The following is a 222,381-nucleotide window of genomic DNA, read 5'->3' on the forward strand; positions in this document are numbered from 1 at the left end:
CGCCGACCGACGTCGAAGGCTTCATCGAGTGGTTCGAAGAATTGAAGCAGACCGGCCCGGGCCAGGGCGATCCGTTGTTTCCGTGGCTCGCCGAACACGCGGACAAGGACGAATTGCGTTGGTTCTTCGAGCAGGAAGCTGCTGGAGAAGCCGGGTTCGACGATCTCGTCGCCATGACCCAGGTAAAGCTGCCCACCCGCCCCAAGCTGGAGCTGGCGCGCAACTACTGGGACGAGATGGGCCACGGCACCGAGAAGGGCATGCACGGCCCGATGCTCGATGCGCTGGTCGAAACCATGCAGGTCAATCCGACCATCGAGAACACGGCGTGGGAAAGTCTCGCGCTGGCCAATGCGATGACCGCGATGGCGAGCAACCGGCGTTATGCGTGGCATTCCGTCGGCGCGCTCGGGGTGGTGGAGTTAACTGCGCCGGGCCGTTCGGCGCTGGTGGCGGACGCGCTCAAGCGGGTCGGGCTTACTCCCAAGGAAGCGCGCTACTTCACGCTTCACGCCGTACTCGACGTCAAGCACTCCGAGGAATGGAACAAGGAGGCGATCCGCCCCGCCGTGGAGGAAGATCCGCGCCGCGCGACAGCCATGGCCGAAGGCGCGCTCATTCGCCTCAAGTGCGGCGAACGCTGCTTCGACGCTTACCGCGAGCGCCTGTGGAACTGATCGGCCAGGCCTCCGCCTAGCCGGCCAGCTTGGCCTTCAGCAGGTCGTTGACCACCGCCGGGTTCGCCTTGCCCGCCATGGCCTTCATCGTCTGGCCGACGAAGAAGCCGAACAGTTTGTCCTTGCCCCCGCGGTATTCGGCGACCTTGTCGGCATTGGCGGCAAGGACCTTGTCGATCTCCGCCTCGATCGCGCCGGTGTCGGATTGTTGCTTGAGGCCTTCGGTCTCCGCGATCTCGGCCGGTTCGCGCCCGGTCCTGAGCACGATCTCGTAGATCTCCTTGGCCTGCCCGCCGCTGATTTCTCCGGCAGCCTGGAGGGCGAGGATCGCGGCCTGCGCATCTGCGGTAGCGTGGGCTTCCTTCGCCTCGTCGCCGAGCGCGTTGATCACGCCGGGCGCGATCGACAGGGTCCAGTTGGCGGCTTGCGTGGCGATGTCCTTCGCCGGCTTGCCGATCTTCGCCGCGGTGGCCTCGAGCAGTTCCTCGAAGCGGCGAAAGCCCTCGACGTCGGCGGTCAGTTCGCGCGCGTTGTACTGCGTGAGCCCCAGTTCCTCGACATAGCGGCGCTTCTTGGCGTCGGGCAGTTCAGGCAGGCTTTGACGACACTCGTCGAGGAACTCGTCCTCCAGCACCAGCGGCAGCAGGTCCGGATCGGGGAAGTAGCGGTAATCGTGCGCGTCTTCCTTCGATCGCATCGAGCGCGTGGTGCCCGTGCCCGGATCGAACAGCCGGGTTTCCTGCACCACCGTGCCGCCATCCTCGATCAGGTCGACCTGGCGACGAGCCTCGTGCTCGATCGTCTGCATGACGAAGCGGACCGAGTTGACGTTCTTGGTCTCGGTACGGGTGCCGAATTCCTCGCCCGGCTTGCGCACCGAGACGTTGACGTCGGCACGCATCGAGCCTTCTTCCATGTTGCCGTCGCAGCTGCCGACGTAGCGCAGGATCGCCCTCAGCTTTCGCACGTAAGCGCCTGCTTCGGCGGGCGAACGCATGTCCGGCCGGCTTACGATCTCCATCAGCGCGACGCCCGAGCGGTTCAGATCGACGTAGGACATCGAAGGATGCTGGTCGTGCATCAGCTTGCCCGCGTCCTGCTCGACATGGATGCGCTCGATCCCGATTGTCTTGTCTTCGGGAATGCCAGCCTTCTCGTCCGCCTCGATCGTCAGCGAGCCTTCACCGACAAGCGGATGATAGAGCTGCGAGATCTGGTAGCCCTGCGGCAGGTCGGCGTAGAAGTAGTTCTTGCGGTCGAACCGGCTCCACTTGTTGATCTGCGCCTCGATCGCCATCCCGGTGCGGACCGCCTGGCGGATGCACTCGCGGTTCGGCACCGGGAGCATGCCCGGCATCGCCGCATCGACGAGGCTGACTTGACTGTTCGGCTCAGCCCCGAAAGCGGTCGAGGCGCCCGAGAACAGCTTGGCGTGCGACGTGACCTGGGCGTGGACCTCGAGGCCGATCACGACCTCCCATTCACCCGTGGCGCCGTGGATGCGATAGGTGCTCACCACCATTTCTCCGGTTTTGCGGTGAAGCCTGCGCGGCGCTCTATCGCCAGGCCCGCGTTGAGCACGCCCTGTTCGTCGAAAGCGCGGCCGATGACCTGCAGGCCGAGCGGCAAGCCTTGCGAGTTGAGCCCGCAGGGCACACTCATCGCGGGCAGGCCGGCGAGGCTTGCGGGCACGGCGAATACGTCGTTGAGATACATCGCCAGCGGATCGTCGACCTTGTCGCCGAGCGGGAAGCTGGCAGTCGGCGTCGTGGGCGCGAGGATCACGTCGCACTGTTCGAACGCCTGCTCGAAGTCGCGGGCGATCAAGGCACGGACGCGCTGCGCCTGGTTGTAGTAGGCGTCGTAGAAGCCAGCCGAGAGCACGTAGGTGCCGATGAGGATGCGGCGCTTGACCTCCTCGCCGAAGCCGGCCGCACGGGTGGCGGCGTACATGTCCTGCAGGCCTGCCCCCTGCGGCAGGTCGCGCAGGCCGTATCGCACCCCGTCGTAGCGGGCGAGGTTGCTGGAAGCTTCGGCCGGCGCGATGATGTAATAGGCCGGCAACGCGTATCTGGTGTGCGGCAGGCTCACCTCTACGACTTCGGCCCCAGCGTCCTTGAGCCAGGCGATGCCCTGGTCCCAGCTGGCGAGGATCTCGGGATCGGTCCCGTCCATCCGGTATTCGCGCGGGATGCCGACCTTCTTGCCGCGCAGGTCGTCCGACAGGCCCGCTTCCCATCCCGGCACCGGCAGGTCGAGCGAAGTCGAATCCTTGGGATCGAACCCGGCCATCGCTTCGAGCATGATGGCGCAGTCGGCCACATCGCGCGCCATCGGACCGGCCTGGTCGAGGCTCGAGGCGAAGGCGACCACGCCCCAGCGGCTGCATCGGCCATAGGTCGGCTTGATGCCGGTGATGCCCACGAACGCCGCAGGCTGGCGGATCGAGCCGCCGGTGTCGGTCCCGGTTGCCGCCGGGCACAGCCGCGCCGCGACCGCCGCCGAGCTGCCGCCCGAAGAGCCACCGGGAGCGAGTGCTGCGTTGCCGCCGTCGTTAGCCCGCCAAGGCGAGATCACGTTGCCGAAATAGCTCGTCTCGTTCGACGAACCCATCGCGAACTGGTCGAGATTGAGCTTGCCGAGCATCCCGGCCCCCGCCTTCCACAGGTTGGCGGAAACGGTGCTCTCGTACTCGGGCACGAAGCCTTCAAGGATGTGGCTCGCCGCGGTCGTCTGCACGCCCTCGGTCGCGAACAAGTCCTTCATGCCGATCGGCACGCCCGCCATCTTGCCGAGCACTTCACCCTTTGCGCGTGCCGCGTCGACCGCTTCGGCGGCCTCCAGCGCCCTTTCGGGCGTGGCGACGATGAATGCGTTGAGCGCGCCCTGCGCCGCGGCGACGTTCGCGTTGAACGACTCGGCCACTTCGCGCGCGGAGAATTCGCCCGAAGCGACGCCATCGCGGATCGCCTTGACGCCCAGATCGGTCAGGTCAGTCACTATTCGATCACCTTGGGTACGCCGAAAAAGCCGTGCTCGGCGGCGGGGGCATTGGCCAGCACCTTTTCGCGAATGCCGCCGCCGGTCAGCGGATCGGCATCGACCACGTCGTCGCGCAGGCGGAGCGTGTTCGCGATTACCGCGGTCATCGGCTCGACCCCGCTGGTGTCGACTTCGCCCAGTTGCTCCACCCAATCGAGGATGGCGTTGAGTTCGGGGACCATGCGGTCGAGCTCGGGCTCATCCATGCGGATGCGCGCAAGGCTGGCGATCTTGGCCACGGTTTCGCGGGTGACTGACATGGTCCGCGCGTTAGCGGCGCGGCGGGCGCCCTTCAAGCGAGTTGCTGGCTTGATCGAGCGGTGCATCCAGCGGCACTCCATCGACCACGATGTAGCGGCGCGGGATCGTGCGAATCTCGACCTTGCTGCGCGGGCCGACCGGTTTGGGCAGCGGCGGGGTGACCATCGGAGGCGGCGTCCCACCCTCTAGCTGTGCTTCCGGCAGCGTCACCCGCGTGTACCCGCCTCCGCTGACGATGGCGACGTCGCGCCGCCCATCGGGAAGCGTACCGAGATCGAGTGCGACGCAGTGGTTCACGCAGCGATAGGGGTTGGCCTCGATATTGTCGCGCACCAGCCGCTCCAGCGCAGGGTCCGCCGGCTGGACGCGCAATGTATAGGCCCGTTCGTCCGCGGTCAGGCCGACGTTGTACGGGCGCACCTTCTGGCGAAGGGCCTCACCCGCGCGCCTGGCGATCGCGGGGTCGTTGTTGCCGGCAAGGCGATCGAGCGCGCGCCGGCCGGCGTTGCCGAAGTCCCATCGCAGGGCCGAATAATCGAACTTGTCGGCGCTCACCGCGCCGCTTTCGAGACGGGCAACCTGCTGGCGCGCGCTGATTGCGCCAAAATCGAGGATCGGCAGCGCGAGGAACAGCGCTACCCCGGAGATAAGCACCGCAAGATGCAGGTTGGCGCGCCGCAGCCGCTCACGCCATCCGACTTGCCCGCGCGAACCGCGCACAACGGCCACCAGCCAGGCAAGGCCGTAAGCGCAGGCGACGGCGATCGCGACCAGTCCCCACAGGCGCTCCGGACTGAGCCCGTGCTGCGCTATGCGGGTACCCAGCGAGACAGCCGCGAACACGGTCAAGGGCAGAACCGCCAGCGCGAGGACGAGAGCGGCCACCCGCAGGATGCGGTTGGTGCTGGCGGCTTCCTCGTCGTCGCGCACGATGGCGTTGACGAGCACCCACGCTCCCGCAGCGCACATCAGCAGCACCGGGGTGGCGTTGCGCGTCGCTTGCCACAGCACGTCAGGTCCCGACAGGATCATCGCGCCGAGGAACAGCGTGAGGCCCGCCGCGAGCGGGACGGCGAGGATCGACAGGACGACCATGACCACCCGCTGCAAGGTGCCGATGATGCCGAGTTCGTTGCGCAGCACGCCCAACGCAGCGCCGAAGGCCGCGCCGGACCACGTCCAGCCGAACCAGCCTTCGTCCATGACATCGCGCAGGAAATCGATCTTGAGCAGGTGGAACAGCTCGCTCAGAACCAGCAACAGCAGCCAGGACGCGCCGGTGAACGCGAGCGCACCCGCCGCGCTGATCGCGTCGCTCCACGCGTGGCCGTGGATGCGGGGATAGGGCGTGTCCCATCGCGTGCGATGAAAGCCCGCCTGGAACAGCGGCAGCGCGATGGCGGTGGCGATCAAGCCCGCGACAAAGCCATACTGCGGCGTGGCATACTGGTCCCCTCCCGATACTGCCCGCCATGCCAATCCAGCCATGATCAGTCCGGCCAGCACGGCGAAAGCGATCGGCCCCGCGCGCCTGTCCGGCTCGAGGGTGAAGGCCAGCGCGAGCGGTCCGAAGAAAAGAAGCGCGGTAAGCGCGGCGCGCCAGCCCTCGCTCACGTCGGGGCCGCGGCCGCCGCTGGCGAAATGGATCGCCAGCCCCGCAAGGCCCAGCAGCGCCGCGATTATCCAGGGGCGCAGCGGCCAGTCGGGCGCAGCCCCATCCACCGGGATATTCGCCTCTTTCATCGCCTGCTTCCTTCCGCTTCAGGCGCGAAGGATTAGCGCGAAACCTTCCGCGAGGAATGAGCAAACGGTGAGGAAGCGGTGAAAACGCCGCTCGTATCGCGCCTTACTGAGGCTGGCCCGGTCCCTGCGGAGCCGCGTCGCCCTGCTGCGCCTGCTGCTTTTGCATCATCTGCTGCAGCACCTCGAAGCGGCGCTGGGCATCGGCCTCGCTCATGAAGTCGACCAGTTCGACATCGAACACGAGATCGGCGTTCGGCGGGATTGGTGCGCCCGGGGGCGGGTTCGCCCCGTAGGCCTTGTCGGCGGGGATCGTCAGGCGGTACTTGCCGCCCTTCTGCATCTGCTGCAGCCCCTCGCTGAAGCCGGGGACCACGCCGGAAACCTGCATCGGCATTCCTTCGGGCAATAGCCCGCCCGTCGGGAACGGCAGTTCCTTCGACTGGTCGAACACGGTCCCGTCGGCAAGCTTGCCGGTGTATTTCACGAACACCACGTCCGAAGGACCCGGGTTCGCCCCGCTGCCCGCGGTCAGCGTTTCGACGTCGACACCCTTGGGCGCGGCGGCCCAGGCGATGCCGGCGCCCAGCAGGACTGCAAGGACCACTCCGAGCCACAGCTTGGTGAGCGATCCCTTTGCGATCGGTTGCAGCGGTACGCGGTGGATCTCGGTCATCGTGCGGTCCTGAAACGGAAACGGGGCGCGGATTGCTCCGCGCCCCGATGCCTTAGTGCTGTGTCCGGTGCAAGAGAGGGCTTACTTGCCCCCGTCGCGCTCGACGCGCTTGCGCTCCAGCTTGCGGGCGCGGCGGACGGCGGCAGCCTTTTCACGGGCGCGCTTCTCGCTCGGCTTTTCGAAGTGGCGGCGCAGCTTCATTTCGCGATAGACGCCCTCGCGCTGCAGCTTCTTCTTGAGCGCGCGCAGGGCCTGATCGACGTTGTTATCGCGAACGATGATCTGCATAAAAGTCCAACACCTCACAGCAAGGCGACGAAGCCCGCACCGGCGGGATGACGCCCTTGAAAGAAAACGAAAACGCGGGGCCGCGCCGCAACCGGCGCTCCCGCAACGATGGCGCCCTTACCCCTGCTGGCGCGATTCTGCAAGGGTGACGCGGCTTTGCATAAATCGCCGCCCCCGCTAAGGCCCACGAAATGAACCCGCCTTCCCCTATCGCCGCGAGCGCCATGGTCTTTGCCGGGGGCGGTGCGGGCGCCGTGCTGCGCTATCAGGTGGGCCGTTCGATGACCGGGTGGCTCGGCCCGGCGGTCGTGACCAACTTTCCCTGGGCCACACTGACGGTCAACGTGCTGGGAAGCCTCGCTATGGGACTGCTGGCCGGCTGGCTCGCCCGGCATGGAAATGCTGGCGAGCAGTGGCGCCTGCTGATCGGAATTGGCCTGCTCGGCGGTTTCACGACGTTCTCCAGCTTCAGCCTGGAACTGATGCTGCTTATCGAACGCGGCCAGGGCGGCGCGGCCTTCGCCTACGCGGCCATCTCCATACTGGCGGGCCTGATCGGCTTGTACATCGGCCTCATCGCCATGCGAATCGCGGCATGAGCGCGCCCGATCCTTCGGCGGAGGTGCGCCAGTTCACCGTCGGCCCGGACGACGACGACGTGCGGCTCGACCGCTGGTTCAAGCGGCACCTGCCGCAAGTCGGCTTCGCCACGGTCAGCCGTTGGGCCCGCACCGGGCAGATCCGCGTCGACGGGAAGCGCGCCAAGCCGGAGGATCGCTTGTCGGCCGGCCAGGTTCTCCGTGTCCCGCCCGGCGGCGAGCAGCCGCGAGGCAAGAGCGCGCCGGTCCGCCGCGAACTGACCGATGAGCAAATCGCCGAGGCCGAGGCGATGGTGCTCGAGAAGACTCCGGCAGGGATCGTGCTCAACAAGCCGCCGGGGCTTGCGACACAAGGCGGCACGAAAACGCACACCCATGTCGATGGCCTGCTCGATGCCTTCATCGTCGGAGAAGGACCGCGACCGCGCCTCGTGCACCGGCTCGACAAGGATACCAGCGGCGTCCTGCTGATCGCCCGCACCCCGGGCAGCGCGGCCTTCTTTTCGAGGCGCTTTTCCGGACGTTCGGCGAAAAAGATCTACTGGGCGCTCGTGGCAGGCGTACCTGATGTTGCCCACGGCATGATCGACGCTCCCCTCGCCAAGCAACCGGGCACCGGCGGCGAAAAGATGCATGTCGACGAGGAAGGCGGCCAGCAGGCCAAGACCCGCTACCGGGTGGTCGAGCGCGCGGGCAATGCCGCTGCCTGGGTCGAGCTGGAGCCGCTCACCGGCCGCACACACCAGTTGCGCGCGCACATGGCCGCGATCGGTCATCCGATCATCGGCGACGGCAAGTATGGCGGGCAGGAAGCGTTCCTCACCGGCAGCATCAGCCGCAAGATGCACCTGCACGCCCGGCGCCTGATCATCGACCATCCGGATGGCAGCAAGCTCGATGTGACCGCCCCCCTGCCCGAGCATTTCGCCGCCAGCATGGAGCAGCTCGGCTTCGACGAGGACGCGAGCGACGCCTCCCCCACCGAGGGACCGCCCCCGCCCAGTCGCGAGGCGAAGAAGCAGGCTGCTCGCCAGCACGCCAAGCAGGTCCGCAAATCGAAGCCCACCCGCCGCGGACGCCAGGATGCTACTCCCAAAGGCGCTCCGAAAGGCGCCAAAGGCCCGCCCAGGAAGCCGGGGCCAGCCGGACGGGGCAAGCGCTGATGCATCCCAACCCGCTGTTCCGCAGCGAGGACCGCACCCTGCTCGAGGCCCTGATCGACGAAGTCGGCTTCGGGATGGTATTTCTGACCACGCCCGACGGTCCGCGCGTTGCGCACACGCCCCTGCTCTCGACCGGCGACGGCGCGGTCCAGTTCCACCTGGCTCGCGGCAACGGCATCACGCGCTGGCTGGACGGGGCGACCGCGCTGGTCGCCGTCAATGGGCCGGACGGCTACGTGTCGCCGCGCTGGTATGGCGACCGGGCGACGGTGCCGACCTGGGACTATGTCGCGCTGGAGCTTGAAGGACGGGTGCGGCGGATGGATGCCGACGGGCTGGAGGGCCTGCTCCACGCCCTGATCCTGCGTCATGAGGGGCGACTGGAAGGCGAGCCCTGGAGCGCGGCCGAGACGCCGCCGGATATGTGGCGCAAGCTGCTCGGCGGCATCCTCGGCTTCGAGCTGGAAGTGCTCGCCTGGCGCCCCACGCTCAAGCTGTCGCAGAACAAGCCGCCCGCGGATCGCAATGCCATCGCTGCCGGGCTCGCCCAGTCGGGCTCGCCTGCGCTGGCGCAACTCATCCGGACGCTGGCGCGATGAAGCTCGCGATTTTCGACTGCGACGGCACGCTGGTCGATGGCCAGGCCGCCGTGTGTGAGGCGATGGAGGCAGCCTTTGCAGAAGCCGGCCTGCCCGCCCCGCCCCGCACCAGCATCCGCCGCATCGTCGGCCTCAGCCTGCCGCAGGCGGTGCGCGCGCTGGCTCCCGATGCGCAGCCTGACCAGCAGGCCGCCGCGGTTGCCGCCTACAAGACCGCATTCCGCTCCGCGCGCGAAGACGGCCGGCTGGAAGAACCTTTGTTCGACGGCCTGCGCGAACTCCTCAACGGATTGCACGCGGATGGCTGGACCCTCGCGGTCGCCACCGGCAAGTCCGACCGCGGGCTTGGCGCGTGCCTCGCGGGCCACGGCATCGCGGACCTGTTCACGTCCCTGCAGACCGCCGATCGCCATCCTTCCAAGCCCGATCCCGCAATGCTGGAGGCTGCCCTGTTTGAATCCGGTGCACAGGCCGAAGAAGCCGTGATGATCGGGGACACCACGTTCGACATGGCAATGGCGCGCGCGGCGCAAGTCCGCGCGATCGGGGTCTCCTGGGGCTATCACTCGATCGACGAACTGCTCGAAGCCGGGGCGGAGGCAGTCGCCGGGACGATCGCCGAACTGAAGGAATTGCTCGATGGCTAGCCGCCCGCCCGTTCATCGCGGTCCCGCTGACGACCGGCTCGCCCGCAACCGCTGGGCGGTGATGCAATTTACCCGTTTCGCCGGGTTCGCCCTCGTCATCCTCGGCATCCTGCTGGTGCGCGGGATCGTCCATCTCGACGAGGGCGCCGATCGGTACATGGGTTACGCATTCATCGTCATCGGCCTCGTCGATGGCTTCGTCGTGCCCCAGGTCCTCGCCCGCAAGTGGCGGAGCCCCCCGCAATGAAGCGCTTCTGGAAGGACGTCACGGTCCAACCTGAGGGCGATGGCTGGCGGATCGCGCTCGACGGGCGCCCGCTCAAGACCCAGGGCGGCGCGGCGCAAGTGCTGCCGACCCGGGAACTGGCCGATCTGCTGGCCGCCGAATGGGCTGACCAGCCGGACGAGTTCGATGCAGCGGCGTTTCCGTTGCGAGACATGGCCGATTACGCGATCGACAAGGTCGCACCCGACCCCGCCGCGGCGGTCGCCAAGATCATGCGCTTCGCGGAAACCGACACGCTTTGCTACCGGGCCGACCCCGACGAGCCATTGCACCGCCGCCAGTGGGAGGTGTGGGAACCGCTTGTCGCCGAATTCGAGCAGCGCGAGGGCGTGCGCCTGGAGCGGATCAGCGGCATCGTTCACCGCCCTCAGCCGGCGAACACCCTCGCCGCCCTTCGCGCGCGGCTTGAACGGCTCGATCCGATGACCCTGGCCGCGCTGGAGGTCGCAACCTCGCTGGCCGCATCGTTGTGCGTCGGCTTGTCCTCGCTCGACGCGTCGGCCGCGCCCGAAGCGCTGTGGGAAGCGGCCGAGCTGGAAGAGCTGTGGCAAGTCGAGCAGTGGGGCTCCGACTGGCAGGCCGAGGAGCGCCGCGAGAAGCGCAAGAGCGAGTTTCTCCGCGCGGTTCGTTTCGCTAGGGCCGCCGGACAATGAGCATCGATCCGACCCGGCCCACTTCCGTCCTGCGTCACTTCCTGCACAGCGAAGCGGCTGGCGGGATGCTTCTGATGGGCGCCGCAGCGCTGGCGATGATCGTCGCCAACAGCCCGCTCTCCTCGGCTTATTTCGAGGCGCTGCACATCCATATCGGCCCGCTGTCGGTGCTGCACTGGATCAACGACGCACTGATGGCGGTCTTCTTCCTGCTGGTCGGTCTGGAGATCAAGCGCGAGTTCGTGGACGGCAACCTGTCCACCTGGAACGATCGTCGCCTGCCGATCATCGCCGCGGCGAGCGGGATGGCCGTACCTGGCCTGCTCTTCCTGCTTGTGGTCGGCTTCTCGTCCCCGTTGGCCCACGGCTGGGCGATCCCGGCCGCGACCGACATCGCGTTCGCCATCGGCGTACTCGCGCTGCTGGGCAGCCGGGCCCCGGCGTCGCTCAAGCTGTTCCTGACCACTGTCGCCATCGTCGATGATATGGGCGCGGTCGCGATCATCGCGCTGTTCTATACCGCGGAGATCGACATCGTCGCGCTGTTCGCCGCGGGGATCATCCTGCTGGCGATGATCGGACTGAACAAGGCGCGCGTGCAGAGCCTGTGGATCTACATGCCGCTTGCCGGCGCGCTGTGGCTGGCGGTGCTCCTGTCGGGCGTCCATGCGACCGTCGCCGGCGTGCTGGCGGCGATGACGATTCCCGTCATCCATACGCCCGCCGCTCCCGACAGCATGGAATCGCCGCTGCACAAGCTGGAGCACGCGATCCAGCCCTGGGTGGCGTTCGGCATCGTCCCGCTGTTCGGTTTCGCGAATGCGGGTGTCTCCCTCGCCGGCCTCGGCTGGGACGAAGTCTTCGCCCCAGTCCCGCTGGCCATCATGGCAGGCCTGTTCATCGGTAAGCAGATCGGCATCTTCGGCGGGATTCGCCTTGCGGTCGCACTCGGCATGGGCAGCCGCCCGCGCGGAGCGACCTGGCCGCAGGTCTATGGCGTGTCGGTTCTATGCGGCATCGGCTTTACAATGAGCATCTTCATCGGCGGCCTGGCCTTCGCCGCTCCCGAGCTCCAGGCGGAGATGAAGCTGGGCGTGCTCGGCGGTTCCATCCTGTCGGCGGTGACAGGCTTCCTGATCCTGCGCACCGTCCGCCCGCGCGCGCGGCAGCGCCTGAAGTCCGCTGCCGCTCAATCGGCGGCCTAGCGGATCACCCCACCCAGTCGGCAACCTGGCTGGCGACTTCGTTCGCTGCCTGGTTCAGCGCTGCTCCCACCGGAGCCGCCTCCGGCGTCGCCGGGGCCGTCGCCGAGAAGCGCCTCGTCGTGACTTGGGTGCCGTTCACATCGCGCACCGCGTCGAACGTGACCACCACCTGCGAAGTGCGCGCGTCGTAGCCGAAATCGACCAGCGTTCCGCGCAACTGGTTTTTCGGCGTCAACGCCGCGTCGTCGGTGTCGATCACCAGCCGCCGGCTCTTCGCGCGGATGGTCTCGCCCAGAAGGCGCCGGAACAGTCGGGTCGGCTTGTCGACCCACACCGCGTCCTTGACGTAGGCGATCTGCGTATCGTCGATCTGCACCGGCACGCGGGTGACCGCGAGCCGTGCGGGCGCCTCGGGCTCCAGCACCGCGATCGCCTGCGCCACGTCGCCGCTGATCGCGGTCCCAGCAGGGACCGGGTTGGCGGGTGTCAGGCTGAGCAGGCTCTCGGGCGGCTTGCTCCCGAAGCTGATGCAGCCGGTCAGCGCAGCGCTGAGCGCAAGGGCAAGGCCGATCCGTGTGCTCTTCATCGCGTTCATCTTCATGGACCTCACTTGGGCTCGTAGTCAGGCAACTTCTGGCCGCCCAGCAGGCCACCGGCACCCTGGCTCTCGATTTTCTCGGTCACCGAACGCAGCGCCTTGCTGGTGGCCTTGAGGTCCTGCAGCGTCGCCTCGGCGGCTGGCAGCGTACTCTCGGACAACTGGCGCGCGGCGGGGCGCGCATCGTTCAGCGTCGCGGACAGGGATTGCGCCGCGCCATCGGCGGACTTCAGAGTCATCCGCAGTTGCGCGGCAAGGCTCTGGCCCTCGTTATTCAGCAGGTTGTCGGCCGATCCCATGACCTTTTCGAATTGGTCGAGCGCCTGGCTTGCCTCGCGCAGGGTCACCTGCAGCTCGGCCAGCGTCCGCTTAACCTCGGGCGTCGCCTGGGCGATGTCGGCGGTCATCCTGTTGGTGTTGTCGAGGATACCCGCGATCGAGGCCTGGTTGCGATCGGACAGCATCATCGTGAGCCGTTCGGTCAGGGTGGCCAGCCTTTCGAGCAGCAGCGGCGCGTTGGCAAGCAGCTCGCCAAGGCCGCCCGGCTTGGTGGGAATCACGGGCACGCCTTCGGGGCAGGCCGTCTTGCCGACGCCCTCTCCCTCGCAGGTGATCGGCGGCGCGCCGCGGCGGGCGCCGTCGAGCAGGATGGTGGAGCCTCCGGTGAACGAGCCCTGGATCGTGGCCGTGGTGCCGACCAGGATCGGCGTCTCGCCATCGACCTTGATCCGCACCCGCACGAAACCCGGGTCCTTGGGCCAAAGCTGAATCTGGCTCACCTCGCCAGTCGGAACACCGGCGAAGGTCACCTGCGAACCCTTGGCAAGGCCCGCCACGGATTGCTTGAAGAAGATGTCGTATTCGTCCTGGTCGCCCTTGTTCAGGCCGGCCAGCCAGACGAAGAATACCGCCAGCGCGGCGAGCAGGAACAGGGTAATCGCCCCCACCCAGACATTATTGGCCCGTGTTTCCATGTGGTGCCCCTATGCCCCCCGCGCCGTGGAGTTGTCCAACGATTCAGCGCGTTCCTTGCTCGCCCTGGCAGCGCGGCCACGCGGGCCGTTGAAGTATTCGTCGATCCACGGGTGATCGGTTTCGAGCAGCTCCGGGATCGTGCCGACTGCAATCACCCGCTTGTCGGCCAGCACCGCGACCCGGTCGCAGATCTCGTACAGCGTATCGAGGTCGTGAGTGATCAGGAACACCGTCAACCCGAGCGCATCGCGCAGGCCGCGCGTCAGCCGGTCGAACGCGGCGGCGCCGATCGGATCGAGCCCGGCGGTGGGCTCGTCGAGGAAGAGCAGCTCCGGATCGAGCGCCAGCGCGCGGGCGAGGCCGGCGCGCTTCTTCATGCCGCCCGACAACTCTGACGGATACTTGGCCACCGCCTCTTCGCCCAGGCCCGTCAGCATGACCTTGTAGCGGGCGATCTCGTGCATCAGATCGATGTCGATGTCGGGATAGAACTGCTTGAGCGGCACCTCGACATTCTCCCCCACCGTCAGGGTAGAGAACAGCGCGCCGCCCTGGAACAGCACGCCCCAGCGGTTGCGCACGCCGACGACATCCTCCGGATCCCCTTCGGTGATCGAGCGCCCGAACACCTCGATATGCCCTTCGTCGGGGGTCTGCAGGCCGATGATCGAGCGCATCAGCACCGACTTGCCGGTGCCCGATCCGCCGACGACGCCGAGGATTTCGCCCCGGTTGACCTTCAGCGAAAGGTTCTCGTGCACCACCTGATCGCCGAACTTGTTGACCAGCCCTTCGACCACGATCGGATGTTCGCCGCGAAAGCGCTCGAACGGGCGATTGACGTCGGGATCGCCGAACTCGGCCGCACCATCGGCCAGTTCGATGCGCTCGTCGCCTGCCTGCTCGTCGACCGGCTCTTCCATCACGCCCATCCGATGTTGGTGAAGAAGACCGCGAAGAAAGCATCGAGGACGATCACGGTGAAGATCGCGACGACCACCGCGTTGGTGGTCTTCAGGCCCACTTCCTCCGAGTTCCCCTGGACCTTCATGCCCTGGTAGCAACCTGTCATGCCCACGATCAGGCCGAACACCGGCGCTTTCACCAGGCCGACGTAGAGATCGTAAAGCGGCACCACGTCCTTGATGCGCGACAGGAACGTCAAGAACGGTATGTCGAGCGCCAGCTCGCCAATCACCGCGCCGCCGACGATGGCCATGCATGCGGAATAGAAACCGAGCAGGATCATCATGAAAGTCACCGCCAGCACCCGCGGCACGACCAGCGCCTCCATCGGCGAGATGCCGATCGTGCGCATGGCATCGACCTCCTCGGTCAGCTTCATCGTGCCGATCTGCGCCGCGAAGGCAGAGCCCGAGCGTCCGGCGACCATGATCGCTGTCATCAGCACGCCGAGCTCGCGCAGGGTGATGCGGCCCACCAGGTTCACGGTCAGCGATTCGGCGCCGAACTGCTCGAGCTGCACCGCTCCCTGCTGCGCGATGACGATGCCGATGAGGAAGCTCATCAAGCCGATGATGCCCAGCGCCGACACACCGACCAGTTCCATCTGCCGCACGAACGCCTTAGTGCGGAAGCGGCGCGGATGGCGGATCAGGGTCGCGACGGCGATGAGGAATTGGCCCAGAAAACCGATCGCGCTGATCGTTCCCCGCTGCATCCCGGCGACCCGCTCGCCGGTCGCCTCGAACACGCGGGTGAACACCGGCAGCCGTTCGGGCGTCACTTCGCCGCCCGGCTCGGTTCCGCTCAGGGCGTCGATCAGGCGCGCCGCCCGCTCGCTCGCGCCGACTACCTTGCCGCCGGTGTTGCGCGCGACGCTGAGGGCCATCCATGCGCCCACCGTATCGATTTCGCGCACCTGCGACAGGTCCACCTCGTCGAGCGGCCCCTCGATGGTGCGCAGCGCGGTATCGATGGGGGCGATGGTCGAGACGAGGTAGTTACCCGACAGGACCGCGCGCCGGCGCCCGCCCTGTTCGTCGATGGTGAAGTCCGCCCCGTCGCTCATCGGGGTCAGCGTATGGGGCGAAAAACGCAGGCCCACAAGCGGATGCGTGAAGACGTTGCGCGCGCGCAGGCGCGCTGGCATGGCCCCGCCCACCATGACCAGCGAATTAGCGAAGACTTTCGACCCCTCGGCGATCGAAGCACGGTGGTACGCGCATTGGGAAGCGAACGGGCTATTCCGGCCCGAACGCCCCGACGCGCAGCCCTTCACCATCGTCAACCCGCCGCCCAACGTGACGGGCTCGCTGCACATCGGCCATGCGCTCGACAACACGCTCCAGGATGTCGTCGTCCGTTACGAACGGCTGCGGGGCAAGGACGCGCTGTGGGTGGTCGGCACCGATCACGCGGGCATTGCCACGCAGATGGTCGTCGAGCGCCAGATGATGGAGCGGCAGGACAAGCGCACCAACTACAGCCGCGAGGACTTCGTCGCCAAGGTGTGGGAATGGAAGGCGGAAAGCGGCGGCACGATCACCGGCCAGCTGCGCCGCCTCGGCTGCTCGATGGACTGGTCGCGCGAGCAGTTCACGATGGACCCGCACTTTTCCGCCGCGGTCACCAAGGTGTTCGTCGATCTCTACAACGAGGGCCTGATCTACCGCGACAAGCGGCTGGTGAACTGGGACCCGGCGCTCGGAACCGCGATCAGCGATCTCGAGGTCGAGACGCAGGACGTGAAGGGCGGTTTCTGGCACTTCCGCTATCCGCTGGCGGACGGCGTCACCACAGACGAGGGCGCCGATCACTTGGTCGTCGCCACCACCCGCCCCGAAACGATGCTGGCCGACATGGCGGTCGCCGTGCATCCAACCGACGCGCGCTACGCCTCGGTCGTCGGCAAGGAGATCGTTCAGCCGATCACCGGCCGCCGCTTCAAGGTGATCGCCGACGAGCATGCCGATCCGGAGCTTGGCAGCGGCGTGGTGAAGATCACCCCGGGACACGATTTCAACGACTTCGAGGTCGGCAAGCGGGCGGGTATTGCGGCGGGCGATATGCTCAACATGCTCGATGCCGGGGCCGCGGTGGTGCAGACCGCGGACGGGCTGGTGCCGGACGAATTCATTGGCCTCGACCGGTTCGAAGCCCGCAAGCTGGTCGTCCAGCGGATGAAGGAAGCCGGCTTCCTCATCCCCCACGTCGACAAGGATGGCGCGGAACACGACGCCGAGCCGCGCACCATCGCGACACCCTACGGCGACCGCGGGGGCGTGGTGATCGAACCGTGGTTGACCGACCAGTGGTACGTCGATGCCGAGAAGCTCGCGCAGGCGCCGATGCAGGCGGTGCGCGACGGACGGATCGAGATCGTCCCGAGGACCTGGGAGAAAACGTTCTTTAACTGGATGGAAAACATCCAGCCATGGTGCGTCAGCCGCCAGCTATGGTGGGGCCACCGGATTCCCGCGTGGTACAAGGAGGACGGCACCGTCATCGTCGCCGAGAGCGAGGCCAAGGCACTCGCGCTCGCCGGCCCGGGAGCGAAGCTGACGCAGGACGAGGACGTGCTCGACACCTGGTTCTCTTCCGCCCTGTGGCCCTTCGCCACCCTCGGCTGGCCCGAGCAGACCGAGCTCCTCGAACGCCACTACCCGAACGACCTGCTGATATCCGGCTTCGACATCCTGTTCTTCTGGGATGCGCGGATGGCGATGCAGGGCCTCCACCTGATGAAGGAAGTGCCGTGGAAACGGCTCTACCTCCACGGCCTCGTGCGCGCGGCGGACGGCGCGAAGATGAGCAAGTCCAAGGGCAACGTGGTCGACCCGCTGGGCCTGATCGACAGGTTCGGTGCGGACGCGCTGCGCTTCTTCATGTGCGCCATGGAAAGCCAGGGCCGCGACGTGAAGATGGATGAGAGTCGGGTCGAGGGCTACCGCAACTTCGCCACCAAGCTGTGGAACGCGACCCGCTTCTGCCAGGCCAACGGCATCGGCGCATCGCAGACAGTCGCGGCCCCGCCCGCTACCCTGCCGGTCAACCGCTGGATCATCGGCGAGGTGACGGCCACCCTCGCCGCGCTCGACAAGGCGATGGCCGACCTGCGCTTCGACGCCGCCGCGAACGCGATCTATCACTTCGTATGGGACACGTTCTGCGACTGGTATCTCGAGCTCATCAAGGGCAACATCGACGAAGAGACGAAGGCCGTCGCTGGCTGGGTACTCGACCAGATCTTCGTCATGCTGCACCCCTTCATGCCGTTCATCACCGAGGAACTGTGGCACGCCCAGGGGACCCGGCCCTACGAGCTGATTGTGGCTCGCTGGCCCGATCCCCGGGCCGAGAGCGATGCGAGTGCCAAGGGCGAAGTCGAATGGCTGATCGAACTGACCCGCTCCCTGCGCACCGCCAAGAACGAGCTCGGACTGCCTCCCGGCGCAAAGCTGGAGGCATGGCTCGCCACCCCGTCCGACACGGCGAGCCGCGTCCTGGAAACCAGTGCTGCCGCGCTCGAGCGCGTCGCGCGCCTGTCGGCGGTTCACGTCACTCCCGCCCCCAATGGCGCGGCGATGCAGGTCGGCGCAGGCAGCGATGCGCTGGTCATCCCGCTTGAGGGCCTGATCGACGTCGAGGCTGAAAAGGCGCGCCTGGCCAAGGCGCTCGCGGCGTCAGAAAAGGAAGCGGCGGCACTGGCGGGCCGGCTCGCCAATGCCTCCTTCGTCCAGCGGGCCAAGCCGGAGGCGGTGGAGAAGGCGCGCGCCGATCATGCCCATCACAGCGCCGAAGCAGAGCGGCTGAAGGCGGCGCTCGACCGGCTGGGCTGACCGGGATGAAGCTCGACCACATGGTCGTGATGGTCCGCTCCCTCGAGGCAAGCCTGCCATGGTACGAAACGCTGCTGGGGCTTATCGGCTTTACCAGGAGCCGTCCGCACATCTGGGGCAACGATGACGGCGTGTACCTCGACCTCAAGCAGGCGGAGCCGGGCACGCGTGATTATGAGCGGCGCGGCCCTGGTCTCAACCACCTCGGCTTCACGGCCCTGGACGAGGCTGACCTCGACCGGGTGCGCGCGGGAATGCAGGCTGCCGGGTTCGAAGTGCCTGAGAAGCAGCACATCGGGAAGGAGATCGTCACTTTCTTCCGCGATCCGGATGGAATGCGGATCGAAGTGACCGTCTATTCCTGAACGGCCTCGAAGGCGATTTTCCTACCGGCGCCGAGTGTGTCATGGCGAGTGCAATGTCCCTTGCTCGCGCCTTGCCTCCGCTGCCCCTTCCGGCCCATTGCAAGGGCCTGGAGTTTTTATCCAGGACAGTGGTCCATGCGGTCCACGGTTCAGTTACAGACAGCGGAATCTGAACCGTGAACCTCGTCCTCGCCACCGACGACAGCGGCGGACCGGAGATCTTCGCCTCGCTCCAGGGGGAAGGTGTTTCGGCGGGCAGGCCGTGCACCTTCATCCGCCTGTCGCGCTGCAATCTGGCCTGCGTGTGGTGCGATACCGCATACACGTGGCGCTTTACCGGCGATAACCGTCCGCATCGCGATGCGATCACGTTCGAGCGCAAGCAGAACCAGGTGACGCTCTCGCCGGTGCAAGCGGCGCGAAGCATCGATCTCCTCGCCCCGCGCCGGCTCGTGGTGACGGGCGGCGAGCCGCTGCTCCAGGCTGCCGCGCTGGCCGAGCTTGCGGCCCTGCTGCCGGAGCACAGTATCGAGGTGGAGACCAACGGCACGGTCGAACCGGCGGCGCGCTTTGATACTTTCGTCGAGCAGTACACTGTCAGCCCCAAGCTCTCCCACAGCGGTAATCCCGCTGACCTCGCCCTCCCTCCCGCCCGGCTGGCCGAGTGGTCTCGCGACCCGCGGGCCTTCTTCAAGTTCGTGATCGCGGAACCGGCCGATGTTGCCGAGGTTCTGGCCCTGCAGCTCGCCTATTCCATGCAACCCGAACGCATCTTCCTCATGCCCGAGGGCACCGACAGCGCGACCTTGCGCGCCCGAAGCGCCTGGCTGTCGGATCTGTGCCTCGAACACGGCTACCGCCTGTCGGACCGCCTGCACATCCATCTCTACGGCGACACCCGCGGCACATGAACGACAACGCCCCCATTCCCGCCGCCGGAACGCGGCCACGCCCGCGGCAGCGCGATCTTACCAGCGGTCCCGTGCTGCAGACGCTTGTGCTCTTCAGCCTGCCGACGCTCGGTTCGAACCTGCTGCAGTCGCTGAACGGCACGGTCAATTCGATCTGGGTGGGCCGGCTGATCGGCGATGCGGCGCTGGCCGCGACCGCCAACGCCAACATCGTCATGTTCCTGGTCTTCGCCGGCGTGTTCGGCTTCGGCATGGCAGCGACCGTCAAGATGGGCCAGGCGTTCGGTGCCGGCGAAGTCGACGCCGCCCGCCGCACGTTCGGCAGCGCGGTCGGGCTTTGCCTCGGACTGGCGATAACGGTCGCGCTGGCCGGATGGGTGTTCGCGCCCCAGCTACTGACTGCGCTCGCCACCCCGGGCGAAAGCTACGGGCTGGCGCTCGAATACCTGCGGATCATCTTCATTTCGATCCCCGGCGGGATGCTCACGGTGATGATCGCGATGGGGCTGCGCGGCGCAGGAGATTCGCGAACGCCGTTCCTGTTCATGGGAGTCTCGGTGGCGCTCGACGTAGCGCTGAACCCGTTGCTCATCTCGGGAATCGGCCCGTTCCCCCGCATGGGCATCGCCGGCTCTGCCGCATCGACCGCGTTTGCCGGCTACGCCGCGCTCCTGGCGTTGCTCGCATATGTCTATGTCAAGGACCTGCCACTGCGCCTGCGCGGGGCGGAGATGGGCTACCTGATCCCTCGCCGCGCGGAGCTTGGCTACATCGTCGGCAAAGGCCTGCCGATGGGCGCGCAGATGCTGCTCGTGTCCTCGGCGGGGATCGTCGTAATCGGACTGGTGAACCGCGAAGGCCTGATGGCGGCTGCTGCCTATGGCGCCTCGCTGCAATTGTGGACCTACCTGCAGATGCCGGCGATGGCCATCGGCGCAGGAACGAGCGCGATGGCCGCCCAGGCGATCGGCGCGGGGATGACCGGCCGGATCGACGCGATCAGCCGCGCGGGCATCCTCATCAACTTGTGCCTCACCGGAACGATGACCGCCGTGCTTCTGCTGTTCGACCGGGCGGCGCTCGAGCTGTTCCTGGGCTCGAACAGCCCGGCTGTCGCGCTGGCGCGGCACATCCAGTTCCTAGCCAGCTGGAACTTCATCCTGTTCGGGGTGACGATCGTCCTGTTCGGAACAATGCGCGCAGGCGGAGTCGTGTGGGTGCCGCTGGTGGCGCTGGGCATCGCCTTGTTCCCGGCCCGGCTCGGTTTCTACTACGTTTTCCGGGACATGCTCGGGCAGGATGCGCTGTGGCTGTGCTTCCCCTTCGGGTCGCTGGTCTCGATGGGAATCGCGATATGGTTCTACCGACGCCCGGGATGGCGCACCAAGGGGCGCGCGATCAGCCCCGAACGCGCGGCGGAGGAGAGCCATACCGACGGTGAAGCCGCCGGCCGGTTCAAGCCGGAGCTTTAACCGGTTACTTGCCCTGAGAGCGCCAGCGCTGGACGATGCGGTGGACGCGGTCCTCCTCGCCTCCGCTCTGCCGCCAAAGGTCGACGAAGCTGGGATCCTCGGAAGCCGGGCGCTTCTGCTCCTCGAGGTTGTCGAAGCTGACGCGCATCGGGATCGCCACGCCTTCGCCGCAGATGATGCACTCCCGGTTGCGCAGCGCCGGGATCGAATCGAGGAAGCCCCGCGCGCCTTCGGGCATCGCCGCCTTCACGAACGACTGGTCGCGCTCGTTGTTGAGACGCATCGAAAGGATCGTGCCGCACTGCGACAGCACGCCCTCGGCAAGGTCGGACGGACGCTGCGTGATCAGTCCCAGGCTGATGCCGTACTTGCGGCCCTCCTTGGCGATACGCGACAGGATCTTGCCGACGGACGACCGGTCGGCGTGCTTCTCGCTCGGCACGTACCGGTGCGCTTCTTCGCAGACCAGGAGGATCGGGCGCGTCTTTTCCTCGCGTCCCCAGATGGCGAAATCGAACACCAGCCGGCTGAGCACGGCGACGACGGTGCTGGTGATATCCGATGGTACGCCGGACACGTCGATGATCGCGATCGGTTTGCCAGCGCTCGGCATGCGGAAGATCTTCGCAAGGAAGTCGGCCATCGTGTCGCCAACCAGCATACCGGAGAACATGAACTGGTAACGCGGGTCTGCCTTGAGCTCGTCGAGCTTGGTCTTGATCCGCATGTACGGCGCAGTGTTCGTCGCCTTGTCGAGCTTGCCCATCTCGTTCTGGATCTCGTTGGCGAGATCCGAAAGAAGATAGGGGATCGGCGAATCGACGGTGATCTTGCCCATCGATTCCGCCAGCCGGTTCTTCTGGCGCGCCCTGAGCAGGCACTTGGCCAGAATATCCTGGTCGGTCTGCAGGTCGTTGCCCGCAGAGGTGAGCAGCACTTCGCAGTGCTCCTCGAAGTTCATCAGCCAATACGGCATCTGCAGGTTGGAAACGTCGAGGATGAGGCCGGTATTGCGGAATGCCGCCGAGTACTCCCCGTGCGGGTCGATCATCAAAATGTGTCCGTCGGGAGCGGCATCGCAGATGCGATGAAGGATCAGCGCCGCGCTGGTCGACTTGCCGGTGCCGGTAGAGCCGAGCAGCGCGAAATGCTTGCCCAACATGGCGTCGATATAGAGACCGGCGCGGATATCCTTGGTCGGATAAACCGTGCCGATCTGGATGTTCGATCGTCCGTCGCTCGCATAGATCTGGCGAAGGTCCGCGGTGGTCGCCGGATAGATCAGCGCGCCGGGAATGGGATAGCGGGTAACACCGCGCCTGAAGCCATGGATCCGGCCGGTCAGCTTTTCCTCGTTGCCCTCGCCCAGGAAGTCGATGTTGGCGATGATGCCGCCCCCGGAGCGCCGGTCCTGCTTCTGATTGCGGACACTGGCAAGCAGCCAGGAGTTCCCCACCCGGATTTTGATCTGGCTTCCCACCTGGCCGGCAAGCGCGATGGACGGGTCCGGGTCAGCCATGCATTCGTTGAGTCGTTCGAGATCGAGCGCGATCTGCGATCCCGAACCTGCGATTTCCAACACCACCCCGATGGGCTGCATCGCGTTGTCGGGCGGAACGGCAGAAGTGCCACCGCTCTCCGTGGAAGGAGGCGGCGCTTCGCTGCTACCGAAACCCTGAAACGCCTGCTTGCCCAATTCGTCCATGTGCGGACTGCCCCTCGAAATTCTGCGACGAGCCGGCATGGACCGGGTGCGGTTAATATCGGGTCAACGCTGTTGTTGAGCCTGTCAGATCAGGGCAAACAGTCGACCGGCAATCCAGCCCATCCCGATCGACAGGCTCACGGCGAGAAGCCCGTAGAAAAAGGACTGCTGCTGCGCGAATACTTCCACGAACCGTTCGAAGCCCACCTTGCGCACTTCCACTTCGGCAATGGCAGAGGCGACCACCCGGCCACGGGCGACTGCGAAGGTTTCGGCCGTGTAGGTGCCCGTCTGCACACTCGAAGGAAGATTGATACGTGCCTGGTAGAGTACCTGGCCGCTGATTTTCACCCCGCTCATATCCTCCTGATACAGCCCTTGGCGGCGTTTCAGGTCCACCAGGCCCGATGTGAAGCGCGCCTGTTCCACCGGGTTGATCTCGCCGGTTGGCGACAGCTGGATGAAGTCGGTTCCGAATTCGTAGATCGCCGCAGTCCGCTCGTCGACAATCTTCGGCACGGGGCGAGAGGCCGCGACGGCGAAGAAGGAGGGTGCCGAGCGAAAATCGGTGCTCGCGGCATTGATCCACATGCCGCCGACCCGCGCCTTTTCGCGCAGCCGGATCGGCTGGCTGGGCCCCTTGAGAACCACGACGACGTCGTAATCCTGCGCCGCGCGGCTGCCGGCAGGGTCGAGGATCGCGCCGAACAGCAACAACTCGGTCCCGGTAAAGCCTTGCCGGACCCTGACTTCGTGCTGGCTCACTTCGGGAACCAGGATGGGATCGCGCGCTCCGGTGAGTACGCCCAACAGGACCAGCGCCAGCGCCAGCCTCTTGAAGGCTCGGCCCGTCAAAGCGGGGTCACCGTGTAAATTTCGTCCGGCTTCACTCCCAGCCCATAAAGCATTCTCAGCGCAATCAGCAGGACGAGACCGGCCAGGACCAGGCGAAGCGTCTCGGGCTTGGCCTTCTGGGCCAACTGCGTTCCGATCTGCGCTCCCGATACCGAGCCGAGCAACAACAATGCCGCCAGGACGAGGTCGACCGCCTTGGTGGTAAGCGCGTGCATCATGGTGGTCACGATAGTCACGAACAGGATGTTGAAGAGACTGGTGCCGACGACCACGCCGGCGCTCATGCCGAGGATGTAGAGCATGGCCGGCACGAGGATGAACCCGCCGCCCACTCCCATTAGCATCGTCAAGACGCCGACCCCCGCGCCGAGGATAAGCGGAGCCAATGGAGAGATGTACAGTCCGGAACGGTAGAACCGCCAGCGACCTGGCAGCGCCGCCACGAGAGGGTGGTGTCGCCGCTTGGCCGGACGGGGGCGCTCGGCATTCTTCGACGCGCGCAAAGCTCCCCAGGCTTCACGCGCCATCAGCGTGCCGATGGCGCCGAGCATCACAACGTAGAGGATCGAGATGACGGTATCGATCTGTCCGATCGACTGGAAAAAGCGAAACAGCACTGCGCCCACGCCGCTGCCAAGCATCCCGCCCACGACCGTCACGGCACCCATTTGATAATCGACGCCGCCCCGGCGATTGTGCGCCAGTACGCCGGAAACGCTTGCACCGGTCACCTGGGTGGAGGCGGAAGCCGCTGCCACGGTTGGCGGGACGCCATAGAAGATGAGCAGTGGTGTCGTAAGAAAGCCGCCGCCCACGCCGAACAATCCCGACAGCACGCCGGTGAGCGCACCTAAGGCGACGATAACCAGCCCATTGACCGAGAGGTTCGCGATCGGGAGGTATACGTCCATGGAACAGCCCTACCTGCTCATAGCCCCCGATTGAAGACGAGCGGTTCAGAAACCGGTCGAAAGGGTCAACGCAAGCCCGTTCCCAGGCGACGCATGGCCCGCGACCCGCATCCGATAGTCAAGAGTTAGCCGGGCAGACACGTGTTCAAACGAGGTATCAAGCGCCACCGTCGGCCCGACGTCGAGCCGTTCGGCATACTTCTGCGCACCACCCCAGGCGCCGGCACCCACCCGCACCCGGGCAGCGCCCTCTTGGGCCACCTGGCGAGTGACCCGCGTTTGCCCGTCAACGAATGCGGTCGCGTATCGGCCTCCGACCCAGCCGCCCTGTGCATATCCCTCGGCCCCCAGGCCAAGAGGCAAAGCGATCGGAGATAGCTCGCTCACGGCGAGGACCCCCGGACGAATCTCTGTCCCGTCGACCGCGCTCGTCAGGCGCATTTCGGCGATGATCCGCACAGGCACGGTCGCCACCGGGCGAACACCGAGGCCCGCGGCGATCTCTGCTTGTCGCGGACGGTCAGACGCATAAGTGGCGCGCGCGTGGATCGCAGGGCGGTGACGACCTGCTGCCAGATCGAAGCTTCCTGACGTACCGGCCTGGCTCCCTCCGTAACTCGCGGGCCACGCTCCCTGGGCAAGAGGCGGCAGTCCGCCCACCTGTCGCCACGCGATCCAACTCCCGACGCGCCACCGCCCTCGACTGCTTCCGGAAGGAGAGTCCGGAGGCAGTATCAGCAGCCGGTGAGGATGGTCGGCATCTTCCATGGCTTCTCGACCCGATATTGGCGGGTCGGGCAGCAGCGACGGGCCCTTGCTGTACTGGTCCGGCGAGTTAAGGGCGAGCTTTTCCGGGGACCTTAATGCCCCCGCACTGGATAATGTGGAGAGGCTTTCCATCCTCTTCGCGACGGGCGAGTGCGCCGGCGTCGCAAAGCCGACCAAGCGCTGTTGAGCCGACACATCGGCCACCTGACGCGCGGCCTCGGACGCGCGGGGTTTGGGCAGGCAAAATCGTCAATGGGAATGGCGATTCCCATAACCAGCAGCGCACCGCGGTCCAAAGGACCATCACGCACGCGAGGGCCACCAGCGGCTCCCCACGGCGCCGCTGCCGGGCCTGGAGTTTGGTCATCGCGCGGTCTCGGCGCCGATTTGCATCGCCGGATGGACCGTATGGCTTGTCTTGTCCCAACTTGGCGACCGGCCCCAAAGCGAGGCGACATAGCCTGTGAGCGCACGACGGCCCGCCATGATTGCGATGACGTTCGTCACGGGGATGCGCAGCACGGCTCTGAATCCCTCCAGCCAGCCATACTCGCGCGCTGTGAAAGCAAACCGCCATGCCACCCGCCAGAAAAAGCCGGCGACATTGATTCCCAGCAGGAGAGTGACGGCGGGGGAAGTGGGAAGCTCGGTTCCCAGTCCAGCGAGCCTGCCGAGCCAACCCAGCGTCGCCAGGAAAAGCAGCAAGTATCCCATTGCGAGCACCAGCGCTGTCATCGGCCCGCGGCGGTCCCTTAACCGCATCCACAAGTCGGCGGGATGCCGGCCCCAGCCGAGTCGGTCCCAAGACTGGAAGGCAATACCGTGAACCCAGCGGGCCTTCTGCCGAACCGCCCAGTCCAGCCGCGCTGGGAAGCACGCCCGCGTCGCTACCAGCCGTCCGTCCGTCGTGCGGCAACGGACGAAGCGCGATCGTCCGCCAAGCGCGGAGATTCCTAATCCAAGCTCGTAGTCTTCGGTCAGGCACTCGGAAGCGAATGGCCCGTCGGATTTGCGCTTCCGGTCGAGAGCCACCAGCGCAGAGCGTGCGATCGCACAGCCGACGCCTGCGGTCGGCAGGCCGGCGCCGAGGGCGTCCCGGACCACCATCGCCTTTCCGTGAGCCTCGGCGAACTCCTCACAGTAGTGGGAGGCAATCCATCGCGATTGCGGAAGCGGATGCGGCAATACCGGCAACTGGACCAGTGCGGCCGCACCGATTTCGTTGTCGAGCAGGTTGAGCGCCGCGGGATCAACCATGTCCTCGGCGTCGTGCATCACTATCATCCGGGCGGTCCGGCCGGAGCGCCTCTCATCCTCCTCAAGACCACGGTACAACCTGTTGAGGCAGTCAGCCTTCGTGCTGGGTCCGTCCCGGCCATGTATGACGAGGCGCAGGCGGGGATCGCCGTTCGCAGCGTCCAGCACGGCCTCGACCGTCTTGGGATCGTTGCGGTAGCACCCGATATAGAGACGCAAATCTTCCTGGGGCCAGCATCGAAGCGCATGGCGCACAGTAACGCCGATTACCGCATCTTCACGCCAGGCGGGGATAAAGACCGCAGCGATACCCCCGAGCGGGCGGCATGTCTCATTGTCGGTTATGACGGCGGAGCGCGCGCGACCCGACAACCGCAAGCGCAGCCAGATCAGATCGACAGCCAGTTCGTCCAGCGTGCCGATAAGAAAGAACAGACCTGCGAACAGCAGGAGTTCGTGTTCGACAAGCGCATACCATTGCGCAGGCGTGAATGATCCCGCTGGCAATTGCGACCCCTGTATTGCCCCGCGCGTCTAACTAACGATTCCCATTCAGGTTGCAACGCGCAAATGCCTGTTTTGTCGATATTGTATCGCTGCCAGTGGCCAATCGCATGATTAATACGATGTTTGCACTTGCGGCAAAATGGCGGCGAATATGACCGATCCGGACGCGACTTTCGTTGTCCGCAGCTACCCGTTGGGTTAGGTCATGTGCGCCTCGATCGCAAAGTGGCCAATGACAGAACAAACACAATTCGAATGTGCCTATTCGCATTTATCGGCGGCTCTTCCGCTGCTGGATTCGCTCGGCTTGCTTCTGGCGGCGGCAGATGTGTCCAACGCCCTCAGTCGAATGGAAAGGTCCGAGAGCGCCCAAGCCTTTGACCTGGCCGCGCTCGCGGACGCCGGAAGCTTCATCCGGCGCTAGCGGGGAAAGGTCGACGCTCCCGGCTGTCTGAGGATGCAGAGGCAAGTCGGGCCAGCGCGAAACTTACATCCCTGATTCACCAGCTTCCGGTGTTGGGCATGCTCTTCCACGGTTCGCGTGGGGGGAGGCTGCCGTCTTGCAGCAGTTCGACCGAAATCCCGTCAGGCGATTTGACAAAGGCCATGTGCCCGTCCCGCGGCGGCCGGTGGATCGTATGGCCAGCCTCCTGGAGCCGCTGGCAAGTCTCGTAGATATCGTCGACGCGATAGGCGAGATGGCCGAAGTTGCGCCCTCCGCCGTACTGCTCCGAAGCAGAGCCATCCTCGGGCGGCCAGTTATAGGTCAGTTCCACTTCAGCGACACCTTCCTGACCGGGAGCGGCAAGGAAGATGAGCGTGAACCGGCCCTGTTCGCTGTCAAACCTGCGCACCTCGTCCAGACCGATCAGCCGGAAGAAAGCGACCGTGGCTTCCGGGTCGGTCACCCTGATCATGGTATGCAGGTACTTGACCACTGACTGAGGCTCCATTCAAACTCGGGTCTTGGACAGCATGACTGTCCGTTACGCGCTCGCGCGGTGTCCGGAGCCTAGCGATGAACGAGCCATCCGATCAATCCTCGATTCACCCGCGTCGCTTTCCACGCGATGACCAGTCGCTTCGCCTGCTCGCCAGTGCAGGGCTATTGGCTTTGGGATTGGTCTTCGGCGGCTATCTGCTCGGTAACGGCCTGTTGCGGTCGAAGGAAGCGGATCGAGCGGTAACCGTGCGGGGCCTTGCCCAGCGGGATGTTACCGCTGACCTTGCGACGTGGACGATCTCCTACTCGGCCACCGGGACCGACCTTACAGCCGTGCAGGCCAAAGTGGGCAACGACACCGGCACGATAAGGAAGTTCTTTGCATCGCTCGGCTTTCCCGACAGCGCCCTCCAACCTACAGGCGCCAACGTTTCTTCCTACACCGACCAAGGGATTCTGCGATACACGGTGCGCCAGCGAATGGCCCTGCGCACAAACGATATCGCGCGGGCGCAACGGGCCGTGGCACGACAGTTCGACCTCGTCGCGCGCGGCGTGCTGCTCGAGGAAGGCAGCGGGATGGTCTACACCTTTACCAGGCTCGACGAGATCAAGCCTGCGATGGTTGCCGAGGCTACAAAGGATGCCCGTGCAGCGGCCGAGCAGTTCGCGAAGGACAGCAACACGAGCGTTGGATCAATCAAGGACGCGACCCAGGGATATTTCGAAATCGGTTCGCGCGACGGCGAGGGTGCCGGGGGCGAATGGGGAGTGTCGGACACGCCCTACAAAAAGGTTCGAGTCGTCACGACCGTGCGCTTCTCGCTCGACTAGCCGGGTGAATGGGGCCGGTTTCCGTGCCGGCCCCCGCCTATTCCTAGAAGCTCGCCCCGAGTGAAAAGACGACCGCGTCGTCGGTAAGGCCGTCAATCGAAGGACCTTCGCTGCCGACGTAAGACACGCCCAGCGTGAGCGGACCCAATACGGTCGCCGTGGCTCCTAGCGACCAATCGAGCCCCGTATCGTCGCCCGTTCCGGCCAAAAGCGGCGCTGCCAGGGCGCCATCGGTATAACCGAGGTGAGCCGAAAGGGTGAGCGGGGTCGTCGGGATGCCAGAATTCAGCTCGGTGTGAATATAAAGGCTATCGTTGCCGCCAAGAGAGTCCTGATTCCAGGCATAGTTGACCCCGAGCTTGGCCTGCACCGGCCCCAGGTCGCCCGATAGCGTGGCGTATGGCTCAAAATACTCCGCATCAACGCCTTTGGCATTCGTGGGATAGGCATAATAAAGCATGCCGACATCGAGCCCGATGCCCTCGGCCACATTGCCGCTCCAGCCGCCGAACAGGTCAACTTCGGCATCTCCGTAAAAGTCGGTTCCCCCGTCGTCGATCGAAGATGCCCAGGTGCCGCCATAGAAGCCGCTGTCATGGGTGATCGTCACTCCGCCCTGGACTGCCGGGTCTCCACCAGACAGCGACACACCGCGGAAACGGTAATCCGATACAAGCGCGACGCTTCCCGTGACGGTCAGCGGGCTCGCCCCCGCCCCGTCCTGCGCTAGAGCGGGGCTCCCGAATAGCACGGTGGCGGCAATCATCGTAGTCGCGGCCAGGCCGCGGATGGACGTAAGCATGGCAAACTCCTTGTTTGAGCTTCGTCCCGCCTGCGTATCGACGGTAGCCCGTCGTTTCGCGCGGGCGGATAGCGTCGATGCACTGCTGTCTTGCCGCGATATTGTGCGGTGCACAAGAAGAAATGCCGGGACAAAAGGCAGGCCGCATCCTCCCGAGGCCAATCGCAGAGCGTGTCGTTCATTGCCCGGGGAGGCGCCGTAACCTATTGCACCGTTCCTGATGCTAGAACCCTTGCGCAAGCTCTTCCGGTCACGCGAGACGCCGCCCCGCCCCCAGCCCCGGGTTCCGGAGGGCACTCGCTGGTATGCGGTTGGCGACGTACACGGGCGCCTCGATCTGTTCGAAGTCCTCATCGCGGCGATCGAACGCGACGATGGAGCAGCCGGGCCCGCGCAATCGACCGTGGTTCTCCTTGGCGATCTCATCGATCGAGGGCCTGACAGCGCAGCAGTGGTGGAACGCGCCCGGAGGTGGCAAACCGAGCGGCGAGTCAAGATGCTGGCCGGAAACCACGAGGAAATGTTCCTCAGCGGTCTGGAAGACGTTGGCATCCTGCGACATTTTCTACGCCATGGGGGACGTCAGACCGCACACAGCTACGGCATTTCAAGGGATGACTACGACCGCGCGACGGTTGAGGAGGTGCAGATCATGCTTGCAGCTCGCGTGCCCACCGAACACCGGCGGTTCCTGGCATCCGCGAAGAATTACGTTGTAGCCGGCGACTATCTGTTCGTTCACGCCGGGATCGCTCCCGATGTTCCGCTCGAGGACCAAGAGACGCATCACTTTCGGTGGATCCGCGAACCTTTCCTTGGCCACCCCGATCCGCACCCGCATTTCGTGGTTCACGGACACACTATAACCCCGACGATCGACGAGCGCCCCAATCGTATCGGTATCGATACCGGCGCCTACCATTCGGGGCGCCTTACGGCACTCGTGCTGGAGGGCTCAGAACGTCGGCTTATCCAGGCCGTGCATCGCGGCGATGTCATCGAGATTGAAGAAAGTACGGCGGGTTCCTGAAAGTCGGCGTCGCGGAGCGAGCCGTAAGGGACTTCTTTCGGGCCGGAATGTGCGCCAGCCCCTACGACGCGAACGAAGACGCCGAAGTCATCGCCAATTCGCCTTTGCCGGTACCCAGACGCATCCAACCGTCCGGAAGACCCGCGGGCGGCGAAGTTCAAAAATACAGCATCGGGCGCGACTGATCGCCAGCCGCGCCCGACCCTGACCTACTTCGCAGCCAGTTCCTTCACCAGCGCGGGGGCCGGATAGATTTTTTCCAGCGCTTCCTGCACCGCGTCGGTCGACACCACGACGGTCCGGTTCACCGTGCCGTCGTAGCCGTAGTTGCCGCCCAGTGAGTTGATGTTGCCATCGAACGCGGCTCCGATCACCGCGCCGGCCCGGTCGATCACCGGCGAACCCGAGTTACCGCCGATGATGTCGTTAGTGGTAACGAAGTCATACGCGGTAGCCGGGTCGATTTTCGCCTTGTTGGCGAGGAACGCCGACGGCGCGTCGTAAGGCTCGCTGCCGGTCGCGCGGTCGAACGTGCCGCCCATGGTGGTCATGAAAGGTACGTCGTTTCCGCGCTCGTTCCAGCCGGCGACCTTGCCGTAGCTGATCCGCAGCGTGAAGGTGGCATCGGGATAGAGCGTGTCGCCGTATGCGGCGAAACGGGCGTCGGCGAGCTGGCTGCCGGCGATGGTCAGCGGAGCCGTGTAGACCGCATCCGCCTTCTGCTTGAGCTCGCGCTGGCGGTCGGCCAAGCGCAGGGCATAGACGATCATCGGGTCGTCAGACGCCCTGATCGCTTTCATCCCGCCGTCCCACAACGCCTTGCGCACAGCCGGATCGGCTAGCTTCGAACCGCTGACGAGCGACTGCGCCAGCCCCTCGGGGCTCGCCTTGCCGAGAAGAAGCTTGGTGTCCGGATCGTCCGCCCCGAGATACTCGCGAGCCTTCGACAGACTCCATTCCAGCGTCAGCTCGTCGAGCCAGGGGTAGATCGGCTTTTCGTCGAGCAGGCGCTTTTCGGTCAGTGGCAACGCGCTGTCGGTATAGCCGGGAAGGCGTTCGCCATTTGGCTTGGTGCGTTCCTGCGCGGCAAAGACCAGAGCCTGGGCGTAGCTATAGAGCTCGCTCGAAGGCTGGGTGAACCGCATCGGAAGGTACAGCGAACGGTACGCCGTGACCGCCGCATCAACCGTGGTCCACGGATCGGCTCCACCTGCACCTTTTGCCTTGAGATCGGCCTCGGCAGCCGCGAGCTTGCCGGTGAACGCCGGATCATTGAGCGCCTTCACGCGACCGATGTAGACCTTGAGGCTGTTCTCGATCCCATTGAGTTCGTCGAGCCCTTCGCGCGCATGGGCGGGGCTCTCGTCCATCGCGCGGATCAGGCGGCCGCGCAGTTCCGAATAGGTCGCCACCGTGACCGGCAGGCGCACTTCGCGTTCGAAGGCCAGCTGGCTCTGGGTGAACAGGCGGTTGGTCGAGCCAGGGTTGCCGACGACGAAGGTCGCTTCGCCTTCCTTGGGCGGACGCGGGCTCCACTTCAGGTGGTTCGGCGTGGCGACCGGCTTTCCGTTCTCGTAGGCTCGCAAAAAGCTTGCATCGAGCGAATAGCGCGGAAAATTGAAGTTGTCGGGATCGCCCCCGAAGGTCGCCGCACGATCTTCCGGCGCCCAGACCAGCCGCACGTCGGAGTACTTGCGGTAGGTGTAAAGCTTGTACTGCCCGCCGCCGAACAGGGTGACGACCTGACAGCGCGTGGTCGCGGTGTCGGTGCAGCCCGCCTTCTCGATCTCGGCGATCTTGGCATCGCGAGCCTTGGTCAGCGCTTCGCCGGTGAGCGTCCCGAACACCGCCTTCACGTCGCTGGTGACGTCGGTGATCTTGGTCACCACCTCTGCCTGCTGACCGGGACACTTGAGTTCCAGGTCACGCCGGTCCGCGACATATCCCTTGTTGAGGTAGTCGCTGGCGTCGTTCGAATTATCGAACAGGCAGCTGGCGACGCAGTGGTGGTTGGTGAGGATCAGGCCCTGCGGCGAAACGAAGCTGGCCGAACAGCCGCCGGTCAAGCGCACCGCGGCGTTCTGCACCCGGTTGAGCCAGGCCTGGTCGGGCGCCCAGCCGTAATCCGCCTTCATCTTGGCGGCCGGAAAATTATCGAACGTCCACATGCCTTCGTCGGCGGCAGCCGGCGCTGCGGCGAGCGCAAGCACGGCGGTGGACAGGAAAAACGCGCGACGGTTCATCTTGGAAGCTCCCCAAAAAATTCTCGTGACCCTGCTCTGTCGCCAACCTCGCCAAACCGCAACGAAAGATAGTGCCAGGAGGCCTGTAAGCCGGGTTCTGTCCCGTGGGCGGTATCCCCGAAAGGACCGGCCGCTCGGGGGCAGCCATTCGTCTAACCCTTGCGTCGCCGCAAGATTCAAGCAGCCAACCCGGACCTCTCGGAGCGAAACGCCCCTGCCCAGTGGGCGCGAGGCCCCTATTTGGCCTTGCTCCGGGTGGGGTTTGCCGTGCGAGCGCTGTTGCCATCGCCCCGGTGCGCTCTTGCCGCACCCTTTCACCCTTACCTTCCGTGGAAGGCGGTCTGCTCTCTGTGGCACTTTCCCTGGGGTCACCCCCGGCGGGCGTTACCCGCCACCCTTGTTTCGTGGAGCCCGGACTTTCCTCGGCGCCCTGACGGACGACGCGGCTGCCCAGCCTCCTGGCAGCGCCTACCTAGCGTGGCCGCGGTCGCGATCCAAGAGCAGCTGGAAAAGGATCGCGCGGACCTGCCCGTCGATCTCGCCATCGATCCTGTGCGGACGCCAGCGCCGCTGGAACGCCTCCACCGCCTTGCGACCTTCGGTGATGTCGTAACCGAAACGTTCGAGCGCGAGGTAGAACGCAGCATCGTTGTGGAACGGGTCGCCTTGCTCCAGCTTTTCGGGACGCGGCAGGCAGAGCTTGTATTCGGCGAGGCGGTCCCACGGAAACAGCTCTCCCGGATCGATCTTGCGCGCCGGGGCGATGTCCGAATGTCCGACCACGTTGGCGCGGGGAATATCGTACTCGCGCACGATGCGCGCCAGCAACGGCACCAGCGCGTCGAGCTGCGCCTCGGAGAACTCGCGGTAGCCGAGCGCGTGGCCCGGATGATCGAGTTCTATCCCGATCGAGGCCGAATTCACGTCAGGATGGCCGCGCCAGTAGCTTTGCCCCGCGTGCCAGGCGCGCTTGTCCTCGTCGACCAGGCGGATGACCTCGCCCGCTTCGCTTATCAGGTAATGGGCGCTGACCTTGGCTTGCGGATCGATGAGGCGGGCAAGCGATTCCTCGACGCTCGGCATCTCGGTGTAGTGGATTACCGCCATCGAGACAGGCAGCTTGCGCTCGTCCCAGTTGGGCGAGGGAACCGAGCGGTGAACCAGCTCGTCCACCGTCTCAGCCTTCCGGCAGGACCGCGCCGAGCACCAGCGCGCCATCCGACAGCATGTACTGCAGTCCGCCGCCCGCCTGGTCGGCAAGGAGCGAGAGCATGTGGGCAGCAGCGGTGCGGCTGCTGAGCTCGCGCGGAGCCAGCTTGCCTTCGAGCGCCTTTCCGATCGTTTCGTCGAACGCGATGCGCGGGCCGGCGGCTCGCACCACGATCTCGCTCGCCCCGCCGCGGCTTTCAGCTCCCACGTCGAGTGTTCCGCCGCGCACCAGCGCGTCGATGCCCATCTGCGCGAAATTGAGCAGGACCTTGACCGCACCCTTTGGCAAGCGATCGGCGGCAAGTGCCCAGTTGAGTTCCACCCGCCGCGCATCGCCGACCAGTGCCTCGATCACCGACTTGGCCTCGTCCACCGGGACGCTCTCTCCAAAGCCGCCGGCGGCGCCGAACGCGAGGCGGAAGAACTTGAGCTTGTCGGCGCTGATCCGCGCGCTCTGCTCAAGCAGTTCAAAGCACCGCTGGCGCATTTCCGGATCACGCTCGTCGGCCAGCAGCTCCAGCCCGTTGGTCAGCGCGCCGACGGGGGAGAGGAGGTCGTGACAGAGGCGCGAGCACAGCAGGCTGGCAAGATCGAGCGGATCGGTTTCATTCATGTGGTAAGGCAGTTTCCTGAAGCGTGGACCGCATGGACCACAGTCCTAGTGCAAAAATCCGCACCCGTGCCAGTCCACTGTCGAGCGAACGGAAAGAGGTGGTGCGGGCGGATGTCATGACCCGAGCACTAGCCGCCGGTCGCAAGGTAGGAAAGCGCCGCGAAGCCTTCCGCGGTGTCCTGCCACCAACCGACCTTCCCTTCGCCGACGATGGCCCACACCCTGCCGTCTGCGGTGGCCTGCGCGCGGTCGGTTGCCGACGGCTCCGGCGGTCCGGCGGGATGGGAGTGGTAGTATCCCAGCACCCGCGGCCCTCCCCCGCGCTCTGCCCGATGCGCATCGATCAGCGCGCGCGGGTCGATCTCGAAATGCGTATCCGGCGTCGGATGAACGTTTGCGCAGGGCCGGATCGAGCAGACCGCGCCGTTCGTGCCCAGCAGCAGGCCGCACGCCTCGTGCGGATGCGCGGCGGCCGCCTCGGCAATCAGCTCCCCGATCAGGGCGCTTGAGACTTCGATCGTCTTCACCCATCTCCCCTAGCATGGGCGAGGGGGAAATCATCACCGGGATGCTGGCGTCCGCGGGCCGGCTGGACAGGGAACTGGCCGGCGCCAGCGGCCTGTCGCGTGAACGGGTCAAGGCTTTGCTTGCCGAAGGCGCGGTGACCCTGGATGGGAAGGCGGCATCGAACCCCTCCGCCAAGGTCGGCGGCGGCGAGACATTCGCCATTGCCCTCCCCCCGCCAACCCCGCTCGACGCCGAGGCGCAGGACATCCCGCTCGATATCGTGTTCGAGGACGAGGACCTCATCGTGGTGGACAAGCCGGCGGGACTGGTCGTCCACCCGGCGGCGGGCAACCTCGACGGCACGTTGGTCAACGCGCTGCTTCACCACTGCGCGGGGCGGCTGTCCGGCATCAACGGCACCTTGCGCCCGGGAATCGTCCACCGGATCGACAAGGATACCTCGGGCCTGCTGGTCGTTGCCAAGAGCGATGCAGCGCACGAAGGGCTTGCGCGGCAGTTCGCCGACCATTCGATCGAACGGACATATCTGGCGGTCTGCGCCGGACACCCCCGCCCTGCCGCGGGCACCATCGAGGCGCGGCTCGGCCGGTCGGACGCGAACCGCAAGAAGATGGCGGTGCTGTCCGATACCGCTTCGCGCGGGAAGCATGCGATCACCCATTACCGGACGATCCGGGCGCTCGACGGGTGCGCGCTGATCGAGTGCAGGCTCGAAACCGGGCGCACGCACCAGGTCCGGGTTCACCTTGCGTCAATCGGTCATCCGCTATTGGGGGACCCTGTCTATGGACGCGATCCCAAGGCCCTGCGCCCGCTCCTCAAGGAGCTTCATTTCGCCCGCCAGGCACTCCACGCCGCGAGCCTGGGCTTCGTCCATCCGGTTACGGGAAAACGGCTCGTCTTCGAGGCGGACCTACCCGCCGACATGGCGGAACTTATCGACCGAACCGGTCATTGAAATCGACGAAACGCGCTGCACGGACGCGCGCAATCCGGTATATATGGATCAGCGTGCCCCATCAGGTGGATGCCCGTCTGGGGTCCCGATAACGAGGGCGACGCGATGAAAGGTCAGGGTATAGTGAGTACTTCCAAAAAGTTGTCGGTCCCGGCGCTGAACGGTGAGCAGAGCCTCAACCGCTATCTTGCCGAGATCAAGAAATTCCCCATCCTGAAGCCCGAGCAGGAATACATGCTCGCCAAGCGTTATCAGGAACACGAGGATAGCGAGGCTGCGGCCCAGCTCGTCACCAGCCACCTGCGGCTCGTGGCCAAGATCGCCATGGGCTACCGCGGCTACGGCCTGCCGGTCAGCGACCTCATCTCCGAAGGCAACGTCGGCCTGATGCAGGGCGTCAAGAAGTTCGAGCCCGATCGCGGCTTCCGCCTCGCGACTTACGCGATGTGGTGGATCAAGGCGTCGATCCAGGAGTTCATCCTACGCTCGTGGAGCCTCGTGAAAATGGGCACCACCGCGGCCCAGAAGAAGCTGTTCTTCAACCTTCGCCGGATGAAGAAGGAGCTCGAGGCTTACGAAGACGCCGATCTCCATCCGGACGACGTGGCCAAGATCGCGACCACGCTCGGCGTTGCCGAGCAGGAAGTGATCAACATGAACCGGCGCATGATGATGGGCGGCGACGGCTCGCTCAACGTCTCGATGCGCAACGGCGAGGAAGGCGCGGGCGAGTGGCAGGACTGGCTGAAGGACGACCGTCCTCTGCAGGACGAAACCACCGCCGAGGCCGAGGAAGCGATGGTGCGTCACGAGATGCTGGTGGAGGCGATGGACAGCCTCAACGAGCGCGAGAAGCACATCCTCACCGAACGTCGCCTGACGGATGATCCGCAGACTCTTGAGGAGCTATCGCAGGTCTATGACGTCAGCCGCGAACGCATCCGCCAGATCGAGGTGCGCGCGTTCGAGAAGCTGCAAAAGGCGATGCAGCGCATCGCCGGCGAGCGGCTGCTGCCGGCGCCGGTCGCGGGCTGATACTGCACTTCTTGCCATGCGAAGGGCCGTCCCGTTCGGGGCGGCCCTTTCCGCATTCAGGGAACCCGCTGCGCGCTATCCTCGTTCGACTAGGCGCTGACAGGCACAGGCGGCAAGGAAGGCGCGATGGAAACAGGTCTGGTCATCGTGGGCGTCGGGCTCCTGATTGTGTTCGCAACTTTCGCACACCTGTTGCTCAATGCCCGGGGCCTGATGCGCCTCGTCAAACCGATGTCGGGGGGCGAGATTCGCGTCGGACAAGGGCACGAGGGATCCTCGCGCGGGACCATCCTGTTCTCGCTCATCCTGCACTTCGTGGGCTGGGCTATCGCGGCGATCGCGTACTTCACGATGGTGGCGCAGGTCGCCGAAACCGCGCCCGAACGCGGGGAAATTCCCGCCACCGTCAACGGCACGACCGCCCGATAAGTGCCACGCTGCCGATTGTGCCGCCGCGTCCGCCACGATAGGCGCGCCAGACCATGTTCGTGATTGTGCGCTTTCTGGCCAAGGTGGCGGTGGGCTTCGTGCTGCTGAGCCTCGCATTCGTCATCATCTACCGTTTCGTCCCCGTCCCGATCACGGCCACGATGCTCATGGACGGAAACGGCATCACGAAGGATTGGGAGCCGCTTTCCAACATCGACCGCAACCTGGTGAGCGCGGTGATCGCAGGAGAGGACGGCAAGTTCTGCAGCCATTCGGGCTTCGACCAGGAGGCTATCGAAAAGGCGATCCAGCGGAACATGGAAGGGGGCCGGATCCGCGGCGGCTCCACCATCAGCCAGCAGACCGCCAAGAACGTGTTCCTGTGGCAGGGCGGCGGTTACTTCCGCAAATTACTGGAGGCCTGGTTCACGTTCCTGATCGAGCACATGTGGGGCAAGCGGCGGATCATGGAAATCTATCTCAACGTCGCCGAAACCGGGATCGGCACTTACGGCGCGGAAGCTGGGGCGCAGCGGTATTTCAACCACTCGGCCAATCGCCTGTCGCGCACCGAAGCGGCGCGCATGGCCGCCGCGCTGCCGCTGCCCAAGGAGCGCTCGGTCGTCAGCCCGTCGGGCTTCACCCGCCGCTATGGCAACACCATCGCGGCCCGGATCGGCGTCGTCCGGCGTGACGGTCTCGATTCCTGCGTCTACGAGTAGAGAGATGGGCGCGGGACATTCGCACGAGCACGGTCACGATCACGGCCCGGTCAACCACGGTCCCGCTTTCGCGATCGGGGTGACGCTCAACCTGTTGTTCGTCGGCGTGGAAGCCACCTACGGCTTCCTTTCGGGCTCGATGGCGCTGGTGGCCGACGCCGGGCACAACCTTTCCGACGTCCTCAGCCTCGCGCTGGCGTGGGGCGCGAGCGTGCTGGCGAGACGACCCGCGGGTGGCCGTTTCACTTACGGGTTCAAAAGCTCCACCATCCTTGCCGCGCTGGCAAATGCCGGCCTGCTGCTCGTCGCCATCGCGGGCATCGCCTATGAAACGCTCGGCCGTATCGCCGCCCCGCCGGCGGTAGAAGGCCGCATGATGATCGCGGTCGCCGGCCTCGGTATCCTGATCAACGGCGCGACCGCCCTGCTGTTCATGCGGGGCCGGAAAAACGACATCAATATCCGCGGCGCGTTCCTGCACATGGCGGCGGACGCGCTGGTGAGCCTGGGTGTAGTGGTGGCCGGCGCGGCCATCCTCCTGACCGGCGCGCGGTGGATCGATCCGGTCACCAGCCTCGTCATCGTTCTGGTGATCGCCTGGGGCACCTGGGGACTGCTGAAGGACAGCGTAAAGCTCAGCCTCAATGCGGTGCCCGACCATATCGACGAGGCCGCCGTGCGCGCGCACCTTGCCGCTCTTCCGGGCGTGGCGGCGGTGCACGATCTCCACATCTGGCCGATGAGCACGACCGAGGCCGCGCTGACGGCGCACCTGGTCATGCCGTCAGGCCACCCGGGCGATGGTTTCCTTCACGAGCTGGCGCACGATCTCGAGCACGATTTCCGGATCGGTCACACGACCGTGCAGGTCGAAACCGAGGCTAGCGAGGACTGCCGGCTGGCCCCCGCCACTCACGCGTAGCGGGTTGCCGGCGAGACGGTGATCAGGCCGCCTCGTCCTTGCCCTTCTTGGCTTCAACCACGCGGACCGGGTCCTTGCGGCCTTCGACCACGTCCTTGTCGACGACGATCTCGGTCACCCCGTCCATGTCGGGCAGGTCGAACATCGTGTCGAGCAGGATGCCCTCGACGATCGAGCGCAGGCCGCGGGCGCCGGTCTTGCGCTGGATCGCCTTCTCGGCAATCGCGCGCAGCGCGTCGTCGGTGAAGGTCAGCTCGACATCCTCGAGCTCGAACAGCTTGGCGTACTGCTTGGCGAGCGCGTTCTTCGGCTCCGACAGGATCTGCACCAGCGCCGCGACGTCGAGGTCGTTCAACGTGGCGATCACCGGCAGGCGGCCCACGAACTCCGGGATCAGCCCGAACTTGAGAAGGTCCTCCGGCTCGCACTTCTGAAGCAGTTCGCCCACCCGGCGCTTGTCGGGATCGGCGACATGCGCGCCAAAGCCGATCGAGCGCTTCTGCAGGCGGTCGGCGATGATCTTGTCGAGGCCCGCGAACGCGCCCCCGCAGATGAACAGGATGTTCGTCGTGTCCACCTGCAGGAATTCCTGCTGCGGATGCTTGCGACCGCCCTGCGGGGGTACCGACGCGGTCGTGCCCTCCATCAGCTTGAGCAGCGCCTGCTGCACGCCTTCGCCCGAAACGTCGCGGGTGATCGAGGGATTTTCCGCCTTGCGGGTGATCTTGTCGATCTCGTCGATGTAGACGATGCCGTGCTGCGCTTTTTCGACGTTATAGTCGGACGCCTGCAGCAGCTTGAGGATGATGTTCTCGACATCCTCACCAACGTATCCCGCCTCGGTCAGCGTGGTCGCATCGGCCATCGTAAACGGCACGTCGAACGTGCGCGCCAGCGTCTGCGCGAGCAGCGTCTTGCCGCACCCGGTCGGGCCGACGAGCAGAATGTTTGACTTGGCGAGCTCGACGTCCCCAGCCTTGCCGCCGTGCTTCAGCCGCTTGTAGTGATTATGCACCGCGACCGAGAGCACCCGCTTGGCGCGGTCCTGGCCGATGACGTAGTCGTTGAGCGTCGCGAAGATGTCATGCGGCGTCGGAACGTCGCCTTCCTTGCGTCCAGCGATGCCGGCCTTGGTCTCTTCCCGGATGATGTCGTTGCACAGTTCGACGCACTCATCGCAGATGAACACCGTCGGCCCGGCAATGAGCTTGCGCACCTCGTGCTGCGACTTCCCGCAGAAGCTGCAGTAGAGGGTGCTTTTCGAATCCGATCCGCTCAACTTAGTCATGTCCTAAACCTTCGATCCCCTTTCGGGCGCACGAGATGAACGCACGAAACGGAGATTCGCCGACCCTAGGGCCGGAATTGGGATAATCAACTCTCGGCACCTACCGCCTTGCCCCTTGCGGCAAGCTGAAGCGGCAGGGTTGCCGAATTGCTACGGCCCGCCCGGGACCGCTGGCCGTCACTCAGGCGCGCCGCCCGAACCTTCGCTATCAGACGAGGTCACTTCGCTTTCGGGACGCGTTTCGAACACTTTGTCGACGATGCCGAAGGCCATCGCCTCGTCTGCTTCGAGGAACGTGTCGCGGTCCATCGCCTTCTCGATCTCGTCGAGGCTCTTGCCCGTATACTTGGCGTAGAGATCGTTGAGGCGCTTGCGCATCCGCAGGATCTCGCGCGCCTGGATCTCGATGTCGGAGGCCATGCCGCGCGCGCCGCCCGAAGGCTGGTGGACCATGATTCGCGCGTTGGGGAGCGCGATGCGCATGCCCGGTTCGCCGGCCGCGAGCAGGAAGCTGCCCATGCTGGCCGCCTGGCCGACGCAGACGGTGGAAACCCGCGGCTTGATGTACTGCATGGTGTCATGGATCGCCATGCCGGCCGTCACCACCCCGCCGGGCGAGTTGATGTACATGCTGATCGGCTTCGACGGATTTTCGCTCTCGAGGAACAGCAACTGCGCGACGATCAACGAGGCCATGTTGTCTTCCACCTGATCCGTTACGAACACGATGCGTTCGCGCAGGAGGCGGCTGAAGATGTCGAAGCTGCGCTCGCCGCGGCTGGTCTGCTCGACCACCACCGGCACCAGCGCCCCCGTCAGGGGATCGCGGGCGAACTTGCCCTGGCTGCCGTAGGTTTCGCCGTAGCCGCCCAACACGTCGATCATGGAAAACTCGTCCTCTCGTCTGGATAGGTCGGCCTATGTCGCGAGTGGGCGCGCGTTGTTCAAGAGCCTTAACCCTGCCCATGCCCGGAAGCTTGGGGGCAAGCGCTTATCGTTCGTCGGACGTTTGACGACTACAGGTGTAGTTCGTCGCCGCGGATCAAGCGTCCGTCGAGCATCGGATGGGCTGCCCCGGCGGCACGTGCATTACCGCTCCAACACACCTCGGGGAGCCAAATTGCAATGCCGAAAACAGGTCGCTTTCTTATCGCAGTCTCGGCGCTGGCGCTGGCATGGCCGGCACTTGCGAACGACGGCGGGAGCGACGCTGCCACGGACGCGGCCAATGTCGCGTCCGCCCCGGACGACGGCCGCCAGGTCTATGCGCCGGATTACTTCGCGCGCTTCGCACCCAAGTCCGCCCTCGACATGCTTTCGCAAGTACCCGGCTTCTCCATCCGGGAGGATGACCAGGGGCGCGGGCTGGGCCAGGCCAACACCAACGTCCTGATCAACGGTGAGCGCGTCGCGCTCAAGTCCGAGGGCATCGGAGATCGCCTTCGCCGCATATCCGCCGACAAGGTGACTCGGATCGAGATCGTCGATGGCGCCTCCCTCAATATCCCGGGTCTCTCGGGCCAGGTCGCCAACGTCATCACCAGCGGGGGCGGCGTTTCGGGTCAATTCGATTGGAAGACCCGCTTTCGCCCCGGTTACGTGGAACCCGAGTGGTTCGGGGGTAACGTGTCCGTCAGCGGCTCGGCCAAGACGCTCGAATATTCCCTGGCGCTGAGCAATGACAATGGCCGCGGGGCCGCGAAAGGTCCGACCGTCATCACCGATGGACAGGGCACCCTGATCGAGACCCGCCAGGCGCATATCGCCAACGTATCGGATTCACCCAAGATCGCCGCTTCACTCAAGTGGGACGGCCCGGGCAGTTCGGTGGCAAACTTCAACGCCTCCTACCAGCGGCAATGGTACCACGGCCGCTTCGACGAGGAACGCTTTCCGGTGTCCGGCGTCCCGCGCCACCGCGACTACGAACAGCATGACAAGGACTGGAACTACGAGATCGGCGGCGATTTCGAATTCGCGCTCGGGCCCGGTCGGCTCAAGCTGATCGGTCTGGAGCGGTACGACCACGACAACTATTACGAAGATGTTGTCTTCACCAAGGCCGACGGTTCGCCACCGTTCGGCGGACGCTACGTGAACATGAACGAAAGCGGCGAGCATATCGGGCGCGGCGAGTACAGCTGGAAAATGCTCGGCGGCGACTGGCAACTCGCGGGAGAAGCGGCCTTCAACCGCTACAGCGGCGTCGCCACTCTCTACGACCTGACGCCGGACGGCGACTTCGTGGAACTGCCGTTTTCGGCAGGTACCGGGGGCGTGACCGAGGACCGCTACGAAGTGGTGCTGACCCACGGCCGGCAGCTGGCGAAGAACCTTTCGCTCCAGGTGGGCCTGGGCGGCGAGTATTCGAAGCTTTCGCAGACCGGCGCCAACGGTCTGACCCGCTCCTTCTACCGGCCAAAAGGATCGGTGTCGCTGGCCTGGACGCCAAGCAAGGGTCTCGACCTGTCGCTCAAGGTCGCGCGGGTCGTCGGCCAGCTTTCCTTCGGAGACTTCCTGGCCCGGGTCGACCTCGACCAGGGGCAGAACAACGCCGGCAACGTCGAGCTCGTGCCGCCGCAACGCTGGAACGTGGACTTCGAGGTCAAGAAGGATCTCGGGCGCTGGGGTACCACCGACCTCAAGCTCTTCTACAGCGCGATCGACGACTACATCGACGTCATCCCGCTGGGCGGAGGCGCCGAATCGACCGGCAACATTCCGCACGCGCATCGCTTCGGCCTGGACTGGACCTCCACCGTCAACCTCGATCCGATCGGCCTCAAGGGCGCCAAGATCGATACCAACCTGGTGCTCGAGAAATCGCAGGTGAAGGACCCGGTCACCGGATTGGCGCGCTATTTCAGCAATTACCAGGACCGCCATGCCGAAGCCAACTTCCGCTACGACATCCCCGATTCGTCGTGGGCCGGAGGGTTCGGCGTGCAGTACAACCATCGCCGGCCATACTGGAGGCTTTACGAGGTCGGCCTGAACTACGAAGGCCCGATATATTCGACCGTGTTCGTCGAGAACAAGGACGTCTTCGGCCTTACCGTGCGCGCCGAGTACTTCAACGTGACGAACGGCCACCGGTTCGTCGAACGCACCGTTTACGATGGCCCGCGCGACACTTCGCCGGTTCTGTTCATCGAAAGCACCCGCCAGAAGGTCGGGCCGATCTTCAACCTGTCGGTGAGCGGAAAGTTCTAGCCAAGGGCTTGCTTAACTTCGCTGAATCGTCACGTTGGCGGCCATGAAAACCGCGCTTTCTTCCGCCGCCGCGCTGCTCGCCCTCGCTGCCCCGCTTCAAGCCCGTCCGGCGGACGACGCGAAGGCTTACGCCAAGCGCATCGCCGCGATCGACGACAGCGGACCGATGCTGAACTCGGTCATAGTCTATGACCGGGATGCCGCCCGCAAGAGCAAGGCGGCGGCGAACATCGGCCCGCTTCACGGGCGCACGGTGCTGGTGAAGGACAATATCGAGACGCGCGAATGGCCGACCACCGCGGGCAGCCTCGCCCTGGCCGGCAATATGACCGGCCGCGACGCTCCGCTCATCACGCGCCTGCGCGCCGCGGGCGGAGTGGTGCTGGGAAAGACCAACCTCAGCGAATGGGCCAATATCCGCTCGAGCCATTCGACAAGCGGCTGGAGCGCGGTGGGCGGGCTCACGAAGAACCCGCATGCGACCGATCGCAATTCCTGCGGATCGTCGTCGGGCAGCGGCGCGGCGGTCGCGGCCGGACTGGCTTGGGCGGCCATCGGGACCGAGACCGACGGATCGATCACCTGCCCGGCCAGCGTCAACGGCGTGGTCGGCTTCAAGCCCACCGTCGGGCTGGTCAGCCGGACTCACGTGGTGCCGATCAGCAGCACGCAGGACACCGCCGGGCCGATGACGCGCAGCGTCGCCGATGCCGCTCTGCTGCTCGACGCGATTGCGGGAAGCGACCCGTCCGATTCGGCTACTGCTTCCGCCGACCGTTACGCAGGCCGCTTCACCGCGGGACTGGCGGGCGCGTCGCTGAAAGGAATGCGGATCGGTGTGCTGCGTAAGCAAGCGGGCACCCGCGCCGACGTGCTCGCGCTGTTCGACCGCGCCCTCGCCGACATGAAGGCCGCCGGCGCGGAGCTTGTGGAGATCGAATACGCGGAGCCCGACGCGATGTACGAGGCGGAAGGAACCGTCCTCTATTACGAACTGCGCGAAGGCCTGGCGGATTACCTGCGGTCGTCGCCTGCGGACATTCCCATTCGCTCACTCGATGACGCGATCGCCTTCAACAAGGCGCACGCGAGCGAGGAGATGCGCTGGTTCGGCCAGGAAACTTTCGAACTCGCCCAGAAGGCCACGGACCGCGCCGCCTATGAAAAGGCGCGCGCGGAGGGACAGAGGCTGGCAGGCAAGGAAGGGATCGACCGGCTCCTGAAGGAGAACAGGGTCGCGGTGCTGGTCGCGCCAACCGGAGGGCCCGCCTGGCCGAGCGATCTTGTCTATGGCGATAATTTTCCCGGCGGGATCGGAGCGGGCAGCCTGGCGGCGATCGCCGGATATCCCCACCTGACCGTGCCGATGGGTGCGGTCGAGCGGCTGCCTGTAGGATTGAGCTTCTTGGGCGCCCAGTGGGACGATCTCGAAGTCCTGCGGATTGGCGCGGCCTACGAAGCGGCGCGGTCGGCCGCGCTGCCCGTCCCTTCTTTCCGTCCGTGGTCGCCGGCACCCTGAGCAGGGCCAGCGCCCCGGGCTCCACGGGTCCAGCGAAAGTCGGGTCGCTTTCTTAGCTGGCTGACATGAGAAACCCTCGATCACCTGAGAGGTGACGAGGGTTGTCTCGAAAACCAGTGTTGCAAGCCAAGCGGACAACCTCGCGCGCAAAGGCGGGCTGTCCGCTTCGCGCCAGTTACTTCTTGGCAGCGGCCTTTTTGGCGGCAGGAGCCTTTTCCGGCTTGTCTGCAGCGGCCTTCTTCGCGGCAGGCGCCTTGTCGCCCTTGTCGGCCGCCTTCTTGGCCGCGGGCTTGCCCTCGTCTCCGGCCTTGGCTGCAGCCTTCTTGGCCGGAGCCTTCTTCGCGGCGGGCTTTGATTCGGTCTTTTCCTCAGCCGGCGCGGCCTCGGCAGGGGCATCGGCCTTCTTCTTGGCCGGGGCTTTCTTTTTTGCCGGAGCGGGGGCGGGAGTTTCTTCCGCTTCGATCGCCGCCTGCAGTTCCTCGCGGGTCACCTCCCGATCGGTCACATCCGCCTTGTCGAACAGGAAGTCGACGACCTTGTCCTCGTACAGCGGCGCGCGCAGTTGAGCGGCGGCCATGTCGTTGGTGCGGATGAGCTCCATGAACCGCTCGCGGTCTTCCGGGCGATACTGCTGGGCGGCCTGCTGGATGAGCATGCCCATCTCGGCCTGGGTCACCTGGACGCCGTTGGCCTGGCCGATCTCGGACAGGAGCAGGCCGAGGCGCACGCGGCGTTCGGCGATCGAGCGATACTCGTCTTTTTCATCCTCGATTTCCTTCAGCGCCGCTGCCGGATCCTCGTCGTTCGCGGCTTCCTGCTGGAGCTGGGCCCAGATCTGCTCGAACTCGGCATCGACCATGCCCTGCGGCACGGCGAAATCGTGGCCCGAGGCGAGCGCGTCGAGGAGCTGGCGCTTCATCGCGGTGCGGGTGAGCCCGTTGAGCTCCTGCTCGAGCTGGCCCTTCAGCAGGCCGCGCAGCTGCTCGAGGCTTTCGAGGCCGAGCGACTTGGCGAAATCTTCGTCCACCGAAGTCTCGTCCTCGACCTGCACCTTGTGCACGTGAACGGCGAACTGCGCATCCTTGCCGGCCAGTTCCTTGGCCGGATAATCCGCCGGAAAAGTGACCGTGATCGTCTTGTCCTCGCCCGCCTTCACGCCGGTCAGCTGTTCCTCGAAGCCGGGGATGAAGCGGCCCGAACCGATGACCAGCGGAGCCTCGGTCGCCGCGCCACCTTCGAACTCGACCCCGTCGATCGAACCGGTGAAGTCGATGATGAGCTGATCGCCATCGGCGGCCTTCTTCGACTTGGGCGCGTCCTTCCAGCTTTTCTGCTGACTGGCGATGTTGTTCACCGCCTCGTCCACTTCAGCATCGCTGACCGGCACCATCAGCCGCTCGAGCTTCAGCCCGTCGATCGAAGGAGCGTCGATCTCGGGAAGGATCTCCAGATCGACGGTAAGGGTGGCGTCCTTGCCCTGTTCGTAACCCTGGCCGAACTCAACGCGCGGCTGCATCGCCGGGCGGAGCTTCTTTTCGCGCATGAGCGAATCGACCGCGCCGCTGATCTGCTCGTTGACCACCTGGCCGTGAATCGCCTCACCGTGCATCTTGCGCACGAGGTTGGCGGGCACCTTGCCCGGCCGGAAACCAGGCATCCGCACCTGCGGCGCGATCTTCTTCACCTCGGCCTCGACGGCGGCGTCGATTTCCTTGGCGGGAATGGTCACCGAATAGGCGCGGCGCAGGCCTTCGTTAGTGGTCTCTTCGATCTTCATGGGAGGTCAAAAGCCTTTTCAATCAATCAGTTTATCACGCCCGGTCATACGCGGCGGATGGTGCGGGCGAAGGGACTCGAACCCCCACATCTTTCGATACTGGTACCTAAAACCAGCGCGTCTACCAATTCCGCCACGCCCGCTATCCCGAACGCGAACCGCGCGGGCGAGTAAGCCCGCCCGCGAACAGGGGTGCGCCGTTACAGCGCACCGCGCGAAAGGGCAAGCGCGCGGAACATCGCTCCGTGCCGGAGCGTTGCAGGGACGACCAGAAAGGATCGTTGCAGACATGGCCTCTAACCCGGAAGTCCAGCCCGATCGGGGGCCCGACCGGATCAATCCGGCTGCCCCGCCCGAAACTCCGCCCTCCCCCTCGCCCGCGGAAGATCCCGTTCGCCAACCCGACGAAATCGGCGTGCCGAACCCCGACACCATCCAGCCGAGCCAGGAGCCGATGGAAATACCTCCGCCGCCCGATTGAGGACCGGACGCGAGTGCGCCGACACGCCTTGCCGAGCGCGCCCCGCGCGACTAGGGCGCGGCGCCATGAACGACGACACCAGCCAGACTCCCCCCGACCGGCTCTCGGTAAATCCGAAGAGCCCGTTTTTCGACGCCAGCAAGCTCGAACGCGGGATCGGCATCCGCTTCAAGGATCGCGTGCGCACCGATGTCGAGGAATATTGCATTTCCGAAGGGTGGATCCGCGTTCAGGCCGGCCGGTCGGTGGACCGCAAGGGACAGCCGCTGACGCTCAAGCTCAACGGACCCGTGGAAGCGTGGTTCGAAGACCTCGGCGAAGAAGCCCCGGTGGCGAAAGCCTGACTAGCGGTCGTAGCGCGCCAGCGCCTGCGCGATCGGATCGCGCGGGGCCGGGGCGGCAGTGGCGACCCGCCGGACGCGATGCGGGACCGCCGTCCGAGGCGCGGGTGTTTGCCGGGAGGCGGCCTGCGCCACCACAGTATCGCCGAGGCCGGCGAATGCTTCGGCAAAGCGCTTTGAAGGCTTGGGCGAGATAATCGGAGCAGCATCGGTGTAGCTGGCGCTGGCAAGTGTTCGCTGGCCGCCGAAAGGCTGGCCGCGCTCCGGCTCGTTGTAGATGAAGCCCGCCACTGGCCAGGCAGTCGTGCCGAGATCCTGCAGCGGTGCATACCAGACCCGGACCTGGCTCCAGTCGTTGGCGGGTGAGACGTCGATGGCCTTGACCCCGCGCTCGATCTGCCCGCGACGCCCGCCGATCGGCGACCAGTTCGCATGGTCGAGCAGCACGGTGCGGCTGTCGACAACCCGCGCCACTGTCGCCACGTGGCCCAGCGTCATCCCTCCTGAGGGCCGGAAAGCCATCACGGCACCGACGCGAGGTCGGTCCCCACGCTTGTAACGGCCGGCTGCCTGGTCCCACCAGGTCAGCGCATCGCCGTAGATCTGCACGCCTGATCGTTCCCGCGCGAAGGGAACGCACTGAAGGTATGGCGGAAGTTCCTGTGCGCCGCGGCTTTCCACGGCACGCTGGAAATCGGCCGAAGCATCGGCCTGCGCGACCCCCGGCCAGGCCAGCACAAGCCCGGTCGCGATGATGAAATGAATACCCCTCATGGCGGAAAGCCTGCCTACCGAAGGTTAACATCGCCCTACTCCCAGAGCGAGCTACCCGTCTCGGAAAGCCCTCCCCGCTTGCCAAGCGGCGGGGAAGCGGCCACCTGCGCTTGGTCCATGAAACCCCAAGTCATCATCATCGGCCGTCCCAACGTCGGCAAGTCGACCTTGTTCAACCGGCTCGTCGGCAAGAAGCTCGCGCTGGTCGATGACCAGCCCGGGGTCACGCGCGACCGCCGGATGGGCGACGCAACGCTTGCCGGGCTGGAGTTCACAGTGATCGACACCGCCGGGTGGGAGGACGAAGATCCGGAGACCCTCCCCGGCCGGATGCGCAAGCAGACAGAGGTTAGCGTGGAAGGCGCGGACGCCGCGCTGTTCGTGATCGACGCGCGCGCCGGCGTCACCCCGCTCGACGAGGAGATCGCCCGCTGGCTGCGCACGCAGGACGTGCCGGTGGTGGCGGTCGCCAACAAGGCGGAAGGCCGCGCCGGGGATGCCGGGCTGTTCGAGGCTTTCGCGCTCGGCTTCGGAGAGCCTGTCGCACTTAGCGCCGAGCATGGCGAAGGCGTCGCCGACCTGTTCGACGCGCTCTGGCCCTTGATCGGCGCAGCCGAGGCCGAGCGCGAGGCCGCCGAGCGTGCCGGGGAGGAGGCCGATGCGGAAGAGACGGAACAAGGCCCGCTCAAGCTGGCGATCGTCGGACGCCCCAACGCGGGCAAGTCGACGCTCATCAACCGGATGCTGGGTGAAGACAGGCTGCTGACGGGACCGGAAGCCGGAATCACCCGCGATTCGATCGCGGTGGACTGGTCGTGGACCGATCTCACGACGGGCGAGGACCGGCCGATCCGGCTGATCGACACCGCGGGCATGCGCAAGCGCGCGCAGGTGGTGGACAAGCTGGAGCGGATGTCGGTTGCCGACGCGAAGCGCGCGGTCGATTTCGCGGAAGTGGTGGTGCTGCTGCTCGATGCCACCCGCGGGCTCGAGCACCAGGATCTGAAGATCGCCGCGCACGTCATCGAGGAAGGCCGCGCCCTGATGGTCGCCATCAACAAGTGGGACATCGCCGAGAATGCCAGCAGCCTATTCAACGGCATCAAGGCCGCGCTCGAGGATGGCCTCTCTCAGGTGAAGGGGCTGCCCGTGTTCGCCGTCAGCGCCCGGACCGGTAAAGGCATCGACCAGATGCTGAAGGCCGCGTTCGAGCTGCGCGAGGCCTGGTCGAAGCGGGTGCCGACCGCCGCGCTCAACCGCTGGTTCGACGATGCGCTCGAAGCCAATCCGCCACCGGCCCCCAAGGGCAAGCGGATCAAGCTGCGCTACATCACGCAGGCAGGCACCCGTCCGCCGCGGTTCGTGGTGTTCGGCACCCGGCTCGATATGCTTCCGGCGAGCTACGAGCGTTATCTGGTCAACTCGATCCGCGCCGCGCTCGGTTTCGAAGGCGTGCCGGTCCGCGTTGTGCTCAAGAGCCCGAAGAATCCGTTCTCGAAAGCGTGACGCGCAGTCGTCCTCTCCCGGCGCCCGCTATCGCCGGATTGCGAAAAAGCGCCCATAGGTCAGGCAGCGCCACAGCCATTCGAGCGGGCCGTAGCGGAAATGGCCCAGCCAGGGCTTCGACCACGCCAGCATGAGCAGCCATGCTGCCAGCATGACCAGGTAGAGGCGCGGCCGGTCAAGCGCCCCGAACTGTCCCAGGCCCCAGCCACGGAAGACGAGCAGCATGACCAACGACGTGCCGAGGTAATTCGAGAACGCCATCCGGCCGGCAGCAGTCACTCGCCCCCCCAGCCAGCCGCTGGCGCGCGGTCCCCACAAGGCCAGGAGCGCGGCGAGGCCTAGCACGACCGGCAACCTTGTAATCGCCTGCGGGCCCTGGAACGCGAACATTGTGCCGGTATAGGTCAGTCCGTCGGCCATCGCCCACAGGCCGAGCGCGAGCGTCAGGACCGTGCCCGACACGACCCCGGCCCATCCCCAGCGAGCCTGGGAATCGCGGCGGAGACGCCCGTCGAACAGGCCCATCCGGTACAGACCCATACCGAACAGCATCAGCGGCAAGATCTCGATCGCCGAATGGGTGAACTGGTAGAGCCAGTCCCAGCGATGGGCTTCCCATGCGTGCGCCACGTAATCGGCATAGCTGACGCCGGTGTTGATCAGGGTTTCCCGCAGGGCATCGGCTTTTTCGCTGGCGAGCAATGCTTTGGTGTCGCCGGCAACCCGCGCATAGGCCGGCCAGCCCCCCAGGGACGTTTCCGTCGCGGCCCACATAAGGCCGAACTGCGCGGTTCCCAGCACCGCACCAAAGACATAGACGGTAGCGCCGAAAGCGAGCTGGTGGATCACCGACCAACGCAAGGCGAAGAGAGCGATAAGGCCACACAGGGCATAGAGCGTCAGGATATCGCCGCGCCACAGCAGGTAATAGTGGGCGAGGCCGAAAGCGAGCAGCCAGCCGAGGCGGCGGACCTGCAGCCACTCGCTCGATCCTCGCGCAGCGGCCCGGTCCGCAAAGAGCGCCAGGCCTGCGCCAAAGAGCAGCGTGAACAGTCCGCGCATCTTTCCGTCGACCAGCACGAACTGGGCAAGCCACAGCCAGCCCGATAGCGGGCCTGGCCCGGTATTGAAGCCGCCCGGCCACATATAGGCGAGAAACGGCTGGCCGAACGCGACGATGTTCGCGGCCAGAATGCCCAGCACGGCAACGCCACGGGTGAAATCGAGACTGGCAAGCCGCTCCCCTGCCCCCGTGGGCAGCGGCTCGTGTGATGGAGAAGCGGTCACCCGGCGCTGGTAGGGCCGGAAAAGCGCGGGCTCAACGGGTGACGAGGCAGCCCTGCCCGCCCGCTTTGAGGGACGCACACGCCGCTCGTGCAGCCGCCTCGCTGGGCCAGCCTTGCGCCAGCAGCCGCGTCAGGCCACCCGCCCGGACGACGAGCCTGGTCTTGCCGCCCAGCGCGGCCTGTCCGGAAAGCTGCGACCACAGCTTGTCGGCGTTGCCCGCGACCGAGAACGCACCGAGTTGCAGCTTCCAGGCTCCCCCTTGTTGAACGGGAGCAGTCTTCCTCGTGGGCCGATCCGCGCGAACGTTAGGCGCCTGAGCGATCGTGCCGGCGGAGCCTGCGCGCGTCTCTGCCTTCGACCGCGCGAAGTCTGCACCGGCGGTAGCCGGGCTCTCCTTGCCCGTCGCGCGCATCGCCTCGGCGACAGCGGCTTCCGCGGCAGCGACCGAAGAGGGCGGGACGGCAGCGGTGGCGAGCGGCTGCGGCAACCGGGCTGCGGGCAATGCCGATGGGGGGCCAGGCATTACTTGCACGGGCGAGTCCCCAGACGAGACTGCGCCCGAACCAAGATCGGCCGCAGCCATCTGGCTTGAGCGCATCGCGTCGGCCCGGACGCGCATCTGCGCAGCGAGTGCCTGGGCCTGCTCGCGCTGGGCCAGCGGCACGAATTCGTCCATCTGCCGGATCGCCGGCGCCGCCTGCGGCAAGCCAGCGGCGTTAGCCAGCGTCACCAGCGCGTAGGCGCGCACCCAGTCGCGTGGCACCATGTCGCCGTTGAAATGGGCGATGCCGAGCAGATACTGCGCGCGTGGATCGCCGCGCTCTGCCGCGGCGGTGACATAGGGCAAGGCCTGTTCGCGCCGGCCGTCCTGGAAAAGCAGCAGCCCATAGTTGTCGGCAGCCTTGAGATGCCCTTTGGCCGCTGCGCGCGCATAGAGCGTTTCCGCCTGCTTCAGGTCCTCGGGAACCCCGCGCCCGAGACGGTACGCCTGCGCGAGATTGAACAAGGCGTCGGCATCCCCCTTTGCCGCCGGCCCCCTCCATTCGGCGACCGCGCGCGCGAAGTCACCCGCCGCCCAGGCGTCGGCCCCCGCCTTAACGTCGGCCCATGCGGGCACGCTGTTGGCAAGGACGAGGCCTGTCGCGATCGCGGCGGCAATGGCTGGCCGAATGCGCATGTCGAGCTGCAATATACCCCTCGCGCCCGCCTGAACGGGCCTTCAAGCAGCCTGACATAGTGAACGGTGCGTTAGCAAAGGGTTTCTCGGCGCCTCACTTTTCGGTGCCATTACGAAGCACTCCGGCGGCACACCATTAACGCTATATTAGGGGTATGCTGCGATCCCCCAATCCCAAGGGTGCATCGGTGCGCTCTGGCAACGGGATTTCAGGGGGACCAGCCTTGCGGGTACTGGCATTGGCTTCGCAGAAGGGCGGATCGGGCAAGACCACCTTGTCCGGCCACATGGCCGTGCAGGCGCAGCGCGCCGGCGCAGGGCCGGTGGTGCTCATCGACATCGATCCGCAAGGATCGCTGGCCGATTGGTGGAACGAGCGCGAAGCGGAATACCCCGCCTTCGCCCAGACCACGGTCGCTCGCCTCGCCAGCGACCTGCAGGTGCTTCGCCAGCAGGGCTTCAAGCTCGCCGTCATCGATACACCGCCGGCCATCACGATGGCCATCCAGTCGGTCATCAGCGTCGCCGAACTGATAGTCGTGCCGACCCGGCCCAGCCCGCACGATCTGCGCGCCGTCGGCGCCACCGTCGACCTGTGCGAACGCGCCGGCAAGCCGCTCATCTTCGTGGTCAACGCCGCCACGCCCAAAGCCAAGATCACCTCCGAAGCCGCCGTTGCGCTCAGCCAACACGGTACCGTCGCCCCGATCACGCTTCACCACCGCACCGATTTCGCCGCGTCGATGATCGACGGCCGGACGGTGATGGAAGTCGATCCCGAAGGTCGCTCGGCCGCCGAAGTGACGGCGCTGTGGAATTACGTGTCCGACCGGCTCGAAAAGAACTTCCGCCGCACCGTGTTCGCCGCGCCAGGCTCGATGGCCGCGGCTCCCGGCGCCTATCGCCCGCAAGGCGGCTTCGGCCGCCGGGTCGCGCAGTAATCTCGGGACGGGGGCCGATCGCAGTGGCCGAAATCTCATTCGCCTCGCTGAGCCCGACGCTGCTCGCACGCAAGGGTGGTGCCAAGCCGGCCATGCGCCCGCAGCACGCTGCACTTGCGTCGATGCAGGGAGCGGGCCCGCTGAAGGACCCTGCCCCCGAAGTGCTTTCCGAAGCTCTCGAGGACCTGGGCTGGAACGACATGGGCGAAGGCGAGCACGCCAGCGCCGAAGTGCTCCAGCTCACGCCCATGTCCGGCCCGGAAGCATTCGAGGAGGATGCCTCCCCCGCGCAACGGCCTGCCATCGTGGAGCAGCAGGAACACCTCGCCGAACGCATTGTCGCGCCTGTCGCCCCGAAGCGCCGTCCCGCCCGGGAGCGGAGCAGCCGGGCGGCTTTCACACTGAGGCTGGATGCCGACCGGCATCTCAAGCTCCGGCTGGCCACGACCATCAAGGGAATCAGCGCACAGGCGCTGGTGACCGAGGCACTGGACGCGCTGCTGCGCCGGATGCCCGAACTCGATACACTCGCCGCGCAGGTCAAGCGGCACTGAACGGGACCACAGGGGAACTGCCATGATGACCCGCACCAACCGAACCGCAAGGATGCTGACGCTGGCCGCCGGCACCGCGCTCGCATCCGTCACGTTGGCGGGGTGCGCGACGAAAGCCGCTCCACGCGCCGATCTTTCCGCCAGCCAGGCCGAAGTCGCGCTGGCTCATGGCAAGTCTACTGAAGCGGTTCGCCATGCCGAGGCGGCAGTTCTCGCCGATCCGCGCAACCCGGTCTATCGCACGATGCTCGGCGCGGCCTACATGGACGCCGGCCGCTTCCAGGCCGCCCGCACCAGCTTCGACGATGCCCTCGAGCTGGGCGACGACAGCGCGCGCACCGCGCTCGGTTTCGCGCTCGCCGCGATCGCCACCGGCGACAAGGCAGGGGCGCTCGAAGTGCTGAACGAGTGGCGCGACGACATCCCCGCCGGCGACTTGGGCCTGGCGCTCGCGCTGGCGGGCGATCCGCAGCAGGGCGTGTTCGTGCTTTCGAACGCAGTCCGCGCTGGCGAGAATACGCCCAAGACGCGCCAGAACCTGGCCTATGCCATGGCGCTCAACGGAAGCTGGGCCGGCGCCCGGATCATGGCGGCCGAAGACGTGCCAGCCGACAAACTTGACGCTCGTCTCGCCGAGTGGGCGGAGCTCGCAGGGGCGGACCAGGGCAGCAACCGGGTCGCCGCCCTGATCGGGACCCGCGCAGTGGCGGACCCGGGCCAGCCGGTCGAACTGGCCCTGGCGAACAACCCGAGCAACGAGCAGCTCGCTGCCGAAGCCGCCGCTGCCGCAACGCCTGCAGCCGAAGAACAGCCGGTGGAAGTCGCCTACGTGGGCGGAGAACTCCCGTCCACTCAGCCCGCGGCGCCTCCCGCAAGCCCGGTCGAGGATACGACTGCCCTCGCGCTGGCCGCGCCGGTCGCCGAACAACCACGGGAATTTGCCGAGGCTTTCGCAGCCCCTGCACCTGTGGCGGCTACCCCGGCCCAGATGATTGCCGCCGCGGTCGAGTTCGTTTCCCAGCCGGTGGTACAGGATGCGCCCGTGCGGGCCGAGCCGGTCCATATGGCAGTGAGCGAACGCGCCCCCGCCCCTGTCGCAAAGGGTTTCGCTGGCAATCACGCCGGAAGCCACCTCGTTCAGTTGGGCTCCTTCTCGTCGGAAGAGAGCGCGCGGCGTGCCTGGGGCATCTACGCCAGGCGCTTCCCGCAGCTTTCGCAGTTCGACATGGTCATCACCAAGGCGGTGGTGCGCGGAAAGACCTATTATCGTGTCAACGCCGGGGGCCTGCAGCGGGCCGAGGCAAGCACGATGTGCTCGTCGGTCCGTCGCCAGGGGCAGGGTTGCTTCGCCTGGGCCGAGGGGCGACCGCTCCCCGGTGCGATTGCCCGGAGCGACATCCGCATGGCGGTACGCTGACAGTTTTCATCAGGTCATCGAGGAAGGCCTCTCCCTTGAAGGGAGGGGCCTTTTTCGTATCAGAGCGCCACGCCGCCCTTGAATAGCGCCATCACCCGCCCCTGGGTTGGCTGGCGATCGAATGGGGTATTGCCGGCGGTCGCGGCCATCTGGCTGCTGTCCACCACCCACGGGCGCTCCGGATCGACGAGCGCGACATCGCCCTGCCAGCCTTCCCGCAATTCGCCGGCATCGACGCCCAGTAGCCGGCCCGGCGCTCCGGCGAGCAGATCGAAGGCGCGCGGCAGATCGATGAGCCGGTCGCGCACAAGCGTGAGGGTCATAGCCAGCAGCGTCTCTGCACCGGCCATCCCTGGCGCGGCATCGGCGAATGGCTGGCGCTTGTCTTCCGGCCCCCGCGGATCGTGCCCGCTGGCGATGACGTCGATCGTGCCGTCGGCGATTGCCTCGCGCACCGCCTGGCGGTCGGCCTCGCTTCGCAATGGCGGCGAGATCCGGGCGAAGGTGCGAAAGTTGATGGTCGCCAGGTCCGACAACATGAAGTGTGCCGGTGTGACCCCGGCGGTCACCGCCGCCCCCCTACCCTTCGCTGCCTTCACGAGCGCAAGCGCGGCAGCGGTCGTAACCTGGCGCAGATGCAGCCGGGCGCCCGCCAGCTCAGCGAGGGCGATGTCGCGTGCCACTGCCAGCGCCTCGGCTTCGGCAGGCGCGCTCGGCAGGCCGAGACGTGTCGCCATCTCGCCGGCGGTTGCCGCGGCGTTCCCGACTAGGCCTGCATCCTCGGCATGGCTAACGACGACCATGTCGAGCATCGCGGCATACTGCAGCAGGCGCAGCATAACGCCGGAATCGGCGATCCACCCGCGGCCCGTCGCCACCGCCCGTGCACCGGCGTCCCGCATGAGCGCGATCTCGGCAAGTTCCCTGCCTGCGAGGCCGACAGTGGCAGCAGCGAGCGGATGGACCCACAGGTTGGGCTTGCCGCTCTTGGCGATGAAATTGACCCGCGCCGGGTAATCCAGTGGCGGGTCCTGGTCGGGCATCAGCGCCGCCCGGGTGACCCCGCCGAAGTGGAAGGCTGGCTTGTCGACCGAAAAGACGCCGAAATCGACCAGTCCGGGCACCACAAGTTGTCCGCGCGCTTCGACGACTTCGTCGCCCGCTCGCGGAGCATCGAATCCGGCTATGCGGCCGCCTTCGATCCGAATAGCGCCTTCTGCCACGCCCTCCCGCGTGACCAACCGTCCGCCGGTGATGGACAGGGCACCCTGCTGCTTCATGCTGTCCAGCCCTCGACCCCGCGCCGGCGGCGGGTGAGAACGTCGAGACAGGCCATGCGGATGGCGACCCCCATCTCGACCTGGCGGGTGATTATCGAGCGGTCGAGGAGGTCGGCAACCTCGCTATCGATTTCGACCCCCCGGTTCATGGGGCCGGGGTGCATCACCAGCGCGTGCGGGCGAGCGCGGGCGAGGCGCTTCCTCGTGAGGCCGTAGAGGTGATGGTATTCACGCGCCGAGGGGATGAACTGCCCGCTCATGCGCTCGTTCTGCAGGCGCAGCATCATCACCACGTCCACCCCGTCGAGCGCGCTGTCGAAATCGGTGAACGGAATGGCTCCCATCATTTCGATGTGGCTCGGCATCAGCGAAGGTGGCGCGCACACGCGCACGCTTGCGCCCAGGGCCTGAAGGCAGAGGACGTTGGACCGGGCGACCCGGCTATGGAGGACGTCGCCGCATATCGTCACGGTCAGACCCGTAAAATCGTCCGCGGCTTGCCCCCTCGCCCGCAGGGCATGGCGCAGCGCCAAGGCATCAAGCAGCGCCTGAGTGGGGTGCTCGTGCTGCCCGTCGCCGGCGTTGAGAACCGGGCAGTCGACCTTGTCCGCGATCAGCGCGGTCGCCCCGCTGCTGCCGTGCCGGATGACAATCGCGTCCGGCTGCATGGCATTGAGCGTGATGGCCGTATCGATCAGCGTTTCGCCCTTTTTCACGCTGCTCTGGGCGGCATGCATGTTGACCACGTCGGCGCCCAGCCGCTTGCCCGCTATTTCGAAGCTGAGCAGCGTGCGGGTGGAATTCTCGAAGAAGGCGTTGATGACCGTCAGGCCCGCCAGCAGACCGCTGTGCTTGGCGGCGCCGCGGTTGAGTTCGACCCACTGTTCCGCCTCGTCGAGAAGGAACAGGATCTCGTGCCGCTCGAGCTGGGCGATCGCCAGCAGATCGCGGTGCGGGAAGGCGCGCGCACCAGCCGGGTAGCGGCTGGCGGAGCGAGATGGTTCCGCCGATGTCATTGAAGCCATGTCGTTGGCCGGAAGCTATCGACCGGTCAAGTGCATTCGGGTGGCATTGCGCGACGCAAGTCCGTAGAGCTGGTGCTTCAAGCTTCTTCCCGGGATATTTTCTTACGATGTCTTTCGCCCGCAAGGTCTGGCACCTGATCGTCGCCGTCAAGGACGGGCTCAGCCTGCTGTTCCTGCTGCTTTTCTTCTTCGCGCTCTACGCGGTGCTCACTGCCCGGCCCAGCGCGGCGGCAGTCCAGGAAGGAGCGCTGCTGCTCGAGCTCGACGGCACGATCGTCGAGGAAAAGAGCGAGGTCGATTTCCTCTCCGCGGTGATGGCGGGTGAGGCTCCCGCCCGCGAATTCGACGTGCAGGAACTGGTCCACGCGATTGACGCGGCGTCCACGGACGACCGGATCAAGGCCGTGGTGCTCGATCTCTCGCAGTTCGTCGGCGGCGGACAGGTGCACATAAACGAAGTGGGAGCCGCCCTCGACCGCGTACGCAAGACGGGCAAGCCGGTCCTCACCTGGGCGGTCGCCTATGCCGACGATGGCTTGTTGCTGGCGAGCCACGCGAGCGAGATATGGGTCGATCCCCTGGGCGGCGCGATCGTCCTCGGCCCTGGCGGCAATCATCTCTACTACGGAGAGCTGCTGAAGAAGCTCGACGTCAACGCCCGCGTGTTCAAGGTCGGCACCTACAAAAGCGCGGTAGAGCCCTACATCCGCAGCGACATGTCGGAGCCGGCGCGCGAGAATTACACGCAGCTTTACGGTTCCATGTGGAGCGAGTGGCAGGACAGTGTGAAGAAGGCGCGGCCGAAGGCGAACCTCGCACTGGTCGCGAAGGATCCGGTCGGCTGGTTCAGGGCCGCGGGCGGCGATGCGGCGACCGCGGCCAGGAACGCCGGGCTGGTCGACCGTCTGGGCGACAAGATCGCGTTCGGAAGGCGGGTGGCCGAGGTCGCGGGGCGGGACCGTTGGGACGACGCGCCCGGCGCCTATGCCAAAACCGATCTGGAGCCGTGGCTGGCGGATAACGAACCGGACGACAGCGGCAAGGCTATTGGCGTGATCACCATTGCTGGCGAGATCGTCGACGGAGATGCCGGCCCCGGAACCGCCGGTGGAGACCGGATCGCCGAAGAGCTCAACAAGGCGCTCGACGACGACTTGGCCGGGTTGGTCGTGCGGGTGGATTCGCCGGGTGGGTCGGTGATGGCGAGCGAGCAGATCCGCCGCGCCATCCTGCGCTATAAGTCCAGGGGCGTTCCCATCGCCGTGTCGATGGCCAATGTCGCCGCCAGCGGCGGTTACTGGGTATCGACTCCCGCCCAGCGCATCTTTGCCGAGCCTGACACGATCACCGGCTCGATCGGGATATTCGCGGTCATCCCCACGTTCGAGAATGCCGCCGAGAAGTGGGGTATTCATTCGGACGGAGTGAAAACCACCCCGCTTTCCGGACAACCCGACCTTATCGCGGGTCTGCCCCCTGAGGCCGACGCGATGATGCAAAGCTACATCGAGAATGGCTATCGGGATTTCATCCGCCGGGTTTCGCAGTCGCGCAAGATGACGGCGCAGCGTGTCGATGCCATCGGACAAGGCCGGGTTTGGGATGGCGGTGCCGCTCGCCAGATCGGCCTCGTCGATCAATACGGCGGGCTTCCGGACGCGCTGGAATGGGTCGCTGCCCAGGCAAAGCTGGGCGATGGGAACTGGCACGCGGAATACCTCGGCGAGGATAGAGGCACAACCGACACCCTGCTTCGCCAGTTGCTGATCGGCGATGGCGAGGAGCGCGGGCAAACGCCGGACGTGTTCGCCCTACTCGCTGGGCGTCAGCAGGCGCTCCTCGGCCAGATCGAGGCCGACGCCGAACGGCTTACCCGCGTTCAGGGAATGCAGGCATACTGCCTGGAATGCGCACCGGTGACAGGCCAGTTGCCGAAGGGCACCCTGTCCGGGTGGTTGGTCAAGCTGCTCGCCCTGCTGGGATAGGCGCTTGCCAAGCGGGCGGACGGATGGCAAAGGCGCGCCCCTGTCCGGCCCGCCAATCGATTGGCGGCCTTGCGACGGGCGCGTAGCTCAGCGGTAGAGCACACCCTTCACACGGGTGGGGTCACAGGTTCAATCCCTGTCGCGCCCACCATCTTTTCAATGATTTAGAAGAGATGGTCGTCGGATATACAGCCTCTGATTGAAGCTGATGCCGCCGCAGCGCCAGGCCATTGGATTGTTCGCCCGGCTGGAGGGCCGCAGGTCGTTCCTGATTTTTTCTCCTATCGTTGGTAAGTTCGTCTTTGTTCCTCCCCAAAATTGGGGATACGAGAAGTGTCCTCCCGACACCTCGGAACCGGGCGCCTCAGCTACTGGCTCAGTGTGCCCCCATCGCATGCATCGTTGCGACACCCATCAAAACACCTTGCGCAATTCCAGCTCGACGGCCCGTCCGGTTGGGTTGCGGTAGGCACCTTGGAAATGAAGCGATATCAGGCCATTGGCGTCGAGGACGCGCTGGCGATATTGCTGAACAGGCTCGTGTGCCGCGGAAATGGTGATGTCGTGGTGGACGGTCTTGCTCTTGGGACCGCCGGTCACTTTAACCCACTCGCAGGTGACGTCGTAAGTCTTGACTTCGTCGTAGACGAACGAAACAGCTGTGGCGTTCTTCTGGGCGGCCGCATTGTTCCAGCCGAAGGCGAGCTGCACGTCGTTACACGTGAGCAGCAAGACAGATGGTCGAGCATTTCGCTGCGCGCGGACATCAGTGCGCGCCCACCTCTAATTCGCAGCGCACAGTGGTTTTGGCGGCAGCGCTTGACCCTGACACGGTGTCATACCTGATAAGGTTCCCGCAAGCGATTCGCGTGGAGCAGGCAGATGCATCAACACCGACACGAGCATGACTGCTGCGCGAGCGGTTCTTCCGCAGACGAGCGAGTCCATCAGGCGACCACTGATCCGGTGTGCGGGATGAAAGTCGATCCGGCGACCGCCGAGCACAGCGATGATTTCGCAGGCTCGCGCTTCCACTTTTGCAGCGCGCATTGCCTCGCCCGGTTCAAGGCCGATCCCGCGCGCTACCTCCGCCCGGCCGCCGCCCGAGACGTCGTCGAAGTCGCGGCTGGCACGATCTGGACCTGCCCGATGCATCCCGAGATCCGCCAGGAAGGACCGGGCACCTGCCCGATCTGCGGAATGGGCCTGGAACCGCTGGAACCGGAGCTCGAAGAGGGGCCAAACCCCGAATTGATCGACATGACGCGGCGCTTCTGGACAAGTGCCGCGCTCGCGCTGCCGCTGGCCGTCCTGGCGATCGCGATGGAGCTGTTCGGCTGGCAGGGCCTGCCGATGCGGGTCACCCAATGGTTGCAGTTCGCCCTCGCCACACCGGTTGTCCTGTGGTGCGGCTGGCCCTTTTTCGAGCGGTTCTGGCAATCTCTGCGCACCCGCCACCTCAACATGTTCACCCTCATCGGGCTCGGGGTGGGCGTGGCCTATACCTACAGCGTCGTGGCCACGCTGGCTCCGGGAAGCTTTCCACCTTCGCTGAGGACGATGGACGGCCTCGTTCCGGTCTATTTCGAAGCGGCCGCCATGATCACCGCACTGGTTCTTCTGGGCCAGGTGCTGGAACTGCGTGCGCGTGCGGCGACCGGGTCGGCGATCCGCGCGCTTCTGGGGCTGGCGCCGAAGACCGCCCGGAAAGTAACCGGGGCGGACCAGGATGAGGACGTACCGCTCGATCAGGTACAGGTCGGCGATCTTCTGCGCATTCGGCCCGGTGAGAAAATTCCGGTCGATGGCGTGGTCGTCGAAGGACGCAGCTCGGTCGACGAGGCGATGATCAGCGGTGAGCCGGTGCCGGTCGAGAAGACCGAGGGCGACCGCGTTACCGGCGCGACCGTCAACGGCACCGGCAGCATGGTAATGCGCGCCGACCGGGTGGGGCGTGACACCATGCTGTCGCAGATCGTTCGAATGGTGGCTGACGCACAGCGGTCCAGGGCGCCGATCCAGGCCTTGGCCGACAAGGTTTCCGGCTGGTTCGTGCCCGCTGTCGTGCTAGCCTCGATCATCACCTTCGTCGCCTGGAGCTTTTTGGGGCCCGAACCGCGCACCGTCCATGCCCTGGTGAACGCGATCGCCGTTCTCATCATCGCCTGTCCTTGCGCGCTGGGACTGGCCACGCCGATGTCGATAATGGTTGGCACCGGCCGCGGAGCGCAGGCCGGGGTTCTGGTGAAGAACGCCGAGGCGCTCGAGCTGACCGAGAAGATCGACACCCTGGTCATCGACAAGACCGGCACGCTTACTGTTGGCAAGCCACGGCTGGTGGCGGTCCATCCTGTCGCGGGCATGGATGAGGACACTGTACTGCGTCTTGCCGCCGCGCTCGAACGTGGCAGCGAGCATCCGCTCGCGGCGGCCATGGTCGAAGCGGCGCAGGAACATGGGATTGCCGTCCCGGAAAGCGCCGACTTCGCGTCCGTCACTGGCAAGGGCGTCACGGGCACAGTCGACGACCGGCCGATCGCGTTGGGCAACGGGGCTCTCATGGACTCCCTCCACATCGACAGCAGCGCATTGGAAGATGCGGCGGACGAGCACCGCTCAAAGGGCGAGGGAGTCATGTTCGTAGCTGTCGACGGCAGCCTGGCCGGAGTCCTCGCCGTGGCCGATCCGGTAAAGGACGGCGCCGCAGCGGCCGTCGCGGAGTTGCGGCGGAGCGGCATTCGCGTCGTCATGATGACGGGGGACAACCGGAAAACCGCCGAAGCGGTGGCGCGGCGCGTGGGCATCGACGAAGTCATGGCGGACGTCCTGCCGGCCCGGAAGCAGGCGAACGTGGAGGAACTGCGTCGAGCGAGCCGCCGCGTGGCCATGGCCGGAGACGGAATCAACGATGCGCCGGCCCTTGCCGCTGCGGACGTCGGGATCGCGATGGGAACCGGCACCGACGTGGCGATGGAAAGCGCAGCCATCACCTTGCTCAAGGGGGACCTCGGCGGGATAGTCCGGGCGCGGCATCTGAGCCGGGCGACGATGCGCAACATCCGCCAGAACCTGTTCTTCTCGTTCGTATTCAACGCCGCGGGCGTGCCGATAGCGGCCGGCGTGCTTTACCCGTGGTTCGGGCTTCTGCTGAGCCCCATCATCGCGGGAGCGGCGATGGCCTTCAGCTCCGTCGCCGTGATCGGAAATTCCCTGAGGTTGAGGAGCGTGCGGCTGTGAAGATCGGTGAAGCATCCACTCTGTCGGGAGTCAGCCAGCGCATGATCCGACATTATGAAAAGATCGGCCTTATGCCTGCTGCGGCCCGTCGGGAAAGTGGATATCGCGACTACAGCGAAGCGGATGTTCACACGCTGCGTTTTATCGGCAGGGCACGTGACCTGGGTTTCTCGATCGCCGAAATCGGACAGCTGGTTGCCCTGTGGAACGATCGCGATCGATCGAGCGCGGACGTCAAGGCGCTGGCGCTGGCGCGGGCGGCCGAACTCGATCGCAAGGCGCATCATCTGGAAGAGATGCGCGACGCCCTATTGGCGCTCGCTTCGCGCTGCCACGGCACCGACCGGCCCGATTGCCCGATCATCGGCGGGCTAGAGGCAGCATGACCATCCAACGGACCGCCGGCGTTGACCTCTCGCCTTCTCCAGCAAGTCTTTCTCATGCGTGACACGATGCCATTGAGCCGGCGGGGCTTCGTCACCGGTGGCGCCGCCATCCTTGGCCTCGCGGGCGCCTTTCCCGCGTGGGCGCGCACGGGCAGCCAAGGCCTCGCCGCAAAGGGCTCGGGCCTGGTCACAGGACCAAACATCGACCTGTCGATCGCGGCCGCCGAGCTCGCGGTGAACAGGAGATCAGGACACGCGGTGACCATCAACGGTTCGATCCCGGGCCCGCTTATCCGGTTGAAGGAAGGGCAGGAGGTTCGCCTACGGGTGAGCAATCACCTCCACGAGGATACCTCGATCCACTGGCACGGCCTGATCGTGCCGTTCGAAATGGACGGAGTACCAGGCGTCAGCTTTCCGGGTATCAAGCCGCACTCGACCTTCGAGTACCGCTTCCCCATCCGGCAGTCCGGTACCTATTGGTATCACAGCCACAGCGGGCTGCAGGAGCAGGTGGGGCACTACGGACCGCTGATCATCGATCCCGAGGGAGCCGATCCCGTTGCTTACGATCGGGAGCACGTGATCGTGCTGTCCGACTGGAGCTTTCTGCATCCCCACACGATCTTCACGCGGCTGAAGCAGGAAGGCGGCTTCTTCAATCGCCAGAAGCTCACCCTTGCAGACAGGCTTGGCGACAAGACCGATCCGATGACGCCGGCGGAACGCGACATGTTCGCTCGCATGCGGATGGACCCAACTGATATCTCGGATGTGACCGAGGCAGCGTATACGTTCCTGATCAACGGTCACAGCGCCGACGAAAACTGGACCGGGTTGTTCACGCCCGGCGAGCGCGTTCGCCTTCGCATCATCAATGCCGCCGCGCAGACGACCTTCAACTTTCGAATTCCCGGCCTGCCGATGACTGTCGTCGCCACCGATGGAAACAATGTCCGACCGGTGGAGATCGACGAGTTCCAGATCGGTAACGCCGAGACGTACGACGTAATCGTGCGGCCCGGTGACCAGCCCTGCGCGCTGGTAGCCGAAGCAATCGATCGATCCGGCATGGGCGTGGCGACGCTTGCGCCCCGCGCCGGGATGCGCGCGGCCGCCCCGCGGCTTCGCGAGCGACCGACGCTGGGCATGAAAGACATGGGAATGGGCAATTCAAGCGCCCACGATCATATGGCTACCAAGACCGACGGGATCGACCATGCCGCCATGGACCACACGGCAGCACCCCCGCCGTCGCACCAACCCATGCGCGCACCACCGCCTATGCAACCTGCGGAAGATCACGGCAGCATGAACATGCGCGATGCATCCAGGGTGGATTTTCCGCTCGGTGCCGGGGTCGACATGATCGCGCCGATGCCGGTCGACCGTACGGGCGACCCGGGGGTCGGACTGGAAGACGTCGGCCATCGCGTCCTGACTTACAAGGACCTCGTTTCGCTCGAGCCCCGCAGCGACACGCGGCTGCCGGGCCGCATGATCGAGATCCATCTGACCGGGAACATGGAACGCTTCATGTGGTCGCTCGATGGAGAACAATTGTCCGAAAACCCCGAACCCTACCGTTTCGCGCGCAACGAGCGAGTGCGGATGCGGCTGATCAACGACACGATGATGACTCACCCGATGCACCTGCACGGCCACTTCTGGGAACTCGTCAACGGCCATGGCGACCGACAGCCGCTCAAGCACACGGTCCGGGTTCTCCCCGGTGGCTATGTCGATCTCGATCTCACCGCGGATGCGCCTGGAGACTGGGCGTTCCACTGCCATCTGCTCTACCACATGCACGCGGGGATGATGCGCATCGTTAAAGTGCGTCCTCTCGAAGGAGAGCCGGCATGAAGATACTCTTCAGCCTGCTCGTCCTGCTGGCCGGGTCCCCGGCGGCGGCGCAGCACGCCGGTCATCAATCCTCGCCTGAGGAAACCATGGCAAGTTGTCCGCCAGAACACGCCGCGATGGGGCACTGCACGCCTGCGCTTCCGGAGCCGCCGCCTCAGCCCGCCGCCCCCGCCAGACAACCGACCGAAAGCTGCCCGCCCGAGCATGCGGCAATGGGGCACTGCACTCCGAAAGAGACTGAGCCCTCAACCGCTTCCCCGCCCGCAGTCGCTCTGTCCGGACCGGAGAATGCCGCTGATGCGGTTTACGGCGCGGGTGCGATGGCGTCGGCCCGCAAGGCCATGTTGCGCGAGCACGGCGACGTGCCCGCTCACAAGCTGCTTATCGACCGTGCCGAAATCCGGTCCCGCCAAGGTGAGGACAGTTACCTGGTCGATACCCAGGCCTGGTACGGCGGCGACATCGACAAGCTGTGGCTCAAGTCCGAAATCGAGGGCGGTTTCAATGGCGGCCTCGACAGCGCCGAAGTCCAGGCGTTGTGGAGCCATGCAATCGGGCCGTGGTTCGATCTGCAAGCGGGGGTTCGCCAGGATGCCGGTCCGGGCCGGGATCGCACTCACTTCGCACTCGGCGTCCAAGGCCTGGCCCCGTACTGGTGGGAGACCGACGCGGCCCTTTTCGTATCGACCAAGGGTGAAGTGACCGCCCGGTTAGAGGCAGAGCACGATGCGCGGATCACGCAGAAGCTGATACTGCAGCCAAGGGCCGAGGTGGGTTTTTCGTTTCAGGACACTCCCGAACTCATGGCTGGAGCCGGAATAACGGATGCCAGCCTCGGCGCGCGCCTCCGTTACCAGATCGCGTCCACCTTCTCCCCCTACCTCGGCGTGGAATACGAGCGAGCCTTCGCCGGGACAGCGCGCTACCGGCGGCTTGAGGGAGAGCGCGCGGGTGGATGGAACTTTCTGGTCGGCCTGCGAACCTGGTTCTGAAACCGGTTCGCGACGCAGATCAGGCCAGCCAGGCGAGCAGCAAGCCGCAGGCGGCCGTCGCCGCGAGTGTCCGCACTATGCTCCAGCGCAAGGCAAACACGAGAACGGCGGCGATGACTGCGATCAGCGCCGGCTGCCACTGGAAGCTGGCCGGTTCGGGGAACTGCAGCCGCATCGGCCCCGCCTCGATCCAGGCAACCTGCGCGAAAAGAACATGGAGAGCGAACCACAGCGCGAGGTTGGCGACCACGCCGACCACCGCCGCGGTGACCGCCGCGAGGCCACCTTTGAGAAAGGGCGCGCGCTGAAGCCGGTCCATCCACGGCGCCATCGCGAAAATCCACAGAAAGCACGGCGCGAACGTTTCCCAGGTCGTCAGCGCCGCACCGAGGATTCCTGCAACGATGGGGCTGAAGGGCTCGGGCGCGCGGAAGGCCACGAGATAGCCGACGAACTGGGTCACCATGATCAGCGGCCCAGGCGTGGTCTCCGCGAGACCGAGCCCGTCCGCCATTTCGCCGCCGCTAAGCCAGCCGAAGCTGCTTACAGCCTCCTGCGCCATATACGACAGCACCGCGTAGGCACCGCCGAAGGTGACCACGGCAAGCTGGGAGAAGAACACCCCGATGTCCCACAGGACATGGTCGCGTCCAAGGAAGACAAAAACAGCAGCCATCGGCGCAGCCCAGATCGCGGACCAGACCAAAATCGCCTTGATCGTGGCGGCCCACGGGTGGGCAGAGACGCGAGCCGATGCGGGGGCCGGATGGAGCGCCAGCAATTGTGGCCGGCTCCGCCCGACTACCGCGCCAATGCCCAGCGCAGCAAGAATGACCAGAGGAAAGGGTGCATCGAACAGAAACAGGGCCACGAACGCGGCGATGGCGAGCCCGCGCTGAACCGGCGTTTTGATCGCCCGTCCGGCGATCCGCAAGAGCGCCTGAACGATGATCGCCAGCACCGCGGCCTTGATCCCCATAAAGATTGCCGCGAACCAGTCGAGATCCGCGGCCATCCCGTAAAGGATCGATAGCGCGAGCATCACCAGCGCACCGGGGATCACGAACAGCATCCCCGCGACCGCGCCGCCCTTCCACCCGTGCAGTTTCCAGCCGATCCAGGTGGCCAACTGCTGCGCCTCGGGACCCGGAAGAAGGTGGCACAAATTGAGCGCCTGAAGGAATTCCTCCTCCTCGATCCAGCGTCGCTCGTCGACCAGTTCACGGTGCATCAGCGCGATCTGGCCCGCCGGTCCGCCGAACGAGAGACAGCCGATCCGGGCCGAAACGCGCGTAAGTTCGGCGAAGCCCGGATGATGGAGGGAAGCTGAGCTCATGCGCGCCACATCTCCTTGCCCGCTTCAGCCGGAACCATCAGAAAATCGGCCACGCCTTGGCGATGCTGTACACGCTGGTGGAAATCAGCACGACGGATACCGCGAGCAGGAGCAGCCGGGGCCTTATCCGCTTGGCGAACATGGCACCCAGCGGAGCGGCGAGGACTCCACCGACGATGAGACCGACGGTGGCGACGGTGAACGCCTTCAGGCCGAGCGTCAGCAAGAACGTGACAGAGACAGTCAGCGCCAGCAGGAACTCGGCCGAATTGACCGTGCCGATCGTCTTGCGCGGCTCGCCGCCTTGTACGAGCAGGTTGGAAGTGACGACCGGACCCCAGCCGCCGCCCCCAGCGGCGTCCAGGAAGCCCCCCGCCAGCGCGAGCGGGCGAGTGGTCTTGGGGTCTTCGAACCTCGGCTCCACGTTCAGCCTTATCGCGCGGTAGAACAGGTAGAGCCCGATCAGCGTGAGGTAAGCCATCACGAAAGGTTTCGCCGCCGACGCGTCGATGTTGGACAGCACGTATGCGCCGAGGATTCCGCCGGCCACGCCAAATGGGACAAGGCGCCTGAACAGGCCCCAGTCCACGTTGCGATGGAGAATGTGACTGGCTCCGGACGCACCGGTGGTAAACACCTCGACCAGGTGGACGCTGGCCGAGGCGGCTGCAGGAGGCACGCCGATGCTCACCAGCAGCGTCTGCGAGATGACCCCGAAGGCCATGCCCAGTGCCCCGTCGATCAGCTGGGCGACAAAACCGATCGCAATGAACGGGAGAATGCCGGCCATCGTGAATGTGGAAAGTTCAAGCATGCGTAAATCCTCTCGTGAGGTCGTTACCGAAGGACTAGAACTGGGCCTGGATGGTGAACCCGTAGGTGCGCGGGTCTCCCAGGTTGCCGACGATCAGGCCGGTGTTGCCGCTGGGAACCTGGAGCTGCTCGAAGTAATGCTGGTCGAACGCATTGCGGATCCACCCGAACAGATTGATGCCCCGATCGCTGCGAAAACCGAGCCGGAAATTGTGCAGCGAATACCCGTCCACCCAGGTGTAAACCGATGGAGTCGGATTGGATGAGAAGTTGGACCGGTAGCTGCCGTCGTATCCAGCGTATGCCTCACCAGTCAGGCCCAGCACGGTAGCCGGCAGGGTTGCTTCGCCGCCAAACGAGAACGACCATTTCGAGACGCCCGGAAGCCGCTGTCCCGAAATGTCGCAATTGGCGGGGCTGATCCCGCTGGGAGTGCCCGGCGCGCTCGGGGCCTGGCCGGGGGCCGCGATGGCGCCGCCGGAAAGCTCGGGCGGGCACGGCGCGTCGACGAACTTTCGGTATCGCGCGTCGGTGTAGGCACCGTTCACGTAAGCGTTGAACCGCGCGCTCGGCCGGACCGAAAAGTCCAGCTCCACGCCTTGGCTGCGAACTGCCCCGGCGCTGGCGAGATAGCCGCGCAACACCCCGAGCTGTCCGTTGGTGACGAGCGCCTGATAATTGCCGATGTCGGTCCGGAAAGCGGCGAGGTTTGCGGTGGCCCGCCGACCCCAGAACTGTGTCTTGAGGCCTGCTTCGTAGTGATTGACCGATTCGGGCTGAACGGTTGCGGCAGCCAGGATCGGGTTGCCCTGCGTGTCGGCGGGGACGCCGTTGAGATTGACGCCGCCCGATTTGAACGACTTGGCGTAAGTCGCGTATGCGAGAACGTCCGGCGTCAGTTCGTAGCTCGCCTTGAGGTCGTAGCTGAGGTTCCAGTCGTTGTAAGCGACGTCGAACCGCTGCGGCGCGAGTACCCCGCGCTGGGCGACGATGCGCGGGTCGGTACTGGCGAAGGTCACCAGTTGGCCCTGCGCATTGGTCACGACCGAATCGTACAGCCCGTTCTTTTTGTCATAATTCACGCGGATGCCGGGGGTGAACGTCAGCGCATCGGTGACATGCCAGCTTACCTGCCCGAAAAGCGCGGCACTGGTGTTGTCGAGCCGGATATCGTTGTCGGCTCGCAAGCCGGCGAGCACGCTAGGGTCGTTCGCCAGCGCACCGCTCAGCAACCAGCGGCTCGCCGCCGGGCCCTGTTCCTGCACCCCCTGGGTGCGGACCTTCTGCTTGAACCCGAACGCACCGGCGACGAGGTCCAGCGCCCCCAGCCGCCCGGTGAAGCGAAGCTCCTGGGTCCACTGATCCTGCTGGGAGGGGTTCATCGACCGAATGGTGATCGGCAACCCTGTAAAGTCACGGTCGTTTTCGGGCTTCCAGTCCCAGAACCGCCAGGCCGTGACCGAGGTGAGGTTGCCCGGCCCGACATCCCAATTGGCCCGCAGGGAGACGCCTCCAAGCTTGTTCCCAGCATTGAGACTGGCGTCGAGATCGGTCAGCCTATCGAACGGATCCAGGCTCACCGGGGCATAGCTCTGCGCCGCCGCCAGCGCGGCGAACTGCCTGGCGAGCGGGCGCTGGGTGGCTCCGGTTTTCACGAACACGGTGCCGCAGCACTCGGGATCCTGTTCGCTGTAGTCTCCCGCCAGGGTGACGCTGAGGGCCGTGGTCGGCTCCCACAGGAATTGCGCCCGCAGTCCGAGATTGTCCTGCTCGTTGATCTTCTGCCGCGAAGTGACGTTATAGATCGTCCCGTCGCGGCTGGTGCTCGACAGCGCGAGCCGGGCGGCAACCTTGCCGCTCAGCGGCCCGGAAATGGCGGCCTTCGCCTGGCGGTAGCCAAGGTTGCCCACGGAGACCTCGGCGCGCCCTTCGAAGGCGAAGGTTGGCTGGCGCGTGGTGATGTTGATGGCGCCTGCGGTCGTATTCTTGCCGTAAAGCGTGCCCTGCGGCCCGCGCAGCACTTCGATCTGCGCGACGTCGAGGAAGTCGAACGTCGCCGAGGCGACGCGCGAGTTATAGACATCGTCGATGTAGATGCCGACGCCCTGCTCGATGCCATCGTTGGTCAAGCCGAAAGGCACGCCGATGCCGCGGATGTTAACCGCGGTGTTGCGTGGATTGGAGCTGTAGAACTGCAGCGTCGGAGTAAGCTGCTGCAGGCGCCCGACGTTGAAGCTGCCAGTGCTGTCGATGTGCTCGCCGCCGACCACCGAAACGGCGATGGGCACGTCCTGCGCCTGCTGCGAGCGGCGGGTGGCGGTGACGATGATGGCGTCCTCGTCACGGGCGCCGGTGCCGATCGACGAAGGGGTGCCGCCGATCTGCGGCGTCTCGGTCACGGCGTCCGTCTGCTGGGAAAGAGCGGGGCTGGAGAAAGCGCCTGCGGCGATGCCGGCAAGCAGGAAAAGGCGAAGATGCAAAGGTCGGTATCCTCATGATGGCCCCAACCGGCCTGTCACACGCGAAAAGGTGCGAAGATCGGTTGGCTTGGGGCGCATCCGGAGGTCCGGTCTGGCCGATGCTAAGTGTGAATTGGCCGCTTTCCGGCGGCTGCTAATCAGGTGAAGCGGCGACGTTCGGTGACGTCCACCTGCATCAGCTTCCCGTCGTGGATAGTCAGCTGAATGACGCCATAGCTGAGCCGCTCGAGCGCCTCGACTATAACCTGCAGGTGCTCGGGAAGATGGGCGGGGTCGAGGCGGTCGTGAATCTTGCCCATGCTGGATCTCCGTCGATGAGGGTCGCGGCCGTCTTGAGTGTCATATTCTCAACTAATGCGGTTGACAATAAGGTTGCGGTAGCACGTGACAAAACTCGGCATGAGATGAGCGAAGGTCAGCTTTCCTCGTCGGTTGGGGCGGGAACGGGGTCGATCCGATCGGACAAGCGAATTGAATCGAGGATCTCGGCTGTCCGGTCGCGCACCTCGAGCATCAACGCCCGTGTGCGGCACTCCCCTTCCTCCACACAATTGCGGCACTTCTCGTGCGCAAAACGGCTGGCGCACGGAACAAGCGCAAGCGAGCCACGCATGACGCGGATCAGATCGCCATAAGTGATGTCGATCGGCGACACGGCCAGCCAGTAGCCACCGTCCTTTCCGCGTTGCGAGGCGACCACTCCGAAGCGTGAAAGTTCGGACAGGATCGTGGTGAGGAAGTTTGCCGGAATGTTCTGGGCAGCCGCGATCTCGGCCAGTTGCACTGGCCCCTCTCCATAGCGATCGGCCAGGTGCTGCATCGCCCTGATGGCGTAACGGGTCTTCTGGGAAAGCACGGGCGACAATTGCTCTCCACAAGTCCGATCCGCAAGTCATGGCGGGCTTTCGTGACTACGGGGGTTTGCGGATTTTGCGCTCGGGTAACGCAGCGCAGACTTGCCTACGAGTGCACCGAGGAGGTTTGGATGCCTGATACCCGTGTCACGAGCGGACCAGCGCCGCGCTGTGCCATAATCGTGTGCCATCCCCGGGTGGACAGTTACTGCGCGTCGCTGGCGCACAAGGCGCGTGACGTCGCGAAGGAATGCGGGTTCACACCCGTCGTCAGGGACCTGTACTCGGTTGGGCTCGACCCCGTGCCGCACGCGCGGGATCTTGCCCTGCACGAAGGTGGCGCCCGCCCCGCCCCCGACGTCGAGCAGGAGCTGCAGATACTTGGCTCGCCCACGGCGGTGATCCTCGTCTACCCGATCTGGTTCGGCAGTCCGCCGGGACTGTTGAAATGCTATATCGAGCGGATCCTCGGAGCCGGCTTCGGTGGCCCGGGAACCGTGCCGCTGCCAGCCAGTGCCCGCCCGCAGCTCCTGCTTACGATCGCGACCTCGGGAGCCAGCACTGACTGGATCGACAAGAAGGGCATCGCCGCAAGTGCCGGCCGCCTGTTCGGCGCCTATCTCGCCGGAGCACTCGCGATCGGCACGGCGGAACACGTGGCCATCGACAATGTCGTGCCGACAATGCCGCCGAAACGGGGGGAGGACGGCCTGAGCCTGGTGGAGAAACGCGTGAAGGCGGCGCTCCTCCATCTTTGGCAAGTGCAGGAGAAGGGCCTCGATCATTGGGAAACGCTCCCCAGTCCGACTGCCTGATTTGCCCCAGGTTCGGATATAACCGCTTGATGCTCCTGACCCTGGGAAAACATAGAAGCCGATGACCATCGACCAATTCGAGGCACTCGGCCTCGCGCTCCTGCTCGGTACATTGGTCGGGGCGGAACGGGGGTGGCAGTCGCGCGAGGAACTTCCCGGCACGAGGGTCGCCGGGATTCGCACGTTCGCCTTGCTTGCGCTGCTCGGCGGGATTGCCGGATTGCACATCGCTACACCGCTGTCGGCTCTGTCGCTCCTGCTGGTCGCCGGCGCGCTGCTCGCGCTTCTGCTGGGGTACCGCGCCGACATGCACCATGACGCAAGGGTGAGCGCGACTTCGACGATCGCGGGCGTGCTGACGGTCGGATGGGGCGCGACGGCCGGGGCGGGCGAATTCGCGCTCGCCTCCGTGGGGACCGGCGCCACTCTCGTTCTCCTCGCCTCGCGTCGCGGGCTCCATCACCTGCTCGAGCACGTGAGCGAGACGGACCTGCAGGCATCGCTTCGCCTGGTGCTCGTGGTGCTGGTGGTGCTCCCCTTGTTGCCGGACGCAAACCTTGGGCCGTTCGGGGCACTCAACCCGCGGCGCATCTGGCTCGTCGTCGTGACCACCGGAAGCATCTCCTTCATCGGCTACATGCTCGCGCGGTGGCTGGGCGAGCGGCGCGGGATGCTTGCTGTCGCAATCGTCGGCTCGATGGTTTCCTCGACTGCCGTGACGCTGGAAGCGGCGCGGCGTCTGCGGGAAGGAGCCGCCGGTGGGTTCGTCAACGCGGCTGTCCCGCTCGCGTCCGCGGTGATGCTGACGCGCTCGCTGGTGCTCGTCGCGCTGCTAGCTCCGGCGGCGTTGGTGGCGGTCGCTTCCGCGGTGGCCCCTGCCCTCGGGGTTTCAGTTATCGCCGCCGGCCTGCTGCTGATCGTGCGGAAGGCGAGCGAGCGGGACGGAGGCGGCAAGCCACCCCAGGCCCCGGGGTTGGGACTGGCGCTGCTCTTCGCGGCGAGTGTGGCGATCCTCGCGCTCGCCAGCGCGTGGGTCGAGCATAACTGGGGTGACCGTAACGCCGCGCTCGTCATCGCCACCGGCGGAACGTTCGATATCGATGCGGCGATCGCCGCGGTGGGTGCGCTGCCTTCGGGCACTTTATCGCCGCGCGCCGCGGCACTCGCCCTCACCGCGCCCACCCTGTTGAACACCTTGTTCAAGCTCGTGCTGTTCGTCGGGATCGCCGGCTGGCGCAGATCGCTTGCCGGCACGGTCAGCCTCGCCCTGGTCGCCGTGGTCCTGGGCGGGGCGGTAGTGATCCTGCTAGGGGCGTGACGCTTAGCTCCGCCCGGTTTCGCCAGTGACCAGTTCGGCCAGCCGCTCCAGAAACGGCGCCTGGCTGGGAAGAACCCATGCCTGCGCCTCCTCGATTCCGAACCAGCGGGCCTCATCGACCTCGGGAAAGCTTGCCCATCGTCCGCTCCCTCGCGGCCATTCCATGGTGAAGGAGTTGGAACTGACGGTTGCTGGATCAATCGACTGCTCTGCGGCAAATGCTTCGACAACCTTGCCGCCCTTCTGCCGCACGATACCAAGCGGCTTGAGCTCTCCGCACAGCTCAATTCCCGTTTCCTCGGCGAACTCCCGGCGCGCGGCTGCATCGGCTGTCTCGCCAGGGCCGATCAGTCCCTTGGGAAGCTGCCAGGCTCCCTGATCCCGCGACCGCCAGAAGGGACCGCCGGCATGAACGAGCAGGACTTGGAGTTCTCCGGCAGAGATACGATAGACCAGGACGCCGGCGCTTTGCGGCGATCGGCTGTCGTCCTTGGCGGGTCTCACGCTCTTCACGGGCACTGAACGCGCGGACCGGCTGTAGAGCCCAAAAAAAGAGGCAGTCCGTCAGGAACCGCCTCCATCGCTTCGGGAAGATCAGGGATCCTCCCTTCGGGTCGCGCCCTTGTTGTGCCGCCCGTCCAGGGGTTGGTAATTACGTAATTACCCTACGGAGCTTGCCCGCGCGAACGGCTCTCCATCGGCGCAAGTCATGAAGAGCGGTGCGCCGCTCGCCAGTCTTCCTCGGAACCCATCTTCGCCGCGAAGGCGACCCTCAGCACGTCGGCGAAGTTGGTCACTTCAAGCTTCGTCATCACATTCGCCCGGTACACCTCAACGGTGCGCGAACTGATGCCAAGGTCGTAGGCGATCGTCTTGTTCGGATAGCCGCACGCGAGGCCGTCGAGCACCTCGCGCTCGCGCTCGGTCAGTCCGGCGATCTTGACCTTCGCCCATTCCTCGCGCTCGAGCTGGCTCTTCCGTTCGGCAAGCTGGGTGAAGCCGGTGTCGAGCGCCTGAAGCAGCCGGTCGCGGTTGAAGGGTTTCTCGAGGAAATCCACCGCCCCTGCCCGCATCGCGCGAACGGCGGTCGTGATGTCCCCGTGACCGGTGAGAACCACCACCGGCAGGGCTATTCCCCGCTCGGCCAGGATAACCTGGACTTCGAGGCCGTCCATTCCGGGCATGCGAACGTCCAGCAGCACGCAGGCAGGCTCGTCCCGTGCAACGCCTTTGAGAAAGGTCTCCCCATCGGGCCACTTGGCCACTTCGAAGCCGGAGGTGCGCAGAAGAAAGTCGAGTGACCGCCGGATGGGCTCTTCGTCATCGACAATATGCACGAGCCCTTTTTCGCTCATATTGGATTGGTTCCACCCCGCACTAATCTTGTCAGCTTCACATATTGCTGCCCCTTCCGCAAGTTGGGCTCCAGTGCCGCTTGGGTTGATGGTAGCTGCCGTGTAAGCTTGCCGTTCTGCAAGGTCGGCGATGGCGAAGAGCGGGGCAGCGGACGCTCGGAGCGAAGGGGTCGAGTCTGTTGTGAGTATCCGCAATTTGCCTGACCTGCGCGATAACAACCTGGTCGCATATGGCGCGGCCGCTGCGGCGGTAGTCCTGACTTATGCGCTGCGTTCGCTGGGCGCACCCATACTCCACGACAACTCGCCATTCCTGCCATTCGTTCTACCGGTAGTCTTTGCCGTACTGATGAGTGGACGTGGCCCGGGCCTGCTGGCCGGAATCCTGTCGATCGTGATGGGCTTCAGCGCCATCCAGGCAGAAAACCGTTTCTCCGCCTCGTCGATCTTGCAGGCTGTCATTTTCGTTCTGGTATGCGCTGGCATCGGCTGGCTCGACCGCCGCCGCTCCAGCCAGCGCCTCGCCGCCGACCGGGCCAAGCGCCAACTGCAGATGTTCATCGACCAGGTGGCCGACTACGCGATCTTCATGGTCGACGACGAAAGCCGGATCCAGACGTGGAATTCGGGTGCCGAGCGTGTCCTTGGGTGGCCGGCGGAGCGGGTCCTTGGCCACTCGTCGTCGATCCTCCTCCCCGGCCCCGATACGCAGAAAACCGCGCTCGAACACCTGGCGCTCGCGCGCCGTGACGGAAGCTATTCGACGGAAACGTGGCAGCAGCGTGCTGACGGGTCGGAGTTCCTGGCGAACATATCGATAACTCCGATTGTCGACGAGCATGGCGCAAGCCTGGGCTTCGCCAAGATCGTGTATGATACGACGTCGCGGCGCGCCGAAGAGCGCGCGCTACAACGGCGGGAAGAGCATCTCAGGTCCATCCTCGCCACAGTGCCCGACGCGATGGTCGTCATCGACGAGACCGGGATCATGCTGTCCTTCAGCCGGGCAGCGGAACGCCTGTTCGGATATGCCGAGGCCGAAGTGGTCGGGCGCAATGTCAGCCTGCTCATGCCTGCACCTTACCGCCAGCAGCACGACGGTTATATCCAGCGCTACCTGAGAACCCGGCAGCCAAGAATCATCGGATTGGGCCGCGTGGTCACGGGGCAGAGAGCCGATGGAAGCACGTTTCCCATGCACCTTTCGGTAGGCGAGGCATTTGCTGCCGACCAGCGCCTGTTCACCGGCTTCATCCAGGACCTGACCGAAAAAAGGGAATACGAAAGCCGGCTCGAGAACCTGCAGGCCGAACTGATCCACGTTTCCCGGCTCAGTGCGATGGGGACCATGGCCTCGACCCTGGCTCACGAACTCAACCAGCCGCTGACGGCGATCGTCAACTATGGCGAGGCGGCCGAAATGCTGGTCGAGAACGCGTCCCCGGCGAACCAGGAGATGCTGCGCGAGGTCCTCGGGGAGATTGCGGGACAGGCCCTGCGCGCCGGTTCCATCGTCCGCCGCCTGCGTGAATTCGTATCCCGCGGCGAATTGACCAGGACGAGCGAGGATTTGCCAAAGCTGATCGAGGAGACCGCCGCGCTGGCGCTGATCGGTTCGCGTGAAAGAGGCGTGGTGACCGAGTTCCGGCTGGACGCGGCGGCCACCCCGGTGCTGGTTGACAGGGTGCAGATCCAGCAAGTGCTGATCAACCTGATGCGCAATGCCATGGAGGCGATGGAGGGCAGCAAGGAGAAGCGTCTGACTGTCGCCACCGCCCTTCGGGAAGACAACATGGTCGAAATATCTGTGCGCGATACCGGACCCGGCATTGCGCCTCACATCATGGAAAGGATGTTCGAGGCGTTCAACACGAGCAAGACCGCCGGGATGGGGCTGGGGCTATCGATCTGCCGCACGATCGTCGAGGCGCATGAGGGACGGATTCGCGCTTCCAATGCCGAAGGCGGTGGGAGCGTGTTCGCCTTCACCCTTCCCCGCCCCGGCCCGATCGGGGATTGAAGGCACCGCCACTGCGGGCATGGGTTCATGTTGTGGGAAGGCTGTGACATTTACCTAGCGCACCAGATTCCTCAGGGCGCTACCTCTCCAGGCAGAAACACCTGCCAGAACCAGCCCGGGACAGTTTTACCGATGCCGAACCCGCTGCTTCTTCTTGTCGAAGATGAAGACGACGTGCGCCGCAGCCTCCAGTTGCTGCTGCACTCGCATGGTTACGACGTCATCGCGCATCCCCGGGCAAATGGTCTCGCGCACGATCCTGCCGCCCGGCGGGCCGCCTGCCTGATTACCGACCTAGTGATGCCCGGAACCGATGCATTCGAATTGCTCGGGCAGCTGCGACAGGCGGGATGGCGGGGCAAATCGATCCTCATCAGCGGCTACCCGTTCGAAGACTGGGGCGAACGGGCGAAGGAAGCGGGGTTCGACGCGGCGCTGGCCAAGCCGATCGGCAACAGCATCCTGCTGCGCACCATTGCCTCGTTGCTCGCGCTGCCGGATGCGCCGGCATCCTGATGGCACTCGTCCCCTCGGGATAATTGCGGATGTTGGGGTGGAGGGGCCGCGTGCCATTGCGGTGTCAAAGGAGTTCGCGCCCATGAAACCGCAGCCTCCCCGAACAATGCCCGCCATCCGGTGGGTCCCGCTGCTGGCCCTCGCCTTGGTAGCCGTCGCCATCGTCTGGTGGATCGCGAGAGGGGCAGATCGCAGCGAGAGACCCGCACCCAGCCCGCCTAGCACCGAGTGGACCACCGCGCCCGAAGGAAGCGGTGTGCCCGTCGACTTGCCCAGGACCCAGATGCGAAACGTACCGGCGCCGGCCCCGACCCCATCGCCAGACGGCTGACCGGGTCGCGTCGGCTCCGTAGCATTCCCAATGGCGCCGACCCCACCCCCGACACAGTCTGTCCTCAACCCATTCGACGGAGGTGACCATGCGTAATATTCTGGTGCTGGTGCACGAAGACGAAGGCCAGGAATCGCGCCTCCAGGCAGCCTTGTCGGTCACCCGTGGCGTCGGCGGCCACCTGACCGCGCTCGACGTGTTCGTGATCCCGATGATCGTTGCCGATCCGTGGTCGGGCTATGCCGACGCCACGATGGTCCGCACAGCAAGCGAAGCCGATGCCACCCACTGCAGCCGGATCGAGCAGCGTCTGGCGCGGGAGGACGTGCCATGGTCGGTGGCGAAGGTCACGGGAGAGCCCGCCGAGGAATTGCGCCTCGCGGCGGAGCTGGCGGACCTCATCGTGGTGAGCAGCCACGGCAGCAAGCAGAGCATAGTGGCCGAACGCGCCATCGTAGGCGACTTGGCTATCAAGAGCGGCCGGCCCATCCTCGCCGTGCCGCCCGAGTGCGTTTCGTTCGACCCAACGGGCCGGGCGCTGGTGGCGTGGGACGGCTCCCACGCGGCCAACCAGGCCCTCCGGGCGGCAACCCCGTTGCTGGCGCTGGCCGAAGGTGTGACGGTGATGGTGGTCAACGAAAGCGACGGACCGTTTTCGTCGAAGGAGGCCGCCAGTTATCTTTCGCGCCACGGGATCGAGCCGCGCATCCTCGAGCGAACCACGAGCGGTTCAATCGCCGGTGAAATCATCGAGCAGACGCGGAACGAGGAGGCCTCGTACATCGTGATGGGCGCATTCGGACGCGGCCGGGCGGTCGAGGCGTTGTTCGGCGGCGTCACCCGCTCGGTGCTCGCCGGCAGCCCGGTCCCCCTGCTGCTGGCGCATTAGGGGCGAGCCCGGGGCCCCACCGCCCTCCGGCTAGACAGCCTGGTTGGCTCGGTCCCGCTGGCTTCCAGCGGAGTCGCCAGCGTCTTCCATCGACACGTCGAACCGCCGGATATAGCGGTCCATCCGTTCGAGTACCTCGCCCTCGGCGAGGCCGAATTCGCTAAGGCTGTAGCGGTGTGGCCGTCGCTTCAGTGCGCGGCTGCGGCGAATGTAGCGCTCCATTCCCGGCAGCGCGCTGTCCATTTCGAGGCCCAGGAACCGGTAGACCCTGGCCATCGTCCCGCGCCAGTCACGCTCCATGTCGGCATATTGCACGTCAATGAAGCGCTCGATTGGCAGTGTTCGGCGCGATTCCATCATACGTTCGACCTGCAGGGTGCTCTTGCGCAGCCACTCGCGTCCGACCCGGTTCGGATCGGCGTGGTCGGAATAGATCACCGTCTGGTTCCATGCGAGCGACGCCGCGCTGCCGACCACCGCACGCGGATCGCGGTGACTGAAGATCAGCCGGGCATCGGGGAACACCTTCAGCAGCGCGGGCAGGTCGAGCATGTGCTGGGGAGTCTTGAGTATCCACGGCCGCAGCGAGCTTTCCTGCTGCGACCAGCCGATCAGCCGCAGGAGATCGGCCATGTGCCGGTAGGCGGGCGTTGCGTCCTCACCTTCGCACCAGCGGCCGTAGCCGGGCACGTTCCACTGCGCCTCGTGCTTCATGCCCCACATGCTGGCGACCAGCAGGCCGAGTTCTTCCTCCGGCTCGTACGGCCCCGTCGGATGGATCGAGAGCGTGCGCGGATTGGCGAGCCGGGCGACCTTCATGATCCGGCTGGCGAGCTTCGGGCGGAAATCCTTCTTCCGGCCTGCAAGCACGTCCTCGAAGCCCGGGCGGGGCACCGGGCTGATCGTCTCGAAGCTCCGCAGGTGGGCGAACCGCCGGTCGGCCGCCAGCAGGCGGTGGAGCCGGGTCGTGCCCGAACGCATGGGACCGACGATCACGACCGGGCGCGGGATTGGACGCGCGAGGATTTCAGGATGCCGCTTGAACCACATCTGCGTCCACAACCGGTCCCGCAGGACATGGTGGAACTGCTGCCGGGCGGCCCAGTCACCGGCCGCGTTCAGGCGTGCCTCGGAGTGGATCGATTCCAGCAGCGCGTCGAGCGGGCGCTCGAACCAGTCATCCCCGAAATCGTCGAGGCCGGTATCCTCCACCGCGCGGGCGAGCATGTGCTCCTTGATGAGGTCTGCCGGCGCGACCAGGCCGAGCGCGCGCCCGGCCCGCAGCACCCGATCGAGCGCGCCGATGAAAGGTGTCCGGCGCGGGGCCTCGATGTTCTGCTCGTTCAACTGGTGCCCCTGTTCTTGCCCCGCTTTTGCGCCAAAATACCGCTCGCGACGGCGCTTGTTCCCGCATTGCGCGCGTCCGGAGCGTCGGGCATAGCCCGCGCCCATGCATGACATACGCCTGATCCGCGACAACCCCGCCGCCTTCGATGCCGCGCTCGCGAGGCGCGGATTCGCGGCTTCGTCGGCCGAAGTGCTCGCGCTGGACGAGCGCCGCCGGACCGCCGCCACCCGCGGCCAGGAACTGCTCGCCCGGCGCAACGAGGCGTCGAAGGCGATCGGCGCGGCGATGGGCCGCGGCGATGCCGACGCCGCCGAAGCGCTCAAGGCCGAAGTGGCCGCGATCAAGACCGACCTGCCGGCTCTGGAGGAAGAAGAACGCGAGGCAGGTGCCGCGCTCGACGATCTCCTGGCGCGCCTGCCCAACCTGCCGGCCGACGATGTGCCCGAAGGCGAGGACGAGGCCGGCAACGTCGAGGTCCACAAGTGGGGCGAGCCGCGCGGCTTCGACTTCGCGGCGCGGGAGCATGCCGATATCGGCCCCGCGCTGGGTCTCGATTTCGAGACCGGCGCAAAGATCGCCGGTGCGCGGTTCACGTTCCTGCGCGGCCAGATGGCGCGGCTCCAGCGCGCCCTCGCCCAGTTCATGCTCGATGTTCAGACGGGCGAGCATGGCTTCACCGAGTGCGCGACCCCGCTGCTGGTCCGCGAGGAAGCGATGTTCGGCACCGGCCAGCTTCCCAAGTTCGCCGAGGACAGCTTCGTTACGACCGATGGCCGCTGGCTGATCCCCACCAGCGAAGTCAGCCTGACCAATTCGGTCCGCGAGCAGATCATCGACCTGCCGCGGCCGCTTCGCCTGACCGCGCTGACGCCCTGCTTCCGCTCAGAGGCCGGATCGGCGGGACGCGACACGCGCGGATACATTCGCCAGCACCAGTTCGACAAGGTCGAGCTGGTCTCCATCTGCCGCCCCGAGGACGCCGAGGCAGAGCACGTCCACATGCTGCGTTCGGCGCAGCTCATCCTCGAGCGGCTGGGCCTGCCCTACCGCACGATGCTGCTGTGCGCCGGCGACATGGGCTTCGGCGCGCGGAAGACCTACGATCTCGAAGTCTGGCTCCCAGGACAGGCCGCCTACCGCGAGATCAGCTCGGTGAGCTGGTGCGGCGATTTCCAGGCGCGGCGGATGAACGCCCGCTACCGTGGCGAAAACGGCAAGCCGGCGTTCGTGCACACGCTCAACGGATCGGGCCTCGCGGTCGGTCGCACGCTGGTGGCGGTGCTGGAGAACTACCAGCAGGCTGACGGATCGGTGCTGGTGCCCGAAGCGCTGCGCCCATGGGCGGGCGGGCTGGAGAAACTCGAACCGGTCTATTGACCCGGCGCGCCGCACCCTGTCGAATGAACCGCCTCCTGCCGACGAGAAGAAGCGCTTGAAAATCCTCCTGACCAACGACGACGGCATCTACGCTCCCGGCCTCAAGGTGCTGGAGGAGATCGCGAGCGCGCTTTCGGACGACGTGTGGATCTGCGCGCCGTCCGAGGAGCAATCGGGCGCCGGGCACTCGCTCACGCTCACTCGACCGGTACGGATGCGGCGGCATGACGAACGGCGCTTCTCGGTCAGCGGCACGCCGACCGACGCCGTCACGATGGGCCTGCGCAAGGTGATGGATGGCCCGCCCGACGTCATCCTGTCCGGCGTCAACCGGGGCGCGAACCTGGCTGACGACGTGACCTATTCGGGCACCGTCTCCGCCGCCATCGAGGGCGCGCTGGCGGGCATCCGCTCGATCGCGCTGAGCCAGGTCTATGCCGGCGAGGGAATGGGCGACGCAGTGCCGTTCGACGCCGCCCTGGCATGGGGCGCGAAAGTGCTCGCCCCCCTGCTCGACGTGCCGCTGCCGCGCCGGACGCTGGTCAACGTGAACTTCCCCGCCCTCCCGGCGGGCGAGGTGCGCGGCATCCGGGTGGTGCGCCAGGGATTTCACGATTACTCGCGCGGGACGGTGGTCGAAGGGCGCGATCCGCGCGGCTATCCCTATTACTGGTTCGGGCTGGAGGCGATCGAACACTCGCTCGACCACGGCACCGACCTCGAAGCGATCGCCGACGGATACATCTCGGTCACGCCGCTCCAGCTGGATCTCACGCACCATTCCTCGCTCGGCGAACTGGCGGAGCGGTACGGTTAGGATGCGCCGCGCCGGCATCGCCCTTGCCGCGCTGCTGCTCGCGACCGCCGCGGGCGATCCGCGCAGGGAAACCGAGCACGTGGTGGAGGCCGGAGAAACGCTCAAGGGCATCGCCAACCGCGCGGGCGTGCCGCCGGCAGTTATCATCGAGGCGAACGGGCTCGTAGAGCCTTACGCCGTGCGAACCGGCCAGCGGCTGACCATCCCGCGCCAGCGCGTGCATGTCGTCAAGCCGGGAGAAACCGGGTTCGCCATCGCGCAGCGATTCGGCGTGCCGTTCGCGCAGATTGCCATCGCCAATAGGCTCGACGCGAAAGGCACGGTGAGGCCGGGTCAGCGATTGATCATCCCCGCACTCGTCACCCGGCCGGCAGAGCGTCCACCGGCCAGCGAAACGGCCCGGCCCTTTTTTCGGCGTCCTCACGACGGGACCGTCCTGCTTGGATATGCAAAGCGTGCCGACGGCGGCGGACATGACGGCATCGATTACGCCGCCAATCCGCTCGACATGGTCCGCGCGGCCGGCAGCGGGACGGTGGTCGCGGTAAGCGCCAGCGACAGCCGCTTCGGCCGCATCGTGACGATCGATCACGGCAACGGCTGGACCAGCCGCTACGGCCACTTGGCGAAGATCACCGTCGACACGGGAGACGTGGTGAAGACCGGCGAGCGCATCGGCCTTGCCGGAGATACGGGCGAGGCCAAGCGGACCGAAGTGCATTTCGAAATCCGCCATGACGGCAAACCCGTCGACCCGGCCCCGCTGCTGGCGCGATGAAGCGGCCCACCCGCAAGGCCCGGACCGAGGCGGGATATCATCCGCTCCGCCGTTCGATCGGGGTGCCCGTGTGGGCGGACATCTTCATTCGGCTGGGCCTGGCGCTCGGTCTTGTCGCCTTGGTGGTGACGATCCACTGGTTCGACCGCGAGGGCCTGGTGGACAGCCACGACGGGCACGTCAGCCTGCTCGACGTGGTCTATTTCACGATGATCTCGATCACGACGACGGGGTTCGGCGACATCGCCCCGGTTTCGGACCGGGCCCGGCTGATCGAAGCCGTGATCGTGACCCCGATCCGCTTTGCCGTGCTGTTCATCTTCGTGGGCGCGGCCTACGATTTCGTCATCCGCAGGGGTTGGGAGAAGTGGCGCATGCGGCGCATCCAGGAACGTCTCACCGATCACGTGGTGGTGCTCGGTTTCGGCATATCGGGATCGGAGGCCGTCAACGAACTGATCGAGCGCGGCACCGATCCCAGCTCCATCGTGGTGATGGACAACAGCGAGGAGCGGCTCGAGGAGGCCGAGGCGCTGGGGTGCAATGTGATGGCGGCGGACGCCACGCGCGACGAGAACCTGATGGCGGTGCGAGTGGCCAACGCGCGCACCGTGCTGGTTTCCGCCGGGCGCGACGACAGCTCGATCCTGATCGTGCTCACTGTCCGGCATCTCGCCCCCAAGGTTCCGATCAGCGTCGTCGTCAGGGCAGGCGACAACGAACTGCTGGCACGCCAGGCGGGCGCGGACAACGTCATCAACCCGGTGCGCTTCACCGGTCTTTTGCTGGCGGGCAGCGCGCAGGGTTCGCACGTGGCCGACTATCTGGTCGATCTCGCCTCGGTCGGCGGACGGGTACAGCTCGTCGAGCGCACGGTTGCCCCGGGCGAAGTCGGCCGAACCATCGACCAGCTTGCCAGCGGAGGTCGCGGCCTGCGGGTCTATCGCGGCGAGGAGGAAATCGGCTTCTGGGAGGCCGGGCCGCTGCAGGAAGGCGACGTGGTGGTCGAAGTCCTCCCCACCGACGGTTCGCCTCAGCCGGTCAGGTAGAACACCAGCCCCATCGCGAGATAGGCCGTGAGCCAGTAACCGGCATCGATCAGCGCCACCCGGGTGGGGACGCGGATGTGCGCAAAGCTGGTCCACAGCGCCGGAATGACGAACGCCAGCGCCAGCCCGCCGCTCATCATGAAATAAAGCCACGGCTTCTGCGCCAGCGTTGCCGGGCCGACGCGCGCGAAGAAATGGCCGAGCATCGTTGCCGTCAGCAGCAGCATGACCCCGGCCAGCGCCGCGAAACGCAGCGGGTGGCGCCGGGCGACGAAGCGTCCGCCGGCCACCTTGCGCGTCTTGGCGGCGCCGAACGCCGGGCCGAACCAGCCCAGCGCGAGCACCCCGGCCGCGATCGTCGCAAGCACCACGCCGAACCAGTTGACCGGCCCCAAGCCATCCCCCTTCGATGAAGTTCACGACCCTGTAGCGGAATCGGCGCGCAAGGTGTAGGGGGCCGCCCATCATGTCATCCCCGATTACCGCGATCCCCGACCAGAAGAAGGTCGGCATGGTCAGCCTCGGCTGTCCCAAGAACCTCGTCGACAGCGAGCGCATCCTCACCACCCTGCGCGCCGATGGCTACGCGATGAGCGCGGACTACGCGGGCGCCGACGTGGTGCTCGTCAACACCTGCGGCTTCCTCGATTCCGCCAAGGAGGAAAGCCTCGAGGCGATCGGCGAGGCCATCGCCGAGAACGGCCGCGTGATCGTAACCGGCTGCATGGGCGAGGAAGCCGAGGCGATCCGAGCCCGCTTCCCGCAGGTGCTCGCGGTGACCGGCGCGCACCAGTACGAGACGGTGATCGACGCGGTGCGCGAGGCCGCGCCGGCGACGCAGGGCCCCTACGTGGACCTGATCCCGCAGGCCTTCGCCGACGACGGCGGCATCAAGCTGACGCCACGGCACTACAGCTATCTCAAGATTTCGGAAGGCTGCAACCACTCGTGCGCCTTCTGCATCATCCCTTCGCTCCGCGGGAAGCTAGTCAGCCGGCGGGTCGACGCGGTGCTGCGCGAGGCGGAGAAGCTTGTTGCGGCAGGGACGAAGGAACTGCTGGTCATCAGCCAGGACACCTCGGCCTACGGAGTCGATACCCGGCACGAAGCGCGCATGTGGCACGGCCACGAGGTGCGCGCGCACATGACCGGTCTCGCGCGCGAACTGGGCCAGTTGCGCACCCCGGAAGGGCAGACGCCGTGGGTGCGGCTGCACTACGTCTATCCCTACCCGCACGTGGACCGGGTCATCCCGCTGATGGCCGAGGGGCTGCTGACGCCATACCTCGACATCCCGTTCCAGCACGCCAGCCCCAGCGTCCTGCGCGCGATGAAGCGCCCCGCCAACGAGGCGCGCGTCCTCGAGCGGATCAGGGAGTGGCGCGCGATCGTGCCCGATCTGACCATCCGCTCCAGCTTCGTGGTCGGCTTTCCCGGCGAGACCGAAGAGGACTTCCGCTATCTCCTCGACTGGCTCGAGGAAGCACAGCTCGACCGCGTCGGCGGTTTCCGGTTCGAGCCGGTGGCCGGGGCGCAGGCGAACGCCTTGCCCGGCCACGTACCCGACGAGGTCAAGGAAGAACGATACGCCCGGCTGATGGAGGTGACCGAGCGGATCAGCGCGGCGAGGCTCGCGGCCAAGGTCGGCCGGACGCTGCCGGTGATCGTGGACGAGGTCGGCGAGCCGGACGAGGACGGCGACATCGGCGCTACCGCGCGCAGCCAGGCCGATGCGCCCGAGATCGACGGCCAGGTGTTCCTGCGCAACGTTTCCCCGGCCCTCAAGCCGGGGGACATCATCGATGCGGCAATCGAGGACGCCGACGCGCACGACCTCTACGGCGTGCCCGCCTGACCGGTCACTCGTAGTCGGCGGAAGCCTCTCCGTTGTTCCAGTACAGGGTGATCCGGCTGACGGTGCACAAGTCGAACTTGTGCCACTCCGCCTCGTCCCCGTCGGTCCATACGACCTTGATGTCGTAGAGGCATTGCTTGGCCTTTACCGGAAAGTGGATCGTGACGCGCTGGCCGTTGTCGAGCGTATCTTCCCCCATCACGTCCTCTTCCCAGTTGTCGGAGGAGGTCGGCGCGACATAGACTTCGGCGATATCGTAGCCGGTGGCATTGCGCAGCTGGAAGTCCTGCCTGCCCTGCGCGGTTGCGGCGGCGGGAACGGCGGCAACGGCGAGAGCGGCGGCGAAAACGGCGATCTTGAGCATGAGATGGTCCCCTCGGCGATCCCTGCGCGGAACATGCCCGCATTCGCGCCGGAAGCAATCGCGAAGTTTGACTAGACCATCGTGCGCAAGGTGACGCTGCGCCGCGTCTCCTCCACCGGACGGATCGAATGCTGCCATTCCCAGCGCGCCGGCCCGTCCAGCAGGTAAGCGGAGCGCGGCGGCAATGGGACGCCGACCCGCTCAAATCCGCCCTCGCGCCGCGTCCGACGAAAGCGCATGACGATGGGCGCCGACAGCGAAAGTCCGATCACCCTGCCGTACTGCGGGCGGTCGCGATGCCAGCCGATCCCCGCGCCCGGATCATACCGGATGAGCAGCCCCTGCACGAAGGATGCCGGGTCGAGGCCGAAGACTTTCGCCAGGTCGTCGCGCACCGCCACGAGCCAGGCGGGCAGCGGAGGCGCCGGCGTTGGTCGTGCGCGCGTGTAATCGTAGGCCGAGCCGTAATTGGCGGTCAGGCGCTTGCCCTCCCATTGCCCGAACTGGAAGGGGGTGAGCGGAGCGGAATCGATCCTTGCGGCAATCTCATCCTCGACGTCGGGCGGGATCGCATCCGCGATCAGCCGCAGCCCCTCGATCGCGGGAGCCGCGGGCGCCTCGGCAAATAACGATAGCTGGCCGGTCACCGCCTCCAGATGGGGCGCGCTGTCCGGATGGCAACGCTCAGAAACAGCCGGCCAGCCGCATCGAGAAGACCTGCCGGCGGGTAACGATGAGGTGGTCGATGAGCGTCAGCTCCAGCGCCTCCGCGATTCCGGCGAGCCAGCGGGTGGCGGCAACATCCTCCTCGCTCGGCCTGCACCACCCCGAGGGATGATTGTGCGCAAGCAGTATGCCCGCCGCGCCCAGGGACATCGCACGCTCCATCAAGGGGCGCGCCCGCGCGATCATTCGCCTGGCGGTGCCCGAAACCATCGTCTCGTCGGCCAGGTAGCCGCTTTGCGCATCGGCAAAGATCGCGTGCAGACGTTCTTCGTGCGCCCCGCCGATGCGATCCTGCAGGAAGCGGTGGATCGCGGGATCGGAGCTGTCCACGATCGCGTCCGGCAGCCCTTCCGCGAGCGCCGCCCGAACCATTTCGCGAGCGGCATGCAGCCCATCTGCGGCGGCCTCGTATCCGGTCATCGCCGCGCGCAGATCGATCACAGGGGCGTCAAGCATACGGGTCAGGCTGCCGAAGCGGGCAATCAAACGTTCGGCCAGTCCCTCCGCAGCCTCGCCGGCATAGGGGGCGAGGAACCGCGCCACGACCGATAAGGGCCGTGACGTCTGACCCTTCGCCGGTGAAGCCAGATGCCTCCCGCCAGAAGCAAGATCTGAAAATAGGATGGGCCGGTGTAGAGCAAGCCGTAGGCCAGCGGCGCCACCTGCGATGCCATCTCCCGCGCCAGGTGGGCAAAAACCGCCAGAAGCTGGAATGCCGCGAACCATAGAGTGTAAATCCGGTTGGCGTAGAGCGCTACGGCAATCGCGACCGCGGCGCCGACCAGATCGATGACGACGTGACCGGTGTTGATCGCGAAGCTGCGCGAGATGTCGAGCACCGCGTGATTGACCCCGTCGGCCGCCTGGAACCACACCAGGATGCCGGCCGTGATCCGCTCGGGCCCTGCACCCCATCGCCACGCCGCGAGCGCAAGCGCCGCGATGAGGAAGATCTGGAACCAGTAGCGTACATCGCCGGAAGACAGCATCGCGCTCCGCTAGCCATGGTCAGGCCGCGATGGAAGCCGGTTGGACTTCGGCGATAGCGGCGGGACTGACGACGGTGTCGACACCTTCGTCTCCGCTCATCGTCTCGCGCGACACCTTGCTCAGTTCGTCGTGCACGCGCAGCAGGCTGGTCGACAGCGCAAGCGCCTCGTTTTCGGCCTGGTTCAGCCGTACCAGCGCCCGCTGGCCTGCGTCGATGGCGACTTCGGGGTTCTGGCGGGCGCGAACCATCGCCTGCTTGAGACGGGCGCAGGCGATCATCGCCTCGTCGGTGACGGCTTCGGCTTCGCGGATCAGCTTGCGGATCGCGAGGGCGTCTTCGCGGATGGTGGCAGGCATTGGGCAGGACTCCGGCGGGTTCCCCCGCCGTCGCTCACCCGGCGGGGGCCGATTTCTCGGCGGGAACGGCGGCCTTGCCCTCCAGCGCTTCGCTCAGGGTGAGCGATGCCGTGACCACCAGCACGATCACCGCCACGAGGCCGAGAGCGAGACCGATGATCAGGGCAAGCCGCAGAAGGACGGCATTGTCGCCGTCGAGCATCCCGGGGACTACCCGGGGCTCAATTCTCGATAACCACGGCGCCTCGATCGCAAGTGGCGCTGCATCAGCGAGAACGAATTCCCCGGGTGCGACCCGGCTCCGCTCATCGCCCTGCCGATCGCCCTCCGGAACCTGCGGAATTCTCCATGCAGAATTTCTGTAGAGTGCTTCCTGCGTGTTTTCAGTATCTTGCTCGCGCCATGCAGTGACTAGGTCCGGCAGGCTGTGTACCCCGTACCGTTCCTTGAGCGCGCGAATGTGCTGGTTGACGCGCGATTCCGAGATGCCGAGCTCGGCAGCCACGGCCTTGAGCGGCAGGCGGCGGTCCACGCCGTCGAGCACCGCGCGCTCGCGGTCGGTCAGCGGTCGCAGGGTGCCCGCCTCACGCAGCACTGGAATTCACGCCCATCGACTGGAACCAGCGCTTCACGTTGCGGGCCGCCTGGCGCAGACGCTGCTCGTTCTCGACCAGCGCGATGCGGACGAAGCCCTCGCCGTCCTCTCCGTAGCCCACGCCCGGGGCGACCGCGACCTTGGCCTGGATAAGCATCTGCTTGGAGAATTCCAGGCTGCCCATGTGGGCCAGCGCCGGGGGCAGCGGTGCCCAGGCGAACATGCTGGCGGGCGGCGGAGGAATGTCCCACCCGGCACGCCCGAACACCTCGACCAGCACATTGCGCCGCTTGTGATAGAGCGCGCGGTTCTTCTCGACGATGTCCTGCGGGCCGTTGAGCGCGGCGCAGGCAGCCGCCTGGATAGGCGTGAAGGCACCGTAATCGAGGTAGCTCTTCACCCGCGTCATCGCGGCGATGAGCTTCTGGTTCCCGACCGCGAAGCCCATGCGCCAGCCGGCCATGGAGTAGGTCTTGCTGAGCGAGGTGAACTCGATCGCGACATCCTTGGCGCCGGGTACCTGGAGGATCGAGACGGTCGGCTTCCCGTCGTAGTAGAGCTCGGAATAGGCGAGGTCGGAAATGACCCACACCTGGTTCTCCCGCGCCCAGGCGACGAGCCGCTCGTAGAAAGCCAGGTCCACGGTTTCGGCGGTGGGGTTGGACGGGTAATTGACGACGAGGATGCTCGGCCGGGGCACGGTGAAGGCCATCGCGCGCTCGAGGCTGCGGAAGTATTCCTCGTCCGGCGTGGTCGGCACCGAGCGGATCGTCGCGCCCGCGATGATGAAGCCGAAAGTGTGGATCGGGTAGCTCGGGTTGGGAGCCAGCACCACGTCACCGGGCGCGGTGATCGCGGTGGCGAGGCTCGCGAGCCCTTCCTTCGAGCCCATCGTGACCACCACTTCGCTCTCGGGATCGACGTCGACCCCGAAGCGGCGGGCGTAGTAGTTCGCCTGCGCGCGCCGCAGGCCGGGGATGCCGCGCGACTGCGAGTATCCGTGGGCGTCAGGCTTCATCGCCACTTCGCACAGCTTTTCGATGACATGCTGCGGCGGCGGCAGGTCCGGGTTGCCCATGCCGAGGTCGATGATGTCCTGGCCCGAGGCACGGGCCGCGGCGCGCATGCCGTTGACTTCCGCGATGACGTAGGGCGGCAGGCGCTTGATGCGGTAGAATTCGTCGGTCATGTTCTCGCCAGACGGGCGGCCCATCCGCCTTGTCCTGTGCCTGTTATGCCATATTCGCGTGGCGGGAAACCGCGAACCGGCGCTATGTTGATGCAAGGCCAGCGCAGTGGGAGATCGGCGATGACTGACGAGACGACAGGCAATTCTGATCCGTTCGCGGCTTTCCTCGATTACCAGGGGCGCTCGTTGCAGGAGATCTGGGACCAGTTCACGCCCGCGGCGCGAAAGGACGGCGATGCGCCCGGTGCGGTGGCCTGGGGCGACATGGCCGACTGGGCCGATGCCGGGCGCAAGCTGCAGGCGATGTGGCTCGAGTTCATGAGCGGGGCCGGCGCCCCCGCGGGAGGCCCGGCTCCCTTCGATCCGGCACAGTTCATGTTGATGAGCCAAGGGTGGATGGAAGCGGCGCAGGACGGCCTGGCCGCGCAGGCCAGGCTGGCCGAAGACGGCGTGAAGCTGTGGCAGGGCCTGCTGGGCGCGAGCGTCGCGCAAACGGGAGCCGAGCCTGAGCTTCCGCGCAAGGACCGCCGCTTCTCGGACCCCGCGTGGCGCAACAATCCCGCCTTCGCGCTGCTGCACCAGACCTACCTGATGCTGGCCGAGTATTTCGTTTCCGCCGCGCAACGCGTCGAAGGGGTGGATCCCGAAAAGAAGGAACAGCTCGTCTTCGCCACCCGCGCCCTGGTCGAGGCGATGAGCCCGGACAACTTCCTGCTGACCAACCCGGTGGTGCTGCAGCGCACGATCGACACGAAAGGCGAAAACCTGGTCAAGGGGATGCGCCACCTGATCGCGGACCTGACCAGGGGGCAGCTGACTCATACCGATCCCGACGCCTTCAGGCTGGGCGAGAACATCGCCATCACCCCGGGGAAGGTTGTCCACCAGACGCCGCTGTTCCAGCTGATCCAGTACAGCCCGTCGACCAAGGAGGTCCTCGAAACGCCACTGGTGATCTTCCCGCCGTGGATCAACCGGTTCTACATCCTCGACCTTACGCCGAAGAAAAGCTTCATCAAGTGGGCGGTGGACCAAGGCCTGACGGTCTTCGTCGTCAGCTGGAAATCGGCCGACGCGAGCATGCGCGACGTGGTGTGGGACGATTACATCCGCGCCCAGATCGAGGCGATCGACGTGGTTCGCGAGCGTCTCGGCACGAAGTCCGTCCACGCCATCGGCTACTGCGTCGCGGGGACCACGCTGGCCGCCACCCTCGCGATCCTTGCCCGGCGGGGCGAGGCGGACAGGGTCGCCAGCGCGACATTCTTCACCGCGCAAGTCGATTTCGAACAGGCGGGCGAGCTCAGGAACTTCATCGACGACGGCCAGCTCGAGATGATCGGCAGCCTGGCGCAGGACGGCTATCTCGACGGGCGCTACATGGCGGCCACGTTCAACCTGCTGCGCGGACGGGATCTCATCTGGAACTACGTGGTCAACAACTACCTGCTGGGCGAGGACTACCCGGCGTTCGACCTGCTCCACTGGAACGGCGACGTGACCAACCTGCCCGCCAAATGGCACGCCGCATACCTGCGCGATCTCTACCAGGGCAACAAGCTGGTGGTGCCCGACGCGCTGGAGGCTGACGGTACTCCCATCGACCTTACGAAGATCGAGACACCGATCTATATCCAGGCGGGACGGGAGGACCACATCGCCCCGGCAGCGAGCGTGTGGCGCATGACCCGCCATGTTCGCGGCGACACGACTTTCGTGCTGGCCGGATCGGGCCACATCGCAGGCGTCGTCAACCATCCGGACGCAGGCAAGTACCAGTACTGGACCGGCGACACCACGGCCGTCTCGCTCGACGATTTCGTCGCGGGCGCGACCGAGCACAAGGGGAGCTGGTGGCCGCATTGGCGCGCATGGATCGAGGGGCTCGGGGGGAAGATGGTAGCCGCGAAGGGTCGCCGCGTCCCCGGCGGCAACGGCGATAAGGTCATCGAGGATGCGCCGGGCAGCTACGTGAAGGCGCGATAGACCTTGATCCATTGTGCACTGCACAAAAAACCTTGACTTGCTCCCTGCCCTCACTATTTGTGCAGTGCAGCATAGGAGTGAAGTCCGATGGCGAAAACCACTGGCAAGGCCGCGAGGGCCAAAGTGAAGCAAGCTGACCGCGAGCCGGCCGCTCGCCCCGCGATCACCCCTGCTCCCGTATCCGAGGAAACCGTTACCATGGCCGATACCAACACCACCGAGTTCACCGACACCGTCAAGCAGAGTGCCGAGCAGGTGCAGGCCCGCGCCAAGGCAGCTTACGAGAAGCTCCAGGCCTATGCCGGCGAAATGACCGAAGCGACCAAGGGCAACGTCGAGGCGATGGTCCAGTCGGGCCGCATTCTCGGCGCCGGCGTTCAGGACCTGGCGCGCACCGAAGTCGAAGCCGCGAAGGACGCGTTCGAAACCGTGACCGCCGACCTCAAGGCGATGGCCGCGGTCAAGAGCCCGACCGAGCTGTTCAAGCTCCAGGGCGAGATCGCCCGCCGCAACTTCGATGCCGCGGTCGCCCGCGCCTCGAAGAATGCCGAGGTTTCGATGAAGCTCGTCAACGACGCCTTCGCGCCGATCTCCACCCGCATGAGCCTCGCGGCAGAGCGTTTCACGAACGCCGCCTGAGCGCGCGTTCGCTAACGCGCGCAGTCTTCTCCACTCTCCCCGCGCGCAAAACGACGGGCCGGACGGTGCAATCCGTCCGGCCCGTTGCCGTCTGGAGAGCCTGGGGCGGTCGGGCGCATCTTGCGGCGCAGCCGTTCGTTACGATATTGCGGACCCGATGACCGATCGCTTCCCTGCCCAGCCCGCCTTCGGCGAACCCGTCCGCTCAGCCGGACGCGACGAGGATGCGGATACCGGCGACCAGATCGGCGTCGCCACCAAGACGCGCGCCAAGCCCAAGAAACCGAGCCAGTACAAGGTGCTGATGCTCAACGACGACTACACGCCGATGGAGTTCGTCGTCATCGTGCTCAAGCGGTTCTTCCGCATGGACATGGAGCAGGCGACCAGGGTCATGCTGCATGTCCACCAGCGCGGAGTCGGTGTCTGCGGCGTGTTCCCCTACGAAGTCGCCGAGACAAAGGTGAACCAGGTCATGGACTTCGCCCGGCAGAACCAGCACCCGCTCCAGTGCACGCTGGAAAAAGCCTGAAACCGCTGCGGGCCGCCCTCGTTTACCGCTACCGATGACAGGGCATGACCACGCCCCGCTTTGCCGCTAAGGCCGGCTGACACAGCGAAAAGACCCGCGCACCCTTGTTCAAGTTCCTGCCCGCGATCGACCGATACATCCTGCGCCTCACGCTGGTGCCGATGCTGGGCGTGTTCGTGCTGGCCGCGTCGCTGCTGATCCTCGACAAGATGCTGCGGCTGTTCGATTTCGTCGCGACCGAGGGCGGCCCGATCGGCGTCGTGTTCAAGATGCTCGCGACCATGATGCCGGAATACGCCTCGCTGGCGATCCCGCTTGGCCTGTTGCTTGGCGTACTGTTCGCCTTCCGCAAGCTGGCCACCACAAGCGAGCTCGACATCCTGCGCGCCGTCGGGCTCAGCTACGGTCGCCTGCTGCGGGTGCCCTATGCGATTGCGGCGGTCCTGATCGCCGTCAACATCGCCCTGGTGTTCTACATCCAGCCGATCAGCCGCTACTGGTACGAACGGCTGGATTACGAACTGCGCTCGGGCGCCCTCGGCGCGTCGATCAAGGTGGGCGAGTTCACCACTCTCAAGGACCGGATGGCCCTGCGCATCGAGCGCAGCGAGGATGAGGGCCGCCGGCTTATCGGTATCTTTGCACGGTTCGCCAACGACAAGGGACAGGTCTTGTCGATCTCGGCCCGCGAGGGGTCGTTCCTGGCGACGAAGGACAATCCGGATACCATTATCCTGCGCCTTACCGACGGCATCATCGTGCAGGACATGGGGACCGAGTCAGGTCCCCGCGTACTCAGTTTCACCCGGCACGATCTGCCAATCGACCTGCCGATGGTCGAGAAGTTCCGGTCACGCGGCGATGCCGAGCGCGAATACATCCTGCCCGAACTCCTGCGCATTGGCTGGGGCGGAAACCAGACCAGCGAGGAGCAGCGGGACGGAAGCCAGGCCAGCTTCAACTTCCGCCTCGTGGAAGTGATCATGATGCTGCTGATGCCGCTGCTCGGGGTGGCCCTCGCCATCCCGCCGAAACGGTCGACCAGCGCGCTCGGCGTATTCGTCTCAATCGTGATGGTGGTCGCGTATCACAAGATCAACCAGTATGCGCAGGACGTGGCGACACTTGGCCGGGTGGATCCGACGCTTGCCCTGTGGGCTCCGTTCGCACTGTTCGCCGCGCTCATCATCTGGATGTACTGGCGCGTCGCTTACGTCCCCGGCGGCCAGGCGATCGGCGCGCTCGAGGCGGCATTCGCGAAGCTCGCGAAGCGCATCCGCGCAGTGATGAGCCGCCGAACCTCCCACCGCCCGCTGCAGCCCGCGCCCGCCGAGTAAGTCCCGCCGATGCTCGATTTTTTTCCCTCACGCACGCTGACGCTCTACCTCGCGCGCCTGTTCGTGGTGCGCATCTTCGCCGTGCTGGTCATGCTGGTGCTGGTGCTGCTTATGCTCGACCTGCTCTCCAGCACCGGAAAGATCCTGCAGGTGCCGGGCAATGGACAGGCGGAAATCTGGACTTACGCCACCTTGCGTGCGCCGCAACTGATCGCGCGCTTCCTGCCCTATTCGGTGTTGTTGGCGACCATCATCACGCTGGTGGGATTGAACCAGAACAGCGAGGTGATCGCCATGAAGGCCGCCGGCCTCTCGGCGCACCAGGTGCTCGCGCCGCTGCTGCTGACCGCGCTGGTCATCGGGGTCGGCAGCTTCGCCTTCAACGAACGGGTGGTCACCCGCGCAACGGCGACCCTGAAGGCCTGGGACGCGAACGAGTTCCGCAAGGTGCCAAGAGACTCGGGCGTTCGCACCAATGTCTACCTCACCGATGGCACCAACATCCTCGCCGCTGCCGCTGTCACCGGAAGCGGCGACAATACCACGATGAGCGGCGTCACGTGGTACCGGCGCGCACCCAGCGGAGCGATCGCGGAGCAACTCAGGGCGCAGCGCGCGGTCTATGCCGCCCCAGGCTGGCGGCTCGAGAACGCCACCGGGTTCGATGTCGCCGGAGCACGGAGCGAACGTCTGGGCGATACCGTCGTCGGCCAGAAGATCACCCCCGAGCAGGTGGTGCTGGGGAGCGTGGATCCCGATGCCCAGTCCTTCTGGCAGCTGCGCAGGTCGATCGCGGACTTCGACGCGGCAGGCCGGCGCACCGCGGAATTCAAGGCCAAGTGGTGGCACAAGCTGGCAGGTCCGCTGTCTTCCGTTCTCATGCCATTGCTCGGCGCTGTGGCCGCGTTCGGCCTTGCCCGGTCGGGCCAGTTGTTCGTGCGCGCGGTGATCGGCATGGCGCTGGGCTTCGCCTATTTCGTGGTCGACAATGCCGCTCTCGCGATGGGCAATTTTGGCGGATACCCGCCACTCCTGGCCGCCTGGGCGCCCTTCGTCCTGTTCGCGCTCATCGGGGAAACCGTCCTCGTCCGCACCGAAGAGTGAATTGCGGCGGAACTTTGGCGAAGCTCGACTGTTGACGCTGGACCCTACTTAGGAGTTTCAGCCATGAAGAAGTTCGCTCTGCCCGCTCTTGCTGCCGCTCTCGCCCTCGGTGCTTGCGACAGCACTCCCAAGGATGACACTGCGACCGACGCAGCGACCGATACCACCCTGACCGAGCCGATGGCTGCCGATACCGCGATGGCGACCGACAGCATGGCCACCGACGCGACTGCGACGGACGGAATGGCGACCGACACCACGACTACGACCAGCCCGGACGGAAGCGCGACGGCCACCGCCACCGCCTCCCCGACGCCCAGCGGTTCCGCGAGCGCGATGTAATACGCGGAGAGCCGATCATGACGAAGTTCGCCTTCACCGCCGTGGCTGCCGCGCTCGCACTGGCCGCGTGCGACAACAATGGGGCAGATGACACGGCGGCTGCCGATGCAACCGCAACCGAAACGGCGACGACGGCCGCGGGGGATACAACGATCGTGACCCCGGCTCCCACTGCAACGGAAACCACCGTCGTCACCAATCCGGGCGCCACCGCGACCACCACGACCAACGCCAACGGCGACAAGGTCACCGTGGGTCCGAACGGGGTGGCGGCGGACGTGGGCGATTCCGAAACGCGGGTGCGGGTCGATACCAACAATCCGACGCTCACCGTCGAAAAGAAGTAAGCACCTCTTTCGTCACGCCTGCTCCGGCTGGCGTTCCAGGGGGCCGTCCCGATCGGGGCGGCCCCCTTCCTGTGCAGGACCGGATCGCCGCATCCGCATGGTGCTGCCGGCAATTCGTCCGACCAGCGGGGTCATGCCCCGGTAGTGCGCGCGGCCATAAGTTTCGCGCGCACCTTCATGAACCGAGAGCCGCCGGTGCGCTTCGGCCAGGGCGTGATAAGGAAGCGACGGCAGCAGGTGATGAAGCGCATGGTAGCGTAGCCCTACCGGAGCCCACAACGCGGCGACGAAACCGGGCGGCGGCACATTGACGGTATCGAGATACTGGGCAGTCACGCTCATCGGCTCGCCCTCGTTCTCCCACAGGTGCGCCACCAGCGTCCGCAACTGGTTGAGCACCGCCACGGCCGAGAAAATGGCCAGCGCCACCGCGAGGGGCCGCCAGCCGATGATCGCGATGCTGGCGATCAGCGCGATGCCCCAGAGCGCCGCGCCGGTCTCGAGCAGGATGAAGCGGCGCTTGTTCTGGGGATCGGGAGGGCGGCGGCGATAGTCGGGATTGATCGCGAGCGTGGAGAACCGCGCCCAGTTGAGCCGCCGCAGCGGCGGGATCAGCAGGCCGAGCGGAGCAAGCACGCCGTAGCGCAGCACCAGCCCGACGGGTGCAAGCAGCGCGATCAGCACGAACAACGGCAGGCTCCACGGCTTCATCAGCGCGAGTGGGAGATATTCCGGATCGTCGGGCGTTCCGTAGCGCTTGCGCGAATGGTGGATGGTGTGGCCGTCCTCATACATGAAGGAGGGAGTAAGCATCGGGATGCCGACGAGCAGGTTCCACGTCGTGCGGAAGCCAGGCAGCGCATCGCGGTGGAGGTGCGTCAGCTCATGGATGAACAGCAGCGCGCGGTAGAGCGCGAAGGTCGAGACGATGCCCAGCACGATGGTCAGCCACAACGGTCCGGCCAGCACCGCGCCGGCAAGTGCCGCGTAACCGACAACCGCCGAGCCGAGCATGTCAGGCCAATAGATGTGCGCCTTCGCCTGGCCCAGCTCGCGCATGAGTTCCGCCGCCGCACGCAGCAGCGCCTTGTCGTCCTCGTCGCGCGCACCGCTGTAGGCCTGCAAGCCCGATGTGAGCGCGGCCCCGCGCGGTGGATTGGGTGTGTCGGGAACGGTCATTTCCTGCTTTTCCGATTGCCCCCTGCGGCCTATCCGGCGCCAGCCGGTGCACCACCGGTCCATAGCTGTCTCGCACGACACGCCAAATGAACAAGATCGGGAGCGTCCGGATGCGCAAGATAGAGTTCACGCCCGTCAGCGGCAAGCGCGAGCGGCGCGAATTCGTCGATCTCAGTTATCGGCTCAATGGCGATGATCCGAACTGGGTGCCACCGTTGCGGTCGGAGGCGCTTGAACTGGTGACGCCGGGCAAGAACCCGTTTTTCGAGCACGCGAGTGTCGCGCAGTATATTGCCCGCATCGACGGTCGACCGGTCGGTCGGATCTCGGCGCATGTCGACCGCCTCGCGCTCGAGCAGCCGCCCGAGCAGGGAATGGGTCCCGGCACCGGCAACTGGGGCCTGCTGGAGGCGGAGGACGAGGAGATCGCCCATGCGCTGATCGCCAGGGCCGAGGACTGGCTGAAAGGTCAGGGGATGACCCGCGTGCTGGCGCCCCTGAGCATGTCGATCTGGGAGGAGCCTGGCCAGCTCACCTTCGGGCATGATCATCCCCCGACGGTGATGATGGGGCATCAGCCCCAGCGCTACGCCGACTGGATCGCCAGCGCGGGGTATCGGCCGGCGAAGAAGTTGCTGACCTACGAGCTTGACATCGTTCGCCCATTTCCGCCGCTGATCCAGCGGATCGTCCAGGCGGGCGAAAAGAACGAGCGGATTCGCATCCGCAAGGTCGACAAGTCGCGGTTCGACGAGGAAGCCCGGCTGATCCTCGAAATCCTCAACGATGCATGGTCCGATAACTGGGGCTTCGTCCCCTTTACCGAGGCCGAGATCGAATACGCCGGCAAGAAGTTCAGGCCGATCGTCTTTGAAGACCTGATCATGATTGCCGAGTACGATGGCGAGCCGGTCGCCTTCATGATGACGCTGCCCGACCTCAACGAGGCGATCGCCCCGCTCAGGGGCAGCCTGTTCCCCTTCGGCTGGGCCAAGCTGCTCCTGTGGCTCCGGAAACCGAAGGTGCGCACCATGAGAGTGCCCCTCATGGGAGTGCGCAAGCGCCTGCAGTCGTCACGCATGGCCAGCCAGCTCGCTTTCATGCTGATCGAAACGATCCGCCGGAACGCGGTGGCCCATTACGGCGCAACCCGCGGGGAGATTGGCTGGATCCTCGAGGACAACCAGGGGATGGTCGCAATCGCGGAGGCGCTTCAAACCCGGGTGAACCGGGAATACATGCTCTACGAAAAGCCGCTCTAGCGCCCGTCCGTTCCGTTTGCGCCGCGGGGCGCGCCCGATCCTCCACGGCGTCGGGAACGGGCAAATCGATTGGCCGTTTTTTCGTGCGAACAAGGCCGGGCCCGCGCCCTGCCCCATCACGGAGGCAAGTGCGTAAGTGGCAAGACGTGCGGGAAGACCCAAGACCAAAGACCTGCCCTTGGGTTCGGTCCTCCTGGTCGAGGATGACGCGCTCATCGCGATGTCGATCGAGCAGGCGTTGCTCGATGGCGGAGCGAGTGCGGTGATGATTTGTAGCAGCACCGCTGATGCTATGACGGCCCTGCGCGATTCCCAGCCCGACGGGCTGGTGCTCGACGTTCACCTGTCCGACCGGGATGACGGGTGGGCCCTCGCCGAGCTCGTGAATTCGGTCGGTCCGAATCCTCCCCGGATCGTCTTTTCGACCGGTGCGCCCCAGGATATACCGGCGGAAATCGCCGAACTTGGACCGGTCCTCGAGAAGCCCTACGATCCCGCTGACCTCATCGCTGCATTGCGGCAACCACCGCGACCCGGTCTATTGGCCAGGTTAAGAAAAGCGCTGGCCTGAGATGGAGGCGAAGGTTTGCGGATGGACCTCACCGGGTCTTTTCCGTTAGCGCATGAAGGCCGAACATGAGCATTGCACGACGACAGCCTCGCTGATGAGTCACCCCGCCTTGATCGTAGCAAGGAACCGGTATGCGATATTTTTTCAATCTAGCCGGGGCGGTGCAAGATCCGGATAACGTCGGCGTTGAACTCGAAAGCCTGTCCGACGCTCGGATCGAAGCTGTCCGGTTCGCAGGAAGATACCTCCGCGACAGGCCCGAGGTGGTCTGGCTGGGCGACGAGTTCCGTATCGAGGTAATGAACGCGTCAGGGCTGATCCTGTTCACCTTCATCGCGATCGGCGTGGACGCCCCCGCCGGAATGCGCGCGAAATAACGCGCAGCAGCTGTCCACCAGATAGGTCATCTTTCTAAATCAAAAAAAAGGCCTCCGCTCGTCTGAGCGGAGGCCCTTCGGGATCGTATCACCAGCCGCTTGGACGGGAGGGGGGGTCTCGGCGGTGACAAGGATAAAATGCCCCACCCCAAACGGCGTTCCCGCCTGCCGAAAAAAATCTGCGGTGCAGTCGCTTTTTTCGCACCGACCACTGATTTTGCGACAAATTCCCCGCAAGGCCGCCCCAGCTTCGGGGCCTGTCCGCCCAGCGCGCTGTTGTAGTTGCACCAGAAAAGAGCGCCGCCTTGGCAACCGTTTCGGTCGTTCGCGGAGGAGGCCGCTTGCCAAACGGCCAACGGAACCATAGCGAGGCGCCCGCGTTGAAAGGCGCGACACTTACGGGAAGGGAATTCATGTCGCTCGGGGATCAGGTCGCCGCCAATTTGCCATACCTGCGCCGTTATGCGCGGGCACTCACAGGATCGCAGCACACCGGCGACGCGTTCGTCCGCGCAACGCTCGAGGCTGCCCTCGCCGATGACGAGCTGAAGGCTTCGCTCTCCGGCGGGCGGGTTCCTCTCTACAAGGCGTTCAACAAGGTCTGGTCGAGCGCCTACCTTGAAGTCGATGGCGACGGCAATGAGGACGAGGCGGGGCACGAACGCGCGGCCGCCGACCGGCTTCGCACAATCACTCCGCTCAATCGCCAGGCACTTCTGCTGACCACGCTGGAGGACTTCTCGATTCCCGAGGCAGCCGAGATCATGGACATGAACGCGGCGGACATCGAGCAGATGGTGAAGGAAGCGGTCGAGGAGATCGACCGGGAATCCGCCACCAGCGTGCTCATCATCGAGGACGAGCCTCTGATTTCCATGCAGCTTGAAGACCTCGTCCGGTCGCTCGGCCATGAAATTTGCGGAACCGCCGCCACCCGTACGCAGGCCCAGGAAGTCGTCGCCGAGCGCACGCCCGGCCTGGTTCTCGCGGATATCCAACTGGCGGATGGCTCTTCGGGGCTGGACGCGGTGGACGACATCCTCGCGATCGACAGCGTGCCGGTGATCTTCATCACCGCGTATCCCGAGCGCCTTCTTACTGGCGACCGTCCGGAGCCGACCTACCTGGTGACCAAGCCGTTCCAGGAATCGACGGTACGCGCCGCGATCAGCCAGGCTCTGTTCTTCGGATCGAGCCGCCCGCTCGGCTGACTTCCGGTACCGGCGACAAGCCCCGCGATTTTCACTTCCGGCGCGCGCCCTCTCTACTTTGTGAGGGTCGCGCGCTGGCGCGTGCGGATTTCGAATTCGCTGCGTAGCCGGACCGGAACCAGCAGGGTGCAGGACACACCGCCGGGAAGAAACTGCAGGTCGACCGGGTGCCGCAGTTCGTGAGCCACGATTTTCTCGATCAGGTCGGTGCCGAATCCGCGAGGCCGCTCGGCCGCGACCGGCGGACCGCCGGTTTCCACCCAGCGAACGCTCGCCAGATCCTCCCGGTCGAGCGCCCAAGTCACGCGAACCCTTCCTTCGGGGACGGAGAGGGCTCCGTACTTGGCTGCATTGGTCGCCAGTTCATGGATAGCCAGCCCGAGCGACAATGCATCGTTAGGCGCAAGCTCGACCGGAGGGCCGCCGAGTTCCAGCGACCCTTCGGCACGGGCGTAGGGCGCCAGTTCCGCCTCGACCACCGAGCGGATGGCAGTGGTGCCCCAATCAGACTGGGTGAGGAGGTCATGCGTTGCCGATAGAGCGCGGATGCGACCGTCGAGACCTTCGGCGAACTCGTCCAGGTTGGTGGCCCTTCGCCTGGTCAGACTGACGATCGACAGGACATTCGCGAGCGTGTTCTTGACGCGGTGATTGAGCTCGCGAGTCAGCGTGTCACGAATGGAGTTCTGCTCCTGCAGCCATTCCAGGGAGGCCTGGTCCTCGATCGCTTGCTGGGTGAGCAACCGCGCCACCACCATCAGCAGGCTCGCGACGAGAAGACCGAACAGCAAGGTGAGCATCGACAGCATCGAGAGCGAGCCCCCTCGGCTCGACTCGACTTCAAGAACCATCGGACGGTTGGCGATCATCACCTCCCTTTGAGCGGTGCGACCGGTTCTTTCCGTCGGCGGAATCTCTGCCAGGAGGCGGCGGGGCCGGCTGGGACCGTCGTAAAGCCGGATCCCCGTATCACGCCGCGCCTCAAGCTGGAGTACCGAGGCGAGGAAATCGCCCGCGTTGAAGGGACTGTACAGGAAGCCCTTGAGCCGGCGCGCGTCCGTCACCTGGTCGAACACCGGCATATAAATCAGGAAACCCGGGTACGACTGTCCTCCCTCCTGTGCGAGCACGACCGGACCGCTGGCCGTGGGACGCGAAGTTCGCACGGCCTCATCCATCGCTGCCCTGCGGGTAGGCTCGGAATACATGTCATAGCCGAGTGCGCGCCGGTTGCGGGCCGTGTCGGGCAAGAGATACGTCACCGGCGTCAGCCTGGTGCGCGCACCATCGGGCAGCGGCCTGACCGGCTTGCTCCCCGGGACCTCCAGTTTCATCTGCCGTTCGAATTGGGCAATCTGGTCCGGCGAGATCGCCTGGGCCCAGCCGATGCCCTCCGCCCCCCGGTAATCGCTATCAAGCCGCAATTCGCTGACGAAGCGGCGAAACAGCGAGGGAGGAACGACCTGCATCGTCCCGAACAGGGCGGCTCCGGCCCGAAGGTAGGCCGACGATGTGTTGCCTCGACGCTCGAGTGCCGAAGCGATCGCCTGGACGCTTTCGTTCAGCCGCGCTTCCTCGCGCCGGCGCTCGCCGCGTTCGATGGCAAAGACGCTGAGTGCTGTGATCGCGGCGATCAGGAGGAATATCGCGATGGGCGCGGCCCGCGGATACGAGGCCAACCACCGCCGTGTGCGACGCGATCGGTTGTCCACTTTACCCACTGATCCGGCCCGCCCCACTCTCAGTCCCCGAACTACGCCGGTAGCATATGCGGCGTGTGCACGATGGAACAAAGGCGCTATCGCTTCGTTCCCCAATCTCTACAACCGCGAAATCGGCGGGCGCTTGGCGTTCGCCGTTTGCCTGCGTTTAGGGTGGGGGACGGATTTTTTGGCCGGGACGGAAAAAGACTTGGAACAGCGAGATGCGAAGGGCGAACGCGCCCAGGACGGCAAGGACAAGGCATCGCCTCTCAAGCGAAAGGCCGACACTCCCGGCTGGACCTCCGGGCTGCGCCAAATCTACGATTCGGTATTGGACGAATCCCTTCCGCCCGAAATCCAGGACCTTCTTTCCAAGCTGGACCGCGACAGCTGATGTCGCAAGAGCCACGGACGGCCTCGGAAAAGGCCGACTTCAAGCGCGAACTGACCGGAGTTGTGCCGCACCTGCGCGCGTTCGCACGCGGCCTGTGCGGCCGCCCCGACATGGCGGACGACCTGGTGCAGGAAACCCTGCTCAAGGCCTGGGCGGCGCAGGACCGGTTCGAACCGGGCACCAGCATGCGCGCGTGGACCTTCGTGATCCTGCGCAACGCCTATCTCACCGATATGCGGCGAAACCGGTTTCGCGGGGACTACGATGAAGGCGTGGCAGAGCGTATCCTGACCGCGCCTGCGGGACAGGAAGAACCCATCCACCTGTCCGACATGCGGCGCGCTCTCCTCACCCTTCCGCCCGAGCGGCGCGAGGCGCTGCTGCTGGTCGGTGCCGGCGGGTTTTCGTACGAGGAAGCAGCCACCATCTGCGGATGCGCGGTGGGTACCATCAAGAGCCGGGTGGGGCGCGCCAGGGCAACCCTCACCGCCATGCTGGACGAAGGCGACATCCCGCAGCGCGCGATCGACGATGTAAACGCGCACCGCGCGTTGCTTGAAGAGCTCGACAAGGTTGCCGGCGGCGACGGCGTCAGCGAACCGACGCGCTGACGCCGCTCCAGAGGGGGATGCTTGCTTGCTGCGCCGGCTGATTGCACAAACGGCTGGCGATGGTGGAGGACGTTGAGGGGTCATGACAGAGGCGCCAACCGCCGGGACCGAGGAGCCGCGGCTGGTTGCGAAGCCGCGCGGGCGGACCGCGCGCATGACCTTCGCAGCGCAGGAACTGCGGCTTATTTCCGCGCTGGTGGTAATCCTCGGCCTTGGCCTTTTCCTCGCACTGCCTTTCGTGCTGTCGATCGGGTCGGTGGTGTTCCTGCCGCTGGTGACGGCGCTGATCCTCACCATCGTGCTCTCGCCGCTGGCCGACAAACTGGCGGGCTGGGGCCTGCCAAATGTGCTGGCCTCGCTGATCGCCCTGCTCGTGTTGCTGGCGGCGCTGGTGCTGGCGGGACTGCTGATCCTGCAGCCCGCGATAGTCCTGTTCGAGACTTTGCCCGCCATCGTCGACCAGATCGGCCAGCGTTTCACCGAACTTCGTGACCAGTTCGCCTGGGTCACCGCCGCGAGCAAGCGCCTGTCCGAGCTGACTGGCCACTCGGGTAACGAAGTGGTGGTCGCCAGCCCCTCGGTGCTCGAGCAGTTCGCTTATGCGACTCCCAGCGTCATACTGGAGACGCTGCTCACCTTCCTCATGACCTTCTTCATGGTCGAGGCCCGCGTCAGGATGCGGCGGCGGCTGCTGCTGGAAAGAACGGACCTTGGGGCGAGCCTTAAAGCGGCGCGGGTAATCAGGGATGTGCAGGACCGCGTCGCCGCCTACATCCTCACCGTCACCTGGATCAACGCTGGCGTGGGGATCATCGTCGGCCTTGCGGCGTGGGCGTTCGGCCTGGACGCGCCGGTCATGTGGGGTGGCCTGGCCGCGATCCTCAATTTCCTGCCCTATATCGGACCCCTGATAATGACGGCGATCCTGGCTCTCTACGGGGTCGGGACGGCGGAAACGGCATTCGTCGGGATCATCCCGGCCGCGGCGTACCTGAGTCTGCACGCAGTGGAATCGAACGCCATCACGCCGTCGATCCTGGGGGCCCGGTTCACAATGAACCCGGTCCTGATCCTGATCGCGCTGTCCTATTTCTCGTGGATCTGGGGAGTCTTCGGAGCGCTGCTGTCGGTGCCGATCCTGCTGACCCTGACGGCGTTTTTCGACCATGTCGGCCGGCCGAATCTGATCGGGTTCATCTTCGGCGAGCCACTGTTTCCTGAACAGCCGATCGAAAGCGCGGAAGAGGCGGAGCCGCCGCTGCCGGCCGTCGTGCGATAGCAAACGGCCCGCCACCTTCCGGTAGCGGGCCGCGAAGGAAGCTCGGCGCTCTGTAAGCTCAGCTCGGGTACTTCCAGGTGCTTCCGCGAACGAGGTTCTCGGCCGCAAACGCCCAGTTGAGCTTGCCGTCGACAACCGCATCGAGATAGCGCGGTCGCAGGTTCTGGTGATCGAGGTAGTAGGCGTGCTCCCACAGGTCGATCACCAGCAGGGGATTGCAGTCCTGATCCGCCATCGTGTCGCCATCGTGAGTCTCGGCAATCTCCAGCTTGCCGCCCCGCTCGACCAGCCACACCCAGCCGTTGGAGAAGTGGCCCACGCCGCGTTCCTTCAACTGCGTGGCGAGCGCTTCGGATGAGCCGAAGGAATCGTTGATCATGCTCTGCAGCTCTTCGGACGGAGTGCCCGAGGAAGGACACAGCGAATTCCAGTAGAAGCCGTGGTTCCAGCTCTGGGCCGAATTGTTGAACAGGCCCTGGTTGCTGCCACGTGCGCTCCTGATGACGTCTTCCAGGGGACCGTTCTCGAGGTCAGTGCCGGCGACGGCTGCGTTCGTCTTGTCCACGTATGCCTTGTGATGCTTGCCGTGGTGGAAGCTCAGCGTCTCGGCACTGATGGCCGGATCGAGCGCGGACGGTTCATAGGGTAGCGGAGTGACTTCGAAGGCCATGGTTGTCTCCCGTGGTCAGATGAAAATGAGGACGATCCCTCGTTACATGAATGCGCGGGAACCGCTAGGGTTGCGTCTTTCCTTCGCGCACCCGGTCAACCGCCGCGGCGAGCGCGGTGTCCATCGTGACGTTGCCAATCGTTCGCATGATGTCCGGCATCATCTCGACCGCCACCAGGAGAGCGAGCGGTTCGATCGGCACGCCCATCGCCAGCGCGATCGGCCCGATCGAGATCACGAAACTGATCGTGCCCGGCAGGCTCACCGAGCCGACCGATATGACGAACGCCACCGCGACTCCCGCCATCAGCGCCGCCGGTGAAAGGGTGACGCCCGCCAGGTGAGCGACGTAAATGGCGACCGCCATGTTCATCGCGGGGCTCGTCGCGCGGAAGATCGCCACCGCCAGCGGGAGGACGAATTCGGCCGTCTCCTCGCGCAGGCCCATCCTCCGGGCACTCACGAGCATGGCTGGCAGACTGGCGAGCGAGCTTTGGGTCGACAGCGCCACTGCCTGGGCCGGCAGGAGCGCGCGGCCGAAACGCAGCGGGGAAATGCCACCCACCAGCCAGGCGAGCAGGTATCCGCCGATCATCAGCGTCGTGCCCACCGCCACCACGATGAGGATGTAGTGCCCCAAAGTCGCGAAGGCTGCCCCGCCGCTTGCCGCGCCCACGCCCATCGCCAACGCGAACACGCCAAGCGGGGCGATCCACAGGACCCAGCCGATGATCAGCAGCATTGCGTTGGCAAGCGCACGGAAAACTCCGATCAGCAGTTCACGCTGCTCGCCCGGAAGCCGTACCGCTGCCAGGGCGAAAGCCGCGAAGAACAATGTCAGCGGCAGCATCGCGGTCTCGGCCGCTGCAGCGACGATGTTCGGCGCGACGAGTGACTGGATGAATGCGCCGAGTTCCGGCACGTCCTGAGGCGCCCCGTTCGCCGAAAGAACCGCCGCGGCCTTGGCCGGAGGAGGAAACAGGTCGAGGAGCACCGGCGTCAGCAACGCGGCGACGATGCCCGACAGGAACAGCACCAGTATGACCCAGAACAGCATCCGGCGCGCGGCGGCGCCCGCCCTCGCCGCGATGGCCATTTGTGAAATGCCGAGGACGAGCAGGCCTGCTACCAACGGTACGATCGTCACCTGCAGGGCCCGCAGCCACAGCGTGCCGACCGGCGCGGCGACAGCCAGTACGGTGTCAGACGCCCCGGTCTGAGCCACTAGCAGGCCAGCGGTAAGGCCTGCAAGGAGGCCGGCCAGCGTCCATCCTGCGGGGATGCGTACTGTGACCAGCTGCCGCCCGCCGGACGGTGCCGGTGTTTCCGCTGTTTCTCTCATCATCGTCAGTAGATAGCGGGTTTGCCTGTCCGCACCAGCGCATCATTTCGTGACATCTCCCACTATGCGGGCCAAAGCGCGGGAGATCACAAATCACGCAGGTCGGCACGTTTCATGGCACGCAAATTCTTCGGCACCGACGGGATCAGGGGACGCACCAATGCAGGCGTCATGACGGCCGCGACCGCCATGAAGGTTGGCCAGGCGGCAGGATGTCATTTCCTTCGCGGGGACCACCGGCACCGCGTCGTCATCGGCAAGGACACCCGGCTGTCCGGCTACATGATGGAGAGCGCGCTCGTCGCCGGGTTCACGAGCGTGGGCATGGACGTGATCATGACCGGCCCCCTGCCCACTCCGGCGATCGCCTTGCTCACGCGGGAGATGCGCGCAGACCTGGGGGTGATGATCAGCGCCAGCCACAATCCCTACGAGGACAACGGCATCAAGCTGTTCGGCCCGGACGGCTTCAAGCTGTCCGATGCCGACGAGCTGGAGATCGAAGCATTGCTGGAGGCCGAACCGCAACTCGCGTCGTCGGAGTACATCGGCCGGGCCCGCAGGATCGAGGACGCTCGTGGTCGATACATCCATGCGGTCAAGCAGTCGGTGGCGAGCGACATCCGCTTCGACGGACTGAAGATCGTGGTCGATTGCGCCAACGGCGCCGCCTACCAGGTGGCCCCCAGCGCCATCTGGGAACTGGGCGCGGAAGTCGTCGCCATCGGGGTCAGTCCCGACGGGACCAATATCAACCGCGATGTGGGCTCCACTTCTCTTTCGGCCCTGCAGGCGAAGGTTGTCGAAGAAAGCGCGGACATCGGCATCGCGCTCGACGGCGATGCCGACCGGCTGATCGTGGTCGACGAGAAAGGCCGGGCGGTCGATGGCGACCAGCTCATGGCGCTGATCGCGCTCCGGATGCTCGACAAGGGATCGTTGAGGGGCGGCGGCGTGGTGGCTACCGTCATGTCGAACCTTGGCCTCGAGCGTCATCTCCAGGCTCATGGCCTGACCCTTGAGCGCACGAAGGTGGGCGACCGCTATGTGCTGGAGCACATGCGCGCCCGCGGTTTCAATGTTGGCGGGGAGCAATCCGGGCACATGATCCTGCTCGACTATGGCACCACGGGCGACGGCACCGTCGCCGCGCTCCGCGTCCTGGCGAGCCTCGTGCGGTCGGGCAAACGGGCGAGCGAGCTTCTGCGCCAGTTCGAGCCGGTGCCCCAGCTGCTCAAGAACGTGCGTTACGATGGACGCTCCCCGCTCGAGAATACGGCGGTAAAGGCAGCCATTGCCGATGCAGAAGCCGAGCTTGCCGGTCGCGGCCGCCTCGTGATCCGTCCTTCCGGCACCGAACCCCTCATCCGGGTGATGGCCGAAGGGGACGATGCGGGTCAGGTGGAACGGGTCGTCGAGGGCATCTGCGCTGCGGTGAGGGCGGCGGCCTGATGCTGGAGATGCGGCCAGACTGCGAGCGGTGCGGGGCGGACCTCCCCGCCGAAACGCCGGGCGCTTTCATTTGCAGCATGGAGTGCACGTTCTGTGCGACGTGCAGCGAAGAGATGGACGACCGCTGCCCTAACTGCGGCGGCGAACTGATGGACCGGCCGACCAGGGCAAGGAAGCTTCAGGCGAAGTACCCCGCTTCGACGGAGCGGAAGTTCAAGGGGTGACCGCCTCGCCTCCTCGCGTGCTGTCGATAGCCGGGTCCGACAGTTCGGGCGGCGCCGGCATTCAGGCCGACATCAAGACGATTGCGATGCTTGGCGGGTACGCGATGACCGCCATCACCGCCATCACCGCGCAGAACACCCGCGGAGTTCAGGCGGTCGAGGCGATGGAGGCCGGTATCGTGGCCGCCCAGATCGATTCGTGCCTGTCGGACATCGGCGCAGACGCGATGAAGATCGGCATGCTCGGCTCACCCGAAATCGCCACACTCGTCGCCGAACGACTCGACAGCTTCGCCGGCGCGATCGTGTTCGATCCCGTCATGGTCGCGACCAGCGGCGGCGTTCTGGCTGACGAAGCGACGATTGCCGGGTTTGCCCCGCTGATGAAGATCGCCACCCTGGTGACGCCCAACCTCCCCGAGCTTGCAGCGCTTACCGCGATGCCGCTGGACGATCACGAATCGATCGCCGCGGCCGCGCTCAATCTGGCAAGGGAACACGATTGCGCGGTGCTGGCCAAGGGCGGCCATGCCGAGGGCGACCGCGTCCTCGACACGCTGGTGTTTCCCGACGGCGATTTCGCCAACTTCGGCGACCCGCGCATCGACACACGCCATACGCACGGCACCGGTTGTACCCTGTCGTCGGCGATAGCCACCCTGCTGGCGCACGGCCAGCCGCTCACTCACGCGGTCCGGCTCGCCCGGCGGTTCGTGCGCGCCGCCATCCGCCAGGCACCGGGTTTCGGCGAAGGCGCCGGCCCACTAGGCCACCAGGCGGTTCGCCAAGACTAGTCCTTGATGTCGTAGAACGCGGAGATGTGCCCCCAGGCTTCCTCCGCAGTCTCGCACCAGCGGAACAGGTCGAGATCGGCCTTCGAGATCGTCCCTTCTTCGGCGATTGCTTCCCAGTTGATCACCCGGCTCCAGAAATCCTTCCCGAAGAGCAGGATCGGCATCGGCTTCATCTTGCCGGTCTGGATCAGTGTCAGCAGCTCGAAGAACTCATCGAATGTGCCGAACCCGCCAGGGAACACCGCCACCGCCTTGGCGCGCAGGAGGAAGTGCATCTTGCGCAGCGCGAAATAGTGGAACTGAAACGACAGGTGCGGGGTGACGTACTGGTTGGGTGCCTGCTCGTGCGGCAAGACGATGTTGAGGCCGATCGATTCGGCGCCCGCGTCATGCGCGCCCTTGTTCGCGGCCTCCATGATCGAAGGCCCCCCGCCCGAGCAGATCACGAACTGGCGCTTGCCGTCCTCGACGATCGCCTTGCTGCTGGCGATCCGGGCAAGCTCATAGGCCTCGTCGTAATACTTCGCCTTGGCGGCCAGCCGCTCCGCCACCACGCGGTTTTCCGGCGCGGCATTCTTGAGCAGGGTCTCGGCATGGTCGGGCGAAGGGATCCGCGCCGAACCGTACATGACCAGGGTCGAACCGACCTCCGCCTCGTCGAGAAGCATTTCGGGTTTCAGCAGCTCGAGCTGGAAGCGGACGGGGCGCAGCTCCTCGCGCAGCAGGAAGTCGATGTCGCGAAACGCCAGCTTGTACGCCGGGTCGCGGGTCTGAGGGGTGTCGGGCGTCGCCTTGTCGGAAAAGGCGGCTTCCTGTTCGGCAGGGTAAAACTTGCGACGCTTGAGGTCGCGCTCTTCTTTCTCGGTCATTGCGCCGCCGATAGGCGCGGCGCTGCGGGTGCACAATGGGCGCCTTAAAGCAGGCGCCATTCCCCGGGCGCCAGGCCTGCCAGGTTCCACTCGCCAATACTCCATCGCACGAGCCGCAGGGTGGGAAAGCCGATTGCAGCCGTCATCCTGCGCACTTGGCGATTGCGCCCCTCGGCAACGGTCAGGCGAAGCCAGCTGTCGGGAACGCTTTTTCGAAACCGTACCGGCGGATCGCGTGGCCACAGGTCGGGCGGGTCGATCCGGTCAGTCCGAGCAGGACGGGTGATCCCGTCATTCAGCATCACGCCGTCGCGCAGAGGCTGCAGCAAGCCATCATCCGGCTCGCCCTCCACCTGGACCAGATAGGTTTTCGGGGTCTTGAACCGCGGATCGGAGAGGCGCGCCTGCAAGCGACCGTCGTCCGTCAGCAGCAGCAGTCCCTCGCTGTCCCGGTCCAGACGTCCTGCAGGATAGAAACCGGCTTTGTCGATAAAGGCGGACAGCGTCGGGCGCGGCGTAGGGCTACGCGCATCGGTGAACTGCGAAAGGACCCCGAACGGCTTGTTGAACGCGATGAGCGCCATCGGCCGCTCCACTTGAAAGCTGGATGCCCCGCGAGGATTCGAACCTCGATTGACGGAGTCAGAGTCCGTAGTCTTACCTTTAGACGACGGGGCACCGGCGAGCGGGACACAGTCCGCCTCGCGAAGGGGGCGCACTTAGATTCGTGCGGAGCACAGGTCAAGGCTGTCGCAGGCGATCGCTTCCAGAAGCCGCTTCGGCCCGCTTGCCGATATCCGCGCGCACCGCTAGCATCCCCTCAGGTCCCCGTGATCTGGCGCATAGGACGCCCGCGGGAGGAATAGAAAGTATCGAATATGGCGGCTTTTTCACCGCCGGACAAAGCAGGAAGGACGCGGCAAAGGACAGGCGGCAACAGGGGCGGACCGTCCGGCAAGGTAGCCGATTTCCGCTACAAGCGCCCCTCGTCTTCCGAACCGCGAAAGACGGACGCGTCGCAGGTGGCGCGCGCAATATCCGCGCAAGGCGCGCCCGAAGTGCGCCGGCAAGCCTATGCCGCGCTTGACCTTGGCACTAACAATTGCCGCCTTCTGATCGCTCGCCCTTCGGGTGAAAACTTCACGGTGATCGACGCCTTCAGCCGCGTCGTCCGGCTCGGCGAGGGTCTCGCCGGGAGTGGCCGCCTGAGCGACGAGGCGATGGACCGCGCGCTGGCTGCGCTGCATGTCTGCGCCGACAAGCTGCGCCGGCGCAACGTATCGCTGGCACGCTCGGTGGCGACAGAGGCGTGCCGCCGCGCCGTGAACGGGGGCGAATTCATCGAGCGGGTGCGCGAGGAAACCGGCATCGCGCTTGATATCATAACTGCGCAGGAAGAAGCCCGCCTCGCGGTGCTCGGATGCCATGTTCTCCTCGAGCAGGGCCATGGTCCGGCGGTGATCTTCGATATCGGCGGCGGTTCGACCGAGCTCGTCCTTATCGAGCCGGGAGAGCGCGTGCCGCGGATCGTCGATTGGGCCAGCGTTCCGTGGGGTGTCGTCTCGCTCAACGATACCGTCGCTTCGGCAGGCGACAGCAACGCGGAATTGCTGGACCGCTACGCGCGCATGCGGATGCTGGTGTCCGACAGTTTCGCTCCTTTCGCGGCGCGCGTCGCCGAAGCCGCCAAGGCCCATGACATCCGCCTGCTCGGAACCAGCGGCACAGTGACCACGCTGGCGAGCCTGCACCTCGAACTGCCGCAGTACGACCGCCGTGCGGTTGACGGGCTCATCGTGCCCTCGGTGGCGATGCGCGATATAAGCCAGCGCCTGTCTGGAATGGCGATGCAGGAGCGCCGCACGCTGCCGTGCATCGGTCCCGACCGGGCAGAGCTGGTGGTCGCAGGATGCGCGATCCTCGAATCGATCCTGGACATCTGGCCCGCGGACAAGCTCGGCGTGGCCGACCGTGGTATCCGCGAAGGAATCCTGCGCGGACTGATGGCAGGAACGCCGGCGCCAGGGGCGACCCTCCTGTGACCCGAGGCGGAGGCGATACGAGCAAGCGCGTGAAGACAGCGCGGGGACGGACGGCTTCATCCAACCGCTGGTTGTCGCGCCAGCTAAACGACCCCTACGTCCGGCAGGCCAAGGCCGAAGGTTATCGCAGCCGTGCGGCGTACAAGCTGATCGAGCTCGACGAGAAATTCTCGATACTCCGGAACGCACGACGGGTCATCGACCTCGGCATCGCACCGGGTGGCTGGAGCCAGGTGGTTCGCAAGCTGCGACCCAAGGCGAGCGTGGTGGGAATCGATCTGCTCGAAGTCGAGCCGCTGGAAGGAGTTACGATCCTTCAGATGGACTTCATGGCCGACGAAGCACCGTCCGCACTGGCAGAAGCGCTGGGCGGAAAGGCAGACCTCGTGCTCTCCGACATGGCGGCCAATACCGTGGGTCACAAGCAGACCGATCACCTGCGCACGATGGGCCTCGTGGAGGCAGCGGCATGGTTCGCGATCGAAAACCTGGAGCCCGGCGGCACCTTCGTCGCAAAGGTGCTGGCCGGTGGAACCGACGCCGAGCTGCTTACGCTGCTGAAGAAGCATTTCCGCACGGTGAAGCATGCAAAACCGCCCGCCAGCCGCAAGGGATCGAGCGAGTGGTACGTGATTGCCCAGGGCTTCAAGGCGCCCTGACCTGACCTGACCTGACCTGACCTGACTTGCGCCGCCGCCGCCGCCGCCGTGGGAGCGGGGCTGACGCGCAATCGGAGGAAATGCCTAGCGGTCGCCCTTGTTGGTGTTCGCCGGGCCATCGGCCGCAGGAGCCGCCACCGCTCCGGCCGCCTCGGGACCGGGCTTCTCGGCCGGACCCGCCGTTGCGGTGGGATCGCCGGCCGCAGCGCCTTCAGCAGCAGCGGCAGCGTCGTCGGCCGGAGCCGCGGCTTCCGGCTTCGGCAGCTCGGGCCCGCCACCCTGCTGCTTCAGGTACAGGATGATGTTGGCGCGATCCTGACCGTTGGAAAGGCCCGCGAAGCTCATCTTGGTCCCGGGGGCGAAAGCCTTGGGGCTCTTGAGCCATTCGTCGAGGTTCTCGTACGTCCAGTTACCGCCATGGCCCGACAGCGCGCTTGAGAAAGCGTAGCCCGCTTTGCCCTTGCCGATCGGCTCCCCGACGGTGGCCCAAAGGTTCGGACCCTGCTTCACGCCGCCGCCCTGATCGAACGTATGGCAGGTGCCGCAACGCCCCTGCGCGGCCTTTTCGCCGGCAGCGACATCGCCGGTCGCGAGCAGTTCGGCCAGGCTCGGGCCTGCTTCTGCCGCGCCTTCCTCGGCGACGCCCTCGATCGGATAGCCCATTTCGTGCGGGCGATGCGGCTTGTCGGCCTGGAAATACTTCGCGCTCACGCTGGACAGGCCGAGCGCGACGATGCCTGAGAAAAGGACCCAGCCGGCGGCAGTGTTGAAACGATCGTCCATGCGTGCAGTATTCCGCGAGTAAGTGTTTGCGAGGCGGCTTTGCGCCGCGCTCTAGTCAGGCCGCCGCGCCCGCGCAAGGGGTCGCATGCGGGCGATCCGCTTGCCGTGCAAAAGCGGGGAAGCTAGGCGCGGCCCACGATGGACAGCTTTCCCGCTCCAGCCCGGACGATGGTCGAGGCGATGCAGGCCGCCGCTGCCGCCGATCCCGCGCGCGCGGTCGCCTTTTCGGGAGCGCCCGGGGCGAACTCCCATCGCGCGGCGCTGGAGATGGTCCCCGGTTGCCTGCCCCTGCCGTGCTTCTCGTTCGAAGACGCGATCGACGCGGTGAAAGCCGGCCGGGCCTGGGCTGCGGCAATCCCGGTGGAGAACAGCCAGCACGGGCGGGTTGCAGACATTCATTTCCTGCTGCCCGAGAGCGGTCTGCACATCGTGGCCGAACATTTCCTGCGCATAAACCACGCGCTGATGGCTACGGGCGAGGGTCCGTTCGAGGCTGCCTACAGCCACCCGCAAGCGCTTGGCCAGTCGCGCAAGTTTCTGCGGGAACGGGGAATCGTGCCCTTGAGCTATGCCGACACCGCGGGCGCCGCGGCCCATGTCGCCGAGCGCGCGGAGCCCCATATCGCCGCCATCGCGCCGCCGCAGGCGGCCGAGCTCTACGGCCTGAAGATCGTCGAAAACGACGTCGAGGACGCCGCCGACAACACCACGCGCTTCCTTTTGCTTGCGAATGAAGCGCTCGATCCGGCCATGTTCGGCGACCGAACACCGGCGATCACCACCTTCGTGTTCGAGGTGAAGAACATCCCTGCCGCGCTCTACAAGGCGCTCGGCGGATTCGCGACCAACGGGGTCAACATGACCAAGCTCGAAAGCTACCAGGCCGGGGCGAGCTTTTCGGCCACGATGTTCTATGCCGACATCATCGGCGCGCCCGGCCAGCCGGCGGTAGACCGCGCGCTGGAAGAGCTCGCCTTCCATTGCAAGGAATTGCGCATCCTCGGCACCTATCGCCAGGCGCGCCAGCGCGGCTAATCGGCGCGGGTGCAGCTTTCTGCTGCGCTCCCACCTGAGGACGCATGCTTCGGCCGGCGCGACGATGGCAAGTTCACGGGAGAAAACGTCTTTCTCCCGTGATTCCTGCAACGGTCATTTAGGCTTGAGCACCTGCAGCAGCTGTGTTCCCATGATGTGGCGGAACTTTGCACGATCGCCCGATTGCGCTGCCATCTGCGCGTCGCTCATCTTGACCTCGGCGCGAATTTTTTCGGCTCGCTTCTCGCCTTCGGCGCCGTCCGGAATGTTGCGATAGCGGCGCACAAGGTAGAGATCGGGCTCACCTTCACGCTTGTGCACGTTGCCGAGCAATTCCCAGCCGGTCTGCCAGCCTTGCTTGATCGCGAATTCTTCCTGCGTCTTGTAATAGCCTGCGAGGAAGGTGGCGTAGTCGAGAAAATGTCCGTCATCGATGGTGACGCCCGTCACCTCAACGTAGTCGCCGCCCGTGAAAGGTGTGTTTTGCGCGACGGCGATTTGCGGGAAAGCAAATGCGAGCGTTGCTGCACCGAGAACCAAACCGAGTTTGTTCATGTTATCCAACTCCCATGGGCGGCCGGCGCTTGAGCGCGCTTCCCCCTTGGCTCTGGAGTCGGGCGACCCTGAAGATTTCCCCTTTGGGCCGGCCCCTCGGCGCCGCGGAAACTACGCCGATTCGGGCAGGTGTCGAGCCTCAAAGGATGCCGGCCGCGGCGCGCGGGTGCGCAGCCCCAAGAGCGGTCGCAAAGGCGCGATCTCGCGGCCCACGAGGTAGAACGCCCAGCAGCCTGCGACAGTCGCCGCGAACAGGATCGCGAATTCAGCGCCCGCGGGCAGCGCGAAGCGCAGCAGGTACCAGCCGACGACCACGATCACCGTCTGGTGAATTATGTAGAACGGGAAGACCGCCTCGGTCAGCATCGCCCGGCGCGGGTGGTCGCGGTTCCAGTACCCGTCTGCGAGCCCGATCAGCGCGATGATCGCGCTCCACGCGAAGATCGCGTGCGCTGCCTCGTACCACGGATAGACCCAGCCGGGCGCCGGGGTGTTTCCCGGCCACTGGAGCACGACCGCCGCCACCACCGCGTAGGATGCGAGGGCCAGCATGCCGCTCGCCCTCCACCACCGCCGGATCCCGGCCCACGCGCGTGGTGCGCTGCGCAGGAGGTAGCCGAACAGGAACAGCGGCAAGTAGAATGTGTGGGCGTACCCATCGCCGACGACGTCGTGCGTCTCTTCCGCACCCGGCCAGCCGAGCCAGAGGCGCACCAGCAGGAGAGCGATCGGCACGACGAGGATGCGCCAGTCTGCCAGCATCCGGTCAAGCAGCGCACCTGCGCGCTTCCGCATACCTTCCGGCAGCATCAGAAGGACGGCCAGTGCCAGCGTGTAAAGCCACAGGTAAACCACGAACCACAGGTGGTTCCAGGTCGGCAGCACGATCCCGTCAATCGGGCCGAAGCGAAAATAATCGTGCAACCAGAACCAGGCGAAGGGCGCGTCGTAACCGTGCTTGAAGGTGAGCTCGACCCACGGCTGGGGCGGGACGATCACCGCGATCCCGAAAGCCAGCGGCACCAGCAGCCGCGCGGTGCGGTTGCGCACGAAGCCGCCCAGCCCGCCCGAACGCGCAAACAGCGCCGCCGAGGCGTAGCCCGAGACCACGAACAGCAGGCCGAGCCGCCAGGCGTTGGTCGCCAGCATCGGGAATTCGAACCACTCGATCGGCTGCGCGGTTTTCACGTGCCAGCCCCACGGCACGAAGAACATGCCGATGTGATAGAAAATCAGCAGGCCGAACGCCGCGATCCGCAGCCAGTCCATCCCGTAATGCCGGCCCGTGGGTAGCGCGGCGGCATCATTCGTCGGCAAAGATCGCTACCTCGTTGAGGCCATCGCTGGTGGCGCGGCCACGATACATACCCGGGGTGTTCATGGCGAACGCCGGCGCGCCATCCTTTCCAACGACAATGACTCCGCCGTCGCCGCCAAGCGCGCCGACTTCGCCGATGACCGTGCGCGCGGCGACATCGACGTTCTCGCCGGCGAGCAGGACGCGGTCGCAAATCGAATGCGCGACGGCAGCGCGGATGAAGTATTCGCCCGATCCGGTCGCGCTGACGGCGCAGGCGCGGTCATCGGCATAAGTGCCCGCGCCGATCACCGGCGAATCGCCGATCCGGCCCCAGCGCTTGCCGGTCATGCCCCCGGTCGAGGTGCCCGCGGCCAGGTGGCCGGCGCTGTCGCGCGCCACGGCGCCCACGGTGCCGTACTTGAATTCGACATCGAGGGCCGAGAGGTTCTCCTCCTTGAGCTTCTCGAGCTGGCGGCGCCGTTCGTCGGTACCGAAGTATTCAGGCGCGACCATTTCGAGGCCGTGCTCGCCCGCGAACTGCTCCGCGCCCTTGCCTGAAAGGAACACGTGACGGCCGTCCTCCATCACCTGCCGCGCCAGCAGGATCGGGTGGCGGACGGTATGCACGCCCGCCACCGCACCGGCGCGGCGGCCGTTGCCGTCCATGATCGCGGCATCGAGCTCGTTGACGCGGTCCCAGGTGAACACCGCGCCCCGGCCCGCGTTGAACTTCGGATCGTCCTCCAGGATGGTGATCGCGGCAGCTACCGCGTCGAGCGCGCTGCCGCCGTCCTTCAGCACCTTCGCGCCCGCGTCTAGCGCGGTCTGCAGCGCGGCCCTGTAATCGGCCTGCTGCTGCTGCGTCATGCGCGAGCGTTCCAGTGTGCCGGCCCCGCCGTGGATGGCGAAGGACCAGTCCCCGGGAGGGGAGGTGTCGTGGGAGGAAGCGGGTGCAGCCATGGCGAGGGCGATGGCCGCGAGCAGCAGCGCGCGCAAGGTCAGAACGCCATCGCCATCGAGGCTCCAACGCCCGTGCTGTCACCCCACGGCACCAGCGCAACCCGCCTGTCGGCGAGCGGGTGGGTCAACAGCAGGCCGGAGCCGGTGCCGATCGCCGCGCCGGCGAGCACGTCGTACCAGTGGTGCTTGTCCGCCTGCACGCGCGCGAACCCGACGAAACTCGCCACGGCAAGCGCGGGTATTCCTTCGCCGGGACCGCGCCGTTCGAGGATGCTCGCCGCCGCGCCGAACGCGGCGGACGTATGGCCGGAAGGAAAGCTGCGGTTGTCGCTTCCGTCAGGCCTCCGCTCGGGGAAGATTTCCTTGAGGCCGGTCGAGGCGGCGTAGGCCGCGCCGATCGATCCGGTCGCCTGCAGCACCCCCTTCCCGTCGCCAGTTACCACGGGAACTCCGATCGCCCAGGCGGTCAGCGCACCGACGCCGACCGTGCTGGCGGTGTCCCAGTCCTTGTCCGAAGCGTGAGCGGGGGCCGCGATGGTCAGGCTGGCCGCCGCGAGCGCGGCAAACGGGGCGGAGGTCGGCCGGAAGGTCTTCATTGCACGCGCATACCACGCGCGCCAATCACCGCTAAGCCAAGAAACCTTCCGCGAGAGTTATCCACCGGTCCCCGCCGACGATTTGGTAAACGAATCGATTCGTGCAAAACTTCGGAAGTCAAACGGCATGGCCACAGGCCAGGGGAGTGTCGGCATGAACATGGGGAACTACCGCTTCGATCAACAGATGGCGATGGACATCGGCGAAAAGCTCTTGTGGGCGGCGCTGATACTGGTGGTGACATGGGCCCTGGCCCGCGCGGCGAAGTGGGCCTTTGCCAAGCTGGTGGACAAGGTCAGCTTCTTCCGGCGCAGCACTTCCGGCGGATCCACGATCGGCACCGCGCTCGGCCAGATCGTCGCCGGCCTGATCTGGTTGTTCGGCCTGCTCGCGATCCTCCAGGTGTTCAGTCTCGGCGGGGTGATGGGCCCGGTCCAGACTTTGCTCAACGACATCGCCCGGTTCATCCCGCGGCTGATCGGTGCGGGCCTCATCTTCTTCATCGGCCTGATGGTGGCGCGGATCATCCGCGATCTCGTCGTCACCGCGCTGCAGACGGTCGATTTCGACAAGTGGGCCAACCGCGGCGGCGTCGACAGCGTCACCGGCAACACGGCCATCAGCAAGACGATCGGCACGATCGTCTACGTCCTTATCATCATCCCGGTGGCGATCGCCGCGCTGGAGGCGCTCGACATCGCAAGTATCTCGCAGCCGGCCAGCGACATGCTGCGGATGATCTTCGCCGCCATCCCGAACATTCTGGGCGCGGCGATCATCCTGGGCCTGGGGTATGTCATCAGCCGCTTCGTGGTGCAGATCCTGCGCGAGGTGCTGCCGGGCCTCGGCGTCGACCGCGCCTTTGCGGAAACCGACGTCCTGCCCGCCGGGACCACGCTGTCCGACGTGCTGGCGCGCGTGGCGCAGATCGCCATCATGCTGGCGGCCGCCATCGCGGCGACCCGCCTGCTCGGTTTTCCGGAGCTGACGCAGATTCTCGACCGCGTGCTCGAACTCGGCGGCCGGGTGATCTTCGGCGCGGTGGTAATCCTCGTCGGCTTCCTGATCGCCCGCCTGCTGGCGCGCATGATCGGCGGAACCGAGGAAACCGGCCTTGCCGCCGGGGTCATCAAGTGGGCGACCGTGGTCCTGTTCATCTTCATGGGCCTGCAGTTCATGGGCGTGGGCGAAAGGATCGTCGAAATGGCGTTCGGCGCGCTGGTCATCGGCGGTGCGGTCGCCGGTGCGCTCGCCTTCGGGCTCGGCGGCCGCCAGTGGGCCGCGCGCAAGCTGGAAGAGATCGATGCCAAGGCGAAGGAGATCCAGCGGGCCGCGCCCCCGCCGCCCCCACCGCCCCCGCCACCTTCTCCTGCGCCAGCAGCGCCGGTCACGCAGACAAGTCCGCCGCCGGCTACTTGATACTTCCATCTGAGGTCGCAGTCAGACTAGGGGCGCGGGATCATGATCCTGCGCCCCATTTCATTGGCCGAAGCAGACACGCTGGTGGCCCTCGCGCGCCGGGCGTTCATCGACGCCTTCGGCCACCTCTATGCGCCCGAAGACCTGCAATCCTTCCTCGACAGCGAGCGCACGCCCGAGAAATTCGCCCGGCTGATCGAAGACGCCGGCGCATTGGTGACGGTGGCCGAGGAAGACGGCGTCCTGCTGGGCTATTGCACCGTCATGTTCGGAGAGAGCTTCGCGGGCCGGCCCGACCCTCAGCCCCTGCGGCCATGCATCCTCGGCCAGCTTTACTGCGCGGGTGAAGCCACCGGGCGCGGCGTGGGCGCGGCGCTGCTCGACCATGCGATCGGCGCGGCGCGGGCGCGTGGGTGCGATGCAATGCAGCTATCGGTCTACAGCGAGAATTTCGGAGCGCAGCGGTTCTACGCCCGGCGCGGCTTCGCGCACGTGGCGGACATCGATTTCTGGGTCGGAAACAAGCGCGACGACGAGTTCCTGTACGAGCTCGCTCTCTAGGCGAGCGCCAGGCCGGCCGATGCCTCGGTGCCTGCACCGGCCTTCCAGCGCCGCTTTTCGGCGTCGAAGAATGCGACCACCGCGAGGAACGTCAGGTTGATGAAGGCGAATTCTCCCCCATCCTCGAGCCACGCCTGGAAATCGGTTTGCGCCAGGGTGTGCGGTCCCCAGGTGACGAACATGTCCACGAATACGCCGAACACCGCCGCCATGGCGATCCCGGCCGCGATGAAGAGGCTGTGGACGGCGGCCCTCGGACGCGCTCCGAGCAGCGCCGAGGCGAGGCCCGCGAGCCAGATGGCGCCGACCATCGCGAAGAACATCATCTCGCCGATGTCGTTGGCGTGGACCGGCGAACTGGCCGGGAGCGGGATGAACGGCGCGATCCAGTGGCCGAACGCCTCGTGGAATTCGGCGGCATTGTCGATCGTCAGCCAGACCATCATCACGGCGTTGGCAAGGTAGGCCAGCGCGCCGAGCCGGCGCCACATGACAAACAGCATCACCGCGCAGCTCAGCGTCATCGCGTATTCCAGGTATTCGCCGAAGCTGTGGTCCTGCGAGATGAAGAACTGCACCGGCAGCGCCGCGCCGGTCGCGTCGCCGTAATGGGCCGCGACATCGAGCCCGACAATGACGCCGGCATAGGGCCACAGCCACATCATCGCAGTGCGCACAGCCTTGCTCTGCAAGATCGTCCGCCCGGCAACGAGCGCTTCGGCCGTCAGGGAGGAAAGCCAGGTCAGGAGCGCGGCGGGCATTCGGCAGCCTTTCGAAGGATCGAGGTCCTTCCGATATGCTGGGACAACCCGCTTGTCGGTTAACCGGAATGTTTAACGTCGACTGCGTCCCAGCGCGGAACAGGCCGAGAAACGAGCCGGATCACATCCACTTCCACCGGCGGAACAGCCACACGGTAACGATTCCGAAGGTCACGCAAAGCATCGTAACGAACCAGAAGCCAAGCGGATGGCCAGGTATCTCGGCCCACGGCATTCCGCCCACGTTGATGCCGAACAGGCCGACGAGGAAGCTCAAGGGCAGGAACACGGTCGCCACCAGGGTCAGGCGGCGGTTGGTCTTTTCCGAGCGCGCGAGGGCGCGTGCGCGCAGTTCGTCCATCAGGACGACGGCGCTTTCCTTGCTCACGTCGAGATCGTCGAGAAAGCGGCGCAGCAGCGCGGTGGTTTCGCCGATCTCGCGCCTGTCGTGCGGCTCGAACCAGGCGGGCGCGTCGCGGCTGATCGATTCCATCGCCACGTGTTGCGGGCTCATGTGGCGCTTGAGCGCGAGGATCGAGCGCCGGATCACGCCGATCCGCCGCAGCAGCTCCTCTCCGTTGCCCGGCTCGAACGCCGCGTCCTCAAGCTGGTCGAGCTCGTCGTTGAGGTCGACAATGACCGGGCTCATCCGGTTGACCAGATGCTTGGCGAGGTCGGTGATGAGCGCCCCCGCATCGCGCGGACCGCGGCCGGCGTCGAGTTCCTCCAGCACGTCGCCGGGCGTCTGCAACGGCCAGCGGCGCAGCGTAAGTACGCGCTTCCCGTCGGACCACAGCTGCATCGACCTCATGTCCTCGGGGCTCGCGCCCGGGTTGAAGTTGATGCCACGCATCGTGGCGACCAGAACCTCGCCGTCGCGGAAGGCGCGCGGGCGGGTCGCGTCGCCCGTCAGCAAGGCGGCGGTGGGCGCGGGAATGCCAAGCTCCTCCATCAGCCACTCGTCGGTGCCCGGCACCGTGCGGTCGAGATGCAGCCAGAGGACTTCGCCCGGCGCCCGTGCGCTCCAGCCCTGCGCCTGCTCCCAGCTCACCGCGCGCGCCCCGCCCTGCCCGTCAAGCACGCGGCCGATCAGGAGCGGACCGTCATGGGTGGCGTCGTCGTTCGGATCGGGATCGGCCGGCATCGGGCACGTCATGCCGCATCGCGCGGCGGCTGTCATTGCCCCTTCATGCGGCGCGGACTATATCGCGGGCCATGTCTTCGATCCGTCCCTGGCGCGACATCGCGCGCCGTCCCTCGCGCCAGATCATGGTCGGCAACGTGCCGGTCGGGGGCGATGCGCCGATTTCCGTCCAGACGATGACGAACACCCCGACTGAGGACGTGGGCGCGACGATCGATCAGATCCGCCGCTGCGAAGATGCCGGCGCGGACATCATCCGGGTGTCCTGCCCGACGGCGGAGTCGACCGCCAACTTCGATCAGATTACCCGCGCCGCGCGCGTGCCGATCGTCGCCGACATCCACTTCCACTACAAGCGCGCGCTGGAAGCGGCCGACAAGGGCGCCGCGTGCCTGCGGATCAACCCGGGCAACATCGGCTCGAGCGAGCGGGTGGCCGAAGTGGTGCGCGCCGCCAAGGCCAACGGCTGCGCGATCCGCATCGGCGTCAACGCCGGGAGCCTCGAACGCGACCTGCTCGAAAAGTACGGCGAGCCCTGCCCCGAGGCGCTGGTCGAAAGCGCGCTCGACCACATCAAGCTGCTGCAGGACCACGACTTCCACGAATTCAAGGTGGCGGTGAAGGCCAGCGACGTGTTCCTCGCGGTCGCCGCCTACATGCAGCTTGCGGAAGCGGTCGACTGCCCGCTGCACCTCGGCATCACCGAGGCGGGCGGCCTGATCGGCGGGACCGTGAAGTCCGCCATCGGCATGGGCAACCTGCTGTGGGCCGGCATCGGCGACACCATCCGCGTGTCGCTTTCGGCAGAACCCGAACAGGAAGTGCGCGTCGGCTTCGAAATCCTCAAGTCGCTCGGCCTGCGGACCCGCGGCGTGCGAATTGTCTCGTGCCCCTCGTGCTCGCGCCAGGGATTCGACGTCATCCGCACGGTGGAGGCGCTGGAAAAGCGGCTCGAGCACATCAAGACGCCGCTGTCCCTCTCGGTGCTCGGCTGCGTGGTCAACGGCCCCGGCGAAGCGCGCGAGACCGATATCGGCGTGACCGGCGGGGGCGCGGGCAAGCACATGGTGTACCTGTCGGGCGTGACCGACCACCACGTGCAGAGCGAGACGATGCTCGATCACATCGTCAGCCTGGTCGAAGCCAAGGCCGCGGAAATCGAAGCTGCCCACGGCACCGACGGGGCGATGCCGGAAGCGGCGGAGTGACGTTCAGCCTCCCTTTAGGAATGGCGGCATAGGCTCGCCGGCATGAATCGGCGCGACCTCATCAAGGGAACGCTTGCCGCCGGCGCTGCGCTCGCGGTCACTCCGGCGCGCGCCGTGGTCCCTGCCGTTCCCACCGCGCTAACCCCCCGGGATCGCCGCCTGTTCGCCATCGCGCAGGAGCAACTGGCCCGGCGCGGAAGCGGGCTGTGGCTGCGCGACGTGGTCGGCATTGCCGATTTCGGGGTGCGATCCTCCCGGCCGCGGCTTCATTTCGTCGACATGGAGCGCGGCGTGGTCGATTCCTACCGCGTCGCCCACGGCGCGGGTTCCGATCCCGAGCACGACGGCTGGCTCAAGTGGTTCTCCAATATCGAGGACTCGCTTTGCTCCAGCAAGGGCGCGTACATGACGTTCGGCTGGTACACCGGCAAATACGGCACCTCGATCCGCCTCGAGGGCCTTGACCAGACGAACTCCAACGCCTTGCCGCGCGCCATCGTGATGCACCGCGCGAGTTACTGCGAGCCGGCGCACCTTGCGCGCTATGGCGTGCTCGGCCGGTCGAATGGCTGCTTTGCGATGAGCGATGCGGACTTCAAGATCGCGCTGCTGCGACTGGCGGGCGGGCGACTCCTCTTCGCCGACAAGCTCGGCCTCGATGACGGTCACGACGCAGTGCCCGAGCAGGCCGGCAATCTGCAACTCGTCGTGCCGCAGGGCGCCCCGCAGCCGCCGCTCATCCCTGGCGGTTTCTAGCAAGAAAAAAGGCCCCCTCCCGAGGGAAGAGGCCTTTTCTCCTACATCTTCACCAGTGATCAGGTCGTCTGCAGGTCGTCCACGATCTCGACCACGTCTTCGCTGGTCGAACGCGCGCGGTTGGCCACGCGCGGCGCGTCGAAGCTCGCCAGCACCGGAGCATCGCGCCCATAGATGTCATTGAACTGCCGAAGCTGGCCGTTGATGTCGCGGCCCATTGTGAAATAGGTGATATAGACCGGCATCGATTTCTGGATCGGCACGCGGGTATACTTGCCGCTGGTGCTGATCGCGACCGCCTCGTCCGCCGCCGCCTTGCGCGTTTCGGGTGTGTTGGCGAGGTTGCCGAGGATCGCCAGCGTGATCGCCAGTTCCTGCGCCCGTTCGGTGCGGATGCAGCCGTGGCTAAGCGCGCGGTTTTCCTGGTTGAACAGGTTGCGGCTCGGCGTGTCGTGCAGGAAGATCGCGTGCGGATTGGGCATGTCGAGCTTCATCAGCCCCAGCGAGTTGCTTGGGCCGGGCTGCTGCACGACGATCAGCGAGCCGTCGGCCTGTTTCGTGACCTTGTAGCCCGCGCGGGGCGAGCGGAGGAGGGAAGCGCCCAGCCCCTCGCCCTTCACGATCGACTGTGGCACCGTCCAGGTCGGGTTGAAGATCACGCCTTCGACGGTCTCTGCAAGCTGGGGAGTCGCAGTGCGGCCCGGCTTGCCGACGATCGTCTTGTAGGTGCTGATGATCTTGTCGTTGACCGTCAGGCGAAGCTGGTATTCCGGCACGTTGGTGATGAGGTACTGGTTGCCCAGGTCCTTCGCCAGCCAGCGCCAGCGGTCCATGTTGGCGCGGATGAGCTTGCGCTGCCCCGCATCCCGCGTCTCGGCGAGCGCTCCCTTGAGGACCTCGTAGTCCGGGTGATCGGGATTGAGCGCCGCAAGCGTCGCGGCGACCGAGTGGCTGGCGAGCGCCTGCGCCATCACGTCGCCCGTGCGGTAGAGATCGGCATCGGGATCGACCACGAACCATTGCTTGCGCGCCTCCATCGGCGTGCGCCCGTCGCGCAGGTCCTCGACCAGCCACGCGAAGCTGCGGCTGGCCGCCTCGTCGAGTGCCGCACCCGGACCGGCGGCGATCGCCGCCTGGAGCTCCTGGGGCTTGTAGTCGCGCGGGTCCAGCCCCTCGCGTTCGATGCCGGCGATGACCGCGGCGAGCGCCCGCGCGTCGGCGACGTTCCAGCGCTGGACCATCGGGGTGACGGCCTGGACGGTTGCCGTCGTCGCCGGGGCCGGAGCGGCCTGCGCGGTGACTTCGTCCGATCCTGCCGGAACCTTCTGGGGGGCGACGGTCGGCGGCTCGGGCGGCAGGAGGTTCTCGGGCGTCCTGCCCTGGGCCATGGCTGCCGAAGGTATCGCCACCAGTGCCGCACCGATTACCCAACCACGCATCGTTCCGTTACTCACCGTCAAATCGCCCCTGTATTGGTGGCGCCGCCAGATGGCGCCGTGGCTTCGCGGCGCACCATAGCGCGCAAGCCCGCTCTCCTTCAACTTGCGCGCCTGAAGCCCCGCTGAATCCGGCTTGACCGGTGGCGCGATTGCCACGACCGGCTCCGTGATGCCACGTTCCGACCATCCGCTGCTGCCAGTGCTGGCCGCTTTCACGGCGATCGGCCTGTTGAGCTGGATGGACGCGTTCATGAAGAGCGCGTCCCTGATGGTGGGAGCATACAGCGCCCTGCTGCTGCGCGCACCGATCGGATTCGCCATCGCCGCGCCATTGTGGCTCGGCCTGGGGGGACGATGGCCGAGGGGCACTGTGCTGCGGCTTCATCTCGTCAGGGGCGTGGTGGTCGCCGGCATGGCCTTCCTGTTTTTCTTCTCGCTTACCCTGCTGCCGTTGGCGCAGGCGATTGCGATCAGCTTCATCGCGCCGCTGATCGCCCTGTTTCTCGCCAGCGTCCTGCTGGGTGAACGGATCGGCCGGCAGGCGATAGCCGGCGCGCTTCTCGGCCTTGCAGGCGTGGCGGTCATCCTCGCGGGCAAGATCTGGCGCGAAACGCTGGGCGCGGGAGCGCCGCTCGGCATCGCCGCGGTGCTTGCCTCCGCCGTTCTCTACGCCTGGAACCTTGTGCTGCAGCGCCAGCAGGCGATGGTTGCCAAGCCGCTCGAGGTGGCCACCTTCCAGAACGGCGTGACGTTCCTGACCATGATCGGCTTTGCACCGGTCTTCTTCCGCCTGCCCCATGGCGACGCTTGGAGCGACATCGGCATCAGCGCCTTGCTGTCGGTATCGGGCGCCCTGCTGTTCACCTGGGGCTATGCGCGGGCCGAGACGCAGCGGCTCGCCCCGCTCGAATACTCGGGCTTCCTGTGGGCGGCGCTGTTCGGTTGGCTCTTCTTCCGCGAACCGGTTCCGGGGCCGACCATCGCCGGTGCGGCGCTGATCGTCGCCGGGTGCTGGATCGCCACCCGCGGCCATCCGCCCGAGCCGGAGCAGGTCGCCGTCTGAAGAGGCGCAGCTTGGGGCGAATCAAGGCATTCCTGCCCCGCGCCACCCTTGACCTCGCACGCCACAACGCGCAGGTGCGGCGCCAGTTTTCCGCCGCTCCCGCCGGCCAGGCGGTTTAGCGGCTAACCCGAAGGATTGGCGCACGTATGACCCAGGTCGGCAAGGACTCGCTCGCAACCCGCAGCACGTTGACGGTCGGCGGCAAGGATTACGCCTACTACTCGCTGAAGAAGGCGGCCGAGAAGATCGGCGACGTCAGCCGCCTGCCCTTCAGCATGAAGGTCCTGCTGGAAAACCTGCTCCGCTTCGAGGATGCCGGCTTCACCGTTTCGGTCGGTCACATCCAGGCGCTGGCGGACTGGCAACGCAACCCTTCGACCGGCGGCGAGATCCAGTACCGCCCGGCCCGCGTGCTGATGCAGGACTTCACCGGCGTTCCCTGCGTGGTCGATCTGGCCGCGATGCGCGATGCGATCGCAAAGCTTGGCGGCGATACCAAGAAGATCAATCCACTGGTCCCCGTGCACCTCGTCATCGACCACTCTGTGATGGTCGACGAGTTCGGCACGCCCAAGGCGTTCGAAAAGAACATGGAGCTGGAATACCAGCGCAACGCCGAACGTTACGACTTCCTCAAGTGGGGATCGAAGAGCCTCGACAACTTCAAGGCGGTGCCTCCCGGCACCGGCATCTGTCACCAGGTGAACCTGGAAAACATCGCCCAGTGCGTGTGGACCTCAACCGACGATGGCGGCGCGACGGTCGCCTATCCCGACACTTGCGTCGGCACCGATAGCCACACGACGATGGTCAACGGCCTCGGCGTGCTCGGCTGGGGCGTGGGCGGGATCGAGGCGGAGGCCGCGATGCTCGGCCAGCCGGTCTCGATGCTCATCCCCGAAGTGGTTGGCTTCCGCATGACCGGCAAGCTGGCCGAGGGAGTCACCGCGACCGACCTCGTGCTCACCTGCACGCAGATGCTGCGCGCCCGCGGGGTGGTGGGGCGGTTCGTCGAATACTTCGGCGAAGGCCTCGCCTCGCTCAGCCTCGCCGACCGCGCGACACTCGCCAACATGGCGCCGGAATACGGCGCGACCTGCGGCTTCTTCGGCATCGACGACAAGACGCTCGAATACCTGCGCCTCACGGGCCGCGCGGAAGAGCAGATCGCGCTGGTCGAGGCCTACGCCAAAGAGCAGGGCCTGTGGATCGACCCGTCGGCGGAGGAGCCGGTGTTCACCGACACGCTGGAGCTGGACCTCGCCACCGTCGTCCCGAGCCTCGCCGGTCCCAAGCGCCCGCAGGACAAGGTCGCGCTGCCCGACGTGGACAAGCTGTTCAACGACCAGCTCAGGGACATCTACGGCAAGTCCAAACCCACGCTCTGCCCGGTCGACAGCGCCGGCCATGATGTGGGCGATGGCGACGTGGTGATCGCCGCGATCACCAGCTGCACCAACACCTCCAACCCGGACGTGCTGATCGCCGCCGGCCTGGTCGCCAAGAAGGCGCACGAGCGCGGTCTGAAGCCCAAGCCGTGGGTCAAGACAAGCCTGGCGCCGGGATCGCAGGTGGTCACCGATTACCTCGTCAAGGCCGGGCTGCAGCAGCATCTCGACGCGATCGGGTTCGACCTGGTCGGTTACGGCTGCACGACCTGCATCGGCAACTCGGGCCCGCTGGCCGAGCCGATCTCGAATGCGATCAACGGCAACGACATCGTCGCCGCCAGCGTGCTGTCGGGCAACCGCAATTTCGAAGGGCGCGTGTCGCCCGACGTGCGCGCGAACTTCCTCGCATCCCCGCCGCTGGTGGTCGCCTACGCGCTCAAGGGAACGGTGACCGAGGACATGATCGACACACCGATCGGCACCGGCAGCGACGGGACGGACGTCTATCTCAAGGACATCTGGCCGTCGAATGACGAGATCGCCACCATCCGCGCGGGCGCGATCGACCGTGCGATGTTCACCGCCCGCTACGCCGACGTCTACAAGGGCGATGCGCACTGGCAGGCGATCGACGTCACCGGCTCGGACACTTATTCGTGGCGCGCCGGATCGACCTATGTCGCCAACCCGCCGTACTTCGAAGGCATGACGATGACGCCGGCCCCGGTGATGGACATCGTCGCTGCCAAGCCGCTGGCGATCCTCGGCGATTCGGTCACCACGGACCACATCAGCCCGGCCGGTTCGATCAAGGCCGACAGCCCCGCCGGGCGCTATCTGCAGGAGCACCAGGTCGCCAAGGCAGACTTCAACTCCTACGGCAGCCGCCGCGGCAACCATGAAGTGATGATGCGCGGCACGTTCGCCAACATCCGCATCAAGAACGAGATGGTCCCGGGCGTCGAAGGCGGCATGACGAAGTACGCCGGCGAGACGATGGCGATTTATGACGCGGCCATGAAGCACAAGGCCGATGGCACCCCCCTGGTGGTCGTCGCGGGCAAGGAGTACGGCACCGGCTCCTCGCGCGACTGGGCGGCCAAGGGCACCAACCTGCTCGGCGTGCGCGCGGTGATCGTCGAGAGCTTCGAGCGCATCCACCGCTCGAACCTCGTCGGCATGGGCGTCCTGCCGTTGCAGTTCCGTGAAGGCGAGAGCCGCCAGACGCTCAAGTTGACTGGCGACGACACGTTCACCATCCGCGGCCTGGCCGAGATCAAGCCGCAGCAGGACGTCGAGGTCGAGGTCACCCGCGCCGACGGATCGACTTTCACGTTCACCGCCAGGTGCCGGATCGATACCGCCAACGAGCTGGAATACTTCGCCAACGGCGGCATCCTCCATTACGTGCTGCGCAAGCTCGCCGCCTGACCGCGCGGCCCGCATGATGGCATAAAGAAGGGGCGGCCTCCTCGCGGGGGCTGCCCCTTCCCGTCAGGCGGAGTGCTTCGAGGTCAGTCCGCCTTTTCGATCTTCTTGCGCCGGCTCAGCACCGCTGCAGCCGCAGCCCCGAACAGCACCATCATCGGCGGCGCCGGAACGGGCGTGCCGCTGGTCGAGCTGGAGCTCGAGGAGGATGTCGACGACGAGGTCGAACTGCTCGATGAGGTGGAGCTGCTTGACGAAGTGCTGCTCGACGATGAAGTCGAGGTGCTGCTGGTGACGTTGCCCGAAGTAGAGGTGCTGGTCGAAACGTTGCCCGAGGTGCTCGAACTGGTGGACGTGGACACATTGCCCGAAGTCGAAGTGCTCGAATAGTTGCCCGAGCTCGAGGTCACGTTACCCGAGCTGGTCGAAGTCGACGTGGACGTCGTCACTCCTCCGGTCGAAGTCGACACACCGCCGGTGGAGGTCGAGACATTGCCCGAACTGGTTGAAGTCGAACTGGCGTTGTTGTTGTTGTCGATGTCGATGACGATGCCGCCGGACGAGCTTGAGCTCCCCGAGGTGGAGCCCGTGGTCGTGGAACTGACCACCACGCTGCCACCGCTCGATCCGCCGCCGAAGAAGCCGCCGAAAAATCCGCCGCCGAAACCGCCGAACCCGCCGCTGCCGCCGACCACGGTCACCCCGCCGCTGCCGCCGCTGACCGGGGCCGCCGGGGGCAGCGGCACGGGTGCGAGCGCCATCTGGTAGATGGGTGGGCAGACGTTGTCGCCCTGCACCTGCTGTGGTCCCGCGAAGTAGCCCACCGCCGGGCCGGCGGGGACGCATTCCACCTCGCGGCGGACGATGCGGCGCTTGCGGTGCACGGGGCGCGGCACATGGCGCTGTGCCACGTGGCGCGGCTTGGTGTAGCGCACCGCCTTGGTCGGTTTCGTCGGCTTCGTCGATTTGACGCTGGTCGAGGCTGCAAGTGGCTTCTCAGCCATGTGCACCGCGCCTCCGGCGAGCAGGACAGTGCCCGCGGCGGTGGCGGATAGTTTTGCGAGGGCCATCTTGACCGACATGGTTAGTCTTCCGTTGCCTGTTCGGGAGCGCTGGCCTGCCGGCGGGTCCGGCCGGGACATGCCCCTGCTCCATCAGGAAACCCCGCCGCCCCCCGCGCGACAACGGAATTAACCAGAAAAATGCGTGTTTTCGGGCATTTTCGAACCCTCGCGGCGGCTGAGGCTGAAGTCTGTCCCATAGCGGCACCGTTAGGCGGGGCCGGTTAACCAGCGGCTCTCGGATTCCCTCGCCTACCCGCGGCTTTGCTGCCGAATCGCCGCGCCCGAAAGCTATTTTCCCGGGTCGAACAGCCCCGCCTGGCTGCCGCTCGGCGGCGTCATCTCGAGATGGGTCCACCCGGCATCGTTGAGGCACCGCCCGCGCGCGGTGCGGGCGACGAGGCCGAGCTGGATGAGGTAAGGCTCGATCACTTCTTCCACCGTGTCACGCGGCTCGGCGAGGCCCGCAGCCAGCGTCTCCACGCCCACCGGCCCGCCCTTGTAGATGCCCGCGATCATCGAAAGGTAGCGGCGATCCATCGCATCGAGCCCCAGCCGGTCGATCTCCAGGCGGGTCAGCGCGGCATCGGCGACCGCGGCGGTGACCGTTCCGGCCGCCGCCGCGTGGGCGAAGTCCCGCACCCGCCGCAACAACCGTCCCGCCACACGCGGGGTGCCGCGGCTCCGCCGGGCGATCTCGCGCGCGCCGCCTTCCTCGATGGAGAGGCCGAGCAGCCGCGCGCCGCGCGTGACCACCCCCTCCAGTTCCTCGACCGTGTAGAAATTGAGCCGCACGGGAATGCCGAACCGGTCGCGCAGCGGCGTGGTCAACAGCCCCTGGCGGGTGGTCGCGCCGATCAGGGTGAACGGTGGCAGGTCGATCCGCACCGAGCGTGCCGAGGGCCCTTCGCCAATGATGAGGTCGAGCGCGCGGTCCTCCATCGCCGGATAGAGCACTTCCTCGACCACCGGATTGAGCCGGTGGATCTCGTCGATGAACAGCACGTCGCCCGCTTCGAGGTTGGTCAGCAGCGCGGCGAGATCCCCGGCCTTGCCGATCACCGGACCGCTGGTGGCGCGAAAGCCCACGCCGAGCTCCTTGGCGACGATCTGGGCGAGCGTGGTCTTGCCCAGCCCCGGCGGGCCGAAAAACAGCACGTGGTCCATCGCTTCGCCGCGCGCCCTGGCGGCATCGACGAACACCCGCAGGTTTTCCCGCGCCGCCTCCTGCCCGACGAACTCGCCGAGCGACTTGGGGCGCAGCGCGGCGTCGGGGTCGTCGGGAAGACGCTGGGGGGAATGAAGCGGAGCAGGTTCAGTCATAGCGTTCGATATCGTCGCCGATGATGCAAACCCACGGGTACTTGCGGCCTTCATACACGGAGTAGGCAGGCGGGGGCATGGCCGGATCGCCCATGGTGCCTACCGGAATGGCGACCAGATCCGGTTTCGAGCGGGCCATGTACCAGACGGTGGAGCCGCAGCCAGGGCAGAAATGCATGTCCGCCACCCCGCCTTCGTCGCCCTTGCGCGACCATACGCGGCTGTCACCGTGAAAGACCACCCGGTCCGCGCGGAATCGCGCCTGTGCCGCGAACGGGGCGCCGCTTCGGCGCTGGCAATCGAGGCAGTGACATGCCGAAACGTATTCGGGCTCGCCCTCGCAAACGGCGGTCAGCGCGCCGCACTGGCACTTTGCGACGCGGCTCACCCCGCTGCCCTCATTAGCGCCACGCGGATGAGATCGCCTTCCGCCGCGCCCTCGCCCAGTTCCTCGATCGCGCGGGCGACGGCGGCGGCGGCGACGGGGGGCTTGAACCCGAGGTTCTGCAGGGCGCTAACCGCGTCGGCGCTGGCTCCGCCCTTCGGCAACGGTGCCGCCATTCCGCCAGCGGCAGGCAGCGCGCCTGCCTTGTCCTTCAGCTCGTTGACGATGCGGCTGGCGAGCTTGGGTCCAACGCCCTGAGCCCGCGCCACGGTGGCGGCATCCTGCGCGGCGCAGGCGCGCTGCAGCTCGTCGGTGCCGAGGGCGGAGAGAATCGCCAGCGCAACCTTGCTGCCAACTCCCTGCACCTGCGTGAGCAAGCGGAACCAGTCGCGTTCCCCGGCCGTGGCGAAGCCCAGCAGGCGCATGTCGTTCTCGCTCACCTGCAGGTCGGTGAAGAGCGTGCACGCCTCTCCCGCTTCGCCCAGGGCGGCGAGCGTCTTGGACGAGCAGTGGACGAGGTAGCCGACGCCCGCGACGTCGATCACCGCCCAGTCCACACCGGTTTCGTCGAGCAGGCCCCGAAGTTTCGCAATCATATGGCGCGCTTGGCAATCATGATTTGTTCCTGCCCCACCGGAACGGGTTTGACCAGCGCCGAGCGCGCTTCGTCCGCAGGCCCGTTTGTTGGAGCCATGGACCGCATGGACCACTGTCCTGGAGAAGAAAAATCCGACTCTCCGATCCCCCAATCCCGGGACCGGCGGAAGGGCGAAGGATCGGCATCGCGCATCCTTGGCGAATTGGCCGGAAGTAGGAAAACCTTGGCCCGGCAAAGAACCTCGTCCGCGCGCGATGCTCGACACCGCTCGGGGATTGCGCAAATGAGGCGAACATGAGCTGGAACACCTTCGGCCGCGTGCTGCGCATGACCACCTGGGGCGAGAGCCACGGGCCCGCGCTCGGCGCGGTGCTCGACGGGTGCCCGCCCGGCCTCTCGCTGGCGGAAGGCGACATCCAGCCGTGGCTCGATGCTCGGCGGCCGGGGCAGAACAAGTTCACGACCCAGCGGCAGGAACCCGATCCGGTCCGCATCCTCTCCGGCACGTTCGAGGGCCAAGACGGCACACAACGCACGACCGGAACCCCGATCAGCCTGATGATCGAGAACGTGGACCAGCGATCGAAGGACTATTCGGAAGTCGCCCGGGCATACCGCCCCGGCCATGCCGATTACGCCTACGACGCCAAGTACGGCTTTCGCGACTATCGCGGCGGCGGGCGCTCGTCGGCGCGCGAGACGGCGGCGCGGGTGGCGGCGGGCGCGGTGGCGCGACTGGTCATCCCCGAAGTCACGATCGAGGCCTACGTGGTCGAAATCGGCGGCGACTCGATCGACCGCGCGAGGTTCGACGCGGCCGAAATCGCCAACAACCCCTTCTGGTGCCCCGATCCGGCCGCGGCCGCGCGCTGGGCGCAGGCGGTGGACGAGGCGCGGCTCGCCGGATCATCCCTCGGCGCGGTGGTCGAATGCGTCGCGCAAGGGGTCCCCGCCGGCTGGGGCGCGCCGATCTATGCCAAGCTCGATGCCGATCTGGCGGGCGCGATGATGGGCATCAACGCGGTCAAGGGCGTGGAAATCGGTGATGGCTTCACCGCGGCGCGCCTGTCCGGTGAGCAGAATGCCGACCCGATGCGGCCCGGCGGCGGCCCGCCGGTCTTCCAAGCGAACCACGCTGGCGGCATCGCCGGTGGCATCTCGACCGGTCAGCCTGTGGTGCTGCGGGTGGCGTTCAAGCCCACCAGTTCGATCCTCACCCCGGTCGAAACCATCGACCGCGAGGGCAACGCGACCGAAATCCGCACCAAGGGTCGCCACGATCCCTGCGTGGGGATCCGCGGCACGCCGGTAGTCGCGGCGATGATGGCGCTGGTGCTGGCCGACCACAAGCTGCTGCACCGGGCGCAGTGCGGCTGACGCCGGGATTATTGTCGCGAAGTTCCAATAGATCGATGTGATTTGCGAATAACTTTCTTGCCAGTCTGAACCCCACAGAACTGCAGCGGAAAGTTTCATGCCGAACTTGATCGACGTCTTTGCCAACGACAGCCCTCGCTCATGCGCGAAAGTGCGATCGAGCGGGTCGCCAAGGCTGATTTTGTCGCTGGCGTTGCTTTTTGCCGGGACGATTGGCGGGGCTGGTCCCGTGGCGGCGCAGGACGTGGTCGAAATGCAGCTCAGCGCGGCGGCAAGGGAGTGCCGGCCGTCCGAAGTATCGGCCCTGTTGGCGAAGGGCGCGGACGTGAACTCGGTGAACTCGGGCGGCTACACGCCCCTCATGCTCGCTGCGGGCGAGGGATGCATCGAAGCGGTCAAGCTGCTGATCGCGGCCGGTGCCGATACCGGCGCGGCACATCCAACGTTCGGCACCGCGACGGCTCAGGCGAAGATGAACCGGCAGGCGAAGGTGCTGGCTCTGCTGGAAGGTGGCGTCCGGTCCGGGCCGACGCCCGCTACGCCGCCTTCGGCACCTCCAACCGAAAAGACGAATAGCGGAGCGACGGCCAGGGAAGCGAACTTCGCGGCAGGTTCCTCCAGGTGGCCGGCGATCGGTCATTACCAGGTGGGGCAGAACGTCATCTATTCGGGCAGTGGCGGCAAGACCTGGGATCGCGGCGTCATCAAGGACATCGATCCCAAGTACGGCTACAGCATCGTCGATGGCCCAAGCGGCAGCTACAGCAATTACTTCGTCGTAGCGCCGGAGCGCGAGCCTTTCTGGACTTCGTACTTCGTTGGCGACTGGCGCATCAGCGTGCCCGTCGCGACGGGCTTGCTGACGGACGGGCGCAATGTCTACCGCACCGTCAGTGGGGGGATGCGACTGCCGCCACTGCGGATTTCCGCCGACGGCACTTATAGCTGGCGGGTCCAGACTTCGTCTGGGGCAAGGACGATCCGTGGGCAGTGGAAGCCCAATCCGGTGGCACCCGGCGTGATCCTCGAGAATGGCGAAAACGACGCAGACTGGCTTGTTTACAACAACACCGACGCGCTCAGCACTCTGGGAGAGACGATCATCCTCTCCAGCGATTGCTGCACGCATTACGATGGCTCACGCCTGAAGTGAGTTACCAAATTTCGTGTTGAGCCCTCCCGTCAGGGAGCGGCAGTTTTCATAAATTCCGCGCGAGTGATTGAAAATTTCGATGCTCGCAATCGCAACAATCGGCTTTGTTGCACTGCAATAATGCCTATCTGCCCCTCGTCAGTTTCACACCCTTCACGCGAGGAGAATTTACGCATGGGTATCGTCGGCAGCCAGATCCAGCCGTTCACCGCCACCGCCTTCCAGGCCGGCAAGGACTTCTTCCAGGTCACCGACGGCGACGTCGCCGGCAAGTGGGCCGTATTCTTCTTCTATCCGGCGGACTTCACGTTCGTCTGCCCGACCGAGCTCGAAGACCTCGGCGAGCATTACGCGATGCTGCAGAAGCTGGGCGTCGAAGTCTATGCCGTCAGCACCGACACGCATTTCAGCCACAAGGCCTGGCATGACACCAGCGACAAGATCGGCAAGCTGCAGTTCCCGTTCCTGGGCGATCAGAACCACGTCCTCGCCCGCAACTTCGGCGTCCTGCGCGAAGGCCAGGGCCTGGCCGACCGCGGCACCTTCGTGGTTGATCCCGATGGCGTGATCCAGCTGGTCGAAATCACCAGCGAAGGTGTCGGCCGCAATGCCAACGAGCTGGTGCGCAAGATCCGCGCGGCCCAGTACGTCCGCAACAACCCCGGCCAGGTCTGCCCTGCCGCCTGGGAAGAAGGCGAAGAGACACTGGCGCCGAGCCTCGATCTCGTCGGCAAGCTCTAAGCACTACCAACTTTTTACCGGGGCGCCTTCCCCCTCCTCTGGCGTCCCGGCAAAAGCCCGAGCCTTGCTCGGGTCGCTGGAAGGCCCGGGGCCAAATCCCCCTCGAAGCAGCTCCGGGCCTTTTTCCCCTTTTTCAATCGAAGGATCACCATGCTCGACGCAGCGATGCAGACCCAGCTCAAGAACTACCTCGCCAACCTGCGCGAGCCGATCGAGCTCGTCGCATCGCTGGGTGACGATGCGAAGTCGGCCCAGACGCGCGACCTGCTGAACGAGATCGCTGCGCTGCACGAGATGGTCAGTGCCAGTTTCGACGGTGATGACGATCGCAAGCCCAGCTTCGTGATCCGCCGCGCGAGCGATCCGGCCCGCTGGGTGCGCTTCGCCGGGCTGCCGATGGGACACGAATTCACCTCGCTCGTGCTCGCGCTGCTATGGGCCGGCGGACATCCGCCGAAGGTCGATCCCGAAACGCTTGAGCAGGTCCGCAATCTCGAAGGCGATTTCGCGTTCGAGATGTATTTTTCGCTCTCGTGCCACAACTGCCCGGACGTCGTGCAGGCGCTCACCCTGATGGCGCTGGAAAACCCGCGCGTGACCGCCACCCTGATCGAAGGCGGCGCCTACCAGGCCGAAGTCGAGCAGCGCGGCGTGCTCGCGGTGCCCGCGACCTTCCTCAATGGCGAGCCGTTCTGGAACGGCAAGATGGAGCTGGCCGAAATTCTCGCCCGGCTGGACACCGGCGCTTCCGCCAAGGCGGCGGCGAAGCTGTCCGAAAAACCGCCGTTCGAAGTATTGGTGATCGGCGGCGGCCCTGCCGGCGTCGCCGCGTCCATCTACACCGCGCGCAAGGGCTTCACGACCGGCATTGCCGCGGAACGCTTCGGCGGTCAGCTCAACGATACGCTCGGGATCGAGAACCTGCCCGGCACCGCCTATACAGAGGGACCGAAACTCGCGGGCGAACTCAAGGGGCAGGTCGAGGCGAACGGGATCGAGCTCATTAACCTCGCCGCGGCCGAGCGGCTCGAGCCCGCGCGGCAGGCGGGCGGGCTGCACTCCGTCCATTTCGCAGGCGGCGGCACGCTCAAGACCCGCAGCCTGATCCTCGCGACGGGCGCGCGCTGGCGCAACCTCGGCGTGCCGGGCGAGGCGGAGTACCGAAACAAGGGCGTGGCATATTGCCCGCACTGCGACGGCCCGCTTTTCAAGGGCAAGCGGATCGCGGTGATCGGAGGCGGCAACTCGGGCGTCGAAGCGGCGATCGACCTTGCCAAGATCGTCGGTCACGTCACCTTGATCGAATTCGATGCCAGGCTGCGCGCCGACGCGGTGCTGCAGGCCAAGCTGCAGAGCATGGGCAACGTCGATATCCTCACCGGCGCGCAGACCACCGAAGTGCTCGGCGAGAACGGCCGGGTCAGCGGGCTCAAGTGGAAGGACCGCACTTCCGGCGAAGAGCGTGAAATCGCGCTCGAAGGCGTGTTCGTGCAGATCGGCCTTGTCCCCAACACCGAATGGCTGAAGGACAGCGGGCTGGAGCTCTCGCCCCACGGGGAGATCGTCACCGACGGCGAGGGGCGCACAAACGTTCCGGGCGTGTTCGCCGCGGGCGATGCGACGACCGTGCCCTACAAGCAGATCGTCGTGGCGATGGGCGAAGGATCGAAGGCCGCGCTCTCCGCGTTCGACTACCTGATTCGCACCGAGGCGCCCGAGGATATTGCTCAGGCGGCATGACCCTTCGCCGCGTCACTTGCACGGGCCGCCGGTAATCGCCCGGTTCGCTTGAACAATCGCACTTAATCGATTGGACGAATAACCCGAACGGCGGCATTCTCTCCTTCTGACGACCCCGAACGGGGCGAGCGAAAGGAGAGGATACGATGGACGCCAAGACCGGTTCGATCGAGGGCGGCTGCCCGGTTCCCCATGACGGCGGCGTGCGCGCCCTGCTGGGACGCACCAACAAGGACTGGTGGCCGGAAATGCTGGCGACCGAGATCCTCAATCCCAACGGCCCGTCGAACCCGATGGGCGAGGACTTCGACTACGCCGAGGCGTTCAACGCGCTCGATTACAACGCGCTCAAGCAGGACCTCACCGCCCTGATGACCGACAGCCAGCCGTGGTGGCCGGCCGACTATGGGCATTACGGCCCGTTCTTCATCCGCATGGCATGGCACGCAGCGGGTACCTACCGCACCGCGGACGGGCGCGGCGGCGCGAATACCGGCCAGCAGCGCTTCGCCCCGCTCGATTCGTGGCCCGACAACGGCAACCTCGACAAGGCGCGGCGCCTGCTGTGGCCGATCAAGCAGAAGTACGGGCAGAACATCTCGTGGGCCGACCTGTTCATCCTCGCCGGCAACGTCGCGATCGAGAGCATGGGCGGGCCGACCATCGGCTTCGGCGGCGGCCGCGCCGACGTCTACGAACCGGAGCGCGACATCTACTGGGGCTCGGAAGACAAGTGGGTCAACCAGGGGGTGCAGACCCGCATCTCGCCCGAGCACGGGATGCACGAGCTCGAAGGACCGCTCGCGGCGATCCAGATGGGCCTCATCTACGTCAATCCCGAAGGTCCGGGCGGCAACCCCGATCCGCTGCAATCGGCGCGCGATATCAAGGCAACGTTCGAGCGCATGGCGATGAACCACGAGGAAACCGTCGCGCTCACAGCCGGCGGACACACCTTCGGCAAGGCGCACGGCAACGGTGATCCGTCGAAGCTCGGCCCCGCGCCGGCGGGAGGCGACCTCTCGGCGCAAGGGTTCGGCTGGGTCAGCACAAACAACAGCGGCTGCGGCGAACACACGGTCACCAGCGGCATCGAGGGATCGTGGGTCAACACACCTACCCAGTGGAGCGAAAACTACTTCCGTCTGCTGCTCGACTACGAATACGAGCTGGTCCGTTCGCCCGCGGGCGCGCAGCAGTGGCAGCCGATCAACCAGAAGCCGGAAGACATGGCGCCGGCCGCGTGGGACCCGAACAAGAAGGTCCCGACGATGATGACCACCGCCGACATGGCGCTCAAGATGGACCCCGAACTGCGCGCGATCAGCGAGAAGTTCCGGCACGACCACGAGGCGTTCAAGGATGCCTGGGCGCGCGCCTGGTTCAAGCTTACCCACCGCGACATGGGTCCCAAGATCCGCTACCTCGGCCCCGAAGTTCCGGCGGAGGACTTCATCTGGCAGGACCCTGTGCCTGCCGGAACGATGCCGTCCGATGCCGATGTGGCGGCGGTGAAGGACAAGATCGCCAACAGCGGCCTGACGGTCAGCCAGCTGATCAAGACTGCGTGGGCTTCCGCCTCGACCTATCGCAAGTCCGATCATCGGGGCGGCGCCAATGGCGCGCGCATCCGCTTCTCTCCGCAAAAGGACTGGGAAGTCAACGAGCCGGAGATGCTGGCCAAGGTCCTCTCGACGCTAGACGGCCTGCGTGGTTCGATGAGCCTGGCGGACGCGATCGTGCTCGGCGGCGTGGTTGGCTTGGAAAAGGCGATCCGCGACGCCGGGTTCAACGTGCCCGTGCCCTTTACCGGCGGCAGGGGCGACGCGACCGAGGAGCAGACAGACGGTGACAGCTTCGCGGTGATGGAACCTGAGGCCGATCCGTTCCGCAACTATGTCGGCAAGAAGAAGCTCGCGGTGCGGGTCGAGGAGATCATGCTCGATCGCGCATCGCTGCTCGGCCTCTCGGTCCCCGAGATGACCGTGCTGATCGGCGGCCTGCGCGTGCTCGGCGCCAATCACGGCGAGCGCGGCCACGGCCACTTCACCAAGCGTTCGGGCCAGTTGACGAACGACTTCTTCGTCAATCTCTATGACATGACCAATGTCTGGAGCGCGGTCGAGGGCTCGGACGACCAGGAGTACATCGCCAAGGACCGCAAGGAAGGCGGCGAAAAGTGGCGGGCCACTCGCGCGGATCTGATCTTTGGCTCCAACTCCGAACTGCGCGCGGTGGGCCACGTCTATGCCGAAAACGGGCACGAGGAGAAGTTCGTGCGCGATTTCGTGAAGGCATGGACCAAGGTGATGGACGCCGACCGCTTCGACCTGAAGTGCGCCAAATACCACAAGTGATCGGACGAACCGCTTGAACGTAAAAGGCCCCTGGCATCGCTGCCGGGGGCCTTTCTCGTTGGCACGAGGAGGACGCTTATTTCATCGCGACCAGCACCACGCCCGCAATCACCACCGCGGCGGCGATGATCCACGCCAGCGCGTTCATCGCATCCCTCGTGCCGAGCCGGTCGAGGTGATCCGCGCGGAACTGCGCATATTGAGGCGCGATCCTTTCGTTACTGGCGAGCATTCCTACGTCGAGCGCGGATGCCTCGCGCATGAACCATGACTTGAGCGCACGGAGCTCTTCATCGGAGATTCCGGGATAGCGCGCGAGCACGCTTTCGATCGGCGCGAGGCCGCCTTCGTGGCGCGGCGCGCCACTGTCTTCATATGACATTGTCTTACCTTGATCTTTCGTTTGGAACGAGGCCCGCGAAGGGCGGAAGATCAGGCAGCGGGGGGACCTGTTGCAGGGCTTGCCGGCCGCAGTTCGAGCGAGAGGTGATGCAGCGGGTCGGCAGGCGCCTGGAAGATCTGCCGGGCGGCGTGGGCCAGCCGCGGCTGTGCAAGAGCCAGTGCCAGGGGGGGCGGCGGCAGCGGGTCCGGCTGGACCTGCGGACGCGGTTCCGCAAGCTGCGCGCGGCGCGCCACCACCGCGACTTCGGCGGAACTCGCGCTGAACGCGGGTCCCTTGTCCGGAGAAACCGGCAACGGCTGGGCCGGCGTGGCCTGCAGCGCGACCACGGCGAGCAGCAGGCTCGCCACGACGCGCAGGCGCAACAGGGAAGGAAGAAACCCGGCCATCCGGTTCGCCTAGCACAGCGGGGCGGCGGAAAAAGGGCGCCCCCGTAAGATGGCGATCAGGGCACCACGGTGGTGAACAGGTATACGCCGAATATCACCAGGTGCACCATGCCCTGCAGAATGGTCGTGCGCCCGGTGGCCAGCGATTGCGTGGTGACCAGCAGGCTGAGCAGGAGCAATGCGGTCCCCTTCGCGCCCAGCCCCAGCGCTATCGGCAGGTCCTGGATAATTGACAGCACGGCCACGGCGGGGATGGTCAGTCCGATCGTCGCCAACGCCGAACCCAGCGCGAGGTTGAGGCTCGTCTGCACCCGGTTGGCGAGCGCAGCGCGGGTGGCGGCGACGCCTTCCGGGAGCAGCACCAGCGCGGCGATGATCACGCCGACTATCGCCCGCGGCGCGCCGAGCGATGCCACCGCCGCCTCGACCGGGTCGGAAAGCTCCTTGGCCAGCAACACCACGGCGCCAAGGGTCACCAGCAGCAGAACAGCGGATGCCAAGGCCGCGCGACCGCTCGGCGCTTCGGCATGGGCGTCCTCGTCCACCGCTAGATGACGTGGCGGGAGGAAATAGTCCCGGTGCCGCACCGTCTGCACGGTAACGAAGGTGCCGTAGAGGATCAGCGAGACGACCGCGACGAAGGCGAGCTGCTCGGGCGAGTAGACCGGCCCGGCCTCGCTGACCGTGTAATTGGGCAGTACGAGGCTGAGGACGGTGAGCGCAGTCAACGTGGCGAGCGTGGCGGCTACCCCGGTGTGCTGGAACGACTGCTCGCGGTGCTTGAGCGCGCCGATCAGTAGACAAATGCCGATCAGTCCGTTCAGGATGATCATCACCGCCGCAATCACCGTGTCGCGCGCCAGCGTGGCCGCGGCTTCTCCGGCGCCGCTCATCAGCGACACGATCAAACCCACTTCGATGATCGTCACGGCAAGCGCGAGGATCAGTGTGCCGAACGGCTCCCCCACCTTGTGGGCGATGACTTCGGCATGGTGGACGGCTGCCAGCACGGCGAGGACGAGCGCCAATCCGCTAACCACGGGAGAGACGGTCCAGGACCAGAGGATCCCAAGCACCGCCCAAGCGACGAACGGGGCGACGGTCGGCCAGTGGCGCATCAGCAAGTGCATCGTTGCCACAGTAGCGAAGCGGGCTTGTCGATCAACGCCCGGCCAAGTCTCCTTCTCAGCCGTGCTTCCTGAGGATGAGATAGAGCGCTCCCTCGCCCCCGTGCCTCCGGTGCGCGCTTCGCACAGCGGCTATGCTCGCCCCATGAGGCCCGGCAGCGAGCCAGTCGAGCAACTTGGCGCGGATCGCTCCACGGCGGTCCGCCCGGTCGGCCGGGTCCACGGGTCGAGGTTTGCCGGCGATGACCAGCACCACTCGCGCGCCGAGCGCACGCGCCTGCGCGAGGCCGGCATCCAGCCGGTCGTGCGCCTGGTCGAGCGTGTGGCCGTGCAGATCGAGGGTGAAGTCCGGCTCGATCGAGCCTGAGCGGAATCGTCGGTCCCAATGGGAGTCAAGCCCGCCGCGCGGCGACGAAGGAAGGGGAGCCCCCCTGGCTGCGTCTGTCACTGCCTTCGCCGGACGAGCCGCGCGAGCCGATCGCGCCGTCTCGAGCGCCTTGGCCAAGTCAATCCGGGTCGGAGCCGGTGCGGGCGTAAGCGCGGGTGCAGGTGCGGGCATAGGTTCGGGACGGGGAGCAGGCTTCGCCTTGCGTGGGCGGAGCGATGCCAGCGGGCGCACCGTCCGCGAGACTTTGGCCCAGGCCTCGGACTCCTCCGCGCTCAAGCCGCGCGGGGGTTTCACTTGCCCGTCAGCCGCTCGACCGTCCCTTTCGGCAGCAGGACCAGCGCGGTGCCGCGCGCGCTCATTCCGCCTGCGATCGCGCGCGCATCGGGGCCGGCGCCCCAGAACGTGTCGAACCGGTTGGCCCCCTTGATGGCGCCGCCGGTATCCTGTGCGATCCACAGCCCGTCCGCTTCGGCGCGGTCCACGTCGAGCCAGACGGGCGCGCCGAGCGGGACATAGGCCGGGTCGGCGGCGACCGAGCTCTCGCGGCGCACCGGAACCTCCAGCGCCCCAAGCGGCCCGTCGCCTTTCAGCTCGCGAAAGAACACCCACGACTGGTTCATTTCCATGATTGCGCGGCCTTCTTCGGGATGGTCGCGCAGCCAGGCCATGATGCCCTGCATCGAGGTGGGATACGCGGTGCCCGGGCCGATCAGCCCGCGCTCCTTCATGACCGCGCCGATGCCCACGTATTCGCGGCCGTTCTGCCCTGCATAGCCGATGCGCATGACCGAACCATCGGGGGCGACCAGGCGCCCGGATCCCTGGATCTGGAGGAAGAACAGCTCGACGGGATCATGCGCCCAGGCGATTTCCAGTCCGCGTCCCGCGAGCGCGCCGGCATCGATCTCGGCCCGGTTGTAATAGGGCACGAACTTGCCGCTGGCATCGTACCGGCCGAGCGGCGCGCGACCGGTGCGCTCGGACTGCGGAATATCGTCGGGCCATCCGCGGACCAGATCGGCCGGCATGGCGTAAACCGGCACGTCGTAGCCCGGCAGGCGGGTGCGGCTGCCGGCGATGTCGGGTTCGTAGTAGCCTGTCGCGAAAGCCGTGCCCTCGCCCACTTTGGCGGTCTCGAAATAACGCTCGAAGAACGCGTTCGCGTCCCCTTCGCCCCAGCCGCGCGCCGCGGTGCATGCCGGCTCCCACTGCGATCCGCTGGTCAGCCCGCTGGCATCGGCGCGCGCGAGCAGCTTCGGGCAGCTCTCCCGGAAGCTCGACAGCGCGGCAAGCGCATCGGCGGGCCGCAACCCCAGCGATGCGACGGATGGTCCGGGCTTCAGGCCCGCGGTGAGCGCATTGGTGGCGACTGGCGCGGGAGGAGTCGGCTCGACCGGTCCCGCGGGGATCATCCGGCAGCCTGCGAGCGCCACGGTCAGCAGCGCGATGGTTGCCGCCAGCCTGACGTGCATGTGCGTCCCCCGTTATCCACCCTGCGGACCGCGCCGCAGAAAGTGCGATCAGCCTTCGTCGGTCTCGTCGAGCTGCCAGTGCGGATCGCTCTCGCGCACATCGCGCTTGAAGGTCCACAAGTCCCGAGTCTCGATCGCATCGTTAAGCGACCCGGCGATCACCGTCCCATCCTTGTCCCGCGTCACGGCAGCGATATCGGCCACGAAGCGCACGGTGATGCGCGCCATCCCGCCGACCAGCTCGGCCGATTCGATCCGGGCGTCCTCGATCCGCACGAGACGGTTGTCGAGCGTTTCGCCCGCCGCCTCGCGATCGGTGATGGCGGAATTGAACCCCGCATAGACATCATCGTCGCACAGCTCGCGCAGCGTTTCGCGGTCGCCTTTCCAGAAAGCTTCCAGGATCATCGCATAGGCCGCTTTCGCGCCATCGAGAAACGCCGAGACGTCGAACCGGCGGTCTGCCGCGGCGATATCGCGCACCCCCCGTTCCACCGCGGGGAGTGCCCCGTCGAGGCCGAGCGGCCGGGCCGGCTGCGCTGCGCGCGCCTGCGGGATGGCAGCGCGCTGGGAGACGCTGTCGACCGGATCGAACCGCGTCGGCACCGGCTCTTCCTCGTGCTCGGCACGTCGGCCGAGCACCGAATAAAGCCGCAGGCCGAGGAAGGCGGCGATCATGGCGAGGATGACGATCTGAAGTATCACGGCCCAATCGGTCTTTCACATGTGCGCGCACGGCGCCGGAGCCGCTGTGCGCATGGTGGTGTAATCGTGCCCTAGATAGGTGCCAATTACAAACGAACAACGCACGAAGTCGCCCATCGGGTGCGCCGTTGCGGCGGTTCGCCAGCGGTGCTAGGCGCGCCGTCCATCAAGCGCGGGCCAACCGCTCGCGCGCCCACCTGCAGGATACCCGCTTATCATGGCCGACGAAGGCGACGTGCTGACCGATCTCAACCTCGATTCCGCAGCGACCGGCAACGGCGCCGACAACCAGCCGGTGGCCGGAATCCTCTCGCAGTACGTGAAGGATCTCTCGGTAGAGAACCCCAATTCGCCCGCGTGCTACCAGTGGCAGTCGGCGCCCAACATCGACCTGCAGTTCAACATCGCCGCGCAGCAGATCAACGAGGAAGTGCACGAGGTCGAGCTGAAGGTACGGGTTTCGGCGAAGGTGGACGAGGGCGACCTTTACCTCATCGAGCTTGCCTACGCCGGGCTGATCGGGCTGCGCAACATGCCGGACGAGCACGTCCACGCGTTCCTCTACGCCGAAGCGCCTCGCCTGCTGTTTCCGTTCGCCCGGCGCGTGATCGCCGACGCGACCCGCGATCTCGGCTTCCAGCCCCTGATGGTCGATCCGATCGATTTTAACGGGCTCTACCTGGCGCAGCTGCAGCGGCGCGCGGACGAAGAGGCGGCAGCCGCCGGCGACACTCCGCCGCCGATGGGCCAGGCCTGATCGCGGCACCCGCCGGCAGGGGCAAGCGGCGGTGATCATTTGAGCAGTCTCGTCCGCAACGTCGGCACGATCGGCGGGCTGACCGCGATCAGCCGCGTGTTCGGCTTCGTGCGCGACATGCTGCTTTCCCGGGTGCTGGGCGCCGGCCTTGCCGCCGACGCCTGGCAGCTCGCCTTCACCCTGCCCAACACCTTCCGGCGCCTGTTCGCGGAAGGCGCGTTCAGCGTCGCCTTCGTGCCGATGTATTCGCGCGCGTTGCACGGCGAGGAAGGAGAGGAAGGCGCCGACCGCTTCGCCGGCGACGTGCTGTCGGTGTTCGTCTGGGTCCTGCTGGGTTTCAGCGCGATCTGCATGATTGCCATGCCCGGCATCGTCTGGCTGCTCGCGCGCGAATACCAGGACGTGCCGGGCAAGTTCGAGCTGTCGGTCTGGCTCAGCCGGATGACCTTTCCCTACCTCGCGCTGGTGAGCCTGGTGGCGATGCTGTCGGGCGTGCTCAACGCGCGCAGCCGCTTCGCCCCGGGAGCGTTCGCGCCGGTATTCCTGAACATCGTGATGATCGCCGGGATCGTCGTCGGCTGGTACCTGCGGGGCGCCGATGGCAGCGACACTGTGGTCGCCTGGGCGCTGGCGGTATCGCTTACTGTCTCGGGCGGGGTGCAACTGCTGTACATGTGGTGGTCCGCGCGGCGAGCCGGGGTACGCCTGCACGTGTCGCGGCCACGCTTCACGCCCGAGGTCAAGCGGCTCGGCCTGCTGATCCTGCCGGCCACTTTCGGGGCGGGCATCTACCAGGTCAGCCAATTGGTGGACACGTTCTTCGCCACCAGCCTGCCGCAAGGCTCGCTGACCTTGCTCAAGCTCGCCGACCGGCTCAACCAGATGCCGCTGGGCATTTTCGGCATTGCTCTTGGAACGGCGATCCTGCCGATGCTGGCACGACATATCCAGCAAGGCGACAAGGGCGAGGCGCAGCGGCTGCAGGCCAACGCAGTCGAAGTGGGCACGCTGCTCACCCTGCCCGCCGCGGCAGCGCTGGCGATCTGCGCGCCCGCATTCGTCACCGCCTTCTTCGTCGGCGGCAAGATGACCCCGGCGGACGGTGCGATCATGGCCGACATCGTCATCGCCCTCGTCTGCGGCCTGCCCGCCTACGTGCTGGTCAAGGTCTTCCAGCCGGCTTTCTTCAGCCGCGAGGATACACGCACGCCGGTTTTCGTCGCTGCCGGATCGCTGGCCATCAACGTCGCGCTCAATTTCTACGTCGTGCCGCGGTATGGCATCGTTGGGCTGGCGGCAGCGACCGCGTTCACGGCGACGCTCAACGTGCTCACCCTCTACACCTTGCTGCAGATGCGCGGCTGGTTCCACCTGACGGGGCGCCTTGCCGGGCGGATCGTCCGCCAGGTCGTCGCTTCGGCCCTGATGGCCGCCTTTCTCTGGTGGCTCATGCCGCGACTGGCCGACCGCTACGGGGGCAACGTGGTCGAGCGGGTATGGTCGCTCGGCCTTCTCGTGGTGAGCGGGATGGCGGTATTCTTCGCCGCCGCCTTTGCGCTCGGCGCGCTCGACAAGGACCTCCTCGCCCAGCTACGGCGGCGGCGCCCGGCCCAAGCGGTCAATCTTTCGGAATAGTTCATGCGAGTCGTCTCCGGCATCCAGCCAACCGGTAACCTGCACCTCGGCAACTACCTGGGCGCGATCCGCAACTGGGTGCTCATGCAGGACAACATGCCGGAAGGGGGCCAGTGCCTGTTCTTCCTGGCCGACTTGCACGCGATCTCCATGCCGCACGATCCGGCCGAACTGCACCGCGCTACTCTGGAAATGGCCGCCGCCCTCGTCGCCTGCGGAATCGATCCGGCGCGCTCCATCCTGTTCAACCAGGCGCAGGTGCCCGCCCATGCCGAGCTCGAATGGCTGCTCAACGGCACCGCCCGGATGGGCTGGCTCAACCGTATGACCCAGTGGAAGGACAAGGCCGGCAAGAACCGCGAAGGCCAATCGGTTGCCCTTTTCGTCTATCCCGTGCTGCAGGCAGCCGACGTGCTGCTGTACCAGGCGACTCACGTGCCGGTGGGCGAGGATCAGAAGCAGCACCTCGAACTGGCGCGCGACATCGCGCAGAAGTTCAACAACGACTTCGCCAGCGCCGATGCGCCGGTGTTTACGCTACCCGAAGCGATCGTGCCCCCCGGCGCGGCGCGGATCATGAGCTTGCGCGACGGCAGCTCGAAGATGAGCAAGTCCGACCCCAGCGACATGAGCCGGATCAACCTCGTCGACGACGCCGACCTGGTGATGCAGAAGATCCGCAAGGCGCGCACCGATGCCGAGCCGCTACCGTCCGAACCGGCGGGACTGGAAGGGCGGGCCGAGGCCGCCAACCTGGTGGCGATTTACGGCGCACTTACCGGCGAATCGACCGAAGAAGTGCTGGGGCGTTTCGGCGGGCAAGGCTTCGGCGTGTTCAAGCCCGCGCTCGGCGAGCTGTTGGTCGAAACCCTTCGCCCGATTTCCCGACGGTTTCGCGAGCTGTTGTCCGATCGCGAGCAACTCGACGCGATCCTCGCCCGCGGCGGGGCCGAGGCGCGCGAGCTTGCCCGGCCCACCCTCGATGCGACCTATTCCGCACTCGGCTTGGTGCGAGGACGAAGCGAGCTGGCATAGACATTGCTTGGCGATCCGTTCAAATTCGGTTCACCGCTCGTACTTTACATCCTGCCGCACAGATGACAGCTTGCGCCTGCCTCGGGGGCCTCGGAAGCTGCGTTTTGCACTTGCATCTAAGGGGTTCGCATCATGTCCATCCTAACTAACTGGGGTCGCAAGCTGAAGCTCGTCGCGGTGCCCATCGCGCTCGGCGCGCTGGCTGCCTGCGCGACTCCGTTCAACGCCAACGTGCAGCGTTATGCCTCGCAGCTTCCGGCGCCGCAGGGCCAGACTTTCGCGGTCGTGGCGGAAGATCCGGCACTCGCCGGCGGTCTCGAATTCGCGCAGTACGCCGATTACGTCGAAGCCAACCTGAACCGGCTCGGCTACATCCAGGCTGCCACGCCCGAGAACGCCGATCTGCTGGTCCGCTTCGATTACGGCGTGGACAAGGGACGCCAGCGCGTTCGCCAGTCGGCCTTCGCCGATCCGTTCTACGATCCCTGGTTCGGCTACCGCCGCTATCCCTACAGCCGGTTCGGCTGGGGTCCGTCGTTCGGTGGCCGCGGATATTGGGGCCGGCCGTGGAGCTACGGGTTCTACGATCCGTTCTTCGATAACGGGCTCGACGTCTACACCGTCTACACCAGCGGCATCGACATGAAGATCGACAACCGTGCCACTGGCCAGCGCCTTTTCGAAGGCAAGGCCGAAGCGGTGTCGACCTCGAACCGTCTGCAGTACCTGGTGCCGAACCTGGTGCAGGCGCTGTTCACCGACTTCCCGGGCCGCAGCGGCGAGACCGTGCGGATCTCGATCGCGCCGGAAAACCAGCCGGTGAAGCGCACTCAGCGCTGATCGCAATTCAGGGACAACCTCGATCGGGGCGGGCTGCAGAGATGCGGCCCGCCCTTTTCTTTGCGTTCAGTCTGACGCAAGCGGGCCCGAAGCAAAGTTGGTGCGATCGATCTCGTAGATGACGTGACGCGCGGGTCCCGCGGGCAGCTGGGTGATGTCGACCCGGTCGGTCAGGCGCCCGCCGATCTTCTCCATCGCCCCGCGCGAGCGCCAGTTCGTTTCCCCCACGCGGAAGACCACTCGCTCCACGCTGGCCAGGGCATGGGCGAGCATCAGGCGCTTCATCTCGGCGTTGTACGTCCCGCCCCAGTGGGAGCGGGCGAGGAAGGTCCAGCCGATCTCGACCGAGCCGCCATCGTCGGGATCATAGTTCTGGAAGCGCGACGAACCGATCATGGCCCCGCTGGACTTGTCGATCACCGCCAGCGCGCCGCCCTGCGCGATGGCATCGTCGAAGTAGGCGCGGAATACCGGCTCTTGCCAGCGGTCATGCGCCGGGTGGACTTCCCAGATCAGCGGGTCCGATGCGACGGCATAAAGCGCGTCCCAATCATCCGGGCGCAACGGCCGCAGGAGCAGCCGCGCACCCTCCAGAGTCGGCTGCCGGTCGATCACTCTTTCGCCACGTCGCCGAGGGCGGCAATGAACTTGTCGATATTGCCCTGCGTCAGGCCGGCCACGTTGATGCGGCCCGACGCGGCCATGTAGATCGCGTGATCGGAGCGCAGCCGCGCCACCTGTTCCTTGTCGAGCCTGAGCATGGAGAACAGCCCGTTCTGCGAGCCCAGCGGCGTGAGGTCCAGGGTGCCCACCTGCCCGGCCGCGGCGAGTCGCTCGCGCACCTGGCGCATGCGCGCGCGCATGGTGTCGAGTTCGTCCAGCCACTGCGCGGTGAGCGCGGGATCGTCCAGAACGAGCCGCACCGCCGCAGCGCCATGATCGGGCGGCATCGACCAGTTGGCCCGCGCCAGCGCCGCCGCATTCGACATGATCGCGGGGAGATCGCCGGCTTCGCGGGCCATCACATAGAGCGCGCCCACGCGGTCGCGGTAGAGGCCGAAGTTCTTGTCGCAGCTATAGGCCACGAGCGCCTCGGGCACCGCGGCGAGGACAGTCCGCAGTCCGAAAGCGTCTTCCTCCATGCCATACCCCAGCCCCTGGTACGCGAGGTCGATGATCGGCAGGATCGGGCTGTCGGACAGTGCTTCGGCAATCTCGCGCCATTGTTCCGGCGTGTAATCGATGCCGGTGGGATTGTGGCAGCAGCCGTGAAGCACGACCGCCTCGCCCTCGCCCGCGCCGCGAATTGCGCCAAGGACCGCCTCGATATTCGCAGTGCCGTCGTCGCAGTCATGGTCGAACGGCGCCATCTCGAGCGGAAGGTCGGCCAGTATCTGCGCGTGGTTCGGCCAGCTCGGCACGCCGAGGTGGACTTTCGACACCCCGGCCGCCTTGGCCAGCGCCACCGCGAGGCGCACCGCGCCGGTACCGCCTGGCGCCTGCATCCCCTGGATCCGCCCGCCCATCGACGGATCGTCGGCGCCGAACACGTAAGGCATCAGTGCCTCGACGAAGCCCATGTCCCCTTCAGGACCGAGATAGGATTTGGACGCCTGCGTCTCGACCAGCCGCTCCTCGGCCGCCTTGATGGCGCCGAACACCGGGGTATCCCCCTGTCCGGTGCGATAGACGCCGACCCCCAGGTCGATCTTGTCGGCCCGGTTATCGGCGGCGTGGAGCTTGATCAGCGCTAGGAGCGCGTCGGGCGATGCGGGGGCAAGGCGTTCGAGCATGGCCGAACGCCTTACTCCAAGCGGTTCGCGCTGCAACTGCTAACGCAAGGTCGCTCGGCTCAGAACGGCAACCAGCGCTGCTTCTTGGAAAACTTCATATAGCCGGCATTGACGCCCAGCCGCAGGCCCGCGCCGACCCGGATGGGAATGAGCACCGTGTTGCCCTTGCGCATGTAAGAGGCGTTGAGCCCGCCAATGACATACGCCGCGCCTTCTCCGGCCGGGAACCGCTCGAACAGTTCCTCGGTGTCGTAGAGGTTGTACACCAGAACGAAGGTGTTGCCCGCGTTCGCGCCGGCGTCGAACCCGATGGAGGGGCCGGTCCAGTAGACGGGCCGCTGGCCTTCGACCTTATGGTAAAGCGTGCCCGAGCCATAGCGCGCGCCAACGATGAAGGCGCCGCCGGCCTCGCGACCGACGATGTAGGCATTGGGCTCGCCCTGCTTCGCCAGCAGGTCCTCTATCATCCGGGCCAGGCCCTCGGCTCCCTTGCCGAATACGCCTTCGGCTGCGCCGATCAGGTCGTCCTTCTTGTAGGTATCACCCTGCGCGGCGGCGACGGCCGGTTCGGCAGCAGCCTGGCTCGCCGCGGCCGAAGGGTCGGCACTCGTGACGACAGGGTCGGCCCAGTCGGCGGCTACTTCCGCCGGAGCATCGGCCGGAGGCGTCGCGGTGTAGGTCGTGCTACGGTCGTACGGCGAAGGCTCGCCCGGCGCTTCGGGCACCTGCGCCAGGTCGGCATCGATGCCGGCGTTGGGATCAATGCTTTGCATCTGGGCCATTGCAGGCGAGGCCGCCAGCACTGCCGCGCCGAGTGCGGCGATCCATCCCTGGCGCACGAAGCGCGTGAGCTTACTCATGATAATTCCCTCCGCCCCCAAGGGGGATATGTCCACGCGCCAAGAGAGTCCTCGCGGGGTGAAGCGGCAATGAACGCGCGACGAAGCGAATCCGAATTGCGGCGAGCCGAGTGGCGAAATGACGTGCCGCCAACCCCTTGCCGCCCCTTCGGCCCGCCGCTATAGGCCCCGCTCGCCGCTGCGATCCGGAGACGTGGGTGAGTGGCTGAAACCAACGGTTTGCTAAACCGTCGTACTGGTAAATCCGGTACCGAGGGTTCGAATCCCTCCGTCTCCGCCACTGCTTCCGCCGTTTTCGTCGCAGCTCAAGCGAGCAGCGCCATCATCGCCGGCATGGCGAAGAGAGCCGCGGAGAACCACGTGATCTCCCATTTCTCCTTCCGGGTCATTGCGAATCCTCCCCGTCGGCGCCGGTGCGTTCGATCCACTTGGCGAACGTCTCGATGAACGACTTGAAGAAGTCGCGGGTATCGCCCGGTACAAGCGCACCGTTCTCGTCGAACAGCGATCCGGCGTTTCCTACATAAGCCTCCGGCTGCTGAAGGATCGGCATGTCGAGAAACACCAGCGACTGGCGCAAGTGGTGGTTGGCGCCGAAGCCGCCGATCGCTCCCTGCGACAGTGACATCACCGCCGCCGGCTTCCCGCTGAAGGCGCTCGCCCCATAGGGGCGCGATCCGACATCGATCGCGTTCTTGAGAACGCCGGGGACCGAGCGGTTGTATTCTGGCGTGACAAACAGCACGGCGTCGCTCACCTTCACCTGCTCGCGGAAGCGCGTCCACGACGAGGGTGGTCCGGCGGCTTCGGCATCCTCGTCGTAATGGGGCAGGTCGCCGATTTCGACGATCGAAAGTTCGATGCCCTCGGGGGCCAGATCGGCCAGCGCGAGCGCGGCTTTGCGGTTGAGCGAATCCTTGCGCAGGCTGCCGACGATCACGGCGACGTTGCGGGTCTTGGTCATTAGATTTTCTCCGATTTTTGAAAATGGCGGCGAGGGAGCGCGAGGGGGGAGGCTCCCTCGCCGGCGGGGATGATGGACTGCGACGGGTTAGCGCGCGTCCACCAGAACCAGTTCGGCATCCTCAATCGCGGTCACTTCGATGCGGGACACACCGGTGATCGCGGCGCCGTCACGGGCGTCGACCTGGACTTCGCCGACCCGGACGCTGCCAATCGCTGGCACGAGGTAGAGGTGACGATCGGGCGACGTCTCGTACGCCACCGTTTCCCCGGCCCTGACCGTCGCGCCGAGCACACGGGCATGGGCGCGGATCGGCAGAGCGTCATCTCCATCGATGCCAGACGCGAGCGGTTCGAAACGGCCGTTGCGGGAAGCCTTGGGAAACGGCCGCGCGCCCCAGCCAGGTTCGCCGCCACGCTCGTCGGGAATGATCCAGATCTGGAAGATCTGCGTCGGCTCATCCTCGAGGTTGTATTCGGAGTGCGTCACGCCGTTGCCGGCCGACATTACCTGAACATCGCCGGCTTCGGTCCGACCTTCGTTCCCCAGGCTGTCGCGGTGGGTGATCGCGCCTTTCCTGACGTAAGTGATGATCTCCATGTCGCGGTGCGGATGGGGGGGGAAGCCGCTTCGGGGGGCAATGGTGTCATCGTTCCACACCCGCAGTTGGCCCCAGTTGACCCGCTCGGGATCATGGTAGTCGGCGAATGAAAAGTGGTGCCGCGCGTCGAGCCATCCGTGGTCGGCGGCGCCCAAGGTGCCGAAGCGTCGAACTTCGATCATGTCAGTCTCCATAATTTCCTGTCGAGACCGATATGGCCCTTGCGGGTATCCAGCATAAGCGCGATAAAACGCGACGAAATGTTCTGGAAATCTGAATGGTGGACGTCGGCAGCCCTACGGTCGATCAGCTGAGGATTTTCCTCGCCGTGGCCGAGCACGGCAGCTTCAATCAGGCTGCACGGAAGCTCGGGCGAGCCCTGTCCGTCATCAGCTACGGCATCGCGGCACTGGAGCTTCAGCTCGGGGTCCAGCTGTTCGATCGGCAGGGATCGCGCAAGCCCAGGCTCACCGAAGCAGGCCGCGCGCTGCTGGCCGATGCGCGCTCGGTGATCGACGAAGTCGACGGGTTGATGGCCCGTGTGCGAAGCGTCCAGCAGGGACTTGAAAGCGAACTCTCGCTGGCAGTCGACGTCATGGTGTCCGGCGCTGCACTTGCCGGCATACTCAGCGACTTCCAGCAGGTGTTCCCTACCGTCGACTTGCGCCTCCACGTCGAGGCTCTGGGAGCGGTTGCGGCCCTTGTGGTGGACCACCGGGCCGATCTCGCGGTGGCCGGGCCCGACATTGTCGACCTGCCGGAACTGCAGCGCCGCGCGCTCGGCAGCGTGATGCTCGCCCCCGTCGCGGCGCCGGGCCACCCGCTGGCCCGAATGAAATCCATCCCCCCCGGCGAGGCGCGCCGCCACCTGCAGCTTGTTCTCACCGATCGGTCGCAGCTGACGGAGGGCAAGGATTTCTCGGTCCTCAGCCCCCGGACCTGGCGCCTGGCGGATCTCGGCGCGAAACACAGCCTGCTGCTTGAAGGGATCGGCTGGGGGAACATGCCGCGCCACCTCGTCGCGTCGGAGATTGCGAGCGGGCGGCTGGTGCGCCTCGACATACCAGAAAACCCAATCGTCGATTACGACCTGTTCGCACTCTGGCGGAAGGACAGCAGTCCGGGCCCGGCAACCAGCTGGATGCTCGAAGCGCTCGAGAAACGTCTCGCGAACGCACCTAGCGCGACCCTGCGGCAGGTTCCGCGCCCGTCTTCCACAGCGAGTAAAGCACCCCGCTAGCGATCAGGATGGCCGTGACCCCGAGACTGAGCACGGGGGGAAACTTGTCTCCGCCGAGCACGAAGTCAGCCACGAATATCTTGCCGCCAATGAACACAAGCACAGCCGCGAGGGCGTACTTCAGGTAGTGGAACCGGTGGACCATCGCCGCGAGCGCGAAATAGAGCGCACGCAGGCCGAGGATTGCCATGATGTTGCTCGTGTAGACGATGAACGGGTCGGTGGTGATAGCGAAGATGGCCGGCACGCTGTCGACCGCGAACACCAGGTCGGCAAGATTGATGACGACCAGAGCAAGGAAGAGCGGGGTGGCGGCGAGCACGAGCTTGCCGGTCCGCTCGTCAGGCTGGCGCACGAAGAAGTGCTGGGCGTGGAGTTCGCGCGTCACCCGCATGTGCGCCGATATCCAGCGCACCGCGGCGTTATTGCCGATATCGGGCTGGTGGTCGCCGGCGAAAAACATTTTCACGCCGGTGACGATCAGGAACCCGGCGAACAGGTAGAGCATCCAGTATGCCTCGGCTACGAGCGCGGCGCCGCCGGCGATCATGATGCCGCGCAGGACGATGACGCCGATGATCCCCCAGAGAAGGGCCCGGTACTGGTATTTTGCGGGGATCGCGAAGTAGCCGAAGATCAGGCTGATCACGAATACGTTGTCGATCGACAGGGCCTTCTCGATGAAGAACCCGGTGTAATACTGCATCCCGAGTTCGCCCCCCCGCTCGGCCCAGATCCACGCGCCGAAGGCAAGAGCGACCGCGATGTAGAAGGCGCTCAGCCTGAGCGATTCCGCGATCCCCATTTCGCGGTCGTCCTTATGGAGAAAACCGAGGTCGAATGCGGTGAGCGCCAGTACGAGGCCCGCGAATACGAGCCAGAACCATGCCGGGGTGCCCAGCAGGTCGAGAGTAAGGAAGTCCATTGCGCTGGGTCCCTGGCAACCTCGCGGCCGCGCGCGGACCGGATCGGCCGAGGCGCGCCAGCCGCGTTCGTATCAGCCCCGCGCGGGGCGGCGGAGAAGACGCGAAAGCTGGTCCTTCAGTGCCAGCTTGAGCTTCTTGAGCCTCACGATTTCGTGCGGATCGGCGCTCCGCACGCGCTGCATCAGGCGCAGACGCTCGTCGAGCTTCTGATGACGCTCGAGCAACGCGAAATAACGGTCGGACATGACAGTCTCCCTATCGAACAGGTGCACAGGTTCGATCGGATGTGCCGACACCGGATTTGGGGCAGAGGGGGGAGGAGCCCGGGCCCGGCATCGGCAACATCCGATGCGGTCCGACATCACGCTGGCTCAGGGATTGAAACCCGGAGCCGGCGCCAGAGGGGCCCGGTCCGCTCATTCGATGTGAGAAAGCGGATTTCGGGTTTCAAGTGGGGCAGCCAATTCTTTGGCCATTCGCCGTTTGAACCGGGAACGCATCGCTGCCCGCGTCTTGGCTGCCGCTCGCCTTCAAGCGTGTAATTTGGCTTCATTATCAGTTCACGAGGCCGGGCCGAGACTGAGGGCAGACTTTCCCCGGTTGACGCACGCTTGGAACGCCCACGCACTGATCGCGTTTGGGGGACGGGCGCGAGGGTATTGCGTGGTCACGAACGTGGCATGATCAATTGAAGGGACAAACGATGAAAAAATCTATCGTGTTACTGGCAGCCGCCGCGCTGCCGCTTGGCGCATGCACTTCGTACAATGGTGATAGTGACACCCTCGCCAGCGCCGGGACCGGCGCCGCTATCGGCGCTGCTGCCGGGGCCGGCGTCTCTGCCGTTGCCGGCACCGACCTCCTGACCAGCGCCGCGATCGGTGCCGCCGCCGGCGGGCTTGCAGGCGCGGTCTGGGCTGACCGGAACCGCGATGGCCGCGCTGACGGCTACGTCTACCAGAACCGCTACTATGCGGGCACCCCGGACACCTACCAGCCCGGCATGGGCGATGCCTCCTACTGCCCGAGCGTGGGCGGCACGGCGCTCAAGACCGGCGTTGCCGGTGCGGCCGTTGGCGCCGGCGCTGGTGCGCTCATCGGCGGGCTCGGCGTGCTTGAAGGTGCTGCGATCGGCGCGGCCGTTGGCGGCCTTGGCGGTGCGATCTGGGCCGACCAGAACCGCGACGGCTGCATCGACGGCTATGTCCGCGAAGGCCAGTACTATGCGGGCGTTCCGGCTCAGCAGCCCGTGAATACCACCTATACCGGTGAGCGGGGCTGAACCTTCAAATGACTAGCATTGCAAGGGCCGCAATGGCCCGGACCAACCGCGCGGTGCTGGTCGCTGGTGTGGGCGCGCTGATTGCATTCGGCGCGCCCATCCCTGTGGCGGCGGCGCAGCCTTACGGTCTGGACAGCCACGAGCTTCGGTCGGAGGTGAAGGACCGGGCTGGCGACTTGCGCCGTTTCTATGCCTCGCGGGATTATCGACCGCTGTGGTTGTCGCCCGACGGCAGTGCCCGTCCCGCAGTCGACCGGCTGCTGAGCCGGCTCGACACCGCACAATTTGATGCGCTCGATCGGAAAACGCTGAAAAAGCTGCGGACCGATTCCGTCCGCCGTGATCTCGATCGGGCGATGCGCGGCGATCCCGAAGCAATCGCGAAGGCCGACACGGGCCTGTCACATCTATACGCGTCCTATGTCCAGGCCATGCGTGCCGCTCCCCGGGCGTCGATGCTCTACGAAAGCCGTGCGCTTGCGCCGGTTGTCCCCACTGCCGAGGCTGCCTTGCAGGCAGCCGCAAAGGCGCCCTCGCTCGAGACCTACGTTGCCGAGATGGGCTGGATGCACCCCTTCTACGCCCCCCTTCGCGACGCGCTGGACAGCAACGGGTACGATCCCGAACGCCGACGCACGATCTGGGAAAATCTCCAGCGCGTGCGTGCGCTGCCGGCCACTCCGGCCGATCGCTATGTCCTAGTGGACGCGGCGAGCGCGCGGTTGTGGATGTACGAGAATGGCAAGCCGGTGGATTCGATGCGGGTCGTTGTCGGCAAGTCTGAATCGCAGACCCCCGCGATGGCAGGCTTCCTGCGCTATGCGATCGTCAATCCCTACTGGAACGTCCCGCCGGACCTCGTGCAGCGGACAATCGCGAACGGCGTGCTGAAGCAAGGCACGAAGTATCTCAAGACGCGCGGTTACGAAGTGCTGCCAAGCTATGACGAGAGCGCCAAGCCGATCGACCCTGCGAAAATCGATTGGAAGTCAGTCGCGCAAGGTGCGGAGCCGCCTTATGTCCGTCAGAAACCGGGCGGCGGCAATTTCATGGGCAAAGTGAAATACGAATTTCCCAATCCCAAGGGCATCTACCTTCACGACACGCCTGACAGGGGACTGCTGAAGCTCGACGAACGCCAGCTCAGCAACGGCTGCGTACGCCTCGAGGATGCGGAGCGCCTGGGGCGCTGGTTGCTCGGCAAGTCGGTGGCCAAGGCGGGTTCGAAGCCCGAACAGAAAATCAACCTGCCGACCCTTGTGCCGGTCTATCTCACTTACCTGACCGCTGCGCCGACCGAGAAGGGGATCGCATTCCGCGATGACGTCTATGGCCGCGACGGAGCGCCGCAGATGGCCGCTTTGACGAACTGATCAGCGGCGCCTCGTTCCCCAGGTGAAACTTGTCTGCAGGGTCGATTCGACCGCCTCGCCCCGCCCGTTTGTGGCGGGGCGAAAGCGGAAGCGGGCTGTAAACAGGCGACACGTGAGATCGTCGAGCAGGGCATGTCCGCTCGAACGAAGCACCGTGCAGCGATCCACTGCGCCATCGGTGCGAACGCGGAAGCTGATGGCGACAGTGCCTGCAAGTCCGGCTGCCTCGGCCGCGCGAGGATAGTCGCTGTCGCGCAAGGCCCCGGCGATGCGTTGCGCCGGCGTCCCCGCGCCCCCGCCGTCGCTTCCGCCTGTGCCTGAGCCTGAGCCGGCGCCCGTTCCGGTACCGGCCGTGCCCGCGCCCGAATTCACATCCCGTCCCTCTCCTGCCACCGAAGCAGCCGGTGCCGGACGGAGTGGCACGGGCGCGGTTGGCGCTTCCACCGGCATGGCATCGGCCTTGGCTCCTTCATCGCCAGGCCGACCTTTCGCGGGGTCGCTTTGCCGCTGCGTGGGGGGGGGCGGCGGCGGAGGAGGCGGAGGGCGCATGTCCACGGTGACGAGCGGGGTGTCAGCACTGTCCGGAGCAACCCCGCCCGATCGCAAGCCGAGCAACAATCCTGCCGCCAACGCCCCGTGGACCGCGATCGTAAGCGCCAGGGCGCCTGCACGCCTGCGCGGGTCCTTGTCCTGCCCATACATCGCATGATGGACAACGGAGAAAGGGGCGCTCTGCTCCCCTTTCGGAACGCTTGCGGCAGATCAATGCGCGCACTCTGCCGAACGGTAGCATTCCCGCCATACCCGCGTGGTTCCGCAGCAAGGAGAAAAGCGATGGATTTCGCCCCGTCGGCACGGCAACTCGAATGGCGGGATCGCGTTCGCGCCTTCATGGAGAGTCACGTCTATCCGGCCGAGGAGGCGTACCGCGCGCACCTCAAGGCCGACGATCCCGCCACGAGATGGAGCGTCCCGCCAGTCGTCGAGGAACTCAAGGCCCGCGCCTACGCCGAAGGGCTGTGGAACCTCTTCCTGCCTCCGTCCGGGCACGACGAGGGGGATTACCGCGGCGCTGGTCTCACGAACCTCGAATATGCCCTGTGCGCGGAAGAGATGGGCCGCGTGGGCTTCGCATCCGAGGCGTTCAACTGCTCGGCCCCCGACACGGGCAACATGGAAGTGCTGCACCGATACGGCTCGGCGACACAAAAGGAAGAGTGGCTACGCCCGCTGATGGACGGCAGCATCCGCTCCGCATTCCTGATGACCGAACCCGACGTCGCCTCTTCCGACGCGAGAAATATCCAGACCTCGATCCGGCGCGAGGGTGACAGCTACGTCATCAACGGCCGAAAGTGGTGGTCTTCCGGCGCGGGAGATCCCCGCTGCAAGCTGGCGATCGTCATGGGCAAGACCGATCCCGAAGCGCTGGCTCACCAGCAGCAGTCGCAAGTCCTGGTTCCGCTCGACACACCTGGAGTTGAGATTGTGCGCATGCTGCCGGTGTTCGGCTACGATGGCGCTCCGCACGGTCATGCCGAGATCGTCCTTCGCGATGTGCGCGTCCCGGCGGAGAACATGATCCTGGGCGAAGGACGCGGGTTCGAGATTGCGCAAGGCCGGCTGGGACCAGGTCGCATCCACCACTGCATGCGCACGATCGGGGCGGCCGAGCGGGCCATCGAGAAGATGGCCGAACGCCTGCTTTCGAGGGTCGCGTTCGGCAAGCGGCTCGCCGACCAGTCTGTCTGGGAACAGCGCCTCGGCGAAGCGCGGATCGACATCGAGATGGCCCGATTGCTGTGCCTCAAGGCCGCCGACATGATGGACAAGAGCGACAACAAGGCGGCTCGGCTGGAGATCGCCATGATCAAGGTGGCCGCCCCCCGCGCCGCGCTGCGCGTTCTGGACGACGCAATGCAGGCCCACGGCGCGGGTGGACTGTCAGACGATTTCGGACTGGCCGAAACCTATGCGGGGATGCGCGCGCTGCGCATCGCTGACGGCCCGGACGAGGTGCACCTGCGCTCGATCGCCCGGCTCGAGCTGGGCCGGGTAGGCGATCGGATGGCCGCGTGGCGCGACCGTGCCAGGCCTCTGGGCGTTTGAAGCGATGATGCGCTGTGGCATCCGCCTCCCGGTGGTGTATCCCGCCTGGACACTGCTTACGAACACCCGCGCGATGAAGGTGCCCAATTGAAGATTTTCCTCTTCGGCAAGCTCGGCGAACTAATCGGGCGCGAAGTGAATTTTGAACCGGAGCCGGGCACGGCGACAATCTCGGATGTGCGGCAAGCACTCGCCCGCGCCCATCCGGCTGCCTCGGACGACCTCCTGTCTCCGCGAGTGCGCGCATGTGTGAACGACGCGATGGTGAGCGACCGGCATCCTGTCGCCGCCGACGACGAAATTGCGCTCCTGCCACCGGTGTCAGGTGGCTGACGCAGTCGAAGCGCGCATAACGGACGACGCGCTTGATCCGCGGGCGGAGTTCGACGCGTTCCTTGCGGCTCTCGGGGGTGAAGGCGGGGTTGCCACATTCACCGGGCTTGCGCGACCATCGTCCATCCGCGGCGCGGCGGTCGAGCGGCTGTTCCTTGACCACCACCCGGTGTTGACGGAGCAATCAGTGCGGCAGATCGCCGCGGACGCGCGGCAGCGCTTCGGCGTCAGCGCTGTCCGCGTAGTCCACCGGATCGGTGAGGTAGGCAGCGGCGATGCAATCGTATTCGTGGCCGCTGCCTCCGCTCACCGGCGGGCCGCATTCGAGGCCGCCGATTACATGATGGATCGACTGAAGACCCAGGCGGTGTTCTGGAAGCGCGAGGACACCGCGATCGGCTCGAACTGGATCGAGCCCACCGAGGCCGATCATGCTGACACGCAGCGCTGGAGCGACTGAATGCCCGGAATCGACGCCAGCCTGGCCTTCCACCCACTGCACATCGCGGTCCTGACAATCTCCGATACGCGTGACGAGGCGACCGACAAGTCCGGCGCCTTGCTCGCCGACCGTCTTCAGGCGGCTGGCCATGTCCTGGCGGCCAGGTCGATCGTGAAAGACGAGGTAGACGCCATACGCGCGCAAGTCCGCGCGTGGGTCGCTGACGAAACCATCGACCTGGTGTTGGCCACCGGCGGCACCGGCTTCGCGCCGCGCGACGTCACGCCCGAAGCGGTGCGGCCCCTCTTCCGCCGCGAGATGGACGGGTTTTCCGTGGTCTTCCACCAGGCAAGCCTGGGCACCGTGGGTGTCTCGACACTGCAGTCGCGCGCGTTTGCGGGTCAGATCGAGGATACCTTCGTCTTTTGCCTGCCCGGCTCGACCGGCGCCTGCCGTGATGCGTGGGACCTGGTACTGGGGCAGGAGCTCGACAGCCGCCACCGGCCCTGCTCGCTTGCGGGACAGATTCCTCGCCTCCGGCACCTGTGCGCATGATCTCCTTCGACGAAGCGGCGCACCTCGTGCTCGAGCTTGCCCGACCGGCCGGTAGCGAGCGCGTGCCGATCGCGAGGGCGGCGGGACGGGTGCTGGCGGAGCCGGTCCGCGCGATGATCGATTCACCTCCTGCCGACGCTGCCGCGATGGACGGCTACGCCTTGCGCAGCGAAGACCTGCCCGGGCCACTGCGCCTGATTGGCGAATCCTTCGCCGGAAGCGGGTTCGCCGGAACGGTCGAGCCGGGAACCTGCGTGCGGATTTTCACCGGCGCTCCTGTGCCGACCGGCGCGGACCGGGTGATGATCCAGGAGAACGCCGCGCGCACGGACGATCGTGTATCGTTCAGTGAGGGTCCGGGAACAGCCCGCCACATCCGCGGCCGCGGGTCCGATTTTCGTACCGGGCAGCTCTTGGTCGATGCGGGTGAACCCATCACGCCGCGCGCCCTTGTCGCCGCGGCGGGAGCGGACGCGGGCGAGGTTGCGGTCTGGAGGCAGCCGCGACTGGTCGTCCTTGCCACGGGCGACGAGCTTGCTCCACCCGGAGAGGCGCGCACCAGGCCCGGCCAGATTCCCGAGAGCGTGTCGTACGGGGTGGCCGCGCTCGCCGAGCAGTGGGGCGCACGCGTGCTCGAGACCTGCCGCGTCGCCGACGACCTGAAAGCGCTTGAACGCGCCGCGGCCAGCGCACTCGAGCAAGCCGATCTCATAGTCGTAACGGGCGGCGCCTCTGTCGGGGAAAGAGATTTCGCGAAGACGATGTTCGAGCCAGCGGGCCTTGAACTGTTGTTTTCGAAAGTCGCGATGAAACCGGGAAAGCCAGTGTGGCTGGGCCGTGCAGCGGGACGGCTTGTAATGGGTCTGCCCGGCAACCCGACGTCCGCGATGGTCACTGCCCGGCTGCTGCTTGCCCCCCTCGTTACTGGTTTGTCGGGCCGCGGTGGCGCGCTCGAATGGCAACCGGTCCGACTTGCCGCGCCCCTCGCCGCTTGCGGAGAGCGCGAGACATTCGTTCGGGCACGTCGAAGTCCATCGGGAGCCGAGCCGCTCGGCCAGCAGGATTCAGGAGCGCAGGCGCCCCTGGTCGAGGCGGACCTGCTTTTGCGAACGCGCCCCCAGGAGCCGGCGCGGCAACCTGGAGATATCGTTGAGGCGCTGGAGTTCTAGGCCAGCCTGGCTTCGGCCATAGCGAGATCGGCCCGAGTGTTGATGTTGTCGAACATCTCCGCCGCCTCCCACCGGCCGATGGAATATCCCACTCGCTCCGCGAAGCCGATCAGCGACCGGCGCCCGCTGGCGGCGTAATCCGCGATCTCGCCCAATGCCTCGGTCCGCCATAACCCACATACGGGATGAACCTGTCCGCGTGCCTCAGCCAGTGCTGCGCCGCGGCCGGCGAACGCTTCCATCAGGCGGGGCAGCAGGTCGGTGGGCAGGAAGGGCATGTCGCACGGTACCGTCAGCACCGCGTCACTACCGGTCGAGCGAGCCGCCGCCAATCCCGCGAGCGGTCCGCCGAGGCCCGGCTCGTCGAGCAGCAGCGGCAGCCCGGCCGCGCCCACCTGGGCGGCCGATCTGGCCGAAATGAAGATATCGTCGCTCCAACTCCTCGCGCGGTGGATCGCTCGATCGAGAAGAGTGCGCCCCGCGAGCATCCTCAGAGGCTTCGCCCCGCCCATCCGGCTGCCATCCCCGCCGGCAAGGATGACCACGGCAACCTCCGGCGGAGTCAGGGGAGAAATTATCTCAATCGCCCTCGTAACCGGCGGCAACCTCTTCCAGCCGCTCGCGATCGAGTACCTCGACCCGGTTCTGCTGGGCCAAACGGATCAAGCCGCGCTGGCGCAGGTCGGCGAGCATCCGGCTCACCGTCTCCTTGGTGAGACCCAGGTAGTCGGCGATATCGAGTCGGCTCATCGGCAAGTCGACGTTTCGTTCGCTGACCCCGGTGACCCGCTCCTGCCGTCTTTGGAGGTCGAGGAAGAAGCTCGCCAACCGTTCGGCTGCCGTCTTGCGCCCCAACAGCACCATCTGCTGCTGTGCCGCCGCCAGTTCGTGCGCCGAGAGCCGGTAAAGCTCGTGTTCGACGGTGGGATGATCGGCGATAAAGCGCGCGAACGCATCGCGCGAGAACCACCACAGTTCGGCGCTGTTCAGTGCCTCGACGGTGAAGGAGTATTCCCCTTCGAGCGAGATGCCCAGGAAATCGCCGGGGAACATGAACCCCGTCACCTGGCGCCGCCCGTCACCGAGCAGGGTGTAGATCTTGAGCGATCCGAAAGTCAGCATGAACACGCGGCGCGCGGGGTCGCCTTCGTGGAACACGGGCTGTCCCGCTTCGAGCTTCTGCATGCTGCCGAGCCGGCGCAGGTCCGCCAGCACGTCCGGCGTCTGGCTGCGGCAGATCGTGATCGGGCGCACCGGGCAGGTTTCGCAAGGGTGGCCCGCTGGCAGATCGGTCAGCGCGCCGGACGGCGTATAGGGCACTTCCCACCTCGGTCAGGATTCGCGGGCAAGCCGGCAGGTGTTTGACATGGCTCAACGCCTCCTACCCCATCGGCTGTAGGGATCAAACACGGCACGATGCTTTGGAGAGGGTTCATGCCGGATTTCCGCGTTTTCGAGCTGGAGGAGCGCCACTTTGCGCTGGCCTACCCGCTCGCGCGGTCAGCCGCAGGCGTCTCCCTCCCTCGCTGGCAGGCATACGCGCGCCAGGTCACCTTGCAGGGAGGCGGTGTGCTGGGTGTGGAGTCGCAGGACGACTGCTTTTACGGGCTGGCTGCGTTCAGGACGCAGGAGACACTGCGGCATGGACCGGCCCTGAGCGTGGACGTCCTGGCAGCCATCGACCTCTCCAGCGATCGCCCTGTGCGCAGCGTGCTCTGCACCCGTCTCGATGAAATTGCGCGCGAGCGTGGGCTCGACAGCATTATCCTCACCTTGCGCCCCGGTCGGGTCTCGGCCGGCTGGAACGGGTGTGAGTTGGCAGCCGATACCATCGGGTACCTCAGGTCGCTTGCGGGACCGTCGGCCCGCCCGAACCGCTAGATGAGGAACCAGATTGCCAGAGCCACGCCGACGATCGTCACGACCAGCCAGATCCAGGGCCAGCCTTCGCCCTCCCCCTCGCTGGCCGAGGCGGTGTCGATCGGCGCCGGAGTGCTGCGGTTCGTGTCGTAAACGGTTTCCGAAGTGCTCTTGAGCGCGGGGTTGAGCGCCCCCTCCTCGGCCTTACGGTGCTGCGGATCGTTCATCGGGCGCTCCGTGGTGGTGGTGGTGATGGTGGTGGCCGGCCGTTCCATGGGTATGTGCCCCGCAGCCTTCGGCAGTCAATCGCCAGTCGACCATCGCCAGCAGGCAAAGTGTCCCAGGATCGTCGCTGTCGCGAAGCGATGACATCAGCGTGGCCCAGTCTTCCTCCGAAGCGAAGCGTCCGAAGTCGGCGACCGCCGCGCGGATATAGCCTGCAAAGCTGAGGCCGGTCTGCGCGGCTGCAGCCGCGACGCGCTGCGCCAAGGCGGGGTCCGTCCGCTCAATCCACGCCTGGAACCCCGCTGCGGACCGCCGCGCGGCGCCCAGGATATCGCCCATCATCGCCATCAGGCGGCAGCGCCTTCGATCAGGACACCTTCGACCCGCCCCCGCTTCGCGAGTTCGGCGACGTAGCGCGCCGCCTCCATCGACCAGCTACGCGCCTCCAGCATATCGGCGATTTTCGGCCGTGCCGCCTCGAACGGCAGCGTCTGGCCGGGTATTTTGCGGTGGAGGCGCAGAACGTGCCAGCCAAACTGCGATCGGACCGGCTCGCGGCCCGTCTCGCCATCGGCGAGCGCCTCGATCGCGGCCTGCACCGCCGGGACCAGCTCACCCCGGCGGATCTGGCCGAGCGACCCATCCTGCTGTGCGGATGCACAGCCAGACATCTCGCGTGCAGCTGCGGCGAACTTCGCCTGGTCGTCGCCGATTTCCTCGATCAGCGCGCGGGCACGCTTCTCGACAACCTGCCAGGCCTCATCGGTCTTGCCTTCGGGTTCGAGCAGGATGTGGGCTGCGTCGAACAGGTCCGGGGTGCGGAAGCGTTCGATATTGGCATCGTAGTAGCGCCGGCACTCGGCCTCGCCCGCTTCTGCCGGCGCTACCTCGTGTTCGAGCACCGCGGTTATCAGCGCGTCATCCTCGGGCTCGTTCCCGGCCTCGTCGCTTGAATCCCCGAGGCCCAGGCGCCGCCCCTCCTGAAGCAGCAGTTCGCGCACGGCGAGGGCGCGCGCCGCCTCGGCCCAGGCGGTTTCCGCGTCGGGCGCGGGATGATGCTGGATCTCGCGTGCGATGGCGTCGGGATCGATCTCAACCCCGTTGACGATCACTTCGCCAAAGCTCGGCGGCGGCGGAAGCAGCGGCTCGGGGCCACCCGAGCAACCGTGGCTTTCGCACGAGCTTGGCATGACGGGCGCGGATCGCTGCTGCGGATCGCCCAGGTTGATGACGTCGAGCTGGCGGCTCATGCCCCCGCCTCCCCGCTCTCGGCTTGCTGGCGCAGCACCGCTGGCCCGCCATAGCTGGGCGCGACGCCTGCGGGACCGCGCGTGAGCGAATAGTTGGGCTTGTCAGACCGCCGCGAGCGGACGATCTGGTATCCAGGGCGCAGCAGGAACCACACCGGCGCGCTCCAGATGTGCACCAGGCGAGTGAATGGCGTGATGATGAACAGCGTCAGGCCGAGCACGATGTGCAGCTTGTAGACCAGCGCGGTGTCCTTGATGATGTCAGGCGCGGCGGGGTTCAGTGTGAGGATGCCGTTGGCCCAGCCCATGAACTTCACCATTTCGCTGCCGTCGAGATGCTGCAGCGTCCAGTAAGTGGTCGCGATGCCGAGCGTGAGCTGGAGCCAGATCAGCACCAGCACAAGGATGTCGCCAATCGAGGAACTGCGCCGGATGCGCGGATCGAACAGCCGGCGATGGAGCAGCAGGGTAGCGCCGACATAGGCGAGCACGCCTGCGATCCCGCCCACTACGAGCGCAGTGGTCTGCTTGAAGCTGTGGCTCACACCCATGAGGTCGAACACGTTGACTGGCGTGAGAAGCCCGACGAGATGTCCGAAGAACAGGATGATAATGCCCATGTGAAACAGGTTGGAGCCCAACACCATCTGCTTGCGGCGGAGGAACTGGCTCGATTGCGAGCGCCAGCTGTACTGGTTTGCGTCGAACCGCATCACACTGCCCACGACAAGCACGGTGACCGCCAGATAAGGATACCACCCGAACGCCAGCTGGTTGATGAAGTCGGTCATCGTCCTGCCTCCTGTGCCTTGGCCCGGTTAGCGGCCCTGATCCGCGCGACCGGACCGGTCGGCCCGCCCATCTCGTGCGCCGCGTGGGCGCTGAACGAGACCGGGGTCTCCTCCCAATCGTCCTCCACGTCGGGATCGACGGGCGGCGTGTTGTCATCCACCCCCGCGACCGCCGCCATGTCGGGCCGCGCGCCGGCGAGCGCGACGAGCCCGCGGAAGATCGCGGCGTAATCGGACCCGCGCTTGTCGAGCCGCTCAGCGAGCGCGGCGAACACATGCGCGGGCTGGCCTATCGTCTCGCGCGCCTCACCCGGCGGCAGGAACGAGGCGTATTCGAGGAACACCGGTATAAAGTCCGGCAGTTCGCTTGCTTCGAGGTAGAACCCGCTTTCGATGTACTGCTGCCCGAGGTCGATCATCGCCTGCCCGCGCTCGCGGCTGTCGCCGTGGACGTGCTCAAACAAGTGCAACGATAGCGAGCGCGAGCGGTCGAACAGCTCGCTGTAGGCCGATTGGGAATCGAGGAGCTCGTCGTCCGCGAGCCGATCGAGCAGCGGCTGCAGGCGCCGCAGCGCCGCGCGGGGGAGCGCGTCTTCGCTTCGGATGGCTTGGGCAACCTCGCTGGCATGTTCCTTCAGCTCTTGCGATGGATAGCCAAGCAGCGCGGCGAAAGCCTTGAGGGTGGTCCTCATGTCGTCGGCACCTCCATCCGCGGATCGCGCGGCGCTTTCTTGGCTCCTCCGCCGAACAGGTTCACCTTGGTCTTGCCGAGCGAGTTTTCCTTGAAGCCGAAGCCTGAGGAACCACGCAGGACAAAGGCGTCCTCGTCGAGTTCGCGCCGGGCGGTCGGGATGACGTAGCGGTCTTCGTAGGCGGCGAGAGCCATGATCCGGTACATCTCCTCGATCGTCGTGCGGTCGAGCCCGACGCGCTGCGGGATCGACTCGTCGATCCTCCCCTCCACGCTCTTGGCGCGCATGTAGGAACGCATGGCCAACATCCGCTCGAGCGCGTGGGCGATCGGCTCCTCGTCGCCCGCGGTAAGCAGGTTGGCGAGATAGCGCAGCGGGATGCGCAAGGAGCGAACATCTGGCATCCCGTCGAGCGCCGAGATCTTGCCCGCTTCCGCTGCCGACTGGATCGGCGACAGCGGGGGCACGTACCAGACCATCGGCAGGGTGCGGTATTCGGGGTGAAGCGGGAAGGCGATCTTCCACTCCATCGCCATCTTGTACACCGGCGAGCGGGTCGCAGCCTCGAGCCACTGGTCTGGGATGCCCTCCGCCCGCGCGGCTTCCTGAACTTTGACGTCGTAGGGATCGAGGAACACGCCGAGTTGCGCGGGATAGAGGTCCTTCGGATCCTCGACGCTGGCCGCCGCCTCGATCTTGTCCGCATCATAGAGCACCACGCCGAGGTAGCGGATGCGGCCGACACAGGTTTCGGAGCACACCGTCGGCTGGCCCGTCTCGATGCGCGGGTAGCAGAAGATGCACTTCTCGCTCTTCCCGCTCGACCAGTTGTAGTAGATTTTCTTGTACGGGCAGCCCGACACACACATCCGCCAGCCGCGACACTTTTCCTGGTCGATCAGGACGATGCCGTCCTCCGCCCGCTTGTAGATCGCGCCCGAGGGGCACGACGCGAGGCAGGTGGGGTTGAGGCAATGCTCGCAAAGCCTCGGCAGGTACATCATGAAGGTCTTTTCGAACTGGCCGTAAATCTCCTTCTGCACCCCGTCGAAGTTGTAATCGTGCCCGCGTTTTTCGAACTCGCCGCCGAGCATGTCCTCCCAGTTGCCGCTCCATTCGATCTTGTTGAGTAACTCGCCGGTCACCAGCGACTTTGGCCGAGCGGTCGGCTGCGCCTGCAACTCGGGGGCTGATTGGAGCCATTCGTATTCGAATGTGTAGGGTTCGTAGAAGTCGTCGATTTCAGGCAGATGCGGGTTGGCGAACAGCTTCGACAGGATGCGCCACTTGGCGCCCTGTCGGGGAATGATCTTGCCGTTGCCCTTGCGGACCCAGCCTCCCTTCCACCGCTCCTGGTTCTCCCAGTCCTTGGGATAGCCGATGCCCGGCTTGGTCTCGACATTGTTGAACCAGGCGTATTCGACGCCTTCGCGGTTGGTCCAGACGTTCTTGCAGGTGATCGAGCAGGTGTGACAGCCGATGCACTTGTCGAGGTTCAGGACCATCGCGATCTGGGCACGGACCTTCATTCCGCCGCCTCCCTCGTGACGGTTCGGCCGGTGCCGGTTCCCCAGTCGGCGGTCCCTCCCTCGACGTTGGCGCTATCGTCGGCGGCTTTGTCGAACCAGTTCACTTCGCTCATCTTTCTCACGATCACGAACTCGTCGCGGTTCGCCCCCACCGTGCCGTAGTAGTTGAAGCCGTAGGCGAGCTGGACGTAGCCGCCGATCATGTGCGTCGGCTTCATGTTGATCCGCGTCACCGAGTTGTGGATCCCGCCGCGCTGGCCGGTGATCTGCGAGCCGACCGTGTTCACCAGCTTTTCCTGCGCGTGGTACATGATTGCCGATCCCGGCATGATCCGCTGCGAGACGATCGCCCGCGCCGTCAGTGCGCCGTTGACGTTGAACACCTCGATCCAGTCGTTGTCGACGATGCCCGCCGCTTTCGCATCATCCTCGCTGATCCACACGGTCGGCCCGCCCCGGTTGAGGCTGAGCATGATCAGGTTCTCGGTATAGGTCGAATGAATCCCCCACTTCTGGTGCGGGGTGAGGATGTTGAGCATGATCTCCTTGTTGCCGTTGGGGAGCTTTCCGATCACCTGCAGCACGGTCTTGGTGTCGATCGGAGGGCGCCAGGTGACGAACCCTTCGCCGAACGCGCGCATCCAGTGGTGATCCTGGTAGAGCGACTGGCGTCCTGACAGCGTGCGCCACGGGATCAGCTCGTGCACGTTTGTGTAGCCCGCGTTGTAGCAGACATGCTCGCTCTCCAGCCCCGACCAGGTGGGCGAGGAGATGATCTTCCTCGGCTGCGCGGCGACATCGCGGAAGCGGATCTTCTCCTCTTCCTTGCCTTCCGCGAGATGGTGATGAGAGCGCCCGGTGAACTCGGCCAGCGCCGCCCAGGCCTTGACCGCGACTTCGCCGTTGGTCTCGGGCGCGAGCATGAGGATCGTCTCGCAGGCGTCGATGTCGGTATCGATCTTGGGCCGGCCTTCGGTCGGCCCGTCTGCCACTCGCCCGTTGAGGTCGCCGAGCAGCTCGACTTCCTTCTTCGTGTCCCAGCCGATGCCCTTGCCGCCGTTACCGAGCTTTTCGAGCAGCGGCCCCATCGAGGTGAAGCGCGCATAGGTTTCCGGATAGTTGCGCTCGACCACCTGCACGTTGGGCATTGTCTTGCCCGGGATCGGCTCGCATTCGCCCTTCAGCCAGTCCTTCGGCTCATAGGGCTGCGCCATTTCGCCAGGCGTGTCATGCTGGATCGGGGTGAGCACGACGTCGTGTTCCACGCCCAGCACTTCCGGAGCGATGTCGGAGAACTTCTTCGCGATCGCCCGGAAGATGTTCCAGTCACTCTTTGTCTCCCACGCCGGGTCCACCGCCGCCGACAGCGGGTGGATGAACGGGTGCATGTCGGAGGTGTTGAGGTCGTGCTTCTCGTACCAGGTCGCGGTCGGCAGGACGATGTCGGAATAGATGCTGGTGGTCGACATTCGGAAGTCGATGTTGACCATCAGGTCGAGCTTCCCGACCGGCGCCTCATCGTGCCAGACGATGTCCTGCGGCCGGTCGATACGCGGGTCCTCATCGGTGCCGACGACGCCGTGCATCGAGCCGACGAGGTGCTTGAGAAAATACTCATGCCCCTTGCCGCTCGCGCCCAGCACGTTCGAGCGCCAGAAGAACATGTTCCGCGGCCAGTTTACCGGGTTGTCGGGATCGAGTGTGGAAGGCTTTATCTCGCCAGATTTCCATCCGTCCGACACCACGGTCGCCGGATCGGCGCCGGTTTCGTGAATGTGGCGGCCCAGTTCGATCGGGTTGAGCTGGAGCTGCGGCGCGGAGGGCAGCCAGCCCATCCTTTCGGCCTTGGCATTGTAGTCGATGAGGCTCGCGGACCAGTCCCCTTCCGGCGCGACCGGAGAAAGGATTTCCGACATCTTGAGCGTCTCGTAGCGCCACTGGTCGGTGTGCGCGTAGAAAAAGCTGGTCCCGTTCATCTGCCGCGGCGGGCGGGTCCAGTCGCTCGCGAAGGCGAGGGGTAGCCAGCCGGTCTGCGGGCGCAGCTTCTCCTGGCCGACGTAGTGCGACCAGCCGCCGCCCGACTGGCCGATGCAACCGCACATCACCAGCAGGGCGATGATGCCACGGTAGCTCATGTCCATGTGGTACCAGTGGTTCAGCCCCGCCCCGAGGATGACCATCGAGCGGCCATTGGTCTTCTCGGCGGTGTCGGCGAACTCGCGCGCGACCTGGATGATCGCCTGGCGCGGGACGCCCGTTACCTTCTCGGCCCAGGCAGGCGTGAACGGTACGTCGTCGTCATAACTCGACGCCACGTTCTCCCCGCCGAAGCCCCGATCGACGCCATAATTGGCGCAAAACAGGTCGAACACCGTGGCGACATAGCCGCTCGTTCCGTCCGCGAAGTCGAGCCGCTTGAGCGGGACGTTGCGCATGAGGATCTCGTCGTGCCCGGTGGCGACGAAATCGTGCGGCGCGGTGCCCCCGAAATAGGGGAACGCGACCGGCTCGATCGCGTCGGCATGATCCTTGAGCGTGGTGCGCAAGCGCACGTCGCGGCCCTGCCCGTCCTTCTCCTCGAGGTTCCATTTGCCCTTGTCGCCCCAGCGGAAACCGGCCGATCCAAGCGGGGCGACCAGTTCGCCGGAAAGCTCGTCGAAGGCGACCGTCTTCCAGTCCGGGTTGATGTTCTCGCCCAGGCCGTCAGCCAGGTCCGCCGCGCGAAGCTGGCGGTCAGGCACCAGCCTTCCATCGCGCTCTACGATCTTCACCAGCAGCGGGAAGTCGGAATACTTGCGAGTGTAGTCGGCGAAATATTCCGGCTGCCGGTCGACGTGAAACTCGCGCAGCACGACGTGGCCGAGCGCGAGCGCCAGTGCTGCATCGGTGCCCTGCTTGGGATGGAGCCAGATATCCGAGAACTTGGCTGCCTCGTTGTAGTCAGGCGAGATGACCGCGCTCTTGGCCCCGCGATAGCGCACTTCGGAATAGAAGTGCGCGTCGGGGGCGCGGGTCATCGGGATATTGGAGCCCCACACCAGCAGGAAGCCGGCGTTGTACCAGTCCGCGCTTTCGGGAACGTCGGTCTGCTCACCCCAGGTCTGCGGGCTCGAGGGCGGCAGGTCGCAGTACCAGTCGTAGAACGACAGGAGGTTGCCGCCGATCAGCGAGAGGTAACGGCTGCCGGCCGCGTAGGAGATCATCGACATCGCCGGGATTGGCGAAAAGCCTGCGATCCGGTCCGGCCCGTATTTCTTGATGGTATAGGCGTTGGCCGCGGCGATGATCTCGGTCACCTCGTCCCACCCGGAGCGGACGAATCCGCCGCGTCCACGCTTGGAGACCCAGTCTCGCCGCTTGTCGGTATCCTCTACGATCGACTGCCATGCCGCCACCGGCGTCATGGTCTTGCGCGCTTCACGCCAGTGGCGCACCAGCCTTGCTCTCACCAGCGGGTATTTGATGCGCGTGCCCGAATAGAGGTACCAGCTATAGCTCGCCCCGCGCGGGCAGCCACGCGGTTCGTGGTTGGGTAGATCAGGGCGGGTGCGCGGATAATCGGTCTGCTGGGTCTCCCAGGTGACGATCCCTCCCTTCACGTAGATCTTCCACGAGCACGAGCCGGTGCAGTTCACGCCGTGGGTCGAGCGCACGACCTTGTCCGCCGCCCAGCGCTTGCGATAGGCGTCCTCCCATTCGCGCGGCTCGTCGGTGGTGATCCCGTGACCGTCGGAAAACTTTTCCCGCGTGCGGCGAAAGTAGGTCAGGCGGTCGAGGAAATGGCTCATTGCGTCGTCGCTCCTGTGATCACGCCGGGAGAGGGTTCGCGGGGCGCAGGCGAGCCCCTTCGCTGCGATGGAGGATGCCGCGCGGCCCACTGTAGGCGAACCACGTCAGCGCGGCGCAGCTTACGTAGAAGACGAGGAAGCCCCAGAGCGCCGCATCGGCCGTGCCTGTGAGATCGATCGACGATCCGTAGGCCTTGGGAATGTAGAACGCGCCGTAGGCGGCGATCGCCGAGGTGAAGCCGATCACCGCCGCGCCTTCGCGCTCGGCCTGGAGCCGGCGCTGCTCATCGCTCAAGCCCGGCTCCGCGAGGTCGACCGCCCGGCGCATGATCCCGGGGACCATCTGGAAGGTAGAGGCGTTGCCCACGCCGCTCACGAAGAACAACAGCAGGATCATCGCGAAGAATCCCGCAAAGCTCGCCTGGTCCAGGAAGTAAATCATTCCCACGATTGCGATAATCTGCACCACGAAGACCCAGAAGGTCACCCGCGCGCCGCCCAGCCGGTCCGATATCCAGCCCGCCCCGGCGCGCGACAGCGCGCCGAGCAGCGGTCCGACGAAGGCGTACTTGAGCGCGTCGACCTCGGGGAAGACGAGCTTCGCCAGCAGCGGGAATCCCGCAGACATGCCGATGAAGGTGCCGAACGTGCCGGTGTAGAGCCAGCACATCAGCCAAGTGTGCGCGCGACCGAAGATCGTCGCCTGGTCGGCGAACGAGGACTTGGCCGAGAGGATGTCGTTCATCCCGAACCACGCCGCGAGCGTGCCGATCCCGATCAGCGGCACCCACACGAAGCCTGCGTTCTGCATCCAGAGCTGGGTACCGTCCGCCGCCGTCTGCGCCTGGCCGCCGAGCGCGCCGAACAGGCTCATCGTCACCACCACGGGCACGAGGAACTGCATCAGGCTGACACCGAGATTGCCGAGCCCCGCGTTGATCGCCAGCGCGTTGCCCTTCTCGGACTTGGGAAAGAAGTAACTGATGTTCGCCATCGAGGAGGCGAAGTTCCCCCCGCCGAACCCGCACAGCAGCGCGAGCACGAGGAAGATGAGGTACGGCGTCTGCGGATCCTGCACCGCGTAGCCGATCCCGAATGCGGGAATCAGCAGCGAGGCGGTCGACAGCGTGGTCCACAGCCGTCCGCCGAAGATCGGCACCAGGAAGGCGTAGAAGATGCGCAGCGTCGCCCCCGACAGGCCGGGCAGCGCGGCGAGCCAGAACAGCTGGTCGGTCGAGAAGGCGAACCCGATCGCCGGGAGCCGCGCGACCACCACGCTCCAGACCATCCACACCGCAAACGAGAGCAGCAGGCAGTACGTCGAGATCCACAGGTTCCGGCGCGCGATCGGCCGTCCGGTCGCTTGCCAGAACGCCGGCTCCTCGGGACGCCAGTCGCCGATCGGACCGGCCTTGCGGGGCGGGGCGACGAAGCCGGGCTCGCCCATGCCTTGCATCTCGGGCAGCTCGGGCACCGCGGCTGCGGTGCCGCGGCGCGCCGCGACCGCCTCCATGTAGCGGATGGCGAAGTGCATCCACACCAGCGCCACCAGCACCAGCACGAACAGCAGGGCGAACGCGCTCGTCCATACCCCGGTGAGGTCGAGCAGCGCGCCGAACGCCAGCGGCAGGAAGAACCCGCCGAGCCCGCCGACCATGCCAACCAACCCGCCGACCGCCCCGACATGGTTCGGGTAATAGACCGGGATGTGCTTGAACACGGCTGCCTTGCCGAAGCTCATGAACAGCCCGAGCACGAAGATCGTCACCAGGAAGGGGACAAGGCCCATCTCGGTGTGGAACGTGATCCGCCCGCGCACGCCCTCGACGATGTAGGTCGTCGGCGGGTAGGCGAGCATGAAGGTCGTCAGGACGGAGATGCCGAACGTGACGTAGAGCACCGAGCGCGCGCCGTAGCGATCGGACAGCCTGCCGCCGTAGATGCGAAACAGGCTTGCCGGCACGGAGTAGAACGCCGCGAGCATTCCCGCCGTCTCGACGTCGAGGCCGTAGACGCCCATGAGGTAGCGCGGCAACCACAGCGCCAGCGCGACGAACGCGCCGAATACGAAGAAGTAATAGAGCGCAAAGCGCCAGACCTGGATGTTCTTGAGGACTGCGAGCTGCGCGCCCATCGCGGCCGCCTTGCGCCCTTCGCGCTGGCGGGCCACCTGCTCGGGATCCTCCTTGGTGAACAGGAGGAACAGCACCGCCATCGCGAGCAGCGCCGCGGCCCATACTTGCGCGACCGCTTGCCAGCCGGCCGCGACCATCACGAACGGCGCGATGAACTTGGTCACCGCCGCGCCGACGTTGCCCGCCCCGAAGATGCCGAGCACGGTGCCCTGCTTCTGCGGCGGGAAGAACTTTGAGACGTATGTCACCCCGATCGAGAAGGTGCCGCCCGCCAGTCCCACGCCAAGCGCCGCGAGAAGCAGTGTCTCGTAACTATCGGCGTAGGAGGTCAGGAATGTCGCGATCGCGGCGAAGACCATGACCGCCGCGAACACCCGCCGCCCGCCGATCTGGTCGGCCCAAATGCCCAGCAGGACTCGGGCGAGCGAGCCGGTAAGGATCGGGGTGCCGACGAGAAGCCCGAACTGGGTTTCGCTGAGCCCGAGCTCGTCCTTCACCCCCAGTCCGATGATCGAGAAAATCGTCCACACCGCGAAGCAGGCAGTGAAGGCGATCGTGCTCGTCCACAAAACGCGTTCAGCTCCGGGCGCCGAAGTGGCCGGAGCAGTGGTTACGACTTCGGACATGGTGCCCTCGCCCGTTGGTTGATCCCGCACGGGTAATAGCTTGCGCAGTGGGGCATCGATTGACGCGGATCATTTGCGCTTGGGAAGGAGCGCCGCCCCGCAGGATCCGGCGCCGCCTGCCTCATCCGCCGGTAACGCTCATGTGGCGGGCGACCGCGGGTTCGCTCGCCTTGGCGATGCGGAACTCATGGCGGCGCGGTTTCTCCGCCAGCAGCCGGTTGAGCAACGCATCCACTTGCGCGGCACCGCCCTCGCGCAGCGCGTCGCGCAATTCCACTTTCTGGTCGTGGCCGAGGCACCCGTAGACGGTCCCGGTCGCAGCGACCCGGATGCGGTTGCAGCCATCGCAGAAATTGTTGGTGAGCGGGGTGATCAGGCCGAGGCGGACGCCAAGATCCGCGACATCGTAATACCGCGCAGGCCCGCCCGTCCGGCGGAGCGAAGGAACCAGATCAAACTGCTTCTCCAGCCCGCGCCTGACCCGGTCGAGCGGCAGGTAACGGTCGGTGCGGTCTTCCTCGACTTCGCCCAGGGGCATTGTCTCGATCAGGGTGAGGTCGTGGCCTTCGCCGCCGCACCAGCGCAGCATGTCGGCGATCTCGTCCTCGTTGAGACCGGCGAGCGCGACCATGTTGATCTTGACCGCCAGCCCCGCCGCGCGTGCCGCCGCAATACCGCGCAGAACTACGGAATGATCACCGCCGCGAGTGACATGCGCGAATCGTTCCGGGCGCAGGCTGTCCAGGCTGACGTTGATCCGCCGCACACCCGCATCGTGCAGACCGCGCGCAAAGTGTTCCAGACGAGTGCCGTTAGTTGTCACCGTAAGCTCATCGAGACCGTCGCCAATGCGCGACCCGATCGCAGCGGCCAGATCAAGAACGCCGCGCCGCACAAGTGGCTCGCCCCCCGTCAGCCGAATCTTCCGCACGCCGCGCGCGATGAAAATATCGGAGAGCTTGGCGATCTCCTCGAGCGTCAGAATTTCGCGCCGCGGGAGGAACTGCATTCGCTCCGCCATGCAATAGCGACAACGAAGGTCACAGCGGTCGGTGACCGAAATTCGCACATAGCTGATCGTGCGGCCGAAGCTGTCAACCAGAGTGGGCTGAATGCCTGAAGATTCGGCGACCCTCACGATTATGTCCGTACGCCTCCAACTAGTTGGCAACCACTTCGAGCACTTTTGTGGCCAACATCGTGATTTGAATCAACGGCGGAATCTGTTTCGCGGATTATCGCGCCGGAGATGACTTACCCCACCCTCTCCCGCGAAACGTTCACCCGCTACGCAACCGCCAACGTGCCGCGCTACACCAGCTACCCGACCGCCCCGGCCTTTTCGCCCGCGGTGGGAGAGGCTGAATATCGCGCCTGGCTGGAGGCGATCCCCGACGCCTCCGGCATCTCCGTTTACGTGCATGTGCCCTTCTGCAGGGCCATGTGCCTGTACTGCGGTTGCCACACCACCGTGACCGCGCGCGACGAGCCGATCGAGCGCTATCTCGATGCGCTCGAGCAGGAGATCGATCTTGCGGCCGCCGCGATGCCGAAGAGTCTCGTGTTGAAGCACCTCCATTTTGGCGGGGGCTCTCCCACGCTGGTGCCGCCGGAGCGGATGACCGCGCTGATGCAGCGGCTGCGGGGTCATTTCCAGTTCGCGTCCGACGCCGAGATCGCGATCGAGGTCGATCCTCGCACGCTGAGCCCTAAACTGGCCGAAGCGCTCGGACAGGCCGGCTTCAATCGCGCAAGCGTCGGGGTGCAAAGCTTCGATCCCGCCGTGCAGATGGCAATCAACCGGGTGCAAAGCTTCGAGGTGACCCGAGCTGCGATCGAATTGCTGCGCCAGGCGGGACTGGCGCGCATCAACCTCGACCTGATCTACGGCCTTCCGCATCAGACCGTAGAATCGTGCCGCAAGACGGTCGCGCAGGCGCTGGAACTCGCACCCGATCGCTTCGCGGTATTCGGCTATGCCCATGTCCCCGCGTTCAAGAAGCACCAGCGCCGAATCGATGAGGGTGCATTGCCGGGCACGGACGAGCGCCTTGCCCAATCCCAGGCCATCGGTGCGGCGCTGACCGACGCAGGCTTTGCGGAGATTGGCCTCGATCATTACGCACGAACGGACGATCCGCTGGCCAAGGCGTGGCGGAACGGCAGCCTGCACCGCAATTTCCAGGGCTATACGACCGATAGTGCCGAGGTCCTGGTCGGCTTCGGTTCCTCCGCCATCGGCCACCTGCCGCACGGGTACGTGCAGAACACCGTCCTCAATTCCGACTACCTCACGCGCGTTGCCGAAGGGCGCCTGCCCGTTGCGCGCGGCTACGGGACGAGCGCGGAAGACCGGGTCCGCGCGGCAGTGATCGAACGGATCATGTGCGATCACAAAGTCGATCTCGAGGCGGTTTGTGGCCGCTTCGCGTGGGCCCCGGAGAGCATAGTCGACAGCGACTACCTCGCCATGCTCGAAACCGACGGCCTGCTCCGGCGCCGCGGCTCGGTCCTCGAAGTGACGACCGAAGCCTATCCGCTGGTCCGCTCGGTCGCGGCGGCTTTCGACGCCAGCCTGGCGCAGAACCGCGAGCGCTACTCCCGCGCAGTGTGAATTTGTTTTAGCCGCACTTCGAATAGCCGCATTCGAGGCAGTTGGAGCAGCCTTCCACCTTGATCACCGCGGCAGCGCCGCACTGGCTGCAGCAGTCGCGCGGTGAGAGCGTCGGCTGAAGCTGGACGGGCTCGTCGAGAGGAAGCGAAGCCTGCGCCAGCCCCATGTGCCGCTCGATCACCCCGCCGATCGCGGCGAGAAGCGAGGGCACGTACTTGCCCTGCATCCACGCGCCGCCGCGGGGGTCGAAGACGGCCTTCAGTTCTTCCGGCACGAATGAAACGTCGCCGCCGCGGCGGAACACAGCCGAGATCATGCGGGTCACGCCGACCGTCCAGGCGTAATGCTCCATGTTCTTGGAGTTGATGAAAATCTCGAACGGGCGCCGCCCCGCCGGCGTCTCGACGTCATTGATCGTGACATAGACCGCGTGCGCGCTGTCGGGCCACTTGAGCTTGTAAGTGCGGCCCTGCAGGTCCTCGGAACGGGCGGCGAGCGCCATCTCCGGCTCCGGCGCGGGTACAGCGGCCGCCTTCTCCTCTACCTTGAGCACCGATCCGGTGATCGCGTTGGGGCGATAGGTCGTCAGCCCCTTGCACCCCAGGTGATATCCTTCGACGTAGATGTCGCTGAACTCATCGAAGGAGATATCCTCGGGGCAGTTCACCGTCTTGGAAATGGAGCTGTCCACCAGCGCCTGCGCGGCCGCCTGCATCGTAAGGTGATCCGACGGCTTCAACGTCTGGGCACTGACGAACAGCTCCTCCGGTGGCGGCGTGTCTCCCCGCACGCTCCGCCAGACCCGCATCGCGTAATCCTCGACCGGCTCCATACGGGCCGACCCGTCGGGCTGCAGGATTCGTCGTTCGTACGCGTATGCAAATACCGGCTCGATGCCTGAGGAAACGTTGCCCGCCAGCAGCGACGTGGTACCGGTCGGCGCGATCGACGTGAGACAGCCGTTCCTCAGTCCATGCTCGGCGATCAGGGCGCGCACGTCCTCGTCGAGGCCGGCCAGGTTCGGCCGGTCGAGCATGACCCGATCGTATAGCGGGAACGGCCCCTTCTCAGCCGCCAGAAGCGCCGAGGCACGATAGGCCTCGCGCTTGATCACGCCGAGCCAGCGCTCCGTGAGTTCCACCGCTTCGCCGCTGCCATACGCAGCGCCGCAAAACAGCAGTGCGTCGGCAAGACCGGTGATGCCGAGGCCGATCCGCCGCTTGGCTTTCGCCTCGGCTTCCTGCTGCGCGAGCGGGTAGCGCGAGATGTCGATAACGTTGTCGAGCATCCGCACCGCCGTTCGCGTCAAGTCGGCGAGCGCCCATTCATCGAGCAGTGCATCGGGCTCAAAGGGGTTCTCAACGAGCGCTGCCAGGTTGATCGACCCGAGCAGGCATGCGCCATAGGATGGCAGCATTTGCTCCCCACACGGGTTGCTGGCGCTGATCGTCTCGCAATGGGCAAGGTTGTTCGCCTGGTTCACCCGGTCGACGAAGATCACTCCGGGTTCGGCGCAGTCGTAAGTGGCCCGCATGAGGCGATCCCACAGGTCACGCGCGCGAACGCGCCGGTATTCGCGCCCGCCGAACACCAGCGGCCAGTCGGCATCCGCCGCCAGTGCCGCCATGAAGGCATCGGTAACCAGGACGGACACGTTGAAGTTGCGCAGCCGCGCGGGATCGCGCTTGGCATCGATGAACGCCTCGATGTCGGGATGATCGATGCGCAGGCAGCCCATCATGGCCCCGCGGCGCTGGCCAGCGGAATGGACGGTGCGGCACATCGCGTCCCAGCAATCCATGAATGACAGCGGGCCCGAGGCATCGGCGCCGACGCCTTTCACCTCGGCCCCGTTCGGGCGGATGGTCGAAAAATCCATGCCCACGCCGCCGCCCTGCTGCATGGTGATCGCCGCTTCGCGCAGATGGTCGAAGATGCCGCCCAGGCTGTCGGGTATGGTGCCCATGACGAAGCAGTTGAACAGCGTGACATTGCGCCCGGTGCCCGCCCCGGCAATCACCCGCCCGGCGGGAATGAACCGGAAGTCCCGGATCGCCTCATGGAAGCGCCCCTGCCACTCCTCGCGTACATCGGGCGCCTCTGCTTCGGCGATCGCACGCGATACTCGCAGCGCGGTGGCGCCGTAGTCTTCGTCCCCGTCTCCGGAAGCAGGCGCGAAGCGGTACTTCGATTGCCAGATTTCCTCTGCAAGTGTCACTTCGAAGTACATCGCCGACCCCTTCCCCTGCTGCCGGTGCGATCATGCCAGATCGGCGCGTGAGCAGGTTTGATCTGGCGCATTGCGAAGCCGTTTTTTCGGTCTCTGGACGACGCGCTTCAGGCCTTTTCGCCCAACCTCGGTGCGAACAGGATCGGGCCGTAGGCGGCCAGGAATACGAGAAACGCCCCGCCCCAGAACACCGCCGAGACCTCCATGCCGAGCGTATAGTCGATCAGGCCTAGCGGGGCGGTCACCCGCAGGACGGCGCCCAGGCAGACGAACAGGTACAGGGCGACCGTTGCCGGCCCGGCGCGCAACTCGCGCCCGGTATGGCCGAGAGTTGCCCGCGTCATCACCGCCAGGATCATCGTCGCCATCGCGCCCGCCGTCAGCGCATGGACCGCCGCCGAGCGCAGGATCATCGGATCAAAAATCGAAGCCGCGAGCAGCGCCAGCCCGACCGGCACCCAGAGGTACCCGATATGCAGGATAATCACGAGCGGGTCGCTGACCGTGCGCCAGCCCTTCCAGCGCGCAAGCCGGGCGAACTGAAGCGCCGCGGCCAGCGCCAGAAGATCCCCCGTCACGACATTGTCGGGCAACACGACCCACGCGGCGAGCGCGGTGGCTGTCACCCCGATGGCGGCAAGATCGAAACGGGTCGGCTGGCCCGGCAACCCCTCGCGCACCCCCTGCTTCACCAGCCAGTTGCGGGTGAAGGAGGGGATAATGCGCCCGCCGATAAGCGAGATCATCACAACCACCAGCGACAGACCCGAGCGCCAGCCGAGACCATCGTCGGCGATCGCTCCCATTCCGATCGCGTGGTCGAGCGCGTTGGCGACCCCAAAGAGAAACACCACCCCGACGATCGGCACATTCCGGTTCTTGGCCGCCAGCACTTCTCTCAACGCCAGCGCCACCAGGACGAGGTAGAAGACGACATCGACAACGGCCGCCGGTGCCATGCCGACGCGCGATGAGCAGAACACCGCGATCCGCCCGGCGAGCCACACGGCGAAAAGGGCAAGCAGTGGCGGGCCCGCGATCGGCAACCTGCCCGTCCAGTTCGGGATTGCAGTGAGCAGGAACCCCGACACTATCGCGCCGACGAAGCCGAACAGCATCTCGTGCCGATGCCAGGCGAGCGGATCGAACGCAGTGGGCAGGGTTATCGCGCCAGCGAGTGCTGTCAGCCACAGCGCCAGCACGACGACCGCCCACACGGCGCCTCCCAGGAAGAACGGCCGGAAGCCCCCGCGCAAGATCGCCGGAGCCGACGCCATGCGCGAGCGCCGCAGCGCCAGCATTTGCTCACCCCTGGTCTGCATTGCGAACTCCTCTCAATTGCAAACCTCGCATGGCCCCTATCAGGGCGGGAGTCTTGACCCAGATCAACACACAGCACCTGAGCTTGCATCCCGGTTATCATTGTTGTCTTGCGCTCGGCCCGGCGCTGGGCGACTTGTCGCGCGATGACAGCGCAGCTTACGCACCTCCAGCGGCTCGAGGCCGAGGCGATCCACATCATGCGCGAGGTCGTCGCCGAGGCGGAGCGGCCGGTCATGCTCTATTCGGTGGGCAAGGACAGCGCGGTCATGCTGCACCTCGCGCGCAAGGCATTCTACCCGTCGCCGCCGCCCTTCCCGCTGCTTCATGTCGATACGACCTGGAAGTTCCGCGCGATGTATGAGTTGCGTGACCGGATGGCAGACGATTCCGGCATGCAACTGCTGGTCTGGCAGAACCGGGAAGCGGCTGAGCGCGGCATAAACCCGTTCGATCACGGTCCGCTGCACACCGACATGTGGAAGACCGAAGGGCTGAAGCAGGCGCTCGACCATTACGGCTTTGACGCTGCGTTCGGTGGCGCCCGGCGCGACGAGGAAAAGAGCCGTGCCAAGGAGCGGGTTTTCTCGTTTCGCACGGCCAGTCACGGCTGGGATCCCAAAAACCAGCGGCCCGAGCTGTGGAACCTCTACAACGCCCGAAAGAACAAGGGCGAGAGCATCCGCGTCTTCCCCATCAGCAACTGGACCGAGCTCGACATCTGGCAGTACATCATGGCCGAGGGGATCGAGATCGTACCGCTCTATTTCGCCGCGCCGCGTCCAACGTTCGTGCATGACGGGCTGCTGCTGATGGCGGACGACGTCGAGCGGCTCGAGCGCGTGCTCGGTTACCGGCCCGAGATCACCGAGCGCTCGGTCCGCTTCCGCACGCTGGGCTGTTTCCCGCTCACCGGAGCGGTCGAGAGCGAGGCGGCGAGCCTGAGCGAAGTCGTCCAGGAAACGCTGCTCACCACCACATCCGAACGGCAGGGCCGCGCGATCGACAAGGACGCCGGGGGCGCGGGCATGGAAGTCAAGAAGCAGCAGGGATACTTCTGACGATGAGCGAGCCGATCTACCAGACCGATGCGCTCATCGCCGAGGACATCGAGGCCTATCTCGACCAGCATCGCAACAAGACGATGCTGCGCTTCATCACCTGCGGCAGCGTCGATGACGGCAAGTCCACCCTCATCGGGCGCCTGCTCTACGACAGCAAGATGATTTTCGAGGACCAGCTGGCCGCGCTCGAAAGCGACAGCAAGCGGGTCGGCACGCAGGGGCAAGAAATCGACTTCGCGCTGCTGGTGGATGGTCTTGCTGCCGAACGCGAGCAAGGCATCACGATCGACGTCGCCTATCGCTTCTTCGGAACCGAGAAACGCAAGTTCATCGTCGCGGACTGCCCGGGGCATGAACAGTACACCCGCAACATGGTCACCGGTGCCAGCACCGCCGACCTCGCGGTGATCCTCGTCGATGCACGCAAGGGCGTGCTCGTCCAGACCCGCCGCCACAGCTACCTTTGCCACCTGATCGGCATCCGCAACGTGGTCCTCGCGGTCAACAAGATGGACCTCGTCGATTACTCGCAGGAGGTATTCGACAAGATCGTGGCGGACTACTCGGCTTTCGCGTCGAGCATCGGCATCGAGAGCTTCACAGCGATTCCCATTTCCGGGTTCCGGGGCGACAACATCACGCTCGCACCGAGCGCGAACACGCCTTGGTACGCGGGGCCGAGCCTGGTCGATCATCTCGAGACGGTCGAATTGCGCACCGCGGCCGACGCCGAAAAGCCGTTCCGCCTCCCGGTCCAATGGGTCAACCGTCCCAACCTGGACTTCCGGGGGTTCGCAGGACTGGTCGCGACCGGCCGCATCGCGCCAGGAGATCCGGTGCGCGTGCTGCCTTCCGGCAAGACCACCTCGGTGGAGCGGATCGTCACGCTGGAGGGCGACCTCGGCGAAGCCGTCGCCGGACAATCGGTGACGCTGACTTTCGCGGACGAGATCGACTGCAGCCGCGGCAACGTCATCGCTGCAGCCGGCGACCCGCCCGAGGTTGCCGACCAGTTCGAAGCGACGGTGGTGTGGATGGCAGACGATGCCATGCACGTTGGCCGCGGATACTGGCTCAAGCTTGCTACGCAGACCGTTTCGGCCACCGTCGCGCAGCCGAAATACGAGATCGACGTCAACAGCCTCGAGCACCTCGCTGCCAAGACGCTGGAGTTGAACCAGATCGGCGTGGTAGAGTTGACCACCGACAAGCCGATCGTGTTCGAAAACTACGCCCAGAGCCGCGCGCTGGGCGGGTTCATTCTGATCGACAAGCTGACCAACGCCACTGTCGCAGCCGGGATGCTGCACTTTAGCCTGCGCCGCAGCCAGAACGTCCACTGGCAGCCGACCGACATTGGCCGCGACCACCACGCGGCGCTCAAGAACCAGACGCCGAAGGTGCTGTGGTTCACCGGCCTTTCGGGATCGGGCAAGTCAACCATCGCCAACGAGGTCGAGAAGCGTCTCGCGCTGATGAACCGGCACACCTTCCTGCTCGATGGCGACAACGTTCGCCACGGGCTCAACAAGGATTTGGGCTTTACCGAGACCGACCGGATCGAGAACATCCGCCGCGTGGGCGAAGTGGCGCGGCTGATGGCGGATGCCGGCCTGATCGTGCTCACCGCCTTCATCAGTCCGTTCCGGGCGGAGCGCGAGATGGTCCGCGCCATGTTGCCTGCGGGCGAGTTCGTCGAAATCTTCGTCGATACCCCTCTCGAAGTCGCCGAGGCACGTGACGTGAAGGGTCTCTACAAGAAGGCCCGCGCCGGTGAGCTCAAGAACTTCACCGGCATCGACAGTCCTTACGAACCGCCGGAAAACCCGGACATCGTGGTCGACACCGTAACAATGACGGCCCAGGAAGCTGCGCAACACATCGTCGACAGGCTGCTGCCGCTCAAATGAACGATCACGAACTGGCCGCCCACCTCGCGTCCGAAGCCGGGCGCATCCTTCTCGAGGTACGTGAGAGCGGCAAGCATCACGGCAAGGACCTCGGCCGTGCAGGCGATGCCGAAGCGAACGCGCTGCTGGTCGCGGCACTTCGCGAATTGCGGCCCGACGACGGATTGTTGTCGGAGGAGGAGAAAGACAGCCCGATGCGCCTCGGCAAGCCGCGCACGTGGATCGTCGATCCGCTCGACGGTACGCGCGAATATGGAGAGGGCCGGAGCGATTGGGCGGTCCACGTCGCCCTGGCAGTGGAAGGACAGCCTGCGATCGGTGCGGTCGCCCTGCCAGCGCTGCGCGAAGTCCTGCGCACCGATCGCCCCTCTTCAATGCCACCCGCAGTCGCGACGCCGCGCATGGTAGTCAGCCGCACCCGCCCCGCGCGCGAGGCGGAACTGGTGGCTGAAGCACTGGGCGCCGAACTGGTGCCGATGGGGAGTGCCGGGGCGAAGGCCATGGCCGTGGTGCGGGGCGAGGCCGAGATCTACCTCCACACCGGCGGACAATACGAATGGGACAGCTGCGCGCCCGCCGCGGTGGCCCTGGCGCACGGTTTCCACGCCTCCCGCATCGATGGCAGCCCGCTGCTCTACAATCAGGCCGATGTCTACATGCCGGACCTGCTGGTCTGCCGGCCCGAGCTGGCAAGGCAGGTTCTCGACCTGGTGCGCGAACTGGGCTGAACAGGTTCAGGCCAATGCCCCTCCCATTGGCGCCGGCTCTGGGGCAAGGGTCAAGCAGCTCCTACGTATCGAGAATAGCTTCCATGTCCCCGCGCACCGTGTCCGTCCGCCTGCTCGCCTGTATCGCTCCATGCGCGGTGCTCCCTGCTGCTCCGGCCGCGGCGCAAAGCGGAACGCAGAAGAGCGACGAGCCGGTCATAGTCGTCACCGGGGTTGGCCTCCCCGATACCCCCGCCATTCCTGCATACGACACCGTAGTCCTCACTCGCGATACGCTCGTTTCGACCGCATCTGGCCGGATCGAGGACGCACTCGGCTCGGTCGCTGGCTTCCAGCAGTTCCGCCGGTCGGACAGCCGCTCATCCAACCCCAGCGCGCAAGGGGTCACCCTTCGCGCGCTCGGCGGCAACGCGTCCAGCCGCGCACAGGTGCTGCTTGACGGGGTGCCGATGGCCGATCCGTTCTTTGGCTATATTCCGCTCAGCGCCATCGTACCCGAGCGCCTCGCCAGCGCGCGCGTCACGCGGGGCGGCGGTTCGGGCCCGTTCGGAGCGGGCGCGCTTGCGGGCACGATCGAGCTGACCAGCGCCGATGCCGATGCGCTCGGCCTCGTCAGCGGCCAACTGCTTGCAAGCGGCCGCGGCGATACCGAGGCCAGCGCGACGATTGCACGCAGGCTTGGGTCAGGTTTTGCCGTCCTGTCCGGTCGGTGGGATAGAGGCGACGGGTTCTGGACCACGCCTGCGGCGCAGCGGGTTCCGGCCAGCGTGCGCGCTGGGTACGATTCATGGTCAGTCCAGTTACGCGCGGCGGCGCCTCTCAACGATACGATCGAGTTGCAGGCACGCGGCCTGGCCTTCCACGATGTCCGGACGCTGCGCTTCGCCGGGGCGGACACGTCCATGGAAGGCAGCGACGCCTCCCTCCGGCTGGTCGGGCGCGGAGAGTGGCAGTTCGACCTGCTCGGCTACGTCCAGGCGCGAAACTTCACCAACGTGGTGGTCAGCTCCTCTTCCTTCGTGCCGACGCTCGACCAGCGGAACACGCCCGCCACCGGAATCGGCGGGAAGTTCGAGCTGCGCCCGCCGACCGGCGAGGCGAACGTCCTGCGGCTCGGCATCGATTACCGAAAATCGAGCGGAGAGCTGTTCGAGAACGCAATCAGCACGGTGACCGGAGCGATCACCCAGCGGCGCAATGCAGGCGGGGTCAACACCGACCTCGGCCTGTTCGCCGAAAACGATCTGACCCTTGGCATGGTGACTCTCACCGCGGGCGCCCGGGCCGATCGCTACACCATCCGGGATGGCTTCTACGTCGCTCGCAACGCTGCCGGTCTGCCGGTGAGCGATTCTGCCTATCCCGACCGTTCGGGCTGGGAAGGATCATTCCGCGGGGGTGCGGTCGCCCGTCTGGGCGCCGGCCTGCGGCTGCGCGCGGCGGGCTACACAGGTCTGCGCCTGCCGACGCTCAACGAACTTTATCGCCCGTTCACGGTGTTCCCGGTGGTCACCCAGGCGAACGCCGCACTCCGCAATGAGCGGCTGGTGGGTTACGAGGCGGGCATAGACTATGCGCCTTCCCCCGCCGTGGACTTGTCGCTGACAGGGTTCGATAACCGGGTGAAGCACGCAGTCGCGAATGTAACGCTTGGACCGAACCTGCGCGAGCGGCAGAACATCGATGCGATCCATGCGCGCGGGATCGAAGCAAGCGCACAAGTGAGGCGGGCGCAGTTCAGCCTCGCCGGCTCCCTCGCCTATACCGATGCCGCAGCGCGCGGTTCAGGCGCAGCGGCGGCGCTTGACGGAAATCGGCCCGCCCAGACGCCGCGGTGGGCGGCCAGCAGCACATTGAGCTGGCGTCCGGCTGCCAATGCCGTCGTCGCCGCAACCCTGCGTCACGTCGGCGCGCAGTTTGAAGACGACCTGGAAACAGATGTACTTCCCGCAGCCACCACGATCGACCTTTTCGCGCAGGTACCGGTTGGCGGGCGACTGGCGCTCGTACTGCGCGGCGAAAACCTGACCGATGAGACGGTCATCACGCGGAACCAGGGCGGCTCGATCGATCTGGGCGCGCCCCGCACTCTCTGGGCCGGGATCAAGCTGGGCCTATGACAGCTCCCGCCGGCCCCATCGGCGCAATCCGCACGTTGGAGCCCCATGTGTAACGATTACGAACGTCACATCGAATGGAAAGCCTATTGCGAGGCGGTCGCCGCGGCGGGCCTCGGCATGCCGACCGATGCCGGCCCGGGGCAGGTCCCGCCGGCGGATGACGTTCGGGTCAACGATTCCGCGCCGGTCATGCGCGCCCGCGGCAACGTTGTCGAACTTGCGACCATGCGCTGGGGCTTTACGCCACCCCGAGCAGGCGCGGCGCCGGTTTTCAACTTCAAGTCGGAAGGCCGCAGCTTCGCCAACAGCAACCGCTGCCTGATCCCGGCGTCTGCTTTTTTCGAATTTACCGGAGCCAAGTCTCCCAAGAGCAAGTGGCGGTTCGCGCTTACCGAAGCCCCGGTGCTTGCGGTCGCGGGGTTGTGGCGGGAGGACGCCGCGGGCGCCGCGTTCACCATGCTGACGACCGCTCCCGGCCCGGACGTGGAACCGTTCCACGATCGGCAGATCGCCGTTCTGCCGGCAGGCGACTGGGCTGCGTGGCTCTATCTGGAGAGGCCGGAAGCCGAGCTCTTGCGGCCGCTTCCCGCAGGGTCGCTGACCGTAACCCTCGCCCGGCCAGGTCGGGAAGCGCCTGGGGCCGAGCTGCTCGATCTCACCACTCGCTCGGCGCCATAGCCGACCGAAGGGGAACGGCGAACAAGCCACGGGTTTCGTGGTGGCCAAGCCAGGGATAGCGCTCCAGGTCGATCGGCGATCGAAACTGGAATCCCGCTTCGCCATCCTGGGACCAGCGAACGCGCGCACGCAAGATGCCGTGGCCCGGCAGCTCCGCACCAAGCCACAAACCCGGGCTTAGCTGGTGCGCACATTTGCCCATGAAACCCTGCGGGGACAGGTTTTCTATGTGCACCGGAACGACCTCGTCGCTGGGGAGCACCAGCGACGCCGCAAGGTTGACACCGACACGCGGATTCCGCGGCAAGAATCGTGGCGGCCGCTTGAGCGCAAGTACCATGCTCATCTCCCGGCGACCTGTGTGAAGACGCGTCTTACCACCCAGAAGGTTAAGCGCACATCGCCTCAGGGGGTTCGTATTCCGACATATCGGCCCAGCTTGATGCGGGCCTGGCGATCGCCGCGATCACCTCAGCCTCCTTTTCGCGGCTCAGCGGGTAGAGAAACTCGCATCCAACCGATGACGAGCCCTTCCAGCGGATTTTCGCCGGAAATGGTTCCATGCCGGGAATTCTCAGCCACAAGCTGTTCCCGACGGCGGCGAAGCTCAGGTGGGCGATCCTGAAACCGCTCGCCGAGATGTCGCACAGGAGTGCGTGGCCCCAGTTATCTCCCCCGCCTTTGACATCGACCACGAGCTCGCATTGCGTGCGCGGTGCCAGTCGCCTCCCGATCAGCTCACTTGGGTCCCGGGCATGGCTGGAATGGTTCATAAGGCTGCGATCCTCTCACCGGGCAAAAATCCGCCCGTCGTGAGCCAGTTCCCTGTTAACTTTGAATTTTTCCTCCGCAGTCGGCGAACCATGCAATTGGGGTGGTCGCGTTAACCACGTGTCGTGCCGTCTTTCGTCAGGCCGGGGTTTCGCCTTTCTCATCAGGCGGTGTCAGGGCGGGCGAGTCGACGTCGGCTTCGCGGCAGGTTTCGAGCAACTCCTCCACGGTCGCATCCGGGGTCGAAGGATCATCGGGCGCCGCTTTCTTGAGCACCTCGCGTTCCAGCGCCGATTTGATCTGGCCGATCTCGACATCCGTGAGATGCTCGATCCCGACGAAGCCGGTGCGCGCTTCGGCGACGGAGCGCAGGATCTCGTCCAGCTTGGTCTGGATTGCCGCGCCATCGCGGTTCTGACTGTTCTGGATCAGAAACACGGCGAGAAAGGTCAGCACGGTGGTTCCCGTGTTAATCACGAGCTGCCAGGTGTCCGAATAGTTGAAGATCGGCCCGGTCGCTGCCCAGACCACGCACGCAAGGGTAGACAGCAGGAAGGCCATCGGGTGACCCATGAGATAGGCGCTGCGCGATGCGATGCCCGCGAAGAAGCGCTGCATTGACGGTCTCCGAAATTTTGCCGCTGTTCCCCCGGATCGGCGATTCGACTAACAACGGATAATTTCGGCGTCCGGATTTTGTTCCGGGGCCGCCGGTCCCTGCAGGCTGGGAATGCGACGGCGAGGGGCGCTACGGACGCTTTCCCAATGTCGGCTAACCCCCGGCCACCCTCGGGTCAGCGTCAGCCGAAGGCGAGCCCTTCGAATGCTCCCGATCTGCGCCACGCGTCGATGTGGGCGAAGTAGCCGAGCGCACCGCCGGGATGTCCGACGAACAGCGGTGCCTCGTCGCCCCATCCCGCCCCTTCGTTGTTGTAGTATCCGGGCGTGCACTCAGTGCCACCGATCGCCCTCGCCGGTGCGGTGGCGAGGAGGTCCAGCCATGCCTGTTCGGCCTCCGCCGTGGGCTCGACCGTCGCGGCATGACGTCGCTCTGCTTCACCGACGACCGCCGCGATCGTATCGGCATGGTCGACGATGTTGTGCGGCACGTTGGCGATGAAGTTCGCCGCCTGCGCGGGCTGGACCATGAACAGGTTGGGGAACCCGCGAATGTGGAGCCCGTGGAGGGTGCGCATCCCCTTCCCCCAGTACCCTGACAGAGTTTGCCCTTCGCGTCCCACGGCATCGAAGCCCGCGCGCGCGACGTAATCGGTCGAGACCTCGAAGCCCGAGGCGTAGACGATGCAATCCGCCTCGTATTCGACGCCGTTCGCCACCACGCCGTTTTCGGTGATCCGCTCGACTCCCTTTCCCCCGGTGTCGATCAGCCGCGTCCCGGGTTGGTTGAACGCCTGAAGGTACTCGTCGTGGAAGCACGGACGCTTGCACAGCTGGCGGTACCAGGCCTTGAGATGCTCGGCGGTCTCGGGATCATCGACGAGCTCTTCGGCGCGGCGGCGGATCTGCTCCATCTTTTCGAAATCGGCATCCTCGAACGCAGCCATCATGGTCTGTGGCGTCCACTCCGACGGCGGCACTTCCCGCAAGTTGGCGCGCATCCGCTTGGCGAGGTCGGTCCAGCCGTCGTTGACCAGGTCCTCGTTCGGGAAACCGGCCCCCAGGTTGGCAGCGAAGTTGTCCTGCCACTTGCGCTGCCAGCCCTCGCCCGCGACTTGCGCAAACCAGTCGGGATCGATGGGCCCGTTGTCTCGCCGGTCGACCGAGGACGGGGTGCGCTGGAATACCAGCAGCTCCTTCGCATCGCGCGCGAGGTGGGGCACGCACTGCACCGCGGTGGCGCCGGTTCCGATGATGGCCACGCGCTTGTCGGCCAGCCCGGTCATCGGCGCGCCTTCGGGGTTGCCGCCGGTATATGCATAGTCCCAGCGGCTGGTGTGGAAACTCTTGCCCTTGAACTTCTCGATCCCGGCAAGTCCGGGCAGCTTCGCGACGTGGAGCGGACCGGTTCCCATGCCTACATACTTTGCCGTGAACGCATCGCCGCGGTTGGTGCGGACGACCCAGACCTTGCGATCCTCGTCCCACTCGAGCCCCGTCACCTCGGTATGGAACAAAGCCTTTCCATAGAGCCCGAAAGTCTCGCCGATGCGCGAGCAGTGATCGCGGATTTCCGGAGCGTGGGCATATTTCTCGCTCGGCCGGTGGCCGGTCTCCTCCAGCAGCGGCATGTAGATCATCGAGGCGGTGTCGCACTGCGCCCCGGGATAACGGTTCCAGTACCAGGTACCGCCGAAATCTCCGCCTTTCTCGACGATCCGGACGTCGTCGATGCCGGCCTGCTTCAGCCGCGCACCGACCACCAGGCCGGCAAATCCCCCGCCGATGAAGGCGAAGGTTACGTGATCGGTGACCGGATCGCGCGGGACCAGCGGCGTGTAGGGATCAGTGGCAAGATCCGCGAACTCGGTTTCGAGGCGGATGTACTGCGCCGAACCTTCGGGCCGAATGCGCTTGTCACGCTCCTCGGCGTATTTGCGCTTGAGAGCTTCCTTGTCGATCGTCAGAGCGCCTGCGGGCATGTTCATCGAATATCTCTCCCGGCCGTTTTCCCGGCTTCGGTATGAGATTGTCGCATACCCGCGCTTGGCGCAAGCACCCAGAGAGAGCGGAAGCCTCGGCCTCGCCGAGCAGCGCATCTTTCTAACGTGCGGTATGCCGCCGGCGATAAGCTCATCGCCTCAGCCGGTCGACATGCTGATAGTATACTCGCTTGGTAACCTCGGTGGCGGCGGCGTAGCCGGCGACGATGGCCACCGCGCATGCCAGCAGTAGCAACGACGGTCTTGCGAAGCCGAACAATGCATCGAAGCCCGGCACGAACGGGACGGCCAGTCCGACCCCCATCAGGACAGCCGTCGTCCACAGCAGGATCTTGCTCGGCAGGCTGCGGAAGCAGGACCGTTGGGTGCGCAAGATCAATACCACGACCAGTTCGGTCTGCAGCGAGATGACGAACCACATGGTCTGAAACAGCCCTGCATCGGTGTGGAAGAGCGACCGGAGAATCACGAACGTCAGGAGATCGAACAGCGAACTTACGCAGCCGAACACGATCATGAACCGCTGGATGCTTCTGACGCTCCACCGCTGGGGCACCCTCAGGTGTTCGCGGTCGACGTTGTCGGTGGAGATCGTGATCGACGGAATGTCGGACAGGAAGTTGTTGAGGAGGATCTGCTTGGGCAGCAAGGGCAGGAAAGGCAGCAGCGGGGTCGCCAGCGCCATGCTGATCATGTTGCCGAAGTTGGCGCTGGTCGTGATGGCGATGTACTTGAGCGTGTTGGCAAAGGTCCTCCGTCCGTCGAGCACGCCCTTGCGCAGCACGTCGAGATCGCGCCGCAGCAAAACGATATCGGCGCTTTCGCGCGCGACATCGACAGCGGTGTCGACCGAAATCCCCACGTCCGCCAGTCGCAACGCGGGAGCATCGTTGATCCCGTCGCCCATGTAGCCGACCGCGTGCCCGGCTTCCTGCAGGGCGCGGATAATGCGCTCCTTCTGCTGCGGATCGATTTCGGCGAAAATGGCGGTCGCGCCCACCCGGTGGCGCAGCGCATCGTTCGACATCCGGGACAGCTGGTCACCGGTGAGGATGGCTTCCGGGTCGATTCCGATCCCGGAGGCGACGTGAGCGGTGACATGGCGGTTGTCCCCGCTGATGATCTTGATCCCGATGCCAAGCTTTGCGAGCTCCGCTATGGTCTGCGCTATCCCGGGCTTGGGAGGATCGAGAAACAGCAGCAGACCGAGGAGAACCATTCCCGCTTCTTCGTCCCGGTTTATCCGTTCGCCTTCGATGTCCGGCCGGTTAGCCAGCGCCAGGACGCGGAAGCCGGCTTCGCTCTTTTCCCTGAACTGTCTCTCGATCCGCGCGCGGGATTCCGCAGTAAGGGCCTGGTCCTCCTGCCCCGCGCGATAGCGATCGCAGATCGCCATGACTTCCGCGAAGGCTCCCTTGGTGATGATCCGGCGGCGTGCTTCGCCCTCGCCCTCCTCGACCAGGATGCTGAGCCGCCGCCTTTCGAAATCGTACGGAATCTCGTCGCGTTTGCGGCTGGAACCGATCGCAACGCCGGCGCTCGTTCCGGCCGCCACGATGGCGTCGTCGAGAGGGTTGGCCATGCCCGACTCGAACGAGGAATTGAGGAAGGCGTCGCGCAGCACCTCCGCCGAAGGCGCACCCTCCAGGTCGATGGCGCTGTCGAGCCTGGCCACGCCGAGCGTGAGAGTACCGGTCTTGTCGGTGCACAGGACATCCATGCTGCCGAGGTTCTCGATCGCATCGAGCCGCCGCACGATAACGCCACCCGCAGCGAGGTGGCGGGCGCCCGCCGCGAGAGTGACGCTGATGATGGCAGGAAGCAGCTCGGGCGACAGGCCCACCGCAAGAGCGACCGAGAACAGCAGCGAATCCACCACCGGACGGCCGAGCATCTGGTTGATCGTCAATACCGCGAGGACAATCAGGATCATCACGCGCATCAGCATGACGCCGAACTTGCGCACGCCGCGCTCGAATTCGGTAACCCCGTCCGCCGCGCCGACTTCGGCGGCAATCCTGCCGAACTGGGTTTTCTTGCCCGTGAGGAAGACGAGCATCCGGGCGGACCCGCTGCGAAGCGAAGATCCGGTGAAGAGGGCGTTCGGCCGCGCGGCGACGGGCGCGTCCGCCGCGGCGATGCCGGGCCGTTTCTCCACCGGCACCGATTCACCGGTCAGGACAGCTTCGGTAACCATGCAATCGCGCGCATCGAGCAGCAGGCCGTCGGCGGGAACCAGATTGCCGGCCGAGAGCAGGACGATGTCACCGGCAACCAGATCGCGCGCCGGAATATCGACAGTGGTCCCAGCGCGGACAACCCGTGCTTTCAACGCAAGACGGTCTTTCAAGGCGGCCACCGCCTTGGTCGCGCGAAACTCTTGGGTGAAGCTCAGGAGCGCGCTGCCCCCAACGATCGTAAGGATGATCGTCGCATCCAGCCCTTGCCTCAGCACGAGCGAGATCGCGGCGCCAAAGACAAGGATCAGCGCCAGCGGGCTTTCGAACTGGCGCAACAGCAGCTTGATTGCCGACTGCCGTCCCGTTTCCTCAACGCTGTTGGGGCCGTCCCGCTCGAGCCGGGCCGCTGCGACCGCATGGTGCAATCCCTCAGGGCTGCTGCCCGCCGCGGCCAGGGCATCGCTCGCCGAGAGGCTCCAGAACGGCTGGATCATTTCCGCGTGCCTGGGGGATACAGGCCCGCCCGGAGCAGGAGCAGGCCGGGTATCAGCGGCAGCCACAAGGTCAGCCCACGCAGGAGCAAGACCCCCGTCAGCGCGGCCTCGAACGGAATGTGCAGGGCAACCAGCATCGCGGTCGCGCTTGCTTCGAACGTGCCGAGGCCGAGCGGAATGGGAGCCAAGGTCGCAGCGATCGACCCTGCCATCAGTCCGAGGAAGCGGTTGCCGGCAGGAACGGCAAGCCCAGCGCATGGAGACACAGCGCGAGTGTCGCCGCGTCGGCGAGGAAGACTGAAGCGTTTAGCGCGGTGACAATCGTCAGGAGACGGCGATTTCCGGCCAGCGTGGCCGGTGCTTCTCCGATGATCCCGATCAGGTTCCTCACGGGCCCGAGGTGTTCGACTTGCGCGGGCAATGGGCGGCTGCCACGGTGCCGCAACCACAGCGCCAGGGACGGGATGGCGATTGCTACCAGCAGCAGGGTGGTGATGACGCCTGTCAGCAGCGCTGTTGCTGCCTGGTGAAGCCACAGGATCACCAGCATGGCGAGCGCGAGCAGTGCATAGGAAACATAGTACCCGATCATCGACACGAGCAGTGCGGCCATTGCCGACCCGCGCGGAGCGCCCAGCGCGGTCAGTCGATTGACAAGGAGGAGATTGCCGCTCAGCCCTGCTCCAGGGAGAGCCTGGTCGGCAAACAGCTTGCTTACGGCGACGGGCAGAAGCCTCCGCAGCGGAAGCCGGTATCCGGAGAACCGCAGTACCGTTCGCCAACCGGCCGCAACCGCTGCATAGGTGCCCAGCTGAAAGCCCGCTGCGAGCAATAGCCACACCGGCTGCGCCCGTCGTGCCAGCTCCAGGAATCGTTGCAGATCACCGAAATGGAGCACCAGAAGAACGGCCGAGGCTAGAACCATCGATGCCGCGAGCAACTGGAACAGCAGATGACTGCGAGACCGCCGAGCCGGAGAGTGCTTCGGGACCGTCATCATTATGCTGCGCGCGGTCTCGCCAAAAGAAGCCGGTCTGCGTTCACTACAGCGGCGACGAACCTAGGATCGGCGGAAGAATACATTGGCGCCTCGGGTCAGCCGGGCCAAGCCGGGAACGAAGGCCATTTCCCAACCGCCGCCCGCATTGCTTTGTCGTCCGCGGTTGAAGCGGGGAGAGGCTGCCGGGAGAATTGGTATAGTTACGGAAAAGGAACGACTGCGCGTCTTGCGCGGTCACTATCGATGCAGCAACAGCATCCGAGTTGGCACCGCAGCCGCGGCGATCGGGAAGTTCGGACGCAAGTGGCGGAGAGGGAGGGATTCGAACCCTCGATACGGTTGCCCGTATGCCGCATTTCGAGTGCGGTGCATTCGACCACTCTGCCACCTCTCCGCGAGGGTTCATGCACTTGCCTCTGGCGAGGCCGGTCGAAACGAGCGCGCCGCCTAGCCGAGCGCCGCTGCCTTGCCAAGTCCCAACTGCCGGCATCGGGGAACAACCGGCGCGTCCGCCTTGTTACACTTATTCGCAAGGCTTATATTTGCTCCATGGACCGCGCACAGTTCTTTTCCGCCCAGGCAGGCCGCACGATCGAGGCGCCGCGTCACGCCTCGGCGCGGTTCGCGGTGGGCGAGGTCGTACGCCATCGCCTGTTCGACTTCCGCGGGGTCGTCTTCGATGTCGATCCCGTGTTCGCCAATAGCGACGAATGGTACGAGGCGATCCCCGCGGCCGTCCGGCCCAGCCGGGACCAGCCGTTCTATCACCTGCTGGCCGAGAATGCGGAGAGCAGCTACGTCGCTTACGTCAGCCAGCAGAACCTGCTGCCGGATGCCGAGAACGGACCCGTGGATCATCCTCAGGTTGCCGAGCTGTTCGAACGCTTTGCGGACGGACGCTACCGGCTGCGCCCGCGCCTGTCGCACTGACTGCCTAGCTCTTCAGCTTCCATCCTGAGCGCAGCAACAGGTAGGTGGCGAGCGCGAGCAAGGTATTGAACACGCCAAGCCCGAGCGCGCTCTGCACCACCGCCATGTTGGTATCGCCGATATCGCTGCGCCCGAGGAAGCCGAAGCGGAAGCCCGAGATCACGTAGAAGAACGGGTTGGCGCGGCTGATCGCCTGGAAAGCCGGCGCGAGGTTGTGGATCACGTAGAACGTGCCCGACAGGAGGCTGAGCGGAGCCACGACGAAGTTTGTCACGGCGGCAGCGTGATCGAACTTCTCCGCCCATATCGACGTGATCAGGCCCAGCAGCGCCAGCATGGACGCGCCCATGAGGCCGAACCAGACGACCGCCCACGGATGGGCGACCGACAGGCTTACGCCTGGAAACATGGCCATCGCCGCGCCCACCGCAAGTCCGACCAGGATCGCGCGCGTCACCGCGGCGCCGACGATCCCCGCCATCAGCTCGCCATTAGAGAGCGGGGGCATCAGCAAGTCGATGATCGTTCCCTGGATCTTGCCGGACAGGAAGCTGAAGCTCGAATTGGCGAAGGCATTCTGCATCATGCCCATGACAATGAGGCCCGGGGCGATGAAGGTCGCGAACGGCACGCCAAGCACTTCTCGCCCGGCGCGCGAGCCCGAGCCGCCGCTCAGCGCGACGGTGAATATGACCAGAAACAGCAGCGTGGTGACCGCGGGCGCCCAGATCGTCTGCGTCTGCACCTTGAGAAACCGGCGAACCTCCTTAATATAGAGGCTCCACAGTCCCACACGATTGATGCCGTGGATCAGCGGCTGCCCGCGCGGGTTGAATTGCTGGCGGGGGGCGGGACCGGCAATGGCTTCTGCCTCGGCAGGCGCAAGTGAGTGGGCTTGATCGGCCATGGCGCCGCGACTAGGGCCAAGCGCCCCGAGAAACAAGAAACTTGGGGCGGCGCCTCCCCAGGAAACGACAGGATCCAAACCGACCCGATGAGCTGGACCGACGAACGCATCGCCACCTTGAAGAAGATGTGGGAAAGCGGCTCGACCGCGAGCCAGATCGCCGACGAGCTCGGCGGGGTCAGCCGCAATGCCGTGATCGGCAAGGCTCACCGCCTCGGCCTCAAGGCGCGCCCTTCTCCCGTCAAGCCCAACGAGGAGAAGCCCGAGGTCAAGAAACCGGCCGCAGCTCCGGCGCCCAAGCCGGCTGCCAAGCGTCCTCAGGTGGCCGCGACGCCCGCGCCTGCCCACACGCCCGAACCAGAGCCGCGCCCTGCTCCGCGCGCAGAGATACCCAGCCAGCCTGTTCCCAATCCGACCGGCGACATGCCGCGCATCGTTTCCGTCGGACCCGGCGGCTTCCTGCGCCAGGGTCCGGGCGACCAGCAGCCGCCGATCCCCCCCGCCCCGCCGCGTCGCCTGGTACCGGCCAAGCCCAGCCCGGAGATCGCGGACAAGACCAGCCTGCTCGATCTCAATGACAAGGTGTGCCGCTGGCCGATGGGCCACCCGGGCGAAGCCGATTTCCACTTCTGCGGGGAAGCAGTGAACCCCGGTTTCCCGTACTGCGTCGAACACTGCGGACGCGCCTACCAGGCGCAGCTGCCGCGCGGCGCGCGCCGTCCACCGCCGCCGCTGCCGTTCGGCGGCCCGCGGGTCCGCTGATTTCAGTTCCAGGCCCGGTCGTCGCGTGACGGCCGGGCCTTTTTCTTGCCGGGAGGAAATACATGCCGCTTTCGCTTCACGCCGCTTTCGTCCCCAGCGCGCTGCAGATGCTGGGCACCGCCCATCACCTGATCGACAAGGCCGAGGCCTGGTGCGGCGAGCAGGGCGGCGAGCCAGGCGCAATCATCGGCGCCTGCCTGCATGAAAAGATGCTGCCGTTCGCCTACCAGATCAAAAGCGTCGCCGACCACACCGGCGGAGCGATCGATGGGCTACGCGAGGGCCTGTTCTCACCGCACATGGACGCCCCTCCGCAGGATTTCGCGGGACTGCGCACGCGCCTCGACCAGGCCATCGCGACCATGGAGGCAGTCACCGAAGAGGAGCTGGAGGCGAAGATCGGCGCACCGATGACGTTTCAAATGCGCGATTTCCGGATGCCGTTCACCGCGGAGAACTTCCTGCTGAGCTTTTCCCAGCCCAACTTCTATTTTCACACGGCAACCGCCTACGACATCCTGCGGATGAAGGGCCTCGATGTCGGCAAGCGCGACTTCCTCGGCAGAATGCGGCTCGCCAGCTAGACCCGCCGCGCAAACCAGATCGTGTGGCGCGGCCCCTTGTTGTTGGGGCGCGCGCGCACGGTCCGCTCCTCGACATCGAGACCTGCGTCCTTCAGCCTGCGGCTGAACTTGGGGTCCGGGGCGGCTGACCAGACCGCCAGCAGGCCGCCGGGGGCCAGCGCGTCGCGCGCACGGGCGATGCCGGTGCGGGTGTAGAGCCGCTCGTTCCCGGTACGCACGATGCCGTCGGGACCGTTGTCCACGTCGAGCAGGATGGCATCGTACGGGGGCGAGGTGCCATCGACGGCATCGTCGATCAACGCGGCCACGTCGCACAGCTCGATGGTCGCGCGCGAGTCTTCGAGCGAGTTTCCCGTGAGCTCAGCCAGCGGACCCCGCGCCCAGTCCAGGATCTCGGGGACGATCTCCGCCACCGTCACGTGCCCCGTCGGACCGAGGCGGGCCAGAGCAGCGCGCAGGGTAAACCCCATGCCATAGCCACCGATCAAGACCCGAGGGGAGGGCGTCTCCAGCCTGTCGAGCGTGAGTTCGGCCAACTGCTGCTCCGAGAACGCCATTCGCGTTCCCATCAGCTCGTCACGACCGAGCATGACAACGTGATCGGTACCGTGGCAGACGAGGGTAAGGGTTTCGCCCCCGGGGATGCGGGCGGTGGCGATGGTTTCGCGCGGTATCATGCGGATCGTCCTCGCAGCGCGGGAGGGAAAAGAAAAGGGCCGCCGGATCTCTCCGACGGCCCCTTTTCTGGTCAGGCCCGATCAGTCCTTGAGGAAATCGGGAATGTGGCTTTCGCCGCCGCCACAGTCTTCGCGCGGGCCGCGATCGTCGCGACGCGGACCGCGGTCACCGCCGCGCCCGCCGCGATCACCGCCGCGTCCACCACGGTCGCCGCCGCCGCGCGGGCCGCGCCGGTCGCCGCGATCGCCGCCGGGGCGGTCACCACGGGGCTCGCGGGGAGGACGGGTGTCCTCCAGCTCCTCGCCGGTTTCCTGGTCGACGACACGCATCGACAGGCGGACCTTGCCGCGGTTGTCGATCTCGAGGACCTTGACCTTCACGGCCTGGCCTTCGCTGACAACGTCGGTCGGCTTCTCGACCCGCTCGTTCTTCATTTCGCTGACATGGACGAGACCGTCCTTGCCGCCCATGAAGTTCACGAACGCGCCGAAATCGACGATGTTGACGACCTTGCCGTCGTAGATCTTGCCGACTTCGGCCTCTTCCACGATGCCCGAGATCCACTTGCGAGCGGCCTCGATCTGGCTGAGGTCGGACGAAGAGATCTTGATCAGGCCTTCATCGTCGATGTCGACCTTGGCGCCGGTTTCGGCGACGATCTCGCGGATCACCTTGCCGCCGGTGCCGATGACGTCGCGGATCTTCGACTTGTCGATCTGCATCGTCTCGATGCGCGGCGCGTGGGCCGACAGCTCGGTGCGGGCAGAGCCCAGCGCCTTGGTCATCTCGCCCAGGATGTGCGCGCGGCCGGCCTTCGCCTGCTCGAGCGCCTGCGCCATGATCTCGCGGGTGATCCCGGCGACCTTGATGTCCATCTGGAGCGAGGTGATGCCCGCTTCCGTTCCGGCCACCTTGAAGTCCATGTCGCCCAGGTGATCCTCGTCACCGAGGATGTCGCTGAGCACGGTGAACTCGCTGCCTTCGAGGATCAGCCCCATCGCGATGCCCGAAACCGGGCGCGTGATCGGCACGCCGGCGTCCATCATCGACAGACAGCCGCCGCAGATCGTCGCCATCGAGGACGAGCCGTTGCTCTCCGTGATGTCCGACAGCACGCGGATCGTGTAGGGGAAGTCTTCCTTGCTCGGCAGCACCGCACGCAGCGCGCGCCAGGCGAGCTTGCCGTGGCCGATGTCACGGCGCGAAGGCGCCCCGAAGCGGCCCACTTCACCGACCGAGTACGGCGGGAAGTTATAGTGCAGCATGAAGTTCGAGTAGGAGAGACCCTCCAGCCCGTCGATCATCTGCTCGGCGTCCTTGGTGCCCAGCGTGGTGGTGCAGATCGCCTGCGTCTCGCCGCGGGTGAACAGCGACGAGCCGTGCGCGCGGGGCAGGAAGCCGACGATCGCCTCGATCGGGCGGACCTGGTCGGTCTTGCGGCCGTCGATGCGCTGGCCGTCCTTGAGGATCGCGCCGCGGACGATGTCCGCCTCGATCTTCTTGGTCAGCTTGTTGGCGACCATCCGGGTCTGGCCGTCGAACTGGTCCGAAGCGTAGTGCGCCTTGACCTTGTCGCGGGCCGCATTGAGCATGTCCGAACGATCGGACTTGCTGGTGGTCTTGTAGGCTGCCGCGATGTCGTCGCCGATCATCGCCTTGATGGCGGCTTTCATCTCGGTCTGGTCGTCGGCCTGATTGACCTGCCACGGTTCCTTGGCAGCCTGCTCGGCGAGATCGACGATCAGGTTCACGACCTTCTTGATCTCGTCGTGCGCGAACATCACGCCGCCGAGCATGATCTCTTCCGAAAGCTCCTTGGCTTCGGATTCGACCATCATCACCGCATCGCCGGTGGCGGCGACGATCAGGTCGAGCGCGCCATCGGCCGCTTCGCTCTGCTTGGGGTTGAGCGTGTACTCACCATCGACATAGCCGACACGCGCCGCGCCGATCGGGCCCATGAAGGGCACGCCCGATATGGTCAGGGCAGCCGAAGCCGCGATCATCGCAACGATATCGGGCTCGGTCTCGCCGTCGAACGACATGACCTGCGCGATCACGTTGATCTCGTTGTAGAACCCTTCCGGGAACAGCGGACGGACCGGACGGTCGATCAGGCGGCTGGTCAGCGTTTCCTTTTCGGTCGCGCCGCGCTCACGCTTGAAGAAGCCGCCCGGGATGCGCCCGGCGGCAGAGAACTTTTCCTGGTAGTGGACGGTGAGAGGGAAGAAATCCTGCCCCTCCTTGACCGACTTGGCGGCGGTCACGGCGCACAGCACCACGGTTTCGCCGTAAGTGGCCAGAACGGCCCCGTCGGCCTGGCGAGCGATACGCCCAGTTTCTAGGGTGAGGGTCTTTCCGCCCCACTCCATCGATACGGTCTTGGTGTCGAACATGTAGTCTTTTCCTTCGCCCGCCTGCCCTATTGCAAGGCGGGGTTTGCTGCCGGGGATGCCGTCCCGGTCCGGTGCGGGGCTTTTCTCTCGCCCCCGGGCAGCAGGCCGGATGCCCGCGAGCCCAAATGCAAGAAGGGCGGCTTCGAGCCGCCCTTCCCGCGAAACTTACTTGCGAAGCCCGAGCTTCTGGATGAGCGCGTTATACCGCTCGACATCGATCTTCTTGAGATAGGCGAGCAGGCTGCGGCGCTTGTTGACCATCATCAGGAGACCACGACGCGAGTGGTTGTCCTTGTGGTGGTCCTTGAAGTGCTCGGTCAGGTTGCGGATACGCTCGGTGAGGATCGCGACCTGCACTTCGGGAGATCCGGTATCGCCCTTCTCGCGGGCGTTGTCCTTGATGATCTCTTGCTTCTTTTCAGCGGTAATCGTCATTCAATCGTCTTTCGCGGCATCGGGGAAGTGGAAGCCGCGGACGACTTTCGCCGTCCCCCCTTCGGCCTCCATCAGCGCCACCGGCACGCCGGCGCATCGCGCGAGAAAGAGCCCGTCGGGCAAGGCTTGACCGGACAAGACCCGGCCCTGGCGGGCCGCCTGCGCGTCTGTCCGATCGAGTTCGTGGGCCGGGATACCGTCCAGCCCCGCCTCTAGCGGCAGGAGGTGGTCTTCAAGGGGCGCGCCCTTACCGATTTCATTGAGCGTGTCCAGCGAAATCGCCTGTTCCAGGCCGAACGGGCCCGCCCTGGTGCGCCTTAGATAGGTCACGTGACCCACGGTTCCAAGGGCGCGCGCGATGTCGCGCGCCAACGACCGGATGTAGGTGCCCTTCGATACGTGCGCCCGCAGGGTGGCCGAGACGTCGTCCGCATCGACCAGGTCGAGCGCGTGGACCGTGACCGCGCGGCTCGCCAGCTGTACCGCGTGCCCGGCCCGCGCGAGGTCGTAGGCCCGCTCACCACCTACCTTGAGCGCAGAATAGGCTGGCGGCATTTGCTCGATCGGTCCGGTGAAGCGCGGCAGGACCGCTACGATATCCGGCCGCGTGGGCCGGTGCTCGCTTGTCGCCACGACCCTACCCTCGGTATCGAGCGTATCTGTCTCCTCGCCGAAGCAGACGGTGAATTCATAGACCTTGCTCGCATCGAGCATGCGGCCCGCAAGCTTGGTCGCTTCGCCCAGCGCGATCGGGAGCACCCCCTCGGCCAAGGGGTCAAGAGTGCCCCCGTGGCCGATCCGCGTCTTGCCTTGGCCACCTTCGCGCAGGTTGCGCTTCACCGCCGCCACCGCCTGGGTCGAGCCGAGGCCGCGCGGCTTGTCGAGCACCAGCCAGCCGTGGGGGATCACGAAGCGCCCGCGACCCATTCGGCGAGCGCGAAGAACCAGCCTTGCAGCCATTCGACCGGCGGGCCGACGACCTTTTCGATGATGCCCGCGTCCGGAAATGCCCAGTTCGCCGCGATCAGCGCAACGAACAGCAGCATCCCGACATTGCGCAGCTTGGCATACTGCGCGGCAAGACTGCGCGGCAGCATTCCTTCGACGATATGCGATCCGTCGAACGGCGGAATGGGCAACAGGTTGAACAGGGCGAGGAAGCCGTTGATCAGGATGAACAGCTGCAGCCCGGCGAAGACGTATTCACTGACGCCTGCGGGCGGCGCGACCAGTGTCCCGGCGTAGAGCCCGAGCGCCACCGCGCCGAGCGTCGCCAGCAGCAGGTTGGTTGCCGGGCCGGCGGCCGCCACCAGCATCATGCCGAGGCGCGGATTGCGCAGCCGGTTGAAGTTTACCGGCACCGGCTTGGCCCAGCCGAACACGGGACCGCCGAACAGCGCAAGCGCGCCGGGCACCAGCAGGGTGCCCACCGGATCGACGTGGCGGATCGGATTGAGCGTCAGCCGCCGCCGCTCCTTGGCGGTCGGGTCTCCCAGGGCGAGCGCGGCCCAGCCGTGAGCGACCTCGTGAAAGACGATCGCGATCACCAGGCAGGGGATCAATAGCAGGGCGAGTTGCAGCGTTTCGGACATGGCGCTTATCTGGTGGCTGCGAGCGCTTCGCTGAAGTGCTTGCGACACAATGCGACATAGCGTTCGTTGCCGCCGACTTCGGTCTGTGCGCCCTCGCGCACCGCTGCGCCGGTTTCATCCACCCGCAGGTTCATCGTCGCCTTGCGGCCGCAATGGCACACGCCCTTCAGCTCGACCAGCTTGTCGGCGATGCCGAGCAGCGCGGCCGAACCGGGGAACAGCTCGCCCTGGAAATCGGTCCTGAGGCCGTAGCAGACCACCGGTATGGCCGCCTCGTCCGCCAGCCGCGCGCATTGCCAGACCTGCTCCTTCGTCAGGAATTGCGCCTCGTCGATCAGCACCGCATCGAGCGGTTCCGCAAGGTGCGCGGCCATGATCGCCGACCAGATATCGGTCTGGGGCGTGTAGCGATGCGCATCGGCCTCGAGCCCGATGCGGCTTCGCACCATTCCTTCGCTGCGGATGTCGAGATCGGCCGTCCACAGCGAGGTGCGCATCCCGCGCTCCCGGTAGTTGAAATCCGCCTGCAGCAGGGTCGAAGACTTTCCGGCATTCATGCTGGCGTAGTAGAAATAGAGCTTGGCCATCAGTCCCGAAGCTCATCCGTGTCTGCATCGAGATCGCGCGCGACTTTCGGGTCGCTCAGCAGACGCTCGATCCGCTCGGCCTCGTCGAAGCTCTCGTCGGGCTTGAACTGCAGCCTGGGCGCGAACTTGAGGCCCAGCCTTTTTGCCACCTCGCGCTGGAAGAACGCGGTGTTGGTGCGCAGCGCCTTGAGCACTGCGGTCTCGTCCTCGCCCAGCAGAGGCTTCATATAGGCGCTGGCGTTGCGCAGGTCGGGCGTCATGCGCACCTCGGTCACGCTGACCGAATGGGCGGTCAGCACGTCGTCGTGCGCTTCCCCGCGCGCGAGCAGCTCCGACAGGATGTGCCGCACACGCTCGCCTACCTTGAGCACGCGGACCGACTGCTGCTCGGGTGTCGCGGGGTTGCGGGCCATCAGTCCCCCTCCTCCATCTTGGCGAGAATGCGCTTGAGCGAGGTCATGTTGCGCGCCGTGCTCCGGCAGCCAAGCCGCCGCTCGATGAATGCGCCCGTCAGCCTGCTGTTGCCCACGCCTTCCACGTAATCGACGTAGAGCGCGCGGTCACCCGGCGCGATCCTTTCAGGGCCGCGCCCTTCGTAGGCGGCGACGAGATCGGCGAACTGCGCCTCGCTCGGCATGCCAGAGAGGAAATGGGTGTGGACCTGCTTGTCCTCGCCCGTCCCATGGAACGGGTTTCCGTCGATCGCTGCGCGCAGTTCCTCGCGGCTGCGGACCGCGGCGAAGCTGTCGATGTCGAAGCGGTCGCGCAGGATATAGGCGAACTTGTCGCCCAGGCCCTGCGAGGGGCGCTCGTCGTGCGAGAAGAGCACATTCCCGCTGGCGACCACCGTCTCGACCTCCTCGATGTCCTCGCGCTCCAGCGCATGGCGCAGGTCCGCCATCAGCAACCGGTTGCCGCCGACGTTGATCGAACCGAGGAACGCGACGTAGCGAGCCATGCGTTACAGGACCCGCTCGCGCTCCTCGACCTCGAACACCTCGAGCTGGTCGCCGGCCTTGATGTCGTTGGTGTCGGCCAGCACGACGCCGCACTCGAGGCCCGTGCGCACTTCGTCGACATCTTCCTTGAACCGGCGCAGCGACTGGATGGTCGTTGCCGATACGATGACGTCGGCGCGGGTGAGACGCGCGTGCAGCCCCTTGCGGATCGAACCTTCGACGACCAGCAGGCCGGCCGCCTTGTCCTTCTTGCCCGCGGGGAACACCTGCTTGACCTCCGCACGGCCGAGCACGTTCTCGATCCGCAGCGGGCCGAGCACGCCGGCCATCTCCTTCGAGATTTCCTCGGTCAGGTGGTAGATGACGTCGTAGTACATCATCCGCACCTTGTCGCGCGCCACCAGGTCGCGGGCCTTGGGATTGGGACGGACGTTGAAGCCGATGATCGGCGCCTTCGAGGCCGCCGCCAGCGTCACGTCGCTTTCGGTAATCGCACCAACCCCTGCGTGCAGCACGCGGACCTTGATGTCGTCGTTCGAGATCGCGTGGAGCGCGTTGACGATCGCCTCGACCGAACCCTTCACGTCGGCCTTCACCACCACCGGGAACTCGACCACGTCGCTCTTCAGGTTGGAGAACATCGTGTCGAAGTTGGTCGGCGCCAGCGCGGTGCGCTTGGCGGTCGCCTGCTCCTGGCGGTACTGCGCCACTTCGCGCGCCCGCTGCTCGTTCTCGACCACGGTCATCTGCTCGCCCGCATCAGGCACGCCGCCGAGGCCCAAGACCTCGACCGGGACCGACGGGCCGGCTTCCTTCACCTGCTTGCCCTTGTCATCGACCAGGGCGCGCACGCGGCCGCTTTCGGTGCCGACGACGAAGGTATCCCCACGCTTGAGGGTGCCGCGGGTGACAAGAACGGTCGCGACCGGGCCGCGGCCCTTGTCGAGTTGCGCCTCGATCACGGTCGCCTCGGCGGCGCGATCGGGGTTGGCCTTTAGCTCGAGAAGCTCGGCCTGGAGCAGGATTTTCTCGATCAGCTCGTCGAGACCCGCGCCCGTCTTGGCGGAGACCTCCACGTCCTGCACGTCGCCGCTCATCGCCTCGACGATGACTTCGTGCTCGAGCAGGCGCTCGCGGATCTTCTGCGCATTGTATTCCGGGCGGTCCGACTTGGTGATCGCCACGATCATCGGCACGCCGGCGGCCTTGGTATGGCTGATCGCCTCGATCGTCTGCGGCATGATTGCGTCGTCACCGGCAACGACCAGGATGACGATGTCGGTCACGTTCGCGCCGCGAGCGCGCATCTCGGTGAATGCGGCGTGGCCGGGAGTATCGAGGAAGGTGATCTTGTCCTTCCCCTTGGTGGTGATCTGGTAAGCGCCGATGTGCTGGGTGATGCCGCCGGCCTCGCCCTTGACCACATCGGTCCCGCGCAGCGCGTCGAGCAGCGAGGTCTTGCCGTGATCGACATGGCCCATGATCGTCACGACCGGCGGACGCGGCTTGAGCGTGTCCTCGGGATCGACGTCGCCGCTATTCACGATATCGACGTCGCTCGCCGAAACGCGGGTGAGGTTGTGGCCGAATTCCTCGACCAGCAGCTCGGCGGTGTCCTGGTCGATGGTCTGGTTGACGGTGACCATCATGCCCATGTTGAACAACGCCTTCACGAGGTCGGCGCCCTTTTCCGCCATGCGGTTGGCGAGTTCCTGTACGGTGATCGCCTCCGGCACGACCACGTCGCGAACCTGCTTCTCGCGCGGCTTCGACGGGCCGCCGTGAGTGCGGCGTTCCTTCTCGCGGGCCCGCTTTAGCGCGGCGAGCGAGCGCGCGCGGCGGCCTTCGTCCTCGTTGAGGGCGCGGGTGACCGTCAGCTTGCCCGAACGACGCTTGTCGTCCGCTGTCGCACCGCGTTCGGGGCGTTCGGGGGCGCGCTTGTCGTCCTTTTTCTTGACTTCCGGACGCTTGATTTCAGGGCGCGCGACGGGGGTAAACCGGCGCGGAGCTGTGGTGGTTTCAGCCGGTTCCGCGGCGGCGGGGGCGGCATCAGCGGCAGCCTCGGCAGCGGGCGCTTCGGCCGAAACGGGCGCGGATTCATCGGCAGCCACGGGCTCTGCCGCCGGAGCCGCGGGCTCGGCGATTTCGTTTTTCGCTTCGGCGCGCCGCTTCTCTTCCTCGATCGCGCGAAGACGTTCCTCCTCCTCGCGCTTGCGGGCTTCCTCGGCCAAGCGCAGGCGATCCTCTTCGGCCTCGCGCTGAAGGCGCGCGACGCGCTCCTGCGGAGTCTCGTTCGAAGCGGCGGGCTTGCGCGCGGCAGGGGCCGGAGCGGGTTGCGGCGGGGGCGGAGGAGGAGGCGGCGGAGCGGCCTCGACAGGCGGCGGAGTCGGCGCGGCGGCCTCACCGGGCTTGCCGACCAGTCGGCGACGCTTGACCTCGACCACCACCTTGTTGGTGCGGCCGTGGCTGAAGGTCTGCTTGACCTCGCCCGCGTCGACCGAACGCTTGAGCCCAAGCGGCTTGCGTTCGCGCGGAGTGTCGGTGCTGTCGGTCATAAAACTGGTCTTCGTCCTTCGATCAATCGTCTGTCCCGGCGAGCGCGGGCTCGTCCGGGTCCGTCATGGGGCGCTTACCGCCGAGAAAATGCATCAGGCGCGAGAGCGCGAGAGACACCCGCGCGGCAGCGGCCGGGTCGGCCAGCGCCATGTGGACGACGTTGTCGCGGCCCATTGCCACAGACAAAGCCGCCCGGTCCAGTGGCAACACGGTTCCCGCGAGGCCCGATCCTTCCGCCTCGCTGCCGACGCGCCACGCCTGGTCGAGCTTGCGGCTGCCGTCTGAACTGGCGTCGGACGCGTGGAGCAGCAGCTCCACCGCCCCGCCGCGCGCGTGCTCGGCGATCCGCTCGGACCCCAAGATAAGGTGCCCGGCGCGCATTTCGAGGCCCAGGCGGTCAAGCAGCACGCGGCGCAGGCCATCCTCTACAAGTTGAGGCAGGTCGTCAGGAACCGTCAGCGCGGCGCCCTTGAAGGCCCGGGTGAGCGCGCCCTTGAGCTTGCCGCCACCTTTGCCGGCGCCCATCGCCGCTTCGAGTTCGCCGCGCGACACGCCGAGCCACGCGCCGCGGCCGGGTGCGCGGGCAAGCGGGTCGGGCAGAACCAGGCCATCCGGAGAGATCGCCAGCCGCACAAGTTCGCCCCGCCCGCCATGCTCTCCCGAAAGGATGCAGCGGCGTTCGGGCTCGGACTTGCGCGCACGCGGGGAGGCTTCCGCGGAGGATGCACCCCCACGGCCGCGTTGGCTCGACGCCTCAGCGATGTCGGACGTCAGGCGCTCATTGTTCGGAGTCCGCATGGGCGGCCTCCTCGGTGTCGGCATCCGGGGCAGTGGCGTCAGCGGTGGCCGGCTCGTCATCGAACCAGTGCGCGCGGGCGGCCATGATGATCTCGTTGCCCTGCTCTTCGGTCAGGCCATACTCGCCGAGCACGCCCCCCTTGTCTTCTGGCTTGGGCCGGTCGCTGCGCAGGCGCGGGCCATCGGTCGGCGCGGGCTGGCGGCGGCGCGGAGCCTCGCGCTTCTTGGCGATGAGCTCGTCCGTGGCCAGATCGGCAAGATCGTCGAGCGTCTTGATGCCACCCTTGCCGAGCGTCACCAGCATCGCTTCGGTCAGGTGCGGAATCTCGGCCAAAGCATCTTCCACGCCGAGCGCGCGGCGTTCCTCGCGGTAAGCGGCGTCGCGGCGTTCGAGCGCCTCGAGCGCGCGGCTCTGAAGCTCTTCGGCAAGTTCCTCGTCGAAGCCTTCGATGCTCGCCAGTTCGGACAGATCGACGTAAGCGACTTCCTCCAGTTCGGCGAAACCTTCTGCGACGAGCAGCTGCGACAGCGTCTCGTCGACGTCGAGCTCTTCCTCGAACGTCTTGGAGCGCTCCGAGAACTCGCGGCTGCGCTTCTCGCTCGCCTCTTCCTCGGTCATGATGTCGATCTGGTGGCCGGTCAGCTGGCTCGCGAGCCGCACGTTCTGGCCGCGGCGGCCGATCGCGAGGGAAAGCTGATCGTCAGGCACCACCACCTCGATCCGGCCATCTTCTTCATCGAGCACGACGCGGCTGACGGTGGCGGGCTGGAGCGCGTTGACGACGAACGTCGCAGTATCCTCGCTCCAGGGGATGATGTCGATCTTCTCGCCCTGCAGTTCCTGCACGACGGCCTGGACGCGGCTGCCCTTCATGCCGACGCAGGCGCCGACGGGATCGATGCTCGAATCGCGGCTGATCACGCCGATCTTGGCGCGGCTGCCCGGGTCGCGGGCGGCGGCCTGGATGGTGATCACGCCGTCATAGATTTCGGGCACTTCCTGCGCGAACAGCTTCTTCATGAATTCCGGGTGCGCGCGGGAGAGGAAAATCTGCGGTCCGCGGTTGTTGCGCTCGACCTTGGTGATGAGCGCGCGCACGCGCTCGCCGACGCGGGCGGCCTCGCGCGGGATCTGCTGGTCGCGGCGGATCACGCCCTCGGCGCGGCCGAGGTTGACGATCACGTGGCCGAATTCGACCGACTTGATCACGCCGGTGATGATCTCGCCGGCGCGGTCCTGGAATTCATTGAACTGGCGCTCGCGCTCGGCATCGCGGACCTTCTGGAAGATCACCTGCTTGGCGCTCTGCGCGTCGATGCGGCCGAGATCGACCGGCGGCAGCGGATCGACGATGAAGTCGCCCAGCTTGGCGTCGGCCTGCAGCTTTTGCGCCTGTTCCAGGTTCACCTGCTTGAAGTAGTCGTCCACTTCCTCGACCACCTCGACCACGCGCCAGAGGCGCAGATCGCCGGTCATCGGGTCAAGCTTGGCGCGGATGTCGTTCTCGTTGCCGTAGCGCGCGCGGGCGGCCTTCTGGATCGCTTCTTCCATCGCCTCGATGACGATGGCCTTGTCGATCATCTTCTCCGAAGCGACCGAGTTGGCGATCGCGAGCAGCTCGGCGCGGTTGGCGGAAATCGAGGTTGCCATGGTGGTCTTACTCTTCCTCTGTCTCGAGAATCTCGTCGGCACCTGTCGTGTCGAGCGGTCTGGTGGCGGCGATAAGCGCGTCGGTGAGGACGAGCTTGGCCGAATGGATCTTGTCGAGCGGTAGCGTCACGCGGCCTGCCGAGCGGTCTTCGATGGACACCTTGTCGCCCTCTATGCCGACCAGCGTCCCACGGAAGTTGCGCTGCCCTTCGGCATCCTTGGCGAGGCTGATCTTCGCCTCGTGGCCGGCCCAGTTGGCATAGTCCTTCGGCCGGGTCAGCGGACGGTCGATTCCGGGGCTGCTGACTTCGAGGTGATAGGCGCCCTCGATCAGTTCCTCGCCTGCTTCCTCGGCCTCGTCGATCACCGCCGACACACGGCGGGAGAGCGCGGCGCACTGGTCGATCACCAGCTGTCCCGTCGCCGGGTCCTCGGCCATGATCTGCAGCGCCATGCCTCCGTCGCCCGCCTCGCTCGCCATCATCTTCACCCGCACGAGCTCGAACCCGAGCGCCTGCGCTTCGGGCTCGATCAACTGGGTCAGGCGGGCGATATCGGTCAAACTCGTGCTTTCGAATGGTCCTGCCGCAAGCGCCCGCTGCGCCGGCCCCTTGCGGCGCCAGCCCCTCAGTGTCGCGACAATGTGGGATTGATCGCGCAGATAAGCGCAAGCCGCCGCAAAGGCAAGCGGCAAGAACGGCATTCCCACCCCGGGTTTGACACCGGCAGCGGTCGGTGACAGCATCGCATGCATGACGACCTTCTTTCGACACCTCGGCGGTCAACTCCTCGCGGGCATCTAGCCCCGGCCGGCGCGGTACGCCCCGGACCGGGGCAAGGAACCGCCCGCGCCGCGCAAATGCGGCGCCACGACCAGTCGAAAGAAACCTCCATGGCTACCCAGCAAGCCGCCACGCGGCCCCCGATTCTCATTGCCGAAGGCGAGGCCGACGCGCTCGCCGACCTGGCGGTTGCCGTCGCCGACCGTCATCCGATCGTCAGCAGCCTGCTGCTCGAGGAACTCGACCGCGCCGAAGTGCGCCCTTCTTATGACATACCGTGTGACGTGGTGACGATGGGGTCCACGGTCGAATTCCTGGTCGAGGAGACCGGGGAGAGGCGGACAGTGGAACTGGTTTATCCCAGGGACGCCGACATCGAACAGGGCCGGGTATCGATCCTCACGCCTGTCGGAGCGGGCCTGCTCGGGCTGCGCACCGGACAGTCCATCTCATGGCCCGACCGGGGTGGACACGAACGGGTGCTGACGATCGTGAAGGTCGCCCGGCCGGCCTAGGCCGCCTCGCCCTCGCCTGCTCGCTCGGCCAGCCCGTGCTTGCGGATGCAGTGGCGAAGCTGGTCGTAGCTGAGACCCAGCGCCTTGGCCGTCTGGCGCTGGTTCCAGCGATGACGGCCGAGCGCGTGCTCGACGATCGCGCGCTCGTGCGCCTCCACCGCTGCGCGCAAGTCCGCGATGCTGTCGTAATCGGTCGCCGGCGCCGCCGGCTCGCCCCGCTGGGCGGAGGGCGCCTGATGGACGCGTGGCTGGCCGCCGGCGCCCGACGGCTTCCACGGGCTTTCGAACGGGTCGAACACGATGTGGCCGATCGGGCTGCGCGGATCGTTCCACCGATAGACCGCGCGCTCGATCACGTTGCGCAACTCGCGCACGTTGCCGGGCCACTGGTAGCCCTCGAGTTGCTCGCACACATGGTCAGCGAAGCCGGGCCATTGATCCCAGCGCATCTCGGAAGCCATCCGCCGCCCGAAGAATTCCGCCAGCACGAGAATGTCCCCCTCGCGCACCCGCAACGGAGGCAGTGTGATGACCTCGAAACTCAACCGGTCGAGCAGGTCGGCGCGAAACTCGCCCCGATCGGCCAGGGCGGGCAGGTCCTCGTTGGTCGCGGCGACGATGCGCACATCTACCCGGATCGGACGGTTCGAGCCGATGCGGGTAACCTCGCCGTATTCGACGGCGCGCAGTAGGCGTTCCTGCGCCTGCATCGACAGCGTGCCAAGCTCGTCGAGGAAAAGCGTGCCACCGTCGGCCTCCTCGAAACGACCCTCGCGGGCGCGGGTGGCACCGGTGAAGGCGCCTGCTTCGTGCCCGAACAATTCAGCCTCGATCAGCGTTTCGGGCAGCGCGGCGCAGTTCATTGTGACGAGCGGCTCGCCCCAGCGGGTGGACAGGCGGTGGAGACGCTCGGCGATCAGTTCCTTGCCCGTCCCGCGCTCGCCGACCACCAGCACCGGGCGGTGCATCGGGGCGGCCTGGCTGGCGCGCTCCACCGCGTCGAGGAACGCTCCCGATTGGCCGATGAACTGGCTTTCCCGCTCCATGCCCAACCTATAGCGAATTACGCCATTTGTCGGCAAACGAAACCATCATGTCGTTCGTCGAAATCGCACGCGCATCCGTAAATCGAAATTGGCACGCCCCTTGCTGAATGGTGAACATCATTCACGGGAGCACCCATCAAATGTTCGACCGCCGTTTCCTGCAGACCCGCCTTGGACAGGCCGCGACCGCGAGCATCGCCGCGATGGCCCTGTTCGTGGCGCTGAGCAGCCAGATCCAGGCGACCCCGGCCTACGCCGCCGATCCCGTTCTCCACTCGGTGGAACTGGCGTGAACGCTCCGACCTCCGACGGCCCTTTCGGCGACGATCCGTTCGACCCCCTAGGGCCGGAGCGCACTACCCCCCCGTCCCGCGGATACCAGTCCCCCCGCGACGATAGCGCTCCGGCCCGACCTTCCCGCCTCGGCGGGAAGAGCCGGATCGAGCAGGAAGTCGAACGGCTGCGGCGCAGCCCCACCCCCACCCAGTCCCCCATCCAGCGGGACATCGCCAACTATGGAGTCGCCTTCATGGGTATCTTCAGCCGCACCCGGGACATCATCGCGGCCAATTTCAACGACATGCTCGACAAGGCCGACGATCCGGCGAAGATGATCCGCATGATCATCCTCGAGATGGAGGAAACCCTGGTCGAGGTGCGCGCCAGCGCCGCTCGCACGATCGCCGACCAGAAGGAAATGCACCGCCACACGATCAAGCTGGAACGGCTTCAGTCCGACTGGGCGGAAAAGGCCCAACTCGCGCTCAGCAAGGATCGCGAGGACCTGGCCCGCGCGGCGCTGGTCGAAAAGAAGAAGGCGGCCGACATGGCCGAGCAGCTCAAGCAGGAAATCGCCGTCCTCGACGATGCCCTGCGCGCCTACGAGCAGGACATCGAAAAGCTCCAGGTCCGCCTGCGCGAAGCGCGCAGCCGGCAGACCGCGATCGCCGCGCGGCTGGAGAGCGCGGAGAACCGCGTCAAGCTGCGCAGCCTGATGACCAACGAACGGGTGGACGACGCCCTCAGCCGCTTCGATCAGCTCGAGCGCCGGGTGGATTACGCCGAAGGCCGGGCCGATGCCCTGAGCATTGCCGACGGCACCGGCAAGCCAAGCCTTTCGGACGAAATCGCGGCGCTGGCCGGTCAGGACCAGATCGACGACGAACTTGCACAGATGAAACGCGCACTCGGCCTCGACGACCAGGCGGGTGACGACGAAACCAGGGAGGGCTGAGGGCCGTGGATACCATAGTAGTCGTGGCGATACTTTTCATCGCCCTTCCGTGGATCATTCTCCACTACATCACGAAGTGGAAGACCGCTTCGACCATCACGACCGACGACGAATCGCTGCTGGATGAGCTGTACCACCTCGCCAAGCGCCTCAACGACCGGATGGAAACCGTGGAACGCCTCGTTGCCTCGGACAACCCCGAGTTCAAGCCCGCTCGCCTGACTCACGAGCGCGAGCTCGACGACGAGCCGCTGCGCGAACTCGACCGCATGATTGCCGAAAAGAAGGGAGCCCGCTCGTGAACAGCCCGCGCACCACGCTCTACCGCGACAAGCAGAATGCCAAGCTGCTCGGCGTATGCTCGGGCATCGCGGACTACACCGGGGTCAACGTCCTGTGGGTCCGGCTCGCCTTCATCATCCTGCTGCTGACGGTCGCGCCGATCCTGCTGCCGGGATATTTCCTGGCCGGGATGGTCCTGAACAAGAAGCCGGCGCACCTCTACGTCGATCACGAAGAGCAGAGGTACTGGCAGCGCGTCCGCCAGAGCCCGCAGCGCACTGCGCGCGAGATCCGCGGCAAGTTCCGCGAGATCGACCGCCGCCTGGCCGACGTGGAGACGTACTACGTCACCAGCAATCCGCGCCTTTCGGCTGAAATCGAGCGGCTGCGCTGAAACCGCCGCTCTTCGAGGGGAATTTTGAAATGGAAGATTTGACCGGGCTCGTGGCGGTGATGGCACCCTTCCTGATGGTCTTCGGGATCGTCTGGGTCAGGAGCCGCAGCAAGCTGGAGGAAAAGCGCCTTCACGCGACCGCGGAAAGCAGCGCCGAAAAGGCCGCCCAGTACGTCAGCCACGTGGCCGAGCTGGAGGACCGTGTGCGCGTCCTGGAGCGGATCGTGACCGACCGCGGCTACGACGTGGCGACCCAGATCGAGGCGCTGCGCGACCAGCGCCGGGTTGAGAGCTCTGACAACGGAGTGGCGATCGACAATATTCGGCGGGAGCGCGTGTGATGCCAGATGAAGTCGTCATGCTGATAACCTTCTGCCTGATCGCGGCCGTGCTGGTGACCGGGGCGCTGGTTTATGGCTGGGTTCACACGACCAAGCTCAAAATCCGTCACGGCTATCCGCTGCAGAGCATGTGGGGCCAGCCTCTCCGGCCCAGCACCACCGCCGAAGCGGAAGAGCGGGTCAGCTTGCTCACGCAGGAAAACGCCCAGCTCAAGGCTCAGGTCGGCTCGATGCGCGAACGGCTGGAAACGGTCGAACGGATCGTCACCGATGGCGGCTACCGTCTCACTCACGAGATCGAGCGGCTGCGGGACGGATCGGAGAAGGTGCAATGAGCCCCGGAACTGCCCTCGTCGCGATCATCGCCATCCTCGCGGTCATGATCATGCGGATCGTGAAGTACAACACCGACCGGCGATCTTCCCCGCCCGAGGCATTGCCGGACACTGCCGAGAACGTCGCGCTGCGCCGCGAAGTCGAGGACTTGCGCGAACGGGTCCGCGTGCTCGAGCGTATTGCGACGGACGCGAACACGACGACCGCGCTCGAAAGCCGCCGCGTGGCCGAAGAAATCGAAGCTCTGCGCGACACGCGCCAATCCTGAACATCACGGTGCAACAAGGACCTGGCAGATGGACCAACAGATTGTTCTTGCCGCCACATCGCTGACCGCCATCGCGATCGTCGCCTTCGCGACCCTGCGCGGGTGGCAGGGCTGGCTCGCACTCAAGGAGCACGAGCTCGAACGCGGTGTGAACCACCTCCGCGAACGGCACAGCGGGCCCGAAACGGGGAGCGCGCTCGGCGCCGCCCGGATCGAGATCAGCGACCTCAAGGAACGAATCCGCAAGCTCGAGGCCATCGCCAGCGGGGTCGATCTGTGAGCGCGGTCCGCAACGGTGCGGCGCAGGCCGGCATCGGACTTGGCAGCGCTATCGCGGTGGCCATCAGCTGGAGCTTGCATAAGTCGATCGTGTGGGCCGCGATCCAGGGATTCCTCGGCTGGTTCTATGTGATCTACTATGCCCTCACCCGCCCGGGAGGGTTGTCCGGCTGAACCCAGCCGGGACTAGGCCGCGCCCGCCCGCTCGGCTACGGCGCGCGCCATGCGCGACCTTGCCGACATCGCAGAGGAATACGATTTCCTCGATCCCGACGACCGTTACCGCCTGTTGATCGAGCTTGGCCGCGAGCTCGAGCCGATGCCCGATGCGCTGAAGACCGACGCCACCCTCGTACGGGGCTGCTCGGCCAGCGTGTGGGTCTATCCCACCGGGGATGCGGAGAAGCTCCATTTCCTCGCCGACAGCAACGCCGCGATCACCAAGGGAATCGTCGCGCTGGTGATCGCCGCCGTGCAGGACCGGTCCGCCGCTGAAGTGGCGGCGATGGATGTGGCGAAAGCGCTGGCGCCGTTCGATCTGAAGAACCAGCTCAGTTCGAACCGTACTCAGGGCGTTCCCAACATGATCGCGCTCGTCCAGGCGCATGCCGCGCGGCTGGCAGGCGAGTCGCCCGTTCGGCGCGCGTGAACCAATCGGGCAGGAGCGAGTTAACCCCCCGATAGCTGGGAGGGCACGCTGCCTCACGATTCATCCGAAGCGCATCTGCTGGAGCTGCTCGCGTGGCTCTCGCAGGAGAACTACGCCTTCCGCTCGGTCACTCCCGCGACCCACGCCAGGGTGGTCCGCAAGAGGCCGCCGGCAGCAAGCGTGCGCGACGTTCTGGGGTGGAGCATGCCCTTCCGGCCGGACGCCCTTCCCGCCGAATTGCTCGACCTGCTGCGCCGTGCCGATGCGCTCGAGTCTTGTTCCGAAGGTTTCCGCAGCAGGTTCCGTGTGTCCAGCCTTGGCCAACGGCTGTTCCTGCATTCGGCCTATCCCACCTCCAGCGAAGACGCCGTGTTCTTTGGACCTGACACCTATCGCTATGCCGCCCTCATCGAAAACGAACTGCCGGGCCTTGGCCCCAAACGGAGGATCGTCGATGTCGGCGCGGGCACCGGCGCGGGCGGGATTGTCGCAGCGAAGCTGTGTTCCGGCGCGCGCCTCACGCTCACCGACGTGAACCAGGCGGCTCTCCGCCTCGCGCGGATCAACGCCGCGTTCGCCGGGGTCGAGGCCGAACTGGTCGAAGGAGAGGGGCTGGACCGGGTTGACGGACCGATCGACCTCATCCTCGCCAACCCGCCCTATATCATGGACGAAAAAGGGCGCGCCTACCGCGATGGGGGCAACATGCATGGCGCGCGGTTATCGTTCGACTGGGCGCTGGAGGCAGCCCGCCGGCTCGCGCCCGGAGGCCACATGGTGCTCTACACCGGCGTCTCCATCATCGATGGCGAAGACGAACTGCGCGCCGCCCTCGCCCGCGACCTGCCCGGGCTCGGCTGCTCGCTGCGGTATCGCGAGCTCGACCCGGATGTCTTCGGAGAGGAGCTGGAAAAGCCGCCCTACCGGGACGTGGAGCGCATCGCCGCAGTCGCAGCGGTCATCACCAGGAACTGAAGGAAGAGCCGGATTGGGGGCCGGTCAGGCGTCGGCGCTGTCGCGCACCACCGCGATGCCCGCCTCGCGCTGGCGCCGAAGCTCGGCCTTGAGCCGCGCCGGATCGCGGGCGAGGACGAACCCGAAGCTTACACCGCCTTCCTTGCCGATCGTCGCGTGGTGAAGCTTGTGCGCCTGGACCAGCCGCTTGGCATAGCCGCGCCTGGGCACCCAGCGGAACCAGCGCTGGTGGACCAGCCCGTCGTGCACCAGCGTGTAGATCACCCCGTAGAGCAGCACCCCGAGCCCGATCCACGTGCCCGGCCACCAGGCATTCGTGCCCATCACCAGCGGGCTGCCGAGCGCGAACATCGATATGCTGATCGCCGCGCCGACCAGCGCATAGAGGTCGTTCTTCTCGAGTGCGCCATCGTGGGGCTCGTGATGGTCGCGGTGCCAGCCCCAGCCGAACCCGTGCATGACATATTTGTGGCTGGCCCAGACGACCAGCTCCATCCCGACCAGCGCGGCGAGGGTTATGGCAAAGGCAGCAATCGGCAACACCCGGTCGATATAGGCGATCATCGCACCGTCCGCGACGGTTTCTTGCCGCAAACCGTCAATTGCATTCGCGATCCGTTCATATTCGCAGCCCCATTCATGAACGCGAGGCCAGGCACCGGCCCCCAACAAAAAAGGAACTGCGACATGAATACCCGCGCCCGAATCATCCTTTCCGCCTTGCTCGGCAGCGCCGTGCTCGCCTCCGCCATGCCTGCGCAGGCGCAGGTCTATTCGCAGAACCATGACCGCTACGAACAGCGGCGGGACTACAACGATCGCTACGACCGTTATGACCGGTACGATCGCGGAGAGGCCAACGCCATTCGCGTGCAGATCGAGCAGCTCGAGCAGCGCGTCCGGCATCTCGACAACCGCGACCGCATTTCCGAGCGCGAGGCGGCCACCCTCCGCCGCGCGGCATCCGACTTGCGCTACCAGTATCGCAACTACGCCCGCGACGGCCTGTCGCGCGGAGAGTCGCGCATCCTTCGGGACCGCATCCAGCGCCTCCATCAGCGTGTCGCGTACGAACGCCGCGATAACGACGGCCGCCGCTGGTAAGGACCGACCGGTCAATCGAAGGCGCCCCGCTCAAGCGAGCGGCGGCGCCTTCGTCGCGTCAGCCCTGCTCGGCGGTCGGAAAGAAGAAGCGGGCGATTTCCTCGCCGATCCGCGCCGGCCGCAGGGTGCCTGCGTCGACGCAGCACCAGCTCGATCGCACTTCGGCCAGCACCTCTTCCCCGCGCTCGATGACCGTGTGGTAGAATGCGCGCGCGCCGTGGATCTTTTCGAGCACCGTGCGCGCGATGACGTCGTCTTCCAGGAAAGCAGGGCGCCGGTAAGTGATCTCGTGCTTCAGGGCGACCCACAGCCGCTCGGCCACCGCCTCGGCCGGGGCGAGCTTGTTCCAGTGGGCCAGTACCGCGTCCTGCACCCAGCCGAGATAGCGCGCGTTGTTCACGTGCCCCATGAAATCGATGTCCGCAGGCACGATGCGAATCGGGAAGCTGAAAGGGGCTGCTGACATGCGTGTAAGCTAGCTACGGCGAGCCCGTAATTCCATGCCTATCGCGACTCGTTCACCTTGCGGCGAGGTTTCGGCTAAACGCCCACCGCTACCGAGGACAAGATTTCCCATCTTGTCCGTGTTCCGTCCGCGGGCCTAGCCAACCGGCATGGCCAGCCGCCCGCGCACGCTCTACGAAAAGATCTGGGACGCCCACGTCGTCGAGACGCGGGAGGACGGTACCAGCCTGGTCTACATCGACCGTCACCTGGTGCACGAGGTGACAAGTCCGCAGGCTTTCGAGGCGCTCCGTATCGCCGGACGGACGGTGCGCCGCCCGGATCTGACGCTGGCGGTGCCCGATCACAACCTGCCGACCACCGCGCGGCGCGACGCTTCGGGCAATCGCCTTCCCATCGCCGATCCCGAAAGCGCTGCGCAGCTTGCCGCACTCGAACGCAACGCGCCCGAATTCGGCATCGCCTACATCGGGCCCACCGATGCGGCGCAGGGCATCGTCCACGTCGTGGGTCCCGAACAGGGCTTCTCGCTTCCGGGCGCGACCATCGTCTGCGGCGATAGCCATACTGCATCGCACGGGGGCATCGGCGCGCTGGCATTCGGCATCGGCACCAGCGAGGTCGAGCACGTGCTGGCGACCCAGACGCTGCTGCTGCAGCCGTCGAAGACGATGGAAGTGCGGGTCGAGGGAGAGCTCCCCGCAGGCGTGACCGCCAAGGACCTGATCCTGCATATCATCGGCCGCATCGGGACCGCCGGCGGGACCGGCCACGTCATGGAATATCGCGGCCCGGTGTTCGACGCGATGAGCGTCGAGGGAAGGCTGACAGTCTGCAATATGAGCATCGAGGCCGGCGCCCGCGCGGGCCTGATCGCGCCCGACGAAACGGTGTTCGCTTATCTCGAGGGGCGCCCCTTCGCCCCGCGCGGTGATGCCTGGGACCGCGCGGTCGCCTGGTGGCGCAGCCTGGGCACCGATCCCGGCGCGCGCTTCGACAAGTCGGTGGTGATCGACGCCCGCGAGATCGAGCCCACGGTCACCTGGGGGACCAGCCCGGAGGACGTCGCGCCCATCGGGGCGAGCGTGCCGCATCCCGACAGCTTCGCTGACCCCGGCAAGCGCGACGCGGTTCGCCGGAGCCTGGCCTACATGGGGCTGGAGCCGGGCCAGAAACTCGCTGAAGTGCCGATCGAGAACGTCTTCATCGGAAGCTGCACCAACAGCCGGATCGAGGACTTGCGCGCTGCCGCCCAGGTGCTTCGCGGCCGCCGCAAGGCCGAAGGCGTCAAATGGGCGATCGTCGTGCCCGGCTCGGGCCTGGTGAAGGCGCAGGCCGAGGCCGAGGGCCTCGACCAGGTATTCATCGAGGCCGGACTGGAATGGCGGGAACCCGGCTGCTCGGCGTGCCTCGCGATGAACCCGGACAAGGTCCCGCCGGGCGAACGCTGCGCCTCGACGAGCAACCGCAACTTCGTCGGGCGCCAGGGACCGGGCGCGCGCACCCACCTCCTGTCTCCCGCCATGGCCGCCGCTGCCGCCGTGACCGGCAAGTTGACCGACGTGCGCGAGCTGGTCGGCTGAGCGAACGCAAATCCGCATTCGCCCCGGTCGCGGAGCGGGACGCGCGGGTCCTGATCCTCGGCAGCCTGCCGGGCGAGGCCTCGCTCGCCGAGCGGCGTTACTACGCGCACCCGCGCAATCGCTTCTGGCATCTGGTGGGACACACAATCGGCCAGGATCTTGTCTCGCTCGCCTACGAGGCGCGGCTCGATGCGTTGAAGGTTGCCCGGATCGCCTTGTGGGATACGGTCGCTTCCGCGCGGCGCGAGGGCAGCCTCGACGCGGCGATCCGCGAGGCCGACCATGCGCCATTGGCCGAACTGGTCGCCACGTTGCCCGATTTGCGCGCGGTCGGCTTCAATGGTCGGACCAGCGCCGCCATCGGCCGGCCGCAGCTCGCCGCAAGCAGGCTTGCGCTGATCGACCTGCCGTCCTCCTCTCCCGCGTACGCGGCGATGCCACTGGCCGACAAAGAGCGGCTTTGGGCCCGTCTAGCCGATTTCCTCGCCTGACCCCTTGCGCCCCTATCCGCAGCGCCGCATGGATATATCCATGACCAGCAAGATTTCCGGCAAGGCCATCGCCGCGGGTGCGGCTATCGGCTCCGCCGCCATCGCCGCCGCGCTGCTCTATGCGAACAAGCGCAAGGAGCGCAAAACGCCCGATCAGCTTCCCTCCATTCCCTCCGGCGAGCCGCCGGAAACCGACTGATGGAGCCTTTGCGCGAGGTAGACGGCCGGGCGATCCCGTTCGGCGCCCGAAACGTCGATACCGACGTCATCATCCCCGCGCACTGGCTCAAGACCGTCACCCGCGATGGGCTTGGCCGCGGGGCGTTCGAGACCGTGCGGGCCGAGCCCGGCAACGTGTTCGACGATCCGCAGTTTGCCGGCGCCCCGATCCTGATCGCCGGCGACAACTTCGGCTGCGGATCGAGCCGCGAGCACGCGGCCTGGGCCCTGCGCGACATGGGCGTGCGCGCAGTCATTGCGCCCAGCTTTTCGGACATCTTCTCGGGCAACGCGTTCAAGAACGGCATCCTCACCGTGGCCCTGCCGCAGGAGCAGGTCGACAGGCTGATCGAAATCGCGCGGACCGACCCGATCGCCGTCGACCTTGAATCGCAGGTCGTCACGACGCCCTTCCAGGATCGCTTCGCGTTCGCGATCGATCCTTTTCGCAAGCAATGCCTGCTGGAAGGGCTCGACGAAGTCGGCCTGACGCTCGCGCGGGATACCGCGATCGCGAACTACGAAGGCCGCCAGGCACGCGAGATGCCGTGGCTGGCGCACGGAACCGACAAAGCTGCATGAAGGCTACGAACACATGAAAGCACTGCGCACTCACGCCGTTGGCGGACCGGAAACCCTTACCCTTGACGAGCTTCCTGATCCGGTGCCGGGCAAGGGCCAGGTGGTGGTCGCGGTAAAGGCCTGCGCGATCAACTTCCCCGACACGCTGATCATCCGCGATCTCTACCAGTTCAAGCCCGAGCGGCCGTTCGCGCCGGGCGGCGAGATCGCCGGCGTGGTCGAGGCGGTCGGCGAAGGCGTCGAGCGCTTCAAGGTGGGCGACCGGGTGTTCGGCGGCATCGGCAACGGCGGCCTGGTCGAGAAGATCGCCGTCGACGCGCAGCGCCTGTTCCCCGTGCCCGACGGGGTGCCGCTGGAAAAGGCCGCGTCGCTGATGATGACCTATGGCACCACGATCCACGGGCTGAAGGATCGCGGCCACATCAAGCCCGGGGATGTCATGCTCGTCCTCGGCGCGGCGGGCGGGGTCGG

The 222,381-nt window shown here is 66.0% G+C and carries 227 protein-coding genes, 5 tRNA genes, 1 other RNA gene and 1 pseudogene (2 of these 234 cut by a window edge); 118 read left to right on the top strand and 116 right to left on the bottom strand.

Annotation, left to right across the window (positions count from 1 at the left end):
• Positions 1-677, top strand: the 3' portion of a protein-coding gene (locus tag IEW58_RS09270) for an iron-containing redox enzyme family protein (protein ID WP_188644856.1). The gene continues 220 nt to the left of window position 1, outside the view; only the last 677 of its 897 coding nucleotides appear in the window; its start codon lies off the left edge, out of view; the stop codon is at positions 675-677.
• 16 nt (positions 678-693) lie between these two features.
• Here the strand turns inward: IEW58_RS09270 and gatB are convergent, their stop codons facing one another.
• From gatB to rpsU, 6 genes are all read right to left on the bottom strand, one after another.
• Complete coding sequence (gene gatB, locus IEW58_RS09275) at positions 694-2,199, bottom strand: Asp-tRNA(Asn)/Glu-tRNA(Gln) amidotransferase subunit GatB (protein WP_188644857.1); 1,506 nt, start codon at positions 2,197-2,199, stop codon at positions 694-696.
• Positions 2,190-3,677: an Asp-tRNA(Asn)/Glu-tRNA(Gln) amidotransferase subunit GatA gene (gene gatA, locus IEW58_RS09280; protein WP_188644858.1), complete on the bottom strand. Its 1,488-nt coding sequence runs from the start codon at positions 3,675-3,677 to the stop codon at positions 2,190-2,192. The genes gatB and gatA overlap by 10 nt, the downstream gene beginning before the upstream one ends.
• Positions 3,677-3,979, bottom strand: coding sequence for an Asp-tRNA(Asn)/Glu-tRNA(Gln) amidotransferase subunit GatC (gene gatC, locus IEW58_RS09285; protein WP_188644859.1), 303 nt, complete (start codon positions 3,977-3,979; stop codon positions 3,677-3,679). Before gatC ends, gatA begins: the two co-directional genes overlap by 1 nt.
• A 10-nt stretch (positions 3,980-3,989) precedes the next feature.
• Positions 3,990-5,723: a DUF4153 domain-containing protein gene (locus IEW58_RS09290; protein WP_188644860.1), complete on the bottom strand. Its 1,734-nt coding sequence runs from the start codon at positions 5,721-5,723 to the stop codon at positions 3,990-3,992.
• Positions 5,724-5,826: 103 nt separating this feature from the next.
• Positions 5,827-6,396, bottom strand: coding sequence for an FKBP-type peptidyl-prolyl cis-trans isomerase (locus IEW58_RS09295; protein WP_188644861.1), 570 nt, complete (start codon positions 6,394-6,396; stop codon positions 5,827-5,829).
• Between the two features lie 81 nt (positions 6,397-6,477).
• Positions 6,478-6,684 (bottom strand): 30S ribosomal protein S21, encoded by a 207-nt coding sequence (rpsU, locus tag IEW58_RS09300; protein ID WP_188644862.1) that lies wholly within the window; start codon positions 6,682-6,684, stop codon positions 6,478-6,480.
• A 191-nt stretch (positions 6,685-6,875) separates the two neighbouring features.
• On the opposite strand from rpsU, the gene crcB reads away from it, so the two are divergent.
• The 7 genes from crcB to nhaA are packed head-to-tail and all read left to right on the top strand — an operon-like array spanning position 6,876 to position 11,836.
• A complete protein-coding gene (crcB, locus tag IEW58_RS09305) occupies positions 6,876-7,283 on the top strand; it encodes a fluoride efflux transporter CrcB (protein ID WP_188644863.1) in 408 nt (135 codons plus the stop codon).
• Entirely contained in the window at positions 7,280-8,446 is a 1,167-nt protein-coding gene (locus tag IEW58_RS09310; protein ID WP_188644864.1) for an RluA family pseudouridine synthase, read from the top strand. The genes crcB and IEW58_RS09310 overlap by 4 nt, the downstream gene beginning before the upstream one ends.
• Entirely contained in the window at positions 8,446-9,045 is a 600-nt protein-coding gene (locus IEW58_RS09315) for an FMN-binding negative transcriptional regulator (protein ID WP_188644865.1), read from the top strand. The genes IEW58_RS09310 and IEW58_RS09315 overlap by 1 nt, the downstream gene beginning before the upstream one ends.
• Positions 9,042-9,692, top strand: coding sequence for an HAD-IA family hydrolase (locus tag IEW58_RS09320; protein ID WP_188644866.1), 651 nt, complete (start codon positions 9,042-9,044; stop codon positions 9,690-9,692). The genes IEW58_RS09315 and IEW58_RS09320 overlap by 4 nt, the downstream gene beginning before the upstream one ends.
• A complete protein-coding gene (locus tag IEW58_RS09325; RefSeq protein WP_188644867.1) occupies positions 9,685-9,939 on the top strand; it encodes a hypothetical protein in 255 nt (84 codons plus the stop codon). The genes IEW58_RS09320 and IEW58_RS09325 overlap by 8 nt, the downstream gene beginning before the upstream one ends.
• The gene (locus IEW58_RS09330; protein WP_188644868.1) at positions 9,936-10,631 is read left to right on the top strand and encodes an ATP12 family chaperone protein; all 696 of its coding nucleotides are present in this window, start codon (positions 9,936-9,938) and stop codon (positions 10,629-10,631) included. The genes IEW58_RS09325 and IEW58_RS09330 overlap by 4 nt, the downstream gene beginning before the upstream one ends.
• Positions 10,628-11,836 carry a Na+/H+ antiporter NhaA gene (gene nhaA / locus IEW58_RS09335; protein WP_188644869.1) on the top strand — a complete coding sequence of 403 codons (1,209 nt, stop codon included), beginning with the start codon at positions 10,628-10,630 and terminating at the stop codon, positions 11,834-11,836. The genes IEW58_RS09330 and nhaA overlap by 4 nt, the downstream gene beginning before the upstream one ends.
• A gap of 4 nt (positions 11,837-11,840) precedes the next feature.
• Here the strand turns inward: nhaA and IEW58_RS09340 are convergent, their stop codons facing one another.
• Genes IEW58_RS09340 through IEW58_RS09355 form a run of 4 tightly spaced genes read right to left on the bottom strand, consistent with a single transcriptional unit; the run spans position 11,841 to position 15,441 of the window.
• On the bottom strand, positions 11,841-12,431 hold the full coding sequence (locus IEW58_RS09340) for an ABC-type transport auxiliary lipoprotein family protein (RefSeq protein WP_188644870.1): 591 nt from the start codon (positions 12,429-12,431) through the stop codon (positions 11,841-11,843).
• 11 nt (positions 12,432-12,442) lie between these two features.
• A complete protein-coding gene (locus IEW58_RS09345; RefSeq protein ID WP_188644871.1) occupies positions 12,443-13,408 on the bottom strand; it encodes an MlaD family protein in 966 nt (321 codons plus the stop codon).
• Positions 13,409-13,417: 9 nt separating this feature from the next.
• A complete protein-coding gene (locus tag IEW58_RS09350; RefSeq protein WP_188644872.1) occupies positions 13,418-14,332 on the bottom strand; it encodes an ABC transporter ATP-binding protein in 915 nt (304 codons plus the stop codon).
• Positions 14,332-15,441, bottom strand: a complete 1,110-nt coding sequence (locus tag IEW58_RS09355) for an ABC transporter permease (protein ID WP_188645750.1) — start codon at positions 15,439-15,441, stop codon at positions 14,332-14,334. Before IEW58_RS09355 ends, IEW58_RS09350 begins: the two co-directional genes overlap by 1 nt.
• A gap of 79 nt (positions 15,442-15,520) precedes the next feature.
• On the opposite strand from IEW58_RS09355, the gene IEW58_RS09360 reads away from it, so the two are divergent.
• From IEW58_RS09360 to IEW58_RS09375, 4 genes are all read left to right on the top strand, one after another.
• Positions 15,521-18,211, top strand: coding sequence for a valine--tRNA ligase (locus IEW58_RS09360; RefSeq protein WP_229658525.1), 2,691 nt, complete (start codon positions 15,521-15,523; stop codon positions 18,209-18,211).
• A 5-nt stretch (positions 18,212-18,216) separates the two neighbouring features.
• On the top strand, positions 18,217-18,576 hold the full coding sequence (locus IEW58_RS09365) for a VOC family protein (protein WP_188644874.1): 360 nt from the start codon (positions 18,217-18,219) through the stop codon (positions 18,574-18,576).
• Positions 18,577-18,752: 176 nt separating this feature from the next.
• A complete protein-coding gene (locus tag IEW58_RS09370; RefSeq protein WP_188644875.1) occupies positions 18,753-19,487 on the top strand; it encodes a 7-carboxy-7-deazaguanine synthase QueE in 735 nt (244 codons plus the stop codon).
• Positions 19,484-20,959 (top strand): MATE family efflux transporter, encoded by a 1,476-nt coding sequence (locus IEW58_RS09375; protein WP_188644876.1) that lies wholly within the window; start codon positions 19,484-19,486, stop codon positions 20,957-20,959. Before IEW58_RS09370 ends, IEW58_RS09375 begins: the two co-directional genes overlap by 4 nt.
• A gap of 4 nt (positions 20,960-20,963) precedes the next feature.
• On the opposite strand, the gene IEW58_RS09380 is transcribed toward IEW58_RS09375, so the two are convergent.
• The 5 genes from IEW58_RS09380 to IEW58_RS09400 all read right to left on the bottom strand — a co-directional run bounded on the left by IEW58_RS09380 (position 20,964) and on the right by IEW58_RS09400 (position 26,962).
• Positions 20,964-22,664 carry an ATP-binding protein gene (locus tag IEW58_RS09380; protein ID WP_188644877.1) on the bottom strand — a complete coding sequence of 567 codons (1,701 nt, stop codon included), beginning with the start codon at positions 22,662-22,664 and terminating at the stop codon, positions 20,964-20,966.
• A gap of 84 nt (positions 22,665-22,748) precedes the next feature.
• Positions 22,749-23,519 (bottom strand): TIGR02186 family protein, encoded by a 771-nt coding sequence (locus tag IEW58_RS09385; protein ID WP_188644878.1) that lies wholly within the window; start codon positions 23,517-23,519, stop codon positions 22,749-22,751.
• Positions 23,516-24,430, bottom strand: coding sequence for a sulfite exporter TauE/SafE family protein (locus tag IEW58_RS09390; RefSeq protein ID WP_188644879.1), 915 nt, complete (start codon positions 24,428-24,430; stop codon positions 23,516-23,518). Before IEW58_RS09390 ends, IEW58_RS09385 begins: the two co-directional genes overlap by 4 nt.
• Positions 24,431-24,475: 45 nt before the next feature.
• Positions 24,476-25,330, bottom strand: coding sequence for a hypothetical protein (locus IEW58_RS09395; RefSeq protein WP_188644880.1), 855 nt, complete (start codon positions 25,328-25,330; stop codon positions 24,476-24,478).
• A 231-nt stretch (positions 25,331-25,561) separates the two neighbouring features.
• The gene (locus IEW58_RS09400; RefSeq protein ID WP_188644881.1) at positions 25,562-26,962 is read right to left on the bottom strand and encodes a glycosyl transferase family protein; all 1,401 of its coding nucleotides are present in this window, start codon (positions 26,960-26,962) and stop codon (positions 25,562-25,564) included.
• Positions 26,963-27,167: 205 nt separating this feature from the next.
• On the opposite strand from IEW58_RS09400, the gene IEW58_RS09405 reads away from it, so the two are divergent.
• On the top strand, positions 27,168-27,386 hold the full coding sequence (locus tag IEW58_RS09405; RefSeq protein WP_188644882.1) for a hypothetical protein: 219 nt from the start codon (positions 27,168-27,170) through the stop codon (positions 27,384-27,386).
• A gap of 76 nt (positions 27,387-27,462) precedes the next feature.
• Here IEW58_RS09405 and IEW58_RS09410 read toward each other — a convergent pair whose 3' ends face one another.
• Positions 27,463-27,900 carry a VOC family protein gene (locus IEW58_RS09410; RefSeq protein WP_188645751.1) on the bottom strand — a complete coding sequence of 146 codons (438 nt, stop codon included), beginning with the start codon at positions 27,898-27,900 and terminating at the stop codon, positions 27,463-27,465.
• A gap of 80 nt (positions 27,901-27,980) precedes the next feature.
• On the opposite strand from IEW58_RS09410, the gene IEW58_RS09415 reads away from it, so the two are divergent.
• Entirely contained in the window at positions 27,981-28,739 is a 759-nt protein-coding gene (locus IEW58_RS09415; protein ID WP_188644883.1) for an SIMPL domain-containing protein, read from the top strand.
• 43 nt (positions 28,740-28,782) lie between these two features.
• On the opposite strand, the gene IEW58_RS09420 is transcribed toward IEW58_RS09415, so the two are convergent.
• Entirely contained in the window at positions 28,783-29,541 is a 759-nt protein-coding gene (locus IEW58_RS09420) for a TorF family putative porin (protein ID WP_188644884.1), read from the bottom strand.
• Between the two features lie 220 nt (positions 29,542-29,761).
• On the opposite strand from IEW58_RS09420, the gene IEW58_RS09425 reads away from it, so the two are divergent.
• Positions 29,762-30,571 (top strand): metallophosphoesterase, encoded by an 810-nt coding sequence (locus IEW58_RS09425; protein WP_188644885.1) that lies wholly within the window; start codon positions 29,762-29,764, stop codon positions 30,569-30,571.
• Positions 30,572-30,780: 209 nt separating this feature from the next.
• Here IEW58_RS09425 and IEW58_RS09430 read toward each other — a convergent pair whose 3' ends face one another.
• The 5 genes from IEW58_RS09430 to IEW58_RS09450 form a co-directional block, all read right to left on the bottom strand.
• The gene (locus IEW58_RS09430) at positions 30,781-32,814 is read right to left on the bottom strand and encodes a S46 family peptidase (RefSeq protein WP_188644886.1); all 2,034 of its coding nucleotides are present in this window, start codon (positions 32,812-32,814) and stop codon (positions 30,781-30,783) included.
• A gap of 70 nt (positions 32,815-32,884) precedes the next feature.
• Positions 32,885-33,276, bottom strand: an RNA gene (gene rnpB / locus IEW58_RS09435) — RNase P RNA component class A.
• Positions 33,277-33,282: 6 nt separating this feature from the next.
• Positions 33,283-34,032: an N-acetylmuramoyl-L-alanine amidase gene (locus IEW58_RS09440; RefSeq protein ID WP_188644887.1), complete on the bottom strand. Its 750-nt coding sequence runs from the start codon at positions 34,030-34,032 to the stop codon at positions 33,283-33,285.
• On the bottom strand, positions 33,992-34,636 hold the full coding sequence (locus IEW58_RS09445; protein WP_188644888.1) for a histidine phosphotransferase family protein: 645 nt from the start codon (positions 34,634-34,636) through the stop codon (positions 33,992-33,994). The genes IEW58_RS09440 and IEW58_RS09445 overlap by 41 nt, the downstream gene beginning before the upstream one ends.
• Positions 34,637-34,764: 128 nt before the next feature.
• Complete coding sequence (locus tag IEW58_RS09450) at positions 34,765-35,163, bottom strand: M67 family metallopeptidase (protein WP_308419272.1); 399 nt, start codon at positions 35,161-35,163, stop codon at positions 34,765-34,767.
• 14 nt (positions 35,164-35,177) lie between these two features.
• On the opposite strand from IEW58_RS09450, the gene IEW58_RS09455 reads away from it, so the two are divergent.
• The 5 genes from IEW58_RS09455 to IEW58_RS09475 all read left to right on the top strand — a co-directional run bounded on the left by IEW58_RS09455 (position 35,178) and on the right by IEW58_RS09475 (position 39,230).
• Entirely contained in the window at positions 35,178-36,122 is a 945-nt protein-coding gene (locus tag IEW58_RS09455) for an RluA family pseudouridine synthase (protein WP_188644889.1), read from the top strand.
• 105 nt (positions 36,123-36,227) lie between these two features.
• Positions 36,228-37,157 (top strand): RNA polymerase sigma factor RpoH, encoded by a 930-nt coding sequence (rpoH, locus tag IEW58_RS09460; RefSeq protein ID WP_188644890.1) that lies wholly within the window; start codon positions 36,228-36,230, stop codon positions 37,155-37,157.
• Between the two features lie 126 nt (positions 37,158-37,283).
• Positions 37,284-37,586, top strand: a complete 303-nt coding sequence (locus IEW58_RS09465) for a hypothetical protein (protein ID WP_188644891.1) — start codon at positions 37,284-37,286, stop codon at positions 37,584-37,586.
• Between the two features lie 53 nt (positions 37,587-37,639).
• Positions 37,640-38,308, top strand: a complete 669-nt coding sequence (gene mtgA, locus IEW58_RS09470; RefSeq protein WP_188644892.1) for a monofunctional biosynthetic peptidoglycan transglycosylase — start codon at positions 37,640-37,642, stop codon at positions 38,306-38,308.
• Positions 38,309-38,312: 4 nt separating this feature from the next.
• Complete coding sequence (locus IEW58_RS09475) at positions 38,313-39,230, top strand: cation diffusion facilitator family transporter (RefSeq protein WP_188644893.1); 918 nt, start codon at positions 38,313-38,315, stop codon at positions 39,228-39,230.
• Between the two features lie 22 nt (positions 39,231-39,252).
• On the opposite strand, the gene clpX is transcribed toward IEW58_RS09475, so the two are convergent.
• Both clpX and IEW58_RS09485 read right to left on the bottom strand, forming a co-directional pair.
• On the bottom strand, positions 39,253-40,518 hold the full coding sequence (gene clpX, locus IEW58_RS09480; RefSeq protein ID WP_188644894.1) for an ATP-dependent Clp protease ATP-binding subunit ClpX: 1,266 nt from the start codon (positions 40,516-40,518) through the stop codon (positions 39,253-39,255).
• A gap of 177 nt (positions 40,519-40,695) precedes the next feature.
• On the bottom strand, positions 40,696-41,403 hold the full coding sequence (locus IEW58_RS09485) for an ATP-dependent Clp protease proteolytic subunit (protein ID WP_188644895.1): 708 nt from the start codon (positions 41,401-41,403) through the stop codon (positions 40,696-40,698).
• Between the two features lie 240 nt (positions 41,404-41,643).
• Between IEW58_RS09485 and IEW58_RS09490 the strand changes: the two genes are divergently transcribed.
• Complete coding sequence (locus IEW58_RS09490; RefSeq protein ID WP_188644896.1) at positions 41,644-43,731, top strand: TonB-dependent receptor plug domain-containing protein; 2,088 nt, start codon at positions 41,644-41,646, stop codon at positions 43,729-43,731.
• A gap of 43 nt (positions 43,732-43,774) precedes the next feature.
• A complete protein-coding gene (locus IEW58_RS09495) occupies positions 43,775-45,250 on the top strand; it encodes an amidase (RefSeq protein ID WP_188644897.1) in 1,476 nt (491 codons plus the stop codon).
• A 175-nt stretch (positions 45,251-45,425) separates the two neighbouring features.
• Here IEW58_RS09495 and tig read toward each other — a convergent pair whose 3' ends face one another.
• Both tig and IEW58_RS09505 read right to left on the bottom strand, forming a co-directional pair.
• Entirely contained in the window at positions 45,426-47,027 is a 1,602-nt protein-coding gene (gene tig / locus IEW58_RS09500) for a trigger factor (protein ID WP_188644898.1), read from the bottom strand.
• Positions 47,028-47,085: 58 nt separating this feature from the next.
• Positions 47,086-47,170 (bottom strand) — tRNA-Leu (locus IEW58_RS09505).
• A gap of 146 nt (positions 47,171-47,316) precedes the next feature.
• On the opposite strand from IEW58_RS09505, the gene IEW58_RS09510 reads away from it, so the two are divergent.
• A complete protein-coding gene (locus IEW58_RS09510) occupies positions 47,317-47,508 on the top strand; it encodes a hypothetical protein (protein ID WP_188644899.1) in 192 nt (63 codons plus the stop codon).
• Between the two features lie 65 nt (positions 47,509-47,573).
• The gene (locus tag IEW58_RS09515; RefSeq protein WP_188644900.1) at positions 47,574-47,852 is read left to right on the top strand and encodes a DUF3297 family protein; all 279 of its coding nucleotides are present in this window, start codon (positions 47,574-47,576) and stop codon (positions 47,850-47,852) included.
• On the opposite strand, the gene IEW58_RS09520 is transcribed toward IEW58_RS09515, so the two are convergent.
• On the bottom strand, positions 47,853-48,623 hold the full coding sequence (locus IEW58_RS09520; RefSeq protein WP_188644901.1) for a CHAP domain-containing protein: 771 nt from the start codon (positions 48,621-48,623) through the stop codon (positions 47,853-47,855).
• Between the two features lie 117 nt (positions 48,624-48,740).
• On the opposite strand from IEW58_RS09520, the gene der reads away from it, so the two are divergent.
• Positions 48,741-50,129 (top strand): ribosome biogenesis GTPase Der, encoded by a 1,389-nt coding sequence (der, locus tag IEW58_RS09525; protein WP_188644902.1) that lies wholly within the window; start codon positions 48,741-48,743, stop codon positions 50,127-50,129.
• Positions 50,130-50,156: 27 nt separating this feature from the next.
• Here the strand turns inward: der and IEW58_RS09530 are convergent, their stop codons facing one another.
• Positions 50,157-51,416 carry a DUF418 domain-containing protein gene (locus IEW58_RS09530; protein ID WP_229658526.1) on the bottom strand — a complete coding sequence of 420 codons (1,260 nt, stop codon included), beginning with the start codon at positions 51,414-51,416 and terminating at the stop codon, positions 50,157-50,159.
• Between the two features lie 31 nt (positions 51,417-51,447).
• Positions 51,448-52,593, bottom strand: coding sequence for an SPOR domain-containing protein (locus tag IEW58_RS09535; RefSeq protein WP_188644903.1), 1,146 nt, complete (start codon positions 52,591-52,593; stop codon positions 51,448-51,450).
• A gap of 224 nt (positions 52,594-52,817) precedes the next feature.
• On the opposite strand from IEW58_RS09535, the gene IEW58_RS09540 reads away from it, so the two are divergent.
• From IEW58_RS09540 to IEW58_RS09550, 3 genes are read left to right on the top strand one after another with little or no spacing between them, the layout of a single operon-like run.
• Positions 52,818-53,534, top strand: coding sequence for an AAA family ATPase (locus tag IEW58_RS09540; RefSeq protein WP_188645754.1), 717 nt, complete (start codon positions 52,818-52,820; stop codon positions 53,532-53,534).
• A 23-nt stretch (positions 53,535-53,557) separates the two neighbouring features.
• On the top strand, positions 53,558-54,088 hold the full coding sequence (locus tag IEW58_RS09545; protein ID WP_188644904.1) for a hypothetical protein: 531 nt from the start codon (positions 53,558-53,560) through the stop codon (positions 54,086-54,088).
• A gap of 22 nt (positions 54,089-54,110) precedes the next feature.
• Positions 54,111-55,505 carry an SPOR domain-containing protein gene (locus IEW58_RS09550; RefSeq protein ID WP_188644905.1) on the top strand — a complete coding sequence of 465 codons (1,395 nt, stop codon included), beginning with the start codon at positions 54,111-54,113 and terminating at the stop codon, positions 55,503-55,505.
• A 59-nt stretch (positions 55,506-55,564) separates the two neighbouring features.
• Here IEW58_RS09550 and IEW58_RS09555 read toward each other — a convergent pair whose 3' ends face one another.
• Positions 55,565-56,785, bottom strand: coding sequence for a dihydroorotase (locus IEW58_RS09555; RefSeq protein WP_188644906.1), 1,221 nt, complete (start codon positions 56,783-56,785; stop codon positions 55,565-55,567).
• Complete coding sequence (locus tag IEW58_RS09560; protein ID WP_188644907.1) at positions 56,782-57,801, bottom strand: aspartate carbamoyltransferase catalytic subunit; 1,020 nt, start codon at positions 57,799-57,801, stop codon at positions 56,782-56,784. Before IEW58_RS09560 ends, IEW58_RS09555 begins: the two co-directional genes overlap by 4 nt.
• A 116-nt stretch (positions 57,802-57,917) precedes the next feature.
• Between IEW58_RS09560 and sppA the strand changes: the two genes are divergently transcribed.
• Positions 57,918-59,795, top strand: a complete 1,878-nt coding sequence (gene sppA / locus IEW58_RS09565) for a signal peptide peptidase SppA (RefSeq protein WP_188644908.1) — start codon at positions 57,918-57,920, stop codon at positions 59,793-59,795.
• A gap of 76 nt (positions 59,796-59,871) precedes the next feature.
• Positions 59,872-59,946, top strand: a tRNA-Val gene (locus tag IEW58_RS09570).
• A gap of 263 nt (positions 59,947-60,209) precedes the next feature.
• Here IEW58_RS09570 and IEW58_RS09575 read toward each other — a convergent pair.
• Positions 60,210-60,506: a hypothetical protein gene (locus IEW58_RS09575; RefSeq protein ID WP_188644909.1), complete on the bottom strand. Its 297-nt coding sequence runs from the start codon at positions 60,504-60,506 to the stop codon at positions 60,210-60,212.
• A gap of 171 nt (positions 60,507-60,677) precedes the next feature.
• Here IEW58_RS09575 and IEW58_RS09580 point away from each other — a divergent pair, with 171 nt between their 5' ends.
• The 4 genes from IEW58_RS09580 to IEW58_RS09595 are packed head-to-tail and all read left to right on the top strand — an operon-like array spanning position 60,678 to position 66,276.
• Entirely contained in the window at positions 60,678-63,032 is a 2,355-nt protein-coding gene (locus IEW58_RS09580) for a heavy metal translocating P-type ATPase (RefSeq protein ID WP_188644910.1), read from the top strand.
• Complete coding sequence (gene cueR / locus IEW58_RS09585; protein WP_188644911.1) at positions 63,029-63,418, top strand: Cu(I)-responsive transcriptional regulator; 390 nt, start codon at positions 63,029-63,031, stop codon at positions 63,416-63,418. Before IEW58_RS09580 ends, cueR begins: the two co-directional genes overlap by 4 nt.
• A gap of 54 nt (positions 63,419-63,472) precedes the next feature.
• Positions 63,473-65,284: a copper resistance system multicopper oxidase gene (locus IEW58_RS09590; protein ID WP_229658641.1), complete on the top strand. Its 1,812-nt coding sequence runs from the start codon at positions 63,473-63,475 to the stop codon at positions 65,282-65,284.
• Entirely contained in the window at positions 65,281-66,276 is a 996-nt protein-coding gene (locus IEW58_RS09595; RefSeq protein ID WP_188644912.1) for a copper resistance protein B, read from the top strand. The genes IEW58_RS09590 and IEW58_RS09595 overlap by 4 nt, the downstream gene beginning before the upstream one ends.
• Positions 66,277-66,295: 19 nt before the next feature.
• Here IEW58_RS09595 and chrA read toward each other — a convergent pair whose 3' ends face one another.
• The 5 genes from chrA to IEW58_RS09620 form a co-directional block, all read right to left on the bottom strand.
• Positions 66,296-67,612 carry a chromate efflux transporter gene (gene chrA, locus IEW58_RS09600; protein ID WP_188644913.1) on the bottom strand — a complete coding sequence of 439 codons (1,317 nt, stop codon included), beginning with the start codon at positions 67,610-67,612 and terminating at the stop codon, positions 66,296-66,298.
• 37 nt (positions 67,613-67,649) lie between these two features.
• Positions 67,650-68,426, bottom strand: a complete 777-nt coding sequence (locus IEW58_RS09605; RefSeq protein ID WP_188644914.1) for a sulfite exporter TauE/SafE family protein — start codon at positions 68,424-68,426, stop codon at positions 67,650-67,652.
• 34 nt (positions 68,427-68,460) lie between these two features.
• Positions 68,461-70,905: a TonB-dependent receptor gene (locus tag IEW58_RS09610; RefSeq protein WP_188644915.1), complete on the bottom strand. Its 2,445-nt coding sequence runs from the start codon at positions 70,903-70,905 to the stop codon at positions 68,461-68,463.
• Positions 70,906-71,042: 137 nt separating this feature from the next.
• Positions 71,043-71,204 (bottom strand): YezD family protein, encoded by a 162-nt coding sequence (locus IEW58_RS09615; protein WP_188644916.1) that lies wholly within the window; start codon positions 71,202-71,204, stop codon positions 71,043-71,045.
• Between the two features lie 116 nt (positions 71,205-71,320).
• Positions 71,321-71,761, bottom strand: coding sequence for an RrF2 family transcriptional regulator (locus tag IEW58_RS09620; protein ID WP_188644917.1), 441 nt, complete (start codon positions 71,759-71,761; stop codon positions 71,321-71,323).
• Positions 71,762-71,890: 129 nt separating this feature from the next.
• On the opposite strand from IEW58_RS09620, the gene IEW58_RS09625 reads away from it, so the two are divergent.
• Together IEW58_RS09625 and IEW58_RS09630 are read left to right on the top strand one after the other, a co-directional pair.
• Positions 71,891-72,574, top strand: coding sequence for an NAD(P)H-dependent oxidoreductase (locus IEW58_RS09625; RefSeq protein ID WP_188644918.1), 684 nt, complete (start codon positions 71,891-71,893; stop codon positions 72,572-72,574).
• Positions 72,575-72,635: 61 nt separating this feature from the next.
• Positions 72,636-73,892 carry an MgtC/SapB family protein gene (locus IEW58_RS09630; protein WP_188644919.1) on the top strand — a complete coding sequence of 419 codons (1,257 nt, stop codon included), beginning with the start codon at positions 72,636-72,638 and terminating at the stop codon, positions 73,890-73,892.
• 3 nt (positions 73,893-73,895) lie between these two features.
• Here IEW58_RS09630 and IEW58_RS09635 read toward each other — a convergent pair whose 3' ends face one another.
• Positions 73,896-74,396 (bottom strand): NUDIX hydrolase, encoded by a 501-nt coding sequence (locus IEW58_RS09635; protein ID WP_188645756.1) that lies wholly within the window; start codon positions 74,394-74,396, stop codon positions 73,896-73,898.
• Positions 74,397-74,599: 203 nt separating this feature from the next.
• The gene (locus IEW58_RS09640) at positions 74,600-75,247 is read right to left on the bottom strand and encodes a response regulator transcription factor (RefSeq protein ID WP_188644920.1); all 648 of its coding nucleotides are present in this window, start codon (positions 75,245-75,247) and stop codon (positions 74,600-74,602) included.
• 181 nt (positions 75,248-75,428) lie between these two features.
• Here IEW58_RS09640 and IEW58_RS09645 point away from each other — a divergent pair, with 181 nt between their 5' ends.
• The 3 genes from IEW58_RS09645 to IEW58_RS09655 all read left to right on the top strand — a co-directional run bounded on the left by IEW58_RS09645 (position 75,429) and on the right by IEW58_RS09655 (position 79,003).
• A complete protein-coding gene (locus tag IEW58_RS09645) occupies positions 75,429-77,267 on the top strand; it encodes a PAS domain S-box protein (RefSeq protein WP_229658528.1) in 1,839 nt (612 codons plus the stop codon).
• A gap of 132 nt (positions 77,268-77,399) precedes the next feature.
• Positions 77,400-77,783: a response regulator gene (locus IEW58_RS09650; protein WP_188644922.1), complete on the top strand. Its 384-nt coding sequence runs from the start codon at positions 77,400-77,402 to the stop codon at positions 77,781-77,783.
• Between the two features lie 419 nt (positions 77,784-78,202).
• On the top strand, positions 78,203-79,003 hold the full coding sequence (locus IEW58_RS09655) for a universal stress protein (protein ID WP_188644923.1): 801 nt from the start codon (positions 78,203-78,205) through the stop codon (positions 79,001-79,003).
• Between the two features lie 30 nt (positions 79,004-79,033).
• Here the strand turns inward: IEW58_RS09655 and IEW58_RS09660 are convergent, their stop codons facing one another.
• Positions 79,034-80,350, bottom strand: coding sequence for a sulfotransferase family protein (locus tag IEW58_RS09660; RefSeq protein WP_229658529.1), 1,317 nt, complete (start codon positions 80,348-80,350; stop codon positions 79,034-79,036).
• 103 nt (positions 80,351-80,453) lie between these two features.
• On the opposite strand from IEW58_RS09660, the gene serS reads away from it, so the two are divergent.
• Genes serS through IEW58_RS09680 form a run of 4 tightly spaced genes read left to right on the top strand, consistent with a single transcriptional unit; the run spans position 80,454 to position 84,372 of the window.
• Positions 80,454-81,728, top strand: a complete 1,275-nt coding sequence (serS, locus tag IEW58_RS09665; protein WP_188644925.1) for a serine--tRNA ligase — start codon at positions 80,454-80,456, stop codon at positions 81,726-81,728.
• Positions 81,729-81,783: 55 nt separating this feature from the next.
• Complete coding sequence (gene surE, locus IEW58_RS09670) at positions 81,784-82,545, top strand: 5'/3'-nucleotidase SurE (RefSeq protein WP_188644926.1); 762 nt, start codon at positions 81,784-81,786, stop codon at positions 82,543-82,545.
• 1 nt (position 82,546) lies between these two features.
• Positions 82,547-83,323, top strand: a complete 777-nt coding sequence (locus IEW58_RS09675) for a M23 family metallopeptidase (protein ID WP_188644927.1) — start codon at positions 82,547-82,549, stop codon at positions 83,321-83,323.
• On the top strand, positions 83,320-84,372 hold the full coding sequence (locus IEW58_RS09680) for a potassium channel family protein (protein WP_188644928.1): 1,053 nt from the start codon (positions 83,320-83,322) through the stop codon (positions 84,370-84,372). Before IEW58_RS09675 ends, IEW58_RS09680 begins: the two co-directional genes overlap by 4 nt.
• On the opposite strand, the gene IEW58_RS09685 is transcribed toward IEW58_RS09680, so the two are convergent.
• Complete coding sequence (locus IEW58_RS09685; RefSeq protein ID WP_229658530.1) at positions 84,357-84,767, bottom strand: DUF1761 domain-containing protein; 411 nt, start codon at positions 84,765-84,767, stop codon at positions 84,357-84,359. The genes IEW58_RS09680 and IEW58_RS09685 overlap by 16 nt on opposite strands.
• Before the next feature lie 71 nt (positions 84,768-84,838).
• On the opposite strand from IEW58_RS09685, the gene rimO reads away from it, so the two are divergent.
• Positions 84,839-86,227: a 30S ribosomal protein S12 methylthiotransferase RimO gene (gene rimO / locus IEW58_RS09690; RefSeq protein ID WP_188644929.1), complete on the top strand. Its 1,389-nt coding sequence runs from the start codon at positions 84,839-84,841 to the stop codon at positions 86,225-86,227.
• A 4-nt stretch (positions 86,228-86,231) separates the two neighbouring features.
• Here the strand turns inward: rimO and IEW58_RS09695 are convergent, their stop codons facing one another.
• From IEW58_RS09695 to IEW58_RS09725, 7 genes are all read right to left on the bottom strand, one after another.
• Positions 86,232-86,591, bottom strand: a complete 360-nt coding sequence (locus tag IEW58_RS09695; RefSeq protein ID WP_188644930.1) for a hypothetical protein — start codon at positions 86,589-86,591, stop codon at positions 86,232-86,234.
• A 71-nt stretch (positions 86,592-86,662) separates the two neighbouring features.
• Positions 86,663-87,238 (bottom strand): alpha-ketoglutarate-dependent dioxygenase AlkB, encoded by a 576-nt coding sequence (locus tag IEW58_RS09700; RefSeq protein ID WP_188644931.1) that lies wholly within the window; start codon positions 87,236-87,238, stop codon positions 86,663-86,665.
• 37 nt (positions 87,239-87,275) lie between these two features.
• Positions 87,276-87,860: a JAB domain-containing protein gene (locus tag IEW58_RS09705; RefSeq protein ID WP_188644932.1), complete on the bottom strand. Its 585-nt coding sequence runs from the start codon at positions 87,858-87,860 to the stop codon at positions 87,276-87,278.
• Entirely contained in the window at positions 87,800-88,306 is a 507-nt protein-coding gene (locus tag IEW58_RS09710) for a hypothetical protein (protein WP_188644933.1), read from the bottom strand. The genes IEW58_RS09705 and IEW58_RS09710 overlap by 61 nt, the downstream gene beginning before the upstream one ends.
• A gap of 19 nt (positions 88,307-88,325) precedes the next feature.
• The gene (locus IEW58_RS09715) at positions 88,326-88,664 is read right to left on the bottom strand and encodes a hypothetical protein (RefSeq protein WP_188644934.1); all 339 of its coding nucleotides are present in this window, start codon (positions 88,662-88,664) and stop codon (positions 88,326-88,328) included.
• 34 nt (positions 88,665-88,698) lie between these two features.
• Positions 88,699-89,259 (bottom strand): helix-turn-helix domain-containing protein, encoded by a 561-nt coding sequence (locus IEW58_RS09720; RefSeq protein WP_229658531.1) that lies wholly within the window; start codon positions 89,257-89,259, stop codon positions 88,699-88,701.
• Positions 89,249-90,448, bottom strand: a complete 1,200-nt coding sequence (locus tag IEW58_RS09725) for an LL-diaminopimelate aminotransferase (protein WP_188645759.1) — start codon at positions 90,446-90,448, stop codon at positions 89,249-89,251. Before IEW58_RS09725 ends, IEW58_RS09720 begins: the two co-directional genes overlap by 11 nt.
• Positions 90,449-90,568: 120 nt before the next feature.
• Here IEW58_RS09725 and IEW58_RS09730 point away from each other — a divergent pair, with 120 nt between their 5' ends.
• The 7 genes from IEW58_RS09730 (at position 90,569) to IEW58_RS09760 (ending at position 96,735) form a co-directional block, all read left to right on the top strand.
• Positions 90,569-92,434: a PHA/PHB synthase family protein gene (locus IEW58_RS09730; protein WP_188644935.1), complete on the top strand. Its 1,866-nt coding sequence runs from the start codon at positions 90,569-90,571 to the stop codon at positions 92,432-92,434.
• Positions 92,435-92,521: 87 nt separating this feature from the next.
• Positions 92,522-93,073, top strand: coding sequence for a phasin family protein (locus IEW58_RS09735; protein WP_188644936.1), 552 nt, complete (start codon positions 92,522-92,524; stop codon positions 93,071-93,073).
• A 157-nt stretch (positions 93,074-93,230) separates the two neighbouring features.
• Positions 93,231-93,605 carry an ATP-dependent Clp protease adapter ClpS gene (clpS, locus tag IEW58_RS09740; protein ID WP_229658532.1) on the top strand — a complete coding sequence of 125 codons (375 nt, stop codon included), beginning with the start codon at positions 93,231-93,233 and terminating at the stop codon, positions 93,603-93,605.
• A gap of 161 nt (positions 93,606-93,766) precedes the next feature.
• Entirely contained in the window at positions 93,767-94,942 is a 1,176-nt protein-coding gene (locus tag IEW58_RS09745; protein WP_373284772.1) for an LptF/LptG family permease, read from the top strand.
• Between the two features lie 9 nt (positions 94,943-94,951).
• On the top strand, positions 94,952-96,046 hold the full coding sequence (lptG, locus tag IEW58_RS09750; protein ID WP_188644938.1) for an LPS export ABC transporter permease LptG: 1,095 nt from the start codon (positions 94,952-94,954) through the stop codon (positions 96,044-96,046).
• 63 nt (positions 96,047-96,109) lie between these two features.
• Positions 96,110-96,388, top strand: a complete 279-nt coding sequence (locus IEW58_RS09755) for a hypothetical protein (protein WP_188644939.1) — start codon at positions 96,110-96,112, stop codon at positions 96,386-96,388.
• A gap of 17 nt (positions 96,389-96,405) precedes the next feature.
• Positions 96,406-96,735, top strand: a complete 330-nt coding sequence (locus IEW58_RS09760; RefSeq protein WP_188644940.1) for a hypothetical protein — start codon at positions 96,406-96,408, stop codon at positions 96,733-96,735.
• A 12-nt stretch (positions 96,736-96,747) separates the two neighbouring features.
• On the opposite strand, the gene IEW58_RS09765 is transcribed toward IEW58_RS09760, so the two are convergent.
• Complete coding sequence (locus tag IEW58_RS09765; RefSeq protein ID WP_188644941.1) at positions 96,748-97,914, bottom strand: fatty acid desaturase family protein; 1,167 nt, start codon at positions 97,912-97,914, stop codon at positions 96,748-96,750.
• Positions 97,915-98,024: 110 nt separating this feature from the next.
• Between IEW58_RS09765 and IEW58_RS09770 the strand changes: the two genes are divergently transcribed.
• The 4 genes from IEW58_RS09770 to IEW58_RS09785 all read left to right on the top strand — a co-directional run bounded on the left by IEW58_RS09770 (position 98,025) and on the right by IEW58_RS09785 (position 101,335).
• On the top strand, positions 98,025-99,176 hold the full coding sequence (locus IEW58_RS09770; RefSeq protein WP_229658533.1) for an N-acetyltransferase: 1,152 nt from the start codon (positions 98,025-98,027) through the stop codon (positions 99,174-99,176).
• Positions 99,177-99,354: 178 nt separating this feature from the next.
• A complete protein-coding gene (locus tag IEW58_RS09775) occupies positions 99,355-99,747 on the top strand; it encodes a response regulator (protein ID WP_229658534.1) in 393 nt (130 codons plus the stop codon).
• 131 nt (positions 99,748-99,878) lie between these two features.
• The gene (locus tag IEW58_RS09780) at positions 99,879-100,124 is read left to right on the top strand and encodes a DUF6894 family protein (protein WP_188644943.1); all 246 of its coding nucleotides are present in this window, start codon (positions 99,879-99,881) and stop codon (positions 100,122-100,124) included.
• Positions 100,125-100,537: 413 nt separating this feature from the next.
• On the top strand, positions 100,538-101,335 hold the full coding sequence (locus IEW58_RS09785) for a response regulator (protein ID WP_188644944.1): 798 nt from the start codon (positions 100,538-100,540) through the stop codon (positions 101,333-101,335).
• Between the two features lie 53 nt (positions 101,336-101,388).
• On the opposite strand, the gene IEW58_RS09790 is transcribed toward IEW58_RS09785, so the two are convergent.
• A complete protein-coding gene (locus tag IEW58_RS09790) occupies positions 101,389-103,014 on the bottom strand; it encodes a CHASE domain-containing protein (RefSeq protein ID WP_188645846.1) in 1,626 nt (541 codons plus the stop codon).
• On the opposite strand from IEW58_RS09790, the gene IEW58_RS14200 reads away from it, so the two are divergent.
• The 3 genes from IEW58_RS14200 to IEW58_RS09805 all read left to right on the top strand — a co-directional run bounded on the left by IEW58_RS14200 (position 102,986) and on the right by IEW58_RS09805 (position 105,322).
• Entirely contained in the window at positions 102,986-103,432 is a 447-nt protein-coding gene (locus IEW58_RS14200) for a NepR family anti-sigma factor (RefSeq protein WP_188644945.1), read from the top strand. The genes IEW58_RS09790 and IEW58_RS14200 overlap by 29 nt on opposite strands.
• Complete coding sequence (locus IEW58_RS09800) at positions 103,432-104,043, top strand: sigma-70 family RNA polymerase sigma factor (protein WP_188644946.1); 612 nt, start codon at positions 103,432-103,434, stop codon at positions 104,041-104,043. Before IEW58_RS14200 ends, IEW58_RS09800 begins: the two co-directional genes overlap by 1 nt.
• Before the next feature lie 82 nt (positions 104,044-104,125).
• Complete coding sequence (locus tag IEW58_RS09805; RefSeq protein WP_188644947.1) at positions 104,126-105,322, top strand: AI-2E family transporter; 1,197 nt, start codon at positions 104,126-104,128, stop codon at positions 105,320-105,322.
• Between the two features lie 58 nt (positions 105,323-105,380).
• On the opposite strand, the gene IEW58_RS09810 is transcribed toward IEW58_RS09805, so the two are convergent.
• Positions 105,381-105,992, bottom strand: coding sequence for a superoxide dismutase (locus tag IEW58_RS09810; protein WP_188644948.1), 612 nt, complete (start codon positions 105,990-105,992; stop codon positions 105,381-105,383).
• Between the two features lie 64 nt (positions 105,993-106,056).
• Positions 106,057-107,334, bottom strand: coding sequence for a dicarboxylate/amino acid:cation symporter (locus tag IEW58_RS09815; protein WP_188644949.1), 1,278 nt, complete (start codon positions 107,332-107,334; stop codon positions 106,057-106,059).
• A 114-nt stretch (positions 107,335-107,448) separates the two neighbouring features.
• On the opposite strand from IEW58_RS09815, the gene glmM reads away from it, so the two are divergent.
• The 3 genes from glmM to thiD are packed head-to-tail and all read left to right on the top strand — an operon-like array spanning position 107,449 to position 109,804.
• Positions 107,449-108,786 (top strand): phosphoglucosamine mutase, encoded by a 1,338-nt coding sequence (gene glmM / locus IEW58_RS09820; RefSeq protein ID WP_188644950.1) that lies wholly within the window; start codon positions 107,449-107,451, stop codon positions 108,784-108,786.
• Positions 108,786-109,010, top strand: coding sequence for a DUF1272 domain-containing protein (locus IEW58_RS09825; RefSeq protein ID WP_188644951.1), 225 nt, complete (start codon positions 108,786-108,788; stop codon positions 109,008-109,010). Before glmM ends, IEW58_RS09825 begins: the two co-directional genes overlap by 1 nt.
• Complete coding sequence (gene thiD / locus IEW58_RS09830; protein WP_188644952.1) at positions 109,007-109,804, top strand: bifunctional hydroxymethylpyrimidine kinase/phosphomethylpyrimidine kinase; 798 nt, start codon at positions 109,007-109,009, stop codon at positions 109,802-109,804. Before IEW58_RS09825 ends, thiD begins: the two co-directional genes overlap by 4 nt.
• Here the strand turns inward: thiD and IEW58_RS09835 are convergent.
• From IEW58_RS09835 to IEW58_RS09845, 3 genes are all read right to left on the bottom strand, one after another.
• A complete protein-coding gene (locus IEW58_RS09835) occupies positions 109,801-110,673 on the bottom strand; it encodes an LOG family protein (protein WP_188644953.1) in 873 nt (290 codons plus the stop codon). The genes thiD and IEW58_RS09835 overlap by 4 nt on opposite strands.
• Before the next feature lie 44 nt (positions 110,674-110,717).
• Positions 110,718-111,257 (bottom strand): pseudouridine synthase, encoded by a 540-nt coding sequence (locus tag IEW58_RS09840; RefSeq protein WP_188644954.1) that lies wholly within the window; start codon positions 111,255-111,257, stop codon positions 110,718-110,720.
• 20 nt (positions 111,258-111,277) lie between these two features.
• Positions 111,278-111,351 (bottom strand) — tRNA-Gln (locus IEW58_RS09845).
• Positions 111,352-111,551: 200 nt separating this feature from the next.
• Between IEW58_RS09845 and IEW58_RS09850 the strand changes: the two genes are divergently transcribed.
• Both IEW58_RS09850 and IEW58_RS09855 read left to right on the top strand, forming a co-directional pair.
• Positions 111,552-112,715 (top strand): Ppx/GppA phosphatase family protein, encoded by a 1,164-nt coding sequence (locus IEW58_RS09850; RefSeq protein WP_188644955.1) that lies wholly within the window; start codon positions 111,552-111,554, stop codon positions 112,713-112,715.
• Positions 112,712-113,374: an RlmE family RNA methyltransferase gene (locus IEW58_RS09855; protein WP_229658537.1), complete on the top strand. Its 663-nt coding sequence runs from the start codon at positions 112,712-112,714 to the stop codon at positions 113,372-113,374. Before IEW58_RS09850 ends, IEW58_RS09855 begins: the two co-directional genes overlap by 4 nt.
• 84 nt (positions 113,375-113,458) lie before the next feature.
• Here IEW58_RS09855 and IEW58_RS09860 read toward each other — a convergent pair whose 3' ends face one another.
• Entirely contained in the window at positions 113,459-114,157 is a 699-nt protein-coding gene (locus tag IEW58_RS09860; protein WP_188644956.1) for a c-type cytochrome, read from the bottom strand.
• Between the two features lie 138 nt (positions 114,158-114,295).
• On the opposite strand from IEW58_RS09860, the gene IEW58_RS09865 reads away from it, so the two are divergent.
• Positions 114,296-115,192, top strand: coding sequence for a prephenate dehydratase (locus tag IEW58_RS09865; protein ID WP_188644957.1), 897 nt, complete (start codon positions 114,296-114,298; stop codon positions 115,190-115,192).
• Between the two features lie 114 nt (positions 115,193-115,306).
• Here IEW58_RS09865 and IEW58_RS09870 read toward each other — a convergent pair whose 3' ends face one another.
• From IEW58_RS09870 to IEW58_RS09885, 4 genes are all read right to left on the bottom strand, one after another.
• Positions 115,307-115,747: a hypothetical protein gene (locus IEW58_RS09870; protein ID WP_188644958.1), complete on the bottom strand. Its 441-nt coding sequence runs from the start codon at positions 115,745-115,747 to the stop codon at positions 115,307-115,309.
• Between the two features lie 111 nt (positions 115,748-115,858).
• Positions 115,859-117,064, bottom strand: coding sequence for an acyltransferase family protein (locus IEW58_RS09875; RefSeq protein WP_308419273.1), 1,206 nt, complete (start codon positions 117,062-117,064; stop codon positions 115,859-115,861).
• Complete coding sequence (locus IEW58_RS09880) at positions 117,051-118,007, bottom strand: isoaspartyl peptidase/L-asparaginase family protein (protein ID WP_188644959.1); 957 nt, start codon at positions 118,005-118,007, stop codon at positions 117,051-117,053. Before IEW58_RS09880 ends, IEW58_RS09875 begins: the two co-directional genes overlap by 14 nt.
• A 38-nt stretch (positions 118,008-118,045) precedes the next feature.
• Positions 118,046-118,603 carry a phosphatase PAP2 family protein gene (locus IEW58_RS09885; protein WP_188644960.1) on the bottom strand — a complete coding sequence of 186 codons (558 nt, stop codon included), beginning with the start codon at positions 118,601-118,603 and terminating at the stop codon, positions 118,046-118,048.
• A gap of 154 nt (positions 118,604-118,757) precedes the next feature.
• Here IEW58_RS09885 and IEW58_RS09890 point away from each other — a divergent pair, with 154 nt between their 5' ends.
• A complete protein-coding gene (locus IEW58_RS09890) occupies positions 118,758-120,023 on the top strand; it encodes a mechanosensitive ion channel (protein ID WP_188644961.1) in 1,266 nt (421 codons plus the stop codon).
• Between the two features lie 42 nt (positions 120,024-120,065).
• Entirely contained in the window at positions 120,066-120,584 is a 519-nt protein-coding gene (locus IEW58_RS09895; protein WP_188644962.1) for a GNAT family N-acetyltransferase, read from the top strand.
• Here IEW58_RS09895 and IEW58_RS09900 read toward each other — a convergent pair.
• Together IEW58_RS09900 and IEW58_RS09905 are read right to left on the bottom strand one after the other, a co-directional pair.
• Positions 120,581-121,345 carry a hypothetical protein gene (locus IEW58_RS09900; protein ID WP_188644963.1) on the bottom strand — a complete coding sequence of 255 codons (765 nt, stop codon included), beginning with the start codon at positions 121,343-121,345 and terminating at the stop codon, positions 120,581-120,583. The genes IEW58_RS09895 and IEW58_RS09900 overlap by 4 nt on opposite strands.
• Positions 121,346-121,466: 121 nt before the next feature.
• The gene (locus IEW58_RS09905) at positions 121,467-122,489 is read right to left on the bottom strand and encodes a CorA family divalent cation transporter (RefSeq protein ID WP_188644964.1); all 1,023 of its coding nucleotides are present in this window, start codon (positions 122,487-122,489) and stop codon (positions 121,467-121,469) included.
• A gap of 71 nt (positions 122,490-122,560) precedes the next feature.
• On the opposite strand from IEW58_RS09905, the gene ispG reads away from it, so the two are divergent.
• Together ispG and IEW58_RS09915 are read left to right on the top strand one after the other, a co-directional pair.
• Entirely contained in the window at positions 122,561-123,697 is a 1,137-nt protein-coding gene (ispG, locus tag IEW58_RS09910; protein ID WP_188644965.1) for a flavodoxin-dependent (E)-4-hydroxy-3-methylbut-2-enyl-diphosphate synthase, read from the top strand.
• A 42-nt stretch (positions 123,698-123,739) separates the two neighbouring features.
• Complete coding sequence (locus tag IEW58_RS09915) at positions 123,740-124,453, top strand: murein L,D-transpeptidase catalytic domain-containing protein (protein ID WP_188644966.1); 714 nt, start codon at positions 123,740-123,742, stop codon at positions 124,451-124,453.
• A gap of 59 nt (positions 124,454-124,512) precedes the next feature.
• Here the strand turns inward: IEW58_RS09915 and IEW58_RS09920 are convergent, their stop codons facing one another.
• Positions 124,513-126,048 carry a L,D-transpeptidase family protein gene (locus tag IEW58_RS09920; RefSeq protein ID WP_444545767.1) on the bottom strand — a complete coding sequence of 512 codons (1,536 nt, stop codon included), beginning with the start codon at positions 126,046-126,048 and terminating at the stop codon, positions 124,513-124,515.
• A gap of 13 nt (positions 126,049-126,061) precedes the next feature.
• On the opposite strand from IEW58_RS09920, the gene IEW58_RS09925 reads away from it, so the two are divergent.
• The 4 genes from IEW58_RS09925 to IEW58_RS09940 all read left to right on the top strand — a co-directional run bounded on the left by IEW58_RS09925 (position 126,062) and on the right by IEW58_RS09940 (position 130,542).
• A complete protein-coding gene (locus tag IEW58_RS09925; RefSeq protein ID WP_188644967.1) occupies positions 126,062-126,955 on the top strand; it encodes a DMT family transporter in 894 nt (297 codons plus the stop codon).
• A 146-nt stretch (positions 126,956-127,101) separates the two neighbouring features.
• Positions 127,102-129,777 (top strand): aconitate hydratase AcnA, encoded by a 2,676-nt coding sequence (acnA, locus tag IEW58_RS09930; protein ID WP_188644968.1) that lies wholly within the window; start codon positions 127,102-127,104, stop codon positions 129,775-129,777.
• 105 nt (positions 129,778-129,882) lie between these two features.
• Positions 129,883-130,164: a hypothetical protein gene (locus tag IEW58_RS09935; RefSeq protein WP_188644969.1), complete on the top strand. Its 282-nt coding sequence runs from the start codon at positions 129,883-129,885 to the stop codon at positions 130,162-130,164.
• Positions 130,165-130,542: a hypothetical protein gene (locus IEW58_RS09940; RefSeq protein WP_188644970.1), complete on the top strand. Its 378-nt coding sequence runs from the start codon at positions 130,165-130,167 to the stop codon at positions 130,540-130,542.
• Between the two features lie 584 nt (positions 130,543-131,126).
• Here the strand turns inward: IEW58_RS09940 and ruvB are convergent.
• From ruvB to ruvA, 3 genes are read right to left on the bottom strand one after another with little or no spacing between them, the layout of a single operon-like run.
• Positions 131,127-132,158: a Holliday junction branch migration DNA helicase RuvB gene (gene ruvB / locus IEW58_RS09945; protein ID WP_188644971.1), complete on the bottom strand. Its 1,032-nt coding sequence runs from the start codon at positions 132,156-132,158 to the stop codon at positions 131,127-131,129.
• The gene (locus tag IEW58_RS09950; protein ID WP_188644972.1) at positions 132,151-132,546 is read right to left on the bottom strand and encodes a GFA family protein; all 396 of its coding nucleotides are present in this window, start codon (positions 132,544-132,546) and stop codon (positions 132,151-132,153) included. Before IEW58_RS09950 ends, ruvB begins: the two co-directional genes overlap by 8 nt.
• Complete coding sequence (gene ruvA / locus IEW58_RS09955) at positions 132,543-133,139, bottom strand: Holliday junction branch migration protein RuvA (RefSeq protein WP_188644973.1); 597 nt, start codon at positions 133,137-133,139, stop codon at positions 132,543-132,545. The genes IEW58_RS09950 and ruvA overlap by 4 nt, the downstream gene beginning before the upstream one ends.
• A gap of 296 nt (positions 133,140-133,435) precedes the next feature.
• Between ruvA and aroC the strand changes: the two genes are divergently transcribed.
• The 5 genes from aroC (at position 133,436) to katG (ending at position 140,509) form a co-directional block, all read left to right on the top strand.
• Complete coding sequence (aroC, locus tag IEW58_RS09960) at positions 133,436-134,518, top strand: chorismate synthase (RefSeq protein ID WP_188644974.1); 1,083 nt, start codon at positions 133,436-133,438, stop codon at positions 134,516-134,518.
• A gap of 97 nt (positions 134,519-134,615) precedes the next feature.
• A complete protein-coding gene (locus IEW58_RS09965) occupies positions 134,616-135,671 on the top strand; it encodes an ankyrin repeat domain-containing protein (RefSeq protein ID WP_188644975.1) in 1,056 nt (351 codons plus the stop codon).
• A 174-nt stretch (positions 135,672-135,845) separates the two neighbouring features.
• The gene (ahpC, locus tag IEW58_RS09970) at positions 135,846-136,412 is read left to right on the top strand and encodes an alkyl hydroperoxide reductase subunit C (protein WP_188644976.1); all 567 of its coding nucleotides are present in this window, start codon (positions 135,846-135,848) and stop codon (positions 136,410-136,412) included.
• Positions 136,413-136,562: 150 nt separating this feature from the next.
• Positions 136,563-138,152 carry an alkyl hydroperoxide reductase subunit F gene (ahpF, locus tag IEW58_RS09975; protein WP_188644977.1) on the top strand — a complete coding sequence of 530 codons (1,590 nt, stop codon included), beginning with the start codon at positions 136,563-136,565 and terminating at the stop codon, positions 138,150-138,152.
• Positions 138,153-138,298: 146 nt separating this feature from the next.
• Positions 138,299-140,509: a catalase/peroxidase HPI gene (gene katG, locus IEW58_RS09980; protein WP_188644978.1), complete on the top strand. Its 2,211-nt coding sequence runs from the start codon at positions 138,299-138,301 to the stop codon at positions 140,507-140,509.
• 76 nt (positions 140,510-140,585) lie between these two features.
• Here the strand turns inward: katG and IEW58_RS09985 are convergent, their stop codons facing one another.
• The 6 genes from IEW58_RS09985 to IEW58_RS10010 form a co-directional block, all read right to left on the bottom strand.
• The gene (locus tag IEW58_RS09985) at positions 140,586-140,891 is read right to left on the bottom strand and encodes a hypothetical protein (RefSeq protein WP_188644979.1); all 306 of its coding nucleotides are present in this window, start codon (positions 140,889-140,891) and stop codon (positions 140,586-140,588) included.
• A 50-nt stretch (positions 140,892-140,941) separates the two neighbouring features.
• Positions 140,942-141,298: a hypothetical protein gene (locus IEW58_RS09990; RefSeq protein ID WP_188644980.1), complete on the bottom strand. Its 357-nt coding sequence runs from the start codon at positions 141,296-141,298 to the stop codon at positions 140,942-140,944.
• 56 nt (positions 141,299-141,354) lie between these two features.
• A complete protein-coding gene (locus IEW58_RS09995) occupies positions 141,355-142,428 on the bottom strand; it encodes a calcium:cation antiporter (RefSeq protein WP_188644981.1) in 1,074 nt (357 codons plus the stop codon).
• A 55-nt stretch (positions 142,429-142,483) separates the two neighbouring features.
• Positions 142,484-142,873, bottom strand: a complete 390-nt coding sequence (locus tag IEW58_RS14030) for a Smr/MutS family protein (protein WP_308419274.1) — start codon at positions 142,871-142,873, stop codon at positions 142,484-142,486.
• A 230-nt stretch (positions 142,874-143,103) separates the two neighbouring features.
• Positions 143,104-144,285: a murein transglycosylase A gene (mltA, locus tag IEW58_RS10005; RefSeq protein WP_188644983.1), complete on the bottom strand. Its 1,182-nt coding sequence runs from the start codon at positions 144,283-144,285 to the stop codon at positions 143,104-143,106.
• A 48-nt stretch (positions 144,286-144,333) separates the two neighbouring features.
• Positions 144,334-144,990, bottom strand: coding sequence for a Tim44/TimA family putative adaptor protein (locus IEW58_RS10010; protein WP_188644984.1), 657 nt, complete (start codon positions 144,988-144,990; stop codon positions 144,334-144,336).
• A 217-nt stretch (positions 144,991-145,207) separates the two neighbouring features.
• Here IEW58_RS10010 and secB point away from each other — a divergent pair, with 217 nt between their 5' ends.
• The 4 genes from secB (at position 145,208) to IEW58_RS10030 (ending at position 149,257) form a co-directional block, all read left to right on the top strand.
• Positions 145,208-145,747 carry a protein-export chaperone SecB gene (secB, locus tag IEW58_RS10015; RefSeq protein WP_188644985.1) on the top strand — a complete coding sequence of 180 codons (540 nt, stop codon included), beginning with the start codon at positions 145,208-145,210 and terminating at the stop codon, positions 145,745-145,747.
• A gap of 39 nt (positions 145,748-145,786) precedes the next feature.
• Complete coding sequence (gene murJ / locus IEW58_RS10020; RefSeq protein ID WP_188644986.1) at positions 145,787-147,382, top strand: murein biosynthesis integral membrane protein MurJ; 1,596 nt, start codon at positions 145,787-145,789, stop codon at positions 147,380-147,382.
• 3 nt (positions 147,383-147,385) lie between these two features.
• Positions 147,386-148,417 carry a tryptophan--tRNA ligase gene (gene trpS / locus IEW58_RS10025; protein WP_188644987.1) on the top strand — a complete coding sequence of 344 codons (1,032 nt, stop codon included), beginning with the start codon at positions 147,386-147,388 and terminating at the stop codon, positions 148,415-148,417.
• 132 nt (positions 148,418-148,549) lie between these two features.
• Positions 148,550-149,257, top strand: a complete 708-nt coding sequence (locus IEW58_RS10030) for a DUF4136 domain-containing protein (protein ID WP_188644988.1) — start codon at positions 148,550-148,552, stop codon at positions 149,255-149,257.
• Positions 149,258-149,323: 66 nt separating this feature from the next.
• On the opposite strand, the gene IEW58_RS10035 is transcribed toward IEW58_RS10030, so the two are convergent.
• From IEW58_RS10035 to IEW58_RS10045, 3 genes are read right to left on the bottom strand one after another with little or no spacing between them, the layout of a single operon-like run.
• Positions 149,324-149,869: a GNAT family N-acetyltransferase gene (locus IEW58_RS10035; protein WP_188645764.1), complete on the bottom strand. Its 546-nt coding sequence runs from the start codon at positions 149,867-149,869 to the stop codon at positions 149,324-149,326.
• Positions 149,869-151,050 (bottom strand): amino acid aminotransferase, encoded by a 1,182-nt coding sequence (locus tag IEW58_RS10040; protein WP_188644989.1) that lies wholly within the window; start codon positions 151,048-151,050, stop codon positions 149,869-149,871. Before IEW58_RS10040 ends, IEW58_RS10035 begins: the two co-directional genes overlap by 1 nt.
• 59 nt (positions 151,051-151,109) lie before the next feature.
• The gene (locus IEW58_RS10045; protein WP_188644990.1) at positions 151,110-151,910 is read right to left on the bottom strand and encodes a DUF1134 domain-containing protein; all 801 of its coding nucleotides are present in this window, start codon (positions 151,908-151,910) and stop codon (positions 151,110-151,112) included.
• A gap of 187 nt (positions 151,911-152,097) precedes the next feature.
• Between IEW58_RS10045 and IEW58_RS10050 the strand changes: the two genes are divergently transcribed.
• Positions 152,098-152,190: transfer RNA gene (locus IEW58_RS10050), tRNA-Ser, on the top strand.
• 105 nt (positions 152,191-152,295) lie between these two features.
• On the opposite strand, the gene IEW58_RS10055 is transcribed toward IEW58_RS10050, so the two are convergent.
• Together IEW58_RS10055 and IEW58_RS10060 are read right to left on the bottom strand one after the other, a co-directional pair.
• A complete protein-coding gene (locus tag IEW58_RS10055) occupies positions 152,296-152,874 on the bottom strand; it encodes an NADPH-dependent FMN reductase (RefSeq protein WP_188644991.1) in 579 nt (192 codons plus the stop codon).
• Between the two features lie 87 nt (positions 152,875-152,961).
• Positions 152,962-153,657, bottom strand: coding sequence for a pirin family protein (locus tag IEW58_RS10060; protein WP_188644992.1), 696 nt, complete (start codon positions 153,655-153,657; stop codon positions 152,962-152,964).
• 95 nt (positions 153,658-153,752) lie between these two features.
• Here IEW58_RS10060 and IEW58_RS10065 point away from each other — a divergent pair, with 95 nt between their 5' ends.
• A complete protein-coding gene (locus IEW58_RS10065; RefSeq protein ID WP_188644993.1) occupies positions 153,753-154,715 on the top strand; it encodes a LysR family transcriptional regulator in 963 nt (320 codons plus the stop codon).
• Here the strand turns inward: IEW58_RS10065 and IEW58_RS10070 are convergent.
• Positions 154,654-155,640, bottom strand: a complete 987-nt coding sequence (locus IEW58_RS10070) for a TerC family protein (RefSeq protein ID WP_188644994.1) — start codon at positions 155,638-155,640, stop codon at positions 154,654-154,656. The genes IEW58_RS10065 and IEW58_RS10070 overlap by 62 nt on opposite strands.
• A gap of 72 nt (positions 155,641-155,712) precedes the next feature.
• Positions 155,713-155,886, bottom strand: coding sequence for a DUF465 domain-containing protein (locus tag IEW58_RS10075; RefSeq protein WP_188644995.1), 174 nt, complete (start codon positions 155,884-155,886; stop codon positions 155,713-155,715).
• 458 nt (positions 155,887-156,344) lie between these two features.
• Here IEW58_RS10075 and IEW58_RS10080 point away from each other — a divergent pair, with 458 nt between their 5' ends.
• Entirely contained in the window at positions 156,345-156,923 is a 579-nt protein-coding gene (locus IEW58_RS10080; protein ID WP_188644996.1) for a YMGG-like glycine zipper-containing protein, read from the top strand.
• A gap of 32 nt (positions 156,924-156,955) precedes the next feature.
• Entirely contained in the window at positions 156,956-158,296 is a 1,341-nt protein-coding gene (locus IEW58_RS10085) for a L,D-transpeptidase family protein (protein WP_188644997.1), read from the top strand.
• Here IEW58_RS10085 and IEW58_RS10090 read toward each other — a convergent pair whose 3' ends face one another.
• Complete coding sequence (locus IEW58_RS10090; RefSeq protein WP_188644998.1) at positions 158,297-158,998, bottom strand: energy transducer TonB; 702 nt, start codon at positions 158,996-158,998, stop codon at positions 158,297-158,299. It lies immediately after the preceding gene.
• Positions 158,999-159,130: 132 nt separating this feature from the next.
• Here IEW58_RS10090 and IEW58_RS10095 point away from each other — a divergent pair, with 132 nt between their 5' ends.
• The 5 genes from IEW58_RS10095 (at position 159,131) to IEW58_RS10115 (ending at position 162,904) form a co-directional block, all read left to right on the top strand.
• The gene (locus tag IEW58_RS10095; protein WP_188644999.1) at positions 159,131-160,405 is read left to right on the top strand and encodes an acyl-CoA dehydrogenase family protein; all 1,275 of its coding nucleotides are present in this window, start codon (positions 159,131-159,133) and stop codon (positions 160,403-160,405) included.
• 87 nt (positions 160,406-160,492) lie between these two features.
• The gene (locus tag IEW58_RS10100) at positions 160,493-160,738 is read left to right on the top strand and encodes a MoaD/ThiS family protein (protein ID WP_188645000.1); all 246 of its coding nucleotides are present in this window, start codon (positions 160,493-160,495) and stop codon (positions 160,736-160,738) included.
• Positions 160,731-161,198: a molybdenum cofactor biosynthesis protein MoaE gene (locus IEW58_RS10105; RefSeq protein ID WP_188645001.1), complete on the top strand. Its 468-nt coding sequence runs from the start codon at positions 160,731-160,733 to the stop codon at positions 161,196-161,198. Before IEW58_RS10100 ends, IEW58_RS10105 begins: the two co-directional genes overlap by 8 nt.
• Entirely contained in the window at positions 161,199-161,735 is a 537-nt protein-coding gene (gene moaB / locus IEW58_RS10110) for a molybdenum cofactor biosynthesis protein B (protein WP_188645002.1), read from the top strand.
• Positions 161,732-162,904 (top strand): molybdopterin molybdotransferase MoeA, encoded by a 1,173-nt coding sequence (locus IEW58_RS10115; RefSeq protein ID WP_188645003.1) that lies wholly within the window; start codon positions 161,732-161,734, stop codon positions 162,902-162,904. Before moaB ends, IEW58_RS10115 begins: the two co-directional genes overlap by 4 nt.
• Here IEW58_RS10115 and mobA read toward each other — a convergent pair.
• Both mobA and IEW58_RS10125 read right to left on the bottom strand, forming a co-directional pair.
• Positions 162,901-163,449 carry a molybdenum cofactor guanylyltransferase gene (mobA, locus tag IEW58_RS10120; RefSeq protein ID WP_188645004.1) on the bottom strand — a complete coding sequence of 183 codons (549 nt, stop codon included), beginning with the start codon at positions 163,447-163,449 and terminating at the stop codon, positions 162,901-162,903. The genes IEW58_RS10115 and mobA overlap by 4 nt on opposite strands.
• Before the next feature lie 34 nt (positions 163,450-163,483).
• On the bottom strand, positions 163,484-164,224 hold the full coding sequence (locus tag IEW58_RS10125) for a Crp/Fnr family transcriptional regulator (RefSeq protein ID WP_188645005.1): 741 nt from the start codon (positions 164,222-164,224) through the stop codon (positions 163,484-163,486).
• 96 nt (positions 164,225-164,320) lie between these two features.
• Between IEW58_RS10125 and IEW58_RS10130 the strand changes: the two genes are divergently transcribed.
• Positions 164,321-164,785 carry a hypothetical protein gene (locus IEW58_RS10130; RefSeq protein ID WP_229658538.1) on the top strand — a complete coding sequence of 155 codons (465 nt, stop codon included), beginning with the start codon at positions 164,321-164,323 and terminating at the stop codon, positions 164,783-164,785.
• On the opposite strand, the gene IEW58_RS10135 is transcribed toward IEW58_RS10130, so the two are convergent.
• From IEW58_RS10135 to moaA, 9 genes are all read right to left on the bottom strand, one after another.
• Positions 164,782-164,991 carry a hypothetical protein gene (locus IEW58_RS10135; RefSeq protein ID WP_188645007.1) on the bottom strand — a complete coding sequence of 70 codons (210 nt, stop codon included), beginning with the start codon at positions 164,989-164,991 and terminating at the stop codon, positions 164,782-164,784. The two genes, IEW58_RS10130 and IEW58_RS10135, sit on opposite strands and share 4 nt — an antisense overlap.
• On the bottom strand, positions 164,969-165,337 hold the full coding sequence (locus IEW58_RS10140; RefSeq protein ID WP_188645008.1) for a hypothetical protein: 369 nt from the start codon (positions 165,335-165,337) through the stop codon (positions 164,969-164,971). Before IEW58_RS10140 ends, IEW58_RS10135 begins: the two co-directional genes overlap by 23 nt.
• Positions 165,337-166,239 carry a peptidylprolyl isomerase gene (locus IEW58_RS10145; RefSeq protein WP_188645009.1) on the bottom strand — a complete coding sequence of 301 codons (903 nt, stop codon included), beginning with the start codon at positions 166,237-166,239 and terminating at the stop codon, positions 165,337-165,339. The genes IEW58_RS10140 and IEW58_RS10145 overlap by 1 nt, the downstream gene beginning before the upstream one ends.
• Positions 166,236-167,030, bottom strand: coding sequence for a respiratory nitrate reductase subunit gamma (gene narI, locus IEW58_RS10150; RefSeq protein ID WP_188645010.1), 795 nt, complete (start codon positions 167,028-167,030; stop codon positions 166,236-166,238). The genes IEW58_RS10145 and narI overlap by 4 nt, the downstream gene beginning before the upstream one ends.
• Positions 167,027-167,722, bottom strand: a complete 696-nt coding sequence (gene narJ / locus IEW58_RS10155; protein WP_188645011.1) for a nitrate reductase molybdenum cofactor assembly chaperone — start codon at positions 167,720-167,722, stop codon at positions 167,027-167,029. Before narJ ends, narI begins: the two co-directional genes overlap by 4 nt.
• Positions 167,719-169,251, bottom strand: coding sequence for a nitrate reductase subunit beta (gene narH / locus IEW58_RS10160; RefSeq protein WP_188645012.1), 1,533 nt, complete (start codon positions 169,249-169,251; stop codon positions 167,719-167,721). Before narH ends, narJ begins: the two co-directional genes overlap by 4 nt.
• Positions 169,248-173,039 (bottom strand): nitrate reductase subunit alpha, encoded by a 3,792-nt coding sequence (locus IEW58_RS10165; protein WP_188645013.1) that lies wholly within the window; start codon positions 173,037-173,039, stop codon positions 169,248-169,250. The genes narH and IEW58_RS10165 overlap by 4 nt, the downstream gene beginning before the upstream one ends.
• A gap of 19 nt (positions 173,040-173,058) precedes the next feature.
• Positions 173,059-175,800 carry a nitrate/nitrite transporter gene (locus tag IEW58_RS10170; protein WP_188645014.1) on the bottom strand — a complete coding sequence of 914 codons (2,742 nt, stop codon included), beginning with the start codon at positions 175,798-175,800 and terminating at the stop codon, positions 173,059-173,061.
• Positions 175,801-175,921: 121 nt separating this feature from the next.
• Positions 175,922-176,938, bottom strand: a complete 1,017-nt coding sequence (gene moaA, locus IEW58_RS10175; protein ID WP_373284745.1) for a GTP 3',8-cyclase MoaA — start codon at positions 176,936-176,938, stop codon at positions 175,922-175,924.
• Positions 176,939-177,049: 111 nt separating this feature from the next.
• On the opposite strand from moaA, the gene hemN reads away from it, so the two are divergent.
• The gene (gene hemN / locus IEW58_RS10180; protein WP_188645015.1) at positions 177,050-178,414 is read left to right on the top strand and encodes an oxygen-independent coproporphyrinogen III oxidase; all 1,365 of its coding nucleotides are present in this window, start codon (positions 177,050-177,052) and stop codon (positions 178,412-178,414) included.
• Positions 178,415-178,421: 7 nt separating this feature from the next.
• On the opposite strand, the gene IEW58_RS10185 is transcribed toward hemN, so the two are convergent.
• Positions 178,422-180,644 carry an adenosylcobalamin-dependent ribonucleoside-diphosphate reductase gene (locus IEW58_RS10185; RefSeq protein ID WP_188645016.1) on the bottom strand — a complete coding sequence of 741 codons (2,223 nt, stop codon included), beginning with the start codon at positions 180,642-180,644 and terminating at the stop codon, positions 178,422-178,424.
• Positions 180,645-180,751: 107 nt separating this feature from the next.
• The gene (locus IEW58_RS10190; RefSeq protein WP_188645017.1) at positions 180,752-181,966 is read right to left on the bottom strand and encodes an NnrS family protein; all 1,215 of its coding nucleotides are present in this window, start codon (positions 181,964-181,966) and stop codon (positions 180,752-180,754) included.
• Positions 181,967-182,074: 108 nt separating this feature from the next.
• On the opposite strand from IEW58_RS10190, the gene cysD reads away from it, so the two are divergent.
• From cysD to IEW58_RS10215, 5 genes are all read left to right on the top strand, one after another.
• Positions 182,075-183,025, top strand: coding sequence for a sulfate adenylyltransferase subunit CysD (gene cysD, locus IEW58_RS10195; RefSeq protein WP_373284746.1), 951 nt, complete (start codon positions 182,075-182,077; stop codon positions 183,023-183,025).
• A gap of 2 nt (positions 183,026-183,027) precedes the next feature.
• Positions 183,028-184,938, top strand: a complete 1,911-nt coding sequence (gene cysN / locus IEW58_RS10200) for a sulfate adenylyltransferase subunit CysN (protein WP_188645019.1) — start codon at positions 183,028-183,030, stop codon at positions 184,936-184,938.
• The gene (locus IEW58_RS10205; RefSeq protein WP_188645020.1) at positions 184,935-185,666 is read left to right on the top strand and encodes a 3'(2'),5'-bisphosphate nucleotidase CysQ; all 732 of its coding nucleotides are present in this window, start codon (positions 184,935-184,937) and stop codon (positions 185,664-185,666) included. Before cysN ends, IEW58_RS10205 begins: the two co-directional genes overlap by 4 nt.
• Before the next feature lie 83 nt (positions 185,667-185,749).
• Positions 185,750-187,786, top strand: coding sequence for a TonB-dependent receptor (locus IEW58_RS10210; protein ID WP_188645021.1), 2,037 nt, complete (start codon positions 185,750-185,752; stop codon positions 187,784-187,786).
• Positions 187,787-187,831: 45 nt separating this feature from the next.
• Positions 187,832-188,464: an SOS response-associated peptidase gene (locus IEW58_RS10215; RefSeq protein ID WP_188645022.1), complete on the top strand. Its 633-nt coding sequence runs from the start codon at positions 187,832-187,834 to the stop codon at positions 188,462-188,464.
• Here the strand turns inward: IEW58_RS10215 and IEW58_RS10220 are convergent.
• From IEW58_RS10220 to IEW58_RS10255, 7 genes and pseudogenes are all read right to left on the bottom strand, one after another.
• Positions 188,442-188,804: a PilZ domain-containing protein gene (locus IEW58_RS10220; protein ID WP_188645023.1), complete on the bottom strand. Its 363-nt coding sequence runs from the start codon at positions 188,802-188,804 to the stop codon at positions 188,442-188,444. The genes IEW58_RS10215 and IEW58_RS10220 overlap by 23 nt on opposite strands.
• Positions 188,805-188,853: 49 nt before the next feature.
• Positions 188,854-189,237 carry a PilZ domain-containing protein gene (locus tag IEW58_RS10225; RefSeq protein ID WP_188645024.1) on the bottom strand — a complete coding sequence of 128 codons (384 nt, stop codon included), beginning with the start codon at positions 189,235-189,237 and terminating at the stop codon, positions 188,854-188,856.
• Positions 189,238-189,373: 136 nt separating this feature from the next.
• The gene (locus IEW58_RS10230) at positions 189,374-189,853 is read right to left on the bottom strand and encodes a low affinity iron permease family protein (protein WP_188645025.1); all 480 of its coding nucleotides are present in this window, start codon (positions 189,851-189,853) and stop codon (positions 189,374-189,376) included.
• 182 nt (positions 189,854-190,035) lie between these two features.
• Positions 190,036-191,841 carry a flavin-containing monooxygenase gene (locus tag IEW58_RS10235; RefSeq protein WP_229658539.1) on the bottom strand — a complete coding sequence of 602 codons (1,806 nt, stop codon included), beginning with the start codon at positions 191,839-191,841 and terminating at the stop codon, positions 190,036-190,038.
• Between the two features lie 145 nt (positions 191,842-191,986).
• A complete protein-coding gene (gene mgtA, locus IEW58_RS10240; RefSeq protein WP_188645026.1) occupies positions 191,987-194,530 on the bottom strand; it encodes a magnesium-translocating P-type ATPase in 2,544 nt (847 codons plus the stop codon).
• A pseudogene (locus IEW58_RS10250) lies at positions 194,527-195,530 on the bottom strand (lysylphosphatidylglycerol synthase transmembrane domain-containing protein). The gene mgtA and the pseudogene IEW58_RS10250 overlap by 4 nt, the downstream one beginning before the upstream one ends.
• A 304-nt stretch (positions 195,531-195,834) precedes the next feature.
• Positions 195,835-195,924, bottom strand: a tRNA-Ser gene (locus IEW58_RS10255).
• Between the two features lie 155 nt (positions 195,925-196,079).
• Here IEW58_RS10255 and hspQ point away from each other — a divergent pair.
• Complete coding sequence (gene hspQ, locus IEW58_RS10260) at positions 196,080-196,460, top strand: heat shock protein HspQ (RefSeq protein ID WP_188645029.1); 381 nt, start codon at positions 196,080-196,082, stop codon at positions 196,458-196,460.
• A 4-nt stretch (positions 196,461-196,464) separates the two neighbouring features.
• Here hspQ and IEW58_RS10265 read toward each other — a convergent pair whose 3' ends face one another.
• A complete protein-coding gene (locus tag IEW58_RS10265) occupies positions 196,465-197,367 on the bottom strand; it encodes an ABC transporter permease (protein ID WP_188645030.1) in 903 nt (300 codons plus the stop codon).
• An 87-nt stretch (positions 197,368-197,454) separates the two neighbouring features.
• On the opposite strand from IEW58_RS10265, the gene IEW58_RS10270 reads away from it, so the two are divergent.
• Positions 197,455-198,129, top strand: a complete 675-nt coding sequence (locus IEW58_RS10270; protein ID WP_188645031.1) for a GcrA family cell cycle regulator — start codon at positions 197,455-197,457, stop codon at positions 198,127-198,129.
• A 62-nt stretch (positions 198,130-198,191) separates the two neighbouring features.
• Positions 198,192-198,713: a DUF1993 domain-containing protein gene (locus tag IEW58_RS10275; RefSeq protein ID WP_188645032.1), complete on the top strand. Its 522-nt coding sequence runs from the start codon at positions 198,192-198,194 to the stop codon at positions 198,711-198,713.
• Here IEW58_RS10275 and IEW58_RS10280 read toward each other — a convergent pair.
• The 12 genes from IEW58_RS10280 to rimP form a co-directional block, all read right to left on the bottom strand.
• Positions 198,710-199,390 carry a spermidine synthase family protein gene (locus IEW58_RS10280; protein WP_188645033.1) on the bottom strand — a complete coding sequence of 227 codons (681 nt, stop codon included), beginning with the start codon at positions 199,388-199,390 and terminating at the stop codon, positions 198,710-198,712. The genes IEW58_RS10275 and IEW58_RS10280 overlap by 4 nt on opposite strands.
• 81 nt (positions 199,391-199,471) lie before the next feature.
• Positions 199,472-201,787, bottom strand: a complete 2,316-nt coding sequence (gene pnp, locus IEW58_RS10285; RefSeq protein WP_188645034.1) for a polyribonucleotide nucleotidyltransferase — start codon at positions 201,785-201,787, stop codon at positions 199,472-199,474.
• 165 nt (positions 201,788-201,952) lie between these two features.
• Positions 201,953-202,222, bottom strand: a complete 270-nt coding sequence (gene rpsO / locus IEW58_RS10290) for a 30S ribosomal protein S15 (RefSeq protein ID WP_188645035.1) — start codon at positions 202,220-202,222, stop codon at positions 201,953-201,955.
• Positions 202,223-203,149, bottom strand: a complete 927-nt coding sequence (gene truB, locus IEW58_RS10295; protein ID WP_188645036.1) for a tRNA pseudouridine(55) synthase TruB — start codon at positions 203,147-203,149, stop codon at positions 202,223-202,225. It lies immediately after the preceding gene.
• Positions 203,128-203,814: a site-2 protease family protein gene (locus IEW58_RS10300; RefSeq protein WP_188645037.1), complete on the bottom strand. Its 687-nt coding sequence runs from the start codon at positions 203,812-203,814 to the stop codon at positions 203,128-203,130. The genes truB and IEW58_RS10300 overlap by 22 nt, the downstream gene beginning before the upstream one ends.
• A 5-nt stretch (positions 203,815-203,819) precedes the next feature.
• Positions 203,820-204,401, bottom strand: a complete 582-nt coding sequence (locus IEW58_RS10305) for a thymidine kinase (RefSeq protein WP_188645038.1) — start codon at positions 204,399-204,401, stop codon at positions 203,820-203,822.
• Positions 204,401-204,814 (bottom strand): 30S ribosome-binding factor RbfA, encoded by a 414-nt coding sequence (rbfA, locus tag IEW58_RS10310; RefSeq protein WP_188645039.1) that lies wholly within the window; start codon positions 204,812-204,814, stop codon positions 204,401-204,403. Before rbfA ends, IEW58_RS10305 begins: the two co-directional genes overlap by 1 nt.
• Complete coding sequence (locus IEW58_RS10315; RefSeq protein ID WP_188645040.1) at positions 204,814-205,359, bottom strand: DUF1697 domain-containing protein; 546 nt, start codon at positions 205,357-205,359, stop codon at positions 204,814-204,816. Before IEW58_RS10315 ends, rbfA begins: the two co-directional genes overlap by 1 nt.
• A 3-nt stretch (positions 205,360-205,362) precedes the next feature.
• Positions 205,363-207,915, bottom strand: a complete 2,553-nt coding sequence (gene infB / locus IEW58_RS10320) for a translation initiation factor IF-2 (protein WP_188645041.1) — start codon at positions 207,913-207,915, stop codon at positions 205,363-205,365.
• Positions 207,916-207,937: 22 nt separating this feature from the next.
• Entirely contained in the window at positions 207,938-208,714 is a 777-nt protein-coding gene (locus tag IEW58_RS10325; RefSeq protein ID WP_188645042.1) for a DUF448 domain-containing protein, read from the bottom strand.
• Positions 208,695-210,365 carry a transcription termination factor NusA gene (gene nusA / locus IEW58_RS10330; RefSeq protein WP_188645043.1) on the bottom strand — a complete coding sequence of 557 codons (1,671 nt, stop codon included), beginning with the start codon at positions 210,363-210,365 and terminating at the stop codon, positions 208,695-208,697. Before nusA ends, IEW58_RS10325 begins: the two co-directional genes overlap by 20 nt.
• Before the next feature lie 7 nt (positions 210,366-210,372).
• On the bottom strand, positions 210,373-210,927 hold the full coding sequence (gene rimP / locus IEW58_RS10335; protein ID WP_188645044.1) for a ribosome maturation protein RimP: 555 nt from the start codon (positions 210,925-210,927) through the stop codon (positions 210,373-210,375).
• Positions 210,928-211,257: 330 nt separating this feature from the next.
• Here rimP and rnk point away from each other — a divergent pair, with 330 nt between their 5' ends.
• Complete coding sequence (rnk, locus tag IEW58_RS10340; protein WP_188645045.1) at positions 211,258-211,662, top strand: nucleoside diphosphate kinase regulator; 405 nt, start codon at positions 211,258-211,260, stop codon at positions 211,660-211,662.
• On the opposite strand, the gene pspF is transcribed toward rnk, so the two are convergent.
• A complete protein-coding gene (gene pspF, locus IEW58_RS10345; RefSeq protein ID WP_188645046.1) occupies positions 211,659-212,708 on the bottom strand; it encodes a phage shock protein operon transcriptional activator in 1,050 nt (349 codons plus the stop codon). The genes rnk and pspF overlap by 4 nt on opposite strands.
• Positions 212,709-212,848: 140 nt before the next feature.
• Between pspF and IEW58_RS10350 the strand changes: the two genes are divergently transcribed.
• The 11 genes from IEW58_RS10350 to IEW58_RS10400 all read left to right on the top strand — a co-directional run bounded on the left by IEW58_RS10350 (position 212,849) and on the right by IEW58_RS10400 (position 217,466).
• Positions 212,849-213,001, top strand: coding sequence for a hypothetical protein (locus IEW58_RS10350; RefSeq protein ID WP_188645047.1), 153 nt, complete (start codon positions 212,849-212,851; stop codon positions 212,999-213,001).
• 167 nt (positions 213,002-213,168) lie between these two features.
• Positions 213,169-213,942, top strand: a complete 774-nt coding sequence (gene pspA, locus IEW58_RS10355) for a phage shock protein PspA (RefSeq protein ID WP_373284773.1) — start codon at positions 213,169-213,171, stop codon at positions 213,940-213,942.
• Positions 213,943-213,947: 5 nt separating this feature from the next.
• Complete coding sequence (gene pspB / locus IEW58_RS10360; RefSeq protein WP_188645048.1) at positions 213,948-214,244, top strand: envelope stress response membrane protein PspB; 297 nt, start codon at positions 213,948-213,950, stop codon at positions 214,242-214,244.
• A complete protein-coding gene (gene pspC / locus IEW58_RS10365) occupies positions 214,241-214,618 on the top strand; it encodes an envelope stress response membrane protein PspC (RefSeq protein ID WP_188645049.1) in 378 nt (125 codons plus the stop codon). The genes pspB and pspC overlap by 4 nt, the downstream gene beginning before the upstream one ends.
• A 29-nt stretch (positions 214,619-214,647) precedes the next feature.
• The gene (locus IEW58_RS10370; RefSeq protein WP_188645050.1) at positions 214,648-214,959 is read left to right on the top strand and encodes a hypothetical protein; all 312 of its coding nucleotides are present in this window, start codon (positions 214,648-214,650) and stop codon (positions 214,957-214,959) included.
• Positions 214,959-215,294, top strand: a complete 336-nt coding sequence (locus IEW58_RS10375) for a hypothetical protein (protein WP_188645051.1) — start codon at positions 214,959-214,961, stop codon at positions 215,292-215,294. Before IEW58_RS10370 ends, IEW58_RS10375 begins: the two co-directional genes overlap by 1 nt.
• Positions 215,291-215,563, top strand: coding sequence for a hypothetical protein (locus IEW58_RS10380; protein WP_188645052.1), 273 nt, complete (start codon positions 215,291-215,293; stop codon positions 215,561-215,563). Before IEW58_RS10375 ends, IEW58_RS10380 begins: the two co-directional genes overlap by 4 nt.
• A gap of 28 nt (positions 215,564-215,591) precedes the next feature.
• The gene (locus tag IEW58_RS10385) at positions 215,592-215,843 is read left to right on the top strand and encodes a hypothetical protein (protein WP_188645053.1); all 252 of its coding nucleotides are present in this window, start codon (positions 215,592-215,594) and stop codon (positions 215,841-215,843) included.
• Positions 215,840-216,016, top strand: a complete 177-nt coding sequence (locus IEW58_RS10390) for a hypothetical protein (protein ID WP_188645054.1) — start codon at positions 215,840-215,842, stop codon at positions 216,014-216,016. The genes IEW58_RS10385 and IEW58_RS10390 overlap by 4 nt, the downstream gene beginning before the upstream one ends.
• A 49-nt stretch (positions 216,017-216,065) precedes the next feature.
• A complete protein-coding gene (locus tag IEW58_RS10395; RefSeq protein WP_188645055.1) occupies positions 216,066-216,491 on the top strand; it encodes a SufE family protein in 426 nt (141 codons plus the stop codon).
• A gap of 180 nt (positions 216,492-216,671) precedes the next feature.
• A complete protein-coding gene (locus IEW58_RS10400) occupies positions 216,672-217,466 on the top strand; it encodes a N5-glutamine methyltransferase family protein (RefSeq protein WP_229658541.1) in 795 nt (264 codons plus the stop codon).
• A gap of 24 nt (positions 217,467-217,490) precedes the next feature.
• Here IEW58_RS10400 and IEW58_RS10405 read toward each other — a convergent pair whose 3' ends face one another.
• Positions 217,491-218,030 carry a sterol desaturase family protein gene (locus IEW58_RS10405; protein WP_188645056.1) on the bottom strand — a complete coding sequence of 180 codons (540 nt, stop codon included), beginning with the start codon at positions 218,028-218,030 and terminating at the stop codon, positions 217,491-217,493.
• Between the two features lie 123 nt (positions 218,031-218,153).
• Here IEW58_RS10405 and IEW58_RS10410 point away from each other — a divergent pair, with 123 nt between their 5' ends.
• Complete coding sequence (locus IEW58_RS10410; protein ID WP_188645057.1) at positions 218,154-218,570, top strand: hypothetical protein; 417 nt, start codon at positions 218,154-218,156, stop codon at positions 218,568-218,570.
• 58 nt (positions 218,571-218,628) lie between these two features.
• Here the strand turns inward: IEW58_RS10410 and IEW58_RS10415 are convergent, their stop codons facing one another.
• Positions 218,629-219,036: an acyl-CoA thioesterase gene (locus IEW58_RS10415; protein WP_188645058.1), complete on the bottom strand. Its 408-nt coding sequence runs from the start codon at positions 219,034-219,036 to the stop codon at positions 218,629-218,631.
• 148 nt (positions 219,037-219,184) lie between these two features.
• Between IEW58_RS10415 and leuC the strand changes: the two genes are divergently transcribed.
• The 5 genes in view from leuC to IEW58_RS10440 are tightly spaced (at most 40 nt apart) and all read left to right on the top strand, a layout consistent with a single transcriptional unit that may run on beyond the window.
• Positions 219,185-220,618 (top strand): 3-isopropylmalate dehydratase large subunit, encoded by a 1,434-nt coding sequence (gene leuC, locus IEW58_RS10420; protein ID WP_188645059.1) that lies wholly within the window; start codon positions 219,185-219,187, stop codon positions 220,616-220,618.
• Positions 220,615-221,109: a DNA-deoxyinosine glycosylase gene (locus tag IEW58_RS10425; protein ID WP_188645769.1), complete on the top strand. Its 495-nt coding sequence runs from the start codon at positions 220,615-220,617 to the stop codon at positions 221,107-221,109. The genes leuC and IEW58_RS10425 overlap by 4 nt, the downstream gene beginning before the upstream one ends.
• A gap of 40 nt (positions 221,110-221,149) precedes the next feature.
• Positions 221,150-221,308, top strand: a complete 159-nt coding sequence (locus tag IEW58_RS10430; protein ID WP_188645060.1) for an isopropylmalate isomerase — start codon at positions 221,150-221,152, stop codon at positions 221,306-221,308.
• Positions 221,308-221,910 (top strand): 3-isopropylmalate dehydratase small subunit, encoded by a 603-nt coding sequence (gene leuD / locus IEW58_RS10435; protein WP_188645061.1) that lies wholly within the window; start codon positions 221,308-221,310, stop codon positions 221,908-221,910. The genes IEW58_RS10430 and leuD overlap by 1 nt, the downstream gene beginning before the upstream one ends.
• A gap of 13 nt (positions 221,911-221,923) precedes the next feature.
• On the top strand, positions 221,924-222,381 hold the 5' portion of the coding sequence (locus IEW58_RS10440; protein ID WP_188645062.1) for an NADPH:quinone oxidoreductase family protein. The gene runs 541 nt beyond the window's last position; 458 of the gene's 999 nt are visible here — the first part of the coding sequence; its start codon is at positions 221,924-221,926; its stop codon lies off the right edge, out of view.

This window comes from Tsuneonella deserti, assembly GCF_014644315.1.
GTDB lineage: Bacteria > Pseudomonadota > Alphaproteobacteria > Sphingomonadales > Sphingomonadaceae > Tsuneonella > Tsuneonella deserti.

Excerpts from the sequence above, each read along its gene's own strand:
- IEW58_RS10040 (WP_188644989.1), bottom strand. The coding sequence starts at position 151,050 with ATGCTCGAACGCCTTGCCCCCGCATCGCCCGACGCGCTCCTAGCGCTG.
- IEW58_RS10170 (WP_188645014.1), bottom strand. The coding sequence starts at position 175,800 with ATGTCCGAAGTCGTAACCACTGCTCCGGCCACTTCGGCGCCCGGAGCT.
- IEW58_RS09835 (WP_188644953.1), bottom strand. The coding sequence starts at position 110,673 with ATGACCGAGAAAGAAGAGCGCGACCTCAAGCGTCGCAAGTTTTACCCT.
- narJ (WP_188645011.1), bottom strand. The coding sequence starts at position 167,722 with ATGAGGACCACCCTCAAGGCTTTCGCCGCGCTGCTTGGCTATCCATCG.
- aroC (WP_188644974.1), top strand. The coding sequence starts at position 133,436 with ATGAGCTGGAACACCTTCGGCCGCGTGCTGCGCATGACCACCTGGGGC.
- IEW58_RS09745 (WP_373284772.1), top strand. The coding sequence starts at position 93,767 with ATGCTGGGCGTGTTCGTGCTGGCCGCGTCGCTGCTGATCCTCGACAAG.
- IEW58_RS09580 (WP_188644910.1), top strand. The coding sequence starts at position 60,678 with ATGCATCAACACCGACACGAGCATGACTGCTGCGCGAGCGGTTCTTCC.
- IEW58_RS09360 (WP_229658525.1), top strand. The coding sequence starts at position 15,521 with ATGGCCCCGCCCACCATGACCAGCGAATTAGCGAAGACTTTCGACCCC.
- narH (WP_188645012.1), bottom strand. The coding sequence starts at position 169,251 with ATGAAGGTCCGTGCCCAGATCGCGATGGTCCTGAACCTCGACAAGTGC.
- tig (WP_188644898.1), bottom strand. The coding sequence starts at position 47,027 with ATGAAGATCGAAGAGACCACTAACGAAGGCCTGCGCCGCGCCTATTCG.
- IEW58_RS09390 (WP_188644879.1), bottom strand. The coding sequence starts at position 24,430 with ATGGACGTATACCTCCCGATCGCGAACCTCTCGGTCAATGGGCTGGTT.
- IEW58_RS09885 (WP_188644960.1), bottom strand. The coding sequence starts at position 118,603 with ATGAAGACCTTCCGGCCGACCTCCGCCCCGTTTGCCGCGCTCGCGGCG.
- IEW58_RS09425 (WP_188644885.1), top strand. The coding sequence starts at position 29,762 with ATGCTAGAACCCTTGCGCAAGCTCTTCCGGTCACGCGAGACGCCGCCC.
- IEW58_RS10415 (WP_188645058.1), bottom strand. The coding sequence starts at position 219,036 with ATGTCAGCAGCCCCTTTCAGCTTCCCGATTCGCATCGTGCCTGCGGAC.
- IEW58_RS09395 (WP_188644880.1), bottom strand. The coding sequence starts at position 25,330 with ATGGAAAGCCTCTCCACATTATCCAGTGCGGGGGCATTAAGGTCCCCG.
- IEW58_RS09915 (WP_188644966.1), top strand. The coding sequence starts at position 123,740 with ATGAATCGGCGCGACCTCATCAAGGGAACGCTTGCCGCCGGCGCTGCG.
- ruvB (WP_188644971.1), bottom strand. The coding sequence starts at position 132,158 with ATGACTGAACCTGCTCCGCTTCATTCCCCCCAGCGTCTTCCCGACGAC.
- IEW58_RS09415 (WP_188644883.1), top strand. The coding sequence starts at position 27,981 with ATGAACGAGCCATCCGATCAATCCTCGATTCACCCGCGTCGCTTTCCA.
- IEW58_RS10300 (WP_188645037.1), bottom strand. The coding sequence starts at position 203,814 with ATGTCCGAAACGCTGCAACTCGCCCTGCTATTGATCCCCTGCCTGGTG.
- ruvA (WP_188644973.1), bottom strand. The coding sequence starts at position 133,139 with ATGATTGCGAAACTTCGGGGCCTGCTCGACGAAACCGGTGTGGACTGG.
- IEW58_RS14200 (WP_188644945.1), top strand. The coding sequence starts at position 102,986 with ATGGGCGCGGCCCGCGGATACGAGGCCAACCACCGCCGTGTGCGACGC.
- chrA (WP_188644913.1), bottom strand. The coding sequence starts at position 67,612 with ATGAGCTCAGCTTCCCTCCATCATCCGGGCTTCGCCGAACTTACGCGC.
- IEW58_RS10145 (WP_188645009.1), bottom strand. The coding sequence starts at position 166,239 with ATGAGCCGCCAGCTCGACGTCATCAACCTGGGCGATCCGCAGCAGCGA.
- IEW58_RS10205 (WP_188645020.1), top strand. The coding sequence starts at position 184,935 with ATGAACGATCACGAACTGGCCGCCCACCTCGCGTCCGAAGCCGGGCGC.
- rimO (WP_188644929.1), top strand. The coding sequence starts at position 84,839 with ATGTCATCCCCGATTACCGCGATCCCCGACCAGAAGAAGGTCGGCATG.
- IEW58_RS09445 (WP_188644888.1), bottom strand. The coding sequence starts at position 34,636 with ATGAATGAAACCGATCCGCTCGATCTTGCCAGCCTGCTGTGCTCGCGC.
- IEW58_RS10380 (WP_188645052.1), top strand. The coding sequence starts at position 215,291 with ATGAGCCCCGGAACTGCCCTCGTCGCGATCATCGCCATCCTCGCGGTC.
- IEW58_RS09440 (WP_188644887.1), bottom strand. The coding sequence starts at position 34,032 with ATGGCGCGCTGGTGCTCGGCGCGGTCCTGCCGGAAGGCTGAGACGGTG.
- IEW58_RS09780 (WP_188644943.1), top strand. The coding sequence starts at position 99,879 with ATGCGATATTTTTTCAATCTAGCCGGGGCGGTGCAAGATCCGGATAAC.
- IEW58_RS10070 (WP_188644994.1), bottom strand. The coding sequence starts at position 155,640 with ATGGACTTCCTTACTCTCGACCTGCTGGGCACCCCGGCATGGTTCTGG.
- IEW58_RS10165 (WP_188645013.1), bottom strand. The coding sequence starts at position 173,039 with ATGAGCCATTTCCTCGACCGCCTGACCTACTTTCGCCGCACGCGGGAA.
- hspQ (WP_188645029.1), top strand. The coding sequence starts at position 196,080 with ATGGACCGCGCACAGTTCTTTTCCGCCCAGGCAGGCCGCACGATCGAG.
- IEW58_RS09560 (WP_188644907.1), bottom strand. The coding sequence starts at position 57,801 with ATGACATCGGCGGAACCATCTCGCTCCGCCAGCCGCTACCCGGCTGGT.
- IEW58_RS10275 (WP_188645032.1), top strand. The coding sequence starts at position 198,192 with ATGCCGCTTTCGCTTCACGCCGCTTTCGTCCCCAGCGCGCTGCAGATG.
- IEW58_RS09455 (WP_188644889.1), top strand. The coding sequence starts at position 35,178 with ATGGGCGAGGGGGAAATCATCACCGGGATGCTGGCGTCCGCGGGCCGG.
- IEW58_RS10230 (WP_188645025.1), bottom strand. The coding sequence starts at position 189,853 with ATGCAGCGCTTCTTCGCGGGCATCGCATCGCGCAGCGCCTATCTCATG.
- IEW58_RS09730 (WP_188644935.1), top strand. The coding sequence starts at position 90,569 with ATGACTGACGAGACGACAGGCAATTCTGATCCGTTCGCGGCTTTCCTC.
- rbfA (WP_188645039.1), bottom strand. The coding sequence starts at position 204,814 with ATGGCCCGCAACCCCGCGACACCCGAGCAGCAGTCGGTCCGCGTGCTC.
- IEW58_RS09550 (WP_188644905.1), top strand. The coding sequence starts at position 54,111 with ATGATGACCCGCACCAACCGAACCGCAAGGATGCTGACGCTGGCCGCC.
- IEW58_RS09630 (WP_188644919.1), top strand. The coding sequence starts at position 72,636 with ATGACCATCGACCAATTCGAGGCACTCGGCCTCGCGCTCCTGCTCGGT.
- IEW58_RS09710 (WP_188644933.1), bottom strand. The coding sequence starts at position 88,306 with ATGCTGTCTTCCGGCGATGTACGCTACTGGTTCCAGATCTTCCTCATC.
- IEW58_RS09375 (WP_188644876.1), top strand. The coding sequence starts at position 19,484 with ATGAACGACAACGCCCCCATTCCCGCCGCCGGAACGCGGCCACGCCCG.
- rpsU (WP_188644862.1), bottom strand. The coding sequence starts at position 6,684 with ATGCAGATCATCGTTCGCGATAACAACGTCGATCAGGCCCTGCGCGCG.
- IEW58_RS10375 (WP_188645051.1), top strand. The coding sequence starts at position 214,959 with ATGCCAGATGAAGTCGTCATGCTGATAACCTTCTGCCTGATCGCGGCC.
- IEW58_RS10405 (WP_188645056.1), bottom strand. The coding sequence starts at position 218,030 with ATGATCGCCTATATCGACCGGGTGTTGCCGATTGCTGCCTTTGCCATA.
- pnp (WP_188645034.1), bottom strand. The coding sequence starts at position 201,787 with ATGTTCGACACCAAGACCGTATCGATGGAGTGGGGCGGAAAGACCCTC.
- rnk (WP_188645045.1), top strand. The coding sequence starts at position 211,258 with ATGGCTACCCAGCAAGCCGCCACGCGGCCCCCGATTCTCATTGCCGAA.
- trpS (WP_188644987.1), top strand. The coding sequence starts at position 147,386 with ATGCGAGTCGTCTCCGGCATCCAGCCAACCGGTAACCTGCACCTCGGC.
- IEW58_RS09345 (WP_188644871.1), bottom strand. The coding sequence starts at position 13,408 with ATGGAAACACGGGCCAATAATGTCTGGGTGGGGGCGATTACCCTGTTC.
- truB (WP_188645036.1), bottom strand. The coding sequence starts at position 203,149 with ATGGGTCGCGGGCGCTTCGTGATCCCCCACGGCTGGCTGGTGCTCGAC.
- IEW58_RS10055 (WP_188644991.1), bottom strand. The coding sequence starts at position 152,874 with ATGACCAAGACCCGCAACGTCGCCGTGATCGTCGGCAGCCTGCGCAAG.
- IEW58_RS09640 (WP_188644920.1), bottom strand. The coding sequence starts at position 75,247 with ATGAGCGAAAAAGGGCTCGTGCATATTGTCGATGACGAAGAGCCCATC.
- IEW58_RS10080 (WP_188644996.1), top strand. The coding sequence starts at position 156,345 with ATGAAAAAATCTATCGTGTTACTGGCAGCCGCCGCGCTGCCGCTTGGC.
- IEW58_RS10235 (WP_229658539.1), bottom strand. The coding sequence starts at position 191,841 with ATGAACATGCCCGCAGGCGCTCTGACGATCGACAAGGAAGCTCTCAAG.
- IEW58_RS09890 (WP_188644961.1), top strand. The coding sequence starts at position 118,758 with ATGAACATGGGGAACTACCGCTTCGATCAACAGATGGCGATGGACATC.
- IEW58_RS10030 (WP_188644988.1), top strand. The coding sequence starts at position 148,550 with ATGTCCATCCTAACTAACTGGGGTCGCAAGCTGAAGCTCGTCGCGGTG.
- IEW58_RS09965 (WP_188644975.1), top strand. The coding sequence starts at position 134,616 with ATGCCGAACTTGATCGACGTCTTTGCCAACGACAGCCCTCGCTCATGC.
- IEW58_RS10395 (WP_188645055.1), top strand. The coding sequence starts at position 216,066 with ATGCGCGACCTTGCCGACATCGCAGAGGAATACGATTTCCTCGATCCC.
- IEW58_RS09555 (WP_188644906.1), bottom strand. The coding sequence starts at position 56,785 with ATGAAGCAGCAGGGTGCCCTGTCCATCACCGGCGGACGGTTGGTCACG.
- IEW58_RS10385 (WP_188645053.1), top strand. The coding sequence starts at position 215,592 with ATGGACCAACAGATTGTTCTTGCCGCCACATCGCTGACCGCCATCGCG.
- IEW58_RS10270 (WP_188645031.1), top strand. The coding sequence starts at position 197,455 with ATGAGCTGGACCGACGAACGCATCGCCACCTTGAAGAAGATGTGGGAA.
- IEW58_RS09905 (WP_188644964.1), bottom strand. The coding sequence starts at position 122,489 with ATGCCGGCCGATCCCGATCCGAACGACGACGCCACCCATGACGGTCCG.
- IEW58_RS09320 (WP_188644866.1), top strand. The coding sequence starts at position 9,042 with ATGAAGCTCGCGATTTTCGACTGCGACGGCACGCTGGTCGATGGCCAG.
- IEW58_RS09675 (WP_188644927.1), top strand. The coding sequence starts at position 82,547 with ATGCGCCGCGCCGGCATCGCCCTTGCCGCGCTGCTGCTCGCGACCGCC.
- nusA (WP_188645043.1), bottom strand. The coding sequence starts at position 210,365 with ATGGCAACCTCGATTTCCGCCAACCGCGCCGAGCTGCTCGCGATCGCC.
- secB (WP_188644985.1), top strand. The coding sequence starts at position 145,208 with ATGGCCGACGAAGGCGACGTGCTGACCGATCTCAACCTCGATTCCGCA.
- leuC (WP_188645059.1), top strand. The coding sequence starts at position 219,185 with ATGGCCAGCCGCCCGCGCACGCTCTACGAAAAGATCTGGGACGCCCAC.
- IEW58_RS09495 (WP_188644897.1), top strand. The coding sequence starts at position 43,775 with ATGAAAACCGCGCTTTCTTCCGCCGCCGCGCTGCTCGCCCTCGCTGCC.
- IEW58_RS09865 (WP_188644957.1), top strand. The coding sequence starts at position 114,296 with ATGGACAGCTTTCCCGCTCCAGCCCGGACGATGGTCGAGGCGATGCAG.
- IEW58_RS09985 (WP_188644979.1), bottom strand. The coding sequence starts at position 140,891 with ATGTCATATGAAGACAGTGGCGCGCCGCGCCACGAAGGCGGCCTCGCG.
- IEW58_RS09735 (WP_188644936.1), top strand. The coding sequence starts at position 92,522 with ATGGCGAAAACCACTGGCAAGGCCGCGAGGGCCAAAGTGAAGCAAGCT.
- IEW58_RS09310 (WP_188644864.1), top strand. The coding sequence starts at position 7,280 with ATGAGCGCGCCCGATCCTTCGGCGGAGGTGCGCCAGTTCACCGTCGGC.
- IEW58_RS09840 (WP_188644954.1), bottom strand. The coding sequence starts at position 111,257 with ATGGCGCTCATCGCGTTCAACAAGCCGTTCGGGGTCCTTTCGCAGTTC.
- IEW58_RS10305 (WP_188645038.1), bottom strand. The coding sequence starts at position 204,401 with ATGGCCAAGCTCTATTTCTACTACGCCAGCATGAATGCCGGAAAGTCT.
- IEW58_RS09520 (WP_188644901.1), bottom strand. The coding sequence starts at position 48,623 with ATGAGGGGTATTCATTTCATCATCGCGACCGGGCTTGTGCTGGCCTGG.
- serS (WP_188644925.1), top strand. The coding sequence starts at position 80,454 with ATGCATGACATACGCCTGATCCGCGACAACCCCGCCGCCTTCGATGCC.
- IEW58_RS10325 (WP_188645042.1), bottom strand. The coding sequence starts at position 208,714 with ATGCGGACTCCGAACAATGAGCGCCTGACGTCCGACATCGCTGAGGCG.
- IEW58_RS09990 (WP_188644980.1), bottom strand. The coding sequence starts at position 141,298 with ATGGCCGGGTTTCTTCCTTCCCTGTTGCGCCTGCGCGTCGTGGCGAGC.
- IEW58_RS09725 (WP_188645759.1), bottom strand. The coding sequence starts at position 90,448 with ATGACCGACGAATTCTACCGCATCAAGCGCCTGCCGCCCTACGTCATC.
- IEW58_RS09695 (WP_188644930.1), bottom strand. The coding sequence starts at position 86,591 with ATGCTCAAGATCGCCGTTTTCGCCGCCGCTCTCGCCGTTGCCGCCGTT.
- IEW58_RS09325 (WP_188644867.1), top strand. The coding sequence starts at position 9,685 with ATGGCTAGCCGCCCGCCCGTTCATCGCGGTCCCGCTGACGACCGGCTC.
- IEW58_RS09715 (WP_188644934.1), bottom strand. The coding sequence starts at position 88,664 with ATGCCTGCCACCATCCGCGAAGACGCCCTCGCGATCCGCAAGCTGATC.
- IEW58_RS09995 (WP_188644981.1), bottom strand. The coding sequence starts at position 142,428 with ATGCACTTGCTGATGCGCCACTGGCCGACCGTCGCCCCGTTCGTCGCT.
- IEW58_RS09350 (WP_188644872.1), bottom strand. The coding sequence starts at position 14,332 with ATGGAAGAGCCGGTCGACGAGCAGGCAGGCGACGAGCGCATCGAACTG.
- IEW58_RS10135 (WP_188645007.1), bottom strand. The coding sequence starts at position 164,991 with ATGAACGATCCGCAGCACCGTAAGGCCGAGGAGGGGGCGCTCAACCCC.
- IEW58_RS10370 (WP_188645050.1), top strand. The coding sequence starts at position 214,648 with ATGGAAGATTTGACCGGGCTCGTGGCGGTGATGGCACCCTTCCTGATG.
- IEW58_RS09605 (WP_188644914.1), bottom strand. The coding sequence starts at position 68,426 with ATGCTTGAACTTTCCACATTCACGATGGCCGGCATTCTCCCGTTCATT.
- IEW58_RS09595 (WP_188644912.1), top strand. The coding sequence starts at position 65,281 with ATGAAGATACTCTTCAGCCTGCTCGTCCTGCTGGCCGGGTCCCCGGCG.
- IEW58_RS09365 (WP_188644874.1), top strand. The coding sequence starts at position 18,217 with ATGAAGCTCGACCACATGGTCGTGATGGTCCGCTCCCTCGAGGCAAGC.
- IEW58_RS09870 (WP_188644958.1), bottom strand. The coding sequence starts at position 115,747 with ATGAACAAACTCGGTTTGGTTCTCGGTGCAGCAACGCTCGCATTTGCT.
- IEW58_RS09315 (WP_188644865.1), top strand. The coding sequence starts at position 8,446 with ATGCATCCCAACCCGCTGTTCCGCAGCGAGGACCGCACCCTGCTCGAG.
- IEW58_RS10280 (WP_188645033.1), bottom strand. The coding sequence starts at position 199,390 with ATGATACCGCGCGAAACCATCGCCACCGCCCGCATCCCCGGGGGCGAA.
- IEW58_RS10430 (WP_188645060.1), top strand. The coding sequence starts at position 221,150 with ATGACCAGCAAGATTTCCGGCAAGGCCATCGCCGCGGGTGCGGCTATC.
- IEW58_RS09770 (WP_229658533.1), top strand. The coding sequence starts at position 98,025 with ATGCGCAAGATAGAGTTCACGCCCGTCAGCGGCAAGCGCGAGCGGCGC.
- IEW58_RS09800 (WP_188644946.1), top strand. The coding sequence starts at position 103,432 with ATGTCGCAAGAGCCACGGACGGCCTCGGAAAAGGCCGACTTCAAGCGC.
- IEW58_RS09380 (WP_188644877.1), bottom strand. The coding sequence starts at position 22,664 with ATGGACGAATTGGGCAAGCAGGCGTTTCAGGGTTTCGGTAGCAGCGAA.
- IEW58_RS09755 (WP_188644939.1), top strand. The coding sequence starts at position 96,110 with ATGAAGAAGTTCGCTCTGCCCGCTCTTGCTGCCGCTCTCGCCCTCGGT.
- IEW58_RS09355 (WP_188645750.1), bottom strand. The coding sequence starts at position 15,441 with ATGAGCGACGGGGCGGACTTCACCATCGACGAACAGGGCGGGCGCCGG.
- IEW58_RS09405 (WP_188644882.1), top strand. The coding sequence starts at position 27,168 with ATGTGCGCCTCGATCGCAAAGTGGCCAATGACAGAACAAACACAATTC.
- IEW58_RS09815 (WP_188644949.1), bottom strand. The coding sequence starts at position 107,334 with ATGAGAGAAACAGCGGAAACACCGGCACCGTCCGGCGGGCGGCAGCTG.
- moaB (WP_188645002.1), top strand. The coding sequence starts at position 161,199 with ATGCCCGGAATCGACGCCAGCCTGGCCTTCCACCCACTGCACATCGCG.
- lptG (WP_188644938.1), top strand. The coding sequence starts at position 94,952 with ATGCTCGATTTTTTTCCCTCACGCACGCTGACGCTCTACCTCGCGCGC.
- IEW58_RS09810 (WP_188644948.1), bottom strand. The coding sequence starts at position 105,992 with ATGGCCTTCGAAGTCACTCCGCTACCCTATGAACCGTCCGCGCTCGAT.
- IEW58_RS09485 (WP_188644895.1), bottom strand. The coding sequence starts at position 41,403 with ATGATCGACGTGTTGGGCGGCTACGGCGAAACCTACGGCAGCCAGGGC.
- rpoH (WP_188644890.1), top strand. The coding sequence starts at position 36,228 with ATGAAAGGTCAGGGTATAGTGAGTACTTCCAAAAAGTTGTCGGTCCCG.
- crcB (WP_188644863.1), top strand. The coding sequence starts at position 6,876 with ATGAACCCGCCTTCCCCTATCGCCGCGAGCGCCATGGTCTTTGCCGGG.
- IEW58_RS09895 (WP_188644962.1), top strand. The coding sequence starts at position 120,066 with ATGATCCTGCGCCCCATTTCATTGGCCGAAGCAGACACGCTGGTGGCC.
- IEW58_RS10225 (WP_188645024.1), bottom strand. The coding sequence starts at position 189,237 with ATGAACCATTCCAGCCATGCCCGGGACCCAAGTGAGCTGATCGGGAGG.
- leuD (WP_188645061.1), top strand. The coding sequence starts at position 221,308 with ATGGAGCCTTTGCGCGAGGTAGACGGCCGGGCGATCCCGTTCGGCGCC.
- IEW58_RS10130 (WP_229658538.1), top strand. The coding sequence starts at position 164,321 with ATGCTTTGGAGAGGGTTCATGCCGGATTTCCGCGTTTTCGAGCTGGAG.
- katG (WP_188644978.1), top strand. The coding sequence starts at position 138,299 with ATGGACGCCAAGACCGGTTCGATCGAGGGCGGCTGCCCGGTTCCCCAT.
- IEW58_RS10075 (WP_188644995.1), bottom strand. The coding sequence starts at position 155,886 with ATGTCCGACCGTTATTTCGCGTTGCTCGAGCGTCATCAGAAGCTCGAC.
- IEW58_RS10095 (WP_188644999.1), top strand. The coding sequence starts at position 159,131 with ATGGATTTCGCCCCGTCGGCACGGCAACTCGAATGGCGGGATCGCGTT.
- gatC (WP_188644859.1), bottom strand. The coding sequence starts at position 3,979 with ATGTCAGTCACCCGCGAAACCGTGGCCAAGATCGCCAGCCTTGCGCGC.
- IEW58_RS10190 (WP_188645017.1), bottom strand. The coding sequence starts at position 181,966 with ATGCAGACCAGGGGTGAGCAAATGCTGGCGCTGCGGCGCTCGCGCATG.
- IEW58_RS09925 (WP_188644967.1), top strand. The coding sequence starts at position 126,062 with ATGCCACGTTCCGACCATCCGCTGCTGCCAGTGCTGGCCGCTTTCACG.
- narI (WP_188645010.1), bottom strand. The coding sequence starts at position 167,030 with ATGACCGACTTCATCAACCAGCTGGCGTTCGGGTGGTATCCTTATCTG.
- IEW58_RS09880 (WP_188644959.1), bottom strand. The coding sequence starts at position 118,007 with ATGGCTGCACCCGCTTCCTCCCACGACACCTCCCCTCCCGGGGACTGG.
- ahpF (WP_188644977.1), top strand. The coding sequence starts at position 136,563 with ATGCTCGACGCAGCGATGCAGACCCAGCTCAAGAACTACCTCGCCAAC.
- IEW58_RS09785 (WP_188644944.1), top strand. The coding sequence starts at position 100,538 with ATGTCGCTCGGGGATCAGGTCGCCGCCAATTTGCCATACCTGCGCCGT.
- IEW58_RS10060 (WP_188644992.1), bottom strand. The coding sequence starts at position 153,657 with ATGATCGAAGTTCGACGCTTCGGCACCTTGGGCGCCGCCGACCACGGA.
- der (WP_188644902.1), top strand. The coding sequence starts at position 48,741 with ATGAAACCCCAAGTCATCATCATCGGCCGTCCCAACGTCGGCAAGTCG.
- IEW58_RS09765 (WP_188644941.1), bottom strand. The coding sequence starts at position 97,914 with ATGACCGTTCCCGACACACCCAATCCACCGCGCGGGGCCGCGCTCACA.
- IEW58_RS09760 (WP_188644940.1), top strand. The coding sequence starts at position 96,406 with ATGACGAAGTTCGCCTTCACCGCCGTGGCTGCCGCGCTCGCACTGGCC.
- IEW58_RS09490 (WP_188644896.1), top strand. The coding sequence starts at position 41,644 with ATGCCGAAAACAGGTCGCTTTCTTATCGCAGTCTCGGCGCTGGCGCTG.
- hemN (WP_188645015.1), top strand. The coding sequence starts at position 177,050 with ATGACTTACCCCACCCTCTCCCGCGAAACGTTCACCCGCTACGCAACC.
- acnA (WP_188644968.1), top strand. The coding sequence starts at position 127,102 with ATGACCCAGGTCGGCAAGGACTCGCTCGCAACCCGCAGCACGTTGACG.
- IEW58_RS09590 (WP_229658641.1), top strand. The coding sequence starts at position 63,473 with ATGCGTGACACGATGCCATTGAGCCGGCGGGGCTTCGTCACCGGTGGC.
- IEW58_RS09430 (WP_188644886.1), bottom strand. The coding sequence starts at position 32,814 with ATGAACCGTCGCGCGTTTTTCCTGTCCACCGCCGTGCTTGCGCTCGCC.
- ispG (WP_188644965.1), top strand. The coding sequence starts at position 122,561 with ATGTCTTCGATCCGTCCCTGGCGCGACATCGCGCGCCGTCCCTCGCGC.
- IEW58_RS09295 (WP_188644861.1), bottom strand. The coding sequence starts at position 6,396 with ATGACCGAGATCCACCGCGTACCGCTGCAACCGATCGCAAAGGGATCG.
- IEW58_RS09680 (WP_188644928.1), top strand. The coding sequence starts at position 83,320 with ATGAAGCGGCCCACCCGCAAGGCCCGGACCGAGGCGGGATATCATCCG.
- glmM (WP_188644950.1), top strand. The coding sequence starts at position 107,449 with ATGGCACGCAAATTCTTCGGCACCGACGGGATCAGGGGACGCACCAAT.
- mltA (WP_188644983.1), bottom strand. The coding sequence starts at position 144,285 with ATGCACGTCAGGCTGGCGGCAACCATCGCGCTGCTGACCGTGGCGCTC.
- IEW58_RS09510 (WP_188644899.1), top strand. The coding sequence starts at position 47,317 with ATGGCCTCTAACCCGGAAGTCCAGCCCGATCGGGGGCCCGACCGGATC.
- IEW58_RS10085 (WP_188644997.1), top strand. The coding sequence starts at position 156,956 with ATGGCCCGGACCAACCGCGCGGTGCTGGTCGCTGGTGTGGGCGCGCTG.
- IEW58_RS09465 (WP_188644891.1), top strand. The coding sequence starts at position 37,284 with ATGGAAACAGGTCTGGTCATCGTGGGCGTCGGGCTCCTGATTGTGTTC.
- IEW58_RS09625 (WP_188644918.1), top strand. The coding sequence starts at position 71,891 with ATGCCTGATACCCGTGTCACGAGCGGACCAGCGCCGCGCTGTGCCATA.
- clpS (WP_229658532.1), top strand. The coding sequence starts at position 93,231 with ATGACCGATCGCTTCCCTGCCCAGCCCGCCTTCGGCGAACCCGTCCGC.
- mgtA (WP_188645026.1), bottom strand. The coding sequence starts at position 194,530 with ATGATCCAGCCGTTCTGGAGCCTCTCGGCGAGCGATGCCCTGGCCGCG.
- IEW58_RS09825 (WP_188644951.1), top strand. The coding sequence starts at position 108,786 with ATGCTGGAGATGCGGCCAGACTGCGAGCGGTGCGGGGCGGACCTCCCC.
- IEW58_RS09515 (WP_188644900.1), top strand. The coding sequence starts at position 47,574 with ATGAACGACGACACCAGCCAGACTCCCCCCGACCGGCTCTCGGTAAAT.
- cysN (WP_188645019.1), top strand. The coding sequence starts at position 183,028 with ATGAGCGAGCCGATCTACCAGACCGATGCGCTCATCGCCGAGGACATC.
- IEW58_RS10215 (WP_188645022.1), top strand. The coding sequence starts at position 187,832 with ATGTGTAACGATTACGAACGTCACATCGAATGGAAAGCCTATTGCGAG.
- IEW58_RS09475 (WP_188644893.1), top strand. The coding sequence starts at position 38,313 with ATGGGCGCGGGACATTCGCACGAGCACGGTCACGATCACGGCCCGGTC.
- IEW58_RS10315 (WP_188645040.1), bottom strand. The coding sequence starts at position 205,359 with ATGGCTCGCTACGTCGCGTTCCTCGGTTCGATCAACGTCGGCGGCAAC.
- IEW58_RS09650 (WP_188644922.1), top strand. The coding sequence starts at position 77,400 with ATGCCGAACCCGCTGCTTCTTCTTGTCGAAGATGAAGACGACGTGCGC.
- IEW58_RS09860 (WP_188644956.1), bottom strand. The coding sequence starts at position 114,157 with ATGGACGATCGTTTCAACACTGCCGCCGGCTGGGTCCTTTTCTCAGGC.
- IEW58_RS09655 (WP_188644923.1), top strand. The coding sequence starts at position 78,203 with ATGCGTAATATTCTGGTGCTGGTGCACGAAGACGAAGGCCAGGAATCG.
- IEW58_RS09420 (WP_188644884.1), bottom strand. The coding sequence starts at position 29,541 with ATGCTTACGTCCATCCGCGGCCTGGCCGCGACTACGATGATTGCCGCC.
- IEW58_RS09850 (WP_188644955.1), top strand. The coding sequence starts at position 111,552 with ATGGCGGCTTTTTCACCGCCGGACAAAGCAGGAAGGACGCGGCAAAGG.
- IEW58_RS09330 (WP_188644868.1), top strand. The coding sequence starts at position 9,936 with ATGAAGCGCTTCTGGAAGGACGTCACGGTCCAACCTGAGGGCGATGGC.
- infB (WP_188645041.1), bottom strand. The coding sequence starts at position 207,915 with ATGACCGACAGCACCGACACTCCGCGCGAACGCAAGCCGCTTGGGCTC.
- IEW58_RS09805 (WP_188644947.1), top strand. The coding sequence starts at position 104,126 with ATGACAGAGGCGCCAACCGCCGGGACCGAGGAGCCGCGGCTGGTTGCG.
- IEW58_RS09340 (WP_188644870.1), bottom strand. The coding sequence starts at position 12,431 with ATGAACGCGATGAAGAGCACACGGATCGGCCTTGCCCTTGCGCTCAGC.
- rpsO (WP_188645035.1), bottom strand. The coding sequence starts at position 202,222 with ATGACGATTACCGCTGAAAAGAAGCAAGAGATCATCAAGGACAACGCC.
- IEW58_RS09615 (WP_188644916.1), bottom strand. The coding sequence starts at position 71,204 with ATGGGCAAGATTCACGACCGCCTCGACCCCGCCCATCTTCCCGAGCAC.
- IEW58_RS10210 (WP_188645021.1), top strand. The coding sequence starts at position 185,750 with ATGTCCCCGCGCACCGTGTCCGTCCGCCTGCTCGCCTGTATCGCTCCA.
- nhaA (WP_188644869.1), top strand. The coding sequence starts at position 10,628 with ATGAGCATCGATCCGACCCGGCCCACTTCCGTCCTGCGTCACTTCCTG.
- IEW58_RS10045 (WP_188644990.1), bottom strand. The coding sequence starts at position 151,910 with ATGAGTAAGCTCACGCGCTTCGTGCGCCAGGGATGGATCGCCGCACTC.
- ahpC (WP_188644976.1), top strand. The coding sequence starts at position 135,846 with ATGGGTATCGTCGGCAGCCAGATCCAGCCGTTCACCGCCACCGCCTTC.
- IEW58_RS10140 (WP_188645008.1), bottom strand. The coding sequence starts at position 165,337 with ATGGCGATGATGGGCGATATCCTGGGCGCCGCGCGGCGGTCCGCAGCG.
- IEW58_RS10115 (WP_188645003.1), top strand. The coding sequence starts at position 161,732 with ATGATCTCCTTCGACGAAGCGGCGCACCTCGTGCTCGAGCTTGCCCGA.
- IEW58_RS09535 (WP_188644903.1), bottom strand. The coding sequence starts at position 52,593 with ATGCGCATTCGGCCAGCCATTGCCGCCGCGATCGCGACAGGCCTCGTC.
- IEW58_RS10220 (WP_188645023.1), bottom strand. The coding sequence starts at position 188,804 with ATGGTACTTGCGCTCAAGCGGCCGCCACGATTCTTGCCGCGGAATCCG.
- IEW58_RS10410 (WP_188645057.1), top strand. The coding sequence starts at position 218,154 with ATGAATACCCGCGCCCGAATCATCCTTTCCGCCTTGCTCGGCAGCGCC.
- IEW58_RS09290 (WP_188644860.1), bottom strand. The coding sequence starts at position 5,723 with ATGAAAGAGGCGAATATCCCGGTGGATGGGGCTGCGCCCGACTGGCCG.
- sppA (WP_188644908.1), top strand. The coding sequence starts at position 57,918 with ATGTCTTTCGCCCGCAAGGTCTGGCACCTGATCGTCGCCGTCAAGGAC.
- clpX (WP_188644894.1), bottom strand. The coding sequence starts at position 40,518 with ATGACTAAGTTGAGCGGATCGGATTCGAAAAGCACCCTCTACTGCAGC.
- IEW58_RS10090 (WP_188644998.1), bottom strand. The coding sequence starts at position 158,998 with ATGTATGGGCAGGACAAGGACCCGCGCAGGCGTGCAGGCGCCCTGGCG.
- IEW58_RS09900 (WP_188644963.1), bottom strand. The coding sequence starts at position 121,345 with ATGCCCGCCGCGCTCCTGACCTGGCTTTCCTCCCTGACGGCCGAAGCG.
- IEW58_RS10065 (WP_188644993.1), top strand. The coding sequence starts at position 153,753 with ATGGTGGACGTCGGCAGCCCTACGGTCGATCAGCTGAGGATTTTCCTC.
- IEW58_RS10350 (WP_188645047.1), top strand. The coding sequence starts at position 212,849 with ATGTTCGACCGCCGTTTCCTGCAGACCCGCCTTGGACAGGCCGCGACC.
- gatB (WP_188644857.1), bottom strand. The coding sequence starts at position 2,199 with ATGGTGGTGAGCACCTATCGCATCCACGGCGCCACGGGTGAATGGGAG.
- pspF (WP_188645046.1), bottom strand. The coding sequence starts at position 212,708 with ATGGAGCGGGAAAGCCAGTTCATCGGCCAATCGGGAGCGTTCCTCGAC.
- IEW58_RS10185 (WP_188645016.1), bottom strand. The coding sequence starts at position 180,644 with ATGTACTTCGAAGTGACACTTGCAGAGGAAATCTGGCAATCGAAGTAC.
- IEW58_RS10265 (WP_188645030.1), bottom strand. The coding sequence starts at position 197,367 with ATGGCCGATCAAGCCCACTCACTTGCGCCTGCCGAGGCAGAAGCCATT.
- mtgA (WP_188644892.1), top strand. The coding sequence starts at position 37,640 with ATGTTCGTGATTGTGCGCTTTCTGGCCAAGGTGGCGGTGGGCTTCGTG.